Source organism: Mesorhizobium carmichaelinearum (genome assembly GCF_900199455.1).
GTDB classification, from domain to species: Bacteria; Pseudomonadota; Alphaproteobacteria; order Rhizobiales; family Rhizobiaceae; genus Mesorhizobium; species Mesorhizobium carmichaelinearum.
This window is the reverse complement of sequence record NZ_FZQR01000007.1, coordinates 55884-271537: the sequence shown is the minus strand read 5'-3', so window position 1 is coordinate 271537 and position 215654 is coordinate 55884. Positions and strand designations below refer to the sequence as shown.

The following is a 215654-nucleotide window of genomic DNA, read 5'->3' as shown; positions in this document are numbered from 1 at the left end:
AGCAATATGCCGGTGACGATGCCGGAAAGTGCCGCGCGGTAGGCCACCGAGCGGATGACCACCCAGCGCGGCGCGCCGATCGCGGTGCCGGCTTCGCGCAAGGCGTTTGGCACCAGGTTGAGCATGTCTTCAGTGGTGCGCACCACGACCGGGATGACCAGGATGGCCAGGGCGACGGCGCCGGCGATCGCCGAGAAATGCCCCATCGGCCGCACCATCAGCTCATAGACGAACAGGCCGATGATGATCGACGGTGCCGACAAAAGGATGTCGTTGATGAAGCGCACCACGGTGGTGAGCTTCGAGAAGCGACCATATTCGGCCATGTAGGTGCCGGCCAGGACGCCGATCGGCGTGCCGACGATGATGCCGATGATGGTCATCACGATGCTGCCGTAGATGGCGTTGAGCAGGCCGCCGGCATCGCCTGGCGGTGGCGTCATTTCCGTGAAGACCGACAGGGAGACGCCGGCGAGGCCCTTGTAAAGCAGGGCGCCAAGGATCAGCGCCAGCCAGGCAAGGCCGATGCCGGCGGCAACGACGCACAGCGTCATCATCACGCCATTCTTGCGCTTGCGGCTCTGGTGAAGCGATGCGGCTGTCGACATCGGTCAGGCTCCGGTGCGGGCGTCAATGCGCATCAGCATGTAGCGGGCGATGGCAAGGATCAGGAAGGTGATGACGAACAGGATCAGGCCGAGCGCCACCAGCGAGGAGGTGTAGAGATCGCCGACCGCTTCGGTGAATTCGTTGGCGATGGTCGCCGAGATGGTCGTTGCCGGCGCAAACAGCGACGTCGAGATGCGGTGCGCGTTGCCGATGACGAAGGTCACCGCCATCGTTTCGCCGAGCGCGCGGCCGAGAGCGAGCATGACGCCGCCCATGATGCCGATGCGCGTGTAAGGAATGACGACCCGGCGCGTGACTTCCCAGGTCGTGCAGCCGATGCCATAGGCCGATTCCTTGAGCACCGAAGGCACCGTATCGAAGACGTCCTTGGTGATCGAGGTGATGAAAGGCAGGATCATGATGGCCAGGATCATCGCCGAGGTCAGCAGGCCGATGCCGTAAGGGGGACCGGCGAACAGGCCGTTGAGGCCCGGAATGCCGTGGAACACGCTGATGATGAAAGGCTGCACTGTCGTCTGCAGGAATGGTGCCAGCACGAACAGGCCCCAGATGCCATAGATGATCGAAGGGATGCCGGCCAGCAATTCCACCGCCATGCCGATCGGGCGACGAAGCGGACGCGGGCAAAGCTCGGTGAGGAAGATGGCGATGCCGATGCCGAGCGGCACGGCGATCAGGATGGCGATGGCCGAGGTGATGATGGTGCCGTAGATCGGCGCCAGGGCACCGAACTTCTCCGTCACCGGGTTCCAGCTTTCGCTGGTCAGGAAGGAGAAGCCGAAGGTCGACAGAGCTTGCCAGGAACCGGCTACCAGCGAGATCGCAACGCCACCGAGCAGGACCAGCACCAATATGGCGGCGGCGCGGGTCATTCCATGGAAGATCGAATCGGTCAGCGCGAACCGTCGAACGGTGGCGTCGCGCGAACCTCTAACGGCTGGCAAGGCTTCCTGGACAGCGCTCATGTCAAGCTCGGCTCTTTCAAGTTGATGAGAAAAGGAGCGCCGCAGGCGCGACGCTCCTTCAGAGGGTATTACTCGCCGGCGTAGACGGGCTTGCCGTCAGCCTGGATGTCGGCCTTCCACGAAGCCTTGATCAGGTCGACGACGCTGTCGGGGATCGAGACGTAGTCGAGCGCCTTGGCGGTTTCCTTGCCGTCCTTGTAGGCCCAGGCAAAGAACTTCAGCGCTTCGCCGGTGGCAGCGGCATCATCCGGAGCCTTGTGGATCAGAACCCAGGTGGAGGCAGCGATCGGCCAGGTGGTGTCACCGGGCTCGTTGGTGATGATGACGTTGAAGTTCTTGGCAGTCTTGAAGTCGGCATTCGAAGCGGCAGCGCCGAAAGATTCGAGTGACGGCTCGACGACCTTGCCGGCTGCATTCAGCATCTTGGAGTAGGACAGGTTGTTCTGCTTGGCATAGGCGTATTCGACGTAGCCGATGCCGCCGTCCGTCTGCTTGACGGTGTTGGCAACGCCTTCGCTGCCCTTGGCGCCGACGCCCGTCGGCCATTCGACGGCGGTGTCCGAACCGACCTTGTCCTTCCAGTCGGGCGAGAGTTTCACCAGATAGTTGGTGAAGTTGAAGGTGGTGCCCGAGCCGTCCGAACGATGCACGACGGCGATCGCGGTCGACGGCAGGGTGAGGCTGGGGTTCAGCGCCTTGATCGCGGCATCGTCCCAGGTGGTGATGGCGCCGAGATAGATCTGGGCGAGCGTCTTGCCGTCCAGGACGAGTTCGCCCGGCTTGACGCCGGTGAGGTTGACGATCGGCACGATGCCGCCCATCACCATCGGGAACTGCACGAGGCCGTTCTTTTCCAGATCGGCGTCGGACATCGGCTTGTCGGTGGCGCCGAAGGTCACGGTCTTGGCGATGACCTGCTTGATGCCGCCGCCGGAGCCGATCGACTGGTAGTTGAGGCCGACGCCGGTATCCTTCTTGTAGGTGTCGGCCCACTTGGCGAACACCGGATAGATGAAGGTCGAGCCGGCGCCGGAAAGGTCAGCTGCGATGGCTGCGGAAAGGGTGAAAGTAGACGCTGTAGCCATTGCAATCGCAACGGCCGCCGAGCGGATGAAATGTCTCATGTGGCCTGCTCCTGTTCGGAAGATGGTCTCTCGGCGCCATTCAAAACCAGCGCCCGCTGAGGCCAATAGACTTCGATTATTACAGTCGCATGACAGTTTCATGTCAGCCCGGTAACGCGTCGCTGGCACTGGAAAAGACGGTGGCGTCGGATGGTCGTGGCCAGGTCCGGGTTTGCCCCCGAAATCAGGGACTTGAGCCATCCGCCGGTTGCAGCCCCGCCGAATTCGACGGGGCTTTCTCAGGTGAAGAAAATCCGGACGGGAGCGCGTTGCTCAAAGCCAGAGCGTGTCATGGCCGGGCCATCGCCAAAACAGGTCCGTTGGGGTAGGTTGACGCTGTTCATTGCCGGCGGTCGCTGCTCCCGCCCGTAACTGCAAGGGCGGAATTCGATTTTGCTATTGTTCCGGCTCGCCGCCGCCTTTGGTATGGTGCGATCGCACCATAGGCATTGCACGCAAGGGTAGCAGCAAATCGGCGATTGATTCCCTCGGCTTGCCGCTTCGGATGCTTGGAACTGGGCGACCCGGTGCTATCCCGCGTTGCGCTGGACCTGGCGGCCGGCGCCGAGCCAGCGCTCGACTTTCTCCAGCAGGGCCCTGGGGCTGATCGGCTTGGGCAGATAATCGTCCATGCCCGCCTCCAGGCAGCGTTCGCGATCGCCCTTGAGCGCATGCGCGGTGACGCCGACAATCGGCACATGCGTGCCGGTTTCCTGCTCCAGTTGGCGGATCGCGGCCGTCGCCTCGAGCCCGCTCATCTCCGGCATCGAGACGTCCATCAGGATCATGCACGGATTGAGCTTGCCGAAAGCGTCGAGCGCCTTGCGGCCATTGCCGACGATCTCGAAACCATAGCCGGTCTCGCCGAGGATCTGGGTGAAGACCATCTGGTTCACCTCATTGTCCTCGGCCACGAGGATATCCAGCCTGTGCCCGCCACCGCCGGTGGCAGGCAGCCTCGGGCGAACCGGCGGCGGCTGCAATTGCGCGCGTTGCTCCGACAGCGCCAGCGGCGGCCGCTGGGGAGCATCGAGCTTCTCGGTCACAAGCTGCTGGGCCGGACCATCCGTGGTGTGGCGATGGCGCTGGATCGTCGCCACCAGCGTCTCCAGGAGCACGGAGGAGCGCGCCGGCTTGATCAGCTGGGCGTCGATGCCGAGATCGCGGTAGCTGGTGTTGGCGAGCGATTGGTCGACCGAAGTCAACATGATGATCGGCGTGTCGGCAAGGCCTTCGGTGTTGCGCACGATGCGCGCCATTTCGGCGCCGCTCATCTCCGACATCTGGTAGTCGAGCACGACGCAATCGACGGGTACGCCATAGGCGGCAGCCGCGATCAGCACCTTGAGGCCCTCGGCGCCGCTCTCGGCCGCACAGGAATCGAATGTCCACGAGGTCATCTGCTCAGTCAGGATGGCCCGGTTGACGGCATTGTCGTCGACGATCAGCACGCGTGCGCCCGTCACGTCCACCGGCATGATGCGCTGCCCGTTCTGCTGTCCGGCCCTGGGCAGCGTCACGGTGAACCAGAAGGTCGAGCCCTTGCCCTCGGCGCTCTCGACGCCGATCTCGCCGCCCATCAGTTCGACCAGCCGTGAAGTGATGGCAAGGCCCAGCCCGGTGCCCTCGTGCCGCCTGGTCGAGGAGGTGTCGACCTGGCTGAATTTTTCGAACACCAGTTTCAGTTTTTCCTCGGGGATGCCGATACCGGTGTCGGTGACCGAGATCGTCAGCCTGGTCCCAGTCGGGACCCGCTCGCCGGTCACATCGACCAGCACATGGCCTTCATCGGTGAACTTGACCGCATTGCCGAGCAGGTTGGTGACGATCTGCCGGATACGGCCGACATCGCCGATGAACAGGCTTTCGAGCCTCGGCTCGACGCGCACGATGAGCTCGAGGTCCTTTTCCTTGGCCCGTGTCGACACCAGCGTCGCCACGTCCTCGATCGCCTCGGCAAGGTTGAAGGGCGCTGGATCGAGCACCATCTGGCCGGCATCGATCTTGGAGAAATCCAGGATGTCGTTGATGATGGTCAACAGCGCGTTGCCCGACTTGACGATAATGTCGGTGAACGTCTTCTGCTTCGGATCGAGATTGGATTTGGCCAGGAGTTCCGCCATGCCCAGCACCCCGTTCATCGGCGTGCGGATCTCATGGCTCATATTGGCAAGGAATTCCGACTTGGCGCGGTCGGCGAGCACGGCGCGCTGGCGCGCCTCGCTGAGCTCCGCCTCGCGCATCTTCAGCTCCGTGATGTCGGTGGTCGATCCGATCAGGTAGAGCGAACCGTCCGACGCGATCATCGCGCCCTTGCGCGCGAATTGATGCCTGACGCTGCCATCGGCAAGCCGCACCGTCTCCTCGATCTCCTGGGTGTCGCCGGTGCGCAGCACGGCGAGATCGCCGGCCACGAAAGCCTCGCCATCCGGCCCGAAGATCTCGATGTCGGTCTTGCCGATCGCATCCTCCCTGCTGAGACCGGTCAGATCGCACCAGCCCTTGTTGACATAGAACTGCCGGAGATCGGAGCGCTTGGCATAGATCGACACCGGTACATTGTCGATCAGGCTGCGGAACACCTCGTTCTCGCGCATGCTCTCTTCCAGAGCCCGCTCGCGCGCCTTGACTTCGGTGATGTCGGTGCTGGAACCGACCAGATGCACCGATCCGTCAATGGCCACCAGGCGGCTCTTGCGCGTCATCAATTGCCGCACCGTGCCGTCGCGATGGGTGACGGGCTCTTCGACCTCGCGCACGGCGCCGGTCGCCACGACATCGGTGTCGTCATGGCTGTAGCCTTCCGCGTCCTCGGCGCCGAACAGCTGGCGGTCGGTCCGGCCGATGACGTCTTCCTTGGCGAGGCCGGTGATCGCGCACCAGGCCTTGTTGACGAATTCGATGCTCAGGTCCTGCGCCTTGATGAAGGCGGCCACCGGCAACTCGTCCATAACGTGCCGGAAGAGATCGATCTGGCGCATCGAGTCGCGCAGCGCCGCCTCGCGGCTCTTGATGTCGGTGATGTCGACGCGCACGCCGATGAACGTGCCGTCATCGGTGCGCATGTCGTAGACCTGATACCAGCGTCCATCGGCATTGAGCCGCTCGTAGGAAGAATTTGGTAGGTGGTAGCGCGCCAGCATGCTGTCGAGCCAGCGTTCGGGTTCGGTCTCGTACAGCCCGTCGATGCTGGCATCGCCGCTCGAGCGGAAATAGCCGATCGATTGGCCGAACTCGAGCGCCTCGCGGAAGCTGCGGCCAGGCTGCCAGAAGGGTTTCAGCGCCGGCAGCGAGTCCTGCAGCTTGCGATTGGCGAAGACGAACTCGTCGTCGCGGTCGTAGATGATGACGCCGGCCGGCAGCGATTCCAGCACGCTGGCGAGATGTTTGCGCGCATCCTGTGCCTCGGTCTCGCGGCCCTTCATGTCGGTGACGTCGACATAGGAGATGAGCCGCTTGCCGCCGGGCAGCGGTGCCAGCGATGCGACAAGCGTGCGCCCGTCATTGTGCGGCAATTGCCTGGAGCCGGCGACGCCGGCCCTGATTTCGGCTTCGCGCTCGGCTGTGTGACGTTGCCAGGCAATTTCATCGGCGCCGTAAGGGTCGATGCCGCGGCTGGCTTCCATCAGCTCGCGGAAGGCCGAGCCGATCCCAGCGCGGCCGGGATCGATTCTCCAGAAGTCATAGAAGGCGCGATTGATGACTTCGGCACGCATATCGGCATCGAGGACGAGAACGCCGATCGGCATCTCATCGACCATAGTGCGCAGATTGACGAAGGTCTCGGCGATTTTGGCGTTGGCGCTTTCGATCTCGGCATCGCGACGCTTGAGTTCGGTGACCTCATAGTAGGTCAATAGCCGCTTGCCGCCAGACAGCGCCGTCACCGAGAACATCATCGTCCTGCCATTGGCGTGGACAAATTCGCGTGGCGCGACGGAGCCTGCCCGAATCTCCTCGATACGGGTGGCGAGGTAGCGCTGCCACGGCTGTTCGTCGATGTCGCCATAGATGCCATTGCGGCGATTGAGTTCCATCAACCGGCTGAACGGAGCACCGACGGTTACGGCATCGTCCGGAATCCTCGACAGATCGCGATAGGCCTTGTTGACGATCAGCGTGTCGAGCTTGGCATCGAGAAGCACGACGCCCATGTGCATGGCGTCCATCGTCCGTTCCAGATCGGCAAGATGCCGGTCGGGTTCGCTGCCCGACAACGGGTTCTGCTCCACGGTCTCGAAGGCGCTGACCAGCGCCGTGACGTTGCGGCCTATGCCGCGATAGCCGGTAAAACTTCCTTCGTTGTCGAACTGTGGAAAGCCTGACGTCAGCACCCAGCGGCAGTCGGCGCCGCCGCCCTTCAGTTCGTAGACGAAGTCGCGGAACGGCCGGCGCGCCTGCAGATCCTCCAGATGCGCAGCCCCGCTGTGGTTACCCTTCAGGACCTGGTTGAGGAAATCGAAGCGGAACCGGCCAAGCACATCGGCCGGATCGATACCGGTGGCCGCCTGATAGGTGGGGGAAAGCCAGGAGAAGCGCAGTTCGGCATCGGTCTCCCAGACCCAGTCCGAGCCTGCCTCGACCAGTTGGCGAAGCGCATCGGTCGAATCCATGTCCGCGCGCGGTGGCGCATCGCCGCGATGCACCGCCTTGCCGGGCTCACGCTTGCCGCGCGCGCCGATTGTTTCGTCCGCTTCCGCCATGCTGTCCCCACCCCGAAAATCAAGGCCGAACCCTCCCTCCGCGGTTCGTCGGCGGAATGTGCCCGAGAAGCATTAACGATCCGCTAACCTTAACGGCGCAACCAGCGCGCTCCTCCTGCGTTATTCAGTCCGGTTGTCGGGCGGACCAAGGCCGCGTTATAAGCCCGTGCAGGGGTGTTGCTTATGATTGGACGGATAGGGCCTTTCTTGCTGGGCGTGGTGCTGCTTTTCGGCAGTGGCTGTTCGCGCAGCTATGACGGCACGGTCATCATACCGCGGCCACTCGACGCCAGGCGCTTCTGGGACCGGCCGCCGCCGAATATCGACTACGCACCGCCGGCCGACAGCGGCGCCTTTCCGGTGCCGCCACAGCCGCCACCCGGACGATTTTCCGACCGCAGGGTTTTGAAGCCTGCCGTGCATAGACGGCACCAGACGAGATTTTCGCCGCCGCCTCCCGCGCCCTCGGACTCGGATTCGCAAAAGCAATTGGCATGCAGGAACGTGAGCGCGCCAGGCCAACGGGTTCGCATGGTCTGCGAATAGGAGCAATTCAGGGAAGCTGCCCGCCGGAGCCTCACAGCGGACAGGCCTATAGCGATGCCGCGCCCTTCTTCGGTTCCTTTGCGCCAAGCTTGTCGAGCGCAAGGCGAACCTGGCGCAAATCGTCCTGCCAGCCGTCATCATCACCCATGGAGCTCTCCGAGGCCGCCCGCTGCAGGCCGCGCGCCTCGGATTCGATCTCACGCAGTTCGGCGACCTTCTCGTCATTGGTCAGGGAGCCGTCTTCGACGATCTCCAGAACCCGCATTTCCCTGAACGTGGCCATGGCGTTTCTCCTGGCTGATGTCGATCACAACGCCGTGAGCAGGCAGCTGTTCCAATCAGATCACGCTTGCAGCCCGGCAAACGGCAGGATCGTCGCAACAGTGGTCATTCAGCCGGGAAGAAGGCCGGGCCGACCACGCGCACCGGCCGCTTGCTGGCCTCGATCGACTGCAGCTGGGCGACAGCCGCGGTCTCGGTGCCGGATTGCGGGATCGCCGCAACGTTGCCGAGGTCCGGCTTTGGCAGCGGGAGAGGAATGATGGCGTTGGTCATGTTTGTCGGCGTCACCGTCCTTGCCCGCAATTCGGCAACGCGCTGGTAGTAGCGCTTGACATCGCAGGCCTTGAAACTGGCATCGTCGCGGTAGCGGAAAGCCGACGGCAGTTCGGTATAGGGTTTGCGCGTATCGAGCGCGACCATCTTTTCGGTCTCAAGACTGGCATCGCTCAGCGTGTAAAGATCGACGGCCGGATCATCGCAGATGTAACGGCACTGATCGGCCATATCCTTGACATCGTCGCTGCCGGCAAATTGCGACTTTGGCGCGGGGAAGAAATATCCATCCGACAGGCGCACGCAAAACAGCATCGCATTGCCGGCATAGATTGCTCCGCCGGATTGGGTCCTCGGCGCCGGGCGCTGATCCTTCGCCCCGGACGTGCAGCCGAGCGCCGCGAACCGTGCCTGCAGGCCCGAAATGTCCCGGCCGGAATTGGATGCGGCCGCCATCTGGCGCTGCACCTCCGTGCGGTTTCTGGCAAGGTCGGCGCACGCATTGAAGAAGCCGCCCGTGGCGCTTTGCGCCGTGCATCTGCGTTGCCTCTCCAGGCCCTGGATCGCCGCAAGCTGGCGGCGCAGCTGCGCCAGTTCGGGGCTCACGCCCCCACCGCGGCCGCCAGACAGCAACTGACCTCTGATCGCGCTGCAACTATCCGCATAGGAAGACGCCGTGCCGAGCGCAGAGACCGCCACCGTCACCAGTGCGATCATCATGAGAAACCAGAAACGGATCATCGGGACGACGTTGTCCTTGTTGCTGACGGACTGGAATCGCGTTCTTTCGACTCGGATAATCTACAACTAAATGAGCTATACCTAATATTTAAAGAGTTACGGCCTGAAACAGACTTTCCTCTAGTGTAATAGAATGGCTCCTGTAAATTCGATATTACATTTTTATTTCAAGATTGAGACGAACCGGAAAACAACGCGGCCAGTCCGGCGGATGTCGAAATCGCAGCACCATGGGCCGTCGAGGCGAACGATCAATCCGGCTTGACCGGCACCTGACCTTGAAACCTTTGCCTGACTGCCGCGTTGATGGGCAGAGGAGAACGCAGATGTCGATCCACTTCACGGTATCGGAACTGACAAGAAACCTTTTCCATTCTCTCGGGCTGGATCACGAGCGCGCGCCACGACCGCTCAATCCCGAGCAAAACCTGTTGCTTGAGTGCTATCTGGCCGGACAGATTCCGGAATCGGCCTGGAGCGACTACGTGTTCGGAGACACCTGACCTGGCACGGCATGCCGAGGTTCGGCGCCTGAGCCATTGAACAATTGGTTCTGGAAAGCCAGCCTGGCGGAGGCGTAAGGCCTTACCAGGCAATCTGTCCGAAAGCTTTCCCTCGCCCTCCGAAAGCTTTCCCTCGCCCATGGACGTCAGGAATATGTAGCCAAGTGCCGCCATTTCTCACTGAAAGGTCGGCGGCAACAGCTATTTCTTCGGAGAAACCAGTTGCAACGTGAAGACGTTGCCGCCAACGCCCTGCGCCAAAGCCGGTGAAAAAGCCAGGGGCGTGCATTTCTTGACGGCGGCAATGGCCGCGTCGATGAATGCCTTCCGCGCCTTGTCATCGCCGGCGACCTTGACGGCGGTTGGCCGTGGCGGACCAATCAGCGAGCCGTTGCGCTTGAAGCTGAAACTCAGGGTTACGGTCGAATTCCCGGCGTCCGCCGGCGGCGTCCAGCACGCCTGGATCGCGTCCCCGACATCATCCATCGTGTTGAGCACTGCTGCCTGTGACGGGACAAGCGTCCCAGCGAGCATTCCACCGGCCATCATCAGCGTTGCCGCCACGCATTTCATCGCAAGCCCTCATCTCACTCCAGGCCGGCATTCCACGCCGAATCCGCTGGAAGCGATGTTAGAGCCAGCGTCGGCGATAACAATATGCCGACGCGAAAAGTTGATGCGCTGGCGCAATTCCAGGAAAAGTGTGAGCGGTTTTCCGTCCGGAATTGCGTAAAAACAAAGAGATAGAGCGGCTCGCCGTTTCCGTGAAACGGTGAAATGCTCTGGCGTTGCCTGGTCACCGTCGCGCGATGTCCCGGCATGAGGCCCGAAAAAGCAAAAAGGCCGGCACGGAGCCGACCTTTCCTTCCACCGATCGTGCGCCAGTACATCCGTGGTCGCGTGGTGAATTCCTGCCAGTAGACAGGGCTTTGGTTAACGAACCCTTATGCTGAAGCCTTCGCCTGCGACCGCACATAGGCGATGTAGCCACGCACGTCGCCGGCCGGCTCGGCGTAGGCTTTACCAAGCTTCTTCTCGATTGCCGCCATATACTCCTTCGCCCATTTGGGCAGCGCGTAGTCGATGACCGCCAGGAACTCGAGCGTCGCCGCCAGCCTTATGTCGGCGATCGACGGGTTCTTGCCGCCGATGAACGGCTTGCCGTCCCTGAAGAAGCTGTGGAAGACCTCCAGCGGCTCGGCGATCGCGGCCATCGCGGCCTTCTGTGCTTCCGACTTCTTGTCCGGATGGGCATCGCTGTGGCCGACCTCGCCGGCATATTGCGGGAACCCCAGCGCCGGGTAGGTGGCGCGCGCCACAAGGGGGTAGAGCGTGCCGATGAGGTAGAACATGGCGCTGTCGACCATCGCCCGCTTGGCCGGCGCCTTCGGATAGAATTTCTCCAGCCCGTGCTTGTTGGCAAGATACTGCATGATGGCGCAGCTTTCCCAAAGCACGCCCCTGGGCAACCCCTTGTCCTCGATCATCGGCGTCAGATGCGCCGGATTGCGCGCCATGTATTCCGGCGAACGCGTATGACCCCAGGCGTCGGTCTCGGCGGCGTCGAACCCGGCCGCGCGGGCAAACACCCGCACCGTCATGTTGTTGACGCTCGGCTTCAGCATGCTGAGTTTCAGCGCCGGCTTTTTCGCCGGCTTGGCCTTGGCGGTCTTCGGCGCCGACTTTTGGGCTACGGCTTTCGCGGCTGCCTTCACCGCTGGCTTCGCGGCCACTTTCGCCGTTGCCTTGGCAGCCGGTTTCTTCGCGCTTTTCACTGTCTTTGCCATTGTTATCCTCCCTGTGTTTTTGTTGGCCGTCAGTATGGATTCTTCGGCGCCCGGTCGTCCGACAAGGTCGCGCGAGAGCTCTCGACAAGCGCCTGGATCGCGTCGGCGAGATGCACCTCGGCGATGTTGTAATCGCCGCGTCCGACACGCAGCCTGTGCGCCTGCATCAGCACGTCCGCATGGGTGAAACCCGCCGGCGGCTCGAAGCGGTAGGAGGCGAGTTCGATCAGCAGGCCGAGCGGATCCTCGAAATAGATCGAATCCATGAAGCCGCGATCCTTGACGCCACTGTGCTTGATGCCGCGCTCATCGAGCCGTGCGACCGCCTGCAGAAAGGTGACACGCGACACCGCAAAGGCGATGTGGTGGACGCAGCCCGGATCGGTCGGCGTGCGCCGCTTCTGCGGCGTGCGGCTCTCATCGGTGAAGACGGTGATCAAGCGGCCGTCGCCCGGATCGAAATAGAGATGGCTTTCGCTGGCCTTGTCGAGGTTGGGTTGCTCGAAGATGAACGGCATGCCGAGCACGCCTTCCCAGAAATCGATCGAAGTCTGGCGGCCGGCGCCGACCAGCGTGATATGGTGGACGCCCTGCGCTTGCAGTTTCTGCATCGGCCTTCTCCCCGCGGCATCGTTGCCCGTCAGGATCTGCCTGGCACCCGGCATTCTCTGCGCCGCTTCAGCCCTGCCTCGAAATCCATGACGTGATGCTAGTGCAATCGGACCCGCCGCGCCAGAAGCCGCAAGTCCTATCATTGCATGACGGGAGACCCGCCCTTGGCCCTAAAAGCTTGTAGGATCTTTTCAAGAGACGGCGGACAGATTGCAAGGCGAAAGCCGCCTTACCGCGTCCGGCAGAAGCCGCGACTAGGCGACGGCCCGGAGTTCGGCTTCCGCCAGCATTCCCAGGCCACTGCACTCGGTGCAGGTAACGGTCTTGCCCGGGCAACTGGTCTGGTGCGTTCCTTGCGGGCAGCAATACCCCTTCGACGCACTCCATCTGGAGCAATCGAAAACTTTGCCGCCGCCATGGCAGCGCGGGCAAATCATCTTCACTGACGCCATTCCAACTCTACCCAACCCAAAATCCACGTTGCCGCGGATGCTACCCCACGCCGTAAGTAACAGGGATCGTTGCGCTTTCAAGCGTCACGGCCTGACTTAAATTGGGGGTATTCGGGGCACGCGGACCCGCGGCGTTTTCGTGGGCTTCGCCAATCCCTCCCGGCCAAACGCGATCCGCGCGGGTGCGTGCCCGAGAGTTGTCCAGGCCCTCTCTACGCGCAGAGAGGATGGCCACGAAATGTGGATGGGGCTGTTTCCTTCATCTGTTCGGCCGATGCGCCATCTCATCCTGAGGGCCATATTGAAGATGATCCTACGGATCAATGAGTAGTCCGAAGCCAGTCCCCTTTTGCGGCTACTCCAAGGGCCCCGCTTGACTCCCGGTCGGCGGGGCTTTTCCGTGCAGTCAACAGGACGACCTTGCGGCGTAAAAGCGGATGGTCGCGCGGCCCAATCAAAGATTGAAGACATGCGAAGCGGTCAGCCCGGCCAGCAGCACGCCCGCAAGAAGAGCGATGATCGACGCGAGGAACCAGCGCAGCGTGACCTGATAGACCGGCTCGTCGTCGTCACGCGGGAGCAGCGAACGCCACAGTGCAACGAGCTGCAGGACGATGGCCAGCGCGAGCAGCAGCGTCGCCAGGATCGAGGCAGTCGTCCATCCGCCATCAGCTTCGAAATTCCAATACCGCAGGAAAAGAAGCGAAAATCCGAGCAATACGGTGATCGCCGAGATCACACCCTGTCTGTAGCCGACGGGCAAGGGAACTCTGCGCGCCTCGATCGCCTGAAAACCCGGCTCGATGGCCTCATCGGAATCCTGACGCTTGGGTGAGTCGATCATGAAGGCAACATCTATCTTGGCAGGCCCTTGGACGTCGGCGCAGGTCTTGTTCAATCGATACCATCGAGGAAGCCATGTAGCGCCGTCATCATCATCCTTGCGCCTTCCTCGCGCAAGGTGAACGACTTGAAACGATCGACAGCTGGGAGTCCGACCAGACACATGGTTGACGCTCCTGTTCAAATTGCTTTTCTCGGGGATCGGGTTTTACAAGCCTGTCGCCCGCACCCAACTGTGCACCGGGACTCGGTACCAAGTGCTTGGGCTTCATCACAACGAAGGACGACATGCGTAGGCAGCCATGGAATTCATTCTGAGATATTCGCGGGGAATTTCTAAGGTGGAAGCAGTAGGCCTTTACCGTTGCCCAGGAAATCCGCCCTTTGCCTGCATCCTGGAGAAGGCCAAATGCGATTACATGGCCCAGGAAGCCTACCGCGCTGGCGGGCTCAAGCCGGACTTTGACGAATTGCCGTGGGAAGCTGACTACAGGGCAGCAAAACAAAAGGCCTAGAGCAATTCCAGGAAAAGTGTGAGCGGTTTTCCCGGGAAAAGCGCGTAGCGCTTTCCCTTGGGAATTGCGTCAAAACAAAGAGTTAGAGCGGTTCGCCGTTTCCATGAAACGGTGAAATGCTCTACGAGCGAAGACCTGCTCTAATGTGTTCATTTTTCCCAGAAATCGCACCGACTCGCAAACTGCTGTTCATTAGCGTGAACTTAATTAGGGCCGCGAAATTTTAACGAATCGTTGACCGCGCTGTCCTATTTTGGAACAGCGCGGTCAACCCCAACCTGACCGCGCAGGCGGCTCCGGCAACCCAGCCCCCGCCGCACTGTCGGAGCCGCTACCACACTCGTCTAGAATACCAGCAATGGTTGAATCAACAGTTACCGCACGTGCTTTCCAGTGCGCTGTCCCGATCATTAGACTTTGATGAAAAGGGTGGGCATGCGCTGGCTGGTTAGCCAGCCCCTATCAAGTACATCAAGAGACCCACAATGGCGGCTACCGACGCTCCGCTGATAAGCAACGGCAAGCGGCGGCGCTTGCCTCGTTTGACTGGCCTTCCGTCTGCGGCGGCATAGGCACTGTAAATGCGCCGGCCGTCCTCGCCGAACCGATCGCTATTTGGGTAAGCCTTTTTTGGCTTAGATCTCGGTCGAAGTATTCCCATGGCCTAGCCCGGATCACGATCCTTGCCGACAGTTTAGGGCTGTCTTCTTAGACACAGCCACTTTCCGCATCCTGTTTCAATAGATCTGCACACCAAGCCGCTCGTTTTTTCTCCACCGCACGACGGCACGATATCTAGCGTCATCCGCAGGGACGTGAAGAACGAACCGGTCAGGAATAACCACGCCCGGATCCACTCGTAGCTCGGCACCGTGAGCGTGCTGATTTCTGACGGAGCACCGGATGGTCGCATCTTCAGTGATGATGGTCCCGTCTTTTAGGACAGCACTCCGAAGATGCGAGCGTCGCTCAATTGGCGGATCGTCCGGGCCGCTGCTCATCGTCTCATTCCTCGAAACACCGCGATTCATTTAGCTTGCGCTTAAATGGTTCCCAAAACGACAAGCCCGCCGGCCGGAGCCAGCGGCCGAATGGGGCGTATGCGGCTAAGCGAAAATGACCTTCACGGAAGGCATATTTGACGGTTTTAGCAGGTGCTTGAAATCTCTGGTACGCCCAAGGGGAATCGAACCCCTGTTCCCGCCGTGAGAGGGACGAGTTTTCCTAGCTCAAGTGTCCGCCGTCGTTCGTATAAATCCAGATGACGCAAGCATTTCGTTCTTTTCCGTTCGTCGCTGTACGTAGATATATATTCGACGTATATTCGATGTGTTATCGAAAACGGCGGAGGCGCGGCATGGCGAAGACCCTGAAGGAAATGCCGATCACCACTGCGAATGCCCGTTCGAAGCTGGGGCCGGGTGAGTATGCGCGTCGGCTCGATGCCGATGCTGCTGTCTGGTATCGCAAAGGCAAGCGGGGCGGTGTCTGGTTTGCCCGGTGGCGCAATTGGGGGCCAGGCGCGAACTACAGGCAAGCGCCCGTCGGCCCTGCCAATGACCTCAACGACAAGCCGACGGACGGCTTGCTGACCTTCCTCCAGGCCGAGGCGCGAGCTCGCCAAATCGTCGATCAGGCGCGCCGGGAGGCTAAGGCCGAGGCCGCCGGGCCTGTGCTGACAGTGCGCCTGGTTGTCGAATCCTACATCGCCGACCGCGATGCGCGCGAGAGCAGAAGGGCCGGCCGCACCATACGTTCGGACGCCGGCAGGCGGCTTAGCCGGTACATTCTCGGCCAGGAGAAGCGCGGCAAGCAGAAAGCACTGCCCGTCGCGGCGCTGGCAGGCGTGGCGCTTCACGGTCTGAAGGAAAGCGACCTGCTGGAATGGCGGAAGGGGCTGCCAGACGAGTTGAAGGGCTCGACCGAGCAACGGCTTATCAACGACCTCAAGGCGGCGCTCAATGGGGCATATGCCGCCCATCGGGAGAGACTGGACCCAACGCTGCCGGCCATCATCAAGCATGGCCTCAAGGCAGAAAAGCTAGACAGCGACGAGGCCGTTCCGCTTGCCCGTGACAATCAGATCCTTTCCGATGGTCAGGTCGGGGCTATCATTGCCGCCGCTCGCGAAGTCGATGCAGAACAAGATTGGGATGGCGACCTGTTCCGGTTTGTCGTGGTGCTGGCCGCAACCGGCGCCCGCTTCTCACAGATCGCCAGGATGAAAGTCGGCGATGTGCAGCGAACCCAGGGGCGCCTCATGGTTCCGAGCTCGCGCAAGGGCAGAGGAGGCAAGATCGCGAGCACGCCGCACCCGGTGGGCAAAGATGTTCTGGACGCGCTTCTGCCGGCGACGACAGGCCGAGGCAATGATGAAAACCTACTGGAGCGGTGGCGCAGCGAACAGGTGAAGGGCTCGATAGAGTGGCAGCGTGCCGGCCGTGGCGCATGGCAGTTCGCCAGTGAAATGCAGCGCCCTTGGCAGGAGATCCGGGCCAGGGCAAAGATGCCGACCGTGATCCCCTACAGCCTGCGGCACAGCTCGATCGTGCGCGGCATTAGGGCAAATCTGCCGATACGGCTTGTCGCTGCACTGCACGACACGTCTGTACCCATGATCGAGCGCCACTATGGCCGATGGATTGCCGATGGCCTCGAAGACCTTGCGGCGGCGGCAGTGGTTCCGCTGGTGCCGGCCCAAGGCGATGGAAATGTCATCCAGATCGCGGGCCGGCCATGACCGATTTGGACAAGTTGAACGAGCACTTCGGTATCGAGCCATCCGCCGAGGGTTTCATCGCACTCCTGAGGGCCCTCATGGTGAAACCCGAGCCGGGCTTTCGGCCGCACAAGCGCCGCAGGAGTGGCCGCCCGCGGGACTACGAGAAAGACATCGCATTAATCCTCGATGCCGATCGCGTCATTACTGAGCGGCAGTGTTCCGATAGGGCAGCCGTGCGGATCCTGGTCACTTCTAGGCGGTTCAAGTGCTGGAACCGTGAGAATGGGCGGACCCTCGAAAACCGATTGTACGGCGCGCGCCGAGACGAAGAAATCATGCTCGTCGTGCAGGAGGCACGCAAGGAAGCCAGCGCCCGAGGGCTCGACCTTTATGCCGTCGACCATGAGGGGAGCATGACAGTCGAAGCGCGGCAGGTCCCGAAGAAGACCAGCGTAATCGGCCTAGGTGATGTGCAAGGCCAGGCGAAGGCGGCAGAAGGCGCGCAGTGGACCGAGCAGCCCGATCAGAAGGCCGCTCCCACGCCGCCGAAGCCGGCCGACCCGAAGTCGGAAGACGAGCTGACGAACGCTGAGTGGGAAGCCCTGCGCCAAGCGAGGTCGATGTTCGACGGAACCGTACGTGAGCGTCGCCGCTCATACCGCCCCGGGTACGCGCCGCTGAAGCCCAGCAAGGGATGAGGACGAGCTAACCAAGGAAGAGTTCTTGGTGCAAGTCCGCGAGATGCTCCGGTAGCCCCGACGGGAAGAGCATTTTGAATTTCCGTGGAACTTTTTCGGGCGTCAGACTTTTTTCGGCGCCGCCGCCTCATTGTCGCCCACGAATTTCGACGCCCCGTGGAGCACGACAATGAACGAAATCGAAAAACTCGGCTTTTCCGTCGAGGAAGCAGCGAAAGTGTCCGGCATCGGCCGCACGCTGATTTTTTCCGCAATCGGCAATGGACAGCTTCTCGCCCGAAAATTCGGCCGGCGCACGGTCATCCTGCGTGAAGACCTGGAAACCTTCCTTCGTGCGTTGCCCGCTCGGTCCCTGAAAGACCGGGACGATACCAATGACAATCAGGCCGCGGCGAAGGGCGACGGCACGCTGACGGTGGCGGGATGACGCTCGGAGCCACACCTCAACCGGCAGATGTCGTGGCCGAACTAGGATCGGGCAGTGTCAAACTGACCTTCCCATACACATTCCAGAAATCCGATCCTCGACCCTGGTGGCTTGCTGATTTGACTACAGCCAGCAGCATCGTGTTCCCGACGAGCTTCGCCAACAAGACCGCCCTCAAGATCGCGGACACGACTGGCCCCAGCGGGGTTTCGACCAGCCATACTTTTACCGGCGTGAATTTCGGTCCCGAATACACCAATCGCCGGCTGCTTGTTTATGTTATCGCTCATGGGAAGACCGCTGGTGCCTCTGTCCCCGCCAATGTCCAAATCACCAACTTCACCGTCGGCGGCGTCTCCGGGGCTCTTTCTACCCTGAACTTCTGGTATTATACGGGCTCGCAGGCAAGCGCCATTTTCTCCGGCGTCCAGAGCAACAGCTTCAACCCGAGCGGCACATCTGGGACCATTTCCTTCACGACGAACATCGCCCTGGACTGTTCCGTCATCGTCTTTTCCATGATCGGCAGCAACGATCAGGTATCGGGCGGATCGAACGGGAATTTCAAAAATACGTCGCCCATCTCGGATACGCTGACGATCAACGATCCGCACGGGTGGAACGACGTCACACTGATAGTTGTTGGCGTACAGAATTCCGCGGCAACCCTGACCGTTTCCGGCTGCACCAAGCGCAGCCAGCTCAGTCCAGTTTCGGGCTATCAGTGTGTGATTGCCTACGACAATCATCTGCCGACCCAGCCGGATAAAACAATAAGCATCAGCGGCAGCAGCGGCGCCACCGCAATGATAACCGACGGGTGGGTGTGGTAACCATTCAATCTGGATGGTTGGCGGGTAGTGTCTACTGAGACACTACCGCTTGGCGGGCCAACTTGACAGCAGCAGAGGGCTTGATCCATGGGATCCGACAACTACTCAGGCATGGGCGGGCAGGACTCGCCATCGGAGCATGGACCGGGGCCCGGTGCCGGCGGCGGGTCGAGTTCGTCGAGCGGTGGCAGTTCATCGAGCTTGGACGCATCGTCAAGCAGGGGGCATGATCCATGCGCAGCCTGATCAGCCTAGCTGGCGATGTCCCGTTTAGCCTCTGGGCTTTGGCGGTGAGCGTTGGCGAGAAAAAGGGCAGCGACAGCGGTGCGGGGGGCGGCCTTAACTCCGCCGGGAATCGTGCGAGTGGAGCAGGCCCGGGAGCATCGTCTAACAGAAGCACCACAGGCAGTGGGTACAACGGTACGAATAGCAGTTCCAGCAACAACGGCGGCCTGAACTCGGCCGGCAACCGCGCGAGTGGCGCTGGACCTGGGGCATCTAGCAATAGAAGCACATCCGGCGGCGGCTCGTCGTCAAGCGGATCGGGCGGCAACTCCAATAGCATGGGCGGCGGCAACGGTCTCGGCGGAGGCAACTCGCCGGCCGGTATGAACAATTCGAGCCTGGGCGGCTCAGGCGGGAATTCTGGCCTTAACTCCGCCGGGAATCGCGCCAGCGGCGCGGGCCCGGGAGCATCGGCGAACCGATCAACCTCCGTTGGAGGCGGGCTCAACTCCGCCGGCTACCGCGGAACTGGTGCCGGGCCCGGAGCGTCGAGCAACACAAACACGACCGGCGCATCCACCAACAACAACAGCCCAACGTTCAGCGGACTGAACTCGCCTCGAGGTGTCGGTTCGCCGGTCAGCGGCGGCATGGTCAACACCACCTCCCGTGACGCTGATTTGGCGCAGCAGGCGCGCACGTCTGAAATTAAGTCGATGAACGACATGGCCGACTGGGGCAAGGAGGTCAAATCGGTCGTTGCTGCCGGACCCGGCTGGACTGAAGTCGAGCTCAACAATGGATTGAAGGAGCGACGCCAAGGGGATCGCGCATCGCGAAACAACAATCCTGGCAATATTCGAGACGGCCAATGGGCCAAGAGCCAGCCGGGCTATGCCGGTACAGACGGCAGTTTCGCTGTTTTCTCCAGCAAGGAGGATGGCATCAAGGCAATCGGCTCATTACTCGGCAAGTCTAGCTATATGAGCAAAACGGTGGAGGGCGCGATCAGCTCCTATGCGCCTCCCAATGAGAACAACACCGCATCCTATGTCAGCAGGGTGGCATCGGCGATCGGTGTATCGAAGGACACACCGATGTCTTCGCTGACATCTGCGCAGCGGGCCGCCATGGCTAAGGCGATTACAGGCGTCGAAGGCAATACCGGCTACACCACGACGACCACCGGCACCGATCGGTTTTCTTCAACCTACATGGGCGGCAAGTCGTCGACGAGCGCCCCGTCGACGAGCACACCCTCTTTCGGCGGCATGAACTCGCCGCGCGGTGTGTCGGGCCCACAGGCTCCCTCGAAGCAGCAGCAGAACGACCCGAGCGGCCTGCCACCTGGAACCTATAAGGGGCAAGTCGTCGGGAACGGCATAGCGCCTACGTTTGCCGGGCCGACGGCTGCACCAGCGCCAGCACGAGCGCCTACGTCCGCGCCGGCAGTCGCACCCACGGCCGCTCCTGCTCCTCCTGCACCGCCCCGGCAACGCTCGCTCGCCGAGAAGATCGCCGCCGGTGCCGTCGATGCTGGGCTTGGCATGATCCCCGGCATCGGTACGCCGGTCAGCCTGGTCAATGGCGGGCTGGCGCTCACCGGCAATCCTACGCTTGGTGATCGTCTGGTCGGTTCATTCGTCACAGGAGAGGGCGCTGGGGCCGGGTCGGATAGCGGCGCCAACAGAGCAGGCAGCAGCGGCAGGGACCAGTTCAAGAACACGTCTACGGTGCCGAAAGAGAGCAAATCCTTCGAGGACCGCTACATCAAGTTCGTCGATCCGACCAAACGGCCGACACCGGCAGAGCGGTGGAATTACGACACGCCCGGCTATTCCTGACCGGCCTTGCACTTACCCCATTCCTGCTCGTGCACATCGAAGCAATAATGGTGTGTCTGCAGCAAGATTGTCAGAACCTCGCGGCGCTGGCATTGCCGGTCTGACTCTTCGTTCGTTATAGGGCCTTCCTTAGTTTCGCCCTGGCGGCACTGCATATTAGCATCGTCCCATAGCGCCGCCGCTTTCTTGGCGTCGAAATCACCGGCGAGGGCCAGCCCCGCCCACGTCAGCGCCAGCAGTACCACTCCGATCCGCATCATTGATTGTTCCGCTTCGGCACCGTGAAGCACGCCCCTGAGCACTCGACCCGACTGATGTCGACCTCGAACCCATTCTTGGCTGCCGACACGGATCCGTCCTTCTTCACGTCGATCGTAAAGCCGTTCAGATAGCCCCACTGACCGCCGAATGCATTGCCGCATTCGTACTCTTGTGCGGTCTCCTCACAAAAGCCTGCGATGCAAATCTTCGCGCGCGGCGCCGGGCCATCGGTCGATCCGTCGACATAGTTACTACATCCCGCCCACGCCGGCGCCGCCCACATAAACGCCATCAGCGCCACGCCAATCCTCGTCATCGATCATTCCTCCAGTGGGTCTTCGTGGCGGTGGATCGGCTCGCCGCAGCAGAGGCAGCACGGCGCGACGTTGTGGCCGGTGCAGTTCTCCGAAGAGATGTGGTGCCGACGCTTCGGCGACATCGGCCGGCGCGGAGTGGGATCGATCATGGCTTTCGAACCATCCTGACGCCTATGCCATCGTTCGAGACCTGGCCGTCTTCCAGGAAGACCACGCCAACATTCGCTAGGGCTGCGTAGATATTGTTCATCGTGTCGAGCCGGCCGCGCACTATCTGGTCGTTCCAGCCCTCGAAGTTTCGAATGGTGTTGATGCCGACGCGAGCGGCCTCGGCAAGCTGTTTCTGATCCATCCCGGCAAGCGCGCGAGCGGCCTTGATCTGGTTCCCGGTGACTGGCATTTGTTCTCCTCATATCGATACTTGGGTTTTATACACAGAAAGATGTTGACACAAGAGGCAAACGCCCCCATGGTTAAATTACCCCGCAAATGGGGTGCCAAACCCAAGTAGGAGCTAGAGCAATGCCGAACACCACTGTTCGGGCAGCCGCCGAAGGTATGCCCGATGTCAACCGCCGCCGCCTGCTTCTCGGTCTCGCGGCTGCTTCAACCGCTGCCGTTGCTCTTGCGGTAGCGCCTCACGCTCACGCCACGTCTGATCAGCCGTCCAGCAAGCTTCCCGGTCTCGAGGCAGCCTTCTATCTCGAATGGAACAAGCTTCGGGCCATGGAGCCGGATCACGCCGCTGCGGAGCGCCGGTACTTTGAAGAGCGCGCCAAACTGGTCAAACCGGTAATGCGTGAGCATACCGCGGCCGAGTTAGAAGCCTGGCGGAAGATAACTGTCGCCGAAATGCCTGAATGGCGTTTTCCTGGGCGCCTCGAATTCGACGAGGCCATCCGGGCCTACAACAAAGCCGAATGGGCTATTCGGCGGCGGACCGGTTTCACCAAGATCGATCGGGCCTATCAGGGCCAGCACGGCCGCGTTTCGGCCGCAGCCGATCGGGTCATCCGGTGCCGTGCGCACACCTTCGAAGATCTTGCCGCGAAGGCGCGAGTGCACCGGGTCTGGGAGTTCGATGGCAGCGATCTCGACTGGGTCATGGGCGATATTGCCCGCATTGCCCGTAAGGGAGGGTTGCCTGTCAGCTAGCCAAGCCAGTCCAGGCCAGATTTGCGCAGATACCGGTTGGCGGGGGATGAACTCTTACCTGGCGCTCGCCTTCGAGCGCGGGGTGATGGACCAGTTCCTCGCCGACCCGGGGAGTGTCTCAGGTTGAAATTTGACTGCCTCTCAATCGAGCTTTCGGATGCGCCCCTTTTCCAGGCGGAACACCCCGCTGTTTCCACCTTGGCGCTCGAAATCAGTCTGAAGTTCATCCCATGTGCCAAGATACTCGCCGCAATCGGCGCAGTTGATCGGTGTTGAGGGTTGGGCGCCTTTCGGAATCTGCAGCCGGATCGTGCCGCAATATGGGCACTCCAAGAGATGGTCCAGGTACTCGCCGACCATGATCACTCGCAACGCACCCCGACGCGGACTATCGGGCGACCAGGCTACAAACGCAAGGCTGGTTAGACGCTTTCGCCCCCGAGGCCAACAAGAGCTTCAAGCGCCAGCAGCAGTACTGGAAGAAGAATTCTGACAACCCGGCTGGTGCCGGAACTCCCGCGTCCACGCCCGGCTAAGGCGCAAACAGAGTGCTCCTCAGTTCCAGTGAACGCAATTAAAACAGCACCTTAGCGGATCATTCGCGCCATGCGTCGAATTTTTGGCGAATAAGCGGGGCTGTGCAGCCTCATTTCCGCACTCCCAGAAGCTTCCATGGCCGGCTCGAAAGTTTGTGCTGAAACGCCGCGAATTCCTTGCACGAAGCGCTGCGTGTTCCTACATTCCCCCATGCGGTCCTTCCTCCGGACACGCCCTGGGTGCCGTCGCGTCACGGGAGCCTCCCGGGGAAGAAGCCGTGTTCGATAAGGACGCCCCTCGCGGACCCCTTCCCGAACGCTCCGGGCCCAATCGGCGACGGCTTAGCCCGACAAGCGTTCCAGGCATCCGCTTCAAGCATCCCCCACCAGCGACCCGGGCAAGACTCCCGGGCCGCTCGTCGTTAGGGATGTTTTACGATGCAGCACGACACGACTTCGCCTGAACTCGACCTCATTCTGGGCGCCGCGGCCATCGGGCGCACCCTGGGCCTGAGCGAGCGTACCGCCTCCCGGCTTTTGGAGAAAGGTAGGATCCCTGCCAGGAAGCTCGACAGCCGATGGGTTACGACCCGCTCGGCCTTGCGTCGGCATTTCGCCGACCTGCTGGATACGGAGGCCGCGTGATCCTCCATGTCCCACAACGCAAAACCGCCGGTGCTGGCGACACCGGCGGCTCGAGAAATTGTTCAGCTTGGCGGCTCGAACAGTTGCGAAAATAGCCATCCGAACGCGCTTGGGCAAGATGCCGCGGGCGCGAAATCAACGGCATCGACAGCCATCAGTATGGCGCGTCTCCCGCAGAGCTATGCGAGCGCCAGGACGGCGCTTGCGAACTGCGCTCAGTTGGATGAATGCCAGGATTGGGCCGATAAGGCCGCTGCGCTCGCGTCCTACGCTAAGCAGGCGAACGACAGCGGGCTAATGAAAATGGCCGTGCGCATCCGCGATCGCGCCATCCGCCGGGCCGGGGAACTTCTCAAGCAGATCGAGTCTCAGCAGGGCGCACGAAACGACCTCGCAACTTCGGGTAGCCGCCCACCCGAAGTGACGCGCACTGAAGCGGCTCGTGACGCCGGCATGTCGCCGCACCAAACGAAGCAGGCCATCCGGGTCGCCAACGTCCCTGCGGAAGAATTCGAGCAACAGGTCGAGAGTTCGAACCCGCCGACAGTTACCGCTTTGGCCGAGCAGGGCAAGAGGCCGACAAAGCCGGTCCTCGACCTGCAGGGAAGGAGCCCCGAAGAGTTTAATCGGGCGATGCACTATGTGGGCGGCTGGGAATATGCGGCCCAGGACATTGCCGCCCTCGACCATGAGCGGGCCCTTCCGATCCTGCCACCATCCGAGATCGCGCGGCTACGTGCGGTCATCGCGTCAATCGATGCTGTCACAGATCGCATCGTGGCGAGGATCTGAGCCATGACCCAGCAAAACAGCGTTTACAGCGAGGTCCGCCGGATCATTGCCGACAAGATCGAGCGCGGCGAAACCGTCGTGGTCGACTGGGTGACCCACGAGATCATCGCCTCGAAATCCGGGATAGAAGGGCCGGATGTTGAGTTTTATCGCATCTGTGCCTTCACCCACGTCAAGGACGTCGTCAAGCGGTGTGTTGGAAAGTACGATGCCAAGCCAGCACCGGCCGACCAGCAACTTGTTCTGGCCGGTTTCGACCATTTGCAGACGGCCTACACCGTCCTGAGAGGCGGCGAAGTCGTCCTAGTTCCCGTAGACCAGATCACCGACGAAGAGATCGAAGACCGCGCGAAAGATCTCGACGCGATGGCATTGGGCTGCCGAGCCCACGCGCGCGAACTTCGGTCTTATAGTCGCGAGCGAATGGCGCACCGGCGGGGCTTCATCACAGCGAGGGCGGGCCAATGATGCAAGCCAGCGCCTACGGCCGCCTCGCCCAAGATCCGCGGTCGATCGCGACGAAGTCAGGAAAGTCGATGGCGGTGGCATCCATCGCCGTCGCCATTGATGACCACGATGCTCCGCCCTTGTGGGTCGGCGTCATAGCCTTCGGCCGCGTGGCTGAAGATCTCCTCCGGCATGCCAAAGGCGACCTGATCAGCGTCTCAGGCCGCGTCCAGCGCAGCACCTGGACAGCGCCAACTGGCGAGAAGCGCGAGCAGCTTCAAATCGTAGCCGATTCGCTGATTTCCAGCCGGTCGGTTCGGCCGACTGGCGGAGCGAAGCGAGGGCACGAATTGGCACCAGGGGGCGCAGAATGAGCCCTGCCAAACCTGCGGCGCGCATCAAAACCGGGATTGCCAACAGCGCCTTCGACCCCGCCGCCGGGGACACTCATCCGGCGAGATCAACGGGCATCCGGCGAACCTTGGTCGCGAAGGTCGACAGCCAGCCGCTGCGGTGGCCAACAGTGGCCAAACATCGCTACGACCTGTTTGACGCTTGGCACGACGTCGCCATGCAGATCGTTCACGCCGATGGCGGGAGCTTTCGATTTCTGGCAGTTGCAAAGAAGGTCATGAACTGGGCGACCGGGACGATCTGCTTGAGCAACGCGGACCTCGCTGCCAGGGCTGGCCAATGCGCAGAGAAGACCGTCACCCGCGACGTTGCGCAGGCCGAAGCGCTCGGCATCGTGATTGTCCAAATGGGATGGCGAAAGGCGGGTACTCAGGTCTTCCGAACTCGCACCATCCGATTATCGATTCCGACCGAATTGCCGGCCTCGATTGTGCTTCCTGAGGTCAGGTTCGATCTGGACACCAGTGGTCCCGATCGCTCGGAGGTCGATCTGGACACCAGTGGTCCCGGCGATCTGGACACCAGTGGTCCCATCACCATTGACCATAAGAAGGGCGGCGCCGATGCAGCTTGACCTCTTCAATTCGAAAACGCCGGCGATCGTGTGCGCTTTCCCGCTGCATCGCCGTGTCAACACGATCCGGAAGATCGCGGCAGCGCTGGATGCAAGGTCGTATCGAGCCGGACAGCGGTATTGGTCGATGCATGTCGCTCAGGAGCGGAAGAGGCTTGACCGCCTTGGCGCCACGCCGAAGGAAATCGACGCCGAGATCAGCCGTTACGCCGCGGCAGTCAGCCGGGCCCTTCAACTTCCAAAGCAATATCGCTCAACGCCAGAAGGTGCGGCATGACCCGTTGGAGTGCACCGAACCGGCCGCGCAGCGGTCGGCATGGGTCAAGGGACTCAGTCCCTTGTGGGGTGCAGGGGCGAAGCCCCGCATCATCGTAGGGCGCTAACTCCGCGCGCGCGAGGCACGCGGCGTGCGCCTCGTTTTGTATGTACAGCGATACTTGTGCAGCCGTTGCGACCGAAGATCTGGTCACGATGCTGGACAGCGACGGCAACCTGGCGGCAGGGGAGCGGCGGCATGCGGTCTCAGATGGAAAGGGCCGGCCCACTCTTCGATAGTTGCGCGTGTCCTTCGTTCGATCAGGCAAGCCTGATCACAGGGATACCGAGCTGCTCCGCGTGGAAGCATGTGTGCGCGGTCCCGCCGCCACCAGGAAAGGCGATGACGAGGTCGGGTTTGCCATCACGCAGCATTCGTTCGTTGCGTATCAGTGCCGCATGCCGACCTTCACCTTTCCAGTCGGCGGGAAACTCAACCAGATCGATGCCCTTTATGTGCGCCCATTCGCCAGCAATGCGGTCCACACCCCTCGCGTCCCCCTCGATGACCGTATCGAAGCGGTATTGCGCATGCAGGCGATCAAGCTCTGCATGGATAAAGGTGGTGTCGGTGAATTCCCGACCGCCGCAAACCAGTACCTTCAAAATGCACACTCCCTTTAGCTTGCCGAGCGCCAGCCGCTCCGGCATTGTCCAAATCTGGGCAAGGGGGGCAACAATGAAAACTATGATGCTCGGCGCAATCACCGTCGCCATAGTGCTATCGGGCTGCCAGGCTGCACCGTATTTGATCGCTGGAGCGATGCAAGGCATGGCCGCGGGATCGCAGAAGGCTGTGTCAACCGCACCTGCACCTGTCGCCGCGAACACCCGTTCGACTCACACCTGCTACGCGGCCGGCGAGTTCGAGGACGGGTTGAACAAGACCTGCCTCTACGACTGCCCGACCGGGCGGGCTGCCGCTACAGTCAGCGCTGCCGCCATGTGCCCGATGACAATGCAGCAATAATGCTCACCAGGTCAGTGTGTGGGTTTTGCTGAAGGTTGGCCAAAAAGGATCAACTTCATCCATCGCAGCCAACATAGCGGTCCGCACCACCATCGGAAGCGGCTCAAGCACTTGGTCGGCGTCCAGGATCTCCAAGAGGTTCGACCACTCGTCGACCTCATCGGCTTCGGGTTCCCTGTAGCCTACAGTCTTGAAATACACCACGTCCCCTTGTCGCGAGCCCGGTTCCTCTTCCAGCACTCGGATAGCGACCCCAGATCCCACCGGCACAATCCGAAAGGCAAGGCAAAGCATGGAAAGCGGATCCTCCGGGCTCCGCAATCGCCCGTAGAGCCCTCGGTAGCGTTGGACCAGGGTCAACTGTTGCGAGTCCACGCCGCCAGCCAGCGTGTCCGGCCTCCACAGGATGTGCCCGCCGGTTCTTGGGCGCGGAATGGGTGCATGCCCGACGTGATCCGCGCCAACTTCCTGCTCCGCGATCAGCCTTGCGACCATCCCATCAATGACTCGCGCTTGACCATGAAGGGAAACGGCGTCGTACATCGCCTTCAATCCCTTGGAGAGAACGATGGCAAAGCAGTGCGCCGCGAACAGGGTTCTCGGATTCGATTGCAGCCGCCCGCCTTGAAAGGAAACCAGGGGGCGACTCTGAATTTCCGAGAGAGTGAGCCGCTTCGCCGTTCTATCGCAATAGCTCCCGAGAGCCGATGACAGCCATGCCTCCAGCCGGGCACCTTCACGTTCGCAATGCGCGATGAACTGCTCCACCGCAATGTCGCGGTGCAGCTTCTTCTTCCATCGAAACAGCCGCAACATCTTCCCCCTCCCCACAAAAGTGAACTGCGACCCCCACCGCGCAGAATATTTTCACAACCTCGTAATTACAACTTGCGGCACGGAAACGGTTCGGAGGTTCCCATGGCCCACAGCGAAGCGAAGACCAATCTCATCCAGGTTCGCGTTTCGCCTCGACAAAAGAGGCCCTTGGAAGTTGTCGCGCGTCGCCGTGGTCAGACGCTTTCCGACCTGCTGCGCGAAGGGGCGGCTGCGTTGATTAACCAGGGGGCTGAGTGATGGGCGCCGGCAAGTCTGGACCGCTCAAGAACCCGCGCCACGAAGCCTTCGTGCAGGCTTACACAGAAGGCTTGCCGGCGTACGCAGCTTACCTCCGGGCAGGCTACAAATGCAGTGTCAGGACGGCTGCTGTGGAGTCTTCAAAACTCCTGAAAAAGCCTGATATCCAGAATCGGCGGCGGCATCTGCTCGAAGGTCTGGCGGAAAGTCTCATCATCACCAAGGAATCGCTTTGCGCGGAGCTCGAGCAGGCGCGTGCCTTGGCCCATGAGCAGGGCCAGTCGGCGGCGGCGACGGCCGCCAGCGTAGCCAAAGCGCGTCTGCTCGGGATCGAGGCTCCGAAAGAGATCAACGTCAATCTCACTGCGACATTCAACCAGATGACCGACGACGAGCTGCGGTTCGAGGTGGCGTCGATGATCAACGAGGCGCGGGCCGTGAAGGGTCAGCCGCCGATCGCGCTGCCCGGCCAAGCGAACAAAGATGACAACGAGACGAAGCACTGACGGAGAAGCGCAACCTGGCGCTGAGTGTCCAGGCTGTGCAGCGCGTGTTGGAAACTCGCGGCGTTGACTTTTTGAACCACGGTCGCCCGGTGTCCAGCTAAAGCAGCAATCTTGATCGCGGTCGACGATCCGGCGACAATGCCGAATGGCTCCTCCGAAAAAGGGACTGAATGATCCCGACTTCTGGCTTCACGTCGCCATTGATAGCTGGGAATGGGACTACCGTCTCGGGACCGCCTTCAAGTTCAAAGGACGGGATGAAGATCACGATCCGTTAGACGAGCTTCGAACGCTTTCGATCAAAGGGACCACCGTCAAGGGTGCCGTTACTGCGGCCCAGGCCGGGCTTGCCGTGAATATCCGCATTCATGACGATCCTCGAGTTCGCGCAGAACAGCGGCTCGGGAACAAACGCCTGATCAGTGTCGGCAGCCTCGATCGGGTCAAAGGCGGTTATGAAGGCTTGATATTCATGCCTGACGACGCCCTGCCCCTAGTCCTGCTGATGCTCGTCCACGGTCGCTACGGCCACGTCAACATCGCGGCATTGAAGGAAGCCCGGCTTGCCAGCAGGATCCAGTCTTATGAGTTCACGAAGTCGATGACGAACGACTGGGGTTGATCAGGTCGACTCAGGCGCGGCAGATGTAGCCGACCGCGGCCCTTCCTCCTTGGAGATGCACAAGTGACATCTGACCGTACGAGCAGGGATGTGGGCCAGGACGAGCCGGTGACACTTGCCGAGGCGTGTCGTTTGTTCTTCGGCGGCCGTCTTTCTCCGTCTGCGCTGCGAACGGAGGCGGCAAAGGGTCGTCTCACCATCACCCAGATCGCGCGCAAGGATTTCGTCACACGACGAGCCATCGAGGAGATGATGGTGGCATGCCGACGTCCGGTGAAAACTGAAAGCAAAACCGATAGTCGGACGACGGCTGCGACGGCGCAGGAGGCCCTGCGGATCAAACTAGCGAACCTGGGAAAGGCCAAACGTTGAGCAAGCAAATCGCCATCACCCAAAGACAGATCACGGCCATCTGCAAAGGCGCAGCGCGGGCTGGCTTTGTCGCGGAGGTTCTAATCAACGGCGTGGTCGTTCGTCTAATACCTGAGGCCCAAGCATCCAAAGCCGCCGCCGGCGGCCCGTCGGATTCTGAATTGGATGACGAGTTAGAGAGCTGGGACGACGATCGGAACGGCAGCAAGACACCAACAACTCCTAGCGGCTATCCGTTGGGGTCGGGACGCAAGGGAGACCCGATACAGGACTGGTACGATCGGTTGGGATTTGACCCCCTCACCATGGGCCGTGCTGAAATGGTCGAACTGCAGAAAGCCGCCGAAGAGAGATGGAAGGCGTCGATTCTAGGCACGCCACTCCAAAGACGAGAGAGGCTGGCGCTGGAGAAGTTGGCCGCATATGGGCCGAACGTCGCGGTTAACATTCGAGATGTAAAGCACTGCGGACCAGACACGCAGGATCGCCTAATGGCGCGCGGATATCTGGAGACAGTCCCTCACCACAAATATCCTGACTCTGCCGACAAGTTGATCCTGACCGATGCAGGCTACGCAGCTTTCAAGGCACTCTGATCGTGCAATCGTTCGTCCCGCTCTACATCGCCGCGATCGGCGCCGCGATGCTCGCCAGCGCGGTCTGGCGCTACCGAGCGCGACTGCCGGCTAGAAATTCGACCGCTAGACCGCCGCTGCTTTTGGGAGCATTCTCCCTTACGGGGGAAAGGGCTTGGACAGGTCTCGGCACGACAATCGGTCTGATCAGTGGCGCAATCGCACCGGCGCCAAGCGCTCGCGCGCCCTCCGGTGGGCGAGCCTGCCACAACGCTTGATCTTCGTCACGGTCGCCGCGGCCGGCGCGCTCGCCGCTCAAACGGCCATGAAGCACGCCGACGGCTTGCGGGAGATCAATCTGCAGAGCTTGATCGGGTCGAAACCGCCTGAGCCGATCACTGGCGTCGCTTCTATCATCGACGGTGACACGATCGAGGTGCACGGGCAGCGGATCCGCTTCAACGGAATCGACGCGCCGGAGAGCAGACAATTTTGCGACGACGCCAGAGGGTTCGAATATCCCTGCGGCCGGCGATCGGCGGAGGCGCTGGATGGCTTCCTGGCCGCATCGAGGCCGGTGCAGTGCACTTTCGTCACCTGGGACCGCTATCACCGCTATGTCGGTGACTGCCGGCGCGCCGACGGTGCCAGCGTGGCGGCGTGGATGGTCGAGCACGGCCAGGCGCTCGATTGGCCTCGCTACAGTCATGGCGCCTATGCGCCGCAGCAGGCGAAGGCGGAATCGGCGAAGGTCGGCTTGTGGGTCGGGAACTTCCAAGCGCCTTGGGACTGGCGGGCGTCGCACGCCGACGGTGAAGCGCCGTCGAGCCAGCCGCTTGGCATCCTCAGCCGGCCGTTGATCGCGCAGAGCGGCTATTCATGCGAGCCGCGGCGGTACTGCTCGCAAATCAGTTCATGCGACGAAGCCCAATGGTATCTGCACAACTGCTCGTGGGGCCGGAAGCTCGATCGGGACGGCGACGGAGTGGCATGCGAGACGTTGTGCTAAGGGGAGACAGAGACGGTGGCAGAAAGATACTCGGGTGACGGACGTACGGTGGGCTCTGTCGTGCTCCTGCAAGCCATGCTAGCGCACGTCATTGCGAGACATCCAGACAAAGAGGCGATCCTCGCACGCGCGAAGGATCTCGCTGAGAGGATGAACTCGGATGCGGAAGGCGCCGGCGGCAACGTCGACCAATTCCTCTTCCTGACAGATGTAGCTTCCGGCGCCGCGGATACTGTCGAGACGATCTCCGCTTCGGTCTACGCGATTATTCAGGAATCGACGTAGGCCGATCACTTTCGGCCGACGATGATCCTGCTCGGGATGTCATCGCTCTCGCCCTCCATAAGGAAGGCACCCAGCGCGCTCATCAGGGCTTCGGCGCTATCCCTCTCGAGATGAAGCTCGATCTCTTCGTCATCTTCTGTGATCAGCAGCAACTTGCCAACCAGCGGGCTGCGCGAGATGACCACTATATCGTCATCCTGCCAATCGGCTTCCCGGGCCATAGATCGATCCCTCCCTCCTGATCGCGCCAGCATGCAGCGGCCTAGCGGGAAACGCCACAGCGCGAGAGACGCTTCGGCGGTGCAGGGCAGCGGTCTGGAAAGAATGCGCGTCCTAGGCTTCAGGAAACGAGATGACCGAAACCTGAAGCCAATTAAGCATGAACGGGCCGTGCGGCCGCATCAAGGAAATCAGGCGGGAACAGGATCGAGCCCAAGCCAGCCTCCTGGCAAGCACCAAGTGAGAGGACCGAAACTATGAATCCCGAGACCACCGCAGAGCAGGAGCAGGCGGAAGCGGCCAGGCTGTGGGCCGAACTCCCCGATCACGGCGCCGAGGTCGCAACGGCCTTGCTGAGCGGCTAGTACGCGCCTCCCGTGCCCATGGCGGCTGATGAAGCTGCAATAGCTGGTCAACGTGTTGGAACAGCTGTACCTCGCCACAAATCGGGGCTCGACGAATACTTGCATCCGATGATTAGGAAAAGCCATCGCATTCTGGGAGCAGATCTGTCTGGCTACGACAGGAGAACCGGGCATTAAGGGCGCGGTGGGAGTTCAATTGCTTCAAGAGTAAGGCGGACGGCTTCATCAACCGGGCATATATGCCTTTGAGGACCCACCACACGGTTCCAAAGGTCGTCGATCACAAAAACTTTGTATTCTTTTTTTGGAGCATTCTGATCGACACCCGCCTTTTCGGAAACGACTATGTGACAGTGGGCGTCAGCACCATGTTCGGGTGCCCGCACGACCAAAACATCATAGATGTCGTTGGATGCCGCCTCCGCGTCCGACACCGCAAGGCGATAGTAGCCCAGATAATGACTGACTTCTGCGCCTTCCCGCTGATTTGCAATAGCGGCAGCATTGCAGCCATACTCGTGCACCGCAGAGCCGGGCAGATCGCTCATATGCGCTACCGAAAGCTCGAATGGGGACTTTTTGTTCTGTAGGCGGAACAGAATTCTTGGATCGAAGGCTCGATTCTCTGTTAAGAACTTCGGGTAGATGGCGCAACGCGCAACTTGATCATCGCTCGGCAGTCGAATTTGCAAATCGTTCGACATTGTCGCTTGCCTGAGTGAGTAGCTTAACCATGGCTCTATCCTTCAATCGAGCGGTCGCCACGATCTTTTTTTCATTCGGCGTTGACAACAGCAATGACGCCCTTCCATCGGAAACAGTCAAGAAGATCTTTCCTCCTGTGCGATCCCAACTGAAGACTAGCGAGTCTGAGTCTTGAGAAAAGACGCGTGGGACGTCAGAATCAAACATCCGCAGCAGCGCAAGAAGATGCTCTCCCTCGCGCCGAGCCTTCGTCGTCAAATGATACTCGTCATCTGGGTCCAAAGAGGCAATCTTCTCAATGGCCCGCAAAACATCAAAGTAGCTGGCTGCCTCAACGGTGCTTCTGCCTTTGCGTCGGCTTATGTTTGGGCTAGCAAGGACACTCCTGACAGGAACCAGCTGCTCGATTGGGGTGCTTGAGCTAACCGGAGCAACTGCGAGGGGAGCACCGACAAGCACGGCCCGTGCGAGGCCTTTGCCAAAATCCGTTGCGGTGACGTTCCCTAGGGTCTCAATCATCAATTGAACTCCGAAATTGCGCCAATGGCCAGAGTTTGCTGCGCCGCCTTATATAGTTGCCGCAAGACCTGTCTTTGAGCCCCTGGGCCGCGCGGTTCTGGCGTGGGAACGGTGTTGATGTCGTGTACACACGTGACGTGCAGGCGTGTCTCAGTGACTGGAGCTTGCGTCTGCAAGCCTACTATCCCAAATTGCATGCTACCGAGCACAGTTCTACTAGTTTCCCACCTGAGGACGCGGTTTAGCTCAAAACCTCTAAAAGTTTTACGCCTATTTATTTGGAAGGCAAGATCAGTTGATGAAGGCTTAATTTCTGCTCCAGGCAGAAGACCATTAAAAACGGTTACCGCCTGGTCCAGGGTATCAACTGTTATGCCGCTTCGCACTATAAAAGACTGGCGAAACGAGGGGCCGAATTTCCCGCACATTTGCTGTCCGTAGGGCAAGAAGTGGGAGACGGGGTCATTCATTCTGAATTGAAATGAATCTGCGTTCTCGCCGAATGGGGGATTAATCACGAAGTCCACGCGACCGGATGCCCAGGTGAGATCAAACTTCGCTTCGTCATCGTTGGTTGACGCTATGGCGGTTGGGGCTGGCGCTTGAGGGGGACGCAAGCTCTGGACATGTCCAGGCGTCCTCCCCAAAGTGCTCTGAAATATGCCTTCCAGCCGGTCCGCCCTAACCTCGCCGGTAACGAACCAGGAAAACTGGATCGAGTAGATTTCGTCGAGCTTAGGCAAGCGATTCTCCCCTCAGACAATACGTACGGCACCCACCGTAGGATCGCAAACGCTTGGACAGGAGCAGGATCGCGGCGCTGGAAGTTCTCACGGCCTGGCACACGGCGTTCGTAACGGCGCCGCCTCCGAGTGGCTGTGATGGCTGGAAAAGATCAAGGATGATGGTGGTCGTCTCGAAAAACTCACCCATACTCCCCTCGTTTGCGACCAAAAAGTGAACGCCGCCTGTAAGACAGCCGATTGTCGGCGTTGTCAAGATCGGGCGCAAGCCCCATTGGCGCAAGGCGGGACCGGCAGAAGGGGTGCGTTCGGAGGTCCTTGACTGGACAGGAACATGTTCTTATTTCGTTCCGGATAGAGATCGAGACGCTTGGTGACTGCCTAACCCATTCCGTGACCGTCCGCGTTTGGTGCGCCTCCGGTCCATACACTAAGGGCATGTCGCGCGGCCCGGAGTGCAATTGGTCCATGTCGACGCACGCTAAACATCTGCTCTGATCCGCTATCGTTCGTGGCGGTACGCAGTCGTATATTCGGCGAATATTCGACGTAACGTAGGCTGTTCCAGCTAAGTCATTGATCTTCTTGGTACGCCCAAGGGGAATCGAACCCCTGTTCCCGCCGTGAGAGGGCGGTGTCCTGACCGCTAGACGATGGGCGCGTTCAAGAACCGGCGATATAGGCTGACGGCTGGGAAAAAGCAACTGGGGTTCGGCGGCTTTACTGCAGCAAGCGAAAAGCCGCCCGCAGGTTACCGCTTGGGCTCGATCAGGTCCCAGAGATTGCCGTGCAGATCGGCGAAAACCGCGACCGTGCCATAGGGTTCGAAACGCGGCGCCTCGCGGAATTCGACGCCCTTTTCCAGCATCGCCGCATGGTCGCGCGCAAAGTCATCGGTTTCGAGAAACAGGAAAACCCGGCCACCCGTCTGGTTGCCGATGCTGTGCCTTTGCGCCTCGTCGGACGCCTCGGCCAAGAGCAGCCTGGCGCCTTGCCCGTTGGCCGGCGCGACCGTGACCCAGCGCTTGCCGCCGCCGAGATCGACGTCTTCGACAAGCAGGAAACCCAGCCTGCCGACATACCAGGCGATCGCCTCGTCATAGTCGGCGACGACCAGCGCTACGGTTGCAACACGACGATTCCCGGCGAAGCCTGTCATGCCCGAGGCCTGTTCATTTCTGCGACAAACTTGTTTGTTGCATTGCCGCCGGCCTATTTGTTGCGAATTGCGAACTGCCCGATCAGGCGGCGCTCGGCGATATCGTAGACGAAGATCGCACGGCCGCCGTCGGCAAGCTCGGCGTCGATCGAGATGCGGTTGCCGGACAGCGACTGGCTGACCACTTTCGCGCCGACCGGCAGCACGATGTCGCCACTCAACGGCTCGCCGGCGGGCACCTGGACATCGCCGGCCAGCGGCGCGTTCGCGGGCGGGGCGTTGCGCGCTTTGTAGACAAGGGCTCCGATCACCACCATAAGGGCGACAAACAGCAGGCCGAGATTGATGCCCATGAAGCGGATGAGCTTCTTGCGCACCTTTTCAGCTTCGGCGTCGAGCGGCTTCTCCTGGTCTTCGTCGACAATTGGGCTGGCCATGGCAAAACATTCCGGAATTTTTCAATGAGCGCTCATAACGAAGAGGCCCCTGAATTGATAGAGGAGCAATTCATCGCGGCAGCGCCCACCGTGCTGGTGGCGGGACCGGATGCGGCCGGCCAGCGCCTTGACCAATGGCTGGCCGCCAGCCTCGGCCCTGATATGTCGCGCAGCCGCGTGCAGATGCTGATCAGGCAGGGCGCGGTCTCTATCGACGGCAAGCCTGTCGACGAGACCAAGCGCAAGATGACCCCCGGCGAAAGCGTATCGGTTGCCATGCCGGAACCCGAGCCGGCCGCGCCTGCGGGAGAAAACATCGCGCTCGACGTGCTCTATGAGGACGACGCACTGATCGTCATCAACAAACCGGCGGGGCTGGTCGTGCATCCCGGCGCCGGCAACTGGACCGGCACGCTGGTCAACGCGCTGATCCATCACTGCGGCGATAGCCTGTCCGGCATTGGCGGGGTACGCCGCCCGGGCATCGTCCACCGGCTCGACAAGGAGACCAGCGGCGTCATGGTGGTGGCCAAGACCGACCGCGCCCATAAGGCGCTGTCGGAAGCCTTCGCCGATCACGGACGGACCGGCGATCTCGAACGCGCCTATCTGGCGCTGGTCTGGGGCATACCGCAGAGGCCGACCGGGACGGTCGACGCGCCGCTTGGCCGCGCCGCCGACCGGGTGCGCCGTGCCGTGGTGCCGGAAGGCCGCGACGACGCCCGCCATGCCGTCACCCACTTTGCCGTTCAGGAGCGTTTTGGCGAGAAACAACAGGAGTTCGCCACCGCAAGCCTGGTCGAATGCCGGCTGGAAACCGGCCGCACCCACCAGATCCGCGTCCACATGGCCCATATCGGCCACCCGGTGATCGGCGACCCCGATTATGGCCAGGCCTTCCGCACCAAGGCCAACCGGCTGCCGGAACCGCTGAAAAGTCAGGTCAAGGCATTTTCCCGCCAAGCTTTGCATGCCTGGCTCCTTGCATTTCGCCATCCCGATACCCATTTATCGATGAGGTTCGAGGCGCCGATACCGGGGGACATGGAGGAACTCGTCGGCGGCTTTCGCAATCTCTGAACCCGCCATCAACAAGCTCGAAACCAGCCATCAAAAAACCTGACTGGCATTGTTCACTTCAGCGTGACACACTGTTTCGTGTTGAACAAATGCCTGTCTTTTCTGGTTTTGTTCCTGTATATACCTGACGTCGCGAGCGAGCCTTTGGGTGCTCGCGTCAAATGCCCGCCGCGTTTCGGGGGCATCACTCCAATAGAGAGGGGGCGCTATCATGGCCCAGTCACTACCCAGTATCGTTTCCGGCGAAGGCGGCCTCAGCCGCTATCTGGAAGAAATCCGCCGCTTTCCCATGCTTCAGCCGCAGGAAGAGTACATGCTCGCCAAGCGCTATGCCGAGCATGAAGACACGTCCGCTGCCCACAAGCTCGTTACCAGCCACCTTCGGCTCGTCGCCAAGATCGCCATGGGCTATCGCGGCTACGGCCTGCCGATCGGCGAGGTGATCTCGGAAGGCAATGTCGGCCTGATGCAGGCCGTCAAGAAATTCGAACCCGAGCGCGGTTTCCGCCTCGCGACCTACGCCATGTGGTGGATCAAGGCCTCGATCCAGGAATACATCCTGCGCTCGTGGAGCCTGGTCAAGATGGGCACGACCGCCAACCAGAAGCGGCTGTTCTTCAACCTGCGCAAGGTGAAGGGCAAGATCCAGGCGCTGGATGACGGCGACCTCAAGCCCGACCAGATCGCCGAGATCGCCACCCGGCTGAACGTTTCCGAGGCCGAAGTGGTGTCGATGAACCGCCGCCTGTCCGGCGACGCTTCGCTCAACGCGCCGATCCGGGCGACGGAAGGCGAATCCGGCGAATGGCAGGACTGGCTGGTCGACGACCACGAAAGCCAGGAAGAGATGCTGATCGAGCAGGACGAGTTGGAAAACCGGCGCGGCATGCTGTCAGGCGCTCTTGCCGTGCTCAATGAGCGCGAGCGGCGCATCTTCGAGGCCCGTCGCCTCGCCGAGGAGCCGCTGACGCTGGAAGAGCTGTCGGCCGAGTTCGACATCAGCCGCGAGCGCGTGCGCCAGATCGAGGTGCGCGCCTTCGAGAAGGTGCAGGATGCGGTCAAGGCCGCCGCCAAGCGCCAGACCCAGGCGCTGCGCACCATCGAGGCCCAGCCGGCGGCTTAAAGTCAGCCTCGGCAACGAAATGAAAAGGCGGCGCCAGGAAACTGGCGCCGCCTTTTTTGTTCCTGACCGCCGAGTTGCGACCTCAAAGCGAGTCCAGCGGAAACTTCAGATACCGCCTTCCGTTGGCTTCCGGTTCCGGCAGTCGGCCACCATTCATATTGACCTGTAGCGCATGCAGGATCAGCCGCGGCATCGGCAATGTCCGGTCGCGCGCCTCGCGCAGCGCCACGAACTCGGCCTCGCTGTGGGCGGCAACGAGATGGATGTTCGTTGCCTTCTGCGCGGCCACCGTGCTTTCCCACAAGGGCTCGCGGCCGCCGGCCTGATAGTCATGGCCGACGAAGACACGCGTCTCATCGGGCAAAGCCAGTATGTCCTGGATCGAGCGCCAGAGCCGCGCGGCACTGCCGCCGGGAAAGTCCGCCCGCGCCGTGCCGCTGTCCGGCATGAACAGCGTGTCATGCACGAAGGCGGCGTCGCCGACCACATAGGTGATCGAGGCCAGCGTATGCCCGGGTGAGAACAGCACCTTGACCGGAAGGCTGCCGATCGCAAACGTCTCGCCTTCCCTGAACAGCCTGTCCCACTGCGAGCCGTCGGCGGGAAAATCCGGCCAGTTGTAGATCACCTTCCACAGCTTCTGGACATCGACGATCCTGTCGCCGATCGCTACCAACGCCCCGGTCTTCCGTTTCAAATAGTGCGCGGCCGAGAAATGGTCGGCATGCGGGTGGGTGTCGAGTATCCACTCGAGCTCCAGCCCGCTTTCTCCAATGAAATCGAGCAGCGCATCCGCGCTCTTCGTACCGGTTGCGCCGGATCTCTCATCGAAGTCGAGGATCGGATCTATGATCGCGCACCGCTTCGTCGCCGGATCGGTGACGACATACTGGATGGCCCCGGTCGGCTTGTCGTAAAACCCCCTGACCATTGGCCTGGCCAAAGTTACGTCCACTTCCGGCTCCCTCACCCATCGCCGGCAGGAACGATTTTCTCTACCGGCACCCATTGCGAGCATGGTTGTCCACCCCGGCGAGCCAGTCAAGCATGACTTGGCTCACAGGGGCGGAAAAGCCAAAAACTGTTCCGATAACGCCGTTTCAGACAGAAGGCTGCTTGGTCTTCCTCAGATAGGGCAGGATGGTCTCGAAGGCGCCAAAACGCTTGATTGCATCCTCGTTGGAAACGGCGGCGGTGATGATGACATCCTCACCCTGCTTCCAATTGGCCGGCGTCGCCACCTGATGCTTGGCGGTGAGCTGCATGGAATCGACCGCGCGCAGGATCTCGTCGAAGTTGCGGCCCGTGGTCATCGGATAGGTCAGCACCAGCTTGATCTTCTTGTCCGGCCCGATGACATAGACCGAGCGCACGGTGGCGTTGTCGGCAGGCGTACGGCCCTCCGAGGTCTCGCCGGCGCCGGCGGGCAGCATGTCATAGAGTTTGGCGACCTTGAGGTCCTTGTCGCCGATCAGCGGATAATGCACCGTTTGGCCGGTCGCCGTCTTGATGTCGGCCTGCCATTTGTCGTGGCTGGCAACCGGATCGACGGAGATGCCGATGATCTTGACGTTGCGTTTCTTGAACTCGCCTTCCAGCCCGGCCATGGTGCCAAGCTCGGTCGTACAGACCGGCGTGAAATTCTTCGGGTGGCTGAACAGGATCGCCCAGCCGTCACCGATCCAGTCGTGAAAGCTGATCGTCCCTTGCGTGGTCTCGGCGGTGAAATCCGGCGCGATGTCGTTGATGCGAAGGCTCATGGTTCCTACCCCTGTGAATGCCGCCCGTTGGCGGGCTCCCACCTTTTACCACTCCCTCGGCGACGTTCAAAACGGTGAGGTCGCCCGGCAGCGGTGCAGGCCGCGAAAAAATTTCGCCTTTTCCTGGGGAATGTGGAAATTTCGCTGTCGGCGCCGGTAATGTCTAGGATTTCACGGCCAGCGACGTCGCCAGATCTTCCATGCGCTGCGCCAGCGCGCCAAGCGCGTTGGTCAGCACGCTGTCGCTCTTGTCGGCCTTGGTCAGCGCCTCGTCGCGCGTCTTGCGCAAGGTCAGCACTTCACTTTCCATGCCCTTGACGCGTTTCTGCAGCTCCGAGAGTTCGTCCATCACCATGATGCCGGCCATGACGGTCAGCCGCTGGTCGCCGATCTCGCCGAAGGAATCTTTCAGATGTGAGACATAGCGGTCGAAGCGCTCGGCGAGGTCGATCAGATGCTCTTCCTGACCCTCGTCGCAGGCCATGCGATACTGCTTGCCGTCGATTGAAACCGTGACCTGTGCCATGGGCCAGCTCCTATCTGTCCAACACGGCGCGGATGGTTTCCATGGCGGTCACCAGCCGTCGCGAGACTTCCTTGTTGGCGTCTTCCAGCCGTTCGGCGCGCGCTTCGGAATTGTCGAGTTCCTGCGCCAGCCGGGAGCGGTCGGCATTCATCCGCTGCACTTCGGCCTCGGCTTCCGAGTAATCGCGTTCATGCTCCAGCTTGGCCGCGACGGCGTTTTCCAGCCCCTCGATGGCCTTACCCAGCCTGGCGATGACTTCCTTGAGCGTGGTTTCCCCGGTCATGGCCTTCGTCCTGTGCCCTGCCCATCACCGAATCGTTCGCGTTCAGAACGCGTTATCCGGGAAACATTAGGCACCGGGTGAAGGCAACGTCAACAAAGCTCTCGCGACTGTCCCCTGCTAACGCTAATGTAGACCCGCCGCCGCCATCACAAGACCGGCAAATCTGCACCCGATTTGTTGACTAAAAGCCCGCGCCTGCTATGTGTCGCGCACCCTTTTCAAGGGCTCTCCCAAGCCCCAAACCCCCACCTCTGGAGGAACCATGACGTCGCGTGAACAACATGACCGGATGGCCAATGCGATCCGTTTTCTCGCCATGGATGCCGTCGAGAAGGCCCAGTCCGGCCATCCCGGCCTGCCCATGGGCTGCGCCGACATCGCCACGGTGCTGTTCACCCGCTTCCTGAAATACGACCCCAAGGCCCCGCACTGGCCCGACCGCGACCGCTTCATCCTGTCGGCCGGCCACGGCTCGATGCTGCTTTATTCGCTGCTGCATCTGACGGGTTATGAAGACATGACCATCGATCAGATCAAGCACTTCCGCCAGTTGGGCTCGAAGACGGCAGGCCATCCCGAATACGGCCATGCCACCGGCATCGAGACGACGACCGGCCCGCTCGGCCAGGGCCTCGCCAATTCGGTCGGCTTCGCGCTCGGCGAGCGCATCATGAACGCTGCCTTCGGCAACGACCTCGTCAGCCACTACACCTATGTGCTGGCCGGCGACGGCTGCCTGATGGAAGGCGTTTCCCAGGAAGCCATCGCGCTGGCCGGACATCTGAAGCTCAACAAGCTGATCGTCTTCTGGGACAACAACAACATCTCGATCGATGGCCCGGTCTCGCTGGCCGACAACACCGACCAGGTCGCCCGCTTCCAGGCCTCCGGCTGGAACGCCAGCCACATCGACGGCACCGATCCGGAAGCCATCGCCTATGCCATCGAAGCCGCCCGCCATTCCGACAAGCCGACGATGATCGCCTGCAAGACGACCATCGGCTTCGGCGCCCCGACCAAGGCCGGCACCAACAAGGCGCACGGCTCGCCGCTCGGCGCCGACGAGATCGCCGGTGCGCGCAAGTTCTTCAACTGGGAGTCGCCGCCCTTCGAAATTCCGGCCGACATCCTCGATGCCTGGCGCACCGCCGGCAAGGCCGGCGCCAAGCCGCGCGCCGACTGGGAAGGCCGTCTCGCCAAGGCCGAGCCGAAGCTGAAGGCCGAGTTCGAGCGCCGCCTCGCCGGCAAGCTGCCGTCCAATTTCGACGCCGTCATCGCCGACTACAAGAAGAAGCTCTCGGCCGACAAGCCGAAGGTCGCCACCCGCAAATCATCCGAAATGGCGCTGGAAGTGATCAACGGCGCCGTGCCGGAAACCATCGGCGGCTCCGCCGACCTGACCGGCTCCAACAACACCAAGACCAGCCAGACCAAGAACATCACGCCGGACGATTACGGCCAGCGCTATGTCCACTACGGCATCCGCGAGCACGGCATGGCGGCCGCCATCAACGGCTTGACCTTGCACGGCGGCCTCATCGCCTATGGCGGCACCTTCATGTGCTTCTCCGACTATGCCCGCCCGTCGATGCGGCTTTCCTCGCTGATGGGCATCCGCTCGATCTTCGTCATGACCCATGATTCCATCGGTCTCGGCGAAGACGGCCCGACCCACCAGCCGGTCGAGCATCTGGCGGCCCTGCGCGCCATTCCCAACCACAATGTCTTCCGTCCGGCCGACGCGGTGGAGACCGCCGAATGCTGGCAGATCGCCCTTGAAACCGAGAAGACGCCGTCGACCCTGGCGCTGACCCGCCAGAACCTGCCGACGGTGCGCACCGAGCACTCGGCCAACAACCTGAGCAGCCTGGGCGCCTATGAGCTGGCCGCGGCCAGCGGCGAGGCGGCGGTGACGATCTTCGCCACCGGTTCCGAAGTCGAGATCGCGCTCGGCGCCCGCGACCTGCTCGAAAAGCACGGCCACCCGACCCGCGTCGTGTCGGTGCCTTGCTTCGAGCTGTTCGACAAGCAGAGCGACGACTACCGCAAGAAGACGATCGGTAACGCGCCGATCAAGATGGCGATCGAGGCCGGCATCCGCCAGGGCTGGGATCACCTCATCGGTTCGGATGGCATCTTCGTCGGCATGACCGGCTTCGGCGCCTCGGGCACGATCGAGCAGCTCTACCCGCATTTCGGTATCACCGCCGAAGCAGCGGCCAAGGCGGCGGAAGCCCGCCTGCACGCCAAGTGAGGCCTGAGCATGCCACCCAAAAGTGTGTCGCGGTTTTTTGGTAACGGCATGCACGAAACAAAAGTGCCCCCGCGAAATCGTGTCGAGCGGTTTCGCGGGACTGGCCCAACCTAATCGATTTAAATCCACGTCGCTGCGGCTGGATTCTTTGCCCGTCCGCCGCTATGAAGCTGCGGACCCATCGTCAGCCTTCCAGCTCCCAGGGAGAGAAAAATGACTGTCAGAGTAGCCATCAACGGATTCGGCCGCATCGGCCGCAACATCCTGCGCGCCATCCATGAATCCGGCCGCAAGGACATCGACGTCGTCGCCGTCAACGATCTCGGCCCGGTCGAGACCAATGCGCACCTGCTGCGCTACGACAGCGTGCATGGCCGTTTCCCCCATGAAGTAAGCGTCGATGGCGACCAGATCACCGTCGGCAAGGAAAAGTTCAAGGTCACCGCGATCAAGGATCCGACGCAGCTGCCTTGGAAGGAACTCGGCGTCGACATCGCGCTCGAATGCACCGGCATCTTCACCGCCCGTGACAAGGCCGCCGCGCACCTAACCGCCGGCGCCAAGCGCGTGCTGGTCTCGGCACCTGCCGACGGCGCCGACCTGACCGTCGTCTACGGCATCAACCACGACAAGCTGACCAAGGACCACATCGTCATCTCGAACGCGTCGTGCACCACCAACTGCCTGGCGCCGCTGGCCGCCGTGCTGCATGAGACGGTCGGCATCGAAAAGGGCATGATGACGACGATCCACTCCTACACGGGCGACCAGCCGACGCTGGACACCATGCACAAGGATCTCTACCGCGCCCGCGCGGCAGCGCTGTCGCAGATCCCGACCTCGACCGGTGCCGCCAAGGCGATCGGCCTCGTCCTTCCCGACCTCAAGGGCAAGCTCGACGGCATCTCGATCCGCGTGCCGACCCCGAACGTCTCGGTCGTCGACTTCAAGTTCATCGCCAAGCGCGCCACCACGGTGCAGGAGATCAACGAAGCGGTCATCGCCGCCTCCAACGGCAAGCTCAAGGGCATTCTCGGTGTCACCCATCATCCGAACGTCTCGATCGACTTCAACCACGATCCGCGGTCCTCGATCATGGCGCTCGACCAGACCAAGGTGATGGACGGCAACTTCGTTTCGGTGCTGTCCTGGTACGACAATGAGTGGGGTTTCTCCAACCGCATGGGCGACACCGCGGTCGCCTTCGGCAAGACCATCGCCTGATCGCGAACCCATCTTCCAGAGACTTCAAACGCCCGGCTTCGCCCGGGCGTTTTCATTTGCCGGAGCAGCAACGCTTGGCCGTCCGAAAATCAGCGGCATAGGGCAAAAAACCACCCTCCCGCCTTGCACTGGCCATGCCTTCGCCCCACTCTCCCTTGAATCGATAGAAAGAGGAATTCGAGGGGCAAATCACGGATGGAGCATGCGATCTATCTCGTCACGCTGGTCGGCACGGCGCTTGTTGTCGCCGCCGCGTTTTCGAGCCTGATCGCCTTCCGCTTCGGCGCCCCCCTCCTGCTTCTGTTTCTCTGCATCGGGCTCGCCACGGGAACCGACGGCCTCGGCATCGAATTCGACAACGCCCGCATCGCCTATTTTGCCGGCTCACTGGCGCTGGCGGTCATCCTATTCGATTCCGGCTTCGGCACGCCGCTCAACGCCTTGCGGCAGGCGGCGGGGCCGGCCCTTTCGCTGGCGACCTTCGGCGTGCTTATCACCACCGGCCTGTTCGGAGCAGCCGCCTACTATCTGCTCGACCTCAGCTGGCTGGAATCCTTCCTGCTCGGAGCCGCCGTCGCTTCGACCGATGCGGCGGCGGTGTTCTTCCTGCTGCGGGCCGGCGAGATCAATCTGCGCGAACGCGTGCGCTCAACGCTCGAAGTGGAATCCGGCACCAACGATCCGATCGCCATCTTCCTGACCATCACCCTGGTCGAGGTCATCGCCGCTCACGCCAATCCCGAAGCCAATGTGCTCGCCACCAGCCTGATCCTCGGCTTCCTCGTCAATATGGGCCTCGGCGCCATTGTCGGCGTGCTGGGCGGCCTTGCCATCGTGCGCCTCGTCGACCGGCTCAATCTCGACCATGGCCTGCTGCCGATCTTCGTGCTGACCCTGTCGCTGATGATTTTTGCCGCCGCCGGCGCCATTGGCGGGTCAGGCTTCCTGGCGGTCTATATCGCCGGCCTCATCGCCGGCAATTCCGACATCCGCGCCGTCACCATCCTCAAGCGCTTCCAGGACGGCATGTCATGGCTGGCGCAGATCATCATGTTCCTGATCCTCGGCCTGTTCGCGACGCCGTCGCAATTTCCGGCGATCATGGTGCCGGCGATAGCGCTTGGCCTGTTCCTGATGTTCGTCGCGAGGCCCGTCGCCGTCTGGCTCTGCCTGATCCCGTTCCGCTTGCCACGTCCCGAAGTCGCCTTCGTCTCCTGGGTCGGCCTGCGCGGTGCCGTCTCGATCCTGCTCGCCATCACACCGCTGCTTGGCGGGCTGGAAAACGGCCGCACCATCTTCAATGCCGCCTTCATCATCGTTCTGGTGTCGCTGGTCATCCAGGGCTGGACGGTCGGACCGCTGGCGCGTCGCCTCGGCCTCATCGTGCCGGCGCGGCTCGGCCCTCTCGACAAGGTCGAACTCGAACTCCCCGGTTCGGCCCATCACGAGCTTCTCGCCTATCGCGTCGCGCATGGCAGCCCGGTGGCGCGCGGCGAGCGTATTCCGCGCTGGGCGCGGCCCTCGCTGGTGCTGCGCGACGGCCGCTCGATGCGCTTCCAGGACATGGGGCGGCTCGCCGCCGGCGATCAGGTCTATATCTTCGTGCCGGACCGCTATCCGCGCCTGCTCGACAAGCTGTTCGCCAGCCGCGCCGTGGTCGACCCGGAAGACGCTGATTTCTTCGGTGCCTTCGCGGTCGACCCGGCGCGCTCCGCCGCCGAATTGGAGGCCGCCTACGCGCCCGGTCTGACCGAGGCGGAGCAGAAGCAGACCGTCGGCGCACTGGTCACGGCGCGGCTTGGCGGCCATGCCGAATATGCCGATCGCGTGCTGATTGGCCAGATCGAGCTGATCGTCAGGGATGTCGACGACAAGGGCAGGATCACGGGTCTTGGTCTTTCTTTCGAGCCGACCGCGCCGGTGGCGCGGGTGCCGGTGTTCCTGAGCGCCGGCGAGATGGGCGACCGCCTCAGCGCCTTCATCCGCAACTGGCGCAAGCCGACCGAGACGCAAGAGGCGGCACAGACAGATGAGCCGCCTGAGCCGCCGGTTGAAAAGGCTACGACCGGGAGCTGACAAGGACGATCGTTTGCCTTGTCCCACCCGCGTGGGGCGATCTTCACGGACTATGTCCCCGCCCGCCGCAAAATTTCGCACCGCACCGCGGCCAAAGCCTTGCATCGTCATTGATGCGAGGTATGGTCCCGGCGATTTTCCGAGGAAAGGGACCGGCATGGCTGCCTTCAAGACACTGGACGACATCGGCAACATCAGCGGCAAGCGCGTGCTGGTGCGCGTCGACCTGAACGTTCCCGTCGCCGACGGCAAGGTCACCGACGCCACCCGCATCGAACGCATCGCGCCAACCATCGCCGAACTGTCGGGCAAGGGCGCCAAGGTCATCCTGCTTGCGCATTTCGGCCGGCCCAAGGACGGCCCCTCGCCCGAATTCTCACTAGAGCCGATCGCCAGGGCGACGGCGCAGGTGCTCGGCCGTCCCGTCGGCTTTGCCTCGGATTGCGTCGGCGACACGGCGGGAAGCGCTGTCGCCGCCATGAACAAGGGCGACGTGCTGCTCTTGGAAAACACCCGGTTCTACAAGACCGAGGAGAAGAACGATCCGGCCTTTACCGAGCGGCTTGCCGCCAATGGCGACATCTTCGTCAACGACGCCTTTTCGGCGGCCCACCGCGCCCACTCCTCGACCGAGGGACTGGCGCGTCTGTTGCCCTCCTTTGCCGGCCGCACCATGCAGGCCGAGCTCGAAGCGCTGGAGAAAGGCCTGGGCAATCCGGTCCGCCCGGTCGTCGCCATCGTCGGTGGCGCCAAGGTCTCGACCAAGATCGACCTGTTGATGAACCTGGTGAAGAAGGTCGACGCGCTGGTGATCGGCGGCGGCATGGCCAACACTTTCCTTGCCGCGCGCGGCACCGATGTCGGCAAGTCGCTGTGCGAGCATGACCTCGCCCCCACCGCCAAGCAGATCATGATCGAAGCGGCCGAGGCCGGCTGCGCCATCATCCTGCCTGTCGACGGCGTCGTCGCCAAGGAATTCAAGGCTGGTGCCGCCTGCGAGACGGTCGCCATCTCGGACGTGCCGGCCGACGGCATGATCCTCGATGTCGGCGCCAAGACTGTGACGACGATCGGCGAGTGGATCGACCGCGCCGCGACGCTGGTCTGGAACGGCCCGCTCGGCGCCTTCGAGATCGAGCCCTTCGATCACGCCACGGTGGCGGCGGCGAAGCATGCGGCCGCACGCACCAAGGCCGGCAAGCTGGTTTCGGTCGCCGGTGGCGGCGATACGGTAGCGGCGCTCAACCATGCCGGGGTCGCCGACGACTTCACCTATGTCTCGACCGCCGGCGGCGCCTTCCTGGAATGGATGGAAGGCAAGCCGCTGCCCGGTGTCGATGTGCTGAAGAAGTAGGCCCCGGCGGGATCGATGGCGCGGCGGACGGCGCCCGAAACTTTCAATCGATTCGAGCTTTCCGATGCCATTCCTTTGGCGGTAGACTTCCGTTAAGCGCGGAACGAACCCCCTTTCAGGAGAAGCATGATGAGCGAACGTCTCGAAGACATTGCCGCCGCGATCGTGGCCAACGGCAAGGGCCTGCTGGCCGCTGACGAAAGTTCCGGCACGATCAAAAAGCGTTTCGACGTCATCGGCGTCGAATCGACCGCCGACAGCCGCCGCGACTATCGCGAGATGATGTTCCGCGCCAAGGACGCGATGACCAAGTATATTTCCGGCGTCATCCTCTATGACGAAACGATCCGCCAGAAGGCCGCCGACGGCACGCCGCTGGTCGACATCATCAAGGCATCAGGCGCCATTCCCGGCATCAAGGTCGACGCCGGCGCCAAGCCGCTGGCCGGCTTTCCCGGCGACACCGTCACCGAGGGCCTCGACGGCCTGCGCGAACGGCTTGCCGACTACTACAAGCTCGGCGCCCGCTTCGCCAAATGGCGCGCGGTGATCGACATCGATACCGGCAAGGGCGTGCCCTCGGCCACTTCGATCAGCGCGAACACCCATGCGCTCGCCCGCTATGCCGCCCTTTGCCAGGAAGCCGGCATCGTGCCGATCGTCGAGCCGGAAGTGCTGATGGACGGCGCCCACGACATCGGCACCTGCTACGAGGTCTCGAAGGCGACGCTGATCAAGCTCTATGATGAGCTCCATGCGGCGCGTGTCGTGCTCGAAGGCACCATCCTGAAGCCCAACATGGTCCTGTCGGGCAAGAAGTCGGGCACAGTGGACAGTCCCGAAAAGGTCGCCGAGATGACCATAAAACTGTTCCGCGAGACGGTGCCGGCGGCCGTCCCGGGCATCGCCTTCCTTTCCGGCGGCCAGGAGGACGAGGAGGCGACCGCCAACCTCAACGCCATCAACGCCATCGGTCCGCATCCGTGGAAGCTGACCTTCTCCTATGGCCGCGCGCTGCAGGCCGCCCCGCAAAAGGCATGGAGCGGCAAGGCATCGAACGTCGCCGCCGGCCAGGCCGCCTTCACCCATCGCGCCCACATGAATTATCTGGCCGCGCTCGGAAAATGGAAGGCGAGCCTCGAACAGGCCGCCTGAATACAGTTCTTTCGTCCTCTTCGAACCCGGGCCAATGCGCCCGGGTTTTTTGTTGCAGGCGAATTTGGGAGAAGACCTCCTCATTCCTATTTCCTGTGGGCGTTGCCGACGGCGATGTCGGTTTACGCTCATCCCGAACGTCCTTGGGGTGAGAGACAGGGAGAGGTTCATGCATCGCAACAAGGCCGTTTCACGCGAAGACTGGTTCCAGGCGCACAAGGCACATCTGGCCCGCGAGAAGGAACTGACGCGGCTTCGCGAGCGCATCGCGGCCGAGCGGCGTGAATTGCCATGGCTGAAGATCAGGAAGGACTATGTCTTCGAGACCGAGCAAGGGCCGCGGAAACTGGCCGATCTGTTTGGCGCCAACAGCCAGCTGATCGTCTACCACTTCGTGTTCGCGCCAGGCTCCAATCATCACTGCGAAAGCTGTGCCTTCGTCGCCGACCATATGGACGGCGCCAACCAGCATCTGAGGCATCATGACGTGTCGCTTGTCGCCGTATCGCGGGCGCCGCTCGCTGAGCTGCTGCCCTATAAGCAGCGCATGGGCTGGCAGTTCGACTGGGTGTCGTCCTATGCCTCGGACTTCAACTTCGATATGCAGGTATCCTTCACCGACAAGCAGATCGCATCCGGCGAAGCGGTCTACAATTTCGAAACACCGGTGCTGACGTCGAAAGACCTGCCCGGCACCACTGTCTTCCACAAGAACGAAACCGGTGACCTCTTCCTGACCTTCATGTCGCGCGCCCGTGGCAGCGAACAGTTTATCGGCGCCTATCAATATCTCGACATCGCTCCGAAAGGTCGTGACGAGACCGGTCCTTACGGGACGTTCATGGACTGGGTGCGGCTGCACGATGAATATGGAAACAGGTCGCAGCAGGGCGATGCATGCCCTTAGGGCACCGGCCGGCAGTGCAAGGATCCGTTCACCTCGGCCCAAACATGCGCTAAGCCTGCCGCAGATCATTCCACGGTTCCGCCATGCGCTTCCCGGCCTCCCTCACCTGGCTCGCTTTCCCCGTCTATATCTGGCAGGGACTCGGCGTGCGCCGCCGCACCACGCGCATGCTGCCGGCACGGGGACCAGTCATGCACGAGATATCAGGCAAGGCGCCTGATATCTCGCTTCTGGTGCTGGGTGATTCCTCGGCCGCCTCGGTCGGCATCGGCAATTCCGAGGATGGGCTTGCCGCGCAACTCGCCGTGCTGATTGCGCAGCGTACCGGCCGCGCCGTACGCTGGCGCGCCGCTGGCTTCAATTCGGCGACATCAGGCCAGATCCGCGACCATGTCCTGCCCAATCTGTCGGCGGATCCGTGGACGCATATCGTGCTCGCCATCGGCACCAACGACACCAAGAATTTTCATTCGGTACCGCGCTTCAAGAAGGAGTTCGGCGGCTTGCTCTACGCGCTGCGCGCCAAATGGCCGGAGGCGCGCGTGGTGTGGTCGCCGGTGCTGGAATTCACGCGCGCACCGGCCATGCCGCCGCTGCTCGGCAAGATCCTCGAGATCCGCGCCACTGCAATGAACCGGATGGGTGAACGCCTCTGCCTGGAGCGCGGCGCGGTACCGGCGCCACGCCTGCCGATCACCAATCCCGAAGAGGGCTTTGCCTCCGACGGGTTCCACGCCTCGGAGGCAGGTTACCGCGCCTGGGCGGAACATCTCGTCGACCAGGTGCTTGCCGGCTGAACACCGACGGCTGATGCGGCCTGCTGGCTTATGTCAAATGCCCAAGCACGGCGGCCAGCGAGATCGCGGCCATGGCGAGCAGCGCCAGCTTCCAGAAATCGCCGCGTCGCTTGAGACCGGGCCAGCCGATCGGTTTGATCAGCTGGATGACCATGAAGCCGATGATCACAAGGGCAAGGAGTTTCGTCATGTCGCCTTTGACCAGCAACGCGGCTGGCTGTCAAAGCGCCTTGTTCGATCTCTAAGAAAGAACAGGCGCCACAATCCGAACCGGAAACGTGGCGCCCACCTTCAGGCAGCGATCTATTTCAGCGGCTTGAGACCAGCTTCGATCGAGGCGCGCTTCGGTTCAAGGAACGGCGGCAGAGCCAGGCTTTCACCCAGCGTCTCCAGCGGTTCATCGGCGGTGAAGCCCGGCCCGTCTGTGGCGATCTCGAACAGGATGCCGTTCGGCTCGCGGAAATAGAGCGAACGGAAGTAGTAACGCTCGACCTCGCCGCTCGACGGCAGGCGGAATTCGGCCAGACGGGCGGTCCACTGATGCAGCGTCTCCTGGTCCGGCGCCCTGAAGGCGACATGGTGAACCGCACCGGCGCCTTGCCGGGCCGGCGCCAGTCCAGGCTGTGCGGCGACATGCAGTTCCGCCGCCGGCCCGCCCGCGCCCATTTCGAAGACATGGACCTGGCCCTCGCCATCCGGCGAGGCATAGTCGCGGACCTTGCGCATATTCATCACCCGGGTCAGCACTGCCTCGGTGTTGGTGATGTCGGGGACACTGATGACGATCGGCCCGAGCCCGCGGATCTGATGCTCGGCCGGCACCGGGCTTTGCGCCCAGGGATGGCTGCCGCCCTTGCCACCATCGCTGATGAGCCGCAGGCGCTGGCCTTCGGGGTCCTCGAAATCCAGGCTGGGATAGCCGCCAATGTCGGCAATCTCTCCTGTCACGATGTCTTCACCGGCCAGGTGCTGCTTCCACCACGCAAGGCTTTCCGAACTGCCGACCCTGAGGCTGGTCCGCGCGATGCTGTTTGTGCCGCGCCGTTCGCGGCCAACCGGCCAGTCGAAGAAGGTAAGGTCGGTGCCCGGCGTCGCTTCGCCGTCGGCATAGAAGAGATGGTAGGCCGATGTGTCGTCCTGGTTCACCGTCTTCTTGACCAGCCGCAAGCCCAGCACCCTCGTGTAGAAGTGAAGATTACCCGGCGCATTGGCGGTGATGGCGGTCAGATGGTGGATTCCTGTCAGTTGCAGGCTCATGGTCGTCTCCCTGGTTTTGGGGAAGAGTTTTCTCCCTTCATATCAGAACTCCGGTCGCGTCGCTTAAGGCCGCCTATCCTGACAGTCCGCCGCCGAATGGTGAACAATGTTGCACACATTGTCACGCTTATGGTGAACAATAAGGCGCCCCGCGGCTTGCTGCAGCAAGCCACGACGGCATCGAAAAACAAGGCTTTCCCTCAGGAGACGCGTCGAGCGTAATTATCGCTGAGCGGCTGACATCCTCCTGACAGACTGCTGTCAGGAGGGGTGTGCGATAGTGTCTCCATCGAAAGAGAGGAGACTGGTCATGAACGGTTACACCATTCTGCGCGGCATGCAGCACTATGTCGGCAAGGTTCGCACCATGCGCAACGAAATCCGCACCCAGCGTTTCATAAACTCGCTGCCCGCGGACATCCGCAAGGACATCGGCTGGCCCGATATGTATGCGGAACGTCGCTCCCGCGGCAATTGAGGCGAATTTTTCGACATCGATATTGGACATGGACGCGCCAATGCCCAGATATGGGTACGGCGCGCCGGGCGATGGAGCGAGCTTATGCCCGATCAGAAGACAATCGGCTTCCTTTTCATCGAAGGTTTTGCCGACTGGGAATATGGGCTGCTTGCGGCTTCGGCGGTCGAATGGTTCGGCGCGCGCGCCGTGTCGCTGACACCCGAAGGCAAGCCCGTGACCGGAATCAGCGGTTTTCGGCTGACGCCCGACCGTTCGGTCGGCGTCGAAGAGAATGCCGACCTTGACGCAGTGGCCGTCATCGGTTCCGACCAGTGGGCGGGCAAGACGCCGCCGGATGTCGCCCAACTGCTCAATGCCATAGCAACGCGCGGTGGTGTCGTCGGCGGAATCTGCGCCGGCACGCTGGCGCTGGCGCGGGCCGGCATGTTCGAAGAAGCCAGGCATACCAGCAATGGCCGCGACTGGATCAAGGGACATGAAGCCGGCTATGCCGGCGACAGCAACTATCAGGACGTGCCGCATGCCGTCGCCGACGGCAAAATCGTTTCCGCGCCGGGTTCGGCGCCCGGCACCTTTGCCCTTGCCTTTCTGAACACACTCTATCCGGAAAGAGCCAGCGATGTCGCACAGATGCGAACGCTGTTTGTCAGGGAATATGCTGAAGCCTCCTGACAGTATGCTGTCAGGAGGCGCGTGCGATGGTGGGATAATGCGCATGGCCGGCCGAGAGGACGATCGATGAAAAGTTGGAACGACAGGCTGAACATGCCTGGCATCAACGGCGTGAAACCGACGCCGCGCACGGTGGGTGACGTGGTCGAGGGCCAGCCGATGCTGGTGCCGACGGCACGCCAGGTCGACGATTTCATCCGCTCGATTCCCGCAGGCGTCGAGATGGATATCCGTGCGTTGCGCACCGCCCTTGCCATCGAACACGGCGCCGAAGTGACATGTCCGGTCACCATCGGCTATCATCTGCGCACGGTTGCCGAAGCCGCCAAGGAAGACCTCGAGCGCGGCATGACGCTGAGCGACGTCGCCCCCTTCTGGCGCGTGCTCGATGCGAAGACGCCGACAACGAAGAAACTGTCCTTTGGCGCGGAGTTCGTCGCCGCCCAGCGTAAGCGCGAAGGACTGAAACCGTAAATGCACGTCGTCTGGGAGTGGCTCCGGTCCAGGAGCCGCTCCAGCAACAATACTGGGGAAGCAAAAGATGCGCCGCGCCGACAGGCTCTTTCAGATCGTGCAGCATCTGCGTGGTGGCCGTCTGGTCACCGCCCAGAAGCTCGGCACGTGGCTCGAGGTTTCCGAGCGAACGATCTATCGCGACATAGCCGACCTGCAGTCGACCGGGGTGCCGATCGACGGCGAGGCCGGTGTTGGCTACATGATGAGGGAGGGTTTCGACCTTCCGCCACTGATGTTCACACGTGACGAGATCGTGGCGCTGGTTGCGGGAGCGCGCATGGTGCGCGCCTTTGGCGGCGCCGCCATGGCACGGGCCGCCGACGAGGCGCTGGTCAAGATCGGCGCCGTGCTGCCCGATGCCGAAAAGGATCGCATCGCCCGCACCGAGATCCACACACCGATGTGGGTGGTGAGCGACGCCGCCCGCGAGGCGATCGACCTGATCGAGCGTGCTGTCGAGAAGCGCCAGGTGCTGACCATCGACTATTGCGACGAGGCCGGCCGCGGCACCGCGCGCGACATCAGGCCACTCGGCCTATGGTTCTGGGGCAAGGTGTGGACGCTGGTCGCCTGGTGCGAGATGCGCGACGACTTCCGCGCCTTCCGCATCGACCGCATCGCCTCGGTGGTGATCGCCGGCCGCATCTTCAAGCCGGAGCGCGGCAAGCAGCTTGCCGACTTCTACCGGGCGGTGGAGCGCAGCGAGGATTACGGCATGGCGCCGGACCGCGTGGCGCGAAGCTGAGGTCGACCATGGAATAAAAAAGCCCGCTCGAAGCGGGCTTTTTGTTGGTCTGTCGCGGACCTTACTCGTCGTCAGCGTCTTCGTTCTTCGACTTCAGCGCCGAGAGCTTGGCGAACACGGCGTTGGCGTCGAGTTCGGCATCTTCGTCCTTCGGCTTTTCCGGAGCCGGCACCAGCCGCTCGGTCAGGGCGGCCGGCAACAGCGTGTCGCCAACCGGCTGCGCCTGCTCGCGGCCGCGCGAGGCGCGGTTGACTTCCATGTCGAGGTCGATCTGCGAGGCGAGACCCAGCGTCACCGGGTCCATCGGCTGCAGATTGGCCGAATTCCAATGCTTGCGTTCGCGGATCTGCTCGATCGTCGACTTGGTGGTGCCGACGAGACGCGAAATCTGCGCGTCCTTGAGTTCGGGATGGTTGCGCACCAGCCACAGGATCGCGTTCGGCCGGTCCTGGCGCTTCGACAGCGGCGTGTAGCGCGGACCCTTGCGCTTGGATTCCGGCACCCGCACCTTGGGATCGGAAAGCTTCAGGCGCTGGTTCGGGTCTTTCTCGGCGCGTGCGATCTCGTCGCGGGTCAGCTGGCCGGTCATGATCGGGTCCATGCCCTTGATGCCTTGCGCCGATTCGCCGTCGGCGATCGCCTTGACCTCAAGCGGATGCAGCCCGCAGAACTGCGCGATCTGCTCGAAGGAGAGCGCGGTGTTGTCGACCAGCCAGACGGCGGTCGCCTTGGGCATCAGCAGCGTATTGGCCATTTAAAAAATCCTTCTCGTTCGCCCGCGTTCCCGCGCGGGCGGTGGTTTAGAGCCACCAAAATGGGAAATTCGCGGCCTGTATAACCGTTTCCTTGCTGTTTCGCAATGATTTTGGGAAGGCGCGGCGGCCCCGATGCGTTCGGGACCCGGCAAGCGCATTCGAATGGCTAGACCTCGGGCAAAGGGACGGCCACTTTCGAGCAGGACGCAGAAGTGCTGCGCGCGCTCCTGGATTCAGCAGGGCAATTGCATGGATCCCAAAAGACAAAACCCGCTGGACGGGGTCCAGCGGGCTCGGAACCGGAAACGGGTAACGTCTGCGACGGCTCTACTTCTCAACATCGGCCCGGCCTTGTGGCCGGGTCGTGCTTGATATCAGATCGCCTGCCGGGCGATCCGTTCGATGTCGGCGCGGTTGATGCCGAGATCGTTGAGCTGACGGGCGTTGAGCTTGTTCAGTTCGCGCACGGTCTCGGTGTACATGCGCCAGTTACGGAAAGCGCGGATCGGGTTCATGGTAGTCCTCCTGACGGGGTGTTCGTTTCGATGCTGCACAGATAGTGATCATCGATGGGGACTTGAACGGCCGATTTTGCATAGCAATGATGCAAATGCTGCATTGCACCATTAAGCTTCTGTTCATCTCGTAGGCAGCCCTCGGCGCAGGACGTGTCGAGATTCAGGTCAGGCCGAGTCGAAAATGATGGCTGCCGAGAACCGGAGCGCAGCGTACTTAAGTACGTGAGCAGGAAGCCATCATTTGCAGGCCGGCCTCACCTGGATATCGGCACGTCCTAGCCGACGTCGAGCACGATCTTGCCTATATGCTCGCCCTCCTCCATCCGCTCATGCGCGCGCCAGGCATCGGTGAGCGGGTAAATCATGTCCATGACGGGTGCGACCTTGCGGGTGCCGAGCAGCGGCCAGACCTGGGCCTCCAGTGCCGCCGCGATCGCCGCCTTGAACTCGACGGTGCGCGGCCGCAGCGTCGAACCGGTATGGGTCAGCCGCTTGACCATGATCTTGGAAAAATCGGCACTGGCGACGGCGCCGGCCTGCACCGCGATCTGGACGATGCGGCCCTCGACGGCGGCGGCCTCGTAGTTGCGCTGGACATAGTCGCCGCCGACCATGTCGAGGATGACATTGGCGCCCTTGCCTTCCGTCGCCTCTTTCACCGCCGTGACGAAATCCTCCTCGCGATAGTTGATCGCGCGGTCGGCGCCGAGTTTCAGGCAGGCGTCGCATTTCTCCTTGGATCCGGCGGTGGTGATGACATAGGCGCCGAAGGCCGAGGCCAGCTGGATCGCCGTCGTGCCGATGCCGGACGAGCCGCCATGCACCAGCAGCGTCTCACCCTTCTTCAGGCCGCCGCGCTCGAACACATTGTGCCAGACGGTGAAATAGTTTTCCGGCACCGCCGCCGCTTCCGTATGCGTGAACCCGGCCGGCAGCGGCAGCACACTGCCGGTGTGAACCTTGACATATTCGGCATAGCCGCCGCCGGGTGTGAGCGCACAGACCCGGTCGCCGATGCGCCAGCGCGATATCTCGTCACCAAGGGCTGCCACTTCGCCCGACACTTCGAGACCCGGCAGGTCCGATGCGCCGGGCGGCGGCGGATAGGCGCCCTTGCGCTGCTGCACGTCGGGCCGGTTGACGCCCGCAGCATGCACCTTGATCAAGATCTCCCCTGGGCCGGGTTGCGGCACGTCGCGCGTCTCCGGTTTCAGCACCCGTGGGCCGCCCGGCTCCGAGATAGCGATTGCCGTCATCCTGGCCGGAATTTTCTGTCCGCTCGCCATGAAGTTTCCCGTCTTTCCTCGCCGCATTCTTACCGGCTGTTTGCATCGACGCCCTTGCCCTATGTATGCTGATTGCCAAATCAGGCAAATGGCCAATCTGGTGTGGCGGAGGAGGAGCAACGATGGCGATCTTCGACGACGAACCCAAGAAGAAGGCGCGCCCGCATGAGATCGGGCAGGACCTGTCGCTGCTCTCGCTTGGTGAACTGTCGGAACGCATCGGCATACTGCGCGACGAAATTGCCCGGCTGGAAGCAGAGATCAAGTCCAAGGACAACACCAAATCGGCCGCCGAGGCGCTGTTCCGCCGCGGATAGAGGACCGGGGCGGGACGGCTCGCCGCTGAAAAGCCGGAATGCGACTGTCTTCAGACCCTGCCACCCCTTTCAGAGTCCAGCCGGATCAAAAAATGCTCGCATCCTACCGACCGATCCTCTCCCTGCTTCGCGGCACTGCCTTTCTGCTCGCGGCATCGGGCCTGCATGGGCTGCTGTTGCCCCTGCGCGGCCAGTTGGAGGGGTTCTCGACCGCATCGCTCGGCCTGATGGGCACGGCCTGGGCCGGCGGCTTCGTCACCGGCTGTTTCTTCGCACCGCGCCTTGTGCGTCGCGCCGGGCATGTGCGCGCCTTCGGCGCCTTTGCCGCGTCCGGCGCCATCGTAGCGCTGCTCACCGGCCTGATCATCGACGAATATGTCTGGATCCTGTTGCGCGCCTTCACCGGCTTCACCATGGCCGGCGCCTTCATGGTCATCGAAAGCTGGCTGAACGAGAAGGCCACCAACGAGAACCGCGGCACCGTTTTCGGCCTCTATATGATGGTCACCTACGCCTCGATCATGGGCGGACAGATGATCGTTGCCGGCGGCGACGTGAAATCAGCCTCGCTGTTCATGATCACCGGCATCCTGTTTTGCCTGTCGCTGATTCCGACCGCGGTTTCTTCGGCATCGCTCCCCAAGCCGCTGCAGGACGTCAAGCTCGACGTCAAGGGGCTCTACGCCAACTCGCCGGTGTCGGCGGTCGCTTGCCTGTTGGTCGGTATCGCCAACGGCGCCTGGGGCACGCTGGGTGCCGTCTACGGCGCCCGCATCGGCATTTCCACGGCCGAGATCGCCTTGATGATGAGCCTTGTCGTCGTCGCCGGTGCGGCCATGCAGCTGCCGGCCGGGCGTCTCTCCGACAAGACCGACCGGCGTTTCGTGCTGGCTGGTGCCGCCTTCGGGGGGGCGTTGGTAGCCCTCTTAATCTTCCTGTTCGAACCGCGCTCGGCCGTCTTCGTCATCGTCTTAACCGCCGCTTACGGCGCCTTCGCCTACACGCTCTATTCGATCGCCGTGGCGCATGCCAACGACCACGCCCGTGCGGAGGATTTCGTCAAAGTATCGGGTGGCCTGCTGCTGCTTTACGGCTTCGGCACGATGATTGGCCCTTTGCTGGCAGCGGCGCTGATGGGCTGGATGCGCCCGGAGGGCCTGTTTCTGGCGACCGCCTTCGCGCATCTGTCGCTGGCCGGCTACACGCTGCTGCGCATCAGCCGCCGCGCTCCGGTGCCGATCGAAAATCGCGATGCCTTCAAGACGCAGCCTGCCGATCGCTCGCTGACGCCGGAAGCATTGCGGCTCGATCCAAGAAGAAAAGCAGAAGCAGACAGTTGAGATTCGAAAAACTTTGCCTCACAAATGAGGCATGATGTTTTCCGACGCCTTCATGGCGATCGCCGACCCCAATCGGCGCCATCTTCTGGAAGAACTTCGACGCGGCCCGAAAACCGTTAACGAGTTGGCCGCCGGCTTGCCAGTATCACGCCCGGCCGTATCACAGCATCTGAAAGTGCTTCTGGACGCCGGATTGGTCAACGCCAAAGCTGAAGGCACGCGACGTGTCTATACAGTCAGCAATTCCGGCTTCCTGAAGCTCAACATCTGGCTCGATCAATTCTGGGAAGCCTGACCGTTTCTGACCGCGGCCCGATCAACACTTCAGGTCTTTTTGTCCAGAAAGGCGCCGAGCAGATCGAGCAGCACTCCGGTCCCGTGCTCGCGCGTTGACGAGGTGTCGTGGCCATCGAGGAAAGCGCCCTGCTCGGTCAGCACCAGCCGCGTCCCCTTGCCTTCTGCAAAAAGTTCGATCGTGGCCAGCGACACCGAGATGCGGGTTCCGCCGAACAGCATGTCATAGCTGTAGACGATACGCTGGTCCGGCACGATATCCTGATAGGTAGCGGTGTAGACGTGGATCGGACCATCTTTTGGCCCGCCGGCATTGACCTCTTTGCCGCCGACGCGAAAGTCCATTTCAAAGCGGCCGGGCATCGGATTGTCGGGATCGGTGAACCAGCGTCGCTTGGCGTCTGCATTGCTGAGCGCGAAGAAGACTTTCGACGGCGCCGCCGGATAGAGACGCTCGATGACGAAGGTGGAATGGACGACGGATTTTTGGCTCACTGAGATCTCCTTCATGTTTCGTCTTTGGTTTCCGCCAGAAAATCGCCCAGCCGGTCCAGCCGGCGCTCCCAGGCGAGGCGCCGCTCATTGATCCAGTGTTCGGCCGCCCTCAGCGCCTTGGGTTCAATCTGGCAGGTACGCACCCGTCCAACCTTCTGCGTGCGCACCAGCCCGCTTGCCTCCAGAAGGTTGAGGTGCTGGACGACGGCCGACAGCGACATCGCCAGCGGCTCGGCCAGCTGGCTTACCGAGGCGGGGCCGCGCGACAGCCGGTCGACCATCTGCCGCCGCGCCGGATCCGCGAGCGCCTGGAACATCAGGTCGAGCTGGGCGGCATCGTGCAGCATCGCGGTCAGCCGTTGTTGTAGGGAAAAAACTTGAAGTAGGGCTGCGCCTCCTCGATGACCCTGGCGAAGGCAGGGCGCTGCAATAGGCGGTCGTGATAGCGCTTCACGGCCGGATATTTGTCGCCGAACGGCTCGACCTTGTTGGCATAGAAGAGCGCGGGCGACGCCGCGCAATCGGCCAGGCTGAAGGCGTCGCCCACAGCCCAGCGCCTCGACTGCATCTCCTGTTCGATGATGGCATAGGACATGCGCAGCTGGCCGCGCGCCTGCTCGACGCCGAACGGATCGGTCTTGTCGAGCGGACGCAACCGGTCGCCGACGATCTTCTGCATCGGCTCCTGCACATAGAAATCATAGAAGCGGTCGGCCTGGCGAACCGCCAGCGCCGCATCGATGTCGGCGGGAACGAGTTCGACCACACCCGGATAGTGCGCGGCGAGATATTCAACGACGATAGTCGATTCCAGCACCGTGCGGTCGCGCGCATCGTCGCGCAGTGCCGGCATCTTGCCGGTCGGCGAAATCTTCAGGAAGGCCGCGCGCGAGTGCTCGTCGCCAAGGTCGACGATGACCGGGTTGAAGGCCGTGCCATTCTCGTAGAGCGCGATCAGGGGCTTCCAGCAGAAGGAGGCAAGCGGATGGAAATGCAGCGTCAGGGACATTCTGTGCTCTTCTGTTTGATGGTTCGTCGATGGGCGGGAGCTATGCGCCCGCCAGGTCAACACTGAAGCAATTGCTTAACTATTGTGGCAAATCTTGCCCGTCAAGACCGACCTCGTGAAATCTCAATTGGAGCTGATATGAGCGACGATGGCGGCTTCGATGTCCAGCCAGTCTTGCGGATGCAGCTCATGGCCGTCGCCCGCGACGCTAAGGAGGTTCGCGCCGACGACCGTTTTGGCCAGCGCCTCGCCATGCCCGACCGGAAAGATCGGATCTGATGTGCCATGGATGACCAGCAGCGGCGCCGTCATCTCCGGCAAGCGACCCTTCCATGCATCTCCGCCCTTGAGCGAGAAATGATTGGTTGCACTCAGGAGCCCGCCGGAGCGATCGTAATCCTGTTCGATGAAGGCCCGCATCCGGGCCTCGTCGAACGGATGCGCGGTGCTGGCGATCGCCCGCGCATCCCTGACCACGAAATCGATCACCTGGCCGCGGTCCGACCAGTCGACATCGGCGCCCGCGGCCGAATGCTCGATATAGGCATCGGTCGTCTGTGGCAGATGCGAGGTGTCCATTCCCACCGGCGAGCTGCTGATCACCGTCAGCGACGCGACGCGGGAGGGGTGCTTGAGCGCCACGATTTGCGCGATCATGCCGCCCATCGACATGCCGGCGACATGGGCCTTGCCGATGCCGTGGCTGTCGAGCACGCCGATCGCATCGTCCGCCATGTCGTCGAATGTGTAGGGCGGCTTCCCCGGCGGATATTTGGTCGAGCGGCCGGTATCTCGATTGTCATAGCGAATGACATACAGGCCGGTATCCGCCAGTTCCCGGCAAAATGCCTCCGGCCACCACAGCATCGAGGCCATCGCGCCCATGATCAAAAGCAGCGGGGGATTTTCAGGGTCGCCGAAGGCTTCGGATTTGATCTCGGGGCGATTGATCGTCGTCATCACGCAGCCTCCTAATCTGATTGCATTTTGCAATCGGTTGCACCATAATAAAACTGATACGATAATGCAACTGGTTTTGTGTGGAGAGAATCGAATGAGCCTCGATCGCCGGTCCGGCTGCCCGATCAACCTGTCGCTGGAAGTGTTCGGCGACCGCTGGAGCCTGATCATCCTTCGCGACATGATTTTCGGCGGCAGGCGGCATTTTCGCGAACTGCTCAACGGATCGATGGAAGGCATTGCCTCCAACATCCTTGCCGACCGGCTGAAGCGGCTGATGGAACTTGGCATGCTGACCAAGGCCGACGACCCCTCACACAAGCAGAAGGCGATCTACAGCCTGACCGAGATGGCCATCACGCTGGTGCCGATCCTGGCCCATCTCGGCGCCTGGGGCCGGGTCTGGCTGCCGACCAGCGAGGAACTCTCGATCCGCGCCGAGCTCCTGGAAAAGGGCGGGCCGCCACTATGGGAGAAGTTCATGGACGAGTTGCGCCATGAGCATCTCGGCACGCCACTCGACACTGCGTCCGGCCCTTCTGTTCGCGCGACCCTGCAGGCGGCCTATCAAGCCGTGGTCGCCAGCAAGGCTCTCAGCGCCAGCCCGGCCGCGTAACCAACTATTTTCCCCGTTTAGAGCCCGGCTCTGCTAGAACAAGCGGAAACCACAATTCACGGGATTGGATAAGGTCTTGGTTGAGAACTCTCGGGATGCCGCCCGCGCGCGCGCCGATCTGCGCTTCAAGAAACAGGAAGAAGCGGCGACCGTCCGCCAGAAGGCGATGGCGGAATATGCCGCCGAGAGCGACGCCCGCAAGGTCAAGACCGACAAGCTGCGGGCCCTGCGGCTCGCCAAGGAAGCCGAAGACCTCGCCAACGCCCCGGCAGTGCCCGCCAAGAAGCCTGCACGTGCCAAAAAGAAATAACACTTTCGGCACCGCCGCCTGAATCGGCCGGCGCCTGCTCGCCTGTTGCCGTTCGACGGCGCCATCCAGACAGCGGACCTTCATCCCACCGCTTCACAAGAAGCAATTTCAACCGAAACCGGGATTGCTTCGGCCGGCCGGCCGCCGATGATTGTCCCTTTCCAACAGGAGATTGCCATGACCGCACTGCCGCTCGAAAAAGCCAGGCAAATCATCGATGCCGCCTTTGCCAAGGGCGCCGATCTCAAGCTCAAGCCGCTGGGCGTCTCGGTGCTTGACGCCGGCGGACATCTGGTCGCCTTCCAGCGCCAGGACGGCGCCTCGTTCCTGCGCCCGCAAATGTCGGCCGGCAAGGCCTATGGCGCGCTGGCCATCGGCATGGGCTCACGCAAGGTCGAGGCCTTCGCCAAGGAGCGCCCGCATCTGGTCGCCGGCATTTCCGACGTATCGGGCGGGCGCGTGCTGCCGGTCGTCGGCGGCGTGCTGATCCGCGACAAGGCCAGCACTATTGTCGGTGCCGTCGGCATATCAGGCGACACATCGGACAATGACGAGGCAGCGGCCATCGCCGGCATCGAGGCCGCCGGCTTCACCGCCGATCCGGGCTGAGCCCTTAGTCTAGTTGACGTTGATGTCCCGGCTCGCCGACCGCATCGACACCGCGAACCCGGCCAGCACATCGAACAGTGCGATGATCATCAGCGTGAAGAAGATCGAATGCGCGGCACCCTTGACCAGCAGGAACTCGACCAGGAAAGCAACGAAGACCAGCGTCGACAGGAGATGGTCCATGATCGAGGCGCTGGTCGTGCGCGCCGACTTCACCATTTCGAGGAACAGGAAGATCAGCCCGATCAAGATCATCAGGTCGCCCAGCGTCATCGAGAACACCCCACCCGACATCATGCGGAACGAGAAGATCTCGCTCGCCCATGGATCGTCACCGCCGCCGAAAATTCCGAGCAGGCCGAGATTGTAGAGAATGAAAGGCACGATCAAAAGCGGGACGGCACCGAACATCTGGCGTCTCCATATGGGGGCACCTTCTGTAGAATGCGCCACAGGCACGCCGTCAAGATTTTTCGTAAGAAGCCGCAAACACGGTCGAAGACCGGATGCAACAACCATGTCAGCCGGTTGCAAGCGCAAGCCAGAGGCTGAGCGCTGAAGTAGCCGGCGCGCATTGCACGCCGGTGAGATGGCAGCCCGAGCTTCGGCTCCGGTTCATCAAGTTCCGCCAAACGCAAAAAGACCGGCCAGAGGCCGGTCCTTTGTAACTCAAACCTTGGGAAAAGCTGGTCTCAGCTTTCCTTGGGGGTCAGCACCTGGCGACCGCGATACATACCGGTCTTCAGGTCGATGTGGTGCGGGCGGCGCATTTCGCCGGAATTCTTGTCCTCGACATAGGTCGGGGCCTTGAGGGCGTCTGCCGAGCGGCGCATGCCGCGCTTGGACGGAGAGGTTTTGCGTTTCGGAACGGCCATGGATATGCTCCACTACATGGTCAAAAGCCCCGCCCGCCCTCGTGAAAGGGCCATGTCGGGGCCTAAATCTGAGAAAGTCGGGTGCCTATACACGCCCTGTGCCGTTTTGGCCAGCGCTACCATGAATTTTTTTGAGTTGGCTAGGTTAGGGTGCATCGAGGTTCAGGTCAGGTCGAGCCGAAAACGATGGATACCGAGAACCGGAGCGGAGCGTACTTGAAGTACGTGAGCACCGGGAGCGCAGGTATCCGCCGTTTGCAGGCCGGCATCACCTGAACATCGACACACCCTATTCGAGACAGCCGACATAGGCACCGGAACGACCTGCCCTGCGCTCGATCAGATTGGCGAGCCGTCTCAGGCCCGGCCCGGGTTTTGCCGGATTGCGGGCGATCGGATTGGGCAAGGTGACGGCGAGGAGTGCCGCCTGCCGGCGCGACAGCTGTTTTGCCGAAATGCCGAAATGGTGCTGTGCCGCCGCCTCGATGCCATAGATGCCCGGCCCCCATTCGGCGATGTTGAGATAGATTTCCATGATGCGGCGTTTCGACATCACGGCGTCGAAATAGACGGCCAGCGGCAGTTCGACGACCTTGCGCACCGAGCCCAGCGGCCGCGACCAGAGAAAAAGGTTCTTCACCGTCTGCATGGTGATGGTCGAGGCGCCGCGCGTCGCCTCGCCGGCCAGCGCATCGTCGACGACACCGCGCAATTCGCCGAGATCGACGCCGCGGTGGAAGCAGAATTGCCCGTCCTCCGACATGATGACCGAATGGGCCAGCACCGGCGCGACATCGTCAATCGACACCCAGCGCCGGTCATAGCCGGAGAAGGTCGCCAGGTCCTTCAGCATCAGCGTCGACACCGGATGCACGAAGGACGGCAGGTAAAGAAAGGTCAGCACCGTCGGAATCAACGCCAGTACGGCGGCCACGACGATGCCGCGCCGGACCCAGCGCCTGAGATTGCGGCGGTTCACGCCTCGCGATCTCGTCGCCATGTCCAGCTTTTCGGTTTCATGATCGACGATCGGTTCCGCCAAGCCGCCCAACCCGTGCCAGAGAGCTCGTTTTGAAACGCGCTCCTGTGAGTCATATGACAGTGTTTTCGAGAACCGGAGCGGAGCGTACATTCGAGTACGTGAGCACCGGAAGCGCAGAAAACGCCTTCAGATGACCGCAGGAGTAGAGTTTCCAAACGGGCTCTTACCGCTCCGGCATAATGGCGCTTGCCTTCTTGCGCAACGTCTGAGTGTCGGCTACCGGTCCCGGCCATGACGAATGACGACGAAATGGCGTTCGAAATGGCGCTCATCCGGCGGGCGGCGGCCGTCGAGGTGCTGCTGCGGCGATTGCTTGACGATCGCCCGCTTTCGGGGGAGATCGCGCGACCCGACCGGCTGATGGCGGCGATGCGCCATGGCGTGCTGAACGGCGGCAAGCGCCTGCGCCCCTTCCTGGTCATGGAAAGTGCCGCCCTGTTTTCCGCCGATGGCGAAGCGGCACTACGCGTCGCGGCGGCCCTTGAATGCGTGCATTGCTATTCGCTGATCCATGACGATTTGCCGGCGATGGACGACGATGATCTGCGCCGCGGCCAGCCGACCGTGCACAGGGCCTTTGACGAGGCAACCGCCATCCTGGCCGGCGACGCCCTGCTGACGCTGGCCTTCGACATCATCGCCGATGAGGCGACCATGCTGCCGGCGGAGCGGCGGGCCGCCCTGGTGTTGGCGCTTGCCCGCGCCGCCGGCGCCGGCGGCATGGTCGGTGGCCAGAAACTCGACCTCGAAGCCGAGCAGACACCGCCCGACGAGGCGGGCATCATAACACTGCAGGCGATGAAGACCGGCGCACTGATCCGCTTCGCCTGCGAAGCGGGCGCAATCATCGCCGGCGCTCCGGCGGAAGACCGCGAGCGGCTGGCTGAATTCGGCTCGGCGATCGGCCTTGCCTTCCAGCTTGCCGACGATCTGCTTGACCTCACCGCCGACGCCAGCCAGATGGGCAAGGCGACCGGTAAGGACGCCGCCGCCGGCAAGGGAACGCTGGTGGCGCTGCATGGCGCGAATTGGGCGCGCAGCCAGCTGCACGGCCTTGTCGGCCAGGCCCACGCGCTGCTCGAACCCTATGGCGAACCGGCGGCGCTGCTGAAGGAAGCCGCCACCTTCGTGGCGACACGCAACAGCTGAGTTTGGCATTTGGAAATTGCCTGCCTGGCAGGGCAGGCAGGACTATCCCCGCCCTGCGCCATTCGCCACGACATACACCGAATAGAGCGACTGCCGCGCCGTGATGAACAGGCGGTTGCGTTTCGGGCCGCCGAAGGTGAGGTTCGCCACCGTCTCCGGAATGCGGATCTTGCCGATCAGCGTGCCGTCGGGGTCGAAGCAATGGACGCCATCGCCGGCGCCAGCCCAGACGCGGCCAGCCGTATCCACCCTGAATCCGTCGAACAGGCCAGCCGTGCAGGTCGCGAAGACGCCGAGCTCCTCGAGCGCGGTGCCCCCGATGGTGAACTTGCGGATGTGCCGCGGGCCGTCCTTCTGGTGCGTGACGCCGGTATCGCCGACATAGAGGATGGTCTCGTCCGGCGAGAAAGCGAGACCGTTGGGTTTCGCCATCGTCGAGACGACGCGTGTCACCGCGCCCGTTGCAGGGTAGGCTCGGTAGACGTGGCAGCCCTCGATCTCCTGCTCGGCGCGGTCGCCCTCATAGTCGGTCGCGATGCCGTAGGGCGGATCGGAAAACCACACCGTGCCGTCCGAGTGAACCACCACATCGTTGGGCGAATTCAGCCGCTTGCCCTCGAAGCGGTCGGCGATCACGGCGATCGACCCGTCATGCTCGGTGCGGGTGACGCGCCGCGCGCGGTGCTCGCAGGTGACCAGCCGCCCTTCAGTGTCGACTGTGTTGCCGTTGGCGTTGTTCGCCGGCGCGCGAAAAACCGAGACCATGCCGCTGGTGTCGTCATAGCGCATGATGCGGTCATTCGGGATGTCCGAAAACACCAGATACCGCCCGGCTGCGGACCATGCCGGACCCTCCAGCCAGCGCCCGCCCGTCCACAGCCGTTCGACGGCGACATGGCCGACGAAGCAGCGCTCGAACCGCTCGTCGAGAACCTCGAAGCCTGCGCCTTCAATGTCTCCGAACATGCCTTGTCCTCCACGAAGCCGGCCTATCGATAGCCTTCGCGGCGAGCCATTTTCAAGACTTGACCTGCAAAAATGTTAGCGATAACATCGTTGCCAATTCAGTCCGTTTGTTTGGCTTGGGAGGGCCATAGATGCGGCCCAAGCTCATCGAATTCATCGACATCTCCAAGCGCTTCGGCGGCACTCTGGCGCTGAAGTCGGTCTCGCTCGACATCCACGAGGGCGAGGTCGTGGCGCTGCTGGGCGAGAACGGCGCCGGCAAGTCGACGCTGATCAAGACGCTGGCAGGCATTTACAAGCGCGACCAGGGAACAATCCGCTTTCGCGGCGAGGACTATCACCACCGCCCGCCGCGCCCCAACCAGCCACAGAAGGTCGCCTTCATCCATCAAGATCTCGGCCTCATCGAATGGATGACGGTGGCCGAGAATGTCGGCATGGCGCAGGGTTTTTCGCGCCGCTCGGGCCTGATCGACTGGCGCGACACAGAGCGTCGTGCCGAGGCTGCCCTGGCACTGGTCGGCTGCGCCTTCGATCCGGCGACGCGCGTCCAGGATCTTTCCCGCACCGAGAAATCGCTGGTGGCCATCGCCCGCGCGCTCGCCACCGAAGCCGATGTGCTGGTGCTCGACGAGCCGACGGCAAGCCTGCCGGCCGATGAGGTCGAACGCCTGTTCCAGGCGCTGCGGCCGTTGCGCGAGCGCGGTGTCGGCATGATCTATGTCTCGCACCGCCTGGACGAAGTGTTCCGCATCGCCGACCGTGTCGCCGTGATGCGGGACGGCCGCATGGTGGCGGTCAAGCCGGTCACCGAGACGACGCCGCAGGAACTGGTCGATCTCATCGTCGGCCGCCCGGCGCATCAGATGTTCGCCAAGTCGCGCTGGCAGGACGGACCCGAGCGCCTGAAGGTCGAGGATCTGCGCTGCGGCAGCGTCGGTCCGGTTCGCTTCGAGGCGCGATCAGGTGAACTGCTCGGCCTGGTCGGCCTGCGCGGTGCAGGACAGGAAGCCGTCGGCCGCGCGCTGTTCGGCGCCGAGCCTTTCGACGGCACAGTCTCACTCGACGGCAAACGCCTCGATTTGTCCTCGGTCGGTGCAGCCCTTGCCGCCGGCGTCGGTCTGATCGCGCGCGACCGCACCGAGGAGTCGGTGGCGCTGTCGCTGTCCGTGCGCGAGAACATGTATCTCAACCCATCGGCGGTCGGCCGCGGACTTTTCTCCTTCATGAAGCCGGCGCGGGAGAGCGAGCTGACGCAGGAGCTCGGCGCGCGGCTCGGCCTGAGGCCAAACGACCCGCATCTGCCGATCGAGGCGCTCTCCGGCGGCAACCAGCAGAAGGTGGTCGTCGGCCGCTGGCTGGCGACGGGCCGCAAGCTGCTGATCGCCGAGGATCCGACGGCGGGCGTCGATGTCGGCGCCAAGGCTGAAATCTACCGGCTGATCGCGGCGGCCGTCGAAGCCGGGCTGGCGGTCATCGTCGTGTCCACGGATTTCGAGGAGGTCGCCCATATCTGCCATCGCGCCCTTGTCTTTTCGCACAACCGCATCGTGCGCGAACTGGCCGGCGATGCCTTGACGACGGCGGCGCTCATCCACGCCGCCTCCGTGTCCGAAGCCGCCTGAGGAGGATCCATGAACTCGATCAAATCGACTGCGCTGGAGCCGACCCGCTCGGAACTCTCCGGGCTGAGCTTTGGCCAGAAGGCGGCGCGCTATCTGCCGGTCTACGGCCTGCCGATCCTGACGCTGCTGCTCATCCTGCTGTTCTCGCTGCTCCTGCCGCGCACCTTCCCGACGCTGCTCAATCTGCGCTCGATCATCTCCGACAAGGCGATCATCGCCCTGCTCTCGCTGGCGGCGATGATCCCCATGGCCTCCGGCCGCATCGACCTGACCGTCGGCTACGGCATCGTGCTCTGGCATATCCTGGCCATCAGCCTGCAGACCGCCTTCGGTGTCCCCTGGCCGATCGCGGTGCTCATCGTCATCCTGCTCGGCGTCGTGACCGGCTTCATCAACGGCCTGCTGGTCGAGGTGGCGCGCATCGATTCCTTCATCGCCACGCTCGGCACCGGCACCGTGCTCTATGCATTGGCCATGTGGTACACGGGCGGCCGCCAGGTCGTCGGCATGCTTCCCGACGGCTTCCTCGCTCTCAACGGCACGATGCTGTTCGGCCTGCCGATCACTGGCTACTACGTGATCGTCCTGGCGCTGGCGATGTGGCTTGTGCTCGAATACATGCCGATCGGCCGCTACCTCTACGCCATCGGCGCCAATCCCAAGGCCGCCGCGCTCAACGGCATACCGGTGCAGAAATTCGTCATGGGCGCCTTCATTGCTTCGGGCGCGCTGACCGCGCTGGGCGGTGTGCTTCTCGCCTCGAAGCTGCGGATCGGCCAGGCCAGCGTCGGTCTCGAATATCTGCTGCCGGCACTGGTCGGTGCCTTCCTCGGATCGACCACCATCAAGCCCGGCCGCGTCAATGTCTGGGGCACGATCATCGGCGTCGTCATCCTCGCCGCCGGCATTTCCGGCATCCAGCAATTCGGCGGCTCGTTCTGGGTCGAGCCGCTGTTCAACGGCGTCACATTGCTCGTCGCCATCGGCATTGCCGGCTACGCGCAGCGCCGCCGCGGCGCGGTCGTGCCGCCCCCAGCCGCCAGCCAACCAACAAAGACAAATGACAATGCTTAATGGGAGAAGAAACATGCATCGCAGAACAGTCCTTCAACTCGGCGTCGCCTGCCTGGCGCTTGGCATCGTCTCAACCGCGCTGGCCGACCCGATGGCCGACGCCAAGGCCGTCGTCGACAAATACGCCAGCAAGGTCGACAAATGGGACGGCCCGACGACCGGACCGAAAGGCGCTGCCGGCAAGACGATCGTGGTGCTTGGCGCCGATATGAAGAACGGCGGCATCCTTGGCGTCACCAAGGGCGTCGAGGAAGCAGCGGCGGCCCTTGGCTGGACCGTCAAGACACTTGACGGCGCCGGCTCCATCGGCGGCCGCACCGCGGCATTCGGCCAGGCGCTGGCGCTCAATCCCGACGGCATCATCATCAACGGCTTCGATGCCGTGGAGCAGAAACCGGCGATGGAGCAGGCCAGGGCGGCCAAGATTCCGATGGCGGCATGGCATGCCGCGCCGACGGTCGGCCCGATCGACGATCTCGGCATCATCGCCAACGTCTCGACCGATCCGATGGAAGTGTCGAAGGCGGCAGCCGACTGGGCCTTTGTCGACGCCAAGGGCAAGCCTGGCGTCATCATCTTCACCGATTCCACCTACCAGATCGCCATCGCCAAGGCGGACCGGATGAAGAAGGAGATCGAGGATCTCGGCGGCAAGGTGCTCGAATATGTCGACACGCCGATCGCCGAAACCTCGCAGCGCATGCCGCAGCTCACCACCTCGCTGCTGCAGAAATACGGCGACGCCTGGACCCATTCGCTGGCCATCAACGATCTCTATTTCGACTTCATGGGCCCGTCGCTGGCGGCCGCCGGCAAATCCGGCACCGACGCGCCGATCAATGTGGCGGCGGGCGATGGTTCCGAATCCGCCTACCAGCGCATCCGCTCCAGCCAGTTCCAAAAGGTGACGGTGGCAGAGCCGCTGAACCTGCAGGGCTGGCAGCTCGTCGACGAGCTCAACCGCGCCATGGCTGGCGAGAAATGGTCGGGCTACATCTCGCCGCTGCATGTGGTGACGTCGGACAATGTCGAATTCGATGGTGGCCCGGACAACCGCTTCGATCCGGGCAACGGCTATCGCGACCAATACAAGAAAATCTGGGGCAAGTAAGCTCGGCCGCAAAGGCCACCAGAAGACGGCTGGCGCTCATCGCGCTGGCCGTTTTCTTTTTTGGAGACCGTTAAGCCGTGTGGCGCACGATCACCTTGGGCGTCATGCCGACCACCACCCGGTCATCGGCCGCGCGGCGATCGTTGAGCAGGTCGAGCACCAGCTCGGCCACTCTGATGCCTATCTCATGCGCGCCGACGTCGATCGTGGTGATCGAAGGCACCGACTGCTCGGCGAGGTCATAGGCGCCGAAGCCGGCGATCGCGACGTCCTCGGGGACACGGATGCCGCGCCGAACGCATTCCATCAGCGCGCCGAAGGCCGAAAGGTCCGACACGCACATCACCGCCTGCGTGTCCGGCCAGCGTGAGATCATCTCGACCATGGCGATGGCGCCCTCGCGCATCGAGATCGGCGGCACGCCCGACGCGATGACGCGCGAGGCGTCGAGGCCGCGGTCCTGCAGCGCCGCGACGAAGCCGCGCCGGCGATCGAGGCCACGCGTGTCGCGCGAGGTATCACCGCCGATGAAGCCGAGCCTCGAATAGCCACGCGCGACGAAATGATCGACCATCAGCCGCCCGGCTTCGGCGTTGGAGAAACCGACGACATGACCGATCGGATCGTCTGGCAGATCCCAGGTCTCCACCACCGGCACGCCGGCATTCTCCAGCATCTTGCGGCAGCGCGGCGTATGCCGGCCGCCGGTGACGATGATCGCTTCCGGCCGCCGCCTGAGCAGTTGGCCGACCAGGCGCTCCTCCTCCTCGACATTGTAGTCGGTGAAGCCGAGCAGGATTTCCAACCCGCTGTCGCGCAGGCCCTCGGTCATGCCGCGCACCGTGTCGGCGAAATTGGCGTTGTTGATCGAAGGGATCGTCACCGCGACGAAACCCGACCGGCGCGATGACAGGTTGGCGGCGATGCTGTCGAAGACATAGCCGAGCTCGTCCGCCGCCCGTATGATCCGGTCGCGCGTGTCGGCGCTGATGGAGGTATCGCGTTTGAATGCGCGCGACACGGTCATTGTCGAGACGTTGGCGCGATGCGCGACATCGGCCATGGTCGGGCGTTTTGGCGAAGGCTGCATGGCCATACGTTATCGATATCACTGCGGAATGCAACGCGCCGCCGAGGCTCACGAGAAGGCGATCTGAACCTTCATTGCCTGGCTGCGGTCGTTGGCAAGTTCGAAGCCGGACAAGGCCTCGTCGCAGACCACGGTGTGGGTGATCAGCGGCTTCACGTCGATCAACCCCTTGCGCATCAGCTCGACGCCCACGGCGAATTCCGGATGGAAACGGAACGACCCGTTGATCGACAGTTCCTTGGTGGTGACCGCCGACATCGGCAGGGCCATCTCGGCGCCGCCGAGGCCGAGCTGGACGATGGTGCCACGCGGGCGCAGCGCCGCGATGCCTTGCGCCAGCGCCGCCGCGGCCCCCGAGCATTCATAGAGGATGTCGAAGGTGCCCTTGTCGGCGAGATAGGGAGCCAGCCCTTCCGGGTCCGTCCACGTGTTGATCGTCTTGTCGGCCCCGGCCCGGACCGCCATCGCCAGCGTAAAATCGGTGATGTCGACGGCGACGATCTCGGCCGCACCGGCGCGCCGTGCGCTGAGGATCGACAGCAGGCCGATCGGCCCGCAGCCGGTTACCAGTACGCGCTTGCCCAGCATCTCGCCGGCCCGGCGCGTCGCGTGGAGACAGACCGCCAGCGGTTCGGCCATCGCCGCCTCGCCGGCGCTCAACCCGTCCGCCGGCACGCATTGCAGCCCGTCCGCCACCAGCATTTCGCGGAACGCGCCCTGTATGTGCGGGAATGGCATGGCGCTGCCGTAGAAGCGCATGTTGAGGCATTGGTTGTGCATCCCTTCGCGGCAGTACCGGCAGCTGTAGCAGGGCCGCGAAGGCGAGACCGCGACCAGCTGACCAGGCTGCAGCCCGCTGACGCCGGACCCAAGCTTTTCGATGACGCCGGAGACCTCGTGACCGAGGATCATCGGCTCCTTCAGCCGCACCGTTCCGAAGCCGCCGTGATTGTAATAGTGCAGGTCGCTGCCGCAGATGCCGCCGGCGGCGAGACGCAGCAGCACCTGGCCTGGCCCCGGCTCCTCGACCGGACGGTCCTCGATGCGCAAATCCTTGGCGGCATGGATGACGATCGACTTCATGGCAGGCGAGCTCCTCGGGCAGGTCCAGGAAGGCTGTGCAGCGTTTCCCTTCGGAGTTGAGATTAGGAGTTAAAGCACCGGCGTGAGCAGCGGCTGGCCGGCAAAATGGGCGGCGAGGTTGTCGCGCACAAGCTTGCCCATGGCCTTGCGCGTTTCGACGGTGCCCGACGCATGGTGCGGCTGCAGCAGCACATTGTCGAGCGCCAGGAAACGCGGATTGAGCTTCGGCTCGCCTTCGAAGACGTCGAGCGCGGCGCAACCAAGCGTCTTCTTCTCGAGCGCGTCGAGCAGCGCATCCTCGTCGATGTTGGAAGCGCGCGAAATGTTGATCAGCATGCCGTCCTCGCCAAGTGCGGCGATCACATCGCTGTTGACGATGTGGCGCGTCGCGGGCGACGCGGCAAGCGTCACGAACAGGAAATCCGAGCGCTCGGCCAGCTTGACCGGGTCGGCGACGAACGCCCAGTTCGACGCGAAATCCTTGCGTGTGGGGCTGCTGTACGCAATGTCCATGCCGAAGCCGGCGAGGCGTTTGGCCACCTCGTGACCGATGCGGCCAAGACCAAGTACGCCGGCCCGCCGGCCCCAGACGCGGCGCTGCAGCGGGTACAGCCCCTTGGCCGCCCAACTGCCGTCGTGCACCCAACGCTGCGCCTCGACCACGCCACGCGAGAGGGCGAGCATCATGGCGATCCCGAGATCGGCGACATCGCCGGTCAGCACATCGGGCGTGTTGGTGACGCGCACGCCCCGTTCCCGGCATGCCGCGAGGTCCACCGCGTCGAAACCGACACCATAGACGCTCACGACCTCGAGTGAAGGACAGGCCGCGATCATGGCCCGGCTGGCGCCGAGTTCGCCGCGCGTGGCGATGGCGCGTATGCGCGGCCCAACCTCTGCAAGGAAGGACGGCTTGTCGAGCGCGTCGAAATAACGGTGGACAACAAAGGCCTGGTTGAGTGGCTCCTCGTCCCACGCTGGATAAGGTCCAATCTGAAGGATGTGAGGCCGCTGCATCGGTTTTCGCTCCAATTGACTTGACAGCAATGTTATCGATAACATAACAACATTCAACGACGAGAGGCAATCGGGAAAATGTCGTCCACTCTGTTCGATCTCACGGGGCGCACGGCGCTCGTTACCGGCTCCTCTCAAGGCATCGGATTTGCGTTGGCCGAGGGCCTGGCCGGGGCTGGCGCCAGCGTGGTCCTCAATGGCCGCGACGCGACAAAGCTCGCGGCGGCGGCGGCACGGATACCAGGGGCACGAACACTCGTCTTCGACGCCACCGACCATGAAGCGGTGCGCTCCGCCATTGACGGTTTCGAGCTCTCCGGCGGGCAGATCGACATACTGGTGAACAATGCCGGCATGCAGTTCCGCACACCGCTCGAGGACTTTCCCGCCGATGCTTTCGAGCGCCTGCTGCAGACCAATGTCGCCAGCGTCTTCCATGTCGGCCAGGCGGTCGGGCGCCACATGATCGGCCGCGGCCGCGGCAAGATCATCAACATCGCCAGTGTGCAGACCGCACTCGCCCGCCCGGGCATCGCACCCTATACGGCGACCAAAGGCGCGGTCGGCAACCTGACCAAGGGCATGGCGACGGACTGGGCCAAGCACGGCCTGCAGTGCAACGCCATTGCACCAGGCTATTTCGACACGCCGCTCAATGCTGCCCTTGTCGCCGACCCGGAATTCAGTGCATGGCTCGAAAAGCGCACACCGGCCGGCCGCTGGGGCAAGGTCGAGGAACTGGTCGGAGCCTGCGTCTTCCTCGCCTCCGACGCGTCGTCCTTTGTCAACGGACATGTCCTCTATGTCGATGGCGGCATCACAGCGTCGATCTGATCCGCCGCGCCGCATGGTCATCATGGGCGTTGCGGGATCGGGCAAGACAACGATCGGCGAAGCACTCGCCCGCGCGATCTCGGCGACCTATGTCGATGGCGACCGGCTGCATCCGGAGGCCAACATCGCCAAGATGAGCGCCGGCATCCCGCTTATCGACGCCGACAGGTGGCCGTGGCTGGCGAAGGTCGGCGAAACCCTGAGGCCAGGCACGATGCCCGTCATCGTCGGCTGCTCGGCGTTGAAGCGCGCTTATCGCGATTTCATCACCGAACAAGCCGGCGCGCCGGTGCTGTTCATCTATCTCGACGGTTCGCGCGAACTGATTTCCCGTCGCATGCGCGAACGCACCGGCCATTTCATGCCGACCAGCCTGCTCGACAGCCAGTTCGCGACGCTGGAGATACCAGGCAAGGATGAGAACGCGATCAGGGTGGCGATCGACGCGCCGCTCGAGGAGATTGTCGCGGACATAACAACGAAATTCGAGGAGCGGCCGTCATGACCAACAAAGTCGCATTGATCGGCGCCGGCGCCATGGGCGGGGCGATCGGCGAGCGCCTGCTCGCCACCGGCAATCGCCTCGCCGTGTTCGATCTCGACAAGGCCAAGGTCGAGGCGCTGGTCGCCAGGGGCGCGACCGCAATGGCGAGTGCGGCCGAGGCCGCCAGCGCGTCCGACTATGTCATTCTCAGCCTCAATTCGGCGGCGATCGTGCGCCGCGCGGTGTTCGGTGACGGCGGCGTGGCGGCTGGAGCGAAGCCCGGCACGCTGATCATCGACATGTCGTCCATCGACCCCGATGCGACGCGCCAGCTCGCCGCCGACGCAAGCGAGAAGGGTTTGCGCTGGGTCGACAGCCCGCTCTCAGGCGGCGCGCCGAAGGCGTTGATCGGCGAGTTGACACTGATGGCCGGCGGCGAAGAGGATGACGTCGAGGATGCCCACAATGTACTGCGCGACGTCGCGGCCAATTACACCCATATGGGCCCGGCCGGCACCGGCCAGACGACCAAGCTGATCAACCAGGTGCTGTGCGCGCTGAACTTCATGGCCGTGGCGGAAGCGACGCGGCTGGCGCTGGACGCCGGCGTCGACGTGCTGAAGATCCCGCAGGCGTTGAAGGGCGGCCGCGCCGACAGCGCCATCCTGCAGGAATACCTGCCGCGCTTCGCCACCCGCGACTACCGGCGCACGGGCCGCATCGACAATATGGTCAAGGATCTCAATGCCGCGCAGGATCTGGCGCGGCGCACGCATACGGCGATGCCGCTGACGGCCGTCTGCGCCGAAGTGCACAGGCTGCTGACGGCTGCTGGACTGGGCGGCGAGGATCAGGCCGCATTGATGGAATTCTTCCAACGCAACAACGATCAGGAGAACCGGACATGATCACGCGCTATGCGCTGTTTGAAGGCAAGGTGAAGGACGGTGAGACCCTGGCATTCCGCCAGGCTGTCCTCGAGACCGTCCTGCCGAAGTGGAAGGCGTTTCCCGGCGCGCTCGACGTACGCGTCAGTTTCGCCGAAAAGCGTGACGACGGCGCACCGGAATTCCCGTTGATCCTGGCGATCAACTACCGCGACATGGCGGCCGTCGACGCGGCCCTTGCCAGCCCCGTCCGCGCTGAATCGCGCGCCGCGACCGAAGCGGTGCTGACCAGATATTTCGAGGGTCGCATCCACCATCACGTCACGATCGCCAACGAGTTCCCCCTGGCCAAAGCGTAGTGGCATCCGCGGTTCCGGCCCCGGCTCGCTTCCTGGCGGGGTCGTGTCAGCAATCGGACAGGCGCGCCAACGAAATCTTAATGTAAATGAAGCGTAATCCCGGTCGTTAAAATAATGCGTATGTGTTGGGGTTGCGCATGCCGGAATATTCTTCCTTCATCCGGTTTGTCCGGATTCGCTATCTTTCAGGATTGCTGATCTTCGCGCTGGCTTCCACGGCCATCATGGTTGCGCTCAACCGTGTCAATTCCTTCCGTCATGAGGTCGATGCGCTAAGCAGCAACCTCGTCGTCTTCACCCGCGACCTGCGCAACGCGACCAGCTTCGCCGAGACGACGGGTTCCGCCTGGCGCAACGAAACGCGCGACGCGCTGACCGCTTCGGCGCGCGACCATTCCGAACGTCTGACCAGCGAGATCGACACGCTGACCGCCCAGTTCGCCGCGCTGCGCTCGCGCCTGTCGGCCAAGACCATCAACGAACTCGAAACCGCCTCGGTCAACGGCGACCTGTTCTGGTCGGCGCACGACATGGTGCGCAATTTCAACCTGATGTCGATGGCGCAAAAGGCCGATGAATGGAGCTATCGGGAGATCCGCAACCAGAACGATCTGTTTGTCCAGCCGATGCTGGTCCGTGTCCGCACCGCCATGGACGAGGAGCGCCATCTGGCCGACGCATCCAGTGACCGGTTGCTCTTGTGGGCGAGCGGCCTGTTGTTCGGCGTCCTGGCCATCGTCGCCTTCTGGATTTTCCGGCCGATGGAACAGGCGATCCGCCGCGGCTTTGCCCAATCGGCCGAATCCCTGTTCAAGGCCGAGGCCGCCGACCGCGCCAAGTCGGAATTCCTGGCCAATATGAGCCACGAAATCCGCACGCCGATGAACGGCGTGCTCGGCATGGCCGAATTGCTGGCCAAGACCGAGCTGACTCCACGCCAGAAGACCTTCACCGACGTCATCGTCAAATCCGGCAATGCGCTGCTCACCATCATCAACGACATCCTCGACTTCTCCAAGATCAATGCCGGACAGCTGACGCTGGACCCCGCCCCGTTCCGTCTCACCGAAGCGGTCGAGGATGTGGCGACGCTGGTCTCGGCACGCGTCGCCGAAAAGAACCTCGAACTGATCGTACGCGTCGACCCGCGCCTGCCGGCCCATGTCGTCGGCGACGCCGGCCGCTTCCGGCAGATCGTCACCAATCTGGTCGGCAATGCGGTGAAGTTCACCGAGAAGGGCCATGTGCTGATCGATGTCGGCGGCGACACTGTCAACGACGTTGTCCAGCTCAAGCTGCGTGTCGAGGATACGGGCATCGGCATTCCGGCCGAGAAATTGCAGAATGTGTTCGAGAAATTCGCGCAGGTCGACGGCTCCTCGACCCGCCGCCATGAGGGCACCGGCCTTGGGCTTGCCATCGCCGCCCGCCTCGTCGACCTGATGGCCGGCAAGATCGGCGTCGAGAGCGAGATCGGGCGCGGCTCCGTCTTCTGGTTCGGGGTGCCGCTGCCCGTGCACCATGCCGAGGCGCGCGATGCGATCGTGCCGGTCGACGTCACCGGCGCCCGCGTGCTGGTCATCGACGACAATCCGGTCAACCGCGAGATCCTGCTCGAGCAGCTCAGAAGCTGGAGCTTCGACTGCGCCGCCGCCGAAAGCGGCGCGGTGGGGCTCGCCTTCCTCGATCGCGCCTGCCAGCTGGGCGCCAGCGTCGACTGCATCATCCTCGACTACCAGATGCCCGGCATGAACGGCGCCGATGTCGCCCGGGCCATTGCCGCTGACAGCCGGCTGTCAGCCATCCCGATCGTCATCCTGACCTCAGTCGACCAGGTCGATTTCGGCAAGATGATCATCGATTTCGGCATTGCCGCGCATCTGACCAAGCCGGCGCGCTCGGCAGTGCTGCTTGGTACGGTCATTTCAGTCATCCAGAAGGCCCGCTCACAGGTCGGCAAGGCGCAGTTCATCCGTGAGCCGGTCCAGCCGATGCCACAGCCGGCTCCGCCGGCCTTCACCATCATCCGCGGCCCCGCCATACCGGTCGCCACCGCACCGGAATCGGTCGTCACGCCGAACGGCCCGATCGACATCCTCATCGCCGAGGACAATGAGGTGAACCAGCTGGTGTTCGGCCAGATCCTCAACGGGCTGGGCCTCAGCTACCGCATCGCCGGCAACGGTCGCACGGCGGTCGAGATGTACCGATCGCTGCATCCGAAGCTGATCCTCATGGATGTCTCGATGCCCGAGATGAACGGCTACGAGGCAACCCGCGCCATCCGGGCGATCGAGACCTCGTCGGGCGGTCACATCCCCATCATCGGCGTCACCGCGCACGCGCTGAAGGGCGATCGCGACAAGTGCATCGAGGCCGGCATGGACGACTATCTGCCGAAGCCGGTCTCGCCCGACCGCCTCGGCGCCAAGATCGGCACATGGTTGAGCGAAACGGTGGTGGCCAAGACGGCCTGATCCACGTCACTGCGTCAGGCCTGCCGCGTCCAGACGATAGCGATGCATCCAGTCGCGGCTTGTCTCGTCGGCGAGCTTGGCGACGCCCGGCCGGATGTCGTCGGCATTCGGAGACTGAACGCCGAGGGCCTCGCAGATACCTTGCAATGCCGCGGCCGGATCGGCGGAGAGGCGCTCGTAGCCGATTCGCAGGGGCGTTATGCCTTGTGCCGCGAACCAAATGTTCCAGGCCGCATCATAGGCTTCGAGCTCTGCAAGTCCCCTTTTGATCCGCTCGAAATCATAGTGCGGTTCTTGCGGCGGTGCGACCCTTTCGATCTCCGAGCCATCGGGAGCGATGTGCCAAAGACCGGTCTGCTCCGCCTTGATCAGGGAGACAGCCTGCGCGAGCTTGTTCTCGCGCGACAGGTATATGTAGAGGACCCGGCCAAAGGCCTTTTCGAAACGCGCTGTGACCGACGCAAGCCCCGGGAATATCTGGTCGAGGATCGCCGAAAGTTCATCCAGGTTTTCGCGCATCAGGCGCAGGCCGAAGATGCCTGTCCCGCCCTTGCCGGCGGTGATCGCCGCGTTGAGATAGGCAATCTCGAATTCAAGCTCGCCCGTAGTCTCGCGGGCTGGCAGTTTCCATTCCTGCGCCCACTCCGACAGGTCCTGCCGCCGATAGAAGGAGTGCGGATCGCCCGATGTCCCGGTGGATGCCAGGAGCTTGCACAGCAAAGTGCTGCCGGTTCTCGGTGTGCCGCAAATAATGTAGGCGTCGAACATCCCGCATCCTCGTCGCCATCGAAGGCAGTCCACACGGACGCTCTTATAACCGATGTTCCGGAACGGGGAAGCAGAGCCCTGAAATGCCCGGCAAATCAGCCGCGCCGGAAGGGGTAGAGGAATTGCCGCCAATATCCTTTCGGCACCGGATGGCCGTGAATGCCATAGCCCTTCGGCCACCGCCCCTCAGGCAGATGGTAGGTACCGAACAGCCGGTCGAGCAGCGGGAAATGGATGGCGAAGTTGACGTCGATCGCCTCTTTCTCGAGGCCGTGATGCCAGTGATGATAGCGCGGCGACACCAGCAGTTTCTCGGCCGGGCCGAAACTCGTTCCGATATTGGAATGGATGAAAGACGAATAGACGTAGACGATCAGGATATAGGTCTGGATCGCCGATTCATCGAAGCCCAGCACGAACATAGGCGTGGCGGTCAGGCTGCGCAGCACGATGATTTCCAGGAAATGCATCCGCGCGCCGGCAATCCAGTCCATCGACTTGGCCGAATGATGCACGGCATGAAAATTCCACAGAAAGGGAATGCGGTGGAAGGCCCGGTGCACCCAATATTGGGCGAGATCCGTCAGGAACATCACCGCCACCAACTGCATCAGCCAGGGCAGATTGTGGACCCAGGCGCGCACCGAACCGAGACCGCCTTGCGCATTGACCAGATTGGATGGCGCGAGCGTCAGGTAGGTCAAGATCTGCACCAGCAGCGACGAGACCAGATAGTAAAACAGGTCCTCGCGCCATTCGTCGCGGAACACCGTCTGATCCTTGTTGCGGGCGAGAATGCGTTCGAGCGGGACGAACAGCACGCCCATGAACAGGGCGTTCAGAATGAAGAAGTCGAGGCCGAAGAAGACGCCCTCAATCTGCAGCTGGTGACGCACCGGCAGCATGCCGAGCAGAGTTGCCAGGAGAACGGTGACCATCGCCGCCACGCCGAGCGTCTTTTCCCTGCGCAGCATCATGCTCAGTATGGCCAGGATATAGCCTGAGATGAGCACGAAATAGAGGACCGGCTTGAAGAACAGCATCTGATGGATGGGCGCCAGATCCGGCATCGAGGTCAGCGACGGGTAGCGCAACACGATCACCATCAGCAGGCCGGTGACCCCGGCAAGCAAAGCGATCGAACCGGACAGCCAGCCGGAACCGAATGGCCGCTTGGAGCGCGGCGTTTCAAGCTCACCGACAACCTTCTTTAGAAAATTTTCCACCGGTATTATGCCCCTGCGTTGAAGACCCCGAATAAAACCCGCTTTATAAATGCCGATTCTGTTCTTGCTATAACAGAACTCATTAAGATTTGATCGACGCCACCTTGACCGGCGGCTTCTTGCTGCAACATCAGCGGTTGCTTATTGGTGTTGCTAGAGAACGCGGCCGCCACGGCAAAAGATGCCAGCCGCTACAACCGGAATCTTTGCCGGATGTGGCGGGTGCATTCGGCCAGCGCGAGCCGGCTCGTGTCGACTCCGGATCGGCCTACCGGTTGCGCACCACCACGCAGGCGCCACCGACGCTCTGCAGTTTCTGGCAGATGACATTGGCGACGGCACGGTCGTCGACCCCGATCCGGACCGCGTAGATACCGCGCCGGCCGATCGGCGTGCGCACCCGGCTCACCACCGGATCATGGCCGGCAAGCAGCGCCGGAAAACGGCTCCTCACCCTGAGCCACTGGCCGATTGCGGCACTGCGGCGGAAATTGCCGGCCACCTGGATGCCCCATGGTTTGACGTTGATCGAGGCCATCGCCACGGTCTGCGACATGATCACCGGCAGCTTGCGGCAGGCGACGGCAAAATCCGCCTTGGCGTCGAGCGGCTCGATTTTTCCGGCATAGGCGGGGTCGGTGAACTTGTCGACTGGCTCGCCCATGACATCGAAGACATAGCTCTCGGTCTCCATCGGCAGGAAGCCGCCCGAACCCAGCCAGCGCGACACCCGGCTTTCGCCGGCATTGTAGGCGGCCGCGGCCAGACCAAGGTTGCCGTAGCTGGTCTTCATTTCGGCGAGATATTTCGCCGACGCCGGGATCGCCTGGTTGATGTCGAAGGAATTTTCGAGCCCCCGCATCTTGGCGGTACCCGGCATGAACTGAGCGATGCCTTCGGCGCCGACGGGGCTGACGGCATTGGGATCGAAACGGCTTTCCTTCCAGATCAGCCGGGCGAAGAAATCCCGGGGCAGGCCGTTCTGGTCGGCATGGGCCTGGATCAGGTTGCAGACCTTGTCGATCAGCCGCTGCTTGGCCGATTGCGGCGGATCGGCCTGAACGAGTGTCGACCAAGCCATACCGCACAGGACAATCAGCGCCGCCCAGAGGAAACGCTGCATCTGAGCTACTCTGCCGCGGCCTTGCCGCGACCAAACCGTTGCTCGATATAGTCGGCGACCATTTTCTCGAAATCCGCCGCGATCGACGGTCCGCGCAGCGTCGCCGCCTTCTTGCCGTCGACGAAGACGGGTGCCGTCGGCGTCTCGCCGGTGCCGGGCAGCGAAATGCCGATATCGGCATGTTTGGACTCACCCGGGCCGTTGACGATGCAGCCCATCACCGCGACCTTGAGGTTCTCGACGCCGGGATATTTTTCGCGCCACACCGGCATGTTCTTGCGCAGATCCGCCTGGATGTTCTGGGCGAGCTCCTGGAACACGGTTGAGGTCGTGCGGCCGCAGCCGGGGCAAGCCGCGACGATCGGCACGAACTGCCTGAAACCCATGGTCTGCAGCAATTCCTGCGACACCTGCACCTCGCGCGTGCGGTCGCCGTTCGGCTCCGGCGTCAGCGAGATGCGGATGGTGTCGCCGATGCCTTGCTGCAACAGGATGCCCATGGCGGCGGACGAGGCGACGATGCCTTTCGAGCCCATGCCGGCCTCGGTGAGGCCCAGATGCAGCGCATGGTCGGAGCGGGTGGCAAGCTCGGTATAGACGGCGATCAAATCCTGCACGCCGCTGACCTTGGCCGACAGGATGATCTTGTCGCGGCCGAGGCCGATCTCTTCGGCCATCTCGGCCGACAGGATCGCCGACTGCACGATCGCCTCGCGCGTCACTTCCTGCGCCGTCAGCGGAAAACCCTTGTCCTGGTTGTCGTCCATCAATCGGGTCAGAAGCTCCTGGTCGAGCGAGCCCCAGTTGACGCCGATGCGCACCGGCTTGTCATGTTTGATCGCCATTTCGACGATCGCGGCGAACTGCCGGTCCTTCTTGTCCTTGAAGCCGACATTGCCGGGATTGATGCGGTATTTGGCCAGCGCCTCGGCGCAGGCCGGATGGTCGGCGAGCAATTTGTGGCCGATATAGTGGAAGTCGCCGACCAGCGGTACGTTGATGCCAAGCCGCTGAAGCCGCTCATGAATGCGCGGCACGGCGGCAGCACTCTCGTCGCGGTCGACGGTGATGCGTACGATCTCGGAGCCGGCGCGGTGGAGTGCTGCGACCTGCGCGACCGTCTGGTCGATGTCGGCCGTGTCGGTGTTGGTCATCGACTGCACGACAACCGGAGCGCCGCCGCCGACGACCACGCCGCCGACATCGACGCCGACCGAAGTGCGGCGGGGGAAGGGAAAAGAAAAATATCCGGTCATGCCGGCAGCCTTTTATCTGGAAGGTCCGGGCATGAGGTGGAGGAGCAAAGATGGCTTGTCAATGGCGACAGGTCGCCACAAAGGCGCGTCGCCTGAAACTGCGGGGTGAATTTGGGGCACCCTCGGCGAAAAAACGGAGAGCGCCCCGTCACGTCGAGCATGACAAGTTGGCGAAAGTCGCATAGCGGCCGAGCCGCCAGTTTTCCAAGTTCTGTATTTTTCCGCCGGCATCAAGGGGGGAGGATTCGGACTCACGCCACCAGATTGTTTGGAACTTGAATGCCAATGAAACCCTGAGCGATCCTCGTTGCGAACAGCCTCTACCCAGGATAATATTTACTCACACGTCCAAACCCATATGCAGATGAGATCATGAACTGGCGACAAAAATTATATTCCAAAATACATCTAGTCAAAAATGCCTTTATAGCAGATATATCTGTATATATACTTATGTTCGCTAATGTTTCAATTTCTCTATATATAGTAACCAAAATAGGCCCTCAGCACAACTACAACAAGCTCTATCACGCGTTAATATTATACCTTCTAGCTATGTTTTCACTTGATATAATCCTGAAACTTGTAGGAATTGGCATAAAGAGATATCGCGGATTGTCCATGCTTCAGATATTCGAGACATTCAAGAGAAAATTCTGGAGCGAGCCTCATAAATATATATCGCTGTCAATTGGCTTTCCCATAAGCCTTTATCTTGCGCTAACAGCAGGGCCTGAATACGATTTCAAAGAATTATTCTACGCAGCACTTTTCGGTCTTCTGGCAGCAGCTGCAGTCAATGCAATCTTCGGACTGCTCAGAAAGCGGTGGTCTTGAATATCTTCTGTTCTCGGCAAACCGGCCAGTCAGCGCGGTCGCGAGCAGACAAATTTCACCTTGGCTAAACGGAAAAGCGTCCGGCGACAGCAACTGCCGCCGGCAAGACAATTCCGCGTGAAACGGCTATGTCAGTCGGGCATCAATGCGTAGTCGGTTGCGCTTTCAATTTCTCAATCGCATCCTTGAGTGCCAGCTTGCGTCGCTTGAGATTCACGATTTCGAGGTCATCCACCGACGGGTGGTTCATCGCGTCATCGATCTCACGTTCGATGTCGCCGTGTTTCCGCTGCAACTCATCAAGATGGGAAGCAAGAGACATGATTGGTTCTCCCTTTCATGGTTTCCTCGATTGCAGCCGTCAAGGCGCGTCCACCGCAGGCTCGCTTCTGTGACGGCACAATGACACTTTGCCACCTTCCGACTGCGATGTCGAATGCTGCGTGGTAGCATTCCACGACAATGTGAAATGTGATATGGGCTGCGCGCCGGTGGCAGAAATTGCCGCCCCCGCCCAATCAGGCCCAGTTTTTGGGCGCCGCAGACGTGCAGACGGTAGAGAATGTCCGATCAGGAACAGGCCGATATTCGCCTCGAATTTTCCCGGCTAAAGCAGGAACACGCCGATTTCGATGCGGCGATCAACGCGATGATCGCCACCAATTGCGACCCGCTGCAGATCCAGCGCATGAAAAAGAAGAAGCTGGTGCTCAAGGACCGGCTGATGGCGCTGGAAGACAAGATCATTCCAGACATCATCGCTTAGCGGTCTCTCGCCTATCCGCCGATCGAAAGCCTGCCGGCGCGGTCGCGCAGCAGGCCGATGAGGCTGCCGGTCCGTTCCTCGGACGTATCGATGGGAACCACCAGGCACATCGTCGCCTCCACCTTGCCCGGCGCTGAAAAGACCGGCACGGCAAGACACTTCGTGTAGGCATCGACCAGCCCCGAGGTCACGCAGTAGCCGGTCACCCCAGCCTTGGCGATGTCGGCGATGAAATCGTCGAGCCGCAGCTTGCGGCCGTCGGGCAGCACGAGATCGTCTTCCGACACCATGGCTTCGATTTCGGCCCGCTCCAGCCCCGCCAGAAGCAGCCGGCCCGATGCGGTCCAGGGCAGCGGTATCTGCAGGCCGGTGGCCGAGCTGATGCGGAACGGCCTGGTGCCCGGGCTGGAATGGACTATGGTGTAGCGGCCGCTCTGCAGCATGCACAGTTCCGAGGTCTCGCCGGTTTCGCGCGACAGATGGTCGACCTCCTGGCGCCCGCGCCGCAGCAGGTCGTTGCCGCGCACATAATCCATTCCATAGAGATAGAGTTTTTTACCGAAATAGACGCGGTTGCCGTCGCCCGCCATTTCCAGCAGGCCGGCGTCGACCAGCGACCGCACCAGCGTGTAGGTGGTCGAACGCGGGGCGTTCACCCCCTTGGCAAGATCGCCAATGCCGATCGCCCGCTGCGTCGTGTGCAGAAAGTCCAGGATTTCGAGCACCCGGTTGAGGCCCTTCTCGCGGGAGGCCGTCGTCTTTTCGTCGGCCGAAACGGCCAAGGCATTGCCATCTTGCATTGTCGATTCCTGGTGCTAGTATCTGTCTTGTACAGGATACATGCGTCTCTTGTAAGAGACAATCTTATGATAATCACCGTCGCGTGTATTGCCTGTGCGTAGGGGAACACAACACGAAAGGAGGTCGCCGTGAACGACACATCCGGAAGACGTGATTTTCTGAAATTGGGAATGGCGGGACTGGCGACGGCCGGCGTGCTGGCAACCGTCGATGCTCAGAAGGCCGCCGCCCAGGCCGCATCCGACAGCCTGCTGCGCACCGTGCTCGACCGCGGCAAGCTGATCGTCGGCACCGGCAGCACCAACGCGCCCTGGCATTTCGAGAACGATGCGGGCGAGCTGGTTGGCATGGACATCACTATGGGGCGCATCCTGGCCAAGGGCCTGTTCGACGATCCGACCAAGGTCGAGTTCGTCATGCAGGATCCGGCGCAGCGCATTCCCAACGTCACCACCAACAAGGTCGACATCACCATCCAGTTCATGACCATGAGCGCCCAGCGTTCGCAGCTGGTCAATTTTTCCCGGCCCTACTATGTCGAGGGCGTTGCCCTGCTGAGCCTTCCGACAGCCGAGAACAGGACGTTCGACAAACTGCTTGCCGGCGGTTCGGCGACGCGCATCTCCATCCTGCAGAATGTCGATGCCGAGGCACAGGTGCATTCGGTCCTGCCGCAATGCCAGGTCATGCAGATCGACACCCAGGCCAACGTGCTTCAGGCGTTGGAATCGAAGCGCGTCGACGCAGCCGCCGTCGATCTGTCCACCGTGCGCTGGCTTGCCTCGCGCAACCCGGACAAATATTTCGACGCCGGCAAGAGCTGGCTGAGCATGCTGTATGGCGCAGCACTCCGGCAAGGCGACCTCGACTGGCTGGCCTTCGTCAACGCGACGTTCACCATCGCCATGTTCGGCCACGAAAACGCCCTCTACGACGCAGCATTCAAGGACTATTTCGGACAGGAGCCGCCGGCACGCCATCCCGGCTTCCCGGCCATCTGATCTGCATCGGGCGGAAGGGCGCATCCAGCGCCCTTCCGCCTCCCGACGGACCGCGGTGCTAAGGCTTACGCATGGGCTATGCCCTTAATTTCAACCTGATCTGGCGGCATTTCGACAAGCTGTGGGGCGGTCTGCTGCTCAGCCTCGAGCTTGCGGTAATCTCGATCGCCATCGGCACCGTCATCGGCCTGGTGCTCGCGGTCTGGTACGTCTCGGCCGGGCGCACGGTGCGGGCGATCATCGCCGCCTATGTCGAATTCATCCGCAACGTGCCGCTGATCCTGCTCGTCTACCTCGTCTTCTACGGCCTGCCGACCGTGGTCGACCTAGCCTACAGCGCGCCGACCTCGTTCGTCCTGACGCTGTCGGTCTATAGCGGCGCCTATCTGGTCGAGGTGTTCCGCTCGGGCCTCGAAGCCGTCCCGCGCGGCCAGCTCGATGCCGGCAAGGCGATCGGCCTGACGCCCTGGCAAAGGCTGATCCATGTACGCCTGCCGACCATGCTGCGCATCACGCTGCCGGCGCTGTCCAACACCTTCATCTCGCTGTTCAAGGACACCTCGATCGCTTCTGTCATCTCGGTGCCTGAGCTCACCTTCGGCGCCCAGTGGATCAACTTCAACACCTTCCGCATCGTCGAGGTTTATCTGGTGACGACGGCGATGTATCTGCTGACCGGCTACATCCTGCTTTTCGGACTCAGGCTCGTCGAGCGCCGGTTCAGGGCGGCGCGCTGACATGGCGAGCCAGATCCTCTACGCCCTGCCCTTCCTCGCCAAAGGTTTCGCCGTGACCCTTTGGGTCTCGCTCCTGGTCGTCACCCTGTCGCTCGTCGCCGGCGTGTTGCTGGGCGTCGGCCTGGTCTATGGCCCCGCCCCGCTGCGCTGGACGGTGCGCGTCTTCTCCGACACCATCCGCGGCATTCCGATCCTGGTGCTGATGTTCTTCGTCTATTACGGCCTGCCGGCGATCGGGCTGCATCTGCCGTCCTTCTGGGCGGCGGTGCTGGCGCTCACCCTGTTCAAGACCGCTCAGGTCATCGAATATCTCAGGGGCGCGGTCGCCTCGATTCCGAAAGGCCAGTCCGAGGCCGCGATGGCGATCGGGCTGACCTTCCGCCAGCGCCTGACCTACGTCATCTTTCCCCAAGCCTTCAGGCGCTTCCTGCCGCCCTGGATCAACGGCGTCACCGACGCGGTCAAGGGCAGCGCGCTGGTGTCGCTGCTCGGCATCACCGATTTGATGCAGGCCATCAACCAGGTCATCGGCCGCACCTACGAGGCGATGCCGCTCTATATCCTCGGCGCGCTCATCTATTTCGCGGTCAATTACGCGCTCTCGCTCGCCGCCCGGCGGCTCGAGCGGCGCTTTGCCTTCATTCGGGAATAGCACCATGTCCGATGCCACAAACGCCAGTCCCGCGCTACTCGACGTGCGCGATGTCTCCAAGGCCTTCGGTGCCGTCGATGTGCTGCGTTCCGTCAGCCTGCAGGTGAAACGCGGCGAGGTGGTCACCGTCATCGGCCCCTCGGGCAGCGGCAAGACCACGCTGCTGCGCTGCGTCAACTTCCTCGAAAGCTACGACTCAGGCTCGATCCGCATCGACGGCAAGGAGGTAGGTTACCGCGACGCCGGAACGCGCCAGCGCCGCAGCGAGCGCGACTTGGCCGCGATGCGCGCCGAGACCGGCATGGTGTTCCAGAGCTTCAACCTGTTTCCTCACCTCACCGCAGCCGGCAACATCATGCTTGGCCTCACCAAGGTGCGCGGAAAGAGCGAGGCCGAAGCGCGCCAGGCCGCCGAACACTGGCTCGGCCGCGTCGGCCTCGCCCACAAGGCCGACAGCCTGCCGGCCGAGCTTTCCGGCGGCCAGCAGCAGCGCGTCGGTATCGCGCGCGCCGTGGCGATGGAGCCGAAAATCCTTTTGCTCGACGAGATCACCTCCGCGCTCGACCCCGAACTGGTCGGCGAGGTGCTGGCCGTGGTGCGCAACCTTGCCGAGGACGGCATGACCATGCTGATGGTGACGCATGAAATGGCCTTCGCCCGCGACGCTTCGAGCCGCATCGTCTTCATGGCCGATGGTGGCGTCAGCGCCGTCGGCCCGCCCAAGGAGATCCTGGCGGCGGAGACCAGCAATGAGCGCCTCCGCGCCTTCCTGGCGCGCTTCCGCGCCTCGCATTTCTGACATTGTACGGCCGACGCCATTTATTTTCGACATCGGATGGCTGAAGTCATCCAAGGGAGCCTGCTTCCATGACGCCTTACATCCGGCTCGCCGAACTCGGCCTGACGCTGCCCGAGCCGCCGACCCCCATCGCCAACTTCGTCACCCATGCCGAGAGCGGGCGGCTGATCTTCCTGTCCGGCCAGGGGCCGCTGCGCGCCGACGGCACGCTCTGCACCGGCAAGGTCGGCGAGGATGTGACGGTCGAGCAGGCCTATGAGCATGCACGCCTGACCGGGCTCAATCTGCTTGCCGTCATGCATGCCGCCGCCGGCGATCTCGGCCGCATCGTGCGCGTCGTCAAGCTCCTCGGCTTCGTCAACGCGACGCCGACCTTCAGCGACCACCCGAAAGTGGTCAATGGCTGTTCGGACCTGTTCGCCGATGTGTTCGCTGATATTGGCGGCCATGCCCGCTCAGCCATCGGCGTCGGCTCGCTGCCAGGGAACATCACCGTCGAAATCGAGGCGGTCGTCGAGATCGCCGCCTGACCTGCCACTCACGGGATTTGCTGACATGAAAACCACTTCCTCCGCCGGCTCCAACACCACCATCCGCCAACGGTTGGGCTTGCGGCCGATCATCAATGTCTCCGGCACCATGACCGCGCTCGGCGCATCGATCATCGTCCCGGAAGCGATCAGCGCCATGGCGGAAATGGCCTCGCAATGGGTGGAGATGGATGATCTGCAGCGTGCCGCAAGCACGGTCGTCGCACGCCTCACCGGCGGCGAGGCCGGCTTCATCACCGCCTGCTGCGCCAGCGGCATCACCATGGCGATCGCCGGCGCGATGACGGGAACCAGCCTGCTCGCCATCGAGCGCCTGCCTGATGACACCAGCGACCTCAAGGCGGAGGTCGTCATCCAGCTTGGCCACATCGTCAATTACGGTGCGCCGATCGATCAGTCGATCCGCGTCGCCGGCGCCAAGGTGGTGCCTGCCGGCACGGTCAGCGTGACCCAGGACTATCATGTGCGCGAAGCGATCAACGACCGCACGGCGGCGGGCCTCTACGTCGTTGCCCATCACACCGTGCAGTACGGCATGCTGTCACTGGAGGAATTCTGCGAGATCTGCCACGCCAAAGGCGTGCCGGTGATCGTCGATGCCGCGTCCGAATACGATCTGCGCGGTTTCCTCGCGCGCGGCGCCGATGTCGTGATCTACAGCGGCCACAAATTCCTGAGTGGGCCGACCAGCGGCATCGTCACCGGCCGCAAGGACCTGGTGCGGGCCGCTTATCTGCAGAACCGCGGCGTGGCACGCGCCATGAAGGTCGGCAAGGAAAGCATCGCCGGCACCATGGCGGCACTGGAAGCGTGGGAGAAACGCGACCACGCTGGCATCCGCCAGCGCGAAGAGGCTGCGCTCAATCTCTGGAAGGACGCTCTGCAAGGACTGCCGGGCATCTTTGCCAAGATCATTCCCGACCCGACCGCCAATCCGCTCGACCGGCTGCAAATCTTCGTATCGCCGGAGAGCCGCTTCAGCGCCGCCGGCCTCGCCTCGGCGCTGGCCGCGGGCTCACCGCCCATCATCGTGCGCAACCACGAGGTCGAGCGCGGCCATTTCTTCCTCGACCCCTGCAATCTGCATCCCGGCGAGGCCGAGATCGTCGCCGAACGGCTGCGTGCCGTGCTGACGGCGAAAGATCGCCCCGCCGATGCGATGAAAGCCGCCCGCAAAGACTCGTCGGGCGCCTCGCGCTGGCCGGATTGAGCGCAACCGGCTAGAAGCGGCTGCTGATCACGCGACTGTGATCAGCCGGATTTGCATGCGGCGGGAATAAACCGGCTCCGTCACAGGTCTCCTCAGCATACGCCACGTCTGGCGTTGAGGAGACGGCATGCCGCATCATTGCCAGGACAGCGAACACGGCTGCGGCGTCGGCTGCCGCCGTAAGCTGGCAAGCATGATCGCCGTCAGGCTCTCCTTTGTGGCGCTTGACACTGGTGACGCAGATGAATTCACTTTCGCCACAGCAGGCGGCTTTGCCTGTTCCAGCGGGGTTCGCCCGCAGGGCGAGATCGCCGTCGCATCTTGAGGCGGCCCGGCCCGGAGTATCGGATCATGGTGCCGCTTTGAGCGAGAGGGCCCTGGCAGAACGCTTCAACGAAGTGGTGCTGCCGCATCTCGGCGACGCATTGGCGCTGGCCCGCTGGCTGACCGGCAATGCCGCCGATGCTGAGGATGTTGTGCAAGATGCCTGTATCAAGGCGCATGCCGGTATCGCGGGCTATGCCGGCGGCAACGCCCGCGCCTGGCTGCTGACCATCGTGCGCAACACCTCCTACACCTGGATGGCGCGCAACCGGCCGCGCGCCATGATGGCCGTCGGCGATCTCGGCGATCTCGACGACATGGCGGCGGCCCACGGTACCAGCCTGCCGGACGAGGACGGCCCGGAAGCGAGCCTGATCGCCAGGGCCGATACGGCAGCACTGGAGGCGGCGATCGCGGCCCTGCCGCAGCCATTTCGCGAGACGCTGGTGCTGCGTGATATCAACGGCCTCAGCTATCGCGAAATATCGGCCATGCTTGCCGTACCGATCGGCACAGTCATGTCCCGGCTGGCCCGCGCCCGTGGCCTGCTGGCGTCTGAACTGGGGAGAGCGTCATGACGCACGACGACGGACTGCCCAACGATCCCGAAGGTATCAGACTGATGATCCATGCCCTTGTTGATGGCGAGCTTGATGCGGCGGCCGCCCTTGCCGTGGAACGGCGCATCGCCGCCGACCCCCGGCTTGCCGCCGAGCACGCCCGCATTGTCGCCTTGCAGGGCGCGGTCACCCGCTTGCCGCGCCCCGATGTCAGCGATGCGTTTCGGGCCCGTATCGCGGCGATCGGCATGACCGGCACCGAACAGCAGGAGCAAGCCGAGGCGACCGAGTCGCAGCGGGGTGCGCCGTCGGCACTGCCCGGATTGATTGCAGGCGCTGGTGGCGGCCAAAGACGGGAAGCCGGGATACGTCCTTCCCAGGCGCGGCCATCGCCGAGGGCGCGCCGCTTCGGCTCGTTCGACTGGCGCGCCATGGCCGCATCGATCATGATCAGCGCGGTGCTGGCCAGCGGGGCGACGCAATGGGTGATGCAGAGCGGCGTCGATGATGGCTTTGCCGCGGCGGTCGCCAGTGGCCATCGCCGCAGCCTGCTTGCGGCGAGCCCGATCGACATCGTCTCGTCCGACCGCCACACGGTGAAACCCTGGCTCGACGCCCGCATTGGCGTCTCGCCGCCGGCGCCCGACCTTGCCCAGGACGGCTACGCACTGATCGGCGGCCGGGTCGAGGTGATATCAGGCCGGCCGGTGCCGGCCCTGGTCTACCGCCACCGCGAGCACCTGATCACGCTGGTCGCCGAACCGCAGCAGGACGGCAAGACCACCCAGCCCGACGACCTTTCATCCGGCGGCTTCTCGATGGTGCACTGGAGCGACGGCGCCTTCTCCTACTGGGCGATCTCCGACATGGAGCGCCCCGAGCTCGACGACTTCGTCGCCCGCTTCCGCAAGGCGGCGGTGTGAGGACGGTTCCCTTCTGCTGATCCCGCCAGGATTGCCCGCAGCGGTTCACGCGGCGACGACGGAGGTCACATTTTCAGCCCGTGGAGATCTCATTCTTCGTCCGGCAGCTCAAGCGTGCGGCCGGCATACAGGACCCGAAGGATGACGACCTTGTCGCCAACGACTTCGAACGCGATCGTTGCACGTCTGCGCCATCCTACCGTGCGCAGTCCCGGCGCGATGTCGTCGTGGCGGGTGCCACGTTCGGGAAAGGTCTCAAAGCTGATACAATAGTCGATGATCCGGCCGACAAATCGTAGTGACGTCTCGGCCCCGGCTTTTGGCGTGAGTTCGGTCAGCAATTCGGCAATGTCGCGCTCGGCTGCCGGATGGAACCTGACTTGGTACTTCATGCACCGGTGCGCGATTTGGTGGCAATCGCGTTGATATGATCGGAGAGATTCCGGCGCACCTGTTCGGCCGTCAGCAGCTCCTCGGGATGAGCGTGCGCGTCATCCATCGTCGGAATAACCTCTTCGCGTAGCCAGCGTTCGACCGCTGCGTCACGGGCGGCGAGGGTCCGCAAACCGTCGCGGATGACCTCGCTTTCGGTTGCATATTCGCCGGAAGAAACCTTGTCCTTCACCATCTGCGCCATCTCGAGCGGCAGCGTGATCGTCAGGGGCTGGGTGGTACGCATGTCCGTCTCCTCGTTATCTCCTTATAGTACAGCGTAAGACTTTATCATACACTTTTCCGACATGGATTCCTGGCTTCCGGCGACCTCAGAAACGCGATGTTGAGGTGTCCATAACCGTGCGGACATGGAGCTGCGTTCGACGAGCAGAGGTGCCGCCAAGTCACCTCCCGGCGTAGGAATCCAACGTTCCGGCCGGAGCATCCCGCCATCTCTCAAATAGTAACTTTACAAATTTTTGTGTTTATGTGAAGTTATGACAATTGAAGGATCGACCATGACAGCCAATCGTTTCGCCACGCGCCTGAATTCCTTTGCGTCACGGCCACAGGCCGAATGGCCCGATCTTACCGGCAAGCCGTCGCTGATGCAGATGGCGGCGCGCGCCGCCAAGGTCGAGGGGCTTACCGATCTCGACCTCAACTTTCCTGACCATGTCGGTGAAAGGCCCGCGGAAATCGCCCGCAAACTCGGTGATCTCGGACTTTCCATCAATGGCTTTGCCATGCGTTACTACTCCAACCCCGCCTTCAAGCTCGGCGCCTTCACCAACCCCGATCCGGCGGTGCGCCGCGAGGCCATCGACCTGACCAAGGCCGGCATCGACGCCACGCGTGAAACCGGCGCCAGCCTGATGACGCTGTGGCTCGGCCAGGATGGCTTCGATTATGCCTTCCAGGCCGACTATGCGACGCTCTGGCAACACGAAATCGACGGAATTCGTGAAGTCGCCACGCATGATCCCGGCTGCCAGATCAGCCTGGAGTACAAGCCCAACGAGCCGCGTTCCTATTCGCTGATGCCGGATGCCGCGACCACCTTGCTGGCGATCCGCGAGGTCGGCCTGCCCAATCTCGGCGTCACCCTCGACTTCGCCCATGTGCTCTATGCCGACGAGCAGCCGGCCTTTGCCGCCGCACTCGTCGCCCGGCACAGCAAGCTTCTGGGCGTGCATCTCAACGACGGCTACGCCAAGCGCGACGACGGCCTGATGGTCGGCGCCGTGCACACGCTGCAGACGATCGAATTGCTGCGCCAGATCCGCCGCGACGGCTACGCCGGCGCCATCTATTTCGACACCTTTCCCGACATGACCGGGCTCGATCCGGTGCGCGAATGCGAGGTCAACATCGCCACCGTCAAGCGCATGCTCGGTGTCGTCGAGCGGCTCGACAAGGACAACCGTCTGTCATCGGCCATCGACCGCCAGGACGCGGTCGCCACGCAGGCCATCGTCCAGGAGATCATGCTCGGGGCCTGACCGCCGAAGCGGCTTTTTTACCGCACCGCCATTTTCAACCAGGGAGGAAGACCATGAAGTTTCTGCTAGCCGCCGCCACCGCCACGCTGATGGCGCTCGCCGTCGCACCGGCCTATAGCGCCGATCTTGCGCCGCTCAACTCCGACACCGAGAAGGATCGTATCGACTGGTCGCAGCTCGAAGCGAAGTTCGGCGCTTTCCCCAAGCTGCCCGCAGGCACCAAGGCGGGCGCCGTATCCAAGACGCTGACCAATGAATATTGGCGTTCGCTGGGCGAAGGCTACAAGGCCTTCGGCGACAAGATCGGCGTACCCGTCGTCTACCAGGCGGCACAGAACGAGGGCGACCAGCTCGGCCAGCTCACCATCGCCGAGGGTCTGGTGACGCAGGGCTACAACGTCCTGCTCGTCTCGCCGCAGACCGATTCCAACCTGCAGCCGATCATGGAACAGGCCAAAGCCGCCAACGTGCCTGTGGTCAACGTCAACGACGCCGTCATCCCGCAGGCCGAGCACTATGTCGGCAATGTCCAGCGTGACAATGGCGTGCGCGTCGCCAAGTGGTTCATCAAGAACCGGCCGAACGGCGGCAAGGTCGCCATCGTCGAGGGCCAGGCGGGCGTCTATGCCGCCGTCCAACGCACCGACGGCTTCAAGTCCACCATCTCCGAGGGCGGCAAATTCCAGGTCGTCGCCAGCGTGCCCGGCAATTGGGACCGCCAGACGTCCTATGACGCCGCCACCAACATCCTGCAGCAGCACCCCGACCTGATCGGCTTCTATGCCAACAATGACGGCATGGCGCTGGGCATCGTCGAGGCGGTCAAGGCCGCCGGCCTGCAGGACAAGGTCGCCGTGTTCGGCACCGACGGCATTTCCGACGCCTATGCCTCGATCCGCGCCGGCGAACTGACCGGCACGGTCGACTCGTTCCCGGTGCTGACCGGCGAGGTGGCCCTCGAAGCGGCGCTGCGACTGGTGGCTGGGCAGAAGCTGCCGCGTGTCGTCGCCACGCCGCAGGCGCTGATCACCAAGGACAATGCCGACCGCTATTCCGGCCCCGAAGCACGCAAGGCGCTTCTCGAGGACGTGGCCGCCGGCCAGTAGGGCATCGACCCTATCCCTAGAGCAATTCCAGGAAAAGTGTGAGAGCGGTTTTCCGTCCGGAATTGCGTCAAAACAAAGAGTTAGAGCAGTCCGCCGTTTCTGTGAAACGGTGAACTGCTCTAGGACAAAGGCGGGGCGGCGGGTGCCGGCCAGGACATTTCGCTCCCGGCTGGCATCCTTGCCCGCGGAACAGGACCCCATGTCACCCCGGCTGCAATTCGACGGCATTTCAAAGGATTTTCCGGGCGTGCGGGCCCTGAGCGACGTGTCCTTCTCGGTCGGCGCCGGTGAAATCCATGGCCTGCTCGGCGAGAACGGCGCCGGCAAGTCGACGCTGCTGCGCATCCTGTCGGGCGTCTACCGGCCGAGCGCCGGACGCGTGCTGATCGACGGCGTGCCGGTGACGCTCAACAACCCGGTCGCGGCGCGCGCCGATGGTGTCGCCATGATCCACCAGGAACTGCAGCAGGTGCCACGCCTCAGCGTCGCCCAGAACATGTTCCTCGGCCATCCGCTGACGCGCGGCGGCCTCTTCGTCGCCAGACGCGAGCAGGAGCGCCAAGCCGCATCGGCCCTCGCCGCGCTCGATGCCTCGATCGATCCGGCGGCTCCGCTCGGCAGCCTGAAAGTGGCGCAGCGACAGATTGTCGAGATCGCCCGCGCGCTGCTCGACCGCGCCCGGATCGTCGCCATGGACGAACCGACATCCAGCCTGACGCCGAGCGAGTTCGAACGGCTGGCCAAAGTCATCAAGGGCCTCGCTCGCGACGGTGTCGCCGTCGTCTATGTCTCGCACAAGCTGGACGAGGTGTTCGGCATCTGCCGCCGCGCCACCATCATGCGCGACGGCGCCGTCATTGATTCCGTCGAGCTGGCAGGGGTCTCGGAACACGCCGTGGTCTCGATGATGGTCGGTCGCGAGCTTGCTCAGGAACAACACCGCTCCCACGCCACAAGGGATGTCAGGCTCGGCGTACGCGGGCTGTCGTCGCCGAAGGTCCGCGATATCTCCTTCGACCTCCACCGCGGCGAGGTTCTGGGCATTGCCGGCCTCGTCGGCTCGGGCCGCACCGAGCTGCTGCGACTGCTGGCCGGCGCCGACCGCGCCTCGTCGGGCACCGTCGAGATCGACGGCAAGGCGGTCCGGCTGTCCAGCCCGCGCGCTGCGATTGCCGCCGGCATTGGCCTGGTGCCGGAGGAGCGCAAGCGCGAAGGCATCGTACCGCTGCGTCCGATCACCTCCAACATGGCGCTGGCCTCAATGGGCGTCTTCGCCAGGCACGGTGTCATCGACCACGCCAGGCTGAGGCGCGTGGCGGGAGAGAAGATGAAGCGGGTCAATCTCAGGCCCTTCCTGCTCGACCGGCCTATCCGCCTGTTCAGTGGCGGCAACCAGCAGAAGGCGATCATCGGCCGCTGGCTGGCGGCGGGAACGCGGATCCTGCTGTTCGACGAGCCGACGCGCGGCATCGATGTCGGCGCCAAGGCGGAGATCTACCATCTGATCGAAGAACTCGCCGCCGAAGGCCATTGCGTCATCGTCGTCTCTTCCGAACTTCCCGAGGTGATCAGGCTCGCCGACCGCGTGCTGGTGATGCGCGAGGGTGCGATCGCCGCCGAGCTCGACCGGGCAAGCCTCAGCGAACAGGCGATTGCGGCGCACGCCATACCCCAGTCGCAAGGCTTGGGCGGCCGGGCAGGCGTGCAAGGAACCGGCGCGTGAAAAACAAGAACAGGATTGCCCATGTCTGACCTATCGCAAGCCGCGCCGGCACGGCCGGGCGCCGCCATCCTGCAGCGCTTTTCCATGCGCGACGCCGGCACGCTGATCGGCCTTCTGGTGATCCTCGCCGTCTTCGGCGCGCTGGTGCCGGGCTTCTTCGCCGAGCGCAACCTGATCAACATCCTGCAGCAATCGAGCATCAATGCCTGTCTGGCGCTGGGCATGACACTGGTCATCATCTCCGGCGGCATCGACCTGTCCGTCGGGCCGACGGCGGCACTCTCGGCCGTCATCTCGGCCTCGATGCTGGTTGCCGGCGTGCCGTTTCCGCTGGCCATCGCCGCCGGCTTCGTCATCGGGTTGCTCTGCGGCCTCGTGAATGGCGTGCTGGTCGCCTATGTCGGGCTGCAGCCTTTTATCGTCACGCTGGGAACGCTGAGCACCTACAGGGCACTGGCGCTGATCTACACCGGCGGCAATCCGGTGCTCGGCCTGCCCGTAAGCTTCCGTGCCATCTTCAACGGCTCGCTGTTCGGCCTGCCGCTGGCGGTGATCATCGTCGCCTGCGTGGCCGTTATCGCCTGGATCGTTTTGAAGAAGACACCCTTCGGCGAGTATCTGCTCGCCGTCGGCGGCAATGAGGAGGCGGCCTATATAGCCGGCGTGCCGATCGCCCGCACCAAGATCGCCGCATACATGATCTCCGGCCTGCTGGCCGCCCTTGCCGCGCAGATCCTGATCGGCCGGCTGGGTGCCGCCGAACCCGTCCTCGGCAATCTCTGGGAGCTCGACGCGATTGCCGCCGCGGCCATCGGCGGCGCCTCGCTGATGGGCGGCAAGGGCAGCATCGTCGGCACCATCCTGGGCGCCGTCATCCTCGGCGCCATGCGCAACGGTTTGACGCTGATGAATGTGCAGTCCTTCTATCAGCTCTTGGCAACTGGTCTTATAATCCTCGCCGCGATGCTTATCGATCGTGTGACGAGGGGGCGTGGATGACCTTGAGCGGGCTGGACCTGAAAGCGGTAGGACCGCGCATCCGCATGATGATGCCGCATCTCACCCCGCTGGAAGCGAAGGTGGTGGAAACCGTCTTTGGCCGGCGTGGCTTCGACGAGACGATCCCGCTGAAGCAGATCGCCGAGGAATCCGGCGTGTCCGAGGCGATGGTGGTCAAGATCGCCAAGAAGCTCGGCTTCTCCGGCTATCGCGACTTCCGCACCGCCGTCTATGAATACAGCCGCCTGCCGACCGCCGAGATGCATCAGGAACTGTCGTCCGACGACAGTTCGGCCGAGATCGTGCAAAAAGTGTTCCGCACCTCGATCCAGGCGCTGGAGGAGACGCTCGCCATCCTCGACATCGAGGATTTCGACCGCGCGGCCGAGCTGCTCTTTCGGGCGAAGAATCGTGACTTCTACGGCGTCGGTGGTTCGGCGCAGATCGCCCGCGACGTCTCGCACAAATTCCTGCGCATCGGCATCCGCGCATCCGTCTACGACGATTCGCACATGATGCTGATGTCGGCCTCGCTGCTTGGTGCGGACGACATCGCCGTCGGCTTCTCGCATTCCGGCAATACGTCGGCGGTCATCGACGCCATCCAGCTCGCTCGCAAGAATGGCGCCCGCACGCTGGCCATCACCAACTACGACAACTCGCCGCTGGCCCAGATCGCCGACATTGTGCTGTGCTCGACCGCGCAGGGCTCGCCGCTGATGGGCGAGAATGCGGCGGCGCGCATCGCCCAGCTCAACATCCTCGACGCGCTGTTCGTGGCGGTAGCACAGCGCGACTACCAGGCGGCGGAGCGCAATCTCGGCCGCACCATGTCGGCGGTGACATCGAAACGAAAAGACCGGGGCTCATGACGCTGCCGAAAACGCCTCTGGTCACCGTCTTCGGCAGCCTGCATTACGACATCATGGTTGACGCCCCTGACCGCCCGCGCAAGGGCGAGACGGTGACCGGCCATGCCTGGCAACCGAAATGCGGCGGCAAAGGCGGCAACCAGGCGGTCTCGGCCGCGCGGGCCGGCGCGAGATCCGCGATGATCGGCGCCGTCGGTGACGATGATTTCGGCCGCGCATTGCTGGCCAATCTCGATCGCGGCGGCATCGACCGCCGCTTCGTGCGGGTGGCCGCCGGCGCCGGCTCCGGCATGAGCGTGGCGATCTTCGACGCAGGCGGCGACTATGGCGCGGTGATCGTCTCGGGCAGCAATCTCACTCTGGGCGACGCCGACATTGCCTCAGCTTCCGGGATGATAGCCCAGACGACGGTGCTTCTATTGCAGAACGAAGTGCCGGAAGCCGCCAACATTGCGGCCGCGCGTGCGGCGAAGGCGCAAGGCGGCCGCGTCCTGCTCAACGCCGCGCCGGCGCGCAAGCTTTCCGACGAGTTGATCGCGCTGGTCGACATCCTCGTCGTCAATGCCATCGAGGCGGAATTTTTGGCCGGCGTGTCGGTGGTGGAAACGCTCGACGGCGCCGCGCAAGCCGCGCGGCTTCTGGCCAATCTCTGCCCCGTGGCGATCGTCACGGCGGGCGGCGAGGGCGTGGCCTGCTGCGAACGGACCGGCGAGGCCTTTGCGATACCCGCCATCCCGGTCAAGCTTGTCAGCACCCATGGCGCGGGCGATGAATTCGTCGGCGCTCTGGCCGCGGCACTTACCCGTGGGGAGGGCATGCGAGCGGCCGTCACCGCCGCCAACGCCGCTTCGGCCTTGCTGGTCTCGACGCCCGAGGCCGAGCGTCAAAGCCTCTAGCCGGCCGGTTTCCGCCTTGCCAGACGGCAAGCATGCCTGCGTATCCTTGCGGCCCCGCGCGAATTCCGCTAAGGCGCGCCTTTGTCGCCGGGGAGCAGAAGCTTGAACGACCAACGCGCCGACGTCGCCATCATCATGGGCAGCCAGTCCGACTGGGCAACGATGCGCCAGGCGGCCGAAACGCTGGAGGCACTGGGCGTTCCGCACAAACGGCTGATCATCTCCGCGCATCGTACGCCTGACAGGCTCTATGAGTTCGCCAAGGGCGCCAAGGCCGCTGGCTACAAGGTCATCATCGCCGGCGCTGGCGGCGCGGCGCATCTGCCCGGCATGACGGCGGCGATGACGCCGCTGCCGGTGTTCGGCGTGCCGGTCGAATCGAAGGCGCTATCGGGACAGGATTCGCTGCTCTCCATCGTCCAGATGCCGGCCGGCATCCCGGTTGGGACGCTGGCCATCGGCAAGGCCGGCGCGGCCAATGCGGCTCTCCTGGCCGCCGCGGTGCTGGCGCTGAACGACGACAAGCTTGCCCAGCGGCTCGATGCCTGGCGCGCCTCGCAGACCGCCAAGGTCGCCACTGAGCCGACGGACACGCCGTGAGCCTGCCCGCCGGATCGACCATCGGCATCATTGGCGGCGGCCAGCTCGGCCGCATGCTGGCGATGGCTGCCGCCCGACTCGGCTACCGCACCATCGTGCTGGAGCCGCAGGCGGATTGCCCGGCCGCCCAGGTCGCCAACCGGCAGATTACGTCAGCCTATGACGACCCGGCCGCCTTGGCCGAACTGGCGGCGGCCAGTGCCGTCGTCACCTACGAGTTCGAGAACGTGCCGGTCGTGGCGGCAGAAGCGCTTGCCGCCAAGGTTGCGGTCTATCCGCCGGCGCGCGCGCTTGACGTGGCGCAGGACCGGGTGAGCGAAAAGACATTCCTCAACGGCATCGGCATTGCCACTGCGGAGTTCCGCTCGGTCGACACAGATGGCGAATTGACGGCGGCGCTGAAGACGTTCGGCGGCAGCGGCATCCTGAAGACGCGGCGCATGGGCTATGACGGCAAAGGCCAGCGCGTCTTCCGCAACATGGAAACGGGTGGTTTTGCCGGCGCCTGCGAGGCGATGGGCAATGTGCCTCTGATCCTGGAGGCCTTCGTGCCCTTCGAGCGCGAGATTTCGGTGATCGCGGCGCGGGGGCTGGATGGCGCGGTCGCCGCCTACGATCCGGCCGAGAATGTCCATCGCCACGGCATTCTCCACACATCGACCCTGCCGGCCAATGTCAAACCCGAAACGGCTGATGCAGCGCGTGCGGCAGCGGCAAAAATCCTGTCGGCGCTCGACTATGTCGGCGTCATCGGCGTCGAGTTCTTCGTGCTTTCCGACGGCTCGCTGCTGGCCAATGAGATCGCGCCCCGCGTCCACAATTCCGGCCACTGGACCGAGGCCGCCTGCATCGTTTCGCAGTTCGAACAGCATATACGCGCCGTTGCCGGCCTGCCGCTCGGCAGCCCCGGCCGCCATTCCGATTGCGTGATGGAGAACCTGATCGGCGACGACGTGCTGCGCGTCCCGGCCCTGCTCGCCGAGCCAGATCTGATGCTGCATCTCTACGGCAAGGCCGAATCTCGGCCCGGCCGCAAGATGGGCCATTTTACCCGCATCAGCCGCCGTACTTAACGCGCCTATTGCACCTCGTCGCTCTCGTCGGGGCTGGCGCAACTCGCATCGCCTTCCTCGCAATTGGCCGAGGCGGCGAGCTGCTTGATGCGCTCATTGGTCAGCCTGGTCAGACATTCTGAAACCTCCATCGCGTGGATGGAGCCGCCAGCGCTGGCGGCGGTGGTGTGCGCGCATTCGGCGTCGCGGAAGGCGATCCAGGCGCGTTGTGCCGCCTGCAGCAATCTCTTGGCATCGGCATCGTCGGAACTTATCAGGTTCTGATAGGCGGCATTGAGCTTGGCGTCCGCGGCCTGATAGTCCTCGCCGGCACAGATGTTCATCATCTGCTGGCTGTCGTCGGAGCGGTCGCATTCCTGCGCGCGCGCAACCGATGCTCCCGCCAGCAAGACAAGGCAGGCAGACAGCAATATTCGGCGCATGGTCATCCCCAAATCACTTGAACCCAAGGCATCATCCCAGCCCGCTCGGGGCCGTGCAATGCCGAGGGAACCGACATGGCGGATATTTGATGATATCAGGACATGGAGCACGCTTGCGGTTGACACGGACAAGGCTCCTCGTTTATGAGCCACCCACCGTTGAAAAGGCGCGTCTTCTGGCGCGCCTTAAAATTTCGACCCGGGACCGGGTTCACACCGACAGGCAAGACCATGAAGATCAAGAATTCGCTCAAGGCGCTGAAGGCGCGTCACCGCGACAACCAGCTGGTTCGCCGCAAGGGCCGCGTTTACATCATCAACAAGACCGCCCCGCGCTACAAGGCGCGCCAGGGCTGAGCTTTCGGCCGGGGGCTTTTGCCTCCGCCCCTTGATGCTTGTCGGCCTGCCGACCTTCTCACGCTAAAATCACTTTGCTGTTCCGCCGCCCGGGACTAGGATCGGGCGATGCGGATTCTTTTTGCATTTTTGATAGCTCTCCCTGTTTCCGGCGCCATAAGCGTGCCGGTCTGGGCCGCGGACGATCAGCCCGCAGCGCCGGCTGCCCCGGAGGCTCCCGCCGCGCCGATGACCAAACAGGCCCGGCTCGACAAGCTGTTCTCCGACCTCAAGCGCGAACGCAACGAAAAGGCCGCCGAACGCATCGCCGGCAACATCTGGACCGAATGGTTCCAGTCCGGCAGCGCCTCGATCGATCTGATGATGCTCTGGTCGCAAAAAGCGATGGACAACCAGAAATTCGACGTCGCGCTCGATTTCCTCGATCAGGTGGTGACCTTGCAGCCGACCTATGCCGAAGGCTGGAACCGGCGCGCCACGGTGCATTTCATGATGAAGAACTACGGCAAGTCGATGGCCGACATCGACCGCACGCTGCAGCTCGAGCCGCGCCATTTCGGTGCGCTTTCGGGCCTGGCGCAGATCATGGCGCTGACCGGCCACAAGCAATCGGCGCTCGAGGCCTGGCAGAAGGTGCTGGCCATCTATCCGATGATGCGCAGCGCCCAGGACCAGGTCGCGACACTTTCCGAAGAGCTTGCCGGCGAAGGCATTTGATACCCTGAAGGGAGTAAGGCAGTAGGGCAGTAAGGCAGTAGGGGTACCGCGGAACACTCACCCTACTGCCCTACTGCCCTACTGCCCTACTGCCCTACTGCCCTACTGCCCTACTGCCCTACTGCCCTACTGCCCTACCAAACTTATCCCGTCCCATCCCGTATCTCCCCGCATGAACCTGATCTCCGCCGCGTTCGCCTTTCTCCTCGCACTCGTTTTCAGCCTCGTCGGCGTTACGCGCGTCGGCTCATGGCTGATCGAGCGCCGCAATCCGCCCATTGGTGAATTCGCCGACATCGGCGGCGCCCGTATCCACTATGTCCACATTCCGGCACCCGCCAATGCGGAGCTGCCACCGATCGTCTTCATCCACGGCGCCAGCGCCAATCTCAGGGATCAGATGCTGCCGCTCCGGCCGCTGCTCGAAGGCCGCGCCGAAATGCTGTTCTTCGACCGGCCGGGCTTTGGCTGGTCCGGACGCGGACCCGGCAACAATGAGGATCCGTCGGCACAGGCCGCCACCATCGCCGCCCTGATGGACCGTCTTGGCATCAAGAAGGCGATCATCGTTGGCCATTCCTTCGGCGGCGTGGTGACGGCGGCATTCGGCCGCGAGCATGCCGACAGGACCCTCGGTCTCGTCTTCCTGGCGCCGGCGACCCATCCCTGGCCGGGCGGCGCAACGTCCTGGTATTACGATCTGACCACCGTTCCGGTGATCGGCCGGCTGTTTTCCGAAACGCTGGCCTATCCTGCCGGAACACTGCAGATGGCCGATGCCACGACCTGCGTGTTCTCGCCCAACAGGGTCCCGGACAATTATCTCGACACGGCCGCGATCCCGCTGGTGCTGCGGCCATCGGCCTTCCGCGCCAATGCCACCGACGTTGCCGGGCTCTACAGCTACGCGCTCGGCGCCGCGCCGCATTACAACGAGATCACCGCACCGACCGTTGTCATTTCGGGCGACCGCGACAAGGTCGTCTACGCCCATATCCATTCCGTCGGCCTGGTGCGCGACATAGCTGGTGCTGAACTCATCTGGGTCCACAATCTCGGCCACAAGCCGGACTGGATCGCCCCCGACCTCGTTGCTGGCGCCATCGCGAAGGTCGCCGGCAAGGATGTCGATCTGGAGGCGATGACCAGAACGGTGGAAACGCGGATCGCCGGCGACGCCTATGGTGTGGGCAAGTGCGCCGACATCAAGGAACCGCAGGCCGAGCTCGCGCCGACCTGACATGTATGTCCTCAAGCATGGCATAGAGAAAAACCCGGAGAGGCGATGGGCGCTGCCGGATCGCATCTTTTTCGGTTACGGCGCATGCCACATTCTTGCAGGTGTTTTCCTCAAGCATCGCCCTCTTGAAGGATTTCATGCAGAACGGATCATTCCGGCCGAGAGCTTTTCGGGAAACCATATCTATGTGACGAACGGCGTCATCGCTTTCGACTACCACGGTTACTCCGGCCGCAAGCGCCTCCTGGATCATCATCGAAGGGGCTGGACCTCCCACAGTGCCGGTTGGCATTGCACGATCGAGAAGGTCGATTTCGACTTGCTCGACACGGCCGAATTAAATCAGCGAAAGATGCTGGGTCCGGATCAGTATCTGTATGATGCCGTTCTTCGTGCGCGCCGGTTTCTTCAGCGCGTAGACCACGCTGAAGCTGCGGCGAGAGCGCTCAGGATCGCGACGGCTTGAAGCCATTCGGGCCGCACCCCTGAAAAGCGCTCGGCCGATGTTTCCGTGAAGGATGAACCGCTCTAACGGTTGCCCTGCGCGTCCGACCCGACATAGGCGATGCGAAGCATGTTGGTCGAGCCGGGCGTCCTCAGCGGCACACCGGCCGTGATGATGACGCGGTCGCCCGGCTTGCCGAACTCTTCTTCCAGCGCAATGCGGCAAGCGCGGTTGACCATGTCGTCGAGATCGGTGGCATCGGGCGAGACGACGCAATGCGTGCCCCACAAGAGCGACAGCCGCCGCGCGGTGTTGAGGATCGGCGACAGCGCGATGATCGGCACCTGCGGCCGTTCGCGCGCGGCGCGCAGCCCGGTGGTTCCGGACGCCGTGTAGGTGATGATCGCCGACAGTTTCAGCGTCTCGGCGATTTCGCGGGCGGCCAGTGAAATGGCGTCCGCGCCTGTCGCTTCCGGCTCGGAGCGCTGGGCGTTGATGATGCCGGCATAGGTCGGGTCGGTTTCGACCTTGGTGGCAATGCGGTCCATCATCGCCACGGCTTCGACCGGATAGGCGCCCGCCGCCGATTCCGCCGACAGCATGATCGCATCGGCACCCTCGAAAACGGCGATCGAGACATCGGACACTTCGGCGCGGGTCGGCACCGGGGCGGTGATCATCGATTCCAGCATCTGCGTGGCGACCACCACCGGCTTGCCGGCGCGGCGCGCGGCGCGCGTGATCTGCTTCTGGATGCCGGGCACGGCTTCCAGCGGCATCTCGACGCCGAGATCGCCGCGGGCAACCATCAGCGCGTCGGACAGTTCGATGATCTCAGCCAGTCGGGCAACGGCCTGCGGCTTTTCGATCTTGGCCATGATCAGCGCCCGGCCACGCGCGATCTTGCGCGCTTCGGCCAGATCTTCGGGGCGTTGCACGAAGGACAGCGCGACCCAGTCGACACCCGTGGCGAGCACCGCATCGAGATCCTTGCGGTCCTTCTCGGTCAGGGCACCGACCGGCAGGTCGGTATCGGGCAGGCTGACGCCCTTCTTGTCGGAAATCGTGGTGCCGGCGACGACCGTGCAGACGATCGACTTGCCGTCGCTCTTCACCGCCTTCAGCTCGAGCTTGCCGTCGTCAATCAAAAGACGGTGACCAGCCTCGACCGAGCTCAGTATTTCGGGGTGCGGCAGGTAGACCCTGGTCGACGTGCCGGGCTCGGGATTGTCGTCGAGCGTGAAGGTCTGGCCTGGCGTCAGCACTTCCTTGCCATTGGCGAACTTGCCGACGCGCAGCTTGGGGCCTTGCAGGTCGGCGAGAATGCCGATCGGCCGGCCGACCTTTTCCTCGACGGCACGGATGCGGCCGACCAGCGTGCGCATCAACTCGTGATCGGTGTGGCTCATGTTGATGCGGAACACATCGGCGCCCGCTTCGAACAATTTCTTCAGCATCTCCTCGGAGGAGGAGGCCGGACCGATTGTGGCTAGGATCTTGACCTTGCGGCTGCGTCTCATTGACTGTTTGTTCCCGGGGCGGCTGGTGCGCCTCCCGTTGCGGGCTCATCGGTCAGCTGGACCATCCAGCTTGCCTGTTCGCCCGTGTCATATTCCTGAAATCCGGCGCGCTGGAAGCCCCGGGCGACGCAGTCGTTTACGCCGGCGATCTTGAACTCTTTTTCAGCCACGCACATGTTGATCGGGCCGTCCCAGCGTCCACCGCGCTCGGCGTCTTCTGCATAAAGATAGTAAAACCTTGATGACAGCGGTCCTTCGATCAACGTCTTGCAACTCGATCCTTCGATGTGCCACCAGCCTTCGGTGATCCAGCCGGCCTTGGCGCGATAGCCGATGCCGACGCCGACCAGGTTCTGCGTGGCGTTGCAGACGCGGAAATCGGCGCGCGCCGGCGAGGCCATGACCGTCGCCGACAGGCCAACGGTCAGGATCAGGAACGGCATGGCAAAGGCAGAGCGCATGCGCTGCCTGCCGGCGGAACCCATCCCAATACCCCTCAAGAACCACATCAGCATCTCTCTGCGCCCCTTTTCGGAAAAGTCCGGGCGCATGTCAACGCGCCGTTTTGATCAATTCCAATCGATTTAAGAAGGCTCCCGGCGCACTATCCGCCGCCCCTTGCCAGATTTCCCGGGAAACCTTGGCCAAACAACGGCATTGCGCACACGTCGTCTTCGTGGAATGACGATAGCACCCTCCCCGGAAGCCAGCGAACAGACCATTTCCCGCCAATGACCCGATCCACAGTTTTCGCGCCTTTCGACATTGTCGAGGGCGATCGCAAGCGGGGCATCGTGCTTCTGGCCGATCATGCCCGCCGCGACCTGCCCGACGACTATGGCAACCTCGGCCTGCCCGCGGCGGAATTCGACCGCCACATCGCCTATGATATCGGCGTTGAAGCGGTGACGCGTGAACTCGCCGCCTTGCTCGACGTACCGGCGGTCATCGCCAATTTCTCGCGGCTCTTGATCGATCCCAATCGCGGCGAGGACGATCCGACGCTCATCCGCCAGCTCTATGACGGCACCGTCGTGCCGGGAAACTATCCCATCGCGCCGGAAGAGCGCGAAAGGCGGCTCGACCGCTTCTACCGGCCCTATCACGATGCCGTCGGCGCCATGATCGCATCGGTCGCGCAGGCTTCCGCAAAGGCGCCCTTCATCTTCTCGGTGCATTCCTTCACGCCGGTCATGCAGGACAGGCAGCGCCCTTGGCATGTCGGCATCCTGTGGGATCGGGACGACAGGGTAGCGCGGCCGCTAATCGATATGCTGGCCGAGGACAAGAAACTCATCGTCGGCGACAATGAGCCCTATGACGGCGCACTGCGCGGCGACACTATGTTCAGGCATGCCATCGTCAACGGCTACGCCCACGCGCTGATCGAGATCCGCCAGGACCTGATAGCGAACCAGAAGGGCGCGATCGCCTGGGCCGAGCGTCTGGCACCGATCGTTGACGCCATCGATCGCCGTCCCGATATACATATCGTGAAGATGTTCGGCTCGCGCACCGGGCCGCTCTAGGGACTGTTTCGAAATTCGCTCTGGCGAGTCATATGATGGTGGTTTCGAGAACCGGAGCGGAGCGGACATTGGTCCGTGAGCACCGGAAGCACAGAAAACGCCATCAGATGGCCGCCAGAGTAGAATTTCCAAATAGTCTCTGGGCAAGGAGGTTTCGATGACTGAACTCAGCGACGAGCAGAAGCGCGATTTCGAAGCAGCCGCCTTTCGCCGACTGGTTGAGCATCTCAGGGAACGCAGCGACGTGCAGAACATCGACCTGATGAACCTCGCCGGCTTCTGCCGCAACTGCCTGTCGAACTGGTACCGCGAGGCAGCCAATGCCGAAGGCGTCGATCTCGGCAAGGAGCAGTCGCGCGAGATCGTCTACGGCATGCCTTATGCCGAGTGGCAGGCGCTCAACCAGACGGAAGCGTCGGATGCCAAGAAGGCCGAATTCGAGGCCAGGCGGCCGAAGGATCACTGAGCGCACGCCGGCAGGCATTGCCGGTCAATATACGCGCCTTCGTCATCCTAGGGTGGAGCAGTCGCGAAGCGACGTCGCGGAAACCCTAGGATGACGAAGGGGGAGACGTCTCCGCCAATCTCCAACGTCTGATAAGTCCACCGAACGCTACTTGGCCGTTTGGTCCAAGCATTTCCACCGGCCAGCGCTTGACTGAAAATTGAATCGATCTAATTTGCCGCGCAAAGCCATTTCTTGACCGGATTCGAGCCATGAACGCGCAAAGCGCCATGCAGACTGCCATTCGCGGGCGATGGGCCGTGGCGGCCATTTTCCTCGCCAATGGCTTCCTGACTGGCAGCTGGGCGCCACAAATCCCTGTGTTCCTGACCCGGCTCGACATTTCGAAATTCACGCTTGGCCTGCTGATCCTTTTGTTCGGCGCCGGCGCGGTCACCGCCATGACCTGGTGCGGCCACCTGATCTCGAAACATGGCTCGCGCACCGTGCTGCGCTGGTTCGGTCTTTGCGGCAGCCTCGGCCTGCTGGTCGTGGCGCTGGCGCCCAACGTGCCGCTGGCGGCCATCGCCATGTTCATCTTCGGCGGCTCGATCGGCGGCATGGATGTCGCCATGAACGCCAATGCCGTGGTGGTCGAGCGAAAATTGTCTCGCGCGATCATGTCGTCTTCGCACGGCTTCTGGAGCCTTGGCGGTTTCGCCGGCGGCGCGCTTGGCGGCTTTGTCATCCAGCACTACGGTCACCTCGCCCATGCCGCGGTGGTGACCGTGCTCGCCTTCGCGGTCATCGCGCTGGCGGTCGGCTATCTCGTCGCAGAGGACAGGCCGCAGGCGGTCGAGCATCATAAGTTCACGCTGCCGGCGAACCCGCTGGTCTACCTCGTCGGCTTGATGGCGCTGTTGACGATGATCTCCGAGGGCGCGGTGCTCGATTGGGCGGCGCTGTATCTGCGACAAGAACTCGGCGCCGACCTTGCGGTCGCCGGCCTTGCCTATGCCGCCTTCTCCGGCGTTATGGCCATCATGCGCTTCTTCGGCGATGGCGTCCGCAACCGCTTCGGCGCGGTGACGACGCTGCGCGGCTCGGCTGTCGTCGCCGCCGCCGGCATGCTGGTCGCCGGCCTGTCACCTTCGCCATGGATCGCCATCGCGGCCTTTGCGCTGTGCGGCTTCGGCATCGCCAACATGGTGCCGATCATCTTCTCGGCCGGCGGCAACCAGGAAGGCATGTCGTCCGGCACAGGCATGAGCGTCGTCACCACCATGGGCTATTCCGGCATCCTGGTGGCGCCGTCGGCGATCGGTTTCGTCGCCGAACATTCAAGCTTCGGGCCGATCTTCATCGCCATGTCGGTGCTGCTGATCGTCGTCTTGCTGATGGCCGGGCTTGCTCACCGCGCCGAATTCGCAGCCGCACCCGCCGAATAGCGCTTCAGCTCCTCGTGGAGGAAATCCGCCACGCGGCGGATGCGCACGCTGCCGCGCACGTCGCGATGCATCGCCAGCCACACCGGCAGGCTTGGTAGCGGCAGGCCGGGCAGCACCTTCTCCACCAGCGGATCGCGGTCGGCCAGCGGCTCCTGGCCAAGACCAATGCCGTTTCCCGTCCGCACCGCCTCCCACAGGACGATCTGATTGTCGGCCCTGAAGCGGAAACTGCTCCGGGTGACCGGGAGGCCGAATTGCGTAAAGCCCCGGATCATCTCGTCGCTGCGGTCGAAGCCGATCAAGGAGTGGTCGACGAGGTCGGCCGGGTCGAGCGGGCGGCCACGCCGGTCGAGATAGGAAATGGCCGCGCAGGCGCAGAGCGGGATGTCGCAGACCTTGCGCGCCACCAGTTCGTTCTGTGCCGGCTTGACCATGCGGATAGCGATATCGGCGTCCCGGCGCAGCAGGTTCTCAACCTGGTTCGAGGCAACGATCTCAACCTCGATGCCGGGTTCCTCGAGGCCGAGCCGTGCCATCATGTCGGGCAGCACATAGGCCGCCACCACTTCGCTGGCGGCGATGCGCACCGTGCCTTCGATGGCTTCGACCGAGCCCAACGCCAGCCGTGAAAAAGCACTCGCCTGCTCGCTGACCGCCTTGCCGCGCTCGAACAGCGTGGCACCGGCTTCCGTCAGCGCATAGCCGCTCCGCCCACGCCGGAACAACGTGACGCCGAGCGCCTGCTCCAGCTCCCCAATGTGACGGCCAAGCGTCGGCTGGCTGGCCGACAGCTTGCGCGCGGCGGCCGACAGGCTGCCGGTTTCCGCGACCGTGACGAAGCTCTTGATCAGGTTCCAGTCGACATCATCCATTCATTTTTGAATATCAAAACTCCAGGCATAGTCAATTTCTATTCGTAAGTGATGTGGTCATATTCGGACCTGCAAACAACGACACAACAGCCAGCACCAGCAGGAGAACTCAATGACCAAGATCGCAATTCTCGGCGCCAATGGCCGGCTCGGCCGTGTGGTCGGCCAGGCCTTTATCAATGCCGGCTTCGATGTCCGCGCCGTCACCCGAACCGGCAAGGTGCCGGCCGAACTCAAGGGCGCCACCGCGGTTGCCGGCGACGCGCTGGACCGTCAATCGCTGATCCGCGCCACCGAGGGTGTCGACATCATCTTCAACGGCCTCAACCCGATCTACACCGACTGGGGCAAATGCCTGCCGATGGCCGAAAACGTCATGGCCGCCTGCCATGCCAACGACGCGCTGCATCTGTTCCCCGGTACCGTCTACAATTACGGCTCGCCGATGCCGGCGGTGATCACGGAAGACACGCCGTTCCATCCGACGACCGAAAAGGGCCGCATCCGCTGTGCCATGGAGGAGTTGTTCCGCCGCGAGGCCGACGCAGGCCGGGTTCGCACCATTCTGCTGCGCGCCGGCGATTTCTTCGGCGGCACCGGCAGCGGCTCCTGGTTCGACCTGGTCGTCGCCGCCAAGATCAGCAAGGGCATCTACACCGCGCCTGGCCCGGCCGACCTCATGCATGAATGGGTCTACCTGCCGGACTTCGCCGTGGGCTTCGTTGCACTCGCCAAGAATCTCGACAAGCTCGGCTCCTATGAGGCACTGAATTTTCCCGGTCATGCGGTCACCGACCTGCAGATCAAGGCCGCTGCCGAGAAAGCGCTTGGCCGGCCGCTGAAGATGACCTCGATGCCCTGGTGGGTGCTGCGCGCCGGCAGCCCGTTCGTGGCGATGTGGCGTGAGATCGTCTCGATGTCCTATCTGCGCTTCGAGCCACACCAACTGGCCTCGACGCGGCTGGAAGGCATCATCCGCGAAATCCCGCATACGCCGCTCGATCAGGCGGTCGCCCAGGCCCTCGAGGACATCGGCATCGCCACAGTGAAGACCACGTCGAAAGCGGCCTGAGCCATGTGGCGGGCCATACCCGCTACGCATCGAAAAGGCGGCTCAGAGCCGCCCCATCAGCAGCGACGCCAAGACCACCACCAGCACCACACCGACTATGCCCGAGGGCCCATATCCCCAGGAGCGCGAATGCGGCCAGGCCGGCACCGCGCCGATCAGGACAAGGATCAGGACGACGATGACGAGAGTGCTGATCGGCATGAGACATTCCCCGCGTTTTGCCGAGACAATGCTTCGCATTGCTCGTGCAGGGACAATGCAATAGGCCGCCCGGTTGTTCCGGGCGGCCTTTGCGGTTCAGATCGGGGTCTGTCTATTCGGCCGCCTTCGGGAAGGCGATCGCCGGTTCCGCACCGGCATCCACCGCCGGTGCGTCCGACGAGATCTCGCCCTTGCCGCGCCGGAACAGCCGGCTGAACAAGCCGCGCCGGGCGCCGGGCTTGACCTTGGCGCGGGTGAACACCATCAGCATCGAGGGCGTCACCACCAGTGTCAGCACCGTGGCGAAGGACAGGCCGAAGACGATGGCCGAGGACAGCGAAATCCACCATTGCGTCGACGGCGCGTTGATCGTCGTCTCGTGATGGAAGATTTCCAGGCCAAGGCCGAAAGCGATCGGCAGCACGCCGAGGATGGCCGACACCGCCGTCAGCACCACCGGTCGCGCGCGCTCGCGGCAGGTCTGCAGCACCGCCTCCATCTTGTCCCAGCCTTCTTCACGCAGCCGGTCATAGGTGTCGATCAGCACGATATTGTTGTTCACCACCACGCCGGCCAGCGCGATGACGCCGATGCCCGACATGACGATGCCGAACGTCTCGCCTGTTATAAGCAGCCCGAGGAACACGCCGATCGTCGCCATGACCACGCAGGACAGCACCAGCCAGACGCTGGTGAACTTGTTGAACTGCGCCAACAGCACCAGGAAGATCAGGAAGATCGCCGCACCGAAGGCCTTGCTGAGGAAGGCACTGGCCTCGGCGCTGTCCTCGTTCGAGCCGGCCAGCTTCCAGCGGATGCCGCTGCCGAGATTCATGTCGGTGACGGCCTGGGTGACCTCCTGCTGCACGGCGGCGACCTGGGCGCCGGCGGCGACGTTGGCCTGCACCACCACGGTGCGGGCGCCGTCGATGCGGTTGAGGATGCCGACGCTCGGTTTCGCCTTGCGGACGACGAAGTTCGAGATCGGCACCGATCCTTGCGAGGTCTGCACCCTGAGCTCGTCGAGCGTCGACAGCGTGCGCCGGTCCTCCGGCAGACGCAGCCGGATGTCGACCGCCTTGTCGGCGCCGGCAGGCCGGTATTCGCTCAGCTTCAGACCGTTGGTGACAAGCTGCACCACCGTTCCGACCGAGGTCGGGCTGATACCGTATTGCGCAGCCTTGGCGCGGTCGACCTCGAGTGCCCAGTCGACGCCGGGCGGCGGCAAGCCATCGGAAATGTCGATGACGCCGGGCACCTTGGCGATGCGTGCCGCCACGGCCCGCGCCTTCTCGTCCAGTCCCTTGGGATCAATGGCCGAAAGCCTGATCTGGATCGGCTTGCCGGTCGGCGGGCCGGCTTCCGGCACGCGGACCTCGACGTCGACGCCGGGAATGCCGGCCATGACGCCACGCAGATCGTTCAGGATATCGTTCGCCGATTTGCGCTCACGCCAGTCGATGAATTCGTACTGGATGACGCCGACGACGTCCTCAGGCACGTCCTGGCCGCCGCCGTCGGACTTGCCGACGCGGGTGTAGACCGACTTCACGCCCGGCCAGCCGAGCAGCCGGTTTTCGGCAATCTTGGTCGCCGTGTCCATTTCGGCCAGCGAGAGGTTGCCGCGGGCGTGCACATAGAGCAGGCCGTAGTCGGGTTCGACACTCGGGAAGAACTCGACGCCGGCGCCATACTTCGAATAGCCAACGAAGATGCCGACCAGCAACATGACGGTGAGCACCATCACAGTGATGGGGAAGCGCACCGCTTGCTTGACGACAGCCATGTACCAGCCATCGCGATTGCCATCCTCATGATGCTGAGGCGCCTTGGCGAAGATCGCGCCAAGCGTCGGCGCGAAGACAAGCGCATAGAGCATCGAGGCCGACAGCGTGACGATCAGCGTGATCGGCATGTACTTCATGAAGTCGCCGATGATGCCCGGCCAGAACAGCAGCGGCGAGAAGGCGGCGATGCGCGTCATCGTCGCCGCGATGACCGGACCGGCCATGCGCTTGGCGGCAAGTGCGAAGGCTTCCTGCTTGGGCATGCCCTCGCTCATCCGTCGTTCGGCGAATTCGGTGACGATGATGGCGTCGTCAACCAGCATGCCGACCGCCAGGATGAGGCTGAACAGCACGATCATGTTGATCGTGTAGCCCATCATCGCCAGCAACAGGATGCCGATCAGGAAGGACGACGGGATAGCGAGGCCAATGAGCAACGAGGCACGGCCGGACAGCGCGTAGAGGATGACGATGAACACCAGGATGACGGCGATCATCACATGGTTCTGCAGGTCCCCCAGCAGCTGGTTGACGAAGACCGACTTGTCCTGCGTGTAGGTGACGTGCATCCCCTCGGGCATCGTCTTGACGAAGGTATCGGACACTTCCCTGACCTTCGTCAGCGTGTCGATCAGATTGGCACCGATGCGCTTCTTGACTTCGATGGCGATGGCCGGCTTGCCGTTCAGGCGCGTGATCGTCGTGGCGTCGGCAAAGGTCGAGCGGATCGTCGCGATGTCCTTGGCCTGCACCACGGCGTTGGGGCCGGCAACCACCGGCAGCGCCGCCACATCCTCCGGAGTCTCGATCAACGACGGCACCTTGACGGCGTATTTGCCCTCCGAGCCCTCGATGTTGCCGGCCGCGACCAGGCTGTTGGAAGCGCCGACGGCGCCGATCAGCTGGTCGAGCTGCAAACCATAGGACGACAGTTTCATCGGATCGATGACGACCTCGACAAGATCGTCGCGGGAGCCCTGCAGCGAGCCTTCGAGAACGCCGGGCACCTCCTCGATGCGGTCACGCAGTTCACGCGCCGCGGCGGCCAGAACGCGCTCGGGCAATTCGCCGGACAGTGTGACGACGAGCACCGGGAATTCGGAAATGTTGACCTCGGTGACGACAGGTTCCTCGGCCGCCTGCGGCAGGTCGGCCTTGCCGTCCTGCACCTTGGAGCGCGTATCCTGTAGCGCCGTCGCCAGATTGGTCTGCGGCTGGAACTCGACCAGCACGTAGCCGCCGCCCTGGAAGGCGGCCGAGCGCATTTCCTTGAGGCCCTTCAGGCTTTTCAGCTTGCTTTCCATCGGCCGAAGCAGAAGGCGCTCGGAATCCTCCGGCGAAATGCCCTGATAGATCAGGCTGACATACATCATCGGAATCGGAACGTCGGGTTCCGCTTCCTTCGGCGTCGATTGATAGGCGACCCAGCCTGCAATCAGCAGGAAAACCAGGACCGAGATGGTCAGGCGGGCATTGTTGATTGCGAGTCTGACGATATCCATGACTTATGCCTGCTGTTGCTTTCGGGAGTGGCGAACGGACTGACGTCGCCGGGCAGGGCCCGGCGCTCGCGCCCGTGCGCTACTGCGTGCCGGCGGTGGCTTCGCCGATCAGCTTGTTGATGGTCGCCTGGTCGGCCTCGACTGGCTTGACCTCATCGCCTTCCTTCACCAGTTCCTGGCCGGCGACGATGATGCGCGCATCGGCCGGGATGCCGCCGAGCACGAGACCGGTCGGCGTGTCGTCGACCAGATCGATCGGGAAGAACGCCACTCTGTTGTCCTTGCCTACGGCGCGGATGCCGAGATCGCCCTTGTCGCCGAGCGTCACCACCGACCGCGGCAGCAGAACCGCGTCGGTCGGCAATGCGCTGAGCTGGATCTCCGCCGTCATGCCGGCCGGCACCGAGCCATCGCCATTGGGGATGGCGACCTCGATACGGAAGGTGCGGGTCGCCGACGACGCGTCGCGGCTGATATAGCGCACCGTGCCCTCGACAGTCTGGCCGCTGACCAGCCGAACGCTGGCCTTGTCGCCGATCTTGAGATAGCCGAGGTCGCGCTCACTGATCTCGCCGCGGGCGATCACCGGATCGAGCTTGAGAATGGTCGCCACCTCGCCGCCCTGCATGACGGAGCTGCCCAGCTCCACCGGCACCCGGTCGATGACACCGTCGAACGGCGCCTTGACTTCGTTGCGGTCAAGCTCGGCCTGCGCGGTATCCAGCTGCGACTGCGCCAGGGTCAGATTGGAGCGGGCGGTGTCGAGCTGCAGCTTGGGCAGATTGCCGGTCTTCATCAGCCGCAGTGACGCGTCCAGCTCGGCCTGGCGCTGCGCGACAAGCTGCTTGGCATTGTCGACCATCGAGATCTTTTCCTCGGCGGCCAACATCAGCACCAGATCGCCGGTCTTGACGTGATCGCCTTGCTTGACCGGCAGCTTGTCGATGACGCCGGCCACGCGGGTTGCGAGCACCGCGCGCTTGTCGGCCTCGGTCAGCCCTGAAATGCGGATGGCGCGCGCATAGGTCTTGCGCGGCGGCGTCACGACGGCAACGGTGCGCAGCGGCGCCTTCGGTTCGGCTTCCGCCGCCTTTGGCTTGCTCGCATCCGGCGTCTTGCCCTGCTCGACTTCGGCCGCCTTGGCCTTGTTGGCCGCTACGCTGCCGACCGACGAGAATTCGCCTGTCGCCATCCACGCCGCGAAACCAATGAGCACAACAATGGCTGCAAGCTTGTGAAACCTGATTTTAGGCATCGTCATTTTTCCACTGCGGGTTCGGCCAGCACCGCGCCTTCATGACGCGGGCGCGTCGCCGATATGGGTGCGCGCCTGACCGTGTTCAAATTGCCGTGATAGGCGAGCGTGCTTCTACATCAAAGTTGCACTGCAATATAGTCCGAAAGTTGCAGCAGCATTGCGTAGCCGGGCAAGGTGTGGCCGCCGCGAAACTGTTCTCGACTTGCTAAAATACCAGTAGGGCGGGTTCGCAGCCGGCTCACGATCTCCCCCATCATCATCAGTCCCGAACGACCGCTCGGTCATTGCTGACCGACAGCGTGGCACTCCCGCAGATGCTGGCGCGATCGTGCCCGGGACCTCTGATCTGGACGCGGATTTTGATCGCCAGGCCAGATCATTTTCGGTCAGCGAAGGACATCAAGCTCCGGCGTCGGGAAGCTTGGCCAAGCTATTGGAATTGCTTGTGAAATGCCAAGACAAACACGGGATCGCTTGAGGCCGGTTCGTTGATGTAGAACCGGGTGTCGAGAGCGCCGGCACCTGCGGCACTGGAATGCCAGGGATCGGCGTGGCCCCTTGGTTCGCGACATGGCAAGAGCACAGTGCGCGTGCTGGAACCCAGATTATTTTCAGTTTATTCGCAAGGCTGGTGTCGATCAGTCCGCTCGTCATTTTCCAACAATACCGTGCGACGGCGTGCGGCCTCGTCGGCATGTTGGTGGCAGCAGGCGTCAGCATGATGAAGCGTCTTCCACACGCGAGGGTTGTCGCCTTGCCGGATCGTCCTGGTCGCTACTCCGACTTCCGGAACACTTCGCTGATGGTCTTGATCGATCTGAGGATAGCCGGGCAGCGCCTGACGCAGATCGGCTATCGCTCCTTCGGCACCCGGTGGGCTCAGGCCCGCCGGCGCTCCGCTTCCGGGTTCTTGCGCGCTGCAAGAAACTCCTTGACCCGTCGGCCAGGCGCTGGCCCTCGCACCGGCTTGAAACCGTCGTCAAGCTCACCGGAGAGATCGAGCGTCGGCCGCTTGCCGACGGCGTCGTAATTCTCTTCCAGCCAGTCGCTGGCGGCGGTGCGGCCGAGATCTCTGAGATAGCTCAGGAAGGTCCATTCGGCATTGACCTTGGATGACGCCGACAAGTCCTTGAACGCCTCGTCGGCATCGATGCGGTGCATGCGGATGTCGCGGTATTCGCCATGCGGCAGACGGCCAGCGGCGATCAGTTCCTTGACGAAGGCGATCGAGCGGAATTCGTTCAGCAGCCCGGCGTTGAAGGTGATCTCGTCGATGCGGTTCTGGATCTCGTTGGCGCTCTTTGGCGTACCTTCGCGCACCACCGGATTGATCTGCACCAGAAGCACGTCTTCCGTCGCCGCCGTCTTGAAAAACGGGAACAGCGCCGGATTACCGCCATAGCCGCCATCCCAATAGGGCACGCCCTTGATCTCGACGGCGCGGAACAATTGCGGCAGGCAGGCCGAGGCCATCACCGTGTCGAGGTCGATCTCGCCATCGGAAAACACCCCGCAACTGTCCGGTCTCGACATTGGTGGCGGAGATGAACAGTTCCATCGACTTGCAGGCGCGGACATTCCTGAAATCGATCTCCTGCGCGACCACGTCGCGCAACGGATTGAGGCCGAGCGGATTGGCGACATAGGGCGAGAACACCCGCGACATGGTGTCGAAGAAGACATAGCCCGGCGTGTTCTCGATCGACCAATTGCCCCAGGCGACATCCCACGGCATGCGTTGTACCGGGCTGAACCGGCCTTTCGCCGCGACGGCGTGCCAGAAATCGTCAAGTTTTTGCCGCGCGCCTTCGACCCCGCCACGCACATATCCGTCGGCCAGTGCCACGGCGTTCATGGCGCCGGCGCTGGTGCCGGACACGGCCGCTATCTCAAGCCTGCCGTCCTCCAGCAGCCGGTCGAGCACGCCCCAGGAAAAGGCGCCATGCGAGCCGCCGCCCTGAAGCGCGATGTTGATCTTCTTCTTTTCCTCCGCCTTGCCGTTCTTCGTCATGGCGTTCCTGTCATCCTGGTGCGCCAACCTGCCCCAACGTCACCGAAGGAAGCAGCTATTGGCGGCTTATGTTGCAGTGCAGCATATAAGGACGGACCAAGGCAAGAACACGAACACGGTCGCGTGATCACATGAAATTTCGGTCATGAGAGAAAGCCCCTCCGCTTCGAGGCGGAGAGGCCCTCGTCTTTCGAAACAGACTGGGTGCCTAGGCGACGAGGTCTGGCACCGGGCCGACATAGCGCGATTGCGGACGGATCAGCCGTCCGGTCGTCTGCTGCTCACGCGCATGCGCAATCCAGCCGGCAACACGCCCGGCGGCGAAGACATTGCTGAAGGCTTGCGGCGGAAAACCCGCTGCTTCCAGCACCAGCGCGGTGTAGAACTCGACATTGGTCTGCAGCGCGCGCTGCGGCTTGGCGATCCGCAACACCTCGAGCGCCGTCTGCTCGACCTTTTCGGCGAAGGCCAGCCGACGGCCGGTTTCGCCCTCACTACCGAGCTGCCGTACGACTGCTTTCAGCACATCGGCGCGCGGATCGCGCACACGGTAGATGCGATGGCCGAACCCCATGATGCGCCTGCCCTCAGCGATCTCGTTGCGCAGCCAGCCAGCCGCATCGCCATGCGCCTCGATCGCGTCGAGCATCTCGATCACCGGGCCGGGCGCGCCGCCATGCAGCGGCCCCTTGAGCGCGCCGAGGCCTGCCAGCACCGACGAGGTCAGGCCGGCCAAAGTCGAGGCGACGACGCGCGTGGTGAAGGTCGAGGCGTTGAGGCCGTGGTCGCAGACGGTCACCAGATAGGTGTCGAGCGCCTTTGCCAATGCCGGCGACGGAACGGAACCCCGGAGCATCCGCAACATGTCGGCGGCATGACCGGCCTTGCCGTCCGGCGCGATCGGCTGCGCGCCGCGCTGCAGGCGCAACAGGGCCGGCGTCAGCACCGCAGGCGCCGCGATCAGCCGCAAGGCGTCAGTCAGCGTCTCGCCATCCGGCAACAAAGCCATGCCGGCGCGCATGGCGCTGTAGATTTCGATCGGTGCCAGCAAGGGCAGCGAAGGCAGGAGCCGGTCGAACACCTCGACGCGTGCCACGCCCAGTCTCGCCGCCAGTTCGGCATCGCCAGGCAGATCCTCGAAGAAGCCGTCGAGCAACAGTCGGACGACCTGCGGAAAGCTCCATCGCCCGGCCAGTTCCGCCAGCGAATGACCACGGATCGTCAGGCGGCCGCCCAGACCATCCACGTCGGACAGCACGGTTTCCGCCGCCACCACATCATCGAGCCCATTCGCCATAGCCTTGTCTCCTTGAACCTTTTGCGGATCGGAGATAAGGCTGGGCGGCGTAGTCATCAATCTTGATCAATAGAATCAATATCAGAGCCAAAAATGTCGGAATGGCTGTCGCGGGAAGAGGCGCTGGAGAGGCTCAAGGTGCGGCCGCAGACGCTCTATGCCTATGTCAGCCGCGGCCGCATCGGCATGCGGCCGGACCGGGCCGATCCACGCCGCAGCGAATATCGCGCCGACGATATCGCAGCACTCGCAACCCGGAGGGCGCGCGGGCGCAGCCCCTCGGCCATCGCCGAAAGCGCCATTGCCTGGGGTGAGCCGTCGATCGTCACGGCGGTTTCGACCGTCTGGCACGGCCAACTCATCTATCGCGGCCAGGACGCCGCTGCGCTGTCCGATCATGCCACGCTGGAAGAAACCGCCGCCGTGCTTTGGGGTCTGCCTGAGCCGGTCCGTTTCGAAGCGCCGTCGCCGGATGCGCCGCGCCAGACCGGCCGGGCCCCGGCCTTTGCGCAACTTGCCTTGCTGGCCGGCCAGGGGCGGCCTTCGCTTGGACGCAGCGCCACCTCGCTTTGCGCCGACGCCGCGCGCGCAATCGGTGTGCTGGCCGGCGCTCTCGGTGCCGAGGCGGGACCTGATCGCGTCCATCGGCGATTGGCGAAGGGCTGGTCGGTCGATGACGACGGTGCGGAGGCGATCCGGCGCGCCCTCGTGCTGCTCGCCGATCACGAACTCAATGCATCGACCTTCGCGGCCCGCGTCGCGGCCTCGACCGGAGCCTCGCCCGCCGCTTGCCTGCTGGCCGGTCTGGCGACACTGTCCGGCCCGCGCCACGGTGGTGCCGGCGAAGCGGTGATGCAGCTAGCGGAGGACGCGGCGCAGCACGGCGCCGATGCCGCGATCCGGCGCTGGCTTGGCCATGACCGGCCATTACCGGGGTTCGGCCATCAGCTCTACCCCGAGGGCGATCCCCGGGCCAGGGCGCTTCTGGCGACCATCGGCAACACCGACGAGACCTTGCGGTCGTTGGAAACCGGCGCCATTGCCGCGACCGGCACCCAGCCGAACATCGATTTTGCCCTCGCCGTGCTGACACGCAGCCTCGGTCTGCCGCGCGATGCGCCGTTCCATTTGTTTGCGCTTGGGCGCAGTGTCGGCTGGGCCGCGCATATGGTCGAACAGATCGTCAGCGGCAGCATGATCCGGCCGCGCGGCCGCTATGAGGGGCTGTTGCCCTGACGACGTCGTCAGGCGGAGTTGGCGTTGGTCCCGAACCTCGCCCGGTACGCGGCGGGCGTCGTGGCCAATTGCTGACGGAAGTGATGCCGCAACGTCGCCGCCGCGCCAAATCCGGCGGTCTCGGCAATCCGCTCGATCGGCAGGCGCGTGTCTTCCAGCAGCGTGCGCGCCCGCGAAAGCCGCTCCGAAAGCAGCCAGCGCGCCGGCGTGACGCCGGTAGCGGCCGCGAACCGGCGCAGGAATGTCCGCTCACTCATCCCGGCCAGGCCGGCCAGGGTGGCGACGGGATAGTCGGCGGAAATATTGGCGCGCATCCGGTCGATCAACGGTCCAAGCCGGCTGCGTTCGTGAAGCTCGGGCACGGAACTCTCGACATACTGCGCCTGGCCGCCGTCGCGGTGCGGCGGCACGACCAGCCGGCGCGCCACCATATTGGCTGCCTTGGTGCCGAAATCGCGCCGCACCAGATGCAGGCAGAGGTCGATGCCGGCAGCACTCCCGGCCGATGTCAGCACATTTCCCTCATCGATGTACAAAACGTCAGGAACCACGGTGATGTCGGGATACATCTCCCTCAGTCTGTCGCTGTAGCGCCAATGCGTGGTTGCCTTTTTGCCTGAGAGCAGGCCGGCCGCGGCAAGCACGAAGACGCCCGAACAGATCGACAGGATGCGTGCACCGCGCCCATTGGCCTTGCGAAGTGCCTCAATCAGCAAGGGCGGCACCGGACAATCGACACCGCGCCATCCCGGCACGATCACCGTACCGGCCTCGCCGATCAGGTCGGGGCCACCATCGGCGACGATGCGCACACCGCCCATCGCGCGCATTTCACCGGCGTCGATGCCGGCGACGGCGAACCGGTACCAGTCCGCACCCATCTCCGGCCTGGGCAAGGCGAACACCTCGGCCGCCACGCCGAATTCGAACGTGCACAGCCCATCATAGGCAACGGCAACGACCAGCCGGTTGGCAGCGGGCGGGTTGGGAGGAGGCACATTTGGCATGATCTTGACGATATATGGCAAAGCTGCCAGCTGCAATCGCCCGGTTCGGTGCGCTACCTCAGCTCCATCAAAAGCGATGGAGACCAGCTCCATCAGCGATGGAGACCCCTGATGAGCTATGTGACTGACATTCCGACGGCATCGGCGGAAATCGCCCGGGACCATTTCCTGCACCGGCTTTCCGTGGAGACCGACTGTTCGGACGTTGCAGCAGCACTGCGCGGCGGAGAGCCGGACTTTGTGCTTCTGCATGTGGTCGGTTCGCCTGATGCCTATGAGCGCCGCCATGTGCCGGGCGCGCTGCATCTGCCGCACCGCGACATTTCGGCCGAGCGGATGGCGCAATGGCCGGCAGGCACGCTGTTCGTCGTCTATTGCGCGGGACCGCATTGCAATGGCGCGGACCGGGCAGCTTTGAAGCTCGCCAGCCTCGGCATGCCCGTCAAGATCATGATCGGCGGCATAACCGGCTGGCAGGACGAAGAGCTTCCTTTCGCCTCGGGCAAGGAGCCTGGTGCCCTACGGGCATGATCCAGACGCGGAGCCCAGCGCGCAAAACGGCGGCGGTAGTCGTCCGTCCGTTCGAGCGGCGGGATGTCGGCGCGGTGCTCGTCCTGATGCGGGCGCTCGCCGTGTTCGAGGGCTATGCCGACAAATTCCGCGTCACCGAAGCGGACGTCGTCGAAGATGGGCTCGGACCATCGCCCCGCTTCGGGGTGTTCGTGGCCGAAGTCGATGGCGCGATCGTCGGCATCGCCGTCCACTATCTCATTCCCTGGACTTATGATTTCAGGCCGGTCGTGGTGCTGAAGGAACTCTATGTGGCCGAGGCTGCGCGCGGCATGTCGGTCGGCTACGCCCTTGTGCAGCGGCTGCGCGACCATGCGATCGGCATCGGCGCATCCGCCATCAAGTGGACGGTGCTGCAATCCAACATGCCGGCCAAGGCTTTTTACCGCTCGCTCGACGGGCAGGCCGACGAAATCTGGGAATTGTGGCAGATGACGATCGATAGATAAGGCACGGACGAATTTGGCCGCGGCGCCGCGCCTTGCCGGCTCACGACATCGTGTCGAGCTTGCGCTGCATGGCCGCTATCTGGTCCTTCAGCTGCTGCAGATCGTCGGATTTTTCGGGCGGCGCATCCTTCCTGGCCGGCTCCGCGGGAGCCGCGGCCGGCGCTGACCCAGCGGGCGGAAACGGTGTGAACAGCCGCATCGCGTTCTGGAACATTTCCATGTTGCGGCGTGTCTGCTCTTCCAGCGCCTTGATCGGCGTCGCAATCTTCATGACGTCCAGCGGCGACTTGCCGATCGCGCCCTTCATCTGCTCGCGAAACCGCTCCTGCTCCTTGGAGAAGGCGATCATCGACTGTTCGAGGAAGCTCGGCACGATCATCTGCATCTGGTCGCCGTAGAAGGCGATCAGCTGGCGCAGGAACGGGATCGGCAGCATGTTCTGCCCATCCTTGTTCTCCAGCTCGAAAATGATCTGGGTCAGCACCGGATGCGTGATGTCGTCACCGGTCTTGGCATCCTGGACGGTGAACTCCTCGCCCTTCTTGACCATTTCGGCCAGATCCTCGAGCGTCACATAGGTGCTCGTCCCCGTATTATAGAGGCGGCGATTGGCGTATTTCTTGATAATGATCGGATCGTCTTTTGCGGCCATCTGCATCCTCCCCGGACACCGGCACGCCTGAGTAAGCAGCCGGTAACGATTGCGCCCTTTTTGAGGATATGCGCAAAAGCCTCATAATTCCAAGCAGTTTGTGCAGTGCGGGATCACATAATGCTGCATAGCAGGCAAAATATGCTGCGCAGCAGCGGCCAGCCCGCCGGCACCGCGACGCGTGACCTGCTTGGCGTGCATGGGCGCCATGCCGATTTCCGGTTTGACTTGGGGTTGGGAAAGGGCAAGAAAAGTCCTCAACGACAGAACAACACCTTGAAGTCTGGAGAAGAAAATGCCCGATTCCATCGTCATTGCCAGCGCCGCGCGCACGGCCGTCGGCTCCTTCAACGGCGCTTTCGCCGCCACGCCAGCGCATGAACTCGGCGCCGTCGTCATCAAGGAACTTTTGTCGCGCGCCGGTGTCGAAGCCGCCGAGGTCGACGAGATCATCCTCGGCCAGGTGCTGACAGCGGCCCAGGGCCAGAACCCGGCCCGCCAGGCCTCGATCCTTGCCGGCTTGCCCAAGGAGACCACCGCCTGGGGCCTCAACCAGGTTTGTGGCTCGGGCCTGCGCGCCATCGCGCTCGGCATGCAGCAGATCGCCACCGGCGACGCCAAGGTGATCATCGCCGGCGGCCAGGAATCGATGTCGCTGTCGCCGCACGCCGAACATCTGCGCGCCGGCGTCAAGATGGGCGACTACAAGATGATCGATACCATGATCAAGGACGGCCTGTGGGACGCCTTCAATGGCTACCACATGGGCAACACCGCCGAGAACGTCGCCCGCCAGTTCCAGATCACCCGTGACGACCAGGACCAGTTCGCGCTGGCCTCGCAGAACAAGGCAGAGGCCGCGCAGAAGGCCGGCAAGTTCAAGGACGAGATCGTCGCCTTCACCATCAAGGGCAGGAAGGGCGACACCATTGTCGACCAGGACGAATACATCCGTCATGGTGCGACGCTGGATGCGATGACCAAGCTGAAGCCGGCCTTCGACAAGGACGGCACGGTGACCGCCGCCAACGCTTCCGGCATCAATGATGGTGCCGCCGGCGCGCTGCTGATGAGCGAAGCGGAAGCCGCAAGGCGCGGCATCACCCCGCTGGCGCGAATCGCGTCCTGGGCAACCGCCGGCGTCGATCCGGCGATCATGGGCACCGGACCGATCCCGGCCTCGCGCAAGGCTCTGGAAAAGGCCGGCTGGTCGGTCAGCGATCTCGACCTGGTCGAGGCCAACGAGGCTTTTGCGGCACAGGCCTGCGCCGTCAACAAGGGCATGGGCTGGGATCCGTCGATCGTCAACGTCAATGGCGGCGCCATCGCCATCGGCCACCCGATCGGCGCCTCGGGCGCCCGCGTCTTCAACACGCTGGTCTACGAGATGCGCCGCCGCGGCGCCAAGAAGGGCCTCGCAACCCTGTGCATCGGCGGCGGCATGGGCGTCGCCCTCTGCGTGGAAGCGCTCTGAAAAAGAAGTGAATAGTGAATAGGGAGTAGCGAATAGGGAAGAATGGCTTCAGTGCGGCGGGACATCAAATCCCTACTCACTATTGGCTACTCCCTACTCGCTCATCCGACCAAAGGGAGGACATATGACCAAGGTTGCAATCGTCACGGGCGGATCGCGCGGCATCGGCGCGGCGATCTCGATCGCTTTGAAAACCGCCGGCTATTCGGTCGCCGCGAACTATGCCGGCAACGACGAGGCGGCGGCGAAATTCAAGGCCGAGACCGGCATTCCGGTCTACAAATGGTCGGTCGCCGACTATGACGCTTGCGCCGCCGGCATCAGTCGGGTCGAGGCCGACCTCGGCCCGGTCGCGGTGCTGGTCAACAATGCCGGCATCACCCGCGATGCCATGTTCCACAAGATCACCCGCGACCAGTGGAAAGAGGTCATCGACACCAATCTGTCCGGTGTTTTCAACATGACGCATCCACTGTGGAACGGCATGCGCGAGCGCAAGTTCGGCCGCGTCATCACCATCTCCTCGATCAACGGCCAGAAGGGCCAGGCCGGCCAGGTCAATTATTCCGCCGCCAAGGCTGGCGACATCGGCTTCAGCAAGGCTCTCGCTCAAGAGGGCGCGCGCGCGGGTATCACCGTCAATGTCATCTGCCCCGGCTACATCGCCACCGAAATGGTCAAGGCGATCGACGAGAAGGTGCTCAACGAGCGCATCCTGCCGCAGATCCCGGTCGGCCGCCTCGGCGAGCCGGAAGAGATCGCGCGCTGCGTCGTCTTCCTCGCTTCGGAGGATGCCGGCTTCATCACCGGCTCGACCATCACTGCCAATGGTGGCCAATACTTCGCCTGAGACGTCTAACGGCGGCGCATATCTTGTGACAAACGGACCGGGAAACCGGACCGTTTGCAATTGATGCCCAGGAGCCAAAATGCCCCCGCTGCGGCGCAATGCCCCAATCCGGCACGCAAAGGTTAATGGCGGCAGCGCCGCCTGTGCGAACCCTGTGGGCAAGCCTGGGGATTGTCGGTGGATAAGCTGTTCACAGCACAAGATATTGAGGGAACAAAACGGGAAAATACCGATGGCGCTGCTTTGTCGCCGATTCGTTCCGGCTTTGAGCGGAAGTTAACGTTAATGGCCCGGAATCCGCTGCAATCGCTTAACGCCCAGTTCAGAAAGATTAACAATTTCATAATCTTGAGCGATGGGCGCCGGGGCGCCGCCCTCGTTGCCCGGCAAAGGTTAAGGGCAGAGATCGCCTAGCATAAAATGGGCCAATTCGACGATTCAGCATGTGGTGAGACTCATGGTCACAAAATCCATTAGTAGCCGTGAACAAAAGCTGAATCTTGGCGAGTCACCGATTCGTCGCTGATTCGTTCCAGACTCGTTCCATCAGTTAAGCAGCAGCCAATTTAGCGCTGGACATAGAGGCCTTCGAGCCGCCAACGGAACATTCCGCTTTCGCTTCGCGCCCGAAATCCCTATGTGTCGCCTGTCATACGCGCCAGTTGAGGCACGCTCCCGACAACCAGAGGCCTGAAAGCCCATATTTCCGAGCCGATGAACATCCAGCCCAAACACACCGAGCCGCTGATCCTGTCGGGCCGCGACGTGACCGCCGTGCTTGGGCCGACCAACACCGGCAAGACCCATCTCGCCATCGAGCGCATGGTGGCGCACGAAACCGGTGTCATCGGCCTGCCGCTCAGGCTGCTGGCGCGGGAAGTCTATAGCCGCGTCTGCGAAAAGGTCGGCGCCCACAAGGTCGCGCTGATCACCGGCGAAGAGAAGATCCAGCCGCCGGGCGCCAAATATTCGGTCTGCACCGTCGAAGCCATGCCGCGCGAGACGGATGCCGCCTTCGTCGCCATCGACGAGGTGCAACTCGCCGGCGACCTCGAGCGCGGCCACATCTTCACCGACCGTATCCTGCATCTGCGTGGCCGCCAGGAAACGCTTTTGCTGGGCGCCGCCACCATGCACGGCATCCTGCAGCGCCTGCTGAAGGGCGTCTCGGTGGTGACCCGGCCGCGGCTATCGCATCTGGCCTATGCCGGTTCGAAGAAGCTGACCCGCCTGCCACGCCGCACCGCGATCGTCGCCTTCTCTGCCGACGAGGTCTACGCCATCGCCGAGCTGATCCGTCGCCAGCAGGGCGGTGCCGCCGTCGTGCTTGGCGCGCTCTCACCGCGCACCCGCAACGCCCAGGTGGCGCTGTTCCAGTCCGGCGATGTCGACTATCTCGTCGCCACCGACGCCATCGGCATGGGTCTCAACCTCGATCTCGACCATGTCGCCTTCGCCCAGAACCGCAAATTCGACGGCTACCAGTACCGCAATCTGACGGCGGCCGAGCTTGGCCAGATCGCCGGCCGCGCTGGCCGGCATCTGCGCGACGGCACCTTCGGCGTCACCGGCCAGGTCGATCCGCTCGACGAAGAGCTGGTCAAGAAGATCGAGAGCCATGACTTCGAGCCGGTGAAGGTGCTGCAGTGGCGCACCGCGCATTTCGACTTCGCCAGCCTCGATGCGCTGAAGCGCTCGATCGAGACCAACGCGCCGGTCGAGGGCCTGACGCGCGCGCTGCCGGCGGTCGACGCACAGGCGCTCGAATATCTCTCCCGCGACGGCGATATCCGCGCGCTTGCCACCGATGCCACGCGCGTGGCGCTGCTGTGGGAAGCCTGCGCTCTCCCCGACTACAGGAAGATTGCGCCGGCCCAGCACGCCGACCTCATCGCCTCGATCTACATGGACCTCGCCCGCCACGGCCATGTCGACGAAAACTATATGGCCGAACAGGTGCGCCGCGCCGACACCACCGAGGGCGACATCGACACGCTGTCGCACCGCATCGCCCAGATCCGCACCTGGACATTCGTGTCGAACCGGCCCGGCTGGCTGGCCGATCAGGCACACTGGCAGGAAAAGACGCGCGAAATCGAAGACAGATTGTCGGATGCGCTGCATGAGCGGTTGACGAAACGCTTCGTAGACCGCAGGACTTCCGTCCTCATGCGGCGCCTTAGAGAAAATACCATGCCTGAAGCCGAAATCAGTCCTACCGGAACCGTCCTTGTCGAAGGCCACCATGTCGGCGAGTTGCAAGGGTTCCGCTTCACCGCCGACCAGACCGCCGGCGGCGAAGACGCCAAGGCCGTGCGCACCGCCGCGCAAAAGGCGCTGGCCGCCGAATTCGAGGCGCGCGCCGAACGTTTTGGTGCCTGCGCCAATGGCGACCTGGCACTTGGCTCGGACGGCACGCTGCGCTGGATCGGCGCGCCGATCGGCACGCTGGTTTCCGGCGAGGACGCGCTGAAGCCGCGCCTGGTGCTGCTGGCCGACGAACAGCTGACCGGCCCGGCGCGCGACAAGGTCGCCGCGCGCGCCGAACGCTTCGTCAATTTCCAGATCGAATCCCTGTTGAAGCCGCTGGTCGACCTGAAAAATGCCGATCAGATTTCCGGCATCGGCCGTGGCATCGCCTTCCAGCTGGTCGAGAATTTCGGCCTCATCAACCGCCGCGATATCGCCGAGGAGATGAAGTCGCTCGACCAGGAAGGCCGCGCGGCACTGCGCCGGCTTGGCGTGCGCTTTGGCGCCTACCACGTCTTCGTGCCGGCGCTGATCAAGCCGGCCCCCGCCGGGCTGGTGACCTTGCTGTGGGCGCTGAAGAACGACGGCAAGGACAAGCCGGGTTTCGGCGACGTGGTCCATGCGCTGGCGTCGGGCCGCACCTCGGTGGTCATCGATCCGGCCTTCGACAAGGCCTTCTACAAGCTTGCCGGCTACCGCAATCTCGGCCGCCGCGCGGTGCGCATCGACATATTGGAACGGCTGGCAGACCTCATCCGTCCGGCGACCAACTGGAAGCCTGGCCTCGGCCAGCGTCCGGACGGCGCCTATGACGGCCAGTCCTTCATGGTGACGCCGCCGATGATGTCGATCCTCGGCGCCACCGCAGACGACATGGAAGAAATCTTGAAAGGCCTGGGCTACCGCGCCGAGCCGAAGCCGGCGGCGGAAGTCAAGGCGCGGCTGGAAGCGCAGGACAATGCCGCGCGGGAAGCCGCCGCGGCCAAGCTCGCAGCAGAAGAGGCTGCACGCGCCGAGCAGGCCAAGGCAGCCGAAGCCGCCGCAACAGATGCGACCGCCGAAGCGGCGGTCGAAGGTTCGGAGCCGGCTGTCGCCGAGACCGCGCTCGAAACTCCTGCCGAAGCCGTCGCGGAATCCGTCGCAGAGCCGGTCGCGGAAGAGCAATCGGAAACTCCGGTCGAAGCAACCGAAGAGTCCGCTACGGAGGTTGCTGCAGTCGAGGCGGTCGCTGAACCTGCTGCCGAGCCCGAGGCGGAAGCCATTGCTGACGTCAGTGTCGCTGAAAGCGCCAACGCCCTTACCTCCCCCTCGATGGGGGAGGTCGCGGCGCGAAGCGACGCGGGTGGGGATGATGGCGCCAACGATTCAGGCAGCGCTGACGGTACCGCCGCTCCCCCCACCCCGGCGCTGCGCGCCGACCCTCCCCACGAGGGGGAGGGTGAAGTGGCCGAAGCGCCCAAGCCGATCTTGCTGTGGCGCCAGGGCCGTTTCGAACAGCGCCCCCGCCATCAGGAAGGTCGCAACAGCCGCCAGCGCAACGGACAAGCGCGCGGCCGAAACAATGCACCCGCCGATGCCGCCGGTGCACCGGCCACGGCTGCTCCCGGAGAACGTCCCGCCCATGAGGGGCGTCGCGATGGCGCCGGCAAGCCGCGCTTCGACCGTTCGAAGTTCAAGCCCAAGCCGCAGGGTGAAGGCGAACAGCGGCGTGATGCCCGCCCGCAAGGCGAGCGTCCCGACCGCCGCGAAGGCCGTCCCGACTGGAAGGGTGGCCGGCCCGAGGGCAAGGGTGGTCCCGATCGCGGCAAGGGGGGCGCAAAGCCGGCCTTCCAGCCGAAGCCGCGCGAGGAACGCCCAGTGCGCTTCGATCCGGACTCGCCCTTCGCCAAGCTCGCCGCCTTGCGCGACCAACTGAAGAAGTAGGCTCGGAGCATGATCCCGAAAAGTGGGACCCGGTTTTCTCGGACAAACGGAAACCGTTTGTCCAGAGATCATGCTCCAACAGTGAGATAACTCGTGGTGATGGTTGCTGAAGGCCGCCAGCGCATCGACAAATGGCTGTTCTTCTCGCGCGCGGTGAAATCGCGCTCGCTGGCGGCGAAGCTGGTTGTCGCCGGACGCGTGCGCATCAATCGCGACAAAGCAGCGCAGGCCTCCGATCTGGTCAAGCCGGGCGACGTGCTGACCATCACTCTGGACCGGCGCATCTTCGTCTGGAAGGTGCTCGGGGCCGGTGTCCGGCGCGGCCCGGCGGAGGAAGCCCGCACCCTCTATGAGGACATGTCGCCACCGCCCACTCCGAAGGGCGAGGCGCTTCCGGATGCTATCCCGGCGCTACGCGAGGCCGGCAGCGGCCGCCCGACCAAAAGAGAACGCCGGCAGACCGATCGCTTGATTGGCGAAGAGTGAGGACTTGGCGGCCAGATCGCGGGCCGCGATCTCAGGCCAACCACAGACGCTGGACAGAACGGAACCCGGCAAACAAGATGCTCTGCGGGACATCACATGCCCCTGCCTCGCCTGCTGTCTGGAATTCCATTTCGGAAACGCCGAAGCCGCCGGGCATGGCAACCCTTGCAAGCGACGGGCAAAGGCGTTACCTCACGGAAAAAGCCCAAGAAAACTGGCCCATTATGCTGGGACATCCCGGAGCCGACCGATGACCTATGTCGTGACCGACAATTGCATCAAGTGCAAATATATGGACTGCATCGAGGTCTGTCCGGTTGACTGTTTCTACGAAGGCGAGAACATGCTCGTCATCCACCCCGACGAGTGCATCGACTGTGGCGTCTGCGAGCCCGAATGCCCGGCTGACGCGATCAAGCCCGACACCGAGCCTGGTCTCGACAAATGGCTGCAGATCAACACCGAATATGCCGACAAATGGCCCAACATCACCGCCAAGAAGGAGCCACCGGCAGACGCCAAGACCTTCGACGGCGAGGCCGGCAAGTTCGAGAAATACTTCTCCGCCGAGCCCGGCGAAGGCGATTGACAAGTCGGCCGTAAAGGCTTGTATGACGTTGCGTAACAGGCACGTTGGATTAACCGCCTTGACAGGCGGCGATTGGTTGTGGCCTTCGCTTATGCAGCAAAACCTTGATTCTTCCGACTTTTTGTGTTACATCAGCCAAACATGCCGGTGACACAACGTCGATTTATGGCGCAGACGCCCCAAATCACTGAAAGGTGAAGATCCCACTCCGGACCAGAGCGATCTGGGCCAGGCGGTCGCAATTCGTGCGGTTTGCCGGTCCCGGCCTTTCCGGTGGGTTCATCTGTTGTGCGGCTAACGATCGGTTTCCCCGGTCGCACGAGTTCAGCCGGCACCGCCGCCGGCCCACAACAAGGAGTTCAGGGCGTAATGGCAACGATCACCCCGCAGAAGAAGTCCACTGGTGCGCGTCATGGTTTCAAGACCGGCGAGTACATTGTCTATCCGGCGCATGGCGTCGGCCAGATCGTGTCGATCGACGAGCAGGAAGTGGCTGGTCACAAGCTGGAACTGTTCGTCATCGACTTCCAGAAGGACAAGATGCGCCTGAAGGTGCCGGTCGCCAAGGCGACCTCCATCGGCATGCGCAAGCTGTCGGAAGAGGATTATGTCGAGCGCGCGCTGAAGGTCGTGCAGGGCCGCGCCCGCGTCAAGCGCACCATGTGGTCGCGCCGCGCCCAGGAATATGATGCCAAGATCAATTCCGGCGACCTGATCTCGATCTCGGAAGTCGTGCGTGATCTCTACCGCGCCGACAACCAGCCGGAGCAGTCCTATTCCGAGCGTCAGCTCTATGAAGCGGCCCTCGACCGCATGGCCCGCGAGATCGCGGCCGTCAACCGCATGTCGGAAACCGAAGCCGTGCGCCTGATCGAGGTCAACCTCAACAAGGGCCCTAAGCGTGGCGCCAAGGCCGACAATGAGGAAGCCGAGCAGGAAGAAGCTGCCTGAGCTCTTGAGCCTTTAAGTTCACGAAAAACCCGGCCTCGCGCCGGGTTTTTTGTTTTTACCCTCCCCCTTTGTGGGGAGGGTCGCTGCGCAGCAGCGGGGGTGGGGGCAGCGCCGCCCCCCACCCGGACCTTCGGTCCGACCTCCCCACAAGGGGGAGGTAGAGGGCTCAGCCGCCGCCTTCCTTCTCCGCTTCCTGCTTCAGCGTCGCGATGAAGCGTTTGGTCCGTTCACGCTCCGGATTGCCGAACAGCACGGCGGACGGCCCCTTTTCGACGATGACGCCGGCATCGAGGAACACCGCTTCCTGCGCAATCTTGGAGGCAAGCCGCAGGTCGTGCGTCGCCATCACCATGGTCGTGCCCTCGCTGGCGAGCTTGCCGAGCACGTCGACCACCTCTTGCGCCAGTTCCGGATCGAGCGCCGAGGTTGGTTCGTCGCACAGCAGCACTTTCGGCGACGGCGCCAGCGCCCGGGCAATCGCCACGCGCTGCTGCTGACCGCCCGACAGCGTCGCCGGCCAAGCATCGGCCTTGTGCGCCATCCCGACCTTTTCCAGCAAGGCCAGCGCCCGCTCTCGGGCTCTCTCAGGCGACCACTTCAGCACCGTCACCAGTCCCTCCATCACATTCTCGATCGCAGTGCGATGCGGGAACAGCTGAAAATTCTGGAACACCATGCCGGTCTGCAGGCGCAGCCGCCTGATATCGGCGGCCGGCACCTTGACGCCCGGGCGGAACGCGAGCGTCTCGTCGCCGATGCGCACCGTGCCCGATGTCGGGATCTCCAGCAGGTTGATGCAGCGCAGGAGCGTGCTTTTGCCGCCGCCGGAGGGGCCGACAAGGGCTGTGACGCTGCCTTCGGCAATGACGACGGTCACGCCTTTCAGCACGAGATTGTCGCCGAAACGCTTCTCGATGTTGGTGAGGCCGATCATGAGCGTGCCTCCAGGAAGCCGCCATAGCGGTTGAGCCGGGTTTCCAGCCGCGTCTGCAAGGCCGACAGCACCGAGCTCAGCGCCAGATAGAGGATCGCCGCCTCGACATAGAGGATTAGCGGCTCATAGGTGGTGGCGACGATGCGTTGCGCCGCCTGGAACATTTCCGGCACGGTGATGGCGGCGGCGAGCGACGTGTCCTTGACCAGCGAGATGAAGGTGTTGGAGAGCGGCGGCACCGCGACCCGCCCAGCTTGCGGCAGGATGGTGCGCCGCATCGCCTGGCTCCAGGTCATGCCGATCGAATAGGCGGCCTCCCACTGGCCTTTCGGCACGGAGCCGATGGCCGCGCGGATGATCTCCGACGTGTAGGCGCCGATGTTCAGCGTGAAGCCGATCAACGCTGCCGTGAAGGCGTCGAGCAGGATGCCGGCCGACGGCAGACCGTAGAAGATCAGGAACAGCTGCACCAAAAGCGGCGTGCCGCGGAAGATCCAGACATAGAAGCGCACGAGCATGACCAGCGGCTTCGGCCCGAACAGCCGGCCAAGCGCCGCACCGAGGCCAACGGTCAAGCCAAGGACGAAGGACAACAGCGTCAACGGCACGGTGAAGATCAGGGCGGCCCAGAGCAGCGAAGGCAGCGACTCGAGCATCAGTTGCAGCCAGTGCGGCACGAAAGACCCTCCGGGATAGTCGAGGTGGCTTCATCGAAGCGCGAATGCGTCAGCCATATCACGACAAAAGCGGCGAGCCGTCAAAAGACGCTCGCCGCTGAGTGCTTTGTGGGACCGGGGCCGGCCCCACTCAAAAAGTTACTTCGAAACGTCCTGGCCGAAATAAGTGTCGGCAATCTTCTTGTAGGTGCCGTCGGCCTTGATGTCGGCCAGCGCCTTGTTGATGGCGGCGACCAGTTCCGGATCGCCCTTGCGCACGATGACGCCGGAATAGTCGGCGTTTTCCTCTTGCGCGGCGATCTTCACATTGGCGTCGGGCTTGTGTTTCTTGAAGTCGAGGAACGACAGGCTGTCGTTGATGGTGGCGTCGGCGCGGCCGGTGAGCAGCAGCTGGATCGACTGATCGAAGCCGTCGGTGCCGACCAGTTCGGCGCCGTTCGTCTCGGCCAGTTTGCCGAAATTGGAGGTCAGCGACTGCGCCGACTTCTTGCCCTTGAGGTCGGCGAAGGTCTTGATGTCGGTGTTGTCGCCGCGCACGATCAGCACCGCCTTGGAGGCGATGTAGGGATCGGAGAAATCGTACTTTGCCTTGCGCGCGTCGGTGATGCCGACTTCGTTGATGACGGCGTCATAACGACTGACGTCGAGACCGGCGATCAGCCCGTCCCACTTGCCCTCGAGGAACTCGACCTTGACGCCGAGCTTGTTGCCGATCGCCTTGGCGATCTCGACGTCAAAGCCGACCAGGGCGCCGGAAGCGTCATGATAGGTGAAGGGTGCGTAGGTGCCCTCCGTGCCGACCTTGAAGGTGCCGGCCTGCTTGATCTGGTCGAGATTGGCGCCAGCGTGGCCAGCGGTGACCGCCAGGGCCTGCAGCGTTCCGGCGACGATAAGCGACTTGAGCCATTTCATTTTTTTGTGATCCCGTCCTTGGCCTGATGTCAGGCTTGTTGTGAGGACTGGAAAATGACAGATGCCGGTCGAAAGAATAAGGAACCAGATTTCAAAAACAAAGAAGTCCAGAAACCAAATTCTCTAAAAGCGATTTTTCGCAACATTCGAAAGCTCCCGGCAACCGCATCGAAATCGCCCGGACGGCATCGCTCGCCTGCCCGCGCCAGCGGAACCTTTCTCACGCATGGCAGTTTTGGCTGTTCTAGGGCGCGACGCCGCGATTTCAACCGGTGCCCTGCCAGTTCGTAATGTCGGTTATATCGCCTGAGCCAGGGGAGCGCCTCATGATGGAAGACACAGCAGGACGGATCATGGTCCGCGCGGCAATGAAGGCTCCCTACCTCGAACGCGATGAGGAACATCGGCTGGCCTTGCTCTGGAAGGAAGACAACGACCAGAACGCGTTGCACTGCATCACCGTCGCCCATATGCGGCTGGTCATTTCCATGGCCTCCAAATTCCGTCACTACGGCTTGCCGCTTGGCGACCTGATCCAGGAAGGTCATGTCGGCCTGTTGGAAGCCGCCGCCCGCTTCGAGCCCGAGCGCGAAGTGCGGTTTTCGACCTATGCGACATGGTGGATCCGCGCCTCTATGCAGGACTACATCCTGCGCAACTGGTCGATCGTACGTGGCGGAACGAGTTCCGCGCAGAAAGCCCTGTTCTTCAACCTGCGACGCCTGCGTGCGCGGCTGGCGAACGGCGCGGAGCCGCTCTCCAACACGACGCTCTACCGAGAGGTGTCGGTTGCGCTTGGCGTCTCCGAGGCCGATGTGGCGATGATGGATTCACGGCTGTCGGCGCCCGACTCCTCCCTGAACGCGCCGCTCGCCGATGATGCGGGCGCCACCGAGCGGATGGATTTCCTGGTTTCGGACGAACCCCTGCCCGACGAGATCGTCGGCGACAAGATCGATGTCGCGCGTCGTTCGCTTTGGCTGAAAGCGGCTCTCGCCGCCCTCAATGCCCGGGAGCTTCGCATCATCGAGGAACGTCGGCTGACCGACGAGGGCGCCACGCTCGAAGCCCTCGGCGAAACGCTGGGCATTTCCAAGGAACGCGTCCGCCAGATCGAGGCGCGCGCCATGGAAAAGCTCAAGGTCGCGCTGGTGAAACAGAACCCGGAATTTCTGGCGACAGCCGCTTGACGCTAATACAGAGATTCGAGATTTAAAATATAGGATTTATCTTAAATAACATATGTTACCAGCGTGGGGATTCTATTCTTTTTAAACCTGCGAATTGTGATTTCTCTAACAGATCCAGGCATGGCAAAAAGCCTCTCTAGGCTACCGGACCAGAACGAAGGTGGGTTTTGCCATGCTGAAACGCTACGCGTTCCTCGCTGCCTTAATCCTCATGAGCCTCTCGGCGTTCGAGGCTCGCGCCGATCGAAGGGTTGCGCTCGTGATCGGCAATTCGCAGTACCGTGAAATCCCGACGCTCAAGAATCCGGACAAGGACGCTGAGGACGTTTCGAACACGTTCCGGCAGGCCGGCTTCGACGTGTTCGTCGCAAAGGACGTGACCAAGCTCCAATTCGAAGAGAAGTTCCGCAACTATCTGGCCGCCGCCGACGGCGCCGATCTCGCCGTCGTCTATTATTCCGGCCACGGCTTTCAGATCGGCGGCGAGAATTTCCTGATCCCGGTCGACGCGTCGTTGAAGGATGCGGCCGACATGGAGGTCCAGACAATCAGGCTTAACGACGTGCTGCAGCAATTGCGCACGAAGTCGAAAATCCAGATGATCATTCTCGATGCCTGCCGCAACGATCCGTTCCCGCGCAAGGACTACTGGCTGCGCGACCAATTGATCGTCTCCGGCGGCACCGGGCTCGCGCAGGTAACAGGCTCGCAGAATGAGCTGATTGCCTTTGCCACCGAGCCCGGCGCTGTCGCTTATGACGGGTCCGGCGATCTCAGCCCCTTCTCATCGGCCTTTTCCCGCCGCGCGCTGGCGCCGAACCAGGAAATCCGCGCCGTCATGGCCGCCGTGCGCCGCGATGTGGTCAAAGCGACCAATGGCAGGCAGGTTCCGTGGGAGAATTCCTCGCTGATCGACGATGTCGTGCTGATGCGCGCGGCGGCGCTGCCGGCGTCCGACGCCCAGCAAAACCAGCAGGTGGCGGAGCGCGGAATCCAGGCCGCAGCCGCCGAAGCCATCGAAAATCGCGACATCAGCGTCCCGGTCGGCGTCGGTCCGGTTGCGCTGAAGCTGGATTTTCCGACCAGGGATGTCTCGACCAGCCTCAAACTCGCTGGCTATCCGGCAGTTGGAACGCTGTCCTTGCCGGATCGCGTCCTGTCGCCGCAGTCGAGCCTGATAGCCGCTGAAGTCGACCAATTGCGCTACGAGCCGCAGATCGGCTCGACGGCTCCCGTCGAGATTGACTTTCAGATCCGCGCCGGCGACGCGTCGAAACGGGCGACGATGAAGCTGTCGCCGAGCGTCGACCCCTGCGACCAGGCAGCCGGCGAGCCGCTCGACCTGCAAGGCGTCGTCCCCGGCCGGTTATCGAACGAGATCGCAGACGGCGCGGTCGAAGCCTGCGAGGCGGCCGTGAAAGCCTATCCCGATGTCGCCCGCTTCCGTTACGAACTCGGGCGGGCGCTGCTGGCCGCCGGCAACATCGACGAGGCCAGGAAGGCCATCCACGAAGCGTCCGACAAGGGACACGTCCGCGCCGTCTACGAACTCGGCTACCTCGCCTCCTCGGGAATAGGCACGCCGGTGGATGCCACGCAAGCGAATGGTCTCTATTCGCAGGCATCCGACAGGGGCGACCCCTACGCCATGAGCGCGTGGGGCCGCGCCCTGTTCAATGGCGTTGGCGTGCAGCGCGATACCGGCAAAGGGCTTGACCTCATGCTCACGGCAGCAGCGATGGGGCATATCAGCGCCATGAATGATCTTGCGATGATCTTCAAAGACGGCCGCAATGGCGTGCCCGCCGATCCGGCCCGTGCCTTGGCTTTCCTCAAGGCTGGCATTGAACGGCAAGAGGCTTATTCGATGGGCATTCTCGGTCTTTCGCCCAGGCCAAGCACGCTGACAGTCGCGGCATGCACGCCCAAGGTGGTGACGAAAATCATCACGAAGATAAAGGTGATCCGTACACCTGTGCCAAAAGCGCCGCCGCCGAAGATCGGCAAGCCAAAGGCCCCGATAGTGCCAGGCGAAACCGGACCAGCGCCCTGGCGTGGCGGCAATGGCGGCGACCACTCTGACCACAGCACCGGCGGCGGCAACAGTGCCGGCTGACGACAGCGACGCCATGGCCGCACAGGCAGTGTCGAAACTGACTATTCCGCAGCCGCCTGAACGCCGATACCGACTTACTTGTCGGTGACGATCTTGACCTTGTCGCCGGCCGAAACCGCGGCCCCCGGAGACAGCGCATTGAGCACACGGAACAGGTCGAGCTTACGATCGACGCCGACCATCTGCGCGGCGAGCGAGCCCATGGTCTGGCCCGGCTGCACGGTGAGCACGCGGATATGCAGCGGCTTCAAGGCCGCCTTTTCAGCAGGACTGAGGATACGGAACGACCCGCTGACCGAGCGCGCCACCGTTTCCAGCGAGGTGCTGGCCGACGGTGCCGCAGTCAGCAGCCGGTAGACCTGGCCGCCGGCCCGGATCACCGCGATGTCGAACTGCCAGCCTTCGGCACCGGCATGCGCGGTCGCGGCCTCATTGCCGTTGATGGTTTCCTGCTTGACGGTGCTGTCGTCGAGACCGGCCACCCAGCCGCTTCTGATATAGTCCGTCAGGGCGCGATTCTTGTCTATCGAAACGCCGTCGAAGCGGATCGCGATGTCGCCCGGCCCGGTCGCCGTCACCGCTGCCGCCGAATTGTCGATGATGAAACCATCCGGCACCGTGAAGGACACGCCGAGGCCCGGATGCAGGAAGGTCTCGCCGCGCACATAGCCTTCCTCCGGCGTGTCGCCATAGAGCAGGCCGTCTATGCCGGCGAGGAAGGAATCGCGGTCGCGCGTGCCGACGCCGGGGGCGCCGAACTGGCGGGCATGGCGTTGCGCCAGATCGATGCGCTGCGGCGTGTTGGGATGCGTGGCCAGGAAGTCGAGGCTGGCGTCGGTGGCGCCGCTGATCGAGCGGAAATCGGTATAGGCCGACATCGACTGCAGGAAGCGGCCCGCGGCGTAGGGATCGTAGCCGGCTTCGCCGATCGACTTGATGCCGATGGCGTCGGCTTCCAGCTCCTGGTTGCGCGAGAACTGCGCCAGCCGAAGCTTGCCGCGGATCAGCGCCGCCTTGGCGGTCGGGCTGTCGCCGAGCACATCCGAGACGACCTTGGTCGCCAAACCTTCCTCGGCCTCCAGCTGCTGACGCTGCAGGCCGTGACTGGCGGTGACATGGCCCATCTCATGCGCGATGACGGCGGCGAGTTCGGACGAATCGTTGGCGAGCGCCAAAAGGCCGCGCGTGATGTAGAGATAGCCGCCCGGCAGCGCGAAGGCGTTGACGTTGGGCGAATTCAGGATGGTGATGCGATAGGTCTGGGTCGGGTTCGCCGACACCACGGTCAGATTGCCGACCACCTTGGCAACCATTCGCTCGAGCTTGGGATCGGAATACTCACCGCCGTAGGTGGCCAGGATGCGCGGATGCTGCGCCTTGGCGAGTTCCGCGAGCTTGTTGTTTGCGCCGACATTGTCGACCGTGATCGGCCTGTCGGACGGCTGGAAGCCGGACTCCTGGACTTCCGGAGGCGTGAACATCTGGCAGCTTGCCAGCGCCACGGCAAAGCCGGCCAGCGCCAGAAAGCGCGCCAGCGGATTCATTCGTAGCTTGTCGACGCCGATCGCCAGAACGGCTTCCTTTCAGGTCCCGGCGCATGACCACGAAAATCGGGGGCGATCCTCGGAACCCGTCATGCGCTAAAAACAAACTTCTACAGCATCCGTCGCGCGTCCCTCGGGGCGTGCGGCGGATGCTGTAGGCAAATCACGGCTTGTGCCGACCAGTAGGGCGGACCTAGCCACACTACGTCTGCCATGGCAAGCAAGCGCCCCATCGCCTGAGGCCGGTTTGACCGTAAATTATGTCGGCTTCCGGGCAATATCTCGTGATACCGCATTCCCGGCACTTTCACCGACATAGCGCCGGAACGCCTCCGGACCAGCCCCGGCAAAGAAATCGTCCGCGCTGCCGACGGCGGCGACTGTGCCATTGTCCAGAAACACCACATTCTGGCCGATTCGGTGGGCATCCTGGGGCTGATGCGTGACGAACAGCACTGTCATGCCACGTTCGGCATGCAAGCCGGCAACCAGATCGAGCATGTCGTCGCGCAAGGCCGGCCCCAGCGAAGCAAAAGGTTCGTCGAGCAGAAGCACCGGGCGATCGCGCACCAGCACGCGCGCCAAGGCAACACGCTGCCGTTCGCCGCCGGAAAGTTCGCGCGGCAAGCGTTTTTCCTTGCCGCCAAGGCCCGTGCGTTCCAACGCCTCGGCGATGGCGGCCTGATCGGCCTCGGTTAGCCGTAGCGATGGCGAGCGGCCGAGCCCGACATTCTGCTCGACGGAAAGATGGGCAAAAAGATTGTTTTCCTGGAACACCATCGACACCGGCCGTGCGGCCGGTGGCACGGCGGCGACATCCGTCCCGCCGATCAGCACGCGGCCGGACTGCGGCGTCTCGAAGCCGGCGACGAGGTTGAGCAGCGTCGACTTTCCCGAGCCGCTCGGCCCCATAATGGCGGTGATTTCCGCCGCGGCGAACGCGACATCGAAGGCGATCGGCGCCTCGCCATAGCTGAACGAGACCTTGTCCAGCCGTACCGGAACGCCCTTCCTGTCCACCGCCCCGTCAGACATTGCGGACCTTTTCCCTTCCCAGCCAATCCGCAGCCAGCACCAAAGCGAGGCAGACCAGGCCAAGCAACAGCGCCAGTCCAGCGGCGTCCTCTGTGCGGTAGCTGCCCATGCGCGCCAGGAGAAGGTAGGGCAAGGTCTGCACGGAATCACTGCCGAACAGCGCGATGACACCGAGATCGCCGAGCGACAGCGCCATGGCGAAAGCAAAAGCGGTGGCGAGCGGACGCCGCAATGACGGCCAGTCGACCAGACGCAACCTGGCCCAGCCGGAAATGCCAAGCTGTGCGCAGAGCCGTTCGTGACGCTCGCTCGCCGCATCATAGGCGGGGCGGACGGCACGCAGTGCAAAGGGCATCGCCATCACCGCGTTGACCGTGACGACCATGACCGGCGCAATGGCAAAGACGTCGCCGGCATGGCGCAGCAGGAGGAACCAGCCGGCGCCGATGACGATGGGCGGCACGACCAAGACAAAGCTGGCGCCGGTGTCGGTGGTATGTTCGAGCAGTGTTTTTGGACCGGCGCGGCGGTTCAGCGCCAGCGCCCGGCGTGCCATGGTCAGGGCCAGCGACAACATCACCGCGAGCAGCGCCGACAGGAAGGCAAGCACGGCACTGGTGAGCGTCGCTTGCCGGACAGTCGCCTCGCCGGCAAGCCGGCCGAGATCGGCGCCCAAGCCCGCCATTACGGTCGCGGCCATCGGCCCGACAACGAACAGCAGCGCCAGCACGATGAGAACGGCGTTCAGCGTGGTTTCTGTCCCGTTGACGGAGAGATAGCGGCGCGGCGCAACCGGCAGGTTGGTGTCGCCGACGACATTGGCGCCAAGCCGCGTCAGCACCAGCACCACGACGAAGGTCAGGGCGATCTGCAGCATCGTCAGGGCGACAGCCCGCGCCGGATCGAAATCGAAGCGCAGCGCCTGGTAAATGCCGACCTCCAGCGTCGTCGCGGCCGGCCCACCGCCAAGCGTCAAAACGATGGTGAAGGACGTGATGCAGAGCATGAAGACCAGCCCGGCGACGCCCGGCAGAGCGGCGCGCAGCGTCGGCCATTCGATCAGCCGGAACGCCGACAGCGCCCCCATGCCGAGCTGGTTCGCCAGCCGCCACTGGTCGGCGGGAATGGTCCGCAGCGCCTCGAGAAACAGCCGCGTCGCCAACGGCAAATTGAAGAAGACATGGGCGACGAGAATACCGGACAGGCCGTAAATGCCCGGCCAACCCTGGCCGCCAATCGCGCTGAACACGCCGGCGAAATAGCCGGCGCGGCCATAAAGCGCCAGGATGCCGAGCGCCGCGACGATCGCCGGCAGCGCCAGCGGCACAGCGAAGAGCTGCAGGATGAAGGCGCGGCCGAAAAAGCGCGGATGCCGCGACAAGGCACGCGCCACGAACAGCGCTGGTATGACCGAAAGCAGTGTCGAAAGGATTGCCTGCCAGAGCGTGAAGCGCACGACACGCAGCAGATAGGGATCGAAGGCCGCCCAGGCGCCCGAAAGGTCATGGGCGCCTTCGACAAGCAGCCCGGCAAACGCGCCGCCGATCAGCAGCGTGATGGCGGCGAGCGCGATGATGCCGGCGCTGATGCGGGGGTCAGCGCGTTGCACGCTCGACCACCCGTCTCCGCCCCGCGGCACTTATAGAGGGTTGCGTTCCTTGGCGCCCCCCTCTGTCCTGCCGGACATCTCCCCCACGAGGGGGGAGATTGGCTGTTTCAGCGCCTCGCTCACATCTGCAGCGTTGGCGATTGGCGAAATCACCGATGACATTCGATCTCCCCCCTTGTGGGGGAGATGTCCGGCAGGACAGAGGGGGGCGCCGTAGAGCACTCATCTTCGATCGGTTTGCCTCAAACCTACTTGCTCATCACCGCCAACCATTCATCCACCCAGGCCTTGCGGTTGGCGGCGACCTCTTCGGGGCTGAACAGCAAGGTCTTGGTCGGCTTGACCAGCTTGTCGAAGGCGGGGTTGAGCGGCTTGTCGGTCTTGCCGGCCGGGAACATCCAGTTGGTCTCGGGGATGGCATCCTGGAATTTCGGTCCGGTCATGAAGGCGATGAATTTTGCCGCCAGCGGGTTCTTGGCGCCGGTCGTGGTGATGCCAGCGACCTCGATCTGCAGATACTCGCCTTCCTCGAAGGAAGCCGCCTGGTAGCGCTCGGTGTTCTCCGCGACCATGTGGTAGGCCGGCGACGTGGTGTAGGACAGCACCATCGGCGCCTCGCCTTTGGTGAACAGGCCATAGGCCTCGCTCCAGCCCGGCGTCACGGTCAGCACCTTGGCCTTGAGCTTGGCCCAGGCCTCCGGCGCCTTGTCGCCATAGACCGACTTCACCCACAACAGCAGGCCGAGGCCCGGCGTCGAAGTGCGCGGATCCTGGATGACGATCTTGTCGTCGGCACTGCCCTCGACCAATTCCTTGAGGCTCTTGGGCGGGCTCTTCAGCTTTTCGGTGTCATAGACGACAGCGAAGTAGCCGTAGTCGAACGGAACAAAAGTGTCGTCGCTCCAGCCACCCGGCACGTTGATATCGGACACCGCGCCATGTGGAGCAAACAACCCGCTAGCCTTGGCATCGGCGGTGAGATTGGTGTCGAGGCCGAGCACGATATCGGCCTTGGTCGACGCGCCTTCGAGCTTGACGCGGTTGAGCAGCGCCACGCCATCGGCGACCGAGACGAACTCGACATCGCAGCCGCAGTCGGCCTCGAATGCCTTCTTCACCACCGGGCCAGGACCCCAGTCGGCGGTGAAGCTCTCATAAGTGTAGACGGTGAGCTTGTCCTTGGCCAAGGCCGGCCCGGACAGCGCCACGACCATGGCTGAAACAAGAGCGTATAAAAGCGTGCGCATCGGCGCCTCCTTCGTTCGAATTGAAAGGAATTGAGGCGTCGGACTGTCCGAAACGTCTAATCCCTCCGCCGGTACAAACCGGATCAGGTTCAGCGGGTTGGCGAGATTGCCTCTCAGCCGGTCCGCGAAGATCGCGTCCGGCACCCCGTTAGAGCGTTTCGAGACATAAGCCCGGCCGAGGAACCGCGCAAGTGGCAGTTTGCCGGCCTTCCGTTTCCGCTGCCGGGCTGGTACAGGCCACCAGATATGAGCACATTCACCATCCTGCTTGGCGGCGATCTCATCCGCACGCCCCGGCTCGACCGCCAGGTCGAAGGCTCGCGCGTCATCGCCGCCGATGCCGGCATCGGCCATGCCCGGCTGCTCGGCCTTGTGCCCGAACTGTGGGTGGGCGATTTCGATTCGGTTCCGGCCGATCTGCCCGCCGACCTTGCCGCAGTGCCCCGCCAGACCTTCCCGGCGGAGAAGGACAAGACCGACGGCGAACTGGCGATCGCGGCAGCCCTCGAGCGCGGCGCGACCCGGCTGGTGTTGGCAGGCGCCTTCGGCGGCAAGCGTGCCGACCACGCTTTCCTGCATCTGGCGCTCGGCCTGCGCCTGGCCGAGGCCGGAACGGACGTGCTGCTGACCAGCGGCGCCCAGGAAGGTATCCCTCTGCTGTTGGGAACGGCCGGCTTCGACTATGCAGACGGCACGCTGTTTTCGATCCTCGGCTTTTCCGAACTTGCCGGCCTGACCGTCACTGGCGCGAAATGGCCGCTGAGCCAGGTCGAGGTGGCCTTCGGTTCGTCCTTGACCATCTCCAACGAGGTCAAGTTCGACAAGACCGGGGGTCGCCTCGAAATCGCACTCGGCCACGGCCGCGCACTGCTGCTCGCGCATCCGTATCCACTACCTGAAAGCTGACATGGCCCCGCCCCTTCTCAACCTCGACGGGATAAAATTGACCTTTGGCGGCACGCCGCTGCTCGATGGCGCCGCTTTGACGGCTTCGGCCGGCGACAAGATCGCCCTGGTCGGCCGCAACGGATCCGGCAAGTCGACGCTGCTCAAGATCGCCGCCGGCCTGATCGAACCGCAAGACGGCGAGGTCTTCCGTCAGCCTTCGGCGACCGTCCGCTATCTGCCGCAAATGCCCGACATGGAAGGTTTCGCCACCGTGCGCGCCTATGTCGAGGCGGGTCTCGGGCCTGCTGACGATCCCTACCGCGCCAGCTATCTGATGGAGCATCTCGGCCTGTCGGGCGAAGAGCGGCCGGGCGATCTCTCCGGCGGCGAGGCCAGGCGCGCCGCGCTTGCCCGCGTCATGGCGCCGGAGCCCGACATTCTCCTGCTCGATGAGCCGACTAACCATCTTGACCTATCGGTCATCGAATGGCTCGAAGAAGAGCTCGTGCGCACCTCTTCGGCGCTCATCGTCATCTCGCACGACCGCCGCTTCCTCGAACGCGTGTCGCGCGCCACCGTCTGGCTCGACCGTGGCCAGACCCGCAGGCTGGACAAGGGTTTTGGCCATTTCGAGGAATGGCGCGACCTGGTTCTGGAAGAGGAAGAGCGTGAGCAGCACAAGCTCGGCCGCCAGATCGTGCGCGAGGAGCACTGGCTGCGGTATGGCGTGACGGCGCGGCGCAAGCGCAACATGCGCCGGTTGGGCGAATTGCAGACCATGCGCCAGCGCTTCCGCGGCCATCGCGGCGCCGAAGGTAACGCGACCATGGTGGCGAGCGACGCCGCCGAATCCGGCAAGCTGGTGATCGAAGCCAAAAACATCGAGAAGAGCTTTGGCGACCTCACCGTGGTCAAAGGCTTCTCGACCCGCATCCAGCGCGGCGACCGCGTCGGCCTGGTCGGCCCAAACGGCGCCGGCAAGACCACGCTTTTGAAGATGCTGACCGGCGAATTGGCGCCGGACGCCGGTTCGATCAGGCTTGGCACCAATCTGGAAATCGCCACGCTCGACCAGAAGCGCGAGGCGGTCGATCCGCAGGAGACACTGGCGCAATACCTCACCGACGGGCGCGGCGAAAACCTCGTCATCAATGGCGAGCAGCGCCATGTCGTCTCCTACATGAAGGATTTCCTGTTCAAGCCGGAGCAGGCGCGCACGCCGGTGCGCGAACTGTCCGGCGGCGAGCGGGCACGGCTGATCCTGGCGCGCGTGCTGGCGCGGCCGGCGAACCTTCTGGTACTCGATGAGCCGACCAACGATCTCGACATGGAGACGCTGGAACTGCTGCAGGAACTGGTTGCCGGCTTCGCCGGCACCGTCATCCTGGTCAGCCACGATCGCGATTTCCTCGACCGCACCGTCACCAGCCTAATCGCGCCGGATGGCGACGGGCGTTGGATCGAATATGCCGGCGGCTATTCCGACATGCTGGCGCAACGCGGCGGCACCAGGCTCGACGACCGCAAGGCGCGCGCCAAGGCCGAAGCCGGCGATACGCCGGCCCTGGCCAAGAGCGAACCGGCAGCCCCCAAAGGCCCGGCGAAAAAACTGTCGTTCAAGCAGAAATTCGCTTTGGAATCCTTGCCGAAGAAGATCGAGGCGGTGACCGCGTCGATCTCGCGGCTGGAGAACAACATCGCCGACCCGGCCTATTACGAGCGCGATCCCGCCTCCTTCCAGAAGACCATCGCCGCCCTCGACAAGGAGCGCGCGACGCTGGCGGCGCTCGAGGAAGAGTGGCTGGAGTTGGAGATGTTGCGCGAGGAGATGGAGGGGTGAGGAGCGTTCGGCCGTAGGCCGATCAATCGACAACGATTTGTCGATTAAAGCGACGAACGGTGAAAGCCCGGTTCGCCTTCGGGCGAATCGAAAGGTCCAGTGGACCTTTCGAAGGGATTGAACGCCCGAAGGGCTGGGAGCCATAGCGGAGGGCCGGGCGCCTCACGCATAGTCGCTCGATTATTGCCTCCGTGCGGAAATGCGCATACATTATGCGCATGTTGCGGAGGCTATTATGCGTAAGATTGCCTTGAATGCGATCCGGCAGCCAGCCAATCTGTCGATCGATTCCAACCTCATGAGGGAAGCCAAAGGGCTGGACGTGAATGTCTCGCGTGCTGCGGAAGCTGGCATCGCAGAAGCGGTGGCGGCTGAAAAAACGCGGCTGTGGAAGCTTGAGAACCGCGCCACGATGGACGCCTGGAACGACTACGTCGAAAAACACGGCATCCCCTTGGAAGAGTATCGGCAGTTCTGATGCCCCGCTATGATGTCTTCGCCGGTCGGATCGAAGGCAACTATCTGCTCGACGTTCAATCCGACCTGCTCGACAATTTCAAGACGCGGGTAGTCGTCCCGCTGCTGCCGGTAGCAGCGGTGCCGCCGCCAATGCGAAAGCTTCATCCGATCTTCGAGATCAATGGCCGGAAGCTGGTCATGGCGACACACCTGATTGCCACCGTTCCGGCAAGCGAATTGGGTGAAACCCGGCTGAACCTGACGAAGCATCACGACGACATCGTCGCCGCGCTCGACATGCTGTTCCAGGGCTTCTGAAGCAATTCCAGGAAAAGTGTGACGCGGTTTTCCGTCCGGAATTGCGTCAAGACAAAGAGTCTGAACGAAGGCGACTGTTGCGCCGCCTTTTTCAGCCCGCCGTCTTGGCCTGCCAGGCCTTGATCGCCTCGTCGAACACCTTCTCGCCGGGGATGCCTTTTTCCATCGTCAACAGCGCCCGCCGTCCGGTCTTGTAGACAACCGGCACGTCAATCCAGTCCTGGCCGCGCAGCAAGGTCATGTTGGCGTCCTCGTCGGCCTTGGTGTCGTTGAGCGCGACGAGGAAGAAGCCGTCGGCGATCTTGGCCGGAATGCCGATCAGCGGGCTGCCGGCATCCTGTTCCGAGCTCTTCATCGCGACGCGCAATATGTTGTCGACACCGCCGCCCTCAAAACCGTCAGGCGTCAGGAAGATCATCTCGATGATATGGCTGGCCGGCAGTGTCTGGTCGGTGTTGCGGCGGATGGTCATGCGCAACTGGATGTCCTTGCCGGGAATGGTTGCCTCGGCGCGGATCGCCGGCTCGGGCGGCAGGTCACCGCCAGGCGATTCCTGCACCAGCGACCAGACGATGCTGCCGGGCTCGGCCGAACCCTGCGCGGTGCTGGTGCGCTCCTCATAGAAGATCGCCTTCTGGCCGACCGGCACCGAGGTTGCCGTCGCTGGAGCCGCGGCCGCCGGTGCTGCGGGCGCAGCACCTGCCGGCGCGGGCGGCGGCGTGGCAGCAGCATCGGCCGGCGCCGCGGGTGCGGTTCCGTTGACAGGCGGGGTTGCGGCGGGCGCGGTGCCTGCCGCGGGTGCGGCCGCGGCAGGTGTGGCCGCGGCTGGTGCCGCCGCGGCGGGTGCGGCTGCAGCCGGTGGTGGCGCGGCCGGCGCATTCGTCGCCGATGGCGGGGTCGTCAGCGCGGCGACGGATTCACCCTCGCCTATGCCGGTTTGTCCACCGGCCGGACCGGGGTCGGTTTCGCCGCCTTCAGGCGTTAGCCGCTGCGTGAATTTCGTCGCTTCGGCGCCCGCTGCAGGTGCCGGTGGCGTCGCCGCGGCGTCGGTCGCGGGCTTGGCCGGCGCCGGTTTCACCGGTTCGGTCTTGGCAACAACCTTGCTGCCGCCCAGGCCCAGCATCTTGCCGAAGGCATCCTTGTTCAGCCAGATGCCATAGCCGCCGCCGGCAACGACCAGCAGAGCGACGACGGCGGCAATCAGCCCGCCATAACTGCGCTTGCGCTCGGCCGGACGCAGGCGTGGGAAAGCGTCAGCCTCCGCGACCGGCTCGTCATCGTTCGGGAAAACATCGGCGCGGTCATCGTCCTGGTCTGCATCCATGCCCGGCAAGGCATGATCGGCAAGGTCGGGGGCCGCCGGCTGCACCGGTACAGGCTTTTGCCAGCTTGGCTCGGCCTTGGCGGCGGGCGGCGGCGCGGAACGGTACGGTTCCGGCTTGGCGACCGGCGGCGCCGGCCACGCCGACTCCGCCTTCACCGGCTGACGCGTGTGGCTCGGCTGGTTCTTGTTGCGGTCGATCGAGGAAAAGATGTGTTCCAACTCGGCGAGCGGGTCCGTTTCCGGCACGCTCTTGGCATAGTCGCGCTCGACGCTGGCAATGGCGTCTTCCAGCGAGCGCTTCTGCTTGGCTATGACCTCGGCGGCCAGCGGCGGCGAATATTCCGCGAGCTTCTTTGCCAGCGCGGAACGGGCGCCATCGTAGGTCCGCGTGCGCGTTTCGGGCGTCGGCTCGCCGTATTTGTCGAGCGCCTTTTTCAGAACAGCAACGAAATCTGCCATGCTTCAGTCGACCTGTTTTTTGCTTCCGCGCCGGCCCCCGCAAATCAGCCGCGATGCCCGGAAGGGCTTCAGAAACTAGTCTTGAAACGGATCGGTCACAAGTATCGTGTCGTCCCGTTCCGGGCTGGTGGAGAGGAGGGCGACCGGCGCACCGATCAACTCCTCTATGTACCGGACATATTTGACGGCCTGGGCCGGAAGATCGTTCCAGCTGCGCGCGCCGGCAGTGGTGCCTTTCCACCCCTCCAGCGTCTCATAGACCGGTTCGACACGGGCCTGCGCGCCCTGGCTGGCCGGCAAATAGTCGATCATCTCGCCGTCGAGGCGGTAGCCGGTGCAGACCTTGATCTCGTCCAGCCCGTCGAGCACGTCGAGCTTGGTCAGCGCGATGCCCTTGATGCCGTTGACGGCGACGGCCTGGCGCACCAGCACCGCGTCGAACCAGCCACAGCGGCGCTTGCGCCCGGTGACGACGCCGAATTCATGGCCGCGCGTGCCGAGGAATTCGCCGATCTCGTTCTTCTGTTCGGTCGGGAATGGACCTTCGCCGACGCGCGTCGTGTAGGCCTTCGTGATGCCGAGCACATAACCGATGGCGCCCGGACCGACGCCAGAGCCGGCGGCGGCCTGCCCGGCCACCGTGTTGGACGAGGTGACGAACGGATACGTGCCGTGGTCGATATCGAGCAGCGTGCCTTGTGCGCCCTCGAACAGGATGCGCTCGCCGGCGCGGCGCTTGTCGTCGAGTATCTTCCAGACACGGTCCATATAGGGCAGGATCTCGTCCGCGACCGAGGTCAATTCCGCCATGATCGCGTCATGCGTGACTTCGCCATGGCCAAGCCCGCGGCGCAGCGCATTGTGGTGCGTCAGCAGCCTGTCGACCTTCAGGGGAAGCGTTTCCAAATCCGCCAGATCCATCACCCGCACCGCACGCCGACCCACCTTGTCCTCATAGGCCGGACCAATGCCCCGGCGGGTCGTGCCGATCTTCGTCCCGGAATTTGAGGCGGCGTCCTCGCGGAATCCGTCCAGCTCCCGGTGCAGCGACAGGATAAGCGCTGTGTTTTCGGCTATTTTCAGGCGATCCGGCGTCACCTCGACACCCTGCGCCTTGAGCTTCGCCACTTCCGCCACGAAAGCATGCGGGTCGAAGACGACGCCATTGCCGATGATGGACAGCTTGCCTTGCCGCACGACGCCGGACGGCAACAGCGACAGCTTGTAGACCTTGCCGTCGACGACCAGCGTGTGGCCGGCATTGTGGCCGCCCTGGAAACGCACCACGACATCGGCGCGCTCCGACAGCCAGTCGACGATCTTGCCCTTGCCTTCGTCGCCCCATTGCGAGCCGACGACCACCACATTGGCCATGTTTCTTTTCCCTTGAGACGCCGCCGAGCGGCTTGGATATGGTTCGAAACGACAGGCCTCTATAGCGTCAAGACCTCGCGAGTGCGACCTTTCTTTGCCGCCGAAAATGCCCTGAGGCACAACAATTTTCGGCTTTGACATCATTTACTTGGACTGACGGGGGCAATAGGCCGGCAAACACCGCAGCGCATCCGCCGCGGCCGGAATCGCGCGATGCATCGACACGCCTACTTATTCCTGCTGCTCACCACCTTGCTGTGGGGCGGCAATTCGGTGGCCGGCAAGCTCGCGGTCGATCATGTCTCGCCGATGATGCTGGTGTTCCTGCGCTGGGTGCTGGCGGTGGCGATCCTGCTGCCGATCGGCTGGCGCACGATCCAGGAGGACTGGCCAGTGGTGCGCCGGCACTGGCTCATCCTGGCGGCACTCGGCGCCAGTGGCTTCACGCTGTTCAACGTGATCTTCTACACGGCGCTCAACTACACGACCGCGATCAACGTCTCGATCGAACAGGCGGCGATGCCGATCCTGATCATCGTTGCCAATTTCATCTTCTTCCGGCTGCGCGTGAACTGGGCGCAGATCGCAGGCGTCGTGCTGACCATTGCCGGCGTCATCCTGACCGCTTGCCACGGCGACCCGCGCCGGCTGCTGACACTGGAGCTCAATTTCGGCGACGCCATCATGCTTGTGGCGGTCATCCTTTACAGCGGCTATTCGGTCGGCTTGCGGCTGAAGCCGGCGATGCGCTGGCAGAGCCTGATGCTGGCCATGTCGATCGCCGCGCTCATCACCTCGCTGCCCTTCTTGCTGTGGGAGGTCGCTGCCGGCAAGGTCATCGTGCCAGACGCGCGCGGCTGGACGGTCATCGTCTACACCGCGATCGGCGCCTCGGTCATCTCGCAGATAACGTACATCAGGGGCAACGAACTGATCGGCGCCAACCGCGCCGGCCTGTTCATCAATCTGGTGCCGATCTTTGGCACGCTGCTTTCGGTGCTGATCGTCGGCGAGACGTTCCAGCTCTATCAGGCACTGGCGCTTGTGCTCGTGCTGGGCGGCATCGGTCTTGCCGAATACAGCGGGCGCAAGATGGCGATGACCCCGCCGGCCAGGGCGCGCTGAGCAGCAAGAAGGCGCGGCAAACGCCACGCCTTCCGATCTTGGCAAAAAAGCCGGGATCAGATCCCGCCGACGTCGAACTGCAGCCGCTTGGCCGAGTCGATCGACTTGTGCGCCCGCACCTGCTCCAGCACCTTTTCCGGGAACGGCGCATCGAGATAGAGCAGCGCGATGGCGTCGCCGCCCGGCCGATTGCGGCCAAGCTGGAAGTTGGCGATGTTGACGCCGTTCTCGCCGCACACCGTGCCGAGCAGACCGATGATACCGGGCGCGTCGGCATTGGTCGTGTAGAGCATGTGCTGGCCGACCTCGGCGTCGAGGTTGATGCCCTTGATCTGGATGAAGCGCGGCTTGCCGTCCGAGAAGCAGGTGCCGGCGATCGACCGCGTCATGTGCTCGGTCTTGACGGTGAGCTTGATGTAGCCGTCGAAGACGCCCGACTTGTCGCGCTTGACCTCGGCGACGATGATGCCACGCTCTTTCACCATGATCGGCGCCGACACCATGTTGACGTCGGCGACCTGCGGCCTGATCAATCCGGCAAGGGTGGCACTGATCAGCGCGCGCGTGTTCATCGTCGCGGTCGAACCGTCGAACAGGATTTCGACCTCCTTGATCGGATCCTCGGTGACCTGGCCGACAAAGGCGCCGAGCACTTCGGCGAGCTTGACGAAGGGCTTCAGCCGCGGCGCTTCTTCCGCCGTGATCGACGGCATGTTGATGGCGTTGGAGACCGCACCCTTGATCAGATAATCGGCCATCTGCTCGGCGACCTGCAGTGCGACATTCTCCTGCGCTTCCGCCGTCGAGGCGCCGAGATGCGGCGTCGCCACCACGTTTTCCATGCCGAACAGCGCGTTCTGTTCGGCCGGTTCGACCTCGAACACGTCGATGCCGGCACCCGCCACCTTGCCGCTCTTCAGCGCCGCGATCAGATCGGCCTCGACGACCAGCCCGCCGCGCGCGCAATTGATGATGCGCACGCCATTCTTCATCTTGGCGATTGCCGCGGCATCGATGATGTTGCGCGTCTTGTCGGTCAGCGGCGTGTGCAGCGTGATGAAATCCGCGCGGGCGAACAGCTCGTCGAGCTCGACCTTGTCGACGCCGAGCTCCTCGGCACGCTTGTCCGACAGGAACGGGTCGAAGGCGACGACATGCATCTTCAGGCCGACGCCGCGCGTCGCCACGATCGAACCGATATTGCCGCAGCCGACGACGCCCAGCGTCTTGCCGGTGATCTCGACCCCCATGAAGCGGTTCTTCTCCCACTTGCCGGCATGGGTCGAGGCGTTGGCCTCCGGGATCTGTCGCGCCAGCGCGAAGATCATCGCGACCGCATGTTCGGCCGTCGTGATCGAATTGCCGAAGGGCGTGTTCATCACGATGATACCCTTGCGGCTCGCCGCCGGGATATCGACATTGTCGACGCCGATGCCGGCGCGGCCGATGACCTTGAGGTTCGGGGCGGCGTTGATCAGCTTCTCGGTGACCTTGGTCGCCGAGCGGATGGCGAGGCCGTCATACTGGCCGATCACTTCGAGCAGCTTTTCCTTGTCCTTGCCGAGGTCGGGCAGATAGTCGACCTCGACGCCGCGATCCTTGAAGATCTGCACGGCGGTGGGAGAAAGTTTATCAGAGACGAGAACGCGGGGCGCCATGGCGGCCTCCTTGAAAATAGGGATTGATCCGGGAATGGGCGGCCCGCAGGCCGCCACGGAGAGTCTCAGGCCGCCGCTTTCAGCGACGCCTTCTGCGCGGCGAAGGCCCAGTCGAGCCAGGGCAGCAGCGCTTCGAGATCTGACGTTTCGACCGTCGCGCCACACCAAATGCGCAGGCCGGGAGGCGCGTCGCGGTAGGAGCCGATGTCATAGGCGACGCCTTCCTTGTCGAGTGCCGAGACCAGCCCCTTGGCGAAAGCCGCCTGCCCGTCGGCGTCGAGCGCCGCCACATCGGGATCGGTGAAGGACAGGCAGACGGACGTGTTCGACCGCGTCGCCGGATCGACTGCGAGATGGCCGAGCCATGACGACTTGTCGACAAAACCGTCGAGCACGGCGGCATTGGCATCTGCTCTGGCAATCAACGCATCGAGGCCGCCGATCGACTTCGCCCATTGGAGCGCGTCGAGATAGTCTTCAACGCACAGCATCGACGGCGTGTTGATGGTCTCGCCCTTGAAGATGCCCTCGATCAGCTTGCCGCCCGAGGTCAGGCGGAAGATTTTCGGCAGCGGCCATGCAGGTTTGTAGCTCTCCAGCCGCGCGACAGCGCGGGGCGACAGGATCAGCATGCCATGCGCGCCCTCGCCGCCCAAAACCTTCTGCCAGGAGAAGGTGACGACATCGAGCTTTTCGAAATCGAGCCTCTGCGCAAACGCCGCCGACGTCGCGTCGCAGATGGTCAGGCCCTTGCGGTCGGCGGGAATGAAATCACCGTTCGGCACGCGCACGCCCGACGTGGTGCCGTTCCAAGTGAAGACCACGTCACGGTCGAAATCGATCTTGGCCAGATCCGGCAATTCGCCATAGCCGGCCTCGAGCTTGCGCACGTCGGGCAGCTTCAACTGCTTGACCACGTCGGTGACCCAGCCGGAGCCGAAGCTCTCCCAGGCGACCATGTCGACGCCGCGCTCGCCGAGCAGCGACCACAGCGCCATCTCGACAGCGCCGGTGTCCGACGCCGGCACGATGCCGATGCGGTAGTCGGCCGGAACCTGGAGGATTTCGCGCGTCAGCTCGATCGCCTGTTCGAGCTTGGTCTTGCCGATCTTGGCGCGATGGGAACGGCCGAGCGCAGCATTTTTGAGCGCCTCGACCGACCAGCCGGGACGCTTTGCGCAGGGACCTGAAGAAAAATTGGGGTTTGTCGGACGGAGTCCGGGCTTCGTATGCGTCGTCATTGTGGTCTATCCTTCCAGATAGTGGCCCCTCGTTGGGGAGGGGTGGCCCACGGACGGCGATATGCGTTCAGGCCTCGGGCGTCAAGAGGAAAGTTTTTGTCGCTGCCGGGATACTGATGGTCCGCGGTCAGGATCGCGTGATTTCAAACGCAAACGGCGGACCTCAGGGATCCGCCGCTAAAGTCCCGATTTGCCCTAGGCCTACCAGAGATCGTAGCGCAGCCCGAGCTTGACCTGGTGATTGCTGATCCCCTTCTTGACCGGAAAGGAGGTCAGGCTTTCGGCCGTCACATATTCGGCATCCGGGGCGGAGAAATACTGATAGCCGAGATCGACGGAAACGTTCTTCGTCACCTGATAGGCAAGGCCCGCATTCAGCGTATAGGCCAAGGAGTATTTCGTCTTATTGTCCTGCAGGTTGAAACTGTTGGCGGGGGCATTGTTGTCCGTGTAACTCGCAGAAAGCTTGTGCGTGCTGCGGACGACACCGATACCGGCGCCGAGATAAGGCGTGATTCCGACATATGTGCCGAGATCGACATAGCCATTGAGTATCCCCGAGAAGGCATAGTTCTTCAGCGATCCCGATCCCTGGGTCGGAAATGTCGGCAGTGCGACGACGGCTGAATCGTCATAGCTGAAGCTGGCGTTGTTACCCGGCAAATAGCCGAAGTTGAGATCGGCGCGGAGGTAATCGTTGAAATGATATCCGAAGCCTACGCTCGCGAAATATGCGTCTTCGCTCTCACCAAAGCTTTCATTGTTGATCGTTGACGGGAAGGTGAAATCCCCATTTTTGAAGCTCTTCTGCACCAGATAGGAGACGTCGCCGCGCAGATACCAGCCGGAGCCGACCTCGACCGGCACATAGTCGGGCGCCTGGTCGGCGTAGATCGGCGGATCGTAGTCGGCGGCGAATGCCGGTGTCAGCGGCAAGAGGCCGAGTCCGGCAAGCGCCAGCACAATACGCGATGTGAGTGTCATGGTCCCGACTCCCGGATTTGGCGACACCTGCAATCAACACGGCAGCCATCGTTTCAGGAAGCATTGTTAACCATAGTGGTTAAGTCACGGTTAAGGCTAACAGAGCGTTAGCGAATTCATTTCAGCTAATGCATGACGCCCTAAATTGACCTGGCTTTCTAATGCATGTCGCCCAAAAGTGACCTTCGGTTTTGGGAGAACGACATGCATAAGAACAAAGACCTAAAGCGCGTCGCATGGATCCGTATCAACGCGACGCGCTTTAGGCACTTCATTGGCGACAGCACAAACGAAAACCGCCCGGTCAAGCCGGGCGGTTCGCGTATATTCGAGGTCGTAAAGTTCTTACTTGGTGTAGATCGGCTCAGGTTCGGGCTGGTAGGCCACCACCGGTGCCGCGCACCCATTGTTGCCACCGAACTGATAGCGCAGGCCGCCGCGCACCTCGTGGGTGTTGATGCCGCGGTCGAAGCCCGGGCCGGAGCTGGTCACATCCCATTCGAACATGCGGCCGCCCTGGATATGGGAGAAGCGATAACCTGCATCGAGGATGATCTTATCGGTCAAGCAGTATGAGGCACCGGCCATCAGAGCATAGGCGAAGCGCCAGTTGGATGCTCCGGGGTTGGTCTCAGTGGTGTTCGGGTCACTGACAGTATCCCACTTGACGTGCGCGCCACCGATACCGGCGCCGACATAAGGCGTGATGCCGTGCCAGGTGCCGATATCGACATAGGCGTTGGCGAGGAGCAGAAGGGCGCTCATCTTCGACACTTCGGTCGAGGTCGAGACGAGATCCGAGGTACCGCCGTTGAAGTTCGACTTGAACCAGTAGTCGGCGGTCACGTCAGCGCGCAGATGATCGCTGATCTTGTAGCCGACGCCGCCCCCGAGCGAGAAACCGCCCTTGAGCTTGCCGTAGTCGAAACTCTTACCGCCCGGCGTCACCGTACAATTACAGGGATCGACGGTGTAGGTCATGTAGTCGATGCCGCTCACGTACGACTTGTGATAGTCGAGGTCGCCACGGATGTACCAGCCACCGACATCGACCGGCTGCTCGTAAACCGGCGGCGGTGCCTCTTCGACCTGCGGCTCAGGCAGGTCGGCTGCGAACACTGGCCAGGCCAGGCCCGCGAACAGCAGCGCGAACAGGGCCTTTCTTGCTGTATTGAACATGCTTGTCACCCCTAGGAACCCTCGGAACGCGATCGCGTCCGAATGAGATTGGCTTTCAAGCGTGGATAATGAATTGGAAAAGTTAAAAGGCGTTTAACCCTGTCGATTAACCACGAATCTCTAAAATTCGAGGGATTCGGGGATGATTTCGACAGTCTGGGCCCGATTCCCGGCCAACAAAAAGCCCGCCGGAAGGGCGGGCTTCGATGCAACCGGAGCGGAGCGGCGCGCTGCGGGCGCGCCGGAGATCAGGCGGCGCTGCGGGTCTCCGAAATGACCTCGACGATGTCGTTGACGACTGCCTCGACCAGCTGCGGATCGTCACCCTCGGCCATGACGCGGATCAGCGGCTCGGTGCCGGACGGACGGATGACCAGCCGCCCGGCCTTGCCGAGACGGTGGCGTGCATCCTCGATGGCGGCTTTGACCGGAGCTTCCTCGAGCGGCTTGCCGCCGGCGATACGGACATTCTTCAGGAGTTGCGGCACCGGTTCGAACTTCTTCGACAGTTCGCTGACCGGACGGCCCTGGCGCTTGATGCAGGCCAGCACCTGCAGCGCCGACACGAGGCCATCACCGGTGGTCGAGAAATCCGACAGCACGATGTGGCCCGACTGCTCGCCGCCGACATTGAGCCCGTGCGCACGCATGTGCTCCACGACGTAGCGGTCGCCGACCTTGGTACGGTGCAATTGCAGCTTCATGTCGCCGAGGAAGCGTTCGAGGCCGAGATTGGACATGACCGTCGAAACCACGCCGCCGCCGGCAAGCCGTCCGCTCTGGTGCCAGGACTCGGCGATCAGCGCCATAATCTGGTCGCCATCGACGATCGCGCCATTCTCGTCGACGATGACGACGCGGTCGGCATCACCATCGAGCGCAATGCCGATATCGGCGCGCACTTCGTGCACTTTCTTCTGCAGGCCCGCCGGATGGGTCGACCCGCATTCCTTGTTGATGTTGAAGCCGTTGGGCTCGACATTGATGGCCACGACCTCGGCGCCAAGCTCCCACAGCGCCTCGGGCGCCACCTTGTAGGCGGCGCCATTGGCGCAATCGACGACGATCCTGAGGCCCGAAAGCGACATCGAGCGCGGCAAGGTGCGCTTGGCGAATTCGATATAGCGGTCATGCACGCCGTCGACGCGCTTGGCGCGGCCAAGCCCGTCGGAATCGGCGAGTGCCAGATCGATATCCTTGTCGAGCATGCTCTCGATGCGCTCTTCGATCTCGTCGGAAAGCTTGTAGCCGTCCGGCCCGAACAGCTTGATGCCATTGTCGTAATAGGGGTTGTGCGAAGCCGAGATCATGACGCCGATATCGGCGCGCAATGAACGCACCAGCATGGCAACGGCCGGGGTCGGGATCGGGCCGAGCAGGAACACGTCCATGCCGGCGGCGCAAAGGCCGGCCACCATCGCATTCTCGATCATGTAGCCGGAGAGCCTGGTGTCCTTGCCGAGAACGACACGATGGCGGTGGCTGCCACGCTGGAAGGAAAGGCCGGCGGCCATGCCGACACGCATGGCGATTTCAGCGGTCATCGGAAACTTGTTGGCGCGCCCGCGAATGCCGTCGGTGCCGAAGTAATTTCCTGCCATGCTAGTTAGAGTCCCTGACGGTTCTTTTGCCGGCATCTCATGCCACAATTGGCCGATGCGCCATGATCACATTGTGTGATTATATGTTACCAATCCTTAGAAAATCATTGTTGTGCGCTGCACACAACAAGGCCGCAACCCAACATGCTGGCACTGTGGCACTGCAATATACCAGTTCTGCGAGCTATTCGGCGCAGATGCACGCGGAAAATCTTGTTTTTAACCCGATAAGGGACAATGATTTCATCACCTTATCGGGAGGACCGAGCTTCCGGCGATATATACCTCACTTAGCATCTGGCGCAACCGATCGTTGAGCGTTATTGATTCGCAGGGACGTATAATGGGCTGCTGCAACGGAGAAACGCTATGCTCATCCACCGACTTGCCACTTTGACCGGCCTTGCCGTAGCGACGTTGTTCCTGGCTGCGCCAGCCAACGCGTTGACGATGGCCGAATGCAGCACGAAGTATAACGCCGCCAAGGATGCGGGGACACTTGCCGGACAGACCTGGAACCAGTTCCGCAAGGCACAGTGCGGCACCGATGCCGCCGCCACCACGGACACCAAGCCGGCCGACACGAAGAAGGCTGCTGAAACCAAGCCGGTCAAGACCACCAAGCCAGCTGCTGCTGCGGCCGACAGCACGGCCAAGGGCCTGACGGCCAAGGAATGCAGCGCCAAGTACCAGGCGGCGAAGGCCGCCGGCACGTTGAACGGCATGAAGTGGAACGACTTCCGCAAGGCTGAATGCGCCGCCGGCGCATCCGCCGCCGCCGACACCACCAAGCCGGCAACCACCAAGGCCGCCGCGGCTCCCGCCGACGGCAAGGGCCTGACCATGGCCGAGTGCAGCGCCAAGTATCAGGCCGCCAAGACGGCCAACACGCTGAAGGGCCAGAAGTGGAACGACTTCCGCAAGGCCGAATGCGGCGCCGCTGCCTCGGATGACGACAGCGTGCCTGCTCCGAGCGAGGCAAATTACACCAAGGAGCCGGCAAAGCCGACGACGGTTGCGCCCAAGGGCGTCACCTTCCCGTCCGCGATTTCGCCGAAATATGCCAGCGAGACCCCCGGAAAGGGCCGCATGCACACCTGCCTCGACCAGTACTATGCCCTCAAGGACGCCAACGCGCTTGGCGGCCTGAAGTGGATCCAGAAGGGCGGCGGCTTCTACAGCCTGTGCAACGCCAAGCTGAAAGGCTGATCGCCTAGTTGTTCGAAGAAAGAAGGCCCGCGCATCGTGAGATGCGCGGGCCTTTTTGTTGCGCGTTTGTTGCGCGCGAAGACGCTTGCGGCTCCGCTCGCATCTGCATCTGTCGGGAGCGACCGGCATCATCAACCCGCCCACACTTCCCACCGGCAGGCTTTACAAGTAGCTCGCAAAGATTCCGATTGAACATATGCGGAACAAACAGTATACAAAAAGGCATCGAACTCGTTATCAACCAGGAGGGTCTTATGTCCAGTTTGAAATTGGCGGTATTGGCTGTGACGGCATTGGTTGCGTGGGGCGTCGCCCCTGCAAGCGCACTGACGATGAAGGAATGCGGCGAGACCTATCGGACAGCCAAGGAAGGCGGCACTCTGAACGGCATGGACTGGGCCGCTTTCCGCAAGGAGAAATGCGCGACGTCCGCTGCGGAGAGTGTCAGCTCGGATACCGTCAAAACCGCGCCGCAGCCGAAAAAGGAAACCGGCGCGGCGGTCGCCCCCACTGTAGCGCCGGCGGGCGTGACATTCCCGACCACCCTCGCCGCCGAGTTCAAGACCGAAAAGCCCGCGAAGGCGCGGATGAAGACCTGTCTGCAGGGTTATCACGGCAACAAGGAGGCGGGTACGTTGAACGGCCTTCGCTGGATCCAGAAGGGCGGCGGTTATTACAGCCTGTGCAATGCGCGGCTGAAAGCTGAATCATAAAAATCGAATACAGCAGATAAACAATTCACCGTTTTTCCTGCAGACGTTGAGCCGTCATCCTCGGCTTGTCCCGAGGATCTGCTGTCGGGCGACATCTGGGCGCCGGTATGAGTTGGCAACCGCCAACTCGGTTGCGTTGGCAGGTTCTCGGGACAAGCCGGACAAGCCCGAGGATGACGCTCCAACGTACGTCCGGCGCGTCTCCTGAGGCAATGTCGCCCAAAAGTGGTTCAGTTTTGGGGACAACGACATGCATAAAAACAAAGACTCGAAGCGCGTCGCCTGAATCCCGTCGGGAAATAGCGTCAAACGAAATAGTAGAGCGCTTCTGCGTTCGGTGAAACGGTGAACCGCCCTGGTCTAGCTCGACGGCTGTGGCTCCATGCCGCCTTCGGGCTCGGGGCCCTTCTTGCGGCGGCCACCGGACTTCGGCACGGCCGAGCCACGGCTGGGCGGCGTGTCGTCGCCGAGGTCGCGCGCGGGCTTCTCGCCGGCGATCAACTGCTTGATCTCGTCGCCCGACAGCGTCTCGTATTCCAGCAGGCCTTGCGCCAGCGCGATCCATTCCTTCTTCTTCTTGGTCAGGATGGATTTCGCCGTCGAATAGGCCTCGTCGATCAGGCGGCGCACTTCGGCGTCGATGATCTGCGCGGTCTCTTCCGAGATGTTCTGCGTGCGCGCCACCGAATGGCCAAGGAACACCTCTTCCTGGTTGTCGCCATAGGCGACATGGCCGAGCTTGTCGGAGAAGCCCCAGCGCGTGACCATGGCACGCGCCAGCTTGGTTGCCTGCTCTATGTCGGAGGAAGCGCCCGAGGTGATGTTCTCCTTGCCGAACTTGAACTCCTCGGCAACGCGGCCGCCCATCATGATGGCGAGGCGCGAGATCATGTATTTGTAGCTCATCGAATAGCGGTCGCCTTCCGGCAACTGCATGACCATGCCAAGCGCCCGGCCACGTGGGATGATGGTGGCCTTGTGCAGCGGATCGGCCGACGGCACGTTCAGCGCCAGTATGGCGTGGCCGGCTTCGTGGTAGGCGGTCAGCTCCTTCTCGGCCTGGGTCATGGCCGACGAACGGCGTTCGGCGCCCATCATGATCTTATCCTTGGCGTCCTCAAACTCGGCCATGGTGACGAGGCGCTTGTTGCGTCGCGCCGCCATCAGCGCGGATTCGTTGACGAGGTTCATCAGGTCGGCGCCGGAGAAGCCCGGCGTGCCACGTGCCACGACCTTGAGGTCGACATTGGGCGCCAGCGGCACGTTGCGCACATGCACCTTGAGGATCTTCTCGCGACCGACAATGTCGGGGTTCGGCACCACCACCTGGCGGTCGAAACGGCCCGGCCTGAGCAGCGCGGGATCGAGCACGTCGGGACGGTTGGTGGCTGCGATCAGGATGATGCTTTCGTTGGATTCGAAACCATCCATCTCGACCAGCAGCTGGTTCAGCGTCTGCTCGCGTTCGTCATTGCCGCCGCCGAGGCCCGCGCCGCGATGGCGGCCGACGGCGTCGATTTCGTCGATGAAGATGATGCAGGGCGCATTCTTCTTGGCCTGGTCGAACATGTCACGCACGCGGCTGGCGCCGACGCCGACGAACATCTCGACGAAGTCCGAACCCGAAATGGTGAAGAACGGCACGTTGGCTTCGCCGGCGACCGAGCGGGCGAGCAGCGTCTTGCCGGTGCCCGGAGGGCCGACCAGAAGCACGCCGCGCGGAATCTTGCCGCCGAGGCGCTGGAACTTCTGCGGATCGCGCAGGAATTCGACGATCTCTTCCAGGTCTTCCTTGGCTTCGTCGACGCCGGCGACATCCTGGAAGGTGACGCGGCCATGCGCCTCCGTCAGAAGCTTGGCTTTCGACTTGCCAAAACCCATGGCGCGCCCGGATCCGGACTGCATCTGGCGCATGAAGAATATCCAGACGCCGAGGATGAGGATCATCGGCAGCCACGAGATCAGATAGCCGAACAGCGAATTGGAACCGTCGGTTTCAGGCCGCGCGTTGATGGTGACGTTCTTGTCCTGCAGCCGCGAGACCAACTGGGGATCGCCGGGCGAATAGGTCTGGAAGCTGGTGGAATTGTCGGTGTAGGTGCCGGTGATGCGGGCGCCCGCAATGGTCACCGTCTTGACCCGGCCGGCCGCGACATCCTGCAGGAACTGCGAATAAGGCACATCGCTCGAAGCCCCGCGCGTCTGCGGCGTCTGGAACAGATTGAAAAGCGCGATGAGCAAGACCGCTATGATCGCCCAGAGCGCGAGGTTGCGATAGTTCGGATTCATCAATTGTCCCGTTGGCGTCCGCACACGGACAGCATCATGAGAGGAAACTTGGGCCTAACATAGGGAGAGCGTCTCCCCTTGCCAAGCAGAACAGCACGTCTGGGTTAAGCTTTCGACCACCATCAATCGGCACTGTGGCCGCGCAATGGCGGAGCGGGAAGCGGTGACGCGCCGATCAGCCCGGCGACGGCCTGCGCCGGCGCCAGATCGAAGGACGGCAGGAAGCGGGCAAAAGGCGACACGACCGGCCGTACCGCGAACCCTGGCGAACCCGGTTCGATCTGAGGCAAACCAGGGTTTTCAAGGGCTTGCCGCGATGTCGGTTCCGCAGCCAGTGCGGCGCGCATCAGGCTAGCCGGGGTTTCTCCACCATCGATCGCCAGCCGCTTCGCTGCTGCCGCACCCAACGGAGCGATCAACAATGCGCCTGACCTGTCGTTCAATGTGATGTGGCGGCGGCCGTCCCAGACGGTGTTGTCGGCGACCGTGGCTGCCTGCGGCAAACCTCGCGCCTCGCGGCGCAGGAAGAGGCCGGCGCGCCGGAAATCGACCACGGTCCGCGACAATGTGGCGCAAAGAAATCCGGCCTTCAGCCGGCCGAACAGCGCCTCGCCGCGCGCCTGGTCCGGCAGAAAGGCAACGCCGCCGGCGGTGGCCAACAGGATGCGCAAAGCATAGATGGCCGCCCGGTCGTCGTCCGCGGTCAGCAGAGCAGGATCGAGGCGGATAAGGCCGATGGCTGGCTGGCTGGCGAAGCGATGGATCAGATCGGCGGCGCCGGCGCCAAGCTGCCTCCGTTCGACGGCGGCCTGCCCAGCGAGCAGCAGCACATCCTCGATGCGCCCGACAGTTTCGCCGGCAAGAGCGGCGCGCACACGCGGCCGCTCGAAAGCCTCGTCGATATTGGTCGGATCATCAGCCCAGCCGACATGCTCACGCCGCAAGAAATCGCGAAGCGCCGAACGTCGCGTGCGCAGAAGCGGGCGAACGATCCACTCGCGCCAGTCATAGAGAGTGGCCGGCGCCATGCCGGCAAGCCCACGGCCCGCCATGTCGGCAAACTCTCGGCCCTCATCCCGCGCGTGCCGCATCAGCACTGTCTCGGCCTGGTCGTCGGCGGTATGGCCGGTCACGATCAGGCCGATGCCTTCCGCTCGCGCCGCCTCGGCCAACAGCCGGTAGCGCGCTTCCCGTGCCGCCGCCGGCAGACCGGTCGATGGTTTGCTTCCGGCCCAGACTAGGGTGTGGTGGGCAATGCCGCGTTCCGCGCAAAGCTTCGCTACAGCTTGCGCCTCGGCTGCCGAGCCCTGCCGCAAGCCATGGTCGACCGTCACAGCCAGCAGCTTCGCGGACGGCGCGGTTCGGTCGAGATGCTGTTTGAGAAGAAGAAGCAGGGCGGTCGAGTCGCTGCCGCCGGACACGGCCGCAACAGCGCCGTGGGTAAAATCGATATGCGAAAAAAGACTCTTCGTTTCGGAAAGAAGATTGGTCGAAAGATCAGGCTCGGTTTCGAGCATCAGCAGGCAGCCAGGGCCTTCTCCTGCTTGACGCGTTCCTTGAGTGCATTGGAAATATCGGGGTAGCGCTTGCCGACTTCGCTGAAGGTGGCGCAGGCGACGTCGTGCTGCTTGAGTCCGACCAGCGACACGCCGAGCTTCAGGAGCATGTCGGGCGCCTTCTTGGCCTTCGGATAGTCCTTGCTGGCGGCGAGGAAGACTTCGGCCGCGTCGCGGTATTTCTGCTGGCCAAGCAGCGATTCACCCAGCCAGTAATGCGCGTCCGCCGTCTTGGCATCCTTGGGGAAGCGCGAGATATGATCGCGGAAACCCTGTTCGGCGGTGCTGTAATCGCCCGACAGGATGAACTGATAGGAATTGCGGTAGAGTTCTTCCGGGTCCTTGGTGGAAGGCAGCGCCGCGACGACCGTGCCCTCGGACTTGCCGGACTTGCCTGCCTTGGCCGGAGCGCCGGTGGCCGGGGCAATATCTTGCGCCGGCGCGGTTGCCTGGGTGTTGCCGCCGGCATCGATCACATTGCCGTTCTTGTCGACGGTGATCGAGCCAAAGGTCTTTTCCGGTGCTCCCGTGCCGGGGATCACCTTGCCAGGATCGCCATCGGGTGATTCGACGATGACATCCTCAACCGTCTTGCCGCCGGTCGACTGATCGCTGCCAGTAGCGGCGCCGGCATCAGCCGGCGCCTGGGTTGCCGGGGCCGCAGCCACGTCGGTGTTGGTGTCGGTGGTTGCGTCGGACTTCTTCTTCGGCGCCGCCGGTGTCTGTCCGCTCTGCGAGCCGCCTTCGAGCTGCTGGAAGCGGAACTCGTTGTCTTCCTGCTGCTTGCGGATTTGCTCCTGCATCTGCAGGACCTGGAAATTAAGTTCCTCGATCTTGCCGTTCATCTGCCGCAGCTGGTCTTCCAGGCTGGTGACGGCAGTAGGATCGGACTGCACCATCTGGACCTGATCCGGCTTCTTCTTTTCACCGAAAAGGCTGGGCAGCTCGATGCTGGGCAGATGGAAGGAAAAGCCGCTGTCGGTTGATTGCCCTGTGCCGCTGGCCCCCAAGCCACTAGCCGGGGCGGTGACGCCTGATAGGAGCAGCAGCGCAAGCGTGCCGCTCAGAACCGATCTCAAATGCATGTGCCTCTCGCCGTGTGTCGTTGGTCTGTTTCGCGCCTTCCAACCAGAGTGGGACCAGCCAAGCGCCCTCGGCTCATAGCAGGGCGCGAGACTTCGGCCAAATTTTGTTTCGGACACCCAGATATGAAAAAGGCGGCCCGGAGGCCGCCTTTCGCGAAGCTGTGTTGCATTTTTGCCAGTCGATGCGCTCGCGTCTTCCGACGCGCGGGCAACTCAGGAACCGGCGCCGCTGAGCGTGGTGACCGCGCGGCGGTTCTGCGACCAGCAGGAGATGTCGTCGCACACCGCGACTGGACGCTCCTTGCCGTAGGAAATGGTCTTCAGGCGACTGGAAGCGACGCCCTTGGAGACCAGGAAGTCGCGGGTAGCAGCGGCGCGGCGGGCGCCGAGCGCCAGATTATATTCGCGCGTGCCGCGCTCGTCGGCATGGCCTTCGACGACGATGGCATACTGCTTGTACTGGTTCAGCCACTGCGCCTGGCGCGAGAGCGTCTGCTGTGCGTCAGCCCGGATCGAGGTCGAGTCCGTATCGAAGAAGATGCGGTCGCCTATGTTGACGGTGAAATCCTGCGCCGAACCGGGCGTTGCGGCACCGGCGCCGTTGAGGCCAAGGTCCGCGGCGTTGTTTGGCGTCTTCTTCGAGGCGCAACCGGTGATGGCGAGCATCGCCACCAGCGCGATCATGGCCGGGTTCCTGGTAAGTGCTGCGATACGGCCCATGCCGCCTCTCCTTCGTATTTCGAGTGATCGTATTCGAGTGATTTCGTTGATCACCCAGTAACCACGTTTGGGTTAACCGGCATTCAAGAAACACGGTTAAAATTTGGTTTAGCTGCCCGTCCGCAGCCGTTTGGCATGAAGCCACAGTTGGCGCGGACCCTAGGCGGAAATGCGGCCAAAACATGAAAGAAAGAGGGAATTGAGGAACTGAAGAACTGAGGAATTGAAGAAAAGGTTCAGGTCAGCCTCTCTCTAAGGCTCACGAGCATCCCATGGATTTGGGCATAGGATTGTCGCCAAGCGTCGAGTTGGGACGGCGTGATGTATTGAAGATCGAACGCGTAGGATATCCACGTCTCCACTTCGCTGCATGACCCGATCGCCATCGAAACGAAACGAGCAAATTCGGCTTTGGAGTGGCTCTGTTTGGCAAATCCTTCAGCCAGATTGGCGCAGATCGCTTTACTCGAGCGGCGCAACTGATCGGCCAGCGCATACTGCTCAATTTTCGGAAAACCAAGAGTGGCTTGATGCACCTCGAGAGAGGCTGAGTAAGCGCGCTTGTAGACTTCTAAGTCTCGCGCACGCTCGACGAAGCGCCCCGGCTTCTCCATTCCTCAGTTCCTCAGCTCGTCAGTTCTTCAATTCCTATTCAAGAAGCGGCGACCAAGCCGGGTCCGAGGCGAAGTTCGAGGTCGGGATTGGCTGCTCGTTACGGCCGGTGAGGTCGACCGAAACCAGCTTCGGGCCACCATTGGAGTCGCGGAAGAACATCAAGACGCGGCCATTCGGTGCCCAGGTCGGCCCTTCCTGCTGGAAGCCGGAGGACAGGATGCGCTCGCCCGAGCCGTCGGTCTTCATGACGCCGATCTGGAATTCGCCGCCGGTCTGCTTGGTGAAGGCGATGAGGTCGCCGCGCGGCGACCACACCGGCGTCGAATAGACGCCGTCGCCGAAGGAGATGCGGGTCTGGCTCGAGCCGTCGGCGCCCATCACATAGATCTGCGCGCGGCCGCCGCGGTCGGAGGTGAACACCACCTTGCTGCCGTCAGGCGAATAGGAGGGCGAGGTGTCGATGGCGGTCGAGTTGGTCAGCCGCGTCGTCGAGCGGCTGCGCAAATCCATGGCGAAGATGTTGGAATTGCCGTCGTCGCGCAGCAGGCTCATGATCACCTTCTGGCCGTCGGGCGAGAAGCGCGGCGCAAAGGTCATGCCGGGGAAATTGCCGACCAGTTCGCGCTGCCCGGTCTCGATCTGTAGGAGATAGACCCTGGGCTGGCCGCTTTCATACGACATATAGGTGATTTCCTGCCGATTCGGCGAGAAGCGCGGCGTCAGCACGATCGACTTGCCGTCGGAGAGATAGCGGACATTGGCGCCGTCCTGGTCCATGATGGCCAGGCGCTTCTTGCGCGCATTCTTGGCACCGGACTCGTCGATGAACACGACACGCGTGTCGAAATAACCCTTCTCGCCGGTGATCCGCTCGTAGATGGCGTCGGCGATGATGTGGGCGACACGGCGCTGGTTGGCATCGTTGGCGAAGAACTGTTCGCCCGACATCTGTACCCCGTCAAATGTATCCCATAGCCGGTACTGGGCGCGGATACGCCCATCGGCCTCCTTGCTGACACTGCCGGTGACCAGCGCCTGCGCGTTGATCACTTTCCAGTCGTCGAAGCGAGGCTGCGCATCCGGATTGGCGATCTTCTCGATGAAGGCGCTCTTGTCGATCGGCGCGAACAGGCCAGAGCGCTTCAGGTCGGCGGTGACGATCTGCGAAATCTGGGCGCCAAGCGCATCGCCACCCTGGAAATCGGTGATGGCGATCGGCAGCGGCTCAATGTTGCCTCCGGTAACCTTGAGCTCGACTTTGGCCAGAACTGGAACGACAGAACCTGCCGTTATGCCCAGTGTCACGGCTACAAGCACCAGGAGCGGATTGAGGAAAGATCTCATGTCTTCTCGCTTTTCTTCTTCGCTGTTCCAGCTCTCGGCCTAGAGGCCAAGCATCTCTCTTGGATCGAAAGTGACCTCGACATCGTTCCAGATGTCATGCTTGCCGGCGGGAACTTGCAGACCGGCCATGTCGCATTTCTGGACGGCGCGTACGGCGCTTTCGTCGAATTGGCGATTACCGCTCGACGTCTCCACGGTCGGGCGACCGTCGAGCTTCCCGGAAACATTTAGATTGAACTGGATCACAACCACAAAATTTTCCGCGCCTTCGAGGCCCGCCGGAATGGACCAACAGCCTTTAAGCTGATCTTCCAGCGCCCCTTGCTCGGACTTCGATAGCTTCTGACCCTGATCCTTCTCGCCACCGAGCGAGGCCTGCTGCGACGAGCGCTTGCCGCCGCCACCGGATGGCTTCTGCTGGTTGAGCAACTGCTGGATAGCGCCCTCATCGAATTGCTTGTCTTCCGACTTCGGCTTCGACGAGGCTTCCTTGACCGGCTTGTCGGCGTCCTTGCGGTCCGGCGTCTTGGCGCTTTCAGCCGGCGCCGGCTGCGGCTTCGGCCGCGCTTCGGGCGCGGGCGCCGAATTCGGCAGTTGTGCCTCTTCCGGCGGTGGCGGCTGATCGATAACCTCTTCGATCGCGTCGGGCTTGATCGCAGGCTTCGGTTCGATGGCGGCGGTTGTGGCCGGCTCCGGCGCCGGTGCCGGCTTCGCCGGGGTCGGCTTCGGTTCCACCTGCTTCACCGGCTCGGGCTTGACCTCTTCCTTCGGCTGCGGAACCGGCGCCACTTCCGTTGCCGGTGTCGGCTTCGGCTCTTCCTTTGGCTTCGGCGCGTCCTCGGTCTTCGGCTTTTCGGTCGGTGTCGGCGCCGGGGCAGCCATCGCTGTTTTCTCGACCGGTTTCGGCTTGGCCTCGTCCGTCACGGGCTTGTCGGTATCGACGCTGTTCTCACCGATCTTTTGTGCATCGGGCACGATATCGGGGCGCTTGGTCGGCAGCGGCGCCGGTTTTTCATGCATCACAGCCTTCTTGTCGCCTTGCAGCGTCTGTGCCACGGCTTCCATCGGTACGATATCGACCGACACCGATTCCACGTCGGCGGCCTGCATGGCAGGCGGCGACGACAGCGTGAACAACCCGAAGGCCAACGCCACCGTATGCAAGATCACCGATGAGGTAAGACCGGTGCGCATTTGGCCTCTATTGATCCTGTTCCTGCAGCGAGATCAGGCCGATATTCTTGTAGCCGGCAGCCTGGATGAGTCCCATCACCTTAAGCGCAGTGCCATAATTGGTCGCTTTGTCGCCGCGGATGTAGATGCGCTCGTCATAGCCGGTCTTGGAAATCGCCTGCAACTTGGCGACCAACTCCTCCTCTGGGATTTCGGTCTCTTGCAGGTGAATCTTGCCAGCGGCGTCGATCGAGATTTGGATCGGCTGCGTATCGGCATTCATCGCCTTGGCCTTCGTTTCCGGCAGGTCGATCGGCACGCCGACCGTCAGCATCGGTGCCGCGACCATGAAGATGATCAGCAGCACCAGCATGACGTCGACCATCGGCGTGACGTTGATCTCCGACATCAGCCCATGGTGACGACCGCGCCGCCTGTGGCCGCGCCCGCCGCGTCCTGCCATGCCTACGGACATACCCATCTTTTGTGCTCCTAGGCCTTGGGCGCGACTTTTTCATCGATTTGGCGCGAGAGTATGGCGGAGAACTCGTCGGAGAACCCTTCCATGCGCACAGCGATCTTGTTCGCATCCGATGACAGCTTGTTGTAGGCGATGACGGCCGGGATGGCGGCGAGCAGGCCGATGGCCGTCGCCAGCAACGCTTCGGCGATACCGGGCGCAACCACAGCAAGGCTGGTGTTCTTGGAGCCGGCAATGGCCTGGAACGACGTCATGATGCCGATGACCGTGCCGAACAGGCCGATGAAGGGGGCGGCCGAGCCCGTCGTGGCGAGGAAGCCGAGGCGCCCCTCCAGCTTCTCCATCTCGCGGGTCAGCGCCAGGTCCATCGCCTTGTCGATGCGGGTCTGCAGCCCGAGCGGCGTCTTGGCGCCCTTCTCGAAGCTCTTCTTCCACTCGCGCATGGCGGCGACGAAGATGGCGCCCATGCCTGACGTCTTGCGGTCGGCGAGCGTGCGGTAGAGTTCCTCCAGCGACTGTCCGGACCAGAAGACCTGCTCGAAGCGGTTCAGCGCCAGCCGCATGCGGCCATAGGAAACCAGCTTGTCGATGATGATCGCCCAGGTCCAGACCGAGGCGCAGAGCAGGCCGATCATGACCAGCTTGACCACCCAGCTGGCCTGCATGAACAGCGACCAAATCGACAATTGCGCGCCCGGGTCGGCGAGTGCGATATTTTCCATCGTTACGTCCTTAAGATTTCCGGGCGAAGCTGGCGGCAGGCCCCTGGCATCCCTTGTGGTCGGTTCGCACGAAGCTACCGGACACCCCAAACCGTGCCGTTAGCGGCCTTTTCAGGGCAAATATTGGTGAAAGGAAGGCGTTGGATAGCGCCAATCTTCACCAACCTCTTCATGAACCGTTATGGTTAAGGATGGGTTAGTAAATAAGGCGCGGCGCATTGCCGCGCCCGGTTAGGGGACAAGCACAGTCGCCTGCGGCGTAATTCGCCTAATCGGCCGTCGGCAGCGTCTTGGGCATGAACGCTGCGACCCATTCCTTGGGGAACCGCCTCGGCCGGCCATTCTCGCCGATGATCGCCGCCTCGACCTTGGCCTCGACCAGCACCTCGTCGCCGCGCTTGAGTTGCTGGGCCATGAAGATGCGCGCGCCGGAAATGGTGTCGGTGCGGGTGTCGACAGTCAGGATGTCGTCGATGCGGGCAGGGCTGCGGAAGTCGATCTCCATGCGGCGCACCACCCAGACGATCTTCTCGCCATGCTTGCCGTCAGCGAGTTCCGTGTGATGCACGCCGGTGAGCCTGAGATAGTCGGAGCGGCCACGCTCGAGGAATTCCAGATAGCGCGCGTGGTAGACGACGCCGGAGAAATCGGTGTCCGCATAATAGACCCGCGCCATCAGCCGGTGCCCGAACGCCGTCAGCGCGCCGGAAAGCCCGGCCAGCAACGTCGCCGATTCACCATGATCGTCCATTGCGCTTCCTTTTTCAGTCGCGGCGAGGCACCAGTTCCGCGCTTGACATGACATCGGATGGCACTGTTGACGGCGATGATCAAGAGTTTGATGGCGGCGCTACTTGTGCTGGTGGCTTTGGCGCTACCTAGTCAGGCAGCGACTTTTACAATGAAGCGCGGCCTCAATCTTGACCAATGGGTCACCTGGCCCGGTGAGGATCAGTGGGGCGACGCCAAGGCCATCCTGCCCTATCCGGAATGGCGCAAATTCCTCAAAGACGGTGATCTCAAGGCGCTCAAGGAAGCAGGTTTCGATTTCCTGCGCATGCCTGTCGACCCCTCGCCCTTCCTGTCTGACCAGACCGAGGCCCTGCGCGACGACCTCTATGCCAGCGTGCTGGATTCAGTGCGCATGATCAACGGCGCCGGCCTGAAGGTGATCGTCGATATGCACCTGATCCCGGCCGGCGGCAGCCGCAAGATCGGCATGGCCGAGGTGATGGAGGATGCGCGGACCTTCGACCGCTACGTCGACATGGTGCGGAAGATGGGTCGCACTTTGGCCAGCGAAGATCCCAAGAAGGTCGCCTTCGAGCTGATGAACGAACCGATTGTCGATTGTGACAGCGACGGCACCAGCCTGTGGCCGGACCGCCAGCGCAAATTGTTTGCCGCGGCGCGATCCTCGGCGACGAAGCTGACGGTGGTGCTGACCGGCGCCTGCTATTCCGCCGCTTCGTCCCTGGAAAAGATCGATCCCAAGGTGATCCCCGACGACAATGTCATCTGGACCTTCCATTCCTATGATCCGTTCCTGCTCACCCACCAGGGCGCGACCTGGGCCGGCGATTTTATCCCCTACGTGACCGGCTTGCCCTACCCGCTTACATCCGTGCCGAAGGCGCAGCTCGACGTGGCGCTCGACACCATCCGTGCCCGGATCAAGGCCGAGGCGCCGTGGACACGGCAGAGCGGCCTGCTGGCCTATCTCGACGAGCAGGTCGCCAGCATGGACAGCCCCGAAAAGCTGCTTGGCCTGATGGATGCGCCGTTCAACAGGGTCGAGGCATGGGCGAAGACCAATGGCATCAAGCCGGAAAACATCACGCTGGGCGAGTTCGGCATGATCCGCCAGGAATACGGCAATGCCTATGTGATGCCGGCCGAGTACCGCGCCGCCTATGTCAAGGACATGATCGCACGCGCCGAGGCGCACGGCTTCTCATGGTCGGTGTGGGGCTATGGCGGCGCCTTCGGCATTGTCGACGCCTTCAATGGCGACAAGGCCGAGCCTGACGTGATGGATGTGATCCGGTCACTCCCCTAGAGGCGACAAGCGATCCTTCATATCAACCGAGATCGATCTGCAGGATCTCCGGCCGCACGCCGAAACGCACCGGCATGATGCTGAAGCCGAGCCCGCCCGAGACGATCAGATTGCGGTCGTTCTCGACGACATGGCCGTAGGCGTAGCGATTGCCGAAGCGCGACGGCACGACAGGCGAATAGCCGAACAGCCGCACCTGTCCGCCATGGGTGTGGCCCGACAGGGTCAGCGAAACCCGCCATGGCACGGTCGGAAAAATGTCCGGCTCGTGGGCAAGCAGGATGATCGGCGCGGTGTCGCCGACCTTGGCCAGCGTGCTGTCGAGATCGTCGAGCCCCTTGCAGTCGTCGCCCCTCCTGGCCGGCAGCAGCGCCAGCTGGTCGGCCAGGCCAGCGATCCAGACGCCATGGCCATCCTTCTCCAGGCGCACGACATCGTTCTCCAGTACCGGGATACCGACCTTCTCGAGGGCCTTGCGCGCTATCGTTGGGCCGCCCCCCGCGCGCTGCGCGAAGCCGTCGCTCCACCAATCGTGATTGCCAAGGATCGACAGGACGCCAAGCGGTGCCTTGAGGCCCGACAGTGCGGAGGCCCATTGCGATGGCGTCACCGGCCCCGTTACCAGGGGCATGCCGGCAATATAGTCACCCAACAGCACGATCAGGTCCGGCTGCAGCGCATTCGCGTCTTCGCAGAGCGAGGCAACATGCTCCTTCGTCATCCAGGGCCGGCAGGCATGGATATCGGCGAGCGCGACAACCCGCAGCTTCAGGCCGTCAGGCCAATGCGGCGGCGTCAGCGCATAGCGTTTCACATGCGTCAAGAGCATCGGCTCGATGCCGACCGCATAGGCGCCGAGCGCGGCGGCGGTCAGGAACGACCCGCCGATGAAGCGCAGGAACCCGCGTCTGGTTATCATTCTATGGCCCCGGCACGTGGATCGCGGCGGCATGCCGCGAGACAGCGCCGATAAAATCCACGATTGCGCCGGCAAATCGACAAAGACGAGCAGATTCTGCGCAAGCCGTTCACGGATGCTTGATCACTGGTCTGGGAACCCGCGCCGGATCGCTTGGCAGCTATTCTTCCTGGAACAGGTTGATCTGCTGCTGTGCCAGGTCCTTCGGCGCGTCGAGGCCGAGATGACGCCAGGCATTGGCCGTCAGCATGCGGCCGCGCGGCGTGCGCTGGATGAACCCCTGCTGGATCAGATAGGGCTCGATGATGTCCTCGATGGCGTCGCGCGGCTCGGACAGGCCGGCGGCGATGGTCTCAATGCCGACCGGACCGCCGCCGAAATTGCGGGCGATCATCGAGAGATAGCGGCGGTCGAGCGCGTCGAGGCCGAGCGCGTCGACTTCCAGCCGGGTCAATGCCTCGTCGGCGATTACGCGGTCGACATGGCCATCGCCGGCGACCGAGGCGAAATCGCGCACGCGGCGCAACAGCCGCCCCGCGATGCGCGGCGTGCCACGCGCGCGCCGCGCGATCTCCAGCGCGCCGTCGTCGCCCAGCGGCATTTGCAGGATGCGGGCGCCGCGCCGCACGATCTGCTCGAGCTCCTCGACCGTGTAGAAGTTGAGCCGCACCGGAATGCCGAACCGGTCGCGCAGCGGATTGGTGAGCAGGCCGAGACGCGTGGTGGCGGCGACCAGCGTGAAACGGGCAAGGTCGATCTTGACCGAGCGCGCCGCCGGTCCCTCGCCGATGATCAGGTCGAGCTGGAAATCCTCCATCGCCGGATAGAGGATTTCCTCCACCGCCGGGTTCAGCCGGTGGATCTCGTCGATGAACAGCACGTCGCCTTCTTCGAGATTGGTGAGCAGCGCGGCGAGATCGCCGGCTTTGGCGATGACCGGCCCGGAGGTCGAGCGGAAATTGACGCCGAGTTCGCGTGCCATGATCTGCGCCAGCGTCGTCTTGCCCAGCCCCGGCGGCCCGACGAACAGCACATGGTCGAGCGCCTCGTTGCGACCCTTGGCGGCCTCGATGAACACTTTGAGATTGGCCCGCACCGCCGCCTGGCCGACAAAGTCGGCAAGCGTCTGCGGCCGCAAGGTCTGCTCGGCATCCTCGCCGCGTTTTTCCGGAGTGATCAGGCGGGGCGACAGGCTCATGCTGTCTTCCTTGCATATGGCAGGGAAACGGACAAGCGAGCCCTCACCGCGCCAATTCCTTCAGGCCGAAGCGGATCAGCTTCGGTGCATCGGCGTCCTCGCCCGCGGTCTTCAGCGCCGCAGCGACCGCATTGGCGGCGGTGTCGCGCGAATAGCCGAGATTGACCAGTGCCGAGACCGCGTCGGTGATCGGCGCGGGCGCCACGCCTTCACCGAGTTCCTGCTTAAGCCCGATGGTGCCGGAGGCGGTGCCCGCATAGGCCGGCGCCTTGTTCTTCAACTCGGTGACGATGCGTTCGGCCACCTTCTTGCCGACGCCGGGGGCGCGGGAAACCATGGCAATGTCGCGCAGTGCGATGGCATTGGCGAGGTCGGCCGGCGCCAGCGTCGATAGGATGGCCAGCGCCACTTTGGCGCCGACGCCCTGCACATTGCTCATCAACAGCCGGAACCATTCGCGCTCCAACACGGACTGGAAGCCGTACAGCCGGATCATGTCCTCGCGCACATAAGTCTCGATAAACAGCACCACCGCTTCGCCGGGCGAAGGCAGTGTTGCCAGCGTCCGCGCCGAGCAATAGGCGACGTAGCCGACGCCGTGCACGTCGACGAGGCAATGATCCTCGTCGATCTCGTCCAACGTGCCCTTGAGCTTGCCGATCATACCTGAAGCCTCATGGGTGGGTTTCCGGAGAGATGATGTCGAGATCGGGGAAATAACTGCGATAACGCGCGGCGTCGCGCGTTAAAAGACGATGCCCAGCAACGGTCGCGTGAGCACCGATAAAGAAATCAGGCAAGGTCCTTTCCCGAACACCGCCAGCCTGGCGATAGCGGGAATGCGCGACGCCGGCAAGGAATGCCGCGTCCCAGGGCACAAGTTCGCGATCCATCTCGAGCATGTCGACTGCTTTTCGAAGTGCCCCTTCTGTCGCGATCAGCGGCGCCAGCTCGGACCAGATGATCGTATTGACGACCAAGGCGCCGTCGCGACGGCATGAAGCGATCGCCGATGCCGACCATTCTTTCATCGGCCCGGCTGGTCCCCAAACGTCGATCAGGACATTTGTATCAATCAACGTCGAGATCTTCACGCGGCCCCCTCAACCACTCCATGTATTGATCGGTGGTCATGCCCCCCAAATCCAACGTCCCCTCCATCCGGTCGAGGACATCGTGGAACCTGCGCAATTTCTCCTCATGCGAGAGGTTCTCGTTGACGGCAATCAGCTGAACGCCGCTGTCAGTGGCCACGAATTCCACCTCCGAGCCCGGGCCTATACCCAGATGGTCCCTTATCGGTTTGGGAATTGTCACTTGCCCCTTGATAGTCACGCGCATGGTAATACCTCCACGGTATTACTTATCCTCTCAACGTGAACAAGTCAAGAACATCGTTACCCGGCGAGCGCCATCCGATAGGCGGCGCTCTGCCGGTGATGCGCATGGCAAATCGCGATAGCCAGTGCGTCGGCGGCATGTTCGGTGTCGAAAGTCGCTTTCGGCAGCAGCACCTTCACCATCATGTGGATCTGCTTCTTGTCGCCATGGCCGACGCCGATGACAGCCTTCTTCACCGCATTGGGCGCGTATTCGGCGACGACCAGGCCGGCCCGCGCCGGCACCAGCATGGCGATGCCGCGCGCCTGGCCGAGCTTCAGCGTCGCCACGGCGTCCTTGTTGACGAAGGTCTGTTCGACGGCCGCCTCATGCGGCATTGCCGCATGCAGGATTTCGGCGAGCCCGTCATGCAATTGGCAGAGCCGCGTCGCCAATGCCGCCTTGTCCTCGGAGCGCACGGTGCCGGACGCGACGAAGCGCAAGGAATTGCCGAGGCTCTCGACGATGCCCCATCCGGTGCGCCTGAGCCCCGGATCGATGCCGATGATGCGAATCGCTTCCCCCATGCGCCGACTTTACCTCCGGCGGACAGCGATGCCAGCGAAATGTGAACAAACCGGAAACAGAAACCTTGCCGGCCAGGAGAATCTGTTGAGATCGCCTAGTTGCGTGCGAACGCCGTATTGAGCAGGCTGATCTGGTCCGAAACCGGATTGGGCCGGCGGCCCGTCGGCTGCATGTCGACCACCGCGCCGGCGCCGTAGATCTCGTCGTCCATGCGACGCACCAGCGCCTGCAGACGAAGCGAGCGGTTGACGAGGTCGAGAAAATCCTCGGGCAGTTCGGCCCAGCCGGCGGCTTCGTCATGCGCGGAAGCGGTATCGAGGCGCACCTTGGACTTTTCCGACGCGACCTGGTCGCGGGTCATTTCGCCGGAATTGGCCGCGCGCTGCAAAAGCAGCCAGGACGCAACCTGCATCAGCCTGGTCGTCAGCCGCATCGATTCGGCCGCGTAGAGCGTGGCCGCCAGCCGCGACAGTTTCTTGGCCTCGGCGCGGCCCTTGCCGTCGAGATATTCGGCTGCTTGTTCAACCAGCCCCATGCCTTCCTGGTAGAGCGGTTTGAAGGAGTGCGAAAAAACCCGACGCTCCGCCAGTTTGACGGTTTTCGCGCTGCCTTTCGAAGGCTCGTTCATTGATACGCCCCTGCACTTGCAACCGGCCGATTCGGTTCACTGCCGATACACCCGGCACCCTATATAACTGAAGCTTGAAAATGCGCTTCGCCGGGGGTGAAGGCAAGCACATGTTTAACAGAAGGTTAACAGCGGACCGACACCCGGCGTGCCACCGGAATATGGACAAAAAAAGAGCCGCGGATAAGGCGGCTCTCAGGAGTTTAACAGGGAGGCGTCAAACAAAGTGGCTCCAACCACTCGGTAAGAATCCAGATCACTGGATGCGCATAGTAAACGCCTGTAAAGCTTAATGAACCTTTAACGGCACCGATGTTTTTTAACCGAATGCCCCATTCCTGTGCCGTAACAGCACAGTCCCAAGAACCCTGTCGGCCTTCGATTCAGGCCTTTTTCCAGACCGCCGGCAGGGCGATGAAGGCAAACAGCAGCATGGCCGCGTAGAAGCCCATCGAAGACGCCGCCACCATCGGTTCGATCGCGGCATTGCCGGCAAGCAGGAAGTAGAGGCCGATCAGCAGGCCGATGCCGCTGATCGCCGTCAGCCAGAAATGGACGACCGCAAGCGTCTTTTGCCCGACCGCCGGAAACAGATGGTAGAAGAAGGCGAAGACCGCCGACATCAGCCATCCCGCGACCATGGTGTGAGCGTGGGTCGGCATCTGGCCATGATCCTGGCTGATCGCCATGTGCAGACCGAGTGCCATGCCGCACAGCGAATAGATGATGGCCAGTGTGAAGAAATTCCGTGCTACCCCTTGCATGCTTGTCCCCTCGAATTGCCTTTTCCCGTTTTCGGGAATGGGTTGATCGTCAGGCGATTGTCGCCGCCGCCGGGCTCCCGGCGTCGACGCACTAGCATCGGCAGTGTTTCCAGACGATGTCGCGCTCCCCTGACGCATCCGACAATAGCAGAAAATGAAACCGCGCATCGGCTTGTTGTTCGGACCCGCGCCGGCAGAAAACCGCCGAAACAGAAACGGTTTTTCGCGACATCGTTCCGAAACAGCCACCACGCTAAACGGCCGCTCCTCTGACGGCTGGCGCATATCCGCTCCGCCGCGAAACCCCGGAAATATCCAGGAGCAACCGATGGACTGGTATTCGATCGTCAAATTTCTCCATATCGTCTCAGCCACTTTGTGGGTCGGCGGCGGCTTCGTGCTGTTCCTGCTCGGTATGCTTGCCGAGCGCGCCGGCAATATCGAGGACAAGCTTCAGGCGATGCGTGCCAGCGGGCAGCTGGGCGGGCTTTTCTTCGCGCCGATGTCGATGCTCACCTTGCTCTTCGGCCTCATCATGTGCGCCTTCTGGGTCGGTTTCTCCGACCTGTGGATCATCATCGGCCTGGCAGGCTACGCCACGACCTTCTCGATCGGTATGTTCATCTTCAAGCCGACCGGCGAGCGCATGGGCGCGATGATCGCCAAGGAGGGCGTCACGCCTTCCGTACTTGCCATTGGCCAGCGCATGATGAGCGCGGCGCGCTTCGACTATGCGGTGATGCTGGTGATCGTCGCCGACATGGTGCTCAAGCCGACAACGCATGACATCGGCATCCTCGCCGGGATGATCCTGGTCCTGGTGGCGGGTGCCACGCTGGCCTTCGGCGGAAGGCGCCGGCTGGTGGAAAGTGCCGCCTGACGCTGGCGGCGAGATGTATGCGGTAGTGAAGCTGCCGGCCTGCTACAGCAGGCCGGCAATGCCGTCCCACAAAAGCTTCAGCGCCACCACCGCCACGGTCGCGTAGGTGAACGGATAAAAAATCTCGGGCCGCATGCGCCGCACCAGCCAGGCACCGGCGATGGTCGACAGCGGCGCCAGCGGCATCAGCACGGCGGACGCCGTCAGATTGGCGGTGTCGAACTGGCCGAGCGCGAAATAGGGAATGAGCTTCAACGCATTGGTCGCGGCAAAGACGATCGCGGCTGTGCCCGACAGCACCTTGGGGTCGAGCCGGATGGGCAAGGCATAGACCTGGAAGGGCGGACCGCCGACATGGGCGACGAAGCTGGTGAAACCGGCGACCGTCCCCCAGGCCGCCGCAGCCACGCGGTTGGGTTCGGCGGCATGGTCGGCGCCATGCCGAAACTGCCGATAAAGCCAGCGCAGCACGAAGATGATGGCGACGGCGCCGACGATGAGCCGTACCGCCTCTTCGGTAACCAGGGCCGCCGTCAGCCAGCCGAGGCCGATACCGATGACGGCGCCCGGCATCATGTCGACCAGCATCTTGCGGTCGTAAACGCCCCACCACGTCCACACAGAGACGATGTCCATCAGGCACAGGATCGGCAGTAGGATGGCCGCCGCCTGCACCGGCGGTATGGTCAGCGCCATCAGCGGCACGCCGACGAAACCGACGGCGCCGCCAAACCCGCCCTTGGACAGGCCGACTAGAATGACCGCCGGAATGGCGGCCGCATAGAACCACGGATCGAGAAGCAGGCCTGACATGGGGAGGGACTGGTCTGGAGGGAAAAGCGCGTCAGCGCCTGAATAGCCCAGAATTCCGAGCGGAGCGACAGCAAATGCAAGCAGCGGCGCGTTTGGCCAGCGGCGCCTTCATCGCCTGCAGCGCATTTTCATCAAGACGATGAAGCTGATGGCGCCCCGAGCGGTGGCGGCCGCCGCCGGATCGGCTGCGCCTTGATGATGGCGGTGCTGGTCTCGGCCTTGTCGGCGATGCGGTCGAGAATGCCGTCGAGGTCGCCGATCGAGCGCACGAACAGCCGGGCGACGAAACAGTCATCGCCCGTCACCTTGTCGCATTCGCCGAACTCGGCAATCTCCTCGATCAGCTTCTGGACGATGTGCAGCTTGCCCGGCAAAGGCTTGATGCGCACGATCGCCTGCAAGGTATAGCCGAGCGCCAGCGGATCGATCTCGACGGTGAACGCCCGAATGACGCCGCGCTCCTCGAGCCGCCGCAGCCGCTCCGAAACGCTTGGCGACGACAGCCCGACCTGGGCAGCCAGTTCCTTCAGCGAGGTCCGTGCATCCCTCACCAGGATTTCGAGGAGACTTCGGTCAAGATCATCCAGCATTTCAGATTTCTCACGGATTCGCAGAAGCAGCCTAATATAATTAGGCTATCTATCCATATCGCCTTTTCAAGGAGATGGAAAGCGTCGACACCGCATGAGATCATGCCGCCTCAACTGACTCAGAGGTTTATCATGAACGATACGGTACGTGGCACGGTCGAAATGTCGGCCGCAATGGCGATCCTGGGCACGATCGGATGGTTCGTCATCATGTCCGGCCAGCCGATCATGGATGTCGTGTTCTGGCGCTGCACGTTCGGCGCGATGACGCTGCTCATCATCTGCGCTTGCCTCGGATTGTTGCGCAACAGGCTATCACTGCGTGTCATCGGCCTCGCCGCGCTTGGCGGTGCGGCCATCGTCATCAACTGGGTTCTGCTCTTCAGCGCCTTCCCCCGCGCATCGATCTCGATCGCCACCGCCGTCTACAACACCCAGCCCTTCATGCTGGTCGGCTTCGGCGCGCTCTTCTTCGCCGAGCGGCTGACGCTGACCAAGCTGACATGGCTGACGATTGCCTTCGCCGGCATGGTGCTGATCGTCGAGGCCGCCCCTGACGCCGGCGATGTCGGCACCAACTATTTTGCCGGCATCCTGATGGCGCTGGCCGCGGCCTTCTTCTGGGCCGTCGCGGCCATCGTCACCAAGAAGCTCAAGGGCACGCCGCCGCATCTGATCGCGCTGATCCAGGTCTGCGTCGGCGTCGTCATGCTGGCGCCCTTCGCCAGTCTCTCGCATCTTCCCGCCGACGCGTGGAGATGGGCCATGCTGGCGACGCTCGGCATCGTCCATACCGGCCTGATGTACATATTGATGTACGGCGCCATCCAGAAGCTGCCGACGCATCTGCAGGGGTCGCTGTCCTTCATCTATCCGGTCGTTGCCATCCTGGTCGATGTCGTGGCTTTCGGCCATCGGCTGCATCTCAGCCAGATCGTCGGTGCCGCTTTGATCCTGACGGCGGCGGCCGGCATGAATCTCGGCTGGTCGCTGTGGAAGTCGAAAGTGCCGGCATAGCGCTCTCGAATGTCGGATAGATGCGACGATACTTTCGAACGCATGATCTCGCGGGCGGATAACACGTTGCTGATTTGCACGACGATCGTCGTCCGTGCGATGTGGATGCGCGGCACAAAGCAACGGGGCAAAGGCGTGGCGATCGGATCTTTTCAGGGACGGCTATTGCCCCGCGAACACATCCTGTGGAGCGGTATTCCCGCGCAGGGCCTGTTCTTCACCAGTCGGGATATGTTTCTCATTCCGTTCAGCCTGCTCTGGTGCGGTTTTGCAATTTTCTGGACTTATACCGCGGCAAGGCAAGGCGCGCCGCTTTTCTTCGACGCATGGGGAGCGATGTTCATCTGCATTGGGCTCTTCTTCGTCTTTGGCAGGTTTGCTGTCGATGCATGGTTGAGACAGCGTATCTCCTATGCGGTCACCGAGAAACGCATTCTCATCATGCGCACCGCGCCTTTCGCCACCTTCACATCGATCGATCTGGAGCGTCTTCCCGACATCCAGCTAACCGGTGAGGGGGAAAAGCGTGGCAGTTTGCGCTTCGGCGCGGCGACATCGCTCTTCGGAAGTCCGGGCGGCTGGCCTCAGTCGCGCTTTGGCAGTTGGGCGCCGGCTCTCGACCCGGTGCCGCAATTCCTTGGCATCGAGGACCCGTCGAAAGTCTTCGACATCGTCACGAAAGCCCGCAATGGTCTTCGTTCCACCTGATGTCGCCTGACAGCTGACGCCTGTTCAATTCCGGCAGTTTGCTCTATGCCGCAATCCAACCATCTTCGCCCGGCATAGGCGAAACCCGGGATTGAAGAACCATGAACGACGCCACACCCCCAAATCGCTGCCGCATCGTGCTGATCGCGCCGCCCGGCGTGCCGGCCGCCCGCATCGCCACCGCATTCGACGGTGGCGACGTCGCTTCGCTGATCCTGCCCGAGAACGGCATGGACGAAGCCTCCTTCCAGGCTTTTGCCGAACAGATCGTGCCGGCGGCTCAGGCCGCGGGCGTGGCGGTCGTCATCGCCGGTGACACCCGCATCGCGGGGCGTGTCCAGGCCGACGGCATCCATGTCGAGGTCTCCAAGGCCGAACTCGCCGAGACGATCGAACATTTCCAGGCGAAAATGATGGTAGGCGCCGGCGGTGCCAAGACACGGGACGATGCGCTCGAGCTTGGCGAGACGCGGCCCGACTACATCTTCTTTGGCCGCTTCGGCTATGACAACAAGCCCGAGCCACATCCGCGCAACCTGTCGCTGGGACGATGGTGGGCCGACATGATCCAGATCCCCTGCATCGTCATGGCCGGATCCGATCTGGCCTCCATCGAGGAGGTGGCCGCCACCGGCGCCGAATTCGTCGCGCTGTCGAGCGCAGTCTTCGCCGATGGCGTCGATCCACAAGCGGCGGTAAGCCAGGCCAACGCGCTGCTCGACGAAACCGCGCCGCGCTTCGAGGACTGATGTGGCTCCGGTGAGGCTTCCCCTTCAGGCCTTGCTTGCAGCGGCCATGATCCAGGCCGCCGCCGCCGAAACCATACCCTTGCCGCAACCCAAGCCGGAAACCGGCGTGCACACCGACAAGCCGATCGAAAACCAGCTGCCGCAGCCCGCCACCACGGCGGAGCCCACGCCGCTGCCCTCGGCCGACAGCATCAATCCGGACCGTTTCGGGGCCAAGCCCGCGGACGCGGCCTATGGCGCCTTCCAGCGCGGGCTCTACAAGACGGCCTACAACCTGGCGCTGGTGCGCGCCCAGAATGGCGATCCGGCGGCGCAGACATTGGTGGCCGAAATCCTGTCGCGCGGGCTCGGCGTACCGTTGAACGCGGCGGAAGCGGCGAAATGGTACGCTAGTGCTGCTGAGCAGGGCGTGCCGGAATCGCAATTCCAGTACGCGCTGATGCTGCTCGATGGGCGTTACGTGAAGAAGGACACGAAGGAGGCCTATGCGCTGATGCAGGCCGCCGCCGAGGCCGGCAACCAGCTGGCGCAGTTCAATTTCGCGCAGATGCTGGTCCAGCAGGATCCCGGCGACGCCGGTCTGACCAAAGCGGTCGCCTACTATGAGCGCGCCGCCGCGACCGGCCTCGCCGACGCGCAATACGCCATGTCCCAGATCTACGCCAACGGCGTCGGCGGCAAGCCGCGCGACGACGTGCAGGCAAGGCGCTTTTTGGCGCAGGCGGCACGGCAGAACTACGATACCGCGCAGATCGATCTCGCCGCCTGGATGATCGAGGGCCGCGGCGGCGCCCGCGACCTGAAATCGGCTTTCGGCTGGACGAAGCAGGCCGCCGAGGGTGGCAATGTCGCCGCCCAGAACCGCCTGGCAAAGCTCTATATGCAAGGCATCGGCACCGACCCAGACCTGGTGCTCGCGGGCGCCTGGTACATCGTCGCCCGCCGCGCCGGTCTCATCGATCCCGACATGGATGATTTCCTGCAGGGGCTGGACGACGACCAGACCAAGCAGGCCCTGCAGAAGGCGAACCGCCTGCCCTGATGGCGGTTGGCGCAATCATTGTGTGTGATCGAGGACGACCTTGCCGAAAGGCGAGCCATGTTCGAGATGGTGAAAAGCCGCCGCTGCCTCCAGCCAGGGAAAGACCCGATCGATCACCGGCCGTAGCCGGTTAGCGGCGAGCGCCCGGTTCATCGCCTCGAAGGACTCGCGCGAACCGACCGGTATGCCGCGCGCCGTGACCTGGCGGCGAAAGATGTCGAGCGGATTGATCGACCCGTTGCTGCCGCCGAGATAGCCGATGACGTTGATCTGGGCGCCACGCGCCGCCGCCTTCAACGATTGCTCGAAGCTTTGTGGTCCGCCGACTTCGATAATGTGGTCGGCCCCTCGTCCACCGGTCAGCGTCAGCACCGCCGTCGCCCAGTCCGGATCGCTGCGATAGTTGATGCCGTCATGCGCGCCAAGCGCCTTTGCCCGCGTGAGCTTGTCGTCGCTGCTTGACGTGACGATGACCCGTGCGCCGGCTGCCGCGGCGAACTGCACCGCAAACAGCGACACGCCGCCCGTGCCCAGGCTCAGCACCGTCTCACCCGGCTTCAACTGACCTTCGGTGAACAGCGCATGCCAGGCCGTGACTGCGGCGCAAGGCAATGTCGCCGCTTCGACATCGCTCAGATGGGACGGCGCGAGCACGGCTGCCTGTTCGTCCAGCCGCGCGAACGCGCTGAGCAGACCATCGACGGGACCGCCGCGCTGATAGGACGGTTCGGCCATGGCGAAGCTGCCGCCGACCCAGCGCTGCCAGAACGTGCCACAGACGCGGTCGCCCACCTTGAAGCGGGTCACTTCGGCGCCAACCGCGACTACTTCGCCGACACCGTCCGAAAGCGGTATCAGCGGCAGCGCAAAAGCGGTGTGGTAGCTGCCACGGGCGATCTCCACGTCGCGGTAGTTGAGCGCGGTTGCCTTGACCTTGATGATCATCTCCTGGCGGCCCGGTTCCGGCATGGGCCGCTCGACCCGTCTGAGATTGTCGATGCCGCCGGGGGCCTGCAGTTCGATTGCCTGCATTGTCTTCGCTTTCCTTTTGGAGATCCGTCGAAAGGAAAATCGCTTGCCGGCATCTTGATTTCAAATTCATAATAATCAGAATGATTATGCACTTGGAGCATTTTCGGAATGCTGGAAGAATTGCGCACGCTTGTCCTCTTCGCCGAGGAAGGCTCGATTCAGAATGTGGCCCGCCGGCTGCCGCTGACGCAGCCTGCCGTCACACGGCAGATGCAGCGGCTGGAGGATATGCTCGCGACGACGCTTCTCGATCGCCGGCAGAAGCCGCCGCGCCTGACCGCGGCTGGAATGGAGGTGCTGGCGCGGGCAAAGGACATACTGGCTTCGGTCGAGGCTCTGAAAGCGTTCGCCGCCGACGCCGAGCCACAAGGCGTGCTGCGTGTCGGCCTGGCGCATGGCTTGTCCGATGCGAGCGTTGCCGGCGCCATCGCCGGCGCGGCCGCTGCGTTTCCAAAAATATCGTTGCGGCTCAAGACCGGCTGGAGCGCGGAACTAATCGAGCAGTTCGAACGCGACCAGCTCGACATGGCGATCATTCTGCGACCTGCCGATCATCAAGGCCCGGACGCGCTCGGCACCGAACGTCTCTGCGTCATCGCCCAGGCTGGCGCCCACCTCACGGACGCTCGGGCTCCCATGCCCTGGGTTCTCAGCCCCGAGCCCTGCGACGCGCGTCAGACGCTTCTCTCCAGTCTGGGCGGCGAACGGCATCGGCTCGTTGTGGCGGCGGAAATTCAGGACCCGGCGATGCAGATGGAATGGGTCCGTCGGGGACACGGCCTCGGCCTCATGCCGTTGCGGCTCGCGGCTCGCGGACTTCCCGACGGCCTCGCGCTTGTCGATATCGACAATGTCGATCTTTCATTGCAGGTCGTGGCACTGCGCTCCCCACACCTCAACCGGCTGGCGAAGGCCGTAGAGGCCATTGCGAAGGCCGTCGGCGAAGCCGTCAAGATCGAGGCCTGATGCTGGCGAGCCGACTGGGCGCCGTCCGGCGTCCCTTGCCTCTCCGGGCGATTTGTGGTCTTGGGAGCCCCTAAATCGCTTGTCCAGGCGAAAATCTCATTCCGGATCCCATCATCATGGCCAAGATCAATGGCAACGAAATCCGTCCCGGCTACGTCATCGAGCACGATGGCGGCCTGTGGGTCGCGGTCAGGACCAACACCGTCAAGCCCGGCAAGGGCGGCGCCTACAACCAGGTCGAACTGAAGAACCTGATCAACGGCACCAAGCTCAACGAACGCTTCCGCTCGGCCGAGACGGTCGAGCAGATCCGGCTCGACCTGAAGGATTTTTCCTTCCTCTACGAGCAGGACGACGCGCTGGTGTTCATGGACACCCAAAGCTACGAGCAGCTCGAACTGAACAAGGATTTCGTCGGCGACCGCGCCGCCTTCCTGCAGGACGGCATGATGGTGACGGTTCAGCTTTACGAGGAGAGGCCGATCGGCATCTCGCTGCCCGATTATGTGACGCTGACCATCACCGAGGCCGACCCGGTGGTGAAGGGCCAGACGGCGGCATCCTCCTACAAGCCGGCGGTGCTGGAGAACGGCATCCGCGTTTTGGTGCCGCCCTTCATCGGCGCCGGCGAACGCATCATCGTCGACACCAACGAAATCACTTACGTGCGCCGCGCGGACTGATGCATGTCGCCCAAAAGTGGCCCCGGTTTTGGGTCACCGACATGCATCAAATTTAAAGCGTAGCAGCAGGAAGACACACTATGGCACGCTCAGCCCTTCTCAACGTCATGGTCCAGGCCGCAATGAAGGCCGGCCGCTCGCTGTCGCGCGACTTCGGCGAGGTCCAGAACCTGCAGGTCTCGCTGAAGGGCCCGGGCGACTATGTCAGCCAGGCCGACCGCAAGGCCGAGGACATTCTGTTTGCCGAATTGTCGAAGGCACGTCCGGGCTACGGCTTCCTGATGGAAGAGCGCGGCGTGGTGGAAGGCGACGACAGCCAGCACCGCTGGATCGTCGATCCGCTCGACGGCACCACCAATTTCCTGCACGGCATCCCGCTTTTCGCCGTCTCGATCGCGCTGGAGCGCCAGGGCCAGATCGTTGCCGGTGTCATCTACAACCCGGCGATGGACGAGCTCTACACCACCGAGCGCGGTGGCGGCGCCTTCATGAACGACCGCCGGCTGCGCGTCGCCGGCCGCATCAAGCTGGTCGACACGGTGATCGGCTGCGGCATGCCGCATCTGGGACGCGGCCACCACGGCAATTTCCTCGTCGAGCTGCGCAACGTCATGGCCGAGGTCGCCGGCATCAGGCGGCTTGGCTCGGCCTCGCTCGATCTCGCCTATGTCGCCGCCGGCCGCATGGACGGCTTCTGGGAAACCGGCCTGTCGGCCTGGGACATCGCCGCCGGCCTGCTCTTGATCCGCGAAGCCGGCGGTTTCGTCTCCGACATGGACGGCGGACAGGACATGCTGGACAACGGCTCGGTGGTCGCCGGCAACGAGGTCATCCAGCGCGCTTTGCTGAAGGCCGTGAAGAAGCCTCTCTCGGCGCGCTGAAGGGCCGCAGTCGCAAAACCGCAACCAAAGCTTGAAATACTGTCCGGCGCTTACAGATTAAAGGTGACGCAGGACGATCGATGACCAACACACCGCCGCAACTCGACATTCCGTTCATCGGGCGCTGGCACTATTCGCGCGCCGAGTTGATCGCCGACGGTATCGTCCATGCTGTCGGCATCGTGCTGGCGATCGCGGCCGGGTCGGCACTGCTGGCGCTGGCGGCGTTTCGCGTCGGGCCGGGCGAATACATCGCCGCCGCGTTCTATGTCGTTTCGCTGCTTACGGTCCTGTCGGTGTCGCTGGCCTACAATCTGTGGCCGGTGTCCTCCCCGGCTAAATGGGTTCTGCGGCGTTTCGATCACGCCGCGATCTATCTTCTCATCGCCGGCACCTACACGCCTTTTCTGGCCCAGCTCGACGGCTCCCCGCTGGCAAGCTGGATGATCGTTTTGGTCTGGATCGCGGCCGCGACGGGCATCGCCATCAAGGTGTTCTTTCCCGGCCGTTTCGACCGGCTGGCGATCGTCTTCTATCTCGCCATCGGCTGGAGCGGCATCGTCCTGGTCAAGCCGCTCGTCGAGACGCTGCCGACGACCTCGATCGTACTCATCGTCGCCGGTGGCATCGTCTATTCCTGCGGCGTCATTTTCTTCGCCTGGAAGGGGCTGCGCTTCCACAATGCGCTGTGGCACGGCTTCGTCGTCACCGGCGCCGGCCTGCATCTGGCCGCCATGGTCGACTGTCTGGTCATCAACCGTCTCTGACTTGGGTTTCGATCGCCGATCGCACGAGCGGCACACCCGCCCCACGGCAATATTGCCAAGCGCCATTCAATTTGGTCACAATTCCGTTTAGAGTCGCCAACTACGTGATCGGCGGCAGCGGCATCGGAAACGGGGCACGGATGGCTTTTCTCAGATCCTTCGGCATGGGCAGGCGCTCCGACGTTCTGATCTACGATCCGCATAAATTGTCGAGTCCGCAGGTCTTCCTGCTGACCATGGTCATCTTCCTGGCCATCGTCGCCTTCATTGCCGCCATCCTGACCCGCCAGATCTCGACGGCTTTCGTCACCAATCCCGGGCTCAACGGCCTGATCATCGGCGTGCTCGTGGTCGGCATCCTGCTCGCCTTCGCCCAGGTCGGGCGGCTGTTTCGCGAGGTGCGCTGGGTCAACTCCTTCCGCGCCGGCTCGGAGACGACAGAACCGGTGCTGCTGGCGCCGATGAAGGCGATGATCGGCCGCTCCTCGACCATGGCCTTCTCGACCTCCTCGATGCGCACCATGCTCGATTCCATCGCCACGCGCCTCGACGAAAGCCGCGACACCTCGCGCTATCTGGTTGGCCTCCTGGTGTTCCTCGGCCTGCTCGGCACCTTCTGGGGCCTGCTCAACACGATCGGCTCGATCCGCGAGACCATCGAATCGCTCGACCCCGGCACCGGTGACGCCGCGGCGGTGCTCGATTCGCTGAAGCAGGGGCTGTCGGCGCCGCTGGCCGGCATGGGCACGGCCTTCTCGTCCTCGCTGTTCGGCCTGTCCGGCTCGCTTGTGCTCGGCTTCCTCGACCTGCAGGCGGGCCGCGCCCAGACGCGCTTCTACACCGAGCTTGAGAACTGGCTGTCTTCGGTCACTGATCTCTCCTCCGACATCGTCGTCTCCGACACGGCCAAGACCGAATCCTCCGACGAGATTCGCGTGCTGTCGGAGCGGCTGCGCAGCATGCAGGAGAATGGCGGCGGCTCCAATCCGCGCGTCGCCACCGCCATGGCCAATCTCGCCGACGGCATTTCCGGCCTGGTCAAGAACATGCGCTCCGAGCAGCAGATCATGCGCGACTGGGTCGAGGCCCAGTCCGATGAGCAGAAGGCGATGCGCAACACGCTGGAAAAGATCGCCGACGCCCTGAAGAAGCCCGGGGTGCACTGACATGGCGCTTGCCAGGGGCCGGCGCACCGATCGCCGCATCGACTACTGGCCGGGCTTTGTCGACGCGCTGTCGACGCTGCTGCTCGCCATCATGTTCCTGCTCACCGTCTTCGTGCTGGCGCAGTTCCTGCTCGGCCGTGAAATCTCCGGCAAGGACACCGTTCTCAACCGGCTCAACTCGCAAATCAACGAACTGACCCAGTTGCTGGCACTGGAGCGCTCGACGGCGCAGGACAAGGACGATTCGCTCGCCAATCTGCAGGCGTCGCTATCGGCGGCCGAGGCGGAGAAGAGCCGGCTCGAACAGTTGCTGGCGCAAGGTGCCGGCGCCGGCGATGCCGCCAACCAGCGCGCCGCGGTGTTGGGCGGCGAACTCGACAACCAGCGCCAGATCAGCCAGCAGGCGCTGAGCCAGGTCGAGATCCTCAACCAGCAGATCGCGGCACTGCGCAAGCAGATCGGCGCGCTCGAGGATGCGCTCAACGTGTCCGAGACCCGCGACCGCGATTCCAACACCAAGATCGCCGATCTCGGCCGACGCCTCAACGTGGCACTGGCGCAGCGCGTGCAGGAATTGAACCGCTACCGCTCCGACTTCTTCGGGCGCCTGCGCGAGATCCTCGCCGACCGTGAGAACATCCGCATTGTCGGCGACCGCTTCGTCTTCCAGTCGGAAGTGCTGTTCCCGACCGGCTCCGAGGTCATCAACGATGCCGGCAAGGTCGAGATGAAGAAGCTTGCCGACGCCATCATCGAACTGCAGAAGGAAATCCCACCCGAGATCAACTGGGTGCTGCGCGTCGATGGCCACACCGACAACAAGCCGCTCTCCGGCACCGGCCGCTACCGCGACAATTGGGAGCTGTCGACGGCGCGTTCGACCTCGGTGGTCAAGTTCCTGATCGAGAACGGCGTGCCCGCCAACCGGCTGGTCGCTGCCGGCTTCGGCGAGTTCCAGCCGCTTGACCCCGCCGATACCGACGAGGCGCGCAACAAGAACCGCCGCATTGAACTGAAGCTCACTGAACGTTGATTTCTCATCACGCAAACTCACGCGAAATTGTTCGCCGGCTCAACTCTAGGGCGCAGGCCGAGGCCGACAAGGCCTGAAAACATTATCTTTTTTTAACTACACTTCGCGCCGGAGCGCTCCTAGCTTGCTGCGCAGGGCCGAGGACCGCCGGCGATGCCTCCCATCGCGACGCGACGGAACTGGACGACCCAAACGGTCGGAAGGCGAGGCGGCAAGGCCGCTCCCTTCCTAGCAGGAGGAAGCCCCCATGCGCACATCAGCATCTCTCAAGACTGCAACGCTTGCCGCAATTCTTATTGTCGCCCCGCTCGCTGGCGCCTATGCCGCGGGCCATCACAAGGGGGCTCTCGACGCGGCCGATCCGACCGACATGACCGGTCCGCGTGTCGAGGCCCTCATTCAACAGGCTCAAGGCGTTCGCCAGGGCATCATCGACGCACGCCAGGCCAACCACATCACCCCGGCCGTGGCAGAACACCTGGAAATGCGTACCAATCAGATCAGCCAGGCGGCCGAGAAGATTGCCGCGTCGGATCACGGCAGGATACCGGCCGCCCAGTATCATGACCTGCTGGGTCATCTTGACCGTGTCAACCAGCGTCTGATGATCGATACCGGCAGCGGTTTCCTGATGGGTGACGGCTCCGACGGTGGAAACTATCCGAACGGCTGAGGCGATCCCGCCTGGAAACGGTCCAAGAGGAAGGGACCACCTGGCGCCTTCGGGACCCCAATCCCGCGGGCGTCCTTTTTCCTCACCGGACCGGCTTGCCCTACCAACCAAGCCAGACCGCGATCAGGGCGACCACCGCCGGCACGGTCTGGATGTACAGGATCTTGCGGCCGACCGTTGCCGCGCCGTAGAGGCCGGCAATCGCCACGCACAACAGGAAGAAGACCTTGACCTGAAAACCGGCGGCGCCGAGGGTGAGCCCCCAGATCAAGCCGGCGGCGAGAAATCCGTTGTAGAGGCCCTGATTGGCGGCGAGCACTTTCGAGGCCTTGGCGAATTCCGGCGTCAGGCGGAATGTCGTGTGCCCGCGCGGCGTGTCCCAAAGCACCATCTCGAGATAGACGATGTAGACATGGATCAAGGCCACCAGCCCGACCAGGATGTTGCCGATCATTTGCTCCCCCTTCACGCGTTGCCGGCAGCATTTCATGTGTAGCGCCGTCCGCGCAAGGTGCATCTGCCGGGCGGTATCCAGAGCAATTCCAGGAAAAGTGTGAAGCGGTTTTCCCTTGAGAATTTGCGTCAAAACAAAGAGTCAGAGCAGGTTGCCGTTTCCGTGAAACGGTGAACTGCTCTGAGGGTTGCCAACGCTTTTGCGTTGGTGTCTTTTCGCGCCGTCCTCAATCACGGAAGCCGCCATGTCCTTTCAGAAACTCGACGACCTCGGCCACAAGCTCGAAGCGATTGAGCATGCGCTGGCCATCCTCGGCGCCGATGAAGCAACGCATATGGCCGTCGGCGGCGGCGAGAAGCGTGCCGAGGCGATGGCGGCACTTGCCGGCATGTACCACACGAGGGCGACCGCCCCCGAAATCGCCGACTGGATCGCTGCCGCCGAAGGCGAGGCGCTCGACGACGAGCAGCGCGCGGCTGTCGCCGAACTGCGGCGGCAGTACACCAACCTGACCTGCCTGCCGGTCGAATTCGTCGAACGCCAGACGACGGCGCGCATGCGTTGCGAGCAGCTGTGGCGCGACCTGCGCGCCAAGAACGATTGGGCTGACTTCCAGCCGGCGCTCGCGGGCGTGGTGGCGCTGGTGCGCGAAGAGGCGGCTCTGCGCTCCGACGTGCTCGGCCTCGCCCCCTATGACGCGCTGATGGAGCAGTTCGACCCCGGCAACCGTACCGCGGACATCACCCCCGTCTTCGCCGACCTGAAGGCCTTCCTCAAAGGCTTCGTGCCGGAGGCGCTGGCGATCCAGGAAGCGCGGCTGCGCAAGCATCCGCTGAAGCCGCTTTCGGGCACCTATGCGATCGACAAGCAGCGCGAGCTCGGCCTTGCCATGATGGCGGCGGTCGGTTTCGACCTGACGCACGGCTCGCTTTCGGTGTCGCACCATCCCTTCTGCGGCGGCGTGCCCAGCGACGTGCGCATCACCACCCGCTACAAGACATCGGATTTCCTGTCGGCGCTGATGGGCGTGCTGCACGAGACCGGCCATGCGCTCTATGAACAGAACCTGCCGAAGGCCTGGTCGCACTGGCCGCTCGGCAAGGCGCGCGGCATGGCCGTGCATGAAAGCCAGAGCCTGTTCGTCGAAAAGCAGATCGGCCGCAATCCCGCCTTCTGGCGCTGGGCACTGCCGGTGGTGGAAAAGCATCTCGGCGAGGCCTGGTCGCTCGACGATCTCCTGCCGCATGTGCATCGCGTCGAGCGCGGCCTGATCCGCGTCGACGCCGACGAGGTGACCTATCCGCTGCATGTCATCCTGCGCTACGAGCTGGAGCAGGAGCTGGTCTCGGGCCGGCTGGAGGTTGCCGATCTGCCGGAAGCCTGGGACGCCAAGATGCGTGACTATCTCGGCCTCTCCACATTGGACAACCCGGCCGACGGGCCAATGCAGGACGTGCACTGGCCGGGTGCCGCCTTCGGCTACTTCCCGTCCTATACACTGGGCGCGATGATGGCGGCGCAGCAATGGGCCGCGCTGACGCGGGAGCATCCCTCCGCCGATGACGACCTTGCGAAAGGCAATTTCGCCACCATCAATGACTGGCGGCGCAAGAAGATATGGTCGCAGGGATCGCGCTGGTCGACGCCCGAATTGCTCGAACGCGCCACCGGCGAAAAGCTCAACGCCGTGTATTTCGTCAATCACCTGAAGCAGCGCTACGGCGGATGACATCGGCCGTCGCGTTTCGGTGACCGGCGGCAGTGAACAAGGATGGCGGTGAAGCGTCATCGCCTGGCGGCGATCTTGCAGGATCGCCACTACTTTTCTATCACTGGTGGTATCCGACGATATTGCAAGGCGTGCGGATCACAAGGGCGGGTATTTCCGGTGGCATCTTCTGCGATCACGCGGCTTTTCGTCTTGATTGCCTTTACGCTTTTCTGCGCCCCGGCCATGGCCGACGCCGAAATCCACAAGGGCAGCCCAGGCGGCTGGATCGACCGGATCGAGCTTCCCAAGGCGGACCCGCATCTCGACAGCCGGATCAAAAGCGGCATCTCCAACCTTGTCTCGGAATATCAGATCCGGCAGCGGCCCGGCGGCATCGAGGTATTCGACCGCTATGCCTACAGGATCGTCGACCGCACCGGGCTCGAGCGCGGCGCCGCCATAAATTTCGAGTTCGACCCGGCGACGTCGCAGGTCACGATGAACTGGCTGAACATCATCCGCGACGGCGTGGTCATCGACCGGCTGCCCGGAGCCAGTTTCGATGTGTTCCGGCGCGAAAAGGATGCCGAGAAGGGCCTGTTCGACGGCTGGCTCACGGCTTACGTCAATGTCGACGATGTCCGTGTCGGCGACATCATCGACTATGGCAAGACCACCGTCAGGACACCGATCGTCGGCGCCGATCTGTTCTTCCATTCGGTCGCCATGGCCTGGGGCGAGCCGGTCGCGCTCATCCGCGAGAAGGTCGTCTGGCCGGCAAACCAGCCCTTGAACATCCGCCAGGTCCGCACCGACATCCAGCCGGATGTCAAAACCGACGGCGCGTTGAAAACCTATATTTGGCAAAGCATCAACCCTCCCCCGGTCAAGCCCGAGGAAAGCCTGCCCGCGGATTTCCTGACCTACCCGACGATCCAGATCTCCTCGACAGCCAAATGGCAGGATGTCGTCGATGCGATGTTGCCCTACTACCGGCTCGACCAGGAATTGCCGGCCGTCTTCGCATCGAAGCTCGATGCCATTGCCACCAGATACGCCAACCCGGAAGACCGCATGATCGAGGCGATGCGGCTGGTCCAGGACACCATCCGCTATGTCAGCCTGTCGATGGGCCGCGGCTCCTATATTCCCCGCAGCCCCAGCATCGTGATCGCCTCGGGCTTCGGCGATTGCAAGGACAAGGCGCTGCTTCTTGCCTCCAGCCTGCGCCGGCTCGGCGTTCAGGCTGACCCTGCCTTGACCGATCTTGATGACGGACTGGCGCTTGGCGACATGCTGCCCACGATCCGCGCCTTCGACCACGTCATCGTCAAGGCGACGATCAAAAGCCAGGTCTACTGGATCGACGCGACCAATTATCTGCAGGGCGGTCGCGCCGAGAACCTTGTTGCGCCCGACTATGGCTTTGCCTTGCCGATCGTTGCCGGCAGCGCGCGGATGGAACGGATGGAGCGCAAGGAGCTTTTCCAGCCGACCACCTTCGTCAGCGAGGCCTTCGACTTTCCGAAGCTCAAAGGCGAGGCGCTCAAGCTGACGGTCAGCACGACCTATCGGGACGCCGATGCCGACTCAATGCGCTACAGGCTGGTTTCGCAGTCGGCCACCAAGCTCGCCGACGACTATCTCCAGTATTACAACCGGCAGTATCCGGGGATGACAAGCCTTGCGCCGTTATCGACACATGACGATCGCGACGGCAATGTCGTCACCACGGTCGAATCCTACGAACTGCCGGCCGAGGATCTCGACGCCGACGATCTCGTCAAGAACTTTCCGTTGAAGGCGGATGTCGGCATCAACAATTTGCCGGAGCCGGACATGGTTGGCAGGAGCGGTCCGATCTGGCTCGGCAGCCCGATGTTCAAGCGCCATCAGTGCATCGTCCGGAACCTGAAGGCGGCGTTTGTCGGCCCCGAAAAATCCGACGACGTGATCACCCCCTATGTCGCCTTCAAGGCGCGCTGGTCGAGCACGCCGACCGAATTTCAGGTCGACTGGTTTCTCAAGGCGATCGGCGATCGGGTTCCGGCCAAGGACGTCGGTTCATATCTGAGGTCACGCAGGAAGATGAGCGACAATTCCTCCTGGAGCTACAATTTCGGCTTTGCCGAAACCGAGGCGAACTGAGCCCGCCAAGCAATCCCAGGGGTGACACGGCTTTCCGTCCGGAAATCGCGCTGGTCCGATCGTGATTATTCCGCCGCGCCCCTGAAGGCGCTGGCGCCGGTCTCGAACTGCAGCTTGGCCAGCCGCGCATAGATGCCGCCCTTGGCGACCAGGCTCTGATGCGTGCCTTCCTCGACGATGCGGCCGCCATCCATCACCAGGATCCTGTCGGCCTTCAGCACCGTCGCCAGCCGATGGGCGATGACGATGGTGGTGCGGCCCTGCATCAGTCGCTCCAGCGCCATCTGCACCAGCGTCTCGCTTTCGGCATCGAGTGCCGAGGTGGCTTCGTCGAGCAGCAGGATCGGCGCGTCGCGCAGGATGGCGCGGGCGATCGCTACACGCTGGCGCTGGCCGCCGGACAGCGTCACGCCGCGCTCGCCGACCTGGCTGTCGTAGCCGTTCTCGAGCTTGAGGATGAATTCATCGGCCAGCGCGTCCTTGGCCGCCGCTTCGATCTCGGCATTGCCGGCGCCCGGCCGCCCGAAACCGATATTGTCGCGCGCGCTCGCCGCGAAGATGGTGACATCCTGCGGCACGATGGCGATGCGCTCGCGCACCGAAACCGGATCGGCTTCGCGCACGTCGACGCCATCGATCAGGATCTTGCCGGTCTCGGGATCGTAGAAACGCAGGATCAGCGAAAAGACCGTGCTCTTGCCGGCCCCGGAGGGGCCGACAATGGCCACCGTCTCGTCGGGCATGACCTGAAAGCTCAAGCCGTGGACGGCGGCACGGTCGGGCCGCGCCGGATAGGAGAAGGAGACGTCGTCGAAGACGATCGCGCCCTTGGCGACCGCCGGCAGCGGCTTCGGATCGGCTGGCGCCTGGATCGCCGGCTTCTCGGCCAGGATCTCGGTCAGCCGCTCGGCCGCCCCTGCCGCTTGGGCAAGTTCGCCCCAGACTTCCGACAGCGCGCCGAGCGCACCGGCGGCGAACACCGAATAGAGCAGGAACTGGCCGAGCGTGCCCGGCGATATCGTGCCCTCGAGGACATCGCGCGAGCCGAACCACAGCACCGCCACAACGGAAGAGAAGATGGTGAAGATGGCGAAGAAGGTGAGGAAGGAGCGCGCGAAGATCGAGGCGCGCGCCGCCTCGAAGGCAGCCTCCACCGCGCCCGAAAAGCGTCCGGTGACCAGTTTCTCATTGGTGAAGGCCTGCAAGGTCCGCACCGCGCCGATCTGCTCGCTGGCATAGGCTGTCGCCTCGGCAAGCGTGTCCTGCGCCTGCCTTGACTTGCGCCGCACCGAACGGCCGAAAGCGACCAGCGGCAGCACAATGACGGGAATGGCTGCTATGACCAGGAAGGATAGTTTCGGGCTGGTGATGACCATCATGCCGACCGCGCCGAGGCCAAGGATAACGTTGCGCAGCGCCACCGAGGCCGTGGCGCCGACCGCCGATTTGACCTGCGTGGTGTCGGCGGCAAGCCGAGACACGATCTCGCCCGACTGGGCGGTGTCGAAGAAGGCAGGCGACAGCGTCGTCACATGGGCAAAGACATCGCGTCGGATGTCGGCGACGACGCGTTCGCCGAGCGTAATGACGAAATAGTAGCGGCAGGCCGATGCCGCCGCCAGCATGGCGGCCATCGCCACCAGTGCGGCAAAGTACTCGGCGATGAAGGTGGTGCTGGACGACGAGAAACCATGGTCGATCATGCGCCGCACGGCCAGCGGCAGCGCCAATGTCGTTGCCGCCGCGATGGCCAGCGAGATGAGGGCGCCGACGACCAGCGTGCGATATCCAGTGATATAGGGGAACAGGCGCCTGAGCGGCTTGAGCGAGCGTCGGCGCTCGTCTGCGCTGCTTGATTGCGCCATCTCGATGTTTCCTCTAGCCGCTTAAGCTTTATGCGCTTCAATATGCGCTCGCCGCGGCCTTGTGATTCAATTCCGCCTGATGTATAGGCTCGCCGACCGTTTTAGAAGCCGTGGCTCCTCAATAGCTGCGGCTTCGAGTTTTAAAAAGAGGCGCATCGACGCAGGCTTATGCCCGTCAGCCGCGCCGGCAAGCCAGGAACCGAGCCATGAAGAGCGCTATCCATCCCGACTACCACACCATCAAGGTCGTCATGACCGACGGCACCGAATACACGACCCGTTCGACCTGGGGCAAGGAAGGCGATACGATGAACCTCGATATCGACCCGACCACGCACCCGGCCTGGACCGGCGGCCAGCAGACCCTGCTCGACCGCGGCGGCCGCCTGTCGAAGTTCAAGAAGCGTTTCGAAGGTTTCGGCCTCTAAGCCAGCTTCGGCATTCTCGCAGATCAAAACCCGCCTCCGAGGCGGGTTTTTTGTTCAGCGAATGGTGGCGCGAACAAAGTCCCCCTTGATGACGACCGAGGGCCTGGCGCCGGCAGTGTTGGGAAGCGAGCTGTCGACGAAGGACGCCGTCGCGGTGACCGAATAGCTGATCGCAACACCCCGGCCGAAGGACAGCGTCGCATCCAGTGCCTTGCCGGTGATGGCGATGTTTTCGTCCTTCCTGACGCTGCCAAAGGCGAGACTGGCTTTCAGTGCATCACCTTTGAGGTCGACGGTCGAGGCATGCCCGTCCAGCGAGACATCGGCCGCCTTGCTGGTAATGGCTATGGTGGAGAAATTCCCTGCCATGTCGGCCTGCAGCGCCGCCTGGTCGATCGACACCGAACTTTCGGGCTGAATGTTGGCGTTGATCTCGACCCGGCAGTCGGAGGGATCCAGCCATGAGGAGGAGGCAACGTCGATACGCAATGTCGAGGCCTCCAGCCTCATGTCGCTGGCAAGGCTGCAGTCATTGGCGAACCAGCTTGAATACCAGCGCGCGAACCAGCCTTCGCGGCGGCTGCCGATCGTCGCCTGGTAAGGGGCCGAGGCCGAAGTGGTGAGCCTGACGGAACTGGCTTCGCCCGATATGACGACGGCGCTCACGCCGGCGAGATCGAGCGTCTTGCCGGCATCCCCGCTTGCCGGTGACGCAAGTGCTGCGCTGGCAAATGACAGCAAGGCGAGAATTGCGGATTTCATTGATATCTCCGATCATGTGTGGCGGTCCCGGCTGGACCGTGGCGTTGTCGGAGTGATTGGGAACGTCAATTTCCGCGACCTCGATCGCGATCCGGGACGACCGTGAACGCAATCCAGGTCATTGTCGGTCGCTGCCAGCCCTGGAACCACACTTGCGATCATGATCTTCATTCCCCTGCCGTTCGTCGTCTCCCTGCTGCTCGTCATCCTGCTCATGCAGATGATCCGCTCAAACGAGGCCGATCTGCGCGAGAACATCGCCTTCATGCTGCTGATGGCGGCCTATGCCTTGCAGTCGGTGCTGATCGGCATCCGCTGGGGTTATGATGTCAGGGCAATGATGCCGGTCCAGTCGGTGCTGGCGACGGTGATCGCGCCGCTTGCCTGGATCGCCTTCAGCGGCCTGACGAAGGAACGCTCGGAGCATCGCCTGGCACGGCTGTGGCCGCATCTGCTGCCGGCCTGCCTGGTTGCCCTGCTGCTGATCTTCTGGCGCGAGCCGGTCGGGCCGGTGATCATCCTGGTGTTCCTGACGTATGGGCTGGCGCTGCTTTGGCTTGCACTGGCTGGCCCGGATGTCCTGGCCGAATCGCGCCTTGACGGCGTCTTGCGGTCCTACCGGTCACTATGGGTGACAGCGCTGGCGATCCTGGCGTCGCCGGTCACCGACATCATCATCAGTTTCGACATGCAATGGACCGGCGGCGTTCATTCCGGCGCGGTCATTGCCGGCGGCAACGTGCTGGCGCTGCTGCTGCTCGGCGGGGCCGCCGCAGTCGCCAGCGAGGCCGCCGCTCCGGACGAAGACGAGGAAGAAGAGGATGGGCCTCGGGTGCAAACCGCATCACGGGCAACCAGCGAAGATTCCGCGATCGCGGCGGCGGTCGACGCGCTGATGCGGTCGAAGGAGCTCTACAAGGACGTCGATCTCAACCTTGGGCGCATCGCCAGGCGGCTCGGCCTGCCGGCTCGGCAAGTGTCGTCGGCGATCAATCGCATCCACGGATCGAGCGTGTCGCAATATGTCAACAACCAGAGGATCGACGAGGCCCGCCGCCTGCTGGCGACGACGGACGAACCGATAACCCGCATCATGTTCGACGCCGGTTTCCTCAGCAAATCGAACTTCAACCGCGAGTTCCTGCGCATCACTGGCCTGAGCCCGAAAGCCTGGCGGCTTGAGCACCAGCCGCCAGGCGGTGCGATGTCGGTGACGTCCTTGTCCGCCACACCTTTGCCGGAGGGAGGAAAATGCGGCGTTATGGAGAAAAATCACCAAATATGATTTTTACACCATCGTAAACGAGGTTTATATCATCGTATATGGTGAACATTTACGACTACGATAGACCCAACACCGTTGCCGGCCTTGTCGGCAAGCACGCCGAGCTTGTGGCCTTGCGTGAGAAGTACCGCGCTGAGATCAAAAAGCTGACGGTCGATATAGACCATCTAGACGCGGCAATCAGGCTCTTTGATCCGAACGCCGACACGTCGCCTCTGAAAGAGTACGTCACCAAGCACCGGGCCGAGAAAGGCTCTGTGAAGCGGTTTGTCCTCAACACCATGCGGGAAGCCACCGCGCCCCTTACATCGCGCCAGATCACCGAGCTATGGGTTGCAGACCGTGGCCTAGCCGCCGATGAGGCGACCGTCACCACAATAAGGAAGCGCATCGGCGCATGCATAAAGGTCTGCGTGATCCAATGGCTGATTGAGGAATGTGGCTGGACCGACGATCACGACGCGTTCGGCCCGTACAAGCTTTGGCAACTGAAAAGGAGCGCGCCCTTGACGCGGAATCCCGAATAATTCATGGTGATTCGATAGGTGACGCCCGTCGCCTTCTTATCGCCTTCTCGCGGCTGCTACACCGTACTAACGAGAAGGATGGGATCGGCAGTGTTCAGTGACGAACTCTACCTTTCCAAGGCGGACACGAACGTATTCACGCACGTGAACGCCTTTAGGCAACTGACAATAAACCATCGTCTTTGACCTCTGGAGTTAGCTGGGTAAGAGCCCAGCGCTCCGGAGCGCTCTATTGCGTTCCGCCCTTTTCAGAACGAACGAGCAGGACGAAAGTGCGACGACGGGCGTCAACGCCGATATTGCAGATTACCAATCCTTGGTCAAGGAGCCCCAATCCGCTTTAAGAATTTCTTAAGGAATCAACGCATAAAGATATCTGCATATGATTGTCGGATTGATTTACGGTTGAACATTAAGGGAACAACCAATCCACGCGGCTTGATTTATGGATTGATTTTGGGTAGAGACATTTCATGAACCAAAATCCGACACTTCTAGATGTACAGGCCCGGCGCGAACAACTCGAACAGGAAATCGAGGCTCGCAAGTTAGAACTATCGGAATTAGCAGTTGCGGAGCGCGTCCTTAAACGCTTGGTTGAGACTGCTGCCTCGGCTACTCATAGCGCTGCCTTTACCGCCGCCCCGAACGCTTTCGCACTACCGCCTCGACCTCCGGTGCCTCCGAGGCCGTGGCCGCCCGTACCTCCATCACCGCCAAAGGTAGACGCGTACTCTGTAGATCCGTCAAAGGAGTCCATCGAAAGCCTGATTTTGATACTGCTAGGCGCTAGTCAGAGGGTGTGGTGGACCGCCAATGAATTGCAGGCGGAATTGTCCATACTGAGGGGCGCAGAAGTGCCGATGTCAACAATCAGTCCCACGCTCACCAATATGAAGAATAACGGGAAAATTTATCGCGCCGGGTTAAAGGTGGCCGACCCAAACCGGGTGCATAAAATGCCATCTGCCCTAACTTTGCTGGAAGACGACGAGCCCGCGCAAAACGAGAATGGGGAGGCTTTCGCCTCCCCAGAAACCGGAGAGCCAGATGCTTCTCCAAATGACAATTCCGCTTAAGCAGGCGGCCAGACTCGGCATGGAAGTTGCCGAGAGACTGGAGGTAAGATGACTACGAACCCGCGCCTTGGCGTTATCCAGACTGCCGCACCACCGGCAGGATTGGTTCCAAGGCAGATAATATCGTAATCACGGGCGGGCGGCGTAAGTCGCCCGCTTCGGTTTATAGCACACGCGATTCTCGGGCTCAACCTTTGCGGCGCTGCCAATACCCGCACCACCGGGCCGACTTCGGCGCGACGCCAACTGCACTCACGACCATAGCGTATTGCGGCTCACCATCCGTTTCCGACCAGCGTATCTTGCGGAAAAGCCGTCCGGGCTTCCGTGTCCGACATGCGCATAACCTTGACCAGCGAGAGGGTCTTGGCGGCGGGGGGAGAGGAGGAAGTGCTGAGACATATCAAATCCGACGATATTGTACATCGGATTTAGGACATTGAATCGGCACATGCAAGGGTATATATCATCATTTGTGATGTTTTATCTGGAGAAATGATGATGGCGGATAATACCCTGACCGCTTCCTATGAGGAGCAGGCGAAAAACATACTGAAAGGCGAGTTGAAGCGCCGAGGCATAACGTATGCGGCGCTGGCCGAGAAGTTGACCGCGAAGGGCGCGCACGAAAGCGAGCGCAATTTGGCGAACAAGATAAGCCGGGGCAGCTTCACCGCTGCTTTTTTCATGATGTGCATGGACGTAATCGGCGTCCGGCAGGTCAGCTTGGAAACTTGAGGTGCCCCCTCGTTTAGTTCACAACACGGAGGGTGGTGCCTTTCAAGATCGCAGGCTCTTCCGAGACTTCGATCTTGATGCTTCCGTCCTCCAAAACTTCATAAATACATGACCGCAGGCTCGGCAAAATAACATTCTTTTCCAGCGCCTTGTCAAACACGCTCTCAATCATCCGAAGCTGACCATCTCTTCCGCTGCCACTCGGAATAATGATCAACCCGGCATGACCGGGGGTCTGCCTAGCCAACCGGCGAAAGTCGCCAGCATTGATGGTTACTACTGATCGATCTTCAGTCTGTCCCAACCTCCAAACGACATGTCGTCAGCCGAAAGCAACCCGCGATCTCTCACGGTCACGGTGTCTATTCCTCGCTCCCAAAGCGGGTTGCGTAGGGCTGGCGAAATATTCTCATCCAACAAGGTTTTCATCATGGGCCGGCTCGCTGCTAGCGCGAGGCCGACCAGTCGGCGGATGCGCGCGGTAATACAAGGACGCAAATTTGATGTCGTCCTCGTTCAGGTATGGATAGTCTTCCAGAATGTTTTCAACGCGCTCCCCACCGTCAACCATCTTGCCGATATGCAAGACTGAAAGCCGGGATCCCGTAAAAACAGCTTCACCCCCCAAAACGTCTTCTTTTTCTTCCACGCGCGAAAGACCCGTGCAGTACACCTCAAGGCGCGGCGAAACGCGGTGAACAACCCTGCTTAGATCGATATTCAGGTATAGATCGATATCGACCGATGCCCTTTTGTCATATGCGCATATCCATCGCGCGTTCTCACCATCTGAGCTTGGCGCTACGGTCCAGTTAACAGGCCTGAGTTGGTCAAGCTTGCAAAGTGCTCGCTTTCGAAGTTTGCCGGTGAGGGACTCATTCCCGTACACAGCGGCCAAAACCACTACGTAACTCCAGGTAAATGCCAGCCTGGAATCTCCCAACCGGACGAAGCGAGGTGCAGCAAGAACTCCCGTTTCAATATCCTTGCGCACGCGCCTTTCCGACACGTCTGCCAGCGTCACAACTTCCTTCAGCGATAGCAAATTGCGCGAGACCAACGAGCCATTTCGATCCTCGTGTTTCGTGCAAAGGTAATTCATGATAATTGCTCCTTCAGGGAAACCATTCCCCGAACAGGGAATAGTTTAGGCCTCCTAAGCCCCAGATTCAAGGCTGAAATATGAAATTAGGCCGCGCCCGCCACGCTACAGGTATTGTAGACATCATAAACTGCGGCAAACATCATCATATTTGGTGAGTTTGCTCCATAATACCGGGAAAATGAACACGCGTAGGGTCACTCAGTCTCCAGTCAGTTCCCGCAGCGCCATGCGCTTGTAGGCGGCGACCAGCCTGTCTCCCTCCTGCCGCTCGACCGAGATGGCCAGCCGTACCGCGGCCTCGCCCATTTGCCAGACGAGAAACGCCGTCGTCTCCAGGGAGACCGGATCGGCGTCGGGACGCAAGCGTTTCAGCACCGCCACGAGGAATTCAGCATTGGCGCGACTGTCGGCGAGTTCGAGCTGGCGTAGCGCCTTGTCGGCCTGCGTGCCCGACCAGATGTCGCGCATCACCGGCTCGGCCAGGAACAGCCCGTAATAGATGTCGACCAGCTCCGAAAAAGCCTGGTTCAGCCCTTCCACATCACTGACATCGGCAAGTGCCGCCGAGATACAGGCCTGGCTTTCGGCCGTGTAGCGCTCGGCCAGTGCCCAGATGATCGCCCGCTTGTCGGGAAAGAACTGGTAGAGCGAGCCGATCGACACCCCTGCCCGTTCCGCGACTTCGCCCATGCGCATGGCGTCGCTGCCTTGCTCGGTGATCAGCGCCGAGGCCGCGGCCAGCATGCGCTCCACCCGCTCGCGGCTGCGCTGCTGGCTTGGCGCCCGCCGTGGCGAAGCGATCTGCTCATTGGCCGGCGTGCCTTCCATGGACTGTCTCCAACAACGCATTCGGCAAAATCGCCGGGGAAATGGCTTGACTCGCAAAATACGAGGGTTTATCACGTTTTGCAAATGTGAGGATTGCTCATGTTTTTAAACAAAGGAAACCCCCATGACCGACACCAAACCAATCCTGATCCTCGGCGGCACCGGCAAGACCGGCCGCCGTCTCGCCGAGCGGCTGACGGCGCGCGGCATTCCGGTACGGATCGGCTCCCGTTCCGCCACGCCGCGCTTCGACTGGGAAGCCCCCGCAAGCTGGGCTCCTGCACTCGAGGGCGTCAGCGCGGTCTACATCAGCTACTATCCCGACATCGCCGTGCCGGGCGCCGCCGAAGTGATCGATGCCTTCGCCCGCCTTGCCGTGCGGCATGGCGTTCGCCGGCTGGTGCTTTTGTCGGGCCGCGGCGAGCACGAGGCGCAGCGCGCCGAAGAGATGCTGAAAGCTTCCGGTGCCGACTGGACGATCCTGCGCTGCGCGTGGTTCTCGCAGAATTTCAGCGAAGGCTTTCTTATCGAGCCGCTGCTGGCGGGCGAGGTGGCACTGCCGGTCGGGTCTGTCGGCGAACCCTTTGTCGATGTCGACGACATCGCCGACGCCGCCGAAGCGGTGCTGACTGAGCCCGGTCATATCAGCCAGCTCTATGAGCTCACCGGGCCGCGGCTGTTGAGCTTCGCCGACGCGGTCGCCGAAATTGCCAAGGCGGCAGGACGCGACATCCGCTTTGTCAGAATTTCGCATGACGAGTTCACGGCCGCTGTCGCGTCGTACGAACTTCCACCCGAAATCGTCTGGCTGCTCGATGAGCTGTTCACCCAGGTGCTCGACGGCCGCAACGAGTCGCTCACCGACGGCGTCCAGCGCGTGCTTGGCCGTGCGCCGAAAGACTTTTCCGCCTACGCAACCGAAACCGCCGCAACCGGCATCTGGAGCAACTGAAATGACCAAGCTTGTTCCCGCCCTCACCATCATCGCCGCAATCGGCTCGGGCGTCGTCGGCGGCGTGTTCTTCGCCTTTTCCAACTTCGTCATGGCAGCACTTGCCCGACTGCCCGTCCCGAGCGGCATCGCGGCGATGAATTCGATCAACATCACGGTTATCACGCCGACTTTCATGACGGCACTTTTCGGCACCGGCCTCATCTGCCTCGTGCTCATTGCCGCTGCTCTCTTGGGCTGGAGCCAGTTGGGCACCTATTGGCTGCTCGCCGGCGCCGTGATCTATTTCGTCGGCAATCCGATTGTGACCATGGTCTTCAACGTGCCGCTCAATGATGCGCTTGCCGCCGTCGACCCGGCCAGCAGCAATGGCGCCGCCGTGTGGGCGAACCATCTGAGCCAATGGGTGATGTGGAACCACGTCCGCACCGTCACCGCCATCGTGGCGATGGCCTGCTTTATCTTCGCACTGCTATAGAAAGCAATTCCAGGAAAAGTGTGCAGCGGTTTTCCCGGGAAAAGCGCCTAGCGCTTTCCCTTGGGAATCGCGTCAAACAAAGCAGCCGATGAACGCAAAAGGCTCCGCTCAGGCGGGGTCTTTTTGCGTGTGTCCTTTTGACGTGTGACCTTTGCGGTCGGAATGACCGAGATCGCGATCGGGGTCGATCACGTCGCGTACCAGCTGCTTCAGCTTTGCCGCGTCCGGAAAGCCGCCGTCGCGCTTGCGGTCCCAGATGAGAATATCGTTGCAGGAGATGGTGAAGATGCCGCCGGTGCCGGGTACCAGCGTCACTTCGCCGAGATCGGTGCCGAAGGTGGACAGCAGCTCCTGCGCCATCCAGCCGGCACGCAACAGCCATTGGCACTGCGTGCAATAGGTGATGACGATCCGAGGTTTCTCCGAGTGGGTCATTCATGTGTCTCGCGGGTGCGAACGGTTGTGCCGGCTATCCGATCATGGATCGGCTCATGGCCCAACGCTATCGATATTCCGATCCAGAGCGGCCAGATCAAAGCCAAGCCAAACGCGACGAAGGCAGTCACGAATTCCAACCAGGAATAGCTCGGCGCAGGTCCCGGAACGCTCCCCCAGGCCTGAAAGGCAGACCAGGCTCCCGTCAGTACGAGGGGGAAAGCGCCGAGAAACTTGATCACCTGTCGACGAAACGCCTTTTGCAAGGGCAAGCCTCTTCTCTGCCAGTTATTCTCGTCATACACGACGAGCACCAAAGCCCGCTTACCGACTGATCGGCCCAAGGCCATCTCCATGACAAGAAGATAGATCGCCAGAGCGGGTAACTGGGGGAAACCCAGATCCAATGCCGCAGGTCGAAAATTCCCCTTCGAATTAAGATCGATCGAAACCGTCTCGAGGTTTGCAAATTGGGTGCCGACTGCCCAATCGGCTATTGGAAAGCTGAATTGAGACGACCTGCACACCTGCCAAAATTCAAGCGACGGACCGCCATGCACCTTGGCCGAACTGCATACTTTTAACAGCCAGAAGTGACCTTTCACCCCACCGTCGGTCAGCGGGAACAAGCCAGCCCCCAGAAAATAGAGGGGTATCAGCACGACAAGGTAGTCGATAAACGAAGCAAGGAACCGACGCCAGAAGCCACCGCGGCGAGGCCAAGCCATCGCAGAGGCATGCTCCATCCCTTCGCCAGTCATCTCACCTCCCGCCGACAACTGACTGATCTATAAGTTGGGTGGGGAGTCCTTGGCTATGGCGTTCGCCTACACACTTCCGTGTGACGGTCAGAAACTCAGGCCGCGCTGAGCTTGGCCAGTGTCTCGTCATCGACCTCGAAGTTGGCGTAGACGCTCTGCACGTCATCGTCATCCTCGAGCGTGGCGACCAGCTTCATCAGCGATTGCGCCCGTTCCTCGTCGACCGGAACATTGTTCTGCGGCCGCCAGATCAGTTTCACCGATTCCGCCTCGCCGAGCGCGGCTTCCAGCGCCTTCGACACCTCGCCGAGATTCTCGAAAGCACAATAGATCGTGTGGCCTTCCTCGTCGCTTTCCACGTCGTCAGCGCCGGCTTCGATCGCCGCTTCCATGACCTTGTCGGCGCTGCCGGCCGATGCCGGGTAATAGATCTCACCGACACGGTCCCACATGAAGGACACCGATCCGGTTTCGCCCATCGCGCCACCGGCCTTGGTGAAGGCCGCGCGGACATTCGACGCCGAGCGGTTGCGGTTGTCGGTCAAGGCCTCGACGATGACGGCGACGCCACCTGGGCCATAGCCTTCATAGCGCACCGCCTCATAGTTCTCGGCATCGCCCATCGAGGCCTTGTTGATGGCGCGCTGGATGTTGTCCTTCGGCATCGACACCGCCTTGGCGTTCTGGATGGCCAGTCGCAGGCGTGGATTCATCGATGGGTCGGGTGTGCCGCTCTTGGCGGCGACGGTGATTTCGCGCGCCAGCTTGGAAAACATTTTCGACCGCACCGCGTCCTGACGGCCCTTGCGGTGCATGATGTTCTTGAACTGTGAATGGCCAGCCATGGCACCCCTGTCGTGTTCTCGGCTAGAGCATTTCGCAGCCAGGTGGATCACCTCGCCCTTGCAAAATGCTCGAATTCAAAATTTCAGAGCGTCCGAGCTGCAACCCGCGGAAGCACGGCGTTCTCTGTCGGAATGGCCGGCTTATAGATAAATCGGCTCAATTCGTCCAGCCGCGCCGTGCTGCGGGCAACCAACAAGGATGTCTGCAAGCACTCACGCTTCGAGATCGGACTTCATCTGGTCGATGATGCTGAGCGCATGGCCGGCATATTGGCTGATCCAGCGGTCATGGATCTGCTTGATCGGCAGCGCATTGAGATGGTTCCAGCGTTCGCGTCCGTCGCGGCGCGCAACGATCAGCTCCGCCTCCTCCAGCACCTTGAGGTGCAACATGACGGTGCAGCGGTCGATGTTGGGAAAGACATCGCACAGCATGCCGGTGGTCTTTGGCTCATCCTTCAGCTGATCCAGCATTTCGCGCCGGCGCGGATGCGCCAGCGCTTTGAAAACATTGTCGTCCTGGGATCGGCTTGACATGTTATATTTCTATAACATATCGTTGTGCCGATCAAGCAAGGAGCTGTGGATATGTCTCTTGGATTCAGGGTCTCCGGCCGCATCGGCAAACCGGTCGCCGAAGTCTTCGACGCCGTCGTCAATCCGAAGAAGCTGAGCGGCTATTTCACCACCGTCGGCGGCGCCAGCGCGCCGCTGCAAACCGGCACTAGTGTCGTCTGGTGGGGCAAGGTACCGGTCGAGGTCGACGAAGTGGTCAAGGACAGCCGCATCGTGCTGCGCTGGGATGCCACCGACGCCGACGGCAAGCCGGCCTACAAGACGCGCATCGAGATGAATTTCGAGCCACTCGACGATGGCGGCACCTTCGTCACCATCGCCGAAAGCGGCTGGCAGGAAGGCGCGGTCGGCTTGAAGAAATCCTACCTCAACTGCGAGGGCTGGTCGCAGATGCTGGCCTGCATGAAGGCCTATGTCGAATACGGCATCAATCTGCGCGACGGCTATTACCGCAGCGAGATGAAGGGCGAACCTGCCAACGAGTCCAATGTTTGAGAGTTCCCATGGAAATCCGCGAAACGCCCACAGCCGAAGCCGGCATGCTGATCCGGCGGCCGGTCGCCGAAGTGTTCGAGGCCATTGTCGATCCGGCCATCACCACCAAATTCTGGTTCACCCACGGCAGCGGCCGGCTCGACAGCGGCAAGGCGGTTCGCTGGGAGTGGCGCATGTATGGCGTCTCGACGACGGCCAACGTCAGCGAGATCATCAAGGACGAGAAGATCGTCATGCAATGGAGCGATCCACCGACCACGGTGATCTGGACCTTCACCGAAATGCCTGATGATGCGACCTTTCTCGAGGTCCGGAACTTCGGCTTCGCCGGCACGGCCGATGAACAGGTGAAAGAAGCGATCGGCTCGACCGGTGGCTTCACGCTGGTACTGGCCGGCGCCAAGGCCTGGCTGGAACAAGGCCTGACGCTGGGCCTAATCGGCGACCGCCACCCGAAGGGTGTGGCGGCCAACTGAACCGGCTCAGGATCGACGCTTTTCCTGTTCGATCACATGGTGGCGGAGCACGCGATTGATTTCGGTCTGGTAGCCACCTCCTCCGACTTGCTCCTTGAACCAGGATAGCACGTCAGCATCAAGCCGAATGGTCACCGGCTGCTTGAGTGGTCGATAGAGATGCCCGCGACGGGCATGAATCCAGTTCTCAGCCGGAGCCTCCGGGATGTCGGAAGTATCAATCTCACGATCAGGCAACTCGGCCAGCTTGGCGAGCTGGTTGCGCTGATCCTGACTAAGGCCCTTCCTGCTCATAGCGCCTCCTTTCATGCGGCGTCGCTTTCCGCGCACCAATGATCCGAACCCGCTGCTCATTTTCGTAGTCTGGGTAGGTATGGACAACCGGCAACACCACCACAGCCTCGATCATCCCGATCGCGTGCCATCGTTGCTCACCATCTTCAAACCGGTCAGGCACGATGAGATGAAGCGGATCATCGAAAATCTTCTGAGCGAGATCGAACGCGATACCGTGCTTAGCGAGATTGCGCCTAGCCTTCTCAGGATCCCATTCAAACTGCAAAAGCGCACCATCGATTTACAATAGTGTATGTACAATTTGGTAAGAGTCAACCCAAACTATAGCCGGCGCGGCCGCGTACCAACGCTCAGTGCCCGTCGCCGGTTCTCGCTTTCTTGCGCCGCCGCGCCAGCATGTTGAGCCCTTCGACCAGCGCCGAGAAGCCCATCGCCGCGTAAATGTAGCCCTTGGGCACGTGATAACCCATGCCGTCGGCGATCAGCGTCATGCCGATCATCAGCAGGAAGCCCAGAGCTAGCATGACGATGCTGGGATTCTTGGCGATGAAGTTGGCGAGCGGCCCGGCCGCCAGCATCATCACGGTGACGGCCACGATCACGGCGATGTACATGATTGCGATCTCGTCGGTCATGCCGACGGCGGTGATGATGGAATCGATCGAGAAGACGAGGTCGAGCAGCAGGATCTGGAAGATCGCGCCGGCCAGGCTGATCTGCAGCGTTCCGCCCAGCATCGTATCCTGATGATCGTCGGGATCGACCGTGTGATGGATTTCCTTGGTCGCCTTCCAGACCAGGAACAGGCCGCCGGCGATCAGGATCAGGTCGCGCCAGGAGAAGCCATGGCCGAAGGCGGTGAACACCGGCGTCGTCAGCTGGACGATGATCGAGATGGTGGCGAGCAGCACCAGCCGCATGACCAGCGCCGCCGAAATGCCGAGCCGGCGGGCGCGAGCACGCTGCGCCTCCGGCAGTTTGTTGGTCAGGATCGAGATGAAGATCAGATTGTCGATGCCGAGCACAATTTCCAGCACCACCAGTGTCAGCAAGGCGACCCAGGCCGTTGGATCGGAAACGAATTGAAAATGCGGCGCAAGAAAATCGATAAGCTGCATGGAGGTCGTTGTCCCCTCTTTTAACGATCTGAAGCAGATGTCGTCGGCAGTTAGGTACTGCGCGCGCCTATATCAATGTCACGACCAGAAGGACGGAGCCGTTTCTTCGAGTCTCGGCCCGCGACGAAACGGCGCGATCTTCTCGGTCAGTCCGGTACGATCGGAAATATTGACGCCAACCCCACACAAGGTCGCCGGGCCGGTCGCGGCCTCGAAGCGCCCCTTCGGCACTTTCGACAGGAACCGGTTGAGCGGTTCCTCCTTGTCCATGCCGAGCGAGGAATCATAGTCGCCGCACATGCCGGCATCCGACAGATAGCCGGTGCCGCCATTGAGGATCTGGTGGTCGGCGGTCGGCTGGTGCGTGTGGGTGCCGACCACCAGGCTGGCGCGGCCGTCGACGAAATGCGCGAAGCACATCTTTTCCGAGGTCGCCTCGGCATGGAAGTCGATCACCACCGCATCCGCCTGCTCGCCGAGCGGACAGGCGGCAAGCTCGCGCTCGCCGGCCTGGAACGGATCGTCGAGCTCGGGATGCATGAACACCCTGCCCATGATGTTGGCGACCAGCACGCGCGCGCCGCTCCTGGCGATGTAGACGCCGGAGCCGCGCCCCGGCGTGCCCTTGGGAAAGTTGGAGGGACGCAGGAAGCGTTCTTCGCGCGGCGCGAAGGCGAGCGCGTCGCGCTGGTCCCAGACATGGTTGCCGGTGGTGACAACATCGGCCCCGGCCGCGATGGTCTCGCGAAAGATCTCTTCGGTGATGCCGAAGCCACCGGCAGCATTTTCGCCATTGACGATGACGAAATCGAGTTTGAAATCCGAGATCAGGCCAGGCAGTTGTTCCCAAACCGCCGTGCGTCCCGTCTTGCCAACCATGTCGCCGAGGAAAAGAAGTCTCATGCGGCGCTACGCGTGCCGAGCGCCCGCGACACCGTTTCCGGCTCCTTGGCGATAACCTGCAAATAGGCCTGCGCTGCCTGGTCCGGCTCGGTTCTTCCTTGTTCCCAGTCTCTGAGCGTACCGAGCGGAATGCGATAGCGGACCGAAAACTCCTCCTGGGTGAGATGCAAAGCCCGGCGGATCACTTTGACACGCGCGACAGGTGCCATGCCCGGCCGATCGGTGGCGATCGGAGGATTGTCCTTGTCCGCCAAAGCGCCAGCCTCCGCATCCGCGTCGCTCATCGTGCGCAGGCGGTCCCAATCGGTCTCGGATTCAGTCCCTGCGTGCTTGGTCATATGCTTTCTGCTCATGGCGCGTCGCCTTTCTGGCGGAGATCAGTCTTATTCGGTCGCCGCGTTCGGTGTAAACCACCGTCAGCACCAATCCGTTGACGATGCCGATGCCGATGAACCGCTCCTCCTCGTAGCCCATGGAGCGATCGGAATAGTGCAGCGCATGGATGTCATCGAACAGGCGCTTGGCATCGGAAAATGCCACACCATGCTTGGCAAGATTGCTCGCTGCTTTCTCGTCGTCCCACTCGAATTCAAGCATGCCAACCTACTGGAATTCAGTAGTAGTGCCAGACGGGCATAAACGTCAAGCCGTGAACCGGCGCAATTCGCTCTCGGTCAGCACTTCCGCCTCTAACGCCGACCGAAAGTACCACGCTGCTGTTGGCCCTGCTTTGCGACCGCGCCCATGACGCGAACAGGCGACGACGGCGACGGCGGCTTCCGTCCGCGCAACCAGAAAAACCAGACATAGAAGACGATGAAACCGCCCGTAACGGCAACAAGCAACAGCCCACCGCGCCAGCCCTTCATCGCGGCGGTATCGAGCTTCGAAGGATCGGCAGGGTCGTAGTACAACTCCACCTTGTCGCCCACGACTGCCTTGTAAAGGCCGATGATCTTTCCCTTGCCGGACCAGCTCATCGGCGCGTCGTTGGCCACATAGGTGACGGCGACATCGATGCCATCCGTGGTGAGGCCGTTTTCCTGTTTTTCACTGTAGGGACTGACAGAGGTCACGGTGGCAACCGTCTGCTGCCAGGCGGCCTGGTGATGCAGGGAGGTTCCGATGATGTGCAATGCCATCGCCAGCAGCGTCACCGCGATCAGGACGAACGGCATCAGCAGGAAGCGTGCAAAGACAAAAACCATGATCGCCATCGGCCCGGACCGTATTGCAGGAATAGTATCCGGTATGTCTTGGAAACCCGTTAAGCAGATCGCGATATTTTAAGCGACGCCGAAGCGGCGCAACCCGCTCTCGGTGAGTATTTCCGGGATGATCACGTCATGGTTCTCGTCCGGAACCTGCGCCACCTCCTGGCAGTCGAAGGCGATGCCGATCAGCCTGGGCGTATGCCCCTTGTCGACAAGCCTGGCGATCGCGCGGTCGTAATAGCCGGCGCCATAGCCGATGCGGTGTCCGCGCGCATCGAAGGCGGCGAGCGGCACCAGCATCACCTCGGGATCAAGCACCTCGGCCTCTTCATGCGGCCCGACCGTGCCGAAGCCCATGTCCACCATCGGCGCGCCGCGCACCAGCTCGCGAAAGACGATCGTGGTCTTGTCGAGAATGGCTGGCAGGCAAAGCCTGGCGCCCTGTTCGCGCAGGGCAAACATCAAGGGCCTGACGTCGACTTCCGAACGCATCGGCCAGAAGCCGGATACGATCTGACCGGGCTCGACAGCGAGATGGTCGCGCGCCGTCTCGGCCATTTCGAGCGCCATCTCCACCCGCCAGAACTCGTCGAGCGCGTCGCGGCGTCCAAGCGCTTCGCGCCGCAGCTGTTTTTTCTGGTCTTTGAGAGATGTCATGCGCGGATGATAGAAAAGGCCGGATCTGGATGGCGTTTTGGGAGCGACGTTTTCTACCGCATCATCCACCGCAATGCGTGGATGCGCTGCAAGAAGTGACGATCCACACAACCGGTGGAGAGAGCGATCCCGGGAACCTACAAAGTAGGTGGGCGCCGTGTGAGAAAACCCACGGGTCTTCCCAGGGACAGCTCCCTAAGGATCGTTAAGGCCCCGGGGAAAATGTTCTCCTGCCGGGAAGCACAGACCGTCCTGCCCAATATAGGCCGCTGATCGGTCAAGCGCCAGTGACGCAGGCGGTCCCGGTGGCTTTATTCGCCACCCGCGTCGCACCCTTGCACAGGCCGGGCGGCGTCCTTACGGTCACAGGGTGAACCAAGGAGCAAAAATGCGTTTCGAAGGCACGGCGGCCTATGTCGCCGACAAGGATCTGATGGTGGCCGTCAACGCGGCGATCGCGCTGGAGCGGCCTTTGCTGGTCAAGGGCGAGCCCGGCACCGGCAAGACCGAGCTTGCCCGCCAGGTGGCATCAGCACTCGGCCTCGATCTCATCGAATGGCACGTCAAATCGACGACGCGGGCGCAGCAAGGTCTCTACGAATATGACGCCGTGTCGCGGCTGCGCGACAGCCAGCTCGGCGATGCCAGGTTCAATGACATCAAGAACTACATCAAGCGCGGCAAGCTCTGGGACGCGTTCGCGGCGGGCAAGAAGGTCGTGCTGTTGATCGACGAGATCGACAAGGCCGACATCGAATTCCCCAACGACCTGCTGCAGGAACTCGATCGGATGGAGTTCTTCGTCTACGAGACCGGCGAGACCATCCGCGCTGCTATCAGGCCGATCGTCATCATCACCTCCAACAACGAGAAGGAACTGCCGGACGCCTTCCTGCGCCGCTGCTTCTTCCACTACATCCGCTTTCCCGACGTCGACACGCTGCACAGGATTGTCGATGTCCACTATCCCGGCATCAAGCAGAACCTGGTGCGCGCCGCCCTTACCCAGTTCTACGAGATCCGCGAGGTGCCAGGCCTGAAGAAGAAGCCGTCGACCTCCGAGGCACTCGACTGGATAAGGCTGCTGGTCGCCGACGACATCGCGCCCGAGGATTTGCGCGCCGACCCCAAGAACGCATTGCCCAAACTGCATGGTGCGCTGTTGAAGAACGAACAGGACGTGCACCTGTTCGAGCGGCTGGCCTTTATGGCGAGGCGGCAGCAATAGCGCTTTCCCCTTCTGTGGACCGTTGCTGCCGGCCGGACAGGACGGCAGCTTCGGCCAGAACCCTTCGGAGGAGATGAAATGTCTGAGATTATTGTCCGCCCGCTCGCGCAGTCCGACCACGCCGACTGGAAGCGCCTCTGGACCGACTATCTGACCTTCTACGAGACCAAGCTGCCGGAAGAGGTCTATGCCGTCACCTGGAAGCGGCTGTTCACGGAAGGTGAGTTCGAGCCGAAAGGCTTTATTGCCACGCTCGAGGGCAAGGCGGTCGGCCTCACCCACTATCTCTACCACCGCTCAGGCTGGTCGGAGAAAAACAACTGCTATCTGCAGGATCTGTTCGCTGACCCACACGTGCGCGGCAAGGGCATCGGTGCCGCGCTGATCAAGGCAGTACAGGACGCGGCGGAAAAAATCGGCGTCAAGAACGTCTACTGGATGACGCACGAGACCAACACCACCGCGCGCAAGCTCTACGACCATGTCGCGCGCCGCACCGGCTTCATCGAGTATGACCTGCTGTGAAGAAAGTTGACGATTGAAATAGCAGCTTTTGCGCAATATATTGCGCACGATCAGGAGTGTGGATGCCACTGATCGAGACCAATACGCGCAAGATCGTCACCAGGCTTTTGCGCGACGGTTGGCTAAGTGTCGGCGGCGGCAAGCACGATAAGTATGAGCATTCGGACCGACCCGAGGTGATAATCATCGTGCCTCGGCATCGTGAACAATCTCCCGGTGTCGCCCGGTCGATCGCCCGACTGGCTGGATGGATTTGAGGACGGACCGCATGACGCATTATGTCGGAATTCTAGATGGCGCGAGGGATGTCTGGGGGGTGCGGGTGCCCGATCTTCCCGGCTGCCATGGTGGCGGCGCAAGCCCCGAAGAGGCCATTGCCGATGCAACGTCCGCCGTGCGCGAATGGGCCGAAGCACGCCTGGCAAAACATCTGCCTCTGCCTGGATCCAGTACAGTTGCCGAGCTGCTCAAACAGGGTGAAATTGACAGCGCCTCAGGTGAATCCGCCGTGATGATACCGGTGCTGATCGACTCCGGCCGCCCCGTCCGGGCCAATCTATCGCTCGACGCCGGTCTCCTGGCGGCGATCGACGAGGAAGCCGGCCGGCGTGGCTTGACACGTTCCGCCTTCATTGCAAGCGCCGCCCGAGAGAAGATCGAGGGCCATAGATAACTGACCATGTTCATCCCCTTCTTCCTCGAACTGAAGGCCGCGCGTGTCCCCGTCTCGCTCCGGGAATATTTGTCGCTGCTGGAAGGGCTGGAAGCCGGGCTGGTGGACTATGACGTCGAGGGTTTTTATTACCTCGCCCGCGCCGCTCTCGTGAAGGATGAGCGCCACATCGACCGCTTCGACCAGGTGTTCGCGCATGTCTTCAAGGGTGTTGAAGCGCTGGGCGGACCGGATGCGGTCGACGTCGCCAATATTCCCGAGGAATGGCTGCGCCGGCTCGCCGAAAAGCACCTGACCGAGGAAGAGAAAAAACTGGTCGAGGCGCTCGGTGGTTTCGAAAAGCTGATGGAGACCTTGAAGCAGCGGCTCGAGGAGCAGAAGGGCCGCCACCAGGGCGGCTCGAAATGGATCGGCACCGGCGGCACCTCACCCTTCGGCGCCTATGGCTACAATCCCGAAGGCGTGCGCATCGGCCAGCACGAAAGCCGCAACCGCCGCGCGGTGAAGGTGTGGGACAAGCGCGAGTTCCGGAATTTCGACGATGCCGTCGAGCTTGGCACCCGCAACATCAAGATCGCGCTGAAGCGGCTGCGCCGCTGGGTGCGCGAGGGCGCCGAGGAGGAATTCGACCTGCCCGGCACCATCCACGCCACCGCCGAGCATGGCTATCTCGACGTGCAGACACGACCCGAGCGTCGCAACGCCGTGAAGCTTTTGATGTTCTTCGATGTCGGCGGCTCGATGGACGACCACATCAAGAGTGTCGAAGAGCTGTTTTCGGCGGCACGCGCCGAATTCCGCCAGCTCGAATATTTTTACTTCCACAACTGCCTCTATGAGGGCGTGTGGAAGGACAATCGCCGCCGCCATGCCGAGGTGATCCCGACCTTCGACCTCCTCCATAAATACGGTCCGGACTACAAGGTGATCGTCGTCGGCGATGCCTCGATGAGCCCCTACGAGATCGCCCATCCCGGCGGCTCGGTCGAACACTGGAACCCGGAAGCCGGCGCCGTCTGGCTCGGCCGCCTGCTGCAGCAATGGCCGAACGCGGTATGGCTGAACCCCGAGAGCGAAAAGAACTGGGGCTATACCCATTCCATCGCCATGATCCGCGATATCTTCGGCGGCCGCATGTTCCCGCTGACGCTGGCCGGACTC

240 protein-coding genes, 1 tRNA gene, 1 other RNA gene, 3 pseudogenes and 1 riboswitch (2 of these 246 cut by a window edge) are annotated in these 215654 nt (G+C 62.8%); of the genes and pseudogenes, 125 read left to right on the top strand and 120 right to left on the bottom strand.

The window, feature by feature from the left end; translation table 11 throughout:
* From pstA to CKW40_RS18420, 6 genes are all read right to left on the bottom strand, one after another.
* Nucleotides 1-608, bottom strand: partial view of a phosphate ABC transporter permease PstA gene (gene pstA, locus CKW40_RS18450; protein WP_095201300.1) — the 5' portion only. Its footprint begins 244 nt before the window's first position; only the first 608 of its 852 coding nucleotides appear in the window; its start codon is at nt 606-608; its stop codon lies off the left edge, out of view.
* Nucleotides 609-611: 3 nt separating this feature from the next.
* On the bottom strand, nt 612-1595 hold the full coding sequence (gene pstC, locus CKW40_RS18445; protein WP_095201299.1) for a phosphate ABC transporter permease subunit PstC: 984 nt from the start codon (nt 1593-1595) through the stop codon (nt 612-614).
* A gap of 68 nt (nt 1596-1663) precedes the next feature.
* The gene (pstS, locus tag CKW40_RS18440) at nt 1664-2719 is read right to left on the bottom strand and encodes a phosphate ABC transporter substrate-binding protein PstS (RefSeq protein WP_095201298.1); all 1056 of its coding nucleotides are present in this window, start codon (nt 2717-2719) and stop codon (nt 1664-1666) included.
* A gap of 530 nt (nt 2720-3249) precedes the next feature.
* Nucleotides 3250-7422: a PAS domain-containing protein gene (locus CKW40_RS18435; RefSeq protein ID WP_095201297.1), complete on the bottom strand. Its 4173-nt coding sequence runs from the start codon at nt 7420-7422 to the stop codon at nt 3250-3252.
* A gap of 592 nt (nt 7423-8014) precedes the next feature.
* A complete protein-coding gene (locus CKW40_RS18425) occupies nt 8015-8251 on the bottom strand; it encodes a hypothetical protein (protein WP_095201295.1) in 237 nt (78 codons plus the stop codon).
* A 104-nt stretch (nt 8252-8355) separates the two neighbouring features.
* Entirely contained in the window at nt 8356-9264 is a 909-nt protein-coding gene (locus CKW40_RS18420; RefSeq protein ID WP_095201294.1) for a DUF2865 domain-containing protein, read from the bottom strand.
* Nucleotides 9265-9590: 326 nt separating this feature from the next.
* On the opposite strand from CKW40_RS18420, the pseudogene CKW40_RS18415 reads away from it, so the two are divergent.
* A pseudogene (locus tag CKW40_RS18415) lies at nt 9591-9807 on the top strand (hypothetical protein).
* 161 nt (nt 9808-9968) lie between these two features.
* Here CKW40_RS18415 and tolA (CKW40_RS18410) read toward each other — a convergent pair.
* The 5 genes from tolA (CKW40_RS18410) to CKW40_RS18395 form a co-directional block, all read right to left on the bottom strand.
* Nucleotides 9969-10340: a cell envelope integrity protein TolA gene (gene tolA, locus CKW40_RS18410; protein WP_095201293.1), complete on the bottom strand. Its 372-nt coding sequence runs from the start codon at nt 10338-10340 to the stop codon at nt 9969-9971.
* A 14-nt stretch (nt 10341-10354) separates the two neighbouring features.
* Complete coding sequence (locus CKW40_RS43000; RefSeq protein ID WP_143748328.1) at nt 10355-10657, bottom strand: hypothetical protein; 303 nt, start codon at nt 10655-10657, stop codon at nt 10355-10357.
* 54 nt (nt 10658-10711) lie between these two features.
* Nucleotides 10712-11554 (bottom strand): glutathione S-transferase family protein, encoded by an 843-nt coding sequence (locus CKW40_RS18405; RefSeq protein WP_095201292.1) that lies wholly within the window; start codon nt 11552-11554, stop codon nt 10712-10714.
* 29 nt (nt 11555-11583) lie between these two features.
* On the bottom strand, nt 11584-12165 hold the full coding sequence (locus CKW40_RS18400; RefSeq protein WP_095201402.1) for a VOC family protein: 582 nt from the start codon (nt 12163-12165) through the stop codon (nt 11584-11586).
* A gap of 907 nt (nt 12166-13072) precedes the next feature.
* Complete coding sequence (locus tag CKW40_RS18395) at nt 13073-13516, bottom strand: hypothetical protein (protein WP_198421151.1); 444 nt, start codon at nt 13514-13516, stop codon at nt 13073-13075.
* Between the two features lie 247 nt (nt 13517-13763).
* Here CKW40_RS18395 and CKW40_RS18390 point away from each other — a divergent pair, with 247 nt between their 5' ends.
* Entirely contained in the window at nt 13764-13976 is a 213-nt protein-coding gene (locus tag CKW40_RS18390; RefSeq protein ID WP_095201291.1) for a hypothetical protein, read from the top strand.
* Between the two features lie 737 nt (nt 13977-14713).
* Here the strand turns inward: CKW40_RS18390 and CKW40_RS44625 are convergent.
* Nucleotides 14714-14977, bottom strand: coding sequence for a PilZ domain-containing protein (locus CKW40_RS44625; RefSeq protein ID WP_095201400.1), 264 nt, complete (start codon nt 14975-14977; stop codon nt 14714-14716).
* A 584-nt stretch (nt 14978-15561) separates the two neighbouring features.
* Between CKW40_RS44625 and CKW40_RS18380 the strand changes: the two genes are divergently transcribed.
* The 5 genes from CKW40_RS18380 (at nt 15562) to CKW40_RS42995 (ending at nt 20725) form a co-directional block, all read left to right on the top strand.
* Nucleotides 15562-16716 (top strand): tyrosine-type recombinase/integrase, encoded by a 1155-nt coding sequence (locus CKW40_RS18380; protein WP_342202932.1) that lies wholly within the window; start codon nt 15562-15564, stop codon nt 16714-16716.
* On the top strand, nt 16713-17396 hold the full coding sequence (locus CKW40_RS18375) for a hypothetical protein (protein ID WP_095201289.1): 684 nt from the start codon (nt 16713-16715) through the stop codon (nt 17394-17396). The genes CKW40_RS18380 and CKW40_RS18375 overlap by 4 nt, the downstream gene beginning before the upstream one ends.
* Nucleotides 17397-17565: 169 nt before the next feature.
* On the top strand, nt 17566-17823 hold the full coding sequence (locus tag CKW40_RS18370; protein WP_095201288.1) for a helix-turn-helix domain-containing protein: 258 nt from the start codon (nt 17566-17568) through the stop codon (nt 17821-17823).
* A complete protein-coding gene (locus CKW40_RS18365; protein ID WP_143748327.1) occupies nt 17820-18656 on the top strand; it encodes a hypothetical protein in 837 nt (278 codons plus the stop codon). The genes CKW40_RS18370 and CKW40_RS18365 overlap by 4 nt, the downstream gene beginning before the upstream one ends.
* Before the next feature lie 233 nt (nt 18657-18889).
* Nucleotides 18890-20725 (top strand): hypothetical protein, encoded by a 1836-nt coding sequence (locus CKW40_RS42995; protein WP_143748326.1) that lies wholly within the window; start codon nt 18890-18892, stop codon nt 20723-20725.
* Here CKW40_RS42995 and CKW40_RS18350 read toward each other — a convergent pair.
* From CKW40_RS18350 to CKW40_RS18340, 3 genes are all read right to left on the bottom strand, one after another.
* Nucleotides 20716-20985, bottom strand: a complete 270-nt coding sequence (locus CKW40_RS18350; protein WP_095201284.1) for a hypothetical protein — start codon at nt 20983-20985, stop codon at nt 20716-20718. The two genes, CKW40_RS42995 and CKW40_RS18350, sit on opposite strands and share 10 nt — an antisense overlap.
* On the bottom strand, nt 20982-21302 hold the full coding sequence (locus CKW40_RS18345) for a hypothetical protein (protein WP_095201283.1): 321 nt from the start codon (nt 21300-21302) through the stop codon (nt 20982-20984). The genes CKW40_RS18350 and CKW40_RS18345 overlap by 4 nt, the downstream gene beginning before the upstream one ends.
* Before the next feature lie 146 nt (nt 21303-21448).
* A complete protein-coding gene (locus CKW40_RS18340) occupies nt 21449-21703 on the bottom strand; it encodes a helix-turn-helix domain-containing protein (protein ID WP_095201282.1) in 255 nt (84 codons plus the stop codon).
* A gap of 122 nt (nt 21704-21825) precedes the next feature.
* On the opposite strand from CKW40_RS18340, the gene CKW40_RS18335 reads away from it, so the two are divergent.
* Nucleotides 21826-22458, top strand: coding sequence for a hypothetical protein (locus CKW40_RS18335; RefSeq protein ID WP_143748325.1), 633 nt, complete (start codon nt 21826-21828; stop codon nt 22456-22458).
* A gap of 141 nt (nt 22459-22599) precedes the next feature.
* On the opposite strand, the gene CKW40_RS18330 is transcribed toward CKW40_RS18335, so the two are convergent.
* Nucleotides 22600-22818 (bottom strand): hypothetical protein, encoded by a 219-nt coding sequence (locus tag CKW40_RS18330; RefSeq protein ID WP_095201399.1) that lies wholly within the window; start codon nt 22816-22818, stop codon nt 22600-22602.
* 614 nt (nt 22819-23432) lie between these two features.
* Between CKW40_RS18330 and CKW40_RS18325 the strand changes: the two genes are divergently transcribed.
* From CKW40_RS18325 to CKW40_RS18300, 6 genes are read left to right on the top strand one after another with little or no spacing between them, the layout of a single operon-like run.
* Nucleotides 23433-23639: a helix-turn-helix domain-containing protein gene (locus CKW40_RS18325; RefSeq protein ID WP_095201280.1), complete on the top strand. Its 207-nt coding sequence runs from the start codon at nt 23433-23435 to the stop codon at nt 23637-23639.
* A gap of 6 nt (nt 23640-23645) precedes the next feature.
* Nucleotides 23646-24431: a hypothetical protein gene (locus CKW40_RS18320; protein WP_143748324.1), complete on the top strand. Its 786-nt coding sequence runs from the start codon at nt 23646-23648 to the stop codon at nt 24429-24431.
* Nucleotides 24432-24434: 3 nt separating this feature from the next.
* Nucleotides 24435-24899 (top strand): hypothetical protein, encoded by a 465-nt coding sequence (locus tag CKW40_RS18315; RefSeq protein WP_095201278.1) that lies wholly within the window; start codon nt 24435-24437, stop codon nt 24897-24899.
* Nucleotides 24896-25252 (top strand): single-stranded DNA-binding protein, encoded by a 357-nt coding sequence (locus CKW40_RS18310; RefSeq protein WP_095201277.1) that lies wholly within the window; start codon nt 24896-24898, stop codon nt 25250-25252. The genes CKW40_RS18315 and CKW40_RS18310 overlap by 4 nt, the downstream gene beginning before the upstream one ends.
* The gene (locus CKW40_RS18305) at nt 25249-25866 is read left to right on the top strand and encodes a hypothetical protein (protein WP_095201276.1); all 618 of its coding nucleotides are present in this window, start codon (nt 25249-25251) and stop codon (nt 25864-25866) included. Before CKW40_RS18310 ends, CKW40_RS18305 begins: the two co-directional genes overlap by 4 nt.
* Nucleotides 25856-26143: a DUF6074 family protein gene (locus CKW40_RS18300; RefSeq protein WP_095201275.1), complete on the top strand. Its 288-nt coding sequence runs from the start codon at nt 25856-25858 to the stop codon at nt 26141-26143. The genes CKW40_RS18305 and CKW40_RS18300 overlap by 11 nt, the downstream gene beginning before the upstream one ends.
* 299 nt (nt 26144-26442) lie before the next feature.
* Here CKW40_RS18300 and CKW40_RS18295 read toward each other — a convergent pair whose 3' ends face one another.
* The gene (locus tag CKW40_RS18295; RefSeq protein WP_095201274.1) at nt 26443-26832 is read right to left on the bottom strand and encodes a DUF2493 domain-containing protein; all 390 of its coding nucleotides are present in this window, start codon (nt 26830-26832) and stop codon (nt 26443-26445) included.
* 28 nt (nt 26833-26860) lie between these two features.
* On the opposite strand from CKW40_RS18295, the gene CKW40_RS18290 reads away from it, so the two are divergent.
* Nucleotides 26861-27151 (top strand): hypothetical protein, encoded by a 291-nt coding sequence (locus CKW40_RS18290; RefSeq protein WP_095201273.1) that lies wholly within the window; start codon nt 26861-26863, stop codon nt 27149-27151.
* Nucleotides 27152-27154: 3 nt separating this feature from the next.
* Here the strand turns inward: CKW40_RS18290 and CKW40_RS18285 are convergent, their stop codons facing one another.
* On the bottom strand, nt 27155-27967 hold the full coding sequence (locus CKW40_RS18285; protein ID WP_095201272.1) for a hypothetical protein: 813 nt from the start codon (nt 27965-27967) through the stop codon (nt 27155-27157).
* A 102-nt stretch (nt 27968-28069) separates the two neighbouring features.
* Here CKW40_RS18285 and CKW40_RS43785 point away from each other — a divergent pair, with 102 nt between their 5' ends.
* The 7 genes from CKW40_RS43785 (at nt 28070) to CKW40_RS18255 (ending at nt 31594) form a co-directional block, all read left to right on the top strand.
* Nucleotides 28070-28225, top strand: coding sequence for a hypothetical protein (locus CKW40_RS43785; protein ID WP_179298006.1), 156 nt, complete (start codon nt 28070-28072; stop codon nt 28223-28225).
* Nucleotides 28225-28731: a terminase small subunit gene (locus CKW40_RS18280; RefSeq protein WP_095201271.1), complete on the top strand. Its 507-nt coding sequence runs from the start codon at nt 28225-28227 to the stop codon at nt 28729-28731. Before CKW40_RS43785 ends, CKW40_RS18280 begins: the two co-directional genes overlap by 1 nt.
* A 145-nt stretch (nt 28732-28876) precedes the next feature.
* Nucleotides 28877-29353, top strand: a complete 477-nt coding sequence (locus CKW40_RS18275; RefSeq protein WP_095201270.1) for a hypothetical protein — start codon at nt 28877-28879, stop codon at nt 29351-29353.
* 90 nt (nt 29354-29443) lie between these two features.
* Nucleotides 29444-29725, top strand: a complete 282-nt coding sequence (locus CKW40_RS43780) for a hypothetical protein (protein WP_210200201.1) — start codon at nt 29444-29446, stop codon at nt 29723-29725.
* Entirely contained in the window at nt 29722-30321 is a 600-nt protein-coding gene (locus tag CKW40_RS18265; protein ID WP_095201269.1) for a hypothetical protein, read from the top strand. Before CKW40_RS43780 ends, CKW40_RS18265 begins: the two co-directional genes overlap by 4 nt.
* 253 nt (nt 30322-30574) lie before the next feature.
* Nucleotides 30575-31309 (top strand): thermonuclease family protein, encoded by a 735-nt coding sequence (locus tag CKW40_RS18260; RefSeq protein WP_244571211.1) that lies wholly within the window; start codon nt 30575-30577, stop codon nt 31307-31309.
* A 15-nt stretch (nt 31310-31324) separates the two neighbouring features.
* Entirely contained in the window at nt 31325-31594 is a 270-nt protein-coding gene (locus tag CKW40_RS18255) for a hypothetical protein (RefSeq protein WP_143748323.1), read from the top strand.
* 5 nt (nt 31595-31599) lie between these two features.
* Here the strand turns inward: CKW40_RS18255 and CKW40_RS18250 are convergent, their stop codons facing one another.
* From CKW40_RS18250 to CKW40_RS18220, 6 genes are all read right to left on the bottom strand, one after another.
* Entirely contained in the window at nt 31600-31815 is a 216-nt protein-coding gene (locus CKW40_RS18250; protein ID WP_095201267.1) for a hypothetical protein, read from the bottom strand.
* 536 nt (nt 31816-32351) lie between these two features.
* Complete coding sequence (locus CKW40_RS42990; protein WP_143748322.1) at nt 32352-32882, bottom strand: hypothetical protein; 531 nt, start codon at nt 32880-32882, stop codon at nt 32352-32354.
* Nucleotides 32845-33402: a hypothetical protein gene (locus CKW40_RS18240; protein ID WP_095201265.1), complete on the bottom strand. Its 558-nt coding sequence runs from the start codon at nt 33400-33402 to the stop codon at nt 32845-32847. Before CKW40_RS18240 ends, CKW40_RS42990 begins: the two co-directional genes overlap by 38 nt.
* A 1329-nt stretch (nt 33403-34731) precedes the next feature.
* Nucleotides 34732-34806, bottom strand: a tRNA-Glu gene (locus CKW40_RS18230).
* A 90-nt stretch (nt 34807-34896) separates the two neighbouring features.
* Entirely contained in the window at nt 34897-35304 is a 408-nt protein-coding gene (locus CKW40_RS18225; protein ID WP_095201263.1) for a VOC family protein, read from the bottom strand.
* Between the two features lie 53 nt (nt 35305-35357).
* Nucleotides 35358-35741, bottom strand: a complete 384-nt coding sequence (locus tag CKW40_RS18220; protein WP_095201262.1) for a fimbrial protein — start codon at nt 35739-35741, stop codon at nt 35358-35360.
* Nucleotides 35742-35765: 24 nt separating this feature from the next.
* On the opposite strand from CKW40_RS18220, the gene CKW40_RS18215 reads away from it, so the two are divergent.
* Together CKW40_RS18215 and rpoH are read left to right on the top strand one after the other, a co-directional pair.
* Nucleotides 35766-36821: an RluA family pseudouridine synthase gene (locus CKW40_RS18215; RefSeq protein WP_095201261.1), complete on the top strand. Its 1056-nt coding sequence runs from the start codon at nt 35766-35768 to the stop codon at nt 36819-36821.
* Between the two features lie 211 nt (nt 36822-37032).
* Nucleotides 37033-37944 carry an RNA polymerase sigma factor RpoH gene (gene rpoH / locus CKW40_RS18210; protein ID WP_019861619.1) on the top strand — a complete coding sequence of 304 codons (912 nt, stop codon included), beginning with the start codon at nt 37033-37035 and terminating at the stop codon, nt 37942-37944.
* Between the two features lie 82 nt (nt 37945-38026).
* Here the strand turns inward: rpoH and CKW40_RS18205 are convergent, their stop codons facing one another.
* The 4 genes from CKW40_RS18205 to CKW40_RS18190 all read right to left on the bottom strand — a co-directional run bounded on the left by CKW40_RS18205 (nt 38027) and on the right by CKW40_RS18190 (nt 40513).
* Complete coding sequence (locus CKW40_RS18205; protein ID WP_095201260.1) at nt 38027-38899, bottom strand: MBL fold metallo-hydrolase; 873 nt, start codon at nt 38897-38899, stop codon at nt 38027-38029.
* A gap of 145 nt (nt 38900-39044) precedes the next feature.
* Nucleotides 39045-39704 (bottom strand): peroxiredoxin, encoded by a 660-nt coding sequence (locus tag CKW40_RS18200; protein ID WP_095201259.1) that lies wholly within the window; start codon nt 39702-39704, stop codon nt 39045-39047.
* 163 nt (nt 39705-39867) lie between these two features.
* A complete protein-coding gene (locus CKW40_RS18195; RefSeq protein ID WP_010911917.1) occupies nt 39868-40230 on the bottom strand; it encodes a cell division protein ZapA in 363 nt (120 codons plus the stop codon).
* A gap of 10 nt (nt 40231-40240) precedes the next feature.
* Nucleotides 40241-40513, bottom strand: a complete 273-nt coding sequence (locus CKW40_RS18190) for a DUF4164 domain-containing protein (RefSeq protein WP_006200774.1) — start codon at nt 40511-40513, stop codon at nt 40241-40243.
* A gap of 262 nt (nt 40514-40775) precedes the next feature.
* Here CKW40_RS18190 and tkt point away from each other — a divergent pair, with 262 nt between their 5' ends.
* The 7 genes from tkt (at nt 40776) to CKW40_RS18155 (ending at nt 50280) form a co-directional block, all read left to right on the top strand.
* Nucleotides 40776-42767 carry a transketolase gene (gene tkt / locus CKW40_RS18185; RefSeq protein WP_095201258.1) on the top strand — a complete coding sequence of 664 codons (1992 nt, stop codon included), beginning with the start codon at nt 40776-40778 and terminating at the stop codon, nt 42765-42767.
* 213 nt (nt 42768-42980) lie between these two features.
* On the top strand, nt 42981-43991 hold the full coding sequence (gene gap / locus CKW40_RS18180) for a type I glyceraldehyde-3-phosphate dehydrogenase (RefSeq protein WP_013892632.1): 1011 nt from the start codon (nt 42981-42983) through the stop codon (nt 43989-43991).
* 195 nt (nt 43992-44186) lie between these two features.
* Entirely contained in the window at nt 44187-46067 is a 1881-nt protein-coding gene (locus tag CKW40_RS18175; protein ID WP_095201257.1) for a potassium/proton antiporter, read from the top strand.
* 157 nt (nt 46068-46224) lie between these two features.
* On the top strand, nt 46225-47421 hold the full coding sequence (locus CKW40_RS18170; protein ID WP_095201256.1) for a phosphoglycerate kinase: 1197 nt from the start codon (nt 46225-46227) through the stop codon (nt 47419-47421).
* 129 nt (nt 47422-47550) lie between these two features.
* Complete coding sequence (locus CKW40_RS18165) at nt 47551-48576, top strand: class I fructose-bisphosphate aldolase (RefSeq protein WP_095201397.1); 1026 nt, start codon at nt 47551-47553, stop codon at nt 48574-48576.
* A 169-nt stretch (nt 48577-48745) separates the two neighbouring features.
* On the top strand, nt 48746-49483 hold the full coding sequence (locus CKW40_RS18160; RefSeq protein WP_095201255.1) for a DUF899 domain-containing protein: 738 nt from the start codon (nt 48746-48748) through the stop codon (nt 49481-49483).
* Between the two features lie 83 nt (nt 49484-49566).
* Nucleotides 49567-50280 carry an SGNH/GDSL hydrolase family protein gene (locus CKW40_RS18155; RefSeq protein WP_095201254.1) on the top strand — a complete coding sequence of 238 codons (714 nt, stop codon included), beginning with the start codon at nt 49567-49569 and terminating at the stop codon, nt 50278-50280.
* Nucleotides 50281-50308: 28 nt separating this feature from the next.
* On the opposite strand, the gene CKW40_RS18150 is transcribed toward CKW40_RS18155, so the two are convergent.
* Nucleotides 50309-50470 carry a hypothetical protein gene (locus CKW40_RS18150; protein WP_080643995.1) on the bottom strand — a complete coding sequence of 54 codons (162 nt, stop codon included), beginning with the start codon at nt 50468-50470 and terminating at the stop codon, nt 50309-50311.
* Nucleotides 50471-50583: 113 nt separating this feature from the next.
* Entirely contained in the window at nt 50584-51537 is a 954-nt protein-coding gene (locus CKW40_RS18145; protein ID WP_095201253.1) for a ring-cleaving dioxygenase, read from the bottom strand.
* 310 nt (nt 51538-51847) lie between these two features.
* On the opposite strand from CKW40_RS18145, the gene CKW40_RS18140 reads away from it, so the two are divergent.
* The 4 genes from CKW40_RS18140 to CKW40_RS18125 all read left to right on the top strand — a co-directional run bounded on the left by CKW40_RS18140 (nt 51848) and on the right by CKW40_RS18125 (nt 53951).
* Nucleotides 51848-52015 carry a hypothetical protein gene (locus CKW40_RS18140; protein WP_095201252.1) on the top strand — a complete coding sequence of 56 codons (168 nt, stop codon included), beginning with the start codon at nt 51848-51850 and terminating at the stop codon, nt 52013-52015.
* Between the two features lie 84 nt (nt 52016-52099).
* Entirely contained in the window at nt 52100-52690 is a 591-nt protein-coding gene (locus tag CKW40_RS18135) for a DJ-1/PfpI family protein (RefSeq protein WP_095201251.1), read from the top strand.
* Nucleotides 52691-52756: 66 nt separating this feature from the next.
* On the top strand, nt 52757-53164 hold the full coding sequence (locus CKW40_RS18130; RefSeq protein ID WP_095201250.1) for a hypothetical protein: 408 nt from the start codon (nt 52757-52759) through the stop codon (nt 53162-53164).
* A gap of 67 nt (nt 53165-53231) precedes the next feature.
* Nucleotides 53232-53951, top strand: a complete 720-nt coding sequence (locus CKW40_RS18125) for a helix-turn-helix transcriptional regulator (RefSeq protein ID WP_095201249.1) — start codon at nt 53232-53234, stop codon at nt 53949-53951.
* A 61-nt stretch (nt 53952-54012) separates the two neighbouring features.
* Here the strand turns inward: CKW40_RS18125 and CKW40_RS18120 are convergent, their stop codons facing one another.
* The 3 genes from CKW40_RS18120 to CKW40_RS18110 form a co-directional block, all read right to left on the bottom strand.
* A complete protein-coding gene (locus tag CKW40_RS18120) occupies nt 54013-54705 on the bottom strand; it encodes a DUF1013 domain-containing protein (RefSeq protein ID WP_044548374.1) in 693 nt (230 codons plus the stop codon).
* Nucleotides 54706-55080: 375 nt separating this feature from the next.
* A complete protein-coding gene (locus tag CKW40_RS18115; RefSeq protein WP_095201248.1) occupies nt 55081-55221 on the bottom strand; it encodes a DUF1127 domain-containing protein in 141 nt (46 codons plus the stop codon).
* A gap of 278 nt (nt 55222-55499) precedes the next feature.
* Nucleotides 55500-56510 (bottom strand): NAD(P)H-quinone oxidoreductase, encoded by a 1011-nt coding sequence (locus CKW40_RS18110; RefSeq protein WP_095201247.1) that lies wholly within the window; start codon nt 56508-56510, stop codon nt 55500-55502.
* Between the two features lie 122 nt (nt 56511-56632).
* Between CKW40_RS18110 and CKW40_RS18105 the strand changes: the two genes are divergently transcribed.
* The 3 genes from CKW40_RS18105 (at nt 56633) to CKW40_RS18095 (ending at nt 58462) form a co-directional block, all read left to right on the top strand.
* Nucleotides 56633-56827 (top strand): DUF1192 domain-containing protein, encoded by a 195-nt coding sequence (locus tag CKW40_RS18105; protein WP_095201246.1) that lies wholly within the window; start codon nt 56633-56635, stop codon nt 56825-56827.
* A gap of 92 nt (nt 56828-56919) precedes the next feature.
* Nucleotides 56920-58167, top strand: coding sequence for an MFS transporter (locus CKW40_RS18100; RefSeq protein ID WP_095201245.1), 1248 nt, complete (start codon nt 56920-56922; stop codon nt 58165-58167).
* Nucleotides 58168-58198: 31 nt separating this feature from the next.
* The gene (locus CKW40_RS18095) at nt 58199-58462 is read left to right on the top strand and encodes an ArsR/SmtB family transcription factor (RefSeq protein ID WP_027041916.1); all 264 of its coding nucleotides are present in this window, start codon (nt 58199-58201) and stop codon (nt 58460-58462) included.
* Between the two features lie 29 nt (nt 58463-58491).
* On the opposite strand, the gene CKW40_RS18090 is transcribed toward CKW40_RS18095, so the two are convergent.
* The 4 genes from CKW40_RS18090 to CKW40_RS18075 form a co-directional block, all read right to left on the bottom strand.
* Entirely contained in the window at nt 58492-58956 is a 465-nt protein-coding gene (locus tag CKW40_RS18090; RefSeq protein WP_095201396.1) for an SRPBCC family protein, read from the bottom strand.
* 11 nt (nt 58957-58967) lie between these two features.
* On the bottom strand, nt 58968-59303 hold the full coding sequence (locus CKW40_RS18085; RefSeq protein ID WP_095201244.1) for an ArsR/SmtB family transcription factor: 336 nt from the start codon (nt 59301-59303) through the stop codon (nt 58968-58970).
* A 5-nt stretch (nt 59304-59308) separates the two neighbouring features.
* On the bottom strand, nt 59309-59965 hold the full coding sequence (locus CKW40_RS18080; RefSeq protein ID WP_095201243.1) for a glutathione S-transferase family protein: 657 nt from the start codon (nt 59963-59965) through the stop codon (nt 59309-59311).
* A 123-nt stretch (nt 59966-60088) separates the two neighbouring features.
* Nucleotides 60089-60925, bottom strand: coding sequence for an alpha/beta fold hydrolase (locus tag CKW40_RS18075; protein ID WP_095201242.1), 837 nt, complete (start codon nt 60923-60925; stop codon nt 60089-60091).
* Nucleotides 60926-61019: 94 nt separating this feature from the next.
* Between CKW40_RS18075 and CKW40_RS18070 the strand changes: the two genes are divergently transcribed.
* The 3 genes from CKW40_RS18070 to CKW40_RS18060 all read left to right on the top strand — a co-directional run bounded on the left by CKW40_RS18070 (nt 61020) and on the right by CKW40_RS18060 (nt 62460).
* The gene (locus CKW40_RS18070; protein ID WP_095201241.1) at nt 61020-61541 is read left to right on the top strand and encodes a winged helix-turn-helix transcriptional regulator; all 522 of its coding nucleotides are present in this window, start codon (nt 61020-61022) and stop codon (nt 61539-61541) included.
* Nucleotides 61542-61617: 76 nt separating this feature from the next.
* On the top strand, nt 61618-61851 hold the full coding sequence (locus CKW40_RS18065) for a hypothetical protein (protein WP_095201240.1): 234 nt from the start codon (nt 61618-61620) through the stop codon (nt 61849-61851).
* A gap of 177 nt (nt 61852-62028) precedes the next feature.
* Nucleotides 62029-62460: a GlcG/HbpS family heme-binding protein gene (locus tag CKW40_RS18060; protein WP_095201395.1), complete on the top strand. Its 432-nt coding sequence runs from the start codon at nt 62029-62031 to the stop codon at nt 62458-62460.
* A 9-nt stretch (nt 62461-62469) separates the two neighbouring features.
* Here the strand turns inward: CKW40_RS18060 and CKW40_RS18055 are convergent, their stop codons facing one another.
* From CKW40_RS18055 to CKW40_RS18045, 3 genes are all read right to left on the bottom strand, one after another.
* Nucleotides 62470-62871, bottom strand: coding sequence for a hypothetical protein (locus CKW40_RS18055; protein ID WP_095201239.1), 402 nt, complete (start codon nt 62869-62871; stop codon nt 62470-62472).
* Between the two features lie 281 nt (nt 62872-63152).
* Complete coding sequence (rpmF, locus tag CKW40_RS18050; protein WP_008834724.1) at nt 63153-63335, bottom strand: 50S ribosomal protein L32; 183 nt, start codon at nt 63333-63335, stop codon at nt 63153-63155.
* A 289-nt stretch (nt 63336-63624) separates the two neighbouring features.
* A complete protein-coding gene (locus CKW40_RS18045; protein WP_095201238.1) occupies nt 63625-64386 on the bottom strand; it encodes a biosynthetic peptidoglycan transglycosylase in 762 nt (253 codons plus the stop codon).
* 222 nt (nt 64387-64608) lie between these two features.
* Here CKW40_RS18045 and CKW40_RS18040 point away from each other — a divergent pair, with 222 nt between their 5' ends.
* Nucleotides 64609-65526 carry a polyprenyl synthetase family protein gene (locus tag CKW40_RS18040; RefSeq protein WP_095201237.1) on the top strand — a complete coding sequence of 306 codons (918 nt, stop codon included), beginning with the start codon at nt 64609-64611 and terminating at the stop codon, nt 65524-65526.
* A 42-nt stretch (nt 65527-65568) separates the two neighbouring features.
* On the opposite strand, the gene CKW40_RS18035 is transcribed toward CKW40_RS18040, so the two are convergent.
* On the bottom strand, nt 65569-66492 hold the full coding sequence (locus CKW40_RS18035; RefSeq protein ID WP_095201236.1) for an SMP-30/gluconolactonase/LRE family protein: 924 nt from the start codon (nt 66490-66492) through the stop codon (nt 65569-65571).
* 131 nt (nt 66493-66623) lie between these two features.
* On the opposite strand from CKW40_RS18035, the gene CKW40_RS18030 reads away from it, so the two are divergent.
* The 3 genes from CKW40_RS18030 to CKW40_RS18020 are packed head-to-tail and all read left to right on the top strand — an operon-like array spanning nt 66624 to nt 70302.
* The gene (locus tag CKW40_RS18030; protein WP_095201235.1) at nt 66624-68117 is read left to right on the top strand and encodes a sugar ABC transporter ATP-binding protein; all 1494 of its coding nucleotides are present in this window, start codon (nt 66624-66626) and stop codon (nt 68115-68117) included.
* A 9-nt stretch (nt 68118-68126) separates the two neighbouring features.
* Nucleotides 68127-69191, top strand: a complete 1065-nt coding sequence (locus CKW40_RS18025; protein ID WP_095201234.1) for an ABC transporter permease — start codon at nt 68127-68129, stop codon at nt 69189-69191.
* A gap of 13 nt (nt 69192-69204) precedes the next feature.
* Nucleotides 69205-70302, top strand: a complete 1098-nt coding sequence (locus CKW40_RS18020; protein WP_095201233.1) for an ABC transporter substrate-binding protein — start codon at nt 69205-69207, stop codon at nt 70300-70302.
* Between the two features lie 70 nt (nt 70303-70372).
* Here CKW40_RS18020 and CKW40_RS18015 read toward each other — a convergent pair whose 3' ends face one another.
* From CKW40_RS18015 to CKW40_RS18005, 3 genes are all read right to left on the bottom strand, one after another.
* On the bottom strand, nt 70373-71392 hold the full coding sequence (locus CKW40_RS18015) for a LacI family DNA-binding transcriptional regulator (protein WP_244571214.1): 1020 nt from the start codon (nt 71390-71392) through the stop codon (nt 70373-70375).
* 48 nt (nt 71393-71440) lie between these two features.
* Nucleotides 71441-72475: an L-idonate 5-dehydrogenase gene (locus CKW40_RS18010; RefSeq protein WP_095201232.1), complete on the bottom strand. Its 1035-nt coding sequence runs from the start codon at nt 72473-72475 to the stop codon at nt 71441-71443.
* Nucleotides 72476-72544: 69 nt separating this feature from the next.
* Complete coding sequence (locus tag CKW40_RS18005) at nt 72545-73492, bottom strand: 2-hydroxyacid dehydrogenase (RefSeq protein ID WP_095201231.1); 948 nt, start codon at nt 73490-73492, stop codon at nt 72545-72547.
* A 78-nt stretch (nt 73493-73570) separates the two neighbouring features.
* Between CKW40_RS18005 and CKW40_RS18000 the strand changes: the two genes are divergently transcribed.
* From CKW40_RS18000 to CKW40_RS17980, 5 genes are all read left to right on the top strand, one after another.
* A complete protein-coding gene (locus tag CKW40_RS18000) occupies nt 73571-74326 on the top strand; it encodes an SDR family oxidoreductase (protein WP_095201230.1) in 756 nt (251 codons plus the stop codon).
* Entirely contained in the window at nt 74295-74831 is a 537-nt protein-coding gene (locus CKW40_RS17995; protein WP_095201229.1) for a gluconokinase, read from the top strand. Before CKW40_RS18000 ends, CKW40_RS17995 begins: the two co-directional genes overlap by 32 nt.
* Entirely contained in the window at nt 74828-75718 is an 891-nt protein-coding gene (locus tag CKW40_RS17990; RefSeq protein ID WP_095201228.1) for an NAD(P)-dependent oxidoreductase, read from the top strand. The genes CKW40_RS17995 and CKW40_RS17990 overlap by 4 nt, the downstream gene beginning before the upstream one ends.
* A complete protein-coding gene (locus CKW40_RS17985) occupies nt 75715-76056 on the top strand; it encodes a hypothetical protein (RefSeq protein ID WP_095201227.1) in 342 nt (113 codons plus the stop codon). Before CKW40_RS17990 ends, CKW40_RS17985 begins: the two co-directional genes overlap by 4 nt.
* A 137-nt stretch (nt 76057-76193) precedes the next feature.
* Nucleotides 76194-78533, top strand: a complete 2340-nt coding sequence (locus tag CKW40_RS17980; protein WP_095201226.1) for a response regulator — start codon at nt 76194-76196, stop codon at nt 78531-78533.
* Nucleotides 78534-78539: 6 nt separating this feature from the next.
* Here the strand turns inward: CKW40_RS17980 and CKW40_RS17975 are convergent, their stop codons facing one another.
* From CKW40_RS17975 to ispG, 4 genes are all read right to left on the bottom strand, one after another.
* Nucleotides 78540-79301 carry a Stf0 family sulfotransferase gene (locus CKW40_RS17975; protein ID WP_095201225.1) on the bottom strand — a complete coding sequence of 254 codons (762 nt, stop codon included), beginning with the start codon at nt 79299-79301 and terminating at the stop codon, nt 78540-78542.
* A gap of 95 nt (nt 79302-79396) precedes the next feature.
* The gene (locus CKW40_RS17970; protein ID WP_244571210.1) at nt 79397-80527 is read right to left on the bottom strand and encodes a sterol desaturase family protein; all 1131 of its coding nucleotides are present in this window, start codon (nt 80525-80527) and stop codon (nt 79397-79399) included.
* A 268-nt stretch (nt 80528-80795) separates the two neighbouring features.
* Nucleotides 80796-81650 (bottom strand): lytic transglycosylase domain-containing protein, encoded by an 855-nt coding sequence (locus CKW40_RS17965; protein WP_095201224.1) that lies wholly within the window; start codon nt 81648-81650, stop codon nt 80796-80798.
* A 5-nt stretch (nt 81651-81655) separates the two neighbouring features.
* Nucleotides 81656-82906: a flavodoxin-dependent (E)-4-hydroxy-3-methylbut-2-enyl-diphosphate synthase gene (gene ispG, locus CKW40_RS17960; RefSeq protein ID WP_095201223.1), complete on the bottom strand. Its 1251-nt coding sequence runs from the start codon at nt 82904-82906 to the stop codon at nt 81656-81658.
* A gap of 372 nt (nt 82907-83278) precedes the next feature.
* On the opposite strand from ispG, the gene CKW40_RS17955 reads away from it, so the two are divergent.
* Nucleotides 83279-83743, top strand: a complete 465-nt coding sequence (locus CKW40_RS17955) for a hypothetical protein (protein ID WP_143748321.1) — start codon at nt 83279-83281, stop codon at nt 83741-83743.
* A gap of 142 nt (nt 83744-83885) precedes the next feature.
* On the opposite strand, the gene CKW40_RS17950 is transcribed toward CKW40_RS17955, so the two are convergent.
* Nucleotides 83886-84065, bottom strand: coding sequence for a YdcH family protein (locus CKW40_RS17950; RefSeq protein ID WP_010911953.1), 180 nt, complete (start codon nt 84063-84065; stop codon nt 83886-83888).
* Between the two features lie 240 nt (nt 84066-84305).
* Here CKW40_RS17950 and CKW40_RS17945 point away from each other — a divergent pair, with 240 nt between their 5' ends.
* Complete coding sequence (locus CKW40_RS17945) at nt 84306-84509, top strand: YdcH family protein (RefSeq protein ID WP_091578683.1); 204 nt, start codon at nt 84306-84308, stop codon at nt 84507-84509.
* Nucleotides 84510-84520: 11 nt separating this feature from the next.
* Here CKW40_RS17945 and CKW40_RS17940 read toward each other — a convergent pair whose 3' ends face one another.
* Entirely contained in the window at nt 84521-85309 is a 789-nt protein-coding gene (locus CKW40_RS17940) for an IclR family transcriptional regulator (protein WP_095201221.1), read from the bottom strand.
* A 129-nt stretch (nt 85310-85438) separates the two neighbouring features.
* On the opposite strand from CKW40_RS17940, the gene CKW40_RS17935 reads away from it, so the two are divergent.
* The 9 genes from CKW40_RS17935 to CKW40_RS17895 all read left to right on the top strand — a co-directional run bounded on the left by CKW40_RS17935 (nt 85439) and on the right by CKW40_RS17895 (nt 92067).
* The gene (locus CKW40_RS17935; RefSeq protein WP_095201220.1) at nt 85439-86311 is read left to right on the top strand and encodes a transporter substrate-binding protein; all 873 of its coding nucleotides are present in this window, start codon (nt 85439-85441) and stop codon (nt 86309-86311) included.
* 71 nt (nt 86312-86382) lie between these two features.
* Nucleotides 86383-87048 (top strand): amino acid ABC transporter permease, encoded by a 666-nt coding sequence (locus tag CKW40_RS17930; protein WP_095201219.1) that lies wholly within the window; start codon nt 86383-86385, stop codon nt 87046-87048.
* Between the two features lies 1 nt (nt 87049).
* Nucleotides 87050-87700: an amino acid ABC transporter permease gene (locus CKW40_RS17925; protein WP_095201218.1), complete on the top strand. Its 651-nt coding sequence runs from the start codon at nt 87050-87052 to the stop codon at nt 87698-87700.
* A 4-nt stretch (nt 87701-87704) separates the two neighbouring features.
* The gene (locus CKW40_RS17920) at nt 87705-88499 is read left to right on the top strand and encodes an amino acid ABC transporter ATP-binding protein (RefSeq protein ID WP_095201217.1); all 795 of its coding nucleotides are present in this window, start codon (nt 87705-87707) and stop codon (nt 88497-88499) included.
* 68 nt (nt 88500-88567) lie between these two features.
* Nucleotides 88568-89029 carry a RidA family protein gene (locus tag CKW40_RS17915; protein WP_095201216.1) on the top strand — a complete coding sequence of 154 codons (462 nt, stop codon included), beginning with the start codon at nt 88568-88570 and terminating at the stop codon, nt 89027-89029.
* Between the two features lie 25 nt (nt 89030-89054).
* The gene (locus CKW40_RS17910; RefSeq protein WP_095201215.1) at nt 89055-90260 is read left to right on the top strand and encodes an aminotransferase class V-fold PLP-dependent enzyme; all 1206 of its coding nucleotides are present in this window, start codon (nt 89055-89057) and stop codon (nt 90258-90260) included.
* Between the two features lie 127 nt (nt 90261-90387).
* On the top strand, nt 90388-90585 hold the full coding sequence (locus tag CKW40_RS17905; RefSeq protein ID WP_095201214.1) for a hypothetical protein: 198 nt from the start codon (nt 90388-90390) through the stop codon (nt 90583-90585).
* 37 nt (nt 90586-90622) lie between these two features.
* The gene (locus tag CKW40_RS17900) at nt 90623-91162 is read left to right on the top strand and encodes a sigma-70 family RNA polymerase sigma factor (protein WP_095201213.1); all 540 of its coding nucleotides are present in this window, start codon (nt 90623-90625) and stop codon (nt 91160-91162) included.
* On the top strand, nt 91159-92067 hold the full coding sequence (locus tag CKW40_RS17895) for an anti-sigma factor family protein (protein WP_095201212.1): 909 nt from the start codon (nt 91159-91161) through the stop codon (nt 92065-92067). Before CKW40_RS17900 ends, CKW40_RS17895 begins: the two co-directional genes overlap by 4 nt.
* Nucleotides 92068-92156: 89 nt before the next feature.
* Here CKW40_RS17895 and CKW40_RS17890 read toward each other — a convergent pair whose 3' ends face one another.
* On the bottom strand, nt 92157-92459 hold the full coding sequence (locus CKW40_RS17890; protein ID WP_095201211.1) for a type II toxin-antitoxin system RelE/ParE family toxin: 303 nt from the start codon (nt 92457-92459) through the stop codon (nt 92157-92159).
* Nucleotides 92456-92746: a type II toxin-antitoxin system ParD family antitoxin gene (locus CKW40_RS17885; protein WP_095201210.1), complete on the bottom strand. Its 291-nt coding sequence runs from the start codon at nt 92744-92746 to the stop codon at nt 92456-92458. Before CKW40_RS17885 ends, CKW40_RS17890 begins: the two co-directional genes overlap by 4 nt.
* A gap of 274 nt (nt 92747-93020) precedes the next feature.
* Here CKW40_RS17885 and CKW40_RS17880 point away from each other — a divergent pair, with 274 nt between their 5' ends.
* The 8 genes from CKW40_RS17880 to CKW40_RS17845 all read left to right on the top strand — a co-directional run bounded on the left by CKW40_RS17880 (nt 93021) and on the right by CKW40_RS17845 (nt 101273).
* A complete protein-coding gene (locus tag CKW40_RS17880) occupies nt 93021-94004 on the top strand; it encodes a sugar phosphate isomerase/epimerase family protein (protein WP_095201392.1) in 984 nt (327 codons plus the stop codon).
* Nucleotides 94005-94057: 53 nt separating this feature from the next.
* Nucleotides 94058-95110: a sugar ABC transporter substrate-binding protein gene (locus CKW40_RS17875; RefSeq protein ID WP_095201209.1), complete on the top strand. Its 1053-nt coding sequence runs from the start codon at nt 94058-94060 to the stop codon at nt 95108-95110.
* Between the two features lie 199 nt (nt 95111-95309).
* Nucleotides 95310-96833, top strand: coding sequence for a sugar ABC transporter ATP-binding protein (locus tag CKW40_RS17870; RefSeq protein WP_095201208.1), 1524 nt, complete (start codon nt 95310-95312; stop codon nt 96831-96833).
* Nucleotides 96834-96854: 21 nt separating this feature from the next.
* On the top strand, nt 96855-97832 hold the full coding sequence (locus CKW40_RS17865) for an ABC transporter permease (RefSeq protein ID WP_095201207.1): 978 nt from the start codon (nt 96855-96857) through the stop codon (nt 97830-97832).
* Nucleotides 97829-98704 carry a MurR/RpiR family transcriptional regulator gene (locus CKW40_RS17860; RefSeq protein WP_095201206.1) on the top strand — a complete coding sequence of 292 codons (876 nt, stop codon included), beginning with the start codon at nt 97829-97831 and terminating at the stop codon, nt 98702-98704. The genes CKW40_RS17865 and CKW40_RS17860 overlap by 4 nt, the downstream gene beginning before the upstream one ends.
* The gene (locus CKW40_RS17855; protein ID WP_179298003.1) at nt 98701-99600 is read left to right on the top strand and encodes a ribokinase; all 900 of its coding nucleotides are present in this window, start codon (nt 98701-98703) and stop codon (nt 99598-99600) included. Before CKW40_RS17860 ends, CKW40_RS17855 begins: the two co-directional genes overlap by 4 nt.
* 102 nt (nt 99601-99702) lie before the next feature.
* Nucleotides 99703-100200, top strand: a complete 498-nt coding sequence (gene purE / locus CKW40_RS17850) for a 5-(carboxyamino)imidazole ribonucleotide mutase (protein WP_095201205.1) — start codon at nt 99703-99705, stop codon at nt 100198-100200.
* A complete protein-coding gene (locus CKW40_RS17845; protein ID WP_095201204.1) occupies nt 100197-101273 on the top strand; it encodes a 5-(carboxyamino)imidazole ribonucleotide synthase in 1077 nt (358 codons plus the stop codon). The genes purE and CKW40_RS17845 overlap by 4 nt, the downstream gene beginning before the upstream one ends.
* A 5-nt stretch (nt 101274-101278) precedes the next feature.
* On the opposite strand, the gene CKW40_RS17840 is transcribed toward CKW40_RS17845, so the two are convergent.
* Nucleotides 101279-101695: a lysozyme inhibitor LprI family protein gene (locus CKW40_RS17840; protein WP_095201390.1), complete on the bottom strand. Its 417-nt coding sequence runs from the start codon at nt 101693-101695 to the stop codon at nt 101279-101281.
* Nucleotides 101696-101926: 231 nt separating this feature from the next.
* On the opposite strand from CKW40_RS17840, the gene ykgO reads away from it, so the two are divergent.
* The 4 genes from ykgO to CKW40_RS17820 all read left to right on the top strand — a co-directional run bounded on the left by ykgO (nt 101927) and on the right by CKW40_RS17820 (nt 104475).
* Entirely contained in the window at nt 101927-102052 is a 126-nt protein-coding gene (gene ykgO / locus CKW40_RS17835) for a type B 50S ribosomal protein L36 (protein WP_006327841.1), read from the top strand.
* Nucleotides 102053-102160: 108 nt separating this feature from the next.
* Nucleotides 102161-102769 (top strand): tetratricopeptide repeat protein, encoded by a 609-nt coding sequence (locus CKW40_RS17830; protein ID WP_095201203.1) that lies wholly within the window; start codon nt 102161-102163, stop codon nt 102767-102769.
* Nucleotides 102770-102941: 172 nt separating this feature from the next.
* Nucleotides 102942-104009: an alpha/beta fold hydrolase gene (locus CKW40_RS17825; RefSeq protein WP_095201202.1), complete on the top strand. Its 1068-nt coding sequence runs from the start codon at nt 102942-102944 to the stop codon at nt 104007-104009.
* Between the two features lies 1 nt (nt 104010).
* Complete coding sequence (locus CKW40_RS17820) at nt 104011-104475, top strand: hypothetical protein (RefSeq protein WP_095201201.1); 465 nt, start codon at nt 104011-104013, stop codon at nt 104473-104475.
* Nucleotides 104476-104537: 62 nt separating this feature from the next.
* Here CKW40_RS17820 and pyk read toward each other — a convergent pair whose 3' ends face one another.
* Complete coding sequence (gene pyk / locus CKW40_RS17815; protein ID WP_095201200.1) at nt 104538-105974, bottom strand: pyruvate kinase; 1437 nt, start codon at nt 105972-105974, stop codon at nt 104538-104540.
* A complete protein-coding gene (locus CKW40_RS17810; protein WP_244571209.1) occupies nt 105971-106417 on the bottom strand; it encodes a DUF1036 domain-containing protein in 447 nt (148 codons plus the stop codon). Before CKW40_RS17810 ends, pyk begins: the two co-directional genes overlap by 4 nt.
* A gap of 288 nt (nt 106418-106705) precedes the next feature.
* Here CKW40_RS17810 and CKW40_RS17805 point away from each other — a divergent pair, with 288 nt between their 5' ends.
* From CKW40_RS17805 to CKW40_RS17795, 3 genes are all read left to right on the top strand, one after another.
* Complete coding sequence (locus CKW40_RS17805) at nt 106706-107503, top strand: N-formylglutamate amidohydrolase (RefSeq protein WP_095201198.1); 798 nt, start codon at nt 106706-106708, stop codon at nt 107501-107503.
* Between the two features lie 157 nt (nt 107504-107660).
* Nucleotides 107661-107969, top strand: coding sequence for a DUF1244 domain-containing protein (locus tag CKW40_RS17800; protein WP_095201197.1), 309 nt, complete (start codon nt 107661-107663; stop codon nt 107967-107969).
* A 251-nt stretch (nt 107970-108220) separates the two neighbouring features.
* Nucleotides 108221-109396, top strand: a complete 1176-nt coding sequence (locus CKW40_RS17795; protein ID WP_095201196.1) for an MFS transporter — start codon at nt 108221-108223, stop codon at nt 109394-109396.
* On the opposite strand, the gene CKW40_RS17790 is transcribed toward CKW40_RS17795, so the two are convergent.
* Entirely contained in the window at nt 109360-110268 is a 909-nt protein-coding gene (locus CKW40_RS17790; RefSeq protein ID WP_095201195.1) for a LysR family transcriptional regulator, read from the bottom strand. The two genes, CKW40_RS17795 and CKW40_RS17790, sit on opposite strands and share 37 nt — an antisense overlap.
* Nucleotides 110269-110380: 112 nt before the next feature.
* Here CKW40_RS17790 and CKW40_RS17785 point away from each other — a divergent pair, with 112 nt between their 5' ends.
* Nucleotides 110381-111340 carry an SDR family oxidoreductase gene (locus CKW40_RS17785; protein WP_095201194.1) on the top strand — a complete coding sequence of 320 codons (960 nt, stop codon included), beginning with the start codon at nt 110381-110383 and terminating at the stop codon, nt 111338-111340.
* A 42-nt stretch (nt 111341-111382) separates the two neighbouring features.
* Here the strand turns inward: CKW40_RS17785 and CKW40_RS17780 are convergent, their stop codons facing one another.
* The 5 genes and pseudogenes from CKW40_RS17780 to CKW40_RS17760 all read right to left on the bottom strand — a co-directional run bounded on the left by CKW40_RS17780 (nt 111383) and on the right by CKW40_RS17760 (nt 119396).
* Nucleotides 111383-111541: a DUF3309 family protein gene (locus tag CKW40_RS17780; RefSeq protein WP_095201193.1), complete on the bottom strand. Its 159-nt coding sequence runs from the start codon at nt 111539-111541 to the stop codon at nt 111383-111385.
* Between the two features lie 112 nt (nt 111542-111653).
* Entirely contained in the window at nt 111654-114830 is a 3177-nt protein-coding gene (locus CKW40_RS17775) for an efflux RND transporter permease subunit (RefSeq protein ID WP_095201192.1), read from the bottom strand.
* A 79-nt stretch (nt 114831-114909) separates the two neighbouring features.
* Nucleotides 114910-116085: an efflux RND transporter periplasmic adaptor subunit gene (locus tag CKW40_RS17770; RefSeq protein ID WP_095201389.1), complete on the bottom strand. Its 1176-nt coding sequence runs from the start codon at nt 116083-116085 to the stop codon at nt 114910-114912.
* An 882-nt stretch (nt 116086-116967) separates the two neighbouring features.
* Nucleotides 116968-118099, bottom strand: a pseudogene (locus tag CKW40_RS17765) (patatin-like phospholipase family protein).
* Nucleotides 118100-118307: 208 nt separating this feature from the next.
* On the bottom strand, nt 118308-119396 hold the full coding sequence (locus tag CKW40_RS17760; RefSeq protein WP_095201191.1) for a citrate synthase/methylcitrate synthase: 1089 nt from the start codon (nt 119394-119396) through the stop codon (nt 118308-118310).
* Nucleotides 119397-119489: 93 nt separating this feature from the next.
* On the opposite strand from CKW40_RS17760, the gene CKW40_RS17755 reads away from it, so the two are divergent.
* The gene (locus CKW40_RS17755) at nt 119490-120632 is read left to right on the top strand and encodes a citrate synthase (protein ID WP_095201190.1); all 1143 of its coding nucleotides are present in this window, start codon (nt 119490-119492) and stop codon (nt 120630-120632) included.
* 8 nt (nt 120633-120640) lie between these two features.
* Here the strand turns inward: CKW40_RS17755 and ftrA are convergent, their stop codons facing one another.
* Nucleotides 120641-121639, bottom strand: a complete 999-nt coding sequence (ftrA, locus tag CKW40_RS17750; protein WP_095201388.1) for a transcriptional regulator FtrA — start codon at nt 121637-121639, stop codon at nt 120641-120643.
* Between the two features lie 111 nt (nt 121640-121750).
* Between ftrA and CKW40_RS17745 the strand changes: the two genes are divergently transcribed.
* Together CKW40_RS17745 and CKW40_RS17740 are read left to right on the top strand one after the other, a co-directional pair.
* Nucleotides 121751-122170 (top strand): rhodanese-like domain-containing protein, encoded by a 420-nt coding sequence (locus CKW40_RS17745; RefSeq protein WP_095201189.1) that lies wholly within the window; start codon nt 121751-121753, stop codon nt 122168-122170.
* A complete protein-coding gene (locus CKW40_RS17740) occupies nt 122167-122658 on the top strand; it encodes a GNAT family N-acetyltransferase (protein ID WP_095201188.1) in 492 nt (163 codons plus the stop codon). Before CKW40_RS17745 ends, CKW40_RS17740 begins: the two co-directional genes overlap by 4 nt.
* 40 nt (nt 122659-122698) lie before the next feature.
* Here CKW40_RS17740 and phaR read toward each other — a convergent pair whose 3' ends face one another.
* Together phaR and CKW40_RS42985 are read right to left on the bottom strand one after the other, a co-directional pair.
* Nucleotides 122699-123310: a polyhydroxyalkanoate synthesis repressor PhaR gene (gene phaR, locus CKW40_RS17735; RefSeq protein ID WP_095201387.1), complete on the bottom strand. Its 612-nt coding sequence runs from the start codon at nt 123308-123310 to the stop codon at nt 122699-122701.
* An 81-nt stretch (nt 123311-123391) separates the two neighbouring features.
* Nucleotides 123392-123625 (bottom strand): hypothetical protein, encoded by a 234-nt coding sequence (locus tag CKW40_RS42985; RefSeq protein WP_143748320.1) that lies wholly within the window; start codon nt 123623-123625, stop codon nt 123392-123394.
* Between CKW40_RS42985 and CKW40_RS17730 the strand changes: the two genes are divergently transcribed.
* The 7 genes from CKW40_RS17730 to CKW40_RS17700 all read left to right on the top strand — a co-directional run bounded on the left by CKW40_RS17730 (nt 123606) and on the right by CKW40_RS17700 (nt 131833).
* A complete protein-coding gene (locus CKW40_RS17730; RefSeq protein ID WP_095201187.1) occupies nt 123606-124784 on the top strand; it encodes an acetyl-CoA C-acetyltransferase in 1179 nt (392 codons plus the stop codon). The genes CKW40_RS42985 and CKW40_RS17730 overlap by 20 nt on opposite strands.
* Nucleotides 124785-124908: 124 nt before the next feature.
* Nucleotides 124909-125634, top strand: coding sequence for an acetoacetyl-CoA reductase (gene phbB, locus CKW40_RS17725; RefSeq protein WP_095201186.1), 726 nt, complete (start codon nt 124909-124911; stop codon nt 125632-125634).
* 177 nt (nt 125635-125811) lie between these two features.
* Nucleotides 125812-126048, top strand: a complete 237-nt coding sequence (locus CKW40_RS17720; RefSeq protein WP_095201185.1) for a hypothetical protein — start codon at nt 125812-125814, stop codon at nt 126046-126048.
* A gap of 300 nt (nt 126049-126348) precedes the next feature.
* A complete protein-coding gene (locus CKW40_RS17715) occupies nt 126349-129807 on the top strand; it encodes a helicase-related protein (protein ID WP_095201184.1) in 3459 nt (1152 codons plus the stop codon).
* A gap of 99 nt (nt 129808-129906) precedes the next feature.
* A complete protein-coding gene (locus tag CKW40_RS17710; RefSeq protein WP_095201386.1) occupies nt 129907-130293 on the top strand; it encodes an RNA-binding S4 domain-containing protein in 387 nt (128 codons plus the stop codon).
* Nucleotides 130294-130543: 250 nt separating this feature from the next.
* Nucleotides 130544-130882 (top strand): ferredoxin FdxA, encoded by a 339-nt coding sequence (fdxA, locus tag CKW40_RS17705; protein ID WP_095201183.1) that lies wholly within the window; start codon nt 130544-130546, stop codon nt 130880-130882.
* Between the two features lie 369 nt (nt 130883-131251).
* On the top strand, nt 131252-131833 hold the full coding sequence (locus CKW40_RS17700) for a CarD family transcriptional regulator (RefSeq protein WP_010911999.1): 582 nt from the start codon (nt 131252-131254) through the stop codon (nt 131831-131833).
* A gap of 166 nt (nt 131834-131999) precedes the next feature.
* On the opposite strand, the gene CKW40_RS17695 is transcribed toward CKW40_RS17700, so the two are convergent.
* The 3 genes from CKW40_RS17695 to CKW40_RS17685 all read right to left on the bottom strand — a co-directional run bounded on the left by CKW40_RS17695 (nt 132000) and on the right by CKW40_RS17685 (nt 134356).
* Nucleotides 132000-132767: an amino acid ABC transporter ATP-binding protein gene (locus CKW40_RS17695; RefSeq protein ID WP_095201182.1), complete on the bottom strand. Its 768-nt coding sequence runs from the start codon at nt 132765-132767 to the stop codon at nt 132000-132002.
* Entirely contained in the window at nt 132764-133444 is a 681-nt protein-coding gene (locus CKW40_RS17690) for an amino acid ABC transporter permease (protein WP_095201181.1), read from the bottom strand. The genes CKW40_RS17695 and CKW40_RS17690 overlap by 4 nt, the downstream gene beginning before the upstream one ends.
* 138 nt (nt 133445-133582) lie before the next feature.
* Nucleotides 133583-134356 (bottom strand): amino acid ABC transporter substrate-binding protein, encoded by a 774-nt coding sequence (locus CKW40_RS17685; protein ID WP_095201180.1) that lies wholly within the window; start codon nt 134354-134356, stop codon nt 133583-133585.
* A gap of 326 nt (nt 134357-134682) precedes the next feature.
* Here CKW40_RS17685 and CKW40_RS17680 point away from each other — a divergent pair, with 326 nt between their 5' ends.
* Nucleotides 134683-135546 carry an RNA polymerase factor sigma-32 gene (locus tag CKW40_RS17680; protein WP_095201179.1) on the top strand — a complete coding sequence of 288 codons (864 nt, stop codon included), beginning with the start codon at nt 134683-134685 and terminating at the stop codon, nt 135544-135546.
* A 172-nt stretch (nt 135547-135718) separates the two neighbouring features.
* A complete protein-coding gene (locus CKW40_RS17675; protein ID WP_095201178.1) occupies nt 135719-137662 on the top strand; it encodes a caspase family protein in 1944 nt (647 codons plus the stop codon).
* 74 nt (nt 137663-137736) lie between these two features.
* Here the strand turns inward: CKW40_RS17675 and CKW40_RS17670 are convergent, their stop codons facing one another.
* The 4 genes from CKW40_RS17670 to thiB form a co-directional block, all read right to left on the bottom strand.
* Entirely contained in the window at nt 137737-139206 is a 1470-nt protein-coding gene (locus tag CKW40_RS17670; protein WP_095201177.1) for a M48 family metalloprotease, read from the bottom strand.
* A 258-nt stretch (nt 139207-139464) separates the two neighbouring features.
* On the bottom strand, nt 139465-140241 hold the full coding sequence (gene thiQ / locus CKW40_RS17665) for a thiamine ABC transporter ATP-binding protein (protein ID WP_095201176.1): 777 nt from the start codon (nt 140239-140241) through the stop codon (nt 139465-139467).
* A complete protein-coding gene (gene thiP, locus CKW40_RS17660) occupies nt 140234-141850 on the bottom strand; it encodes a thiamine/thiamine pyrophosphate ABC transporter permease (RefSeq protein WP_095201175.1) in 1617 nt (538 codons plus the stop codon). The genes thiQ and thiP overlap by 8 nt, the downstream gene beginning before the upstream one ends.
* Nucleotides 141851-142098: 248 nt before the next feature.
* Nucleotides 142099-143097 carry a thiamine ABC transporter substrate binding subunit gene (gene thiB, locus CKW40_RS17650; RefSeq protein ID WP_095201173.1) on the bottom strand — a complete coding sequence of 333 codons (999 nt, stop codon included), beginning with the start codon at nt 143095-143097 and terminating at the stop codon, nt 142099-142101.
* A 43-nt stretch (nt 143098-143140) separates the two neighbouring features.
* A riboswitch (TPP riboswitch) is annotated at nt 143141-143255 on the bottom strand.
* A gap of 88 nt (nt 143256-143343) precedes the next feature.
* Between thiB and CKW40_RS17645 the strand changes: the two genes are divergently transcribed.
* From CKW40_RS17645 to CKW40_RS17630, 4 genes are all read left to right on the top strand, one after another.
* Nucleotides 143344-144003, top strand: coding sequence for a thiamine diphosphokinase (locus CKW40_RS17645; RefSeq protein WP_095201172.1), 660 nt, complete (start codon nt 143344-143346; stop codon nt 144001-144003).
* Between the two features lies 1 nt (nt 144004).
* Nucleotides 144005-145825, top strand: a complete 1821-nt coding sequence (locus tag CKW40_RS17640) for an ABC-F family ATP-binding cassette domain-containing protein (protein ID WP_095201171.1) — start codon at nt 144005-144007, stop codon at nt 145823-145825.
* Between the two features lie 235 nt (nt 145826-146060).
* Nucleotides 146061-146303, top strand: a complete 243-nt coding sequence (locus tag CKW40_RS17635) for a type II toxin-antitoxin system CcdA family antitoxin (protein ID WP_095201385.1) — start codon at nt 146061-146063, stop codon at nt 146301-146303.
* Nucleotides 146303-146602, top strand: coding sequence for a CcdB family protein (locus CKW40_RS17630; protein WP_095201170.1), 300 nt, complete (start codon nt 146303-146305; stop codon nt 146600-146602). The genes CKW40_RS17635 and CKW40_RS17630 overlap by 1 nt, the downstream gene beginning before the upstream one ends.
* A 91-nt stretch (nt 146603-146693) precedes the next feature.
* Here CKW40_RS17630 and CKW40_RS17625 read toward each other — a convergent pair whose 3' ends face one another.
* Together CKW40_RS17625 and CKW40_RS17620 are read right to left on the bottom strand one after the other, a co-directional pair.
* Nucleotides 146694-148385, bottom strand: coding sequence for a hypothetical protein (locus CKW40_RS17625; protein ID WP_095201169.1), 1692 nt, complete (start codon nt 148383-148385; stop codon nt 146694-146696).
* A 75-nt stretch (nt 148386-148460) separates the two neighbouring features.
* Nucleotides 148461-149759 carry an adenylosuccinate synthase gene (locus CKW40_RS17620; RefSeq protein WP_010912013.1) on the bottom strand — a complete coding sequence of 433 codons (1299 nt, stop codon included), beginning with the start codon at nt 149757-149759 and terminating at the stop codon, nt 148461-148463.
* A 213-nt stretch (nt 149760-149972) separates the two neighbouring features.
* Here CKW40_RS17620 and CKW40_RS17615 point away from each other — a divergent pair, with 213 nt between their 5' ends.
* A complete protein-coding gene (locus tag CKW40_RS17615; protein ID WP_095201168.1) occupies nt 149973-150884 on the top strand; it encodes a DMT family transporter in 912 nt (303 codons plus the stop codon).
* Nucleotides 150885-150940: 56 nt separating this feature from the next.
* On the opposite strand, the gene serA is transcribed toward CKW40_RS17615, so the two are convergent.
* From serA to glmM, 5 genes are all read right to left on the bottom strand, one after another.
* Nucleotides 150941-152542, bottom strand: coding sequence for a phosphoglycerate dehydrogenase (serA, locus tag CKW40_RS17610; RefSeq protein ID WP_095201167.1), 1602 nt, complete (start codon nt 152540-152542; stop codon nt 150941-150943).
* Nucleotides 152543-152607: 65 nt separating this feature from the next.
* Nucleotides 152608-153783 carry a phosphoserine transaminase gene (locus tag CKW40_RS17605; RefSeq protein WP_095201166.1) on the bottom strand — a complete coding sequence of 392 codons (1176 nt, stop codon included), beginning with the start codon at nt 153781-153783 and terminating at the stop codon, nt 152608-152610.
* A 201-nt stretch (nt 153784-153984) separates the two neighbouring features.
* Nucleotides 153985-154767, bottom strand: coding sequence for an outer membrane protein (locus CKW40_RS17600; protein WP_095201165.1), 783 nt, complete (start codon nt 154765-154767; stop codon nt 153985-153987).
* 345 nt (nt 154768-155112) lie between these two features.
* The gene (locus CKW40_RS17595; protein WP_095201164.1) at nt 155113-155946 is read right to left on the bottom strand and encodes an outer membrane protein; all 834 of its coding nucleotides are present in this window, start codon (nt 155944-155946) and stop codon (nt 155113-155115) included.
* A 248-nt stretch (nt 155947-156194) separates the two neighbouring features.
* Nucleotides 156195-157547 (bottom strand): phosphoglucosamine mutase, encoded by a 1353-nt coding sequence (glmM, locus tag CKW40_RS17590; protein WP_095201163.1) that lies wholly within the window; start codon nt 157545-157547, stop codon nt 156195-156197.
* Between the two features lie 369 nt (nt 157548-157916).
* Here glmM and CKW40_RS17585 point away from each other — a divergent pair, with 369 nt between their 5' ends.
* Both CKW40_RS17585 and CKW40_RS17580 read left to right on the top strand, forming a co-directional pair.
* Nucleotides 157917-158756 (top strand): hypothetical protein, encoded by an 840-nt coding sequence (locus CKW40_RS17585; RefSeq protein WP_095201162.1) that lies wholly within the window; start codon nt 157917-157919, stop codon nt 158754-158756.
* Nucleotides 158757-159010: 254 nt separating this feature from the next.
* A complete protein-coding gene (locus CKW40_RS17580; RefSeq protein ID WP_095201161.1) occupies nt 159011-159469 on the top strand; it encodes a hypothetical protein in 459 nt (152 codons plus the stop codon).
* Nucleotides 159470-159829: 360 nt separating this feature from the next.
* Here CKW40_RS17580 and ftsH read toward each other — a convergent pair whose 3' ends face one another.
* The 10 genes from ftsH to ybgC form a co-directional block, all read right to left on the bottom strand.
* On the bottom strand, nt 159830-161758 hold the full coding sequence (gene ftsH / locus CKW40_RS17575) for an ATP-dependent zinc metalloprotease FtsH (protein ID WP_095201160.1): 1929 nt from the start codon (nt 161756-161758) through the stop codon (nt 159830-159832).
* 122 nt (nt 161759-161880) lie between these two features.
* A complete protein-coding gene (gene tilS / locus CKW40_RS17570) occupies nt 161881-163275 on the bottom strand; it encodes a tRNA lysidine(34) synthetase TilS (RefSeq protein WP_095201159.1) in 1395 nt (464 codons plus the stop codon).
* Nucleotides 163275-164399 carry a tol-pal system protein YbgF gene (gene ybgF, locus CKW40_RS17565; RefSeq protein ID WP_095201158.1) on the bottom strand — a complete coding sequence of 375 codons (1125 nt, stop codon included), beginning with the start codon at nt 164397-164399 and terminating at the stop codon, nt 163275-163277. Before ybgF ends, tilS begins: the two co-directional genes overlap by 1 nt.
* Before the next feature lie 213 nt (nt 164400-164612).
* Nucleotides 164613-165119 carry a peptidoglycan-associated lipoprotein Pal gene (pal, locus tag CKW40_RS17560; RefSeq protein WP_095201157.1) on the bottom strand — a complete coding sequence of 169 codons (507 nt, stop codon included), beginning with the start codon at nt 165117-165119 and terminating at the stop codon, nt 164613-164615.
* 236 nt (nt 165120-165355) lie between these two features.
* On the bottom strand, nt 165356-165733 hold the full coding sequence (locus tag CKW40_RS17555) for a four helix bundle protein (RefSeq protein ID WP_095201156.1): 378 nt from the start codon (nt 165731-165733) through the stop codon (nt 165356-165358).
* Between the two features lie 34 nt (nt 165734-165767).
* The gene (tolB, locus tag CKW40_RS17550) at nt 165768-167078 is read right to left on the bottom strand and encodes a Tol-Pal system beta propeller repeat protein TolB (protein WP_095201155.1); all 1311 of its coding nucleotides are present in this window, start codon (nt 167076-167078) and stop codon (nt 165768-165770) included.
* Between the two features lie 39 nt (nt 167079-167117).
* On the bottom strand, nt 167118-168272 hold the full coding sequence (tolA, locus tag CKW40_RS17545; RefSeq protein WP_095201154.1) for a cell envelope integrity protein TolA: 1155 nt from the start codon (nt 168270-168272) through the stop codon (nt 167118-167120).
* Nucleotides 168273-168279: 7 nt separating this feature from the next.
* A complete protein-coding gene (gene tolR / locus CKW40_RS17540) occupies nt 168280-168732 on the bottom strand; it encodes a protein TolR (protein ID WP_095201153.1) in 453 nt (150 codons plus the stop codon).
* Between the two features lie 11 nt (nt 168733-168743).
* A complete protein-coding gene (gene tolQ, locus CKW40_RS17535) occupies nt 168744-169454 on the bottom strand; it encodes a protein TolQ (RefSeq protein ID WP_095201152.1) in 711 nt (236 codons plus the stop codon).
* A 268-nt stretch (nt 169455-169722) separates the two neighbouring features.
* A complete protein-coding gene (gene ybgC, locus CKW40_RS17530; RefSeq protein ID WP_095201151.1) occupies nt 169723-170205 on the bottom strand; it encodes a tol-pal system-associated acyl-CoA thioesterase in 483 nt (160 codons plus the stop codon).
* Nucleotides 170206-170262: 57 nt separating this feature from the next.
* Between ybgC and CKW40_RS17525 the strand changes: the two genes are divergently transcribed.
* A complete protein-coding gene (locus CKW40_RS17525) occupies nt 170263-171513 on the top strand; it encodes a glycoside hydrolase family 5 protein (protein ID WP_095201150.1) in 1251 nt (416 codons plus the stop codon).
* A gap of 22 nt (nt 171514-171535) precedes the next feature.
* On the opposite strand, the gene CKW40_RS17520 is transcribed toward CKW40_RS17525, so the two are convergent.
* From CKW40_RS17520 to CKW40_RS17485, 8 genes are all read right to left on the bottom strand, one after another.
* Nucleotides 171536-172432 (bottom strand): metallophosphoesterase, encoded by an 897-nt coding sequence (locus tag CKW40_RS17520; protein ID WP_095201149.1) that lies wholly within the window; start codon nt 172430-172432, stop codon nt 171536-171538.
* A gap of 160 nt (nt 172433-172592) precedes the next feature.
* On the bottom strand, nt 172593-173630 hold the full coding sequence (ruvB, locus tag CKW40_RS17515; protein WP_095201148.1) for a Holliday junction branch migration DNA helicase RuvB: 1038 nt from the start codon (nt 173628-173630) through the stop codon (nt 172593-172595).
* A gap of 43 nt (nt 173631-173673) precedes the next feature.
* Complete coding sequence (gene ruvA / locus CKW40_RS17510; protein WP_095201147.1) at nt 173674-174294, bottom strand: Holliday junction branch migration protein RuvA; 621 nt, start codon at nt 174292-174294, stop codon at nt 173674-173676.
* A gap of 10 nt (nt 174295-174304) precedes the next feature.
* Nucleotides 174305-174724, bottom strand: coding sequence for a type II toxin-antitoxin system VapC family toxin (locus CKW40_RS17505; protein ID WP_095201146.1), 420 nt, complete (start codon nt 174722-174724; stop codon nt 174305-174307).
* On the bottom strand, nt 174702-174971 hold the full coding sequence (locus CKW40_RS17500) for an AbrB/MazE/SpoVT family DNA-binding domain-containing protein (protein WP_095201145.1): 270 nt from the start codon (nt 174969-174971) through the stop codon (nt 174702-174704). The genes CKW40_RS17505 and CKW40_RS17500 overlap by 23 nt, the downstream gene beginning before the upstream one ends.
* 56 nt (nt 174972-175027) lie before the next feature.
* On the bottom strand, nt 175028-175537 hold the full coding sequence (gene ruvC, locus CKW40_RS17495; protein WP_095201144.1) for a crossover junction endodeoxyribonuclease RuvC: 510 nt from the start codon (nt 175535-175537) through the stop codon (nt 175028-175030).
* Between the two features lie 95 nt (nt 175538-175632).
* Nucleotides 175633-176166 carry a protease adaptor protein RcdA gene (rcdA, locus tag CKW40_RS17490; RefSeq protein WP_095201143.1) on the bottom strand — a complete coding sequence of 178 codons (534 nt, stop codon included), beginning with the start codon at nt 176164-176166 and terminating at the stop codon, nt 175633-175635.
* Between the two features lie 383 nt (nt 176167-176549).
* A complete protein-coding gene (locus CKW40_RS17485) occupies nt 176550-176930 on the bottom strand; it encodes a hypothetical protein (RefSeq protein ID WP_095201142.1) in 381 nt (126 codons plus the stop codon).
* A gap of 328 nt (nt 176931-177258) precedes the next feature.
* On the opposite strand from CKW40_RS17485, the gene CKW40_RS17480 reads away from it, so the two are divergent.
* Nucleotides 177259-177810 (top strand): DUF2269 family protein, encoded by a 552-nt coding sequence (locus CKW40_RS17480; RefSeq protein ID WP_095201384.1) that lies wholly within the window; start codon nt 177259-177261, stop codon nt 177808-177810.
* 42 nt (nt 177811-177852) lie between these two features.
* Here the strand turns inward: CKW40_RS17480 and CKW40_RS17475 are convergent, their stop codons facing one another.
* Together CKW40_RS17475 and CKW40_RS17470 are read right to left on the bottom strand one after the other, a co-directional pair.
* The gene (locus CKW40_RS17475; protein ID WP_095201141.1) at nt 177853-178623 is read right to left on the bottom strand and encodes a sulfite exporter TauE/SafE family protein; all 771 of its coding nucleotides are present in this window, start codon (nt 178621-178623) and stop codon (nt 177853-177855) included.
* Nucleotides 178624-178754: 131 nt separating this feature from the next.
* A complete protein-coding gene (locus tag CKW40_RS17470) occupies nt 178755-179213 on the bottom strand; it encodes an Lrp/AsnC family transcriptional regulator (RefSeq protein ID WP_095201140.1) in 459 nt (152 codons plus the stop codon).
* Nucleotides 179214-179345: 132 nt separating this feature from the next.
* On the opposite strand from CKW40_RS17470, the gene CKW40_RS17465 reads away from it, so the two are divergent.
* The 4 genes from CKW40_RS17465 to CKW40_RS17450 all read left to right on the top strand — a co-directional run bounded on the left by CKW40_RS17465 (nt 179346) and on the right by CKW40_RS17450 (nt 182729).
* Nucleotides 179346-180230, top strand: coding sequence for a DMT family transporter (locus tag CKW40_RS17465; protein ID WP_095201139.1), 885 nt, complete (start codon nt 179346-179348; stop codon nt 180228-180230).
* A gap of 42 nt (nt 180231-180272) precedes the next feature.
* Nucleotides 180273-180938, top strand: coding sequence for a hypothetical protein (locus tag CKW40_RS17460; protein ID WP_095201138.1), 666 nt, complete (start codon nt 180273-180275; stop codon nt 180936-180938).
* Nucleotides 180939-181039: 101 nt separating this feature from the next.
* The gene (locus CKW40_RS17455) at nt 181040-181687 is read left to right on the top strand and encodes a thiamine phosphate synthase (RefSeq protein WP_095201137.1); all 648 of its coding nucleotides are present in this window, start codon (nt 181040-181042) and stop codon (nt 181685-181687) included.
* A 1-nt stretch (nt 181688) separates the two neighbouring features.
* The gene (locus tag CKW40_RS17450; protein ID WP_095201136.1) at nt 181689-182729 is read left to right on the top strand and encodes a tetratricopeptide repeat protein; all 1041 of its coding nucleotides are present in this window, start codon (nt 181689-181691) and stop codon (nt 182727-182729) included.
* A 15-nt stretch (nt 182730-182744) separates the two neighbouring features.
* Here the strand turns inward: CKW40_RS17450 and CKW40_RS17445 are convergent, their stop codons facing one another.
* Nucleotides 182745-183761 carry a zinc-dependent alcohol dehydrogenase family protein gene (locus tag CKW40_RS17445; protein WP_095201135.1) on the bottom strand — a complete coding sequence of 339 codons (1017 nt, stop codon included), beginning with the start codon at nt 183759-183761 and terminating at the stop codon, nt 182745-182747.
* 108 nt (nt 183762-183869) lie between these two features.
* Between CKW40_RS17445 and CKW40_RS17440 the strand changes: the two genes are divergently transcribed.
* The 7 genes from CKW40_RS17440 (at nt 183870) to CKW40_RS17410 (ending at nt 189930) form a co-directional block, all read left to right on the top strand.
* Complete coding sequence (locus CKW40_RS17440) at nt 183870-184727, top strand: LysR family transcriptional regulator (protein ID WP_095201134.1); 858 nt, start codon at nt 183870-183872, stop codon at nt 184725-184727.
* A 116-nt stretch (nt 184728-184843) separates the two neighbouring features.
* Complete coding sequence (efp, locus tag CKW40_RS17435; RefSeq protein ID WP_019861758.1) at nt 184844-185410, top strand: elongation factor P; 567 nt, start codon at nt 184844-184846, stop codon at nt 185408-185410.
* An 80-nt stretch (nt 185411-185490) separates the two neighbouring features.
* Nucleotides 185491-186291 carry an inositol monophosphatase family protein gene (locus CKW40_RS17430; RefSeq protein ID WP_095201133.1) on the top strand — a complete coding sequence of 267 codons (801 nt, stop codon included), beginning with the start codon at nt 185491-185493 and terminating at the stop codon, nt 186289-186291.
* An 80-nt stretch (nt 186292-186371) separates the two neighbouring features.
* Nucleotides 186372-187058 carry a PAQR family membrane homeostasis protein TrhA gene (trhA, locus tag CKW40_RS17425; RefSeq protein WP_095201132.1) on the top strand — a complete coding sequence of 229 codons (687 nt, stop codon included), beginning with the start codon at nt 186372-186374 and terminating at the stop codon, nt 187056-187058.
* A gap of 140 nt (nt 187059-187198) precedes the next feature.
* On the top strand, nt 187199-188224 hold the full coding sequence (locus CKW40_RS17420) for a MotA/TolQ/ExbB proton channel family protein (protein WP_095201383.1): 1026 nt from the start codon (nt 187199-187201) through the stop codon (nt 188222-188224).
* A gap of 1 nt (nt 188225) precedes the next feature.
* The gene (locus tag CKW40_RS17415) at nt 188226-189257 is read left to right on the top strand and encodes a peptidoglycan -binding protein (RefSeq protein WP_095201131.1); all 1032 of its coding nucleotides are present in this window, start codon (nt 188226-188228) and stop codon (nt 189255-189257) included.
* A gap of 247 nt (nt 189258-189504) precedes the next feature.
* Nucleotides 189505-189930, top strand: a complete 426-nt coding sequence (locus CKW40_RS17410) for a hypothetical protein (protein ID WP_095201130.1) — start codon at nt 189505-189507, stop codon at nt 189928-189930.
* A gap of 100 nt (nt 189931-190030) precedes the next feature.
* Here CKW40_RS17410 and CKW40_RS17405 read toward each other — a convergent pair whose 3' ends face one another.
* Nucleotides 190031-190384, bottom strand: coding sequence for a DUF1304 domain-containing protein (locus CKW40_RS17405; RefSeq protein WP_095201129.1), 354 nt, complete (start codon nt 190382-190384; stop codon nt 190031-190033).
* Between the two features lie 244 nt (nt 190385-190628).
* Here CKW40_RS17405 and CKW40_RS17400 point away from each other — a divergent pair, with 244 nt between their 5' ends.
* Entirely contained in the window at nt 190629-192113 is a 1485-nt protein-coding gene (locus tag CKW40_RS17400; RefSeq protein WP_095201128.1) for a carboxypeptidase M32, read from the top strand.
* Between the two features lie 159 nt (nt 192114-192272).
* Complete coding sequence (locus tag CKW40_RS17395; protein WP_179298001.1) at nt 192273-194243, top strand: DUF3857 domain-containing protein; 1971 nt, start codon at nt 192273-192275, stop codon at nt 194241-194243.
* A gap of 65 nt (nt 194244-194308) precedes the next feature.
* Here the strand turns inward: CKW40_RS17395 and CKW40_RS17390 are convergent, their stop codons facing one another.
* Nucleotides 194309-196108 carry an ABC transporter transmembrane domain-containing protein gene (locus CKW40_RS17390; RefSeq protein WP_095201126.1) on the bottom strand — a complete coding sequence of 600 codons (1800 nt, stop codon included), beginning with the start codon at nt 196106-196108 and terminating at the stop codon, nt 194309-194311.
* A 206-nt stretch (nt 196109-196314) separates the two neighbouring features.
* Between CKW40_RS17390 and rpmE the strand changes: the two genes are divergently transcribed.
* Complete coding sequence (gene rpmE, locus CKW40_RS17385) at nt 196315-196536, top strand: 50S ribosomal protein L31 (RefSeq protein WP_010912060.1); 222 nt, start codon at nt 196315-196317, stop codon at nt 196534-196536.
* Nucleotides 196537-196590: 54 nt separating this feature from the next.
* Here rpmE and CKW40_RS17380 read toward each other — a convergent pair whose 3' ends face one another.
* Nucleotides 196591-197298, bottom strand: coding sequence for a hypothetical protein (locus tag CKW40_RS17380; RefSeq protein ID WP_095201125.1), 708 nt, complete (start codon nt 197296-197298; stop codon nt 196591-196593).
* Between the two features lie 160 nt (nt 197299-197458).
* Between CKW40_RS17380 and CKW40_RS17375 the strand changes: the two genes are divergently transcribed.
* The 3 genes from CKW40_RS17375 to CKW40_RS42980 all read left to right on the top strand — a co-directional run bounded on the left by CKW40_RS17375 (nt 197459) and on the right by CKW40_RS42980 (nt 200189).
* On the top strand, nt 197459-198583 hold the full coding sequence (locus CKW40_RS17375; RefSeq protein ID WP_095201124.1) for a helix-turn-helix domain-containing protein: 1125 nt from the start codon (nt 197459-197461) through the stop codon (nt 198581-198583).
* 38 nt (nt 198584-198621) lie between these two features.
* Nucleotides 198622-199110, top strand: a complete 489-nt coding sequence (locus tag CKW40_RS17370) for a hypothetical protein (protein WP_095201123.1) — start codon at nt 198622-198624, stop codon at nt 199108-199110.
* A 473-nt stretch (nt 199111-199583) separates the two neighbouring features.
* On the top strand, nt 199584-200189 hold the full coding sequence (locus tag CKW40_RS42980) for a hypothetical protein (RefSeq protein ID WP_143748319.1): 606 nt from the start codon (nt 199584-199586) through the stop codon (nt 200187-200189).
* A gap of 271 nt (nt 200190-200460) precedes the next feature.
* Here CKW40_RS42980 and CKW40_RS42975 read toward each other — a convergent pair.
* Nucleotides 200461-200591, bottom strand: a pseudogene (locus tag CKW40_RS42975) (IS1595 family transposase); the annotation flags it as partial.
* Nucleotides 200592-200690: 99 nt separating this feature from the next.
* Between CKW40_RS42975 and CKW40_RS17360 the strand changes: the two are divergent.
* Nucleotides 200691-200927, top strand: a complete 237-nt coding sequence (locus CKW40_RS17360) for a DUF6471 domain-containing protein (RefSeq protein ID WP_095201382.1) — start codon at nt 200691-200693, stop codon at nt 200925-200927.
* A gap of 13 nt (nt 200928-200940) precedes the next feature.
* Here the strand turns inward: CKW40_RS17360 and CKW40_RS42970 are convergent, their stop codons facing one another.
* The 4 genes from CKW40_RS42970 to CKW40_RS17350 all read right to left on the bottom strand — a co-directional run bounded on the left by CKW40_RS42970 (nt 200941) and on the right by CKW40_RS17350 (nt 202860).
* A complete protein-coding gene (locus CKW40_RS42970; protein WP_143748318.1) occupies nt 200941-201231 on the bottom strand; it encodes a hypothetical protein in 291 nt (96 codons plus the stop codon).
* Entirely contained in the window at nt 201204-201356 is a 153-nt protein-coding gene (locus tag CKW40_RS45755; protein ID WP_369333056.1) for a DUF5615 family PIN-like protein, read from the bottom strand. Before CKW40_RS45755 ends, CKW40_RS42970 begins: the two co-directional genes overlap by 28 nt.
* Entirely contained in the window at nt 201337-202029 is a 693-nt protein-coding gene (locus CKW40_RS17355; protein ID WP_095201121.1) for a DUF433 domain-containing protein, read from the bottom strand. The genes CKW40_RS45755 and CKW40_RS17355 overlap by 20 nt, the downstream gene beginning before the upstream one ends.
* Before the next feature lie 201 nt (nt 202030-202230).
* On the bottom strand, nt 202231-202860 hold the full coding sequence (locus tag CKW40_RS17350; protein WP_095201120.1) for a TetR/AcrR family transcriptional regulator: 630 nt from the start codon (nt 202858-202860) through the stop codon (nt 202231-202233).
* Between the two features lie 124 nt (nt 202861-202984).
* On the opposite strand from CKW40_RS17350, the gene CKW40_RS17345 reads away from it, so the two are divergent.
* Together CKW40_RS17345 and CKW40_RS17340 are read left to right on the top strand one after the other, a co-directional pair.
* Nucleotides 202985-203812 (top strand): NAD(P)H-binding protein, encoded by an 828-nt coding sequence (locus CKW40_RS17345; RefSeq protein WP_095201119.1) that lies wholly within the window; start codon nt 202985-202987, stop codon nt 203810-203812.
* Nucleotide 203813: 1 nt separating this feature from the next.
* Entirely contained in the window at nt 203814-204290 is a 477-nt protein-coding gene (locus CKW40_RS17340; protein WP_095201118.1) for an anthrone oxygenase family protein, read from the top strand.
* A 108-nt stretch (nt 204291-204398) separates the two neighbouring features.
* Here the strand turns inward: CKW40_RS17340 and CKW40_RS17335 are convergent, their stop codons facing one another.
* The 4 genes from CKW40_RS17335 to CKW40_RS17320 all read right to left on the bottom strand — a co-directional run bounded on the left by CKW40_RS17335 (nt 204399) and on the right by CKW40_RS17320 (nt 206868).
* Nucleotides 204399-204725, bottom strand: a complete 327-nt coding sequence (locus CKW40_RS17335) for an Rdx family protein (RefSeq protein WP_095201117.1) — start codon at nt 204723-204725, stop codon at nt 204399-204401.
* Nucleotides 204722-205486, bottom strand: a complete 765-nt coding sequence (locus CKW40_RS17330) for an RDD family protein (RefSeq protein WP_095201116.1) — start codon at nt 205484-205486, stop codon at nt 204722-204724. The genes CKW40_RS17335 and CKW40_RS17330 overlap by 4 nt, the downstream gene beginning before the upstream one ends.
* A gap of 95 nt (nt 205487-205581) precedes the next feature.
* Nucleotides 205582-206331 (bottom strand): YebC/PmpR family DNA-binding transcriptional regulator, encoded by a 750-nt coding sequence (locus CKW40_RS17325; RefSeq protein WP_010912066.1) that lies wholly within the window; start codon nt 206329-206331, stop codon nt 205582-205584.
* Between the two features lie 213 nt (nt 206332-206544).
* Nucleotides 206545-206868, bottom strand: coding sequence for an ArsR/SmtB family transcription factor (locus CKW40_RS17320; RefSeq protein WP_095201115.1), 324 nt, complete (start codon nt 206866-206868; stop codon nt 206545-206547).
* A 51-nt stretch (nt 206869-206919) separates the two neighbouring features.
* Here CKW40_RS17320 and CKW40_RS17315 point away from each other — a divergent pair, with 51 nt between their 5' ends.
* Together CKW40_RS17315 and CKW40_RS17310 are read left to right on the top strand one after the other, a co-directional pair.
* Nucleotides 206920-207402 carry an SRPBCC domain-containing protein gene (locus tag CKW40_RS17315; protein ID WP_095201381.1) on the top strand — a complete coding sequence of 161 codons (483 nt, stop codon included), beginning with the start codon at nt 206920-206922 and terminating at the stop codon, nt 207400-207402.
* A gap of 8 nt (nt 207403-207410) precedes the next feature.
* On the top strand, nt 207411-207878 hold the full coding sequence (locus CKW40_RS17310; protein ID WP_095201114.1) for an SRPBCC family protein: 468 nt from the start codon (nt 207411-207413) through the stop codon (nt 207876-207878).
* 6 nt (nt 207879-207884) lie between these two features.
* Here CKW40_RS17310 and CKW40_RS17305 read toward each other — a convergent pair whose 3' ends face one another.
* The 9 genes from CKW40_RS17305 to ssrS all read right to left on the bottom strand — a co-directional run bounded on the left by CKW40_RS17305 (nt 207885) and on the right by ssrS (nt 212319).
* The gene (locus CKW40_RS17305; protein ID WP_095201113.1) at nt 207885-208172 is read right to left on the bottom strand and encodes a BrnA antitoxin family protein; all 288 of its coding nucleotides are present in this window, start codon (nt 208170-208172) and stop codon (nt 207885-207887) included.
* Nucleotides 208153-208440, bottom strand: a complete 288-nt coding sequence (locus CKW40_RS17300) for a BrnT family toxin (protein WP_095201112.1) — start codon at nt 208438-208440, stop codon at nt 208153-208155. Before CKW40_RS17300 ends, CKW40_RS17305 begins: the two co-directional genes overlap by 20 nt.
* A gap of 85 nt (nt 208441-208525) precedes the next feature.
* Complete coding sequence (locus CKW40_RS17295) at nt 208526-209293, bottom strand: TerC family protein (RefSeq protein WP_095201111.1); 768 nt, start codon at nt 209291-209293, stop codon at nt 208526-208528.
* 78 nt (nt 209294-209371) lie between these two features.
* Entirely contained in the window at nt 209372-210196 is an 825-nt protein-coding gene (locus tag CKW40_RS17290) for a TIGR00282 family metallophosphoesterase (RefSeq protein WP_019861780.1), read from the bottom strand.
* A complete protein-coding gene (locus CKW40_RS17285) occupies nt 210193-210480 on the bottom strand; it encodes a helix-turn-helix domain-containing protein (protein ID WP_095201110.1) in 288 nt (95 codons plus the stop codon). The genes CKW40_RS17290 and CKW40_RS17285 overlap by 4 nt, the downstream gene beginning before the upstream one ends.
* A 31-nt stretch (nt 210481-210511) precedes the next feature.
* Nucleotides 210512-210793: a BrnT family toxin gene (locus CKW40_RS17280; RefSeq protein WP_095201109.1), complete on the bottom strand. Its 282-nt coding sequence runs from the start codon at nt 210791-210793 to the stop codon at nt 210512-210514.
* Between the two features lie 92 nt (nt 210794-210885).
* On the bottom strand, nt 210886-211413 hold the full coding sequence (locus tag CKW40_RS17275) for a DUF3592 domain-containing protein (protein WP_095201108.1): 528 nt from the start codon (nt 211411-211413) through the stop codon (nt 210886-210888).
* 69 nt (nt 211414-211482) lie between these two features.
* Nucleotides 211483-212067 carry a 5-formyltetrahydrofolate cyclo-ligase gene (locus tag CKW40_RS17270; protein ID WP_095201380.1) on the bottom strand — a complete coding sequence of 195 codons (585 nt, stop codon included), beginning with the start codon at nt 212065-212067 and terminating at the stop codon, nt 211483-211485.
* A gap of 96 nt (nt 212068-212163) precedes the next feature.
* A non-coding RNA gene (gene ssrS, locus CKW40_RS17265) (6S RNA) lies at nt 212164-212319 on the bottom strand.
* A 136-nt stretch (nt 212320-212455) separates the two neighbouring features.
* Between ssrS and CKW40_RS17260 the strand changes: the two genes are divergently transcribed.
* The 5 genes from CKW40_RS17260 to CKW40_RS17240 all read left to right on the top strand — a co-directional run.
* Nucleotides 212456-213295, top strand: coding sequence for an AAA family ATPase (locus tag CKW40_RS17260; RefSeq protein ID WP_095201107.1), 840 nt, complete (start codon nt 212456-212458; stop codon nt 213293-213295).
* 78 nt (nt 213296-213373) lie between these two features.
* Nucleotides 213374-213820, top strand: a complete 447-nt coding sequence (locus CKW40_RS17255; RefSeq protein ID WP_095201106.1) for a GNAT family N-acetyltransferase — start codon at nt 213374-213376, stop codon at nt 213818-213820.
* A 62-nt stretch (nt 213821-213882) separates the two neighbouring features.
* A complete protein-coding gene (locus tag CKW40_RS17250) occupies nt 213883-214077 on the top strand; it encodes a type II toxin-antitoxin system HicA family toxin (RefSeq protein WP_095201105.1) in 195 nt (64 codons plus the stop codon).
* Between the two features lie 11 nt (nt 214078-214088).
* Nucleotides 214089-214493, top strand: a complete 405-nt coding sequence (locus CKW40_RS17245) for a type II toxin-antitoxin system HicB family antitoxin (protein WP_032932100.1) — start codon at nt 214089-214091, stop codon at nt 214491-214493.
* Between the two features lie 6 nt (nt 214494-214499).
* A protein-coding gene (locus CKW40_RS17240; protein ID WP_095201104.1) for a vWA domain-containing protein crosses the window boundary here: on the top strand, nt 214500-215654 show its 5' portion. 36 nt of this gene lie beyond the right edge of the window; 1155 of the gene's 1191 nt are visible here — the first part of the coding sequence; it begins with the start codon at nt 214500-214502; its stop codon lies beyond the right edge, outside the window.

Excerpts from the sequence above, each read along its gene's own strand:
- CKW40_RS17285 (WP_095201110.1), bottom strand. The coding sequence starts at position 210,480 with ATGAGCGACGCGGATGCGGAGGCTGGCGCTTTGGCGGACAAGGACAAT.
- pal (WP_095201157.1), bottom strand. The coding sequence starts at position 165,119 with ATGGGCCGTATCGCAGCACTTACCAGGAACCCGGCCATGATCGCGCTG.
- CKW40_RS45755 (WP_369333056.1), bottom strand. The coding sequence starts at position 201,356 with ATGAAAACCTTGTTGGATGAGAATATTTCGCCAGCCCTACGCAACCCG.
- CKW40_RS17855 (WP_179298003.1), top strand. The coding sequence starts at position 98,701 with ATGACGCTGCCGAAAACGCCTCTGGTCACCGTCTTCGGCAGCCTGCAT.
- rpmE (WP_010912060.1), top strand. The coding sequence starts at position 196,315 with ATGAAGAGCGCTATCCATCCCGACTACCACACCATCAAGGTCGTCATG.
- CKW40_RS17370 (WP_095201123.1), top strand. The coding sequence starts at position 198,622 with ATGGTGAACATTTACGACTACGATAGACCCAACACCGTTGCCGGCCTT.
- CKW40_RS17810 (WP_244571209.1), bottom strand. The coding sequence starts at position 106,417 with ATGCCGTTCCTGATCCTGACCGTTGGCCTGTCGGCGACGGTCATGGCC.
- CKW40_RS17625 (WP_095201169.1), bottom strand. The coding sequence starts at position 148,385 with ATGGCAGATTTCGTTGCTGTTCTGAAAAAGGCGCTCGACAAATACGGC.
- CKW40_RS17280 (WP_095201109.1), bottom strand. The coding sequence starts at position 210,793 with ATGCTTGAATTCGAGTGGGACGACGAGAAAGCAGCGAGCAATCTTGCC.
- CKW40_RS18280 (WP_095201271.1), top strand. The coding sequence starts at position 28,225 with ATGGGCGCCGGCAAGTCTGGACCGCTCAAGAACCCGCGCCACGAAGCC.
- phbB (WP_095201186.1), top strand. The coding sequence starts at position 124,909 with ATGACCAAGGTTGCAATCGTCACGGGCGGATCGCGCGGCATCGGCGCG.
- CKW40_RS17500 (WP_095201145.1), bottom strand. The coding sequence starts at position 174,971 with ATGCGCGTGACTATCAAGGGGCAAGTGACAATTCCCAAACCGATAAGG.
- thiQ (WP_095201176.1), bottom strand. The coding sequence starts at position 140,241 with ATGTCTGACGGGGCGGTGGACAGGAAGGGCGTTCCGGTACGGCTGGAC.
- CKW40_RS18350 (WP_095201284.1), bottom strand. The coding sequence starts at position 20,985 with ATGATGCGGATCGGAGTGGTACTGCTGGCGCTGACGTGGGCGGGGCTG.
- CKW40_RS18140 (WP_095201252.1), top strand. The coding sequence starts at position 51,848 with ATGAACGGTTACACCATTCTGCGCGGCATGCAGCACTATGTCGGCAAG.
- CKW40_RS17990 (WP_095201228.1), top strand. The coding sequence starts at position 74,828 with ATGACCAACAAAGTCGCATTGATCGGCGCCGGCGCCATGGGCGGGGCG.
- ruvB (WP_095201148.1), bottom strand. The coding sequence starts at position 173,630 with ATGAGCCTGTCGCCCCGCCTGATCACTCCGGAAAAACGCGGCGAGGAT.
- rpoH (WP_019861619.1), top strand. The coding sequence starts at position 37,033 with ATGGCCCAGTCACTACCCAGTATCGTTTCCGGCGAAGGCGGCCTCAGC.
- CKW40_RS18365 (WP_143748327.1), top strand. The coding sequence starts at position 17,820 with ATGACGCTCGGAGCCACACCTCAACCGGCAGATGTCGTGGCCGAACTA.
- CKW40_RS17675 (WP_095201178.1), top strand. The coding sequence starts at position 135,719 with ATGCTGAAACGCTACGCGTTCCTCGCTGCCTTAATCCTCATGAGCCTC.
- CKW40_RS18130 (WP_095201250.1), top strand. The coding sequence starts at position 52,757 with ATGAAAAGTTGGAACGACAGGCTGAACATGCCTGGCATCAACGGCGTG.
- CKW40_RS17775 (WP_095201192.1), bottom strand. The coding sequence starts at position 114,830 with ATGGATATCGTCAGACTCGCAATCAACAATGCCCGCCTGACCATCTCG.
- CKW40_RS17910 (WP_095201215.1), top strand. The coding sequence starts at position 89,055 with ATGAAAACCACTTCCTCCGCCGGCTCCAACACCACCATCCGCCAACGG.
- CKW40_RS18100 (WP_095201245.1), top strand. The coding sequence starts at position 56,920 with ATGCTCGCATCCTACCGACCGATCCTCTCCCTGCTTCGCGGCACTGCC.
- CKW40_RS17375 (WP_095201124.1), top strand. The coding sequence starts at position 197,459 with ATGATCTTCATTCCCCTGCCGTTCGTCGTCTCCCTGCTGCTCGTCATC.
- CKW40_RS17985 (WP_095201227.1), top strand. The coding sequence starts at position 75,715 with ATGATCACGCGCTATGCGCTGTTTGAAGGCAAGGTGAAGGACGGTGAG.
- CKW40_RS18145 (WP_095201253.1), bottom strand. The coding sequence starts at position 51,537 with ATGAGCCTGCAACTGACAGGAATCCACCATCTGACCGCCATCACCGCC.
- CKW40_RS18175 (WP_095201257.1), top strand. The coding sequence starts at position 44,187 with ATGGAGCATGCGATCTATCTCGTCACGCTGGTCGGCACGGCGCTTGTT.
- CKW40_RS18375 (WP_095201289.1), top strand. The coding sequence starts at position 16,713 with ATGACCGATTTGGACAAGTTGAACGAGCACTTCGGTATCGAGCCATCC.
- CKW40_RS17685 (WP_095201180.1), bottom strand. The coding sequence starts at position 134,356 with ATGAAATGGCTCAAGTCGCTTATCGTCGCCGGAACGCTGCAGGCCCTG.
- CKW40_RS17915 (WP_095201216.1), top strand. The coding sequence starts at position 88,568 with ATGACGCCTTACATCCGGCTCGCCGAACTCGGCCTGACGCTGCCCGAG.
- ruvA (WP_095201147.1), bottom strand. The coding sequence starts at position 174,294 with ATGATCGGCAAGCTCAAGGGCACGTTGGACGAGATCGACGAGGATCAT.
- CKW40_RS18120 (WP_044548374.1), bottom strand. The coding sequence starts at position 54,705 with ATGGCCAATACGCTGCTGATGCCCAAGGCGACCGCCGTCTGGCTGGTC.
- CKW40_RS18015 (WP_244571214.1), bottom strand. The coding sequence starts at position 71,392 with ATGCAGCCTTCGCCAAAACGCCCGACCATGGCCGATGTCGCGCATCGC.
- CKW40_RS17940 (WP_095201221.1), bottom strand. The coding sequence starts at position 85,309 with ATGCAAGATGGCAATGCCTTGGCCGTTTCGGCCGACGAAAAGACGACG.
- CKW40_RS18300 (WP_095201275.1), top strand. The coding sequence starts at position 25,856 with ATGCAGCTTGACCTCTTCAATTCGAAAACGCCGGCGATCGTGTGCGCT.
- CKW40_RS17455 (WP_095201137.1), top strand. The coding sequence starts at position 181,040 with ATGAACGACGCCACACCCCCAAATCGCTGCCGCATCGTGCTGATCGCG.
- CKW40_RS18275 (WP_095201270.1), top strand. The coding sequence starts at position 28,877 with ATGGCTCCTCCGAAAAAGGGACTGAATGATCCCGACTTCTGGCTTCAC.
- CKW40_RS18390 (WP_095201291.1), top strand. The coding sequence starts at position 13,764 with ATGGAATTCATTCTGAGATATTCGCGGGGAATTTCTAAGGTGGAAGCA.
- CKW40_RS17275 (WP_095201108.1), bottom strand. The coding sequence starts at position 211,413 with ATGGCGATCATGGTTTTTGTCTTTGCACGCTTCCTGCTGATGCCGTTC.
- CKW40_RS17580 (WP_095201161.1), top strand. The coding sequence starts at position 159,011 with ATGTCCAGTTTGAAATTGGCGGTATTGGCTGTGACGGCATTGGTTGCG.
- CKW40_RS17295 (WP_095201111.1), bottom strand. The coding sequence starts at position 209,293 with ATGCAGCTTATCGATTTTCTTGCGCCGCATTTTCAATTCGTTTCCGAT.
- tkt (WP_095201258.1), top strand. The coding sequence starts at position 40,776 with ATGACGTCGCGTGAACAACATGACCGGATGGCCAATGCGATCCGTTTT.
- CKW40_RS17825 (WP_095201202.1), top strand. The coding sequence starts at position 102,942 with ATGAACCTGATCTCCGCCGCGTTCGCCTTTCTCCTCGCACTCGTTTTC.
- ykgO (WP_006327841.1), top strand. The coding sequence starts at position 101,927 with ATGAAGATCAAGAATTCGCTCAAGGCGCTGAAGGCGCGTCACCGCGAC.
- CKW40_RS18060 (WP_095201395.1), top strand. The coding sequence starts at position 62,029 with ATGACCGCACTGCCGCTCGAAAAAGCCAGGCAAATCATCGATGCCGCC.
- CKW40_RS17755 (WP_095201190.1), top strand. The coding sequence starts at position 119,490 with ATGTCGGAATGGCTGTCGCGGGAAGAGGCGCTGGAGAGGCTCAAGGTG.
- CKW40_RS17630 (WP_095201170.1), top strand. The coding sequence starts at position 146,303 with ATGCCCCGCTATGATGTCTTCGCCGGTCGGATCGAAGGCAACTATCTG.
- CKW40_RS18155 (WP_095201254.1), top strand. The coding sequence starts at position 49,567 with ATGCGCTTCCCGGCCTCCCTCACCTGGCTCGCTTTCCCCGTCTATATC.
- CKW40_RS17350 (WP_095201120.1), bottom strand. The coding sequence starts at position 202,860 with ATGGAAGGCACGCCGGCCAATGAGCAGATCGCTTCGCCACGGCGGGCG.
- pyk (WP_095201200.1), bottom strand. The coding sequence starts at position 105,974 with ATGAGACGCAGCCGCAAGGTCAAGATCCTAGCCACAATCGGTCCGGCC.
- CKW40_RS18190 (WP_006200774.1), bottom strand. The coding sequence starts at position 40,513 with ATGACCGGGGAAACCACGCTCAAGGAAGTCATCGCCAGGCTGGGTAAG.
- CKW40_RS17640 (WP_095201171.1), top strand. The coding sequence starts at position 144,005 with ATGGCCCCGCCCCTTCTCAACCTCGACGGGATAAAATTGACCTTTGGC.
- CKW40_RS18085 (WP_095201244.1), bottom strand. The coding sequence starts at position 59,303 with ATGCTGCACGATGCCGCCCAGCTCGACCTGATGTTCCAGGCGCTCGCG.
- CKW40_RS18215 (WP_095201261.1), top strand. The coding sequence starts at position 35,766 with ATGAGCGCTCATAACGAAGAGGCCCCTGAATTGATAGAGGAGCAATTC.
- CKW40_RS17480 (WP_095201384.1), top strand. The coding sequence starts at position 177,259 with ATGGACTGGTATTCGATCGTCAAATTTCTCCATATCGTCTCAGCCACT.
- CKW40_RS17525 (WP_095201150.1), top strand. The coding sequence starts at position 170,263 with ATGGCACTGTTGACGGCGATGATCAAGAGTTTGATGGCGGCGCTACTT.
- CKW40_RS17325 (WP_010912066.1), bottom strand. The coding sequence starts at position 206,331 with ATGGCTGGCCATTCACAGTTCAAGAACATCATGCACCGCAAGGGCCGT.
- CKW40_RS17680 (WP_095201179.1), top strand. The coding sequence starts at position 134,683 with ATGATGGAAGACACAGCAGGACGGATCATGGTCCGCGCGGCAATGAAG.
- CKW40_RS17880 (WP_095201392.1), top strand. The coding sequence starts at position 93,021 with ATGACAGCCAATCGTTTCGCCACGCGCCTGAATTCCTTTGCGTCACGG.
- CKW40_RS18220 (WP_095201262.1), bottom strand. The coding sequence starts at position 35,741 with ATGGCCAGCCCAATTGTCGACGAAGACCAGGAGAAGCCGCTCGACGCC.
- CKW40_RS17870 (WP_095201208.1), top strand. The coding sequence starts at position 95,310 with ATGTCACCCCGGCTGCAATTCGACGGCATTTCAAAGGATTTTCCGGGC.
- CKW40_RS18075 (WP_095201242.1), bottom strand. The coding sequence starts at position 60,925 with ATGACGACGATCAATCGCCCCGAGATCAAATCCGAAGCCTTCGGCGAC.
- ftsH (WP_095201160.1), bottom strand. The coding sequence starts at position 161,758 with ATGAATCCGAACTATCGCAACCTCGCGCTCTGGGCGATCATAGCGGTC.
- CKW40_RS42985 (WP_143748320.1), bottom strand. The coding sequence starts at position 123,625 with ATGACGATGGAATCGGGCATTTTCTTCTCCAGACTTCAAGGTGTTGTT.
- trhA (WP_095201132.1), top strand. The coding sequence starts at position 186,372 with ATGACCAACACACCGCCGCAACTCGACATTCCGTTCATCGGGCGCTGG.
- CKW40_RS18225 (WP_095201263.1), bottom strand. The coding sequence starts at position 35,304 with ATGACAGGCTTCGCCGGGAATCGTCGTGTTGCAACCGTAGCGCTGGTC.
- CKW40_RS17520 (WP_095201149.1), bottom strand. The coding sequence starts at position 172,432 with ATGATAACCAGACGCGGGTTCCTGCGCTTCATCGGCGGGTCGTTCCTG.
- CKW40_RS18290 (WP_095201273.1), top strand. The coding sequence starts at position 26,861 with ATGAAAACTATGATGCTCGGCGCAATCACCGTCGCCATAGTGCTATCG.
- CKW40_RS17840 (WP_095201390.1), bottom strand. The coding sequence starts at position 101,695 with ATGCGCCGAATATTGCTGTCTGCCTGCCTTGTCTTGCTGGCGGGAGCA.
- CKW40_RS18000 (WP_095201230.1), top strand. The coding sequence starts at position 73,571 with ATGTCGTCCACTCTGTTCGATCTCACGGGGCGCACGGCGCTCGTTACC.
- CKW40_RS18020 (WP_095201233.1), top strand. The coding sequence starts at position 69,205 with ATGCATCGCAGAACAGTCCTTCAACTCGGCGTCGCCTGCCTGGCGCTT.
- CKW40_RS17605 (WP_095201166.1), bottom strand. The coding sequence starts at position 153,783 with ATGACGACGCATACGAAGCCCGGACTCCGTCCGACAAACCCCAATTTT.
- CKW40_RS18010 (WP_095201232.1), bottom strand. The coding sequence starts at position 72,475 with ATGAAGTCGATCGTCATCCATGCCGCCAAGGATTTGCGCATCGAGGAC.
- ruvC (WP_095201144.1), bottom strand. The coding sequence starts at position 175,537 with ATGGGGGAAGCGATTCGCATCATCGGCATCGATCCGGGGCTCAGGCGC.
- CKW40_RS18345 (WP_095201283.1), bottom strand. The coding sequence starts at position 21,302 with ATGACGAGGATTGGCGTGGCGCTGATGGCGTTTATGTGGGCGGCGCCG.
- serA (WP_095201167.1), bottom strand. The coding sequence starts at position 152,542 with ATGGCGCCCCGCGTTCTCGTCTCTGATAAACTTTCTCCCACCGCCGTG.
- tolA (WP_095201293.1), bottom strand. The coding sequence starts at position 10,340 with ATGAAATGCGTGGCGGCAACGCTGATGATGGCCGGTGGAATGCTCGCT.
- tolB (WP_095201155.1), bottom strand. The coding sequence starts at position 167,078 with ATGAGATCTTTCCTCAATCCGCTCCTGGTGCTTGTAGCCGTGACACTG.
- CKW40_RS17805 (WP_095201198.1), top strand. The coding sequence starts at position 106,706 with ATGACCCGATCCACAGTTTTCGCGCCTTTCGACATTGTCGAGGGCGAT.
- CKW40_RS17330 (WP_095201116.1), bottom strand. The coding sequence starts at position 205,486 with ATGACTGGCGAAGGGATGGAGCATGCCTCTGCGATGGCTTGGCCTCGC.
- CKW40_RS17255 (WP_095201106.1), top strand. The coding sequence starts at position 213,374 with ATGTCTGAGATTATTGTCCGCCCGCTCGCGCAGTCCGACCACGCCGAC.
- CKW40_RS17730 (WP_095201187.1), top strand. The coding sequence starts at position 123,606 with ATGCCCGATTCCATCGTCATTGCCAGCGCCGCGCGCACGGCCGTCGGC.
- tolA (WP_095201154.1), bottom strand. The coding sequence starts at position 168,272 with ATGCGCACCGGTCTTACCTCATCGGTGATCTTGCATACGGTGGCGTTG.
- pstS (WP_095201298.1), bottom strand. The coding sequence starts at position 2,719 with ATGAGACATTTCATCCGCTCGGCGGCCGTTGCGATTGCAATGGCTACA.
- CKW40_RS18080 (WP_095201243.1), bottom strand. The coding sequence starts at position 59,965 with ATGTCCCTGACGCTGCATTTCCATCCGCTTGCCTCCTTCTGCTGGAAG.
- CKW40_RS18425 (WP_095201295.1), bottom strand. The coding sequence starts at position 8,251 with ATGGCCACGTTCAGGGAAATGCGGGTTCTGGAGATCGTCGAAGACGGC.
- CKW40_RS17315 (WP_095201381.1), top strand. The coding sequence starts at position 206,920 with ATGTCTCTTGGATTCAGGGTCTCCGGCCGCATCGGCAAACCGGTCGCC.
- CKW40_RS18115 (WP_095201248.1), bottom strand. The coding sequence starts at position 55,221 with ATGAACCCGATCCGCGCTTTCCGTAACTGGCGCATGTACACCGAGACC.
- CKW40_RS18110 (WP_095201247.1), bottom strand. The coding sequence starts at position 56,510 with ATGGCGAGCGGACAGAAAATTCCGGCCAGGATGACGGCAATCGCTATC.
- CKW40_RS18240 (WP_095201265.1), bottom strand. The coding sequence starts at position 33,402 with ATGATTGAGACCCTAGGGAACGTCACCGCAACGGATTTTGGCAAAGGC.
- CKW40_RS43000 (WP_143748328.1), bottom strand. The coding sequence starts at position 10,657 with ATGTACTGGCGCACGATCGGTGGAAGGAAAGGTCGGCTCCGTGCCGGC.
- CKW40_RS43785 (WP_179298006.1), top strand. The coding sequence starts at position 28,070 with ATGGCCCACAGCGAAGCGAAGACCAATCTCATCCAGGTTCGCGTTTCG.
- fdxA (WP_095201183.1), top strand. The coding sequence starts at position 130,544 with ATGACCTATGTCGTGACCGACAATTGCATCAAGTGCAAATATATGGAC.
- CKW40_RS17440 (WP_095201134.1), top strand. The coding sequence starts at position 183,870 with ATGCTGGAAGAATTGCGCACGCTTGTCCTCTTCGCCGAGGAAGGCTCG.
- ybgF (WP_095201158.1), bottom strand. The coding sequence starts at position 164,399 with ATGCATTTGAGATCGGTTCTGAGCGGCACGCTTGCGCTGCTGCTCCTA.
- CKW40_RS17250 (WP_095201105.1), top strand. The coding sequence starts at position 213,883 with ATGCCACTGATCGAGACCAATACGCGCAAGATCGTCACCAGGCTTTTG.
- CKW40_RS17405 (WP_095201129.1), bottom strand. The coding sequence starts at position 190,384 with ATGATCGGCAACATCCTGGTCGGGCTGGTGGCCTTGATCCATGTCTAC.
- rcdA (WP_095201143.1), bottom strand. The coding sequence starts at position 176,166 with ATGAACGAGCCTTCGAAAGGCAGCGCGAAAACCGTCAAACTGGCGGAG.
- CKW40_RS17415 (WP_095201131.1), top strand. The coding sequence starts at position 188,226 with ATGGCGCTTGCCAGGGGCCGGCGCACCGATCGCCGCATCGACTACTGG.
- CKW40_RS18320 (WP_143748324.1), top strand. The coding sequence starts at position 23,646 with ATGTCCCACAACGCAAAACCGCCGGTGCTGGCGACACCGGCGGCTCGA.
- CKW40_RS42995 (WP_143748326.1), top strand. The coding sequence starts at position 18,890 with ATGCGCAGCCTGATCAGCCTAGCTGGCGATGTCCCGTTTAGCCTCTGG.
- CKW40_RS17260 (WP_095201107.1), top strand. The coding sequence starts at position 212,456 with ATGCGTTTCGAAGGCACGGCGGCCTATGTCGCCGACAAGGATCTGATG.
- CKW40_RS17485 (WP_095201142.1), bottom strand. The coding sequence starts at position 176,930 with ATGCAAGGGGTAGCACGGAATTTCTTCACACTGGCCATCATCTATTCG.
- CKW40_RS17795 (WP_095201196.1), top strand. The coding sequence starts at position 108,221 with ATGAACGCGCAAAGCGCCATGCAGACTGCCATTCGCGGGCGATGGGCC.
- CKW40_RS17760 (WP_095201191.1), bottom strand. The coding sequence starts at position 119,396 with ATGGCGAATGGGCTCGATGATGTGGTGGCGGCGGAAACCGTGCTGTCC.
- CKW40_RS17460 (WP_095201138.1), top strand. The coding sequence starts at position 180,273 with ATGATCTCGCGGGCGGATAACACGTTGCTGATTTGCACGACGATCGTC.
- rpmF (WP_008834724.1), bottom strand. The coding sequence starts at position 63,335 with ATGGCCGTTCCGAAACGCAAAACCTCTCCGTCCAAGCGCGGCATGCGC.
- CKW40_RS17860 (WP_095201206.1), top strand. The coding sequence starts at position 97,829 with ATGACCTTGAGCGGGCTGGACCTGAAAGCGGTAGGACCGCGCATCCGC.
- CKW40_RS18005 (WP_095201231.1), bottom strand. The coding sequence starts at position 73,492 with ATGCAGCGGCCTCACATCCTTCAGATTGGACCTTATCCAGCGTGGGAC.
- CKW40_RS17380 (WP_095201125.1), bottom strand. The coding sequence starts at position 197,298 with ATGAAATCCGCAATTCTCGCCTTGCTGTCATTTGCCAGCGCAGCACTT.
- CKW40_RS17895 (WP_095201212.1), top strand. The coding sequence starts at position 91,159 with ATGACGCACGACGACGGACTGCCCAACGATCCCGAAGGTATCAGACTG.
- CKW40_RS17905 (WP_095201214.1), top strand. The coding sequence starts at position 90,388 with ATGCCGCATCATTGCCAGGACAGCGAACACGGCTGCGGCGTCGGCTGC.
- CKW40_RS18035 (WP_095201236.1), bottom strand. The coding sequence starts at position 66,492 with ATGTTCGGAGACATTGAAGGCGCAGGCTTCGAGGTTCTCGACGAGCGG.
- CKW40_RS17245 (WP_032932100.1), top strand. The coding sequence starts at position 214,089 with ATGACGCATTATGTCGGAATTCTAGATGGCGCGAGGGATGTCTGGGGG.
- CKW40_RS18310 (WP_095201277.1), top strand. The coding sequence starts at position 24,896 with ATGATGCAAGCCAGCGCCTACGGCCGCCTCGCCCAAGATCCGCGGTCG.
- CKW40_RS17290 (WP_019861780.1), bottom strand. The coding sequence starts at position 210,196 with ATGAGACTTCTTTTCCTCGGCGACATGGTTGGCAAGACGGGACGCACG.
- CKW40_RS17930 (WP_095201219.1), top strand. The coding sequence starts at position 86,383 with ATGGGCTATGCCCTTAATTTCAACCTGATCTGGCGGCATTTCGACAAG.
- CKW40_RS18330 (WP_095201399.1), bottom strand. The coding sequence starts at position 22,818 with ATGGTCGGCGAGTACCTGGACCATCTCTTGGAGTGCCCATATTGCGGC.
- CKW40_RS17390 (WP_095201126.1), bottom strand. The coding sequence starts at position 196,108 with ATGGCGCAATCAAGCAGCGCAGACGAGCGCCGACGCTCGCTCAAGCCG.
- CKW40_RS17875 (WP_095201209.1), top strand. The coding sequence starts at position 94,058 with ATGAAGTTTCTGCTAGCCGCCGCCACCGCCACGCTGATGGCGCTCGCC.
- CKW40_RS18305 (WP_095201276.1), top strand. The coding sequence starts at position 25,249 with ATGAGCCCTGCCAAACCTGCGGCGCGCATCAAAACCGGGATTGCCAAC.
- gap (WP_013892632.1), top strand. The coding sequence starts at position 42,981 with ATGACTGTCAGAGTAGCCATCAACGGATTCGGCCGCATCGGCCGCAAC.
- CKW40_RS17695 (WP_095201182.1), bottom strand. The coding sequence starts at position 132,767 with ATGATCGGCCTCACCAACATCGAGAAGCGTTTCGGCGACAATCTCGTG.
- efp (WP_019861758.1), top strand. The coding sequence starts at position 184,844 with ATGGCCAAGATCAATGGCAACGAAATCCGTCCCGGCTACGTCATCGAG.
- glmM (WP_095201163.1), bottom strand. The coding sequence starts at position 157,547 with ATGGCAGGAAATTACTTCGGCACCGACGGCATTCGCGGGCGCGCCAAC.
- CKW40_RS18150 (WP_080643995.1), bottom strand. The coding sequence starts at position 50,470 with ATGACGAAACTCCTTGCCCTTGTGATCATCGGCTTCATGGTCATCCAG.
- CKW40_RS18165 (WP_095201397.1), top strand. The coding sequence starts at position 47,551 with ATGAGCGAACGTCTCGAAGACATTGCCGCCGCGATCGTGGCCAACGGC.
- CKW40_RS17945 (WP_091578683.1), top strand. The coding sequence starts at position 84,306 with ATGTCCGATCAGGAACAGGCCGATATTCGCCTCGAATTTTCCCGGCTA.
- CKW40_RS17820 (WP_095201201.1), top strand. The coding sequence starts at position 104,011 with ATGTATGTCCTCAAGCATGGCATAGAGAAAAACCCGGAGAGGCGATGG.
- phaR (WP_095201387.1), bottom strand. The coding sequence starts at position 123,310 with ATGGCCGCAAAAGACGATCCGATCATTATCAAGAAATACGCCAATCGC.
- CKW40_RS17995 (WP_095201229.1), top strand. The coding sequence starts at position 74,295 with ATGTCGATGGCGGCATCACAGCGTCGATCTGATCCGCCGCGCCGCATG.
- CKW40_RS18030 (WP_095201235.1), top strand. The coding sequence starts at position 66,624 with ATGCGGCCCAAGCTCATCGAATTCATCGACATCTCCAAGCGCTTCGGC.
- CKW40_RS18195 (WP_010911917.1), bottom strand. The coding sequence starts at position 40,230 with ATGGCACAGGTCACGGTTTCAATCGACGGCAAGCAGTATCGCATGGCC.
- CKW40_RS17400 (WP_095201128.1), top strand. The coding sequence starts at position 190,629 with ATGTCCTTTCAGAAACTCGACGACCTCGGCCACAAGCTCGAAGCGATT.
- CKW40_RS18025 (WP_095201234.1), top strand. The coding sequence starts at position 68,127 with ATGAACTCGATCAAATCGACTGCGCTGGAGCCGACCCGCTCGGAACTC.
- CKW40_RS17335 (WP_095201117.1), bottom strand. The coding sequence starts at position 204,725 with ATGACCCACTCGGAGAAACCTCGGATCGTCATCACCTATTGCACGCAG.
- CKW40_RS18315 (WP_095201278.1), top strand. The coding sequence starts at position 24,435 with ATGACCCAGCAAAACAGCGTTTACAGCGAGGTCCGCCGGATCATTGCC.
- ftrA (WP_095201388.1), bottom strand. The coding sequence starts at position 121,639 with ATGCCAAATGTGCCTCCTCCCAACCCGCCCGCTGCCAACCGGCTGGTC.
- CKW40_RS17865 (WP_095201207.1), top strand. The coding sequence starts at position 96,855 with ATGTCTGACCTATCGCAAGCCGCGCCGGCACGGCCGGGCGCCGCCATC.
- CKW40_RS17800 (WP_095201197.1), top strand. The coding sequence starts at position 107,661 with ATGACTGAACTCAGCGACGAGCAGAAGCGCGATTTCGAAGCAGCCGCC.
- CKW40_RS18135 (WP_095201251.1), top strand. The coding sequence starts at position 52,100 with ATGCCCGATCAGAAGACAATCGGCTTCCTTTTCATCGAAGGTTTTGCC.
- CKW40_RS18420 (WP_095201294.1), bottom strand. The coding sequence starts at position 9,264 with ATGATCCGTTTCTGGTTTCTCATGATGATCGCACTGGTGACGGTGGCG.
- CKW40_RS18070 (WP_095201241.1), top strand. The coding sequence starts at position 61,020 with ATGAGCCTCGATCGCCGGTCCGGCTGCCCGATCAACCTGTCGCTGGAA.
- CKW40_RS18335 (WP_143748325.1), top strand. The coding sequence starts at position 21,826 with ATGCCGAACACCACTGTTCGGGCAGCCGCCGAAGGTATGCCCGATGTC.
- CKW40_RS17340 (WP_095201118.1), top strand. The coding sequence starts at position 203,814 with ATGACCAAGCTTGTTCCCGCCCTCACCATCATCGCCGCAATCGGCTCG.
- CKW40_RS17780 (WP_095201193.1), bottom strand. The coding sequence starts at position 111,541 with ATGCCGATCAGCACTCTCGTCATCGTCGTCCTGATCCTTGTCCTGATC.
- CKW40_RS18295 (WP_095201274.1), bottom strand. The coding sequence starts at position 26,832 with ATGCCGGAGCGGCTGGCGCTCGGCAAGCTAAAGGGAGTGTGCATTTTG.
- tolR (WP_095201153.1), bottom strand. The coding sequence starts at position 168,732 with ATGGGTATGTCCGTAGGCATGGCAGGACGCGGCGGGCGCGGCCACAGG.
- thiB (WP_095201173.1), bottom strand. The coding sequence starts at position 143,097 with ATGCGCACGCTTTTATACGCTCTTGTTTCAGCCATGGTCGTGGCGCTG.
- CKW40_RS17955 (WP_143748321.1), top strand. The coding sequence starts at position 83,279 with ATGAACTGGCGACAAAAATTATATTCCAAAATACATCTAGTCAAAAAT.
- CKW40_RS17270 (WP_095201380.1), bottom strand. The coding sequence starts at position 212,067 with ATGACATCTCTCAAAGACCAGAAAAAACAGCTGCGGCGCGAAGCGCTT.
- CKW40_RS17925 (WP_095201218.1), top strand. The coding sequence starts at position 87,050 with ATGGCGAGCCAGATCCTCTACGCCCTGCCCTTCCTCGCCAAAGGTTTC.
- CKW40_RS18200 (WP_095201259.1), bottom strand. The coding sequence starts at position 39,704 with ATGAGCCTTCGCATCAACGACATCGCGCCGGATTTCACCGCCGAGACC.
- pstC (WP_095201299.1), bottom strand. The coding sequence starts at position 1,595 with ATGAGCGCTGTCCAGGAAGCCTTGCCAGCCGTTAGAGGTTCGCGCGAC.
- CKW40_RS17950 (WP_010911953.1), bottom strand. The coding sequence starts at position 84,065 with ATGTCTCTTGCTTCCCATCTTGATGAGTTGCAGCGGAAACACGGCGAC.
- CKW40_RS17465 (WP_095201139.1), top strand. The coding sequence starts at position 179,346 with ATGAACGATACGGTACGTGGCACGGTCGAAATGTCGGCCGCAATGGCG.
- CKW40_RS17470 (WP_095201140.1), bottom strand. The coding sequence starts at position 179,213 with ATGCTGGATGATCTTGACCGAAGTCTCCTCGAAATCCTGGTGAGGGAT.
- CKW40_RS17360 (WP_095201382.1), top strand. The coding sequence starts at position 200,691 with ATGGCGGATAATACCCTGACCGCTTCCTATGAGGAGCAGGCGAAAAAC.
- CKW40_RS18435 (WP_095201297.1), bottom strand. The coding sequence starts at position 7,422 with ATGGCGGAAGCGGACGAAACAATCGGCGCGCGCGGCAAGCGTGAGCCC.
- CKW40_RS17305 (WP_095201113.1), bottom strand. The coding sequence starts at position 208,172 with ATGAGCAGGAAGGGCCTTAGTCAGGATCAGCGCAACCAGCTCGCCAAG.
- CKW40_RS17890 (WP_095201211.1), bottom strand. The coding sequence starts at position 92,459 with ATGAAGTACCAAGTCAGGTTCCATCCGGCAGCCGAGCGCGACATTGCC.
- CKW40_RS17555 (WP_095201156.1), bottom strand. The coding sequence starts at position 165,733 with ATGGAGAAGCCGGGGCGCTTCGTCGAGCGTGCGCGAGACTTAGAAGTC.
- CKW40_RS18125 (WP_095201249.1), top strand. The coding sequence starts at position 53,232 with ATGCGCCGCGCCGACAGGCTCTTTCAGATCGTGCAGCATCTGCGTGGT.
- CKW40_RS18340 (WP_095201282.1), bottom strand. The coding sequence starts at position 21,703 with ATGCCAGTCACCGGGAACCAGATCAAGGCCGCTCGCGCGCTTGCCGGG.
- CKW40_RS17595 (WP_095201164.1), bottom strand. The coding sequence starts at position 155,946 with ATGTTCAATACAGCAAGAAAGGCCCTGTTCGCGCTGCTGTTCGCGGGC.
- CKW40_RS18285 (WP_095201272.1), bottom strand. The coding sequence starts at position 27,967 with ATGTTGCGGCTGTTTCGATGGAAGAAGAAGCTGCACCGCGACATTGCG.
- CKW40_RS17445 (WP_095201135.1), bottom strand. The coding sequence starts at position 183,761 with ATGCAGGCAATCGAACTGCAGGCCCCCGGCGGCATCGACAATCTCAGA.
- ispG (WP_095201223.1), bottom strand. The coding sequence starts at position 82,906 with ATGACCGGATATTTTTCTTTTCCCTTCCCCCGCCGCACTTCGGTCGGC.
- CKW40_RS18370 (WP_095201288.1), top strand. The coding sequence starts at position 17,566 with ATGAACGAAATCGAAAAACTCGGCTTTTCCGTCGAGGAAGCAGCGAAA.
- CKW40_RS18040 (WP_095201237.1), top strand. The coding sequence starts at position 64,609 with ATGACGAATGACGACGAAATGGCGTTCGAAATGGCGCTCATCCGGCGG.
- CKW40_RS17740 (WP_095201188.1), top strand. The coding sequence starts at position 122,167 with ATGATCCAGACGCGGAGCCCAGCGCGCAAAACGGCGGCGGTAGTCGTC.
- CKW40_RS17710 (WP_095201386.1), top strand. The coding sequence starts at position 129,907 with ATGGTTGCTGAAGGCCGCCAGCGCATCGACAAATGGCTGTTCTTCTCG.
- CKW40_RS17885 (WP_095201210.1), bottom strand. The coding sequence starts at position 92,746 with ATGCGTACCACCCAGCCCCTGACGATCACGCTGCCGCTCGAGATGGCG.
- CKW40_RS17770 (WP_095201389.1), bottom strand. The coding sequence starts at position 116,085 with ATGCCTAAAATCAGGTTTCACAAGCTTGCAGCCATTGTTGTGCTCATT.
- CKW40_RS17700 (WP_010911999.1), top strand. The coding sequence starts at position 131,252 with ATGGCAACGATCACCCCGCAGAAGAAGTCCACTGGTGCGCGTCATGGT.
- CKW40_RS18105 (WP_095201246.1), top strand. The coding sequence starts at position 56,633 with ATGGCGATCTTCGACGACGAACCCAAGAAGAAGGCGCGCCCGCATGAG.
- CKW40_RS18095 (WP_027041916.1), top strand. The coding sequence starts at position 58,199 with ATGATGTTTTCCGACGCCTTCATGGCGATCGCCGACCCCAATCGGCGC.
- CKW40_RS17790 (WP_095201195.1), bottom strand. The coding sequence starts at position 110,268 with ATGGATGATGTCGACTGGAACCTGATCAAGAGCTTCGTCACGGTCGCG.
- CKW40_RS17355 (WP_095201121.1), bottom strand. The coding sequence starts at position 202,029 with ATGAATTACCTTTGCACGAAACACGAGGATCGAAATGGCTCGTTGGTC.
- CKW40_RS18160 (WP_095201255.1), top strand. The coding sequence starts at position 48,746 with ATGCATCGCAACAAGGCCGTTTCACGCGAAGACTGGTTCCAGGCGCAC.
- CKW40_RS17420 (WP_095201383.1), top strand. The coding sequence starts at position 187,199 with ATGGCTTTTCTCAGATCCTTCGGCATGGGCAGGCGCTCCGACGTTCTG.
- CKW40_RS17975 (WP_095201225.1), bottom strand. The coding sequence starts at position 79,301 with ATGTTCGACGCCTACATTATTTGCGGCACACCGAGAACCGGCAGCACT.
- CKW40_RS17475 (WP_095201141.1), bottom strand. The coding sequence starts at position 178,623 with ATGTCAGGCCTGCTTCTCGATCCGTGGTTCTATGCGGCCGCCATTCCG.
- CKW40_RS17830 (WP_095201203.1), top strand. The coding sequence starts at position 102,161 with ATGCGGATTCTTTTTGCATTTTTGATAGCTCTCCCTGTTTCCGGCGCC.
- CKW40_RS18170 (WP_095201256.1), top strand. The coding sequence starts at position 46,225 with ATGGCTGCCTTCAAGACACTGGACGACATCGGCAACATCAGCGGCAAG.
- CKW40_RS17620 (WP_010912013.1), bottom strand. The coding sequence starts at position 149,759 with ATGGCCAATGTGGTGGTCGTCGGCTCGCAATGGGGCGACGAAGGCAAG.
- CKW40_RS17410 (WP_095201130.1), top strand. The coding sequence starts at position 189,505 with ATGCGCACATCAGCATCTCTCAAGACTGCAACGCTTGCCGCAATTCTT.
- CKW40_RS17965 (WP_095201224.1), bottom strand. The coding sequence starts at position 81,650 with ATGCAGCGTTTCCTCTGGGCGGCGCTGATTGTCCTGTGCGGTATGGCT.
- CKW40_RS17600 (WP_095201165.1), bottom strand. The coding sequence starts at position 154,767 with ATGACACTCACATCGCGTATTGTGCTGGCGCTTGCCGGACTCGGCCTC.
- CKW40_RS17785 (WP_095201194.1), top strand. The coding sequence starts at position 110,381 with ATGACCAAGATCGCAATTCTCGGCGCCAATGGCCGGCTCGGCCGTGTG.
- CKW40_RS17745 (WP_095201189.1), top strand. The coding sequence starts at position 121,751 with ATGAGCTATGTGACTGACATTCCGACGGCATCGGCGGAAATCGCCCGG.
- CKW40_RS44625 (WP_095201400.1), bottom strand. The coding sequence starts at position 14,977 with ATGAGCAGCGGCCCGGACGATCCGCCAATTGAGCGACGCTCGCATCTT.
- CKW40_RS18055 (WP_095201239.1), bottom strand. The coding sequence starts at position 62,871 with ATGTTCGGTGCCGTCCCGCTTTTGATCGTGCCTTTCATTCTCTACAAT.
- CKW40_RS17430 (WP_095201133.1), top strand. The coding sequence starts at position 185,491 with ATGGCACGCTCAGCCCTTCTCAACGTCATGGTCCAGGCCGCAATGAAG.
- CKW40_RS17310 (WP_095201114.1), top strand. The coding sequence starts at position 207,411 with ATGGAAATCCGCGAAACGCCCACAGCCGAAGCCGGCATGCTGATCCGG.
- CKW40_RS17635 (WP_095201385.1), top strand. The coding sequence starts at position 146,061 with ATGCGTAAGATTGCCTTGAATGCGATCCGGCAGCCAGCCAATCTGTCG.
- CKW40_RS18405 (WP_095201292.1), bottom strand. The coding sequence starts at position 11,554 with ATGGCAAAGACAGTGAAAAGCGCGAAGAAACCGGCTGCCAAGGCAACG.
- CKW40_RS18400 (WP_095201402.1), bottom strand. The coding sequence starts at position 12,165 with ATGCAGAAACTGCAAGCGCAGGGCGTCCACCATATCACGCTGGTCGGC.
- CKW40_RS17715 (WP_095201184.1), top strand. The coding sequence starts at position 126,349 with ATGAACATCCAGCCCAAACACACCGAGCCGCTGATCCTGTCGGGCCGC.
- CKW40_RS17645 (WP_095201172.1), top strand. The coding sequence starts at position 143,344 with ATGAGCACATTCACCATCCTGCTTGGCGGCGATCTCATCCGCACGCCC.
- CKW40_RS17585 (WP_095201162.1), top strand. The coding sequence starts at position 157,917 with ATGCTCATCCACCGACTTGCCACTTTGACCGGCCTTGCCGTAGCGACG.
- CKW40_RS17345 (WP_095201119.1), top strand. The coding sequence starts at position 202,985 with ATGACCGACACCAAACCAATCCTGATCCTCGGCGGCACCGGCAAGACC.
- CKW40_RS17980 (WP_095201226.1), top strand. The coding sequence starts at position 76,194 with ATGCCGGAATATTCTTCCTTCATCCGGTTTGTCCGGATTCGCTATCTT.
- CKW40_RS42980 (WP_143748319.1), top strand. The coding sequence starts at position 199,584 with ATGAACCAAAATCCGACACTTCTAGATGTACAGGCCCGGCGCGAACAA.
- CKW40_RS17320 (WP_095201115.1), bottom strand. The coding sequence starts at position 206,868 with ATGTCAAGCCGATCCCAGGACGACAATGTTTTCAAAGCGCTGGCGCAT.
- CKW40_RS42990 (WP_143748322.1), bottom strand. The coding sequence starts at position 32,882 with ATGTCGAACGATTTGCAAATTCGACTGCCGAGCGATGATCAAGTTGCG.
- tilS (WP_095201159.1), bottom strand. The coding sequence starts at position 163,275 with ATGCTCGAAACCGAGCCTGATCTTTCGACCAATCTTCTTTCCGAAACG.
- ybgC (WP_095201151.1), bottom strand. The coding sequence starts at position 170,205 with ATGGACGATCATGGTGAATCGGCGACGTTGCTGGCCGGGCTTTCCGGC.
- CKW40_RS17670 (WP_095201177.1), bottom strand. The coding sequence starts at position 139,206 with ATGAATCCGCTGGCGCGCTTTCTGGCGCTGGCCGGCTTTGCCGTGGCG.
- CKW40_RS18325 (WP_095201280.1), top strand. The coding sequence starts at position 23,433 with ATGCAGCACGACACGACTTCGCCTGAACTCGACCTCATTCTGGGCGCC.
- CKW40_RS17920 (WP_095201217.1), top strand. The coding sequence starts at position 87,705 with ATGTCCGATGCCACAAACGCCAGTCCCGCGCTACTCGACGTGCGCGAT.
- CKW40_RS17615 (WP_095201168.1), top strand. The coding sequence starts at position 149,973 with ATGCATCGACACGCCTACTTATTCCTGCTGCTCACCACCTTGCTGTGG.
- tolQ (WP_095201152.1), bottom strand. The coding sequence starts at position 169,454 with ATGGAAAATATCGCACTCGCCGACCCGGGCGCGCAATTGTCGATTTGG.
- CKW40_RS18250 (WP_095201267.1), bottom strand. The coding sequence starts at position 31,815 with ATGGCCCGGGAAGCCGATTGGCAGGATGACGATATAGTGGTCATCTCG.